We start from the raw sequence: 228,676 nt of genomic DNA on the forward strand, positions 1-228,676 counted from the left end.
CGGTGTCGCGGCGCAGTTGGTCGATATCTCGTCCGGTGTGCGCGGCCAGGATCTCCTCGGTCTGGGCCCGCACCCTCATCACCTCCGCTGCCTGCAGGGCCAGATCGGAGATGGTGCCCTGCCCCTGCGCCGACGGCTGGTGCAGCAGCACCCGCGAATGAGCGAGCACGTGCCGACGGCCGCGCGCTCCGGCCGCGAGCAGCACGGCGGCCGCCGACGCGGCCTGTCCCATGCAGTAGGTCGCGACCTTCGGGCGCAGGAACTGCATGGTGTCGTAGATCGCGAGCATCGCGGTGGACGATCCGCCGGGTGAGTTGATGTAGAGGCCGATCTCCCGATCGGGGGATTCGGCCTCGAGATGCAACATCTGCGCCATGATGACGTTGGCGACCCCGTCGTCGATCTCGGTACCGAGGAAGACGATGCGTTCGTTGAGCAACCGGCTGAAGACGTCGAACGACCGCTCCCCCGCCGGTGTGCGTTCGATGACGTTGGGGATCGTGTAGGTGCTCATCGTCCCAGTCCCATCTGCCGTCCCGTGGCGAACGGCGCCAGTTCGGCGAGCGAGCCGACGACGGTGTCGACGATGCCGTACTCGCGTGCCTGTTCGGCGGTGAACCACCGGTCGCGGTCGCTGTCGCGTTCGATCTCCTCGAGCGAATGTCCGGTGGCGTCCGAGAGGATCTGCTGCGACTGCAGTTTCATGTATTCGAGATTCTCGGCCTGGATCGCGATGTCGACGGCCGTCCCCGAGAATCCGGCCGAGGGTTGGTGCATCATGATCCGGCTGTGGGCGAGGCTCGCGCGTTTGCCCTTCGTGCCCGCCGCGAGCAGGACCTGCCCCACGCTGGCGGCGAATCCCGCTGCCACGGTGACGATGTCGTTGGGAACGAGTTGCATCGTGTCGTAGATGGCGAGGCCGGCGAAGACCGATCCGCCCGGTGAGTTGATGTGTAGGACGATGTCGCGCCGGTCGTCGGCGGAGGCGAGCAGGACGAGTTCCGAGCACACGCGCTCGGCCATCTCGTCGTCCACCTCCCCGGTCAGTCGCAGGATGCGCTGACGGAAGAGTCTGTCGGCCAGTTGGTCCCGGTACGAGAGTGGTTCGGTGGTCGTCATGCAGCCAGCCTGACCCCGGACGGGCGCGAACCGGCGGTTCGTCTGCTCACGGCAGACGGACCGGTCGTTCCGGCAGATCAGTCCCCTGCGGATCGGACGGCGCTGATCACCGCCGCGACGAGGACGGCCAGCAACAGGATCACGAGCAGGACCGGTCCGAGCAGCAGCACCAGCACGATCAGGACGGCCAGTCCGATCTTCGCCTTGGTGCTGAGTCCGGAGATCAGCCCGCCCAGTGCGGCGAGGGCCGGATTGCGGCCTTCCAGCGCGGCCCGGATGCCGGCGAGGACCGCCTGCAGTCCCACGCCGCCGCTGGTGACCTCGCCGAGGAGCGAGTCCACCCATCCGCGGATCTTCCGGGTCAGTCCCGCCCCGAGCCCCCGGAACCCGCCGAGCGCGGTACGGACACCGGTCCGCAGCGCATCCTTCAGCCTCTCGAGGAGCGATGTGGGTTCCGACTGTGCCTGCTCGGTTCGTGGCCGCTCACGTGCGGGGCGGGTCGGTTTCCCTGCCCGGGCGTCGTTCGCCGGTGGACGCGGTCGTCTCTCCTTCGGAGGCGCCGGCTTCACACGAGAGCGGGGCGTGGCGTCCGAACGGGTCGATGTCCGAGTGGTCGATCGGGATGAGGTTCGGGTCGAGGTGCGCCGCGAGCCGGTTCCGGGGTCGCGGTCCCGACGCCGTGCAGCGGGTTCGGGTTCGCGGGTGCGACGCCGCGCGGTGGGCTCGGGCTCGCGAGGTCGACGGCTGCGCGTCCGCACAGGCTCGACGGGAGTCTCCGTCTCCGTGGCCCTCGCGCGCGTCGCGGTCGGCCGCCGCGCCGGACGGGAGGTTCGGCGGGCTTCGTTCTGCCGAGCACTCATACCACTCGCCTTCTCTCGTGGACGAGCACGGTGCCTTTCAGTGAACGCCGGATTCCGGGTCCGGTCAACGGCAGACGGAGCGTTCAGCCGGTACGGAAAAAGGGGTGGACCCTGTTCAAGATCGGTAACGGCTCTTGGAAGAATGGTCATCGCCCTCACAGCACACGGGGAGGTGTGCGCATCATCGTTCGCGATGGGGAGTGCGCGCGCGACGTAATCCGAAGGAGCACCGACAGACGTGACCGAGCAATTCAGTTTCGAAACACTCACGCCCACGGCATTTCTCGACCGTTCCGCCCGGGTCTTCCGTGACGACCTCGCAGTGGTGGACGGCGACATCCGTCGCACCTATGCCGAATTGCGCGATCGGTGCCTGCGACAGTCGGGCATGCTGCACGCTCTCGGTGTCGAGCCCGGCGACCGTGTCGCAGTACTCGCGCCGAACACCTCGCTGATGCTCGAGGCGCACTACGGTGTGCTCTACGCGGGCGCCGTGCTCGTCTCGCTCAACACGCGCCTCACCGCGCCGGAACTGCGGTTCATTCTCGAGCACTCGGGCAGCCGGGTCCTGCTCGTCGAGGAGTCGCTGGCCGACCTGGCCCGCGAGGCCACGGCCGATCTGCCGTCGATCACGGTCGTCGGCGACGACTACGAGGACAAGCTCGCCGCCGCCCGTCATCGGTGCGTGCCGCTCGCCGACGAGCGCACCATGATCGCCCTGAACTACACGTCCGGCACGACGGGTGATCCGAAGGGCGTGATGTACCACGCGCGCGGCGCCTACCTGCAGGCCCTGGCGATGGTCGCGCATTTCGGGCTCGACAGCGGATCCACCTATCTGTGGACGCTGCCTATGTTCCACTGCAACGGCTGGACGTTCACCTGGGCCGTCACAGCAGCCGGTGGCACGCACGTGTGCCTGCCCAAGGTCGACCCCGAGCGGATCTGGGATCTCGTGCGCACCGAGAACGTCACGCACCTGTGCGGCGCGCCGACCGTTCTCGCGTCGCTGGTCGACGCCCCGAATGCGGGCGGCATCGACCATCGTGTCGTCGCGGCGATCGGTGGCGCACCGCCGGCGCCCGCCCTCATCGAGCGGTGCACCGCGCTCGGACTCGACATCACGCACCTGTACGGGCTCACCGAGACGTACGGCCCGGCGGCGATCTGCGAGTGGCGTTCGGAATGGGACGTCCTCCCCGAGGACGAGAAGGCACGGCTGCGCTCGCGGCAGGGCGTGGGCAACGTCGTGGCCGGCGAACTCCGCATCGTCGACCCGATGGGATCCGACGTTCCCGCCGACGGTGAGACGACCGGTGAGATCGCGCTGCGCGGCAACAACGTGATGCTCGGTTACTACAACAACCCGGACGCGACCGCCCGCGCCGTGCCGGACGGCTGGTTCCGCACCGGCGACATCGGCGTCATGCATCCGGACGGCTACATCGAGATCCGCGACCGCGCGAAGGACGTCATCATCTCCGGTGGCGAGAACATCTCGTCCGTCGAGGTCGAAGCGGCGCTCATCAGCCATCCGGCCGTTCTCGAGGCCGCCGTCGTCGCGGCGCCGAGCGAGAAGTGGGGCGAACGTCCCGTCGCCTACGTGGCACTGCGCAGCGGCGCGAGTGCCGACGAAGCGGAACTGCGCGCGCATGTGCGTTCGCAGCTCGCCGGTTTCAAGGTTCCCGACAGCATCGTCTTCGGTGCCCTGCCGAAGACCGCCTCGGGCAAGATCCGCAAGGTCGAACTGCGCGAGCGTCTCTGAGCACCGGCCGGGGCGGTTCCCGACGTCACCTCTCGTCGAGAACCGTCCCGGCCCGCTCGGGCAGCGTGAATGCCGCGACCGCGGCGACGACGAACGATGCCGCGAACGCACCGAAGACGAGACCGTTGCCGCCGGCGCCCAGCAGCACCGGCACCAGCAGCGGCGCGATGATCGACGCGAGCCGCCCGAAGGCCGCCGCCGAACCGGTGCCCGCGCCCCGCACCGGCGTGGGATACAGCTCGGGTCCGATCGCGTACAGGGCACCCCACGCGCCCAGGTTGAAGAACGACAGCGCCATGCCCGCCGCGACGATCGTCGACGGAGTCTCGGCGAGCCCGAACAGCCCCGCCGAGACTGCCGATCCGGCGAGGAAGACCCCCAGAGTCAGGCGGCGTCCCCACACCTCGATCAGCCACGCCGCGACGCCGTAGCCCGGTAGCTGGGCGAGCGTGATGAGCAGCGTGTAGCCGAACGAGGTGACCAGGTCGAAGCCCTGCGCGACGAGCAGGCTCGGCAGCCAGATGAACGCGCCGTAGTACGAGAAGTTGATGCCGAACCACACGATCCACAGCGCCGCCGTGCGGCGGCGCAGGTTCGGCGCCCACACCGAGCCTCGGGGTGCGCGCTCGACTTCCGCGACGGTCCGGACGGGCTGTTCGTCCTCCGGAACGGACGTGACACCGGCCGAGCGCTCGTAGTCGCGCACGATCGCCTCAGCTTCCGCGTGCCGTCCGCGACTCTCGAGATAGCGCACCGATTCGGGTAGGCCGAACCGGACGACGAGGGCGTAGGCAGCCGGGACGAGCCCGACGGCGAGCGCCCACCGCCACCCGTTGTCGCCGGCAGGAACGACGAGATAACCGACGAGAGCGGCCAGGAGCCAGCCGACCGCCCAGAACGCCTCGAGGGCCACGACCACGCGTCCTCGCACCTTGCGGGGCGCGAACTCACTGACCAGCGTCGACGCGACCGGCAGTTCGGCGCCGAGACCGAGTCCGACGACGAACCGCAGGACGATGAGCATCGCCACCGAGGTCGACAGCGCCGCCGCGCCGGTCGCGAGACCGTAGACGAGCAGCGTCGCGGCGAAGACCTGCCGGCGTCCGATGCGGTCGGCGAGCAGACCACCGAGGGACGCACCGATCGCCATGCCGACGAAGCCGATGGATCCGATCCACGAGAGCTGCGTCGACGACAGATCCCACTGCACGGCCAGGGCTGCCATGACGAACGAGATCAACCCGACGTCCATGGCGTCGAGGGCCCAGCCCACGCCGGAGCCGGTCAGCAGGCGGCGATGTCTGCCGGTGAACGGCAGGTCGTCGAGCCGCTGGGTGCGAGTGGTCATGCACCGAAACGTACCGCAGCGCTCGGGCGCCGATCAGCCGCGCGCGGCGGCCTCCAGCGCCGACACGTCGATCCGGCGCATCTTCATCATCGCGGCGGTCACGCGCTTCGCGACCTCCGGATCCGGGTCGGCGAGCAGTTCGTTCAGCCGTTTCGGTACCACCTGCCACGACAGGCCGTACTTGTCCTTCAACCATCCGCAGGCGGATTCCTCGCCGCCGTCGGCGGTCAGCGCGTACCAGTAGTGGTCGGCCTCCTCCTGATCGGCGCAGTCGATCTGGAGGGACACCGCTTCGGAGAACCGGAACTGCGGTCCCCCGTTGAGTCCGTAGAAGACCTGACCGTCGAGGAAGAACTCGACCGTCATCGGGGTCCCGGGCGGGACCGGGATGTCGCCTCCGGTGGACTCTTCGGTGTAGCGGGTGATCTCACCGATCTCGGAGTTGGGGAAGATGCCGATGTAGAAGTTCGCGGCCTCCTCGGCGTTCATGTCGAACCACAACCACGGAGTGATCCTGGGCATCGTGACTCCTCGTGTCGTCGAATGTGTTCCACTGTCACGAAGGCAGACCCTGTCCGGCCCGGATTCTCATCGCCGTGCGCACTCGCAGGCCGAGCCGCAGGGCTCCCGTGCTCGTAGGGGGAACGCATGCCCCAACGGTTATGACCGGAGGCACGTCGGGTTTCGGGGCGATCGCCGCCGAACGGATCTCGGGCGCAGACGGGATTCGCCTCGTCCACAGTGCCCGGCACGCCGCATCCACCGGAGAGGCACTACCGCTCGATCTGTCCTCCCTCGATTCCGTTCGTACCTTCGCGGCGACGGTTCGCGAGCGGAGCGACCGGATCGACGGGCTCGTGCTGAACGCCGGGATGATCCGGAGCGACGTCGCCGCGCGGACCGTCGACGGTTTCGAGACGACCTTCGTCGTCAACCATCTCGCCCACTACCTGCTACTGCGCCCGTTGCTTCCGGCTCTGGCGGACCGGGCCGTCGTCGTTGCGACCACCAGCGGCACACGCGACCCCGCGACCGGTGCGGGACTGGTACCGCCACGACATGGCGACGCCGGGTTGCTCGCCCACCCTGAACGGGATCCCGACCTCGATACGCATCCCCGCAAGGCCGGACAGCACGCCTACACCGCCTCGAAACTGTGCACCGTCCTCACGATGCGGAGGTTGTCGAAGGACGACACGGTTCGAGCCGGACGGATCACCGCGGTCGCCTTCGATCCCGGCCAGGTCTTCGGAACCGGTCTGGCACGAGCACTCCCCACTCCGATGCGACTGGCGTGGCGCGGCCTCGGGACGCGGGCCGGCATGTTCCTCCGCATCGTGCAGGACACCTTCAACACGCAGACCGAAGCCGGGAACACGCTCGCAGACCTCGTTCTCGGTGACATCGACGTTCCGGACGGCCGGGGTTATCTCGCACTGCGCCGCGGCGAACCGTCGGTGCTCGCTCGCAGCGACGAGCAGGCCGAACGGTCGTGGCGCGAGAGCGCACGGCTCGTCGGACTGCCCGACCGTTAGGTGTAGGTCCCCCGGGCGTAGTATCGGGTGGCATGGGGAGCGCCTCGCGGTCCTCACGGCCTCTCAGCGATCGTCTCGCCGCACGGGCGCGACGTGTGTTCGTCGGTCGCGATGCCGAACTCGAGATCGTTCGCTCCGCACTGGACTCCCCCGAACCCTCGATCGCCGTGCTGTACCTGTACGGTCCGGGAGGCATCGGCAAGACCTGCTTGCTCGGCGCGATCTCCGATCTTGCGGAACGGAGCCATCGCGCGGTGACTGTGATCGACGGGCGCAACACGGATGCGTCGCCCGGCTCGGTCCTCGCGTCGGTGGATCGCCACATCGGCGACCGGCCGAGGGTGCTCCTCCTGGACTCGTACGAGCGGCTACGCGTGCTCGACGACTGGATCCGAACCGATTTTCTTCCCGGCCTTCCTGCGACGACGCTGACGGTGATCGCCGATAGGTCACCGCCCTCCGCGGGATGGCGCACCGATCCGGGTTGGGGTGATCTGCTCCGGATCGTGTCTCTCAGGAATTTCGACCCCGCTACGAGCGCCGCCTACCTCACCGCTGCGCGGGTTCCCGAGGAACTGCACGACGAGATCATCGGGGCAACGCACGGACATCCGCTCGGGCTCGGTCTGCTCACGGATGTCTTCGTCCGAGGAGGCGATGTACGTGTGCCGTGGCCTCCGGATCTCGTCGGGATGTTGCTCCGACGGTTTCTCAATACCGAGCCGGGGATCGCACATCGCCGCGCCCTGGAAGTGTGTGCGCTCGCCCGGGTGACCACCGAAGCCCTGCTGCGTGACGCCCTCGAGCTCACCGATGCACACGCCGAGTTCGAATGGCTCCGTGAGCTGTCGTTCGTCGAAGCAGGGCCGGACGGATTGTTTCCCCACGATCTGGCACGCGATGTCCTCGACGCCGATCTGCGCTGGCGCGATCCCGATGCCTACCGGTACACCTTCCACCGCGTGTGGAAGGGCATTCGCCGCGGTCTCGATTCTGCAGGAGAATGCGAACAGCAGCAGGCCATTGTGGACCTGAAGTTCGTGTTCCGCAATCTCCCCGGTGTGCTGTCGCCGGTGGATTGGCAGTCGTGGGGAAGCGCGCAACCCGAACGTGCGGAGCAGGCCGATCACTCCGCGATCGTCGATCTCGTGCGGACGTCGGAGGGAGACGAATCCGCGGTGCATGCGCGACGATGGCTCGAGCGACAACCCGAGGGTTTCTTCGTGTTGCGCGACACCGACGGATCGATACGTGGTGTGCTCGGTCTGTTGGAACTCTCGCGAGCGTCACCCGAGGATGTCCGTGCCGACCCGGCGACGCGAGCCGCGTGGGATTTCGCCCGGCGGACAGCGCCTTCCCGTCCCGGCGAGTGTGTCGCGATCACACGCATCGTCATCGACCGCGCTGACTACCAGAATCCTTCTCCGACAATGAACTCGGTTCCGGTGCTCACCTTCCAGCGCTATTTCACCCTGCCGCATCTGTCGTGGGACTTCCTGGCGCTGGCGGAGCCCGACCGGTGGAACGAGTACTTCGCGGTCGCAGATCTCCCCCGTGCCGAAGGAGCGGATTTCACGGTCGGCGATCGTCACTACGGACTGTTCGCTCACGACTTCCGCCGTCGGGATGTCGACGAGTGGCTCACCGTCGTAACCGATCGTGCTCTGGTTCAGGGGCACAGCGGTCCCGAGCCCACGATGTCCCTGCCTCTCGCGCTGTCGGAGAAAGAATTCGCGGAGGCGGTCCGAAATGCGCTGCACGACCTCCGTCGGCCCGATCTCCTCTCTCGTAATCCCTTGTTGCACACGAGGGTCCTCCACAAACGGTCCTCTCCCGACGATCCCGATCCGGTGGTGTTGCGCGCGCTCCTTCGTGAGGCGATCGATTCCTTGGCGAGCGACCCTCGGGACGACAAGCTCTTCCGCGCGGTGGACCGCACGTACGTGCGCGGCGCAGCAACACAGGAAGCAGCGGCAGCCAGACTCGGGCTGCCGTTCAGTACGTACCGCCGACATCTGACCCGCGGCGTCACCCGCGTCGTCGGATGGCTGTGGGATCTGGAGGTGTACGGCGAGGCACCGTCCGGCCGTGAGCACATGTGAGCAGGTTCCGGCCTGTCGACCGAGCACCTTCCGCAGCGACGATCGATTCCGAGGAGGAGGTGTGATCATGCCGATCGGAGAGCGCGCCGTGGTTCTCGGCGCGAGCATGAGCGGATTGTCGGCGGCCCGTGTCCTGTCGGACAGGTTCGCCGAGGTGACGGTGATCGATCGTGACCGGCTGCCGTCCACGGACGAACCACGCCGTGGGGTGCCCCAGGGACGGCACATCCACGTGCTGATCTCACGGGGACAGCAACTCCTCGAGGAGATGTTCCCCGGGTTGTCACAGGAGCTGACCGCTGCAGGCGTTCCCACCCTCGACCACCTGGGCGACGTACGGTGGATTCTCAGTGGTCACCGGATTCGTCAGGGGCCGAGCGGTCTTCGAGTACTGGCAGCCGGCCGTTCGCTGCTGGAGCGCCGGATTCGTGACCGTGTGGCCGCGTTGGCGAACGTCGAGATCGTCGAACGGTGTGATGCCGCGGGTCTCGTCGCGACCGCGGACCGGAGCCGGGTGGTCGGTGCGCGGATCATCCGCCATGCCGACGGAAGCGCCGAGCAGGTGCTCGATGCCGACCTCGTCGTCGATGCGACCGGACGCGGATCCCGCGCCTCCGAATGGCTCGGGAGACAGGGCTGCCCGCAGCCCCGGGTCGACACCGTCGAACTCGATGTCGGCTACGCCACCGCGGTGTTCCGCGCGTCTTCGGTTGCACTCGGCAGCGACCGGGGCATCGTCATGGCGCCCACGCCCGAACATCCACGCGGTGCCGCCCTGCTCACCCTCGAATCAGATCGGTGCATGGTGGCTCTGATCGGGGTCCGCGGCGAAACCGTGCCGGCGACTCGGAGGGACTATCTCGAATTCGCACGGTCCCTGAGGTACCCGGACGTGTACGACGCGATCGCGGATGCCGAATGGGTCGAGGATGTCGTCCGGTATCGCTTCCGGGCGAGCACGTGGCATCGCTACGACCTTCTCGACGGATTTCCCGACGGATTCCTCGTCCTCGGCGATGCATTCTGCAGTTTCGATCCGATCTATGCCCAGGGGATGACGGTCGCCGCTCTCGAAGCCACCGCGATGGGCCGTCTCCTCGACGACCACGGGCCGTCCGCTGCCGTGCAGCGGAAGCTCGCGCGTGTCGTCGACGATGCCTGGGCGATGTCCACCGGTGGCGATCTCGCGTTCCCCGGTGTCGAGGGCCGGCGGGATCCGAAGACGAGGATCGGCAATGCATACGTACCGATGGTGCACGCGGCAGCCGCATACGACACGAAGGTGGGCACAGCGTTCGCCCGGGTGTCCGGACTGCTGGATCCCCCATCGGCATTGATGCGCCCAGGAATCATGGCACGTGTTGTCCGACAGAACATTTCGCATTCGGTCGCGTGGCCATGGCGCCGAGCCGACGGATCCGCGATGCCGCCTCGCCGGTCGTCTCCGGGACCCGCCGGTCCGGCGGCACGATCTTCGTCCCTCTCGCGGGCCGGGCGCATGCACACGTAGTCGTCGGAGTGGGTATACATCGTCCGTGACGAAGAAGACGCGCGATCGCAGGAAACCGGGGCGGCAACGGCACAGGGTGGGCGAGGACACCGTCTCCCCGGCGGTCGAGGCCGCGGTGCGCGCGTTCGCCGCCGCACCCGACAGGGCGGCGATCGTGCTGCTCTCGGGACGCGACGGCGTGTGCCGACCGGAAACCGAGGAGTGGCTCGCCCGGCACGACATCCCCTACGACGAGCTGTACATGCGTCCGGCCGGCGACAACCGGAAGGATTCGATCGTCAAGGCCGAGCTGTTCGACCGTCACATCCGGCACCGCTATCGCATCATCGCGGTGCTCGACGATCGCGATCAGGTGGTGCGCATGTGGCGACGGATGGGACTGGTGTGCTTCCAGGTCGCCGAGGGCGACTTCTGACGAGCACCGGCGCATACCCGGTTCTCGAACGATGTTTCAATCATGCTGGGACACTTCGGCACTCAGCGTGGACGGCGGAACGAACGGGGCCGCGCCGAGATCGACACGCCGAGTCCCGCACCCGACACAGCGCACGTACAGCACCTGTCCGATCGACGTGGCGTGGCTCGACTCCACACTCCATGCGTGTTCGTGAGGACGGGTCGAGGTCGGGCATTCCTGTGGGTTCCGAGCTTCGATGGCGGTCATGCCCACCACCATGATGTAATGCCCTTATGCATCTCAACCCTTACGGCGAGTATGCGGTCCTCCTCGCGGCGTCGCTGGCCGGCGACTGGCCCGACGATCGGGCCGGCATCATGGCCCGTACGCGCGAGGTGGGCATGACCATGGACTTCCCGACCGCGCCCGACGACCATCAGCGCACCCGTGAGGTCATAGACGACTGGCTCGCCGTCGTCGACGCGTCCGACCCCAGGGAACGTGCGCGCCTGCTCAACGAGCAGATGGCCGCCGCAGCGGCTTATCCCCGGCTGACCGATCACGACGGCGAGGGGTGGCACCTGCACTACCGCGACGAGGTCCAACCGCTCCCCGACGTACTGCGCGCGGTGATCAGCGTCGGCACGGCACTGCACCTCACCACTCGTGGAATGCACCGCCTCCACCGGTGCGCCGCAGCGGACATCCCGACCAACCCGTGCTCGGCCGTGGTCGTCGACATCACCCGCAACGGCCGCCAGCAGTACTGCTCCGTGCGCTGCGCGAACCGCGCTGCAGTGCGCCGGCACCGAGCGCGAGCGGCCCAGCAGCGTCGACCCGCATAGCCCGAGTAGCACATCGCAATCGGGAACGGGCCTGTCCCCCACGTTCCCGCGAACCCGACGGGTTGGGAAGCTGGACCGCAGACACCCCACCGATCCGGAGGCCCCGAGAACCATGGCTGCTCGTTCCACCACCCGCCCGCCGAGGATCGACGCCCCAGACCTCGGCGTCCTCACCGACGCGGACGGCGACGAGTTGCTCGCGCACGGAATCTTCGAGAACAGCCGCTACACCGACACCGACCTGACGGGTCGTGATCTGGCCGGGATCATCCTGTCCGAATGTTCGCTCGTCGCACCGATCGTCGCCGACAGCGACCTCACGAGCGCACGCCTGCGCGACACTCTGGTCGAGCGCATGCAGGCACCGAATCTGTTCGCACCGCGCAGCGGCCTGCACCGCGTGCACATCCGGGACAGCCGGATCGGTGCGCTGGACCTCTTCGACGCGGATCTGCGCAGCGTCACGATCGCGGATTCGAAACTCGGCCTGGTCAATCTGCGGGCCGCCACGGGACGCAACGTGCTCTTCCGCGGCTGCATCCTCGACGAACTGGATCTGGGAGGCGGCACGTTCACCCGCGTCGCCTTCGAGGACTGTTCCGTCGGCGTCCTCGACGTCGACCGCGCAACCCTCGACCAGGTGGATCTGCGCGGCCTGCGGATCGACACGATCCGCAACATGGGCGGTATGAAGGGTGCGACGATCAGCGCCCATCAGGCCGTCGAACTGGCAGGACACTTCGCCGCTCATCTCGGTCTGCGCATCGAAGACCCCTCCTGAGGACGATTCCCCGCCCGACCGATCACATTCGTACGGGTGGGACCGAGGAGACATCGAACGCCGCCTCGTCGAACGTCGACAGCTCCCGCAGCATCCGGTCCGTGGACCACGGCCAGTTGAAACTGTTGCGGCCGTTGACATCGAAGAAGTAACTACGACAACCGCCGGCGTTGTACACCGTCCCGTCGAGTGCGTCCTGCACCGTCCGGTTGAAGGCATCCTGCACGGCCCGTCGCGGCTCCATCCGGGTCCATCCCTCCTGCCGCGCTCGGATCAGCGCCTGCATGACGTATCCCAGTTGCGCTTCCAGGATCGTGAAGGCGGACGTGTGTCCGGTGCCCAACGAGGGGCCGAGCAGCACGAAGGCATTGGGGAAACCGGCGACCGTCGTTCCGAGATACGCCTGGGGGCTGCCACTCCAGTGATCGTCGAGGCTACGACCCTGCCCGTCGACGATCCGCCCGGCGATCGGCATGTCCAGGATGCGGAAACCCGTACCGAAGATGACGGCGTCCACCTCGCGTTCGACACCGTCGCCGCCGGTCACCACATTTCCCCGCACCGACGCCACGGCGGTGGGATGTACTTCGACGTTCGACCGGGTCAGGGATCGGTAGTAGGTGTTGGAGAACAGCATGCGTTTGCAACCCGGCGTGTACTCCGGTGTGAGGAGGTCGCGTAGTCGCCGGTCGTGCACCTGCAGACGCAACCATGCCCGGCCGACCTGCTGCAGCGCCTTCATGAACACCGGGTTCCGGAAGCCGAGTCCCAGCATTTCCATGATCGCGTACTCGGATCGTCGCAACATTTCGTGGGCACCCGGCACTCGGCGCAGGACGGCACGTTCGAGACGCCGGAGGGGATAGTCGGGTTTCGGCAGCACCCATTGGGCGGTGCGCTGATACAGGTGCAGTTCGGCAACGTCCGGCTGGATCTCGGGAACGAACTGCACCGCGGACGCGCCGGTCCCGACCACCGCGACGCGTTTTCCGCGCAGGTCGTACCGATGGTTCCATCGGGAGGAGTGGAACACCTCACCGGGAAAGGTGTCGAGCCCGGGAATGTGCGGGATGAGCGGTTCGTTCCACGGGCCCGCGGCCGCGACGAGCGCATCGGCCGTGATCACTCCGGCGGACGTGTGCACCGTCCACCGATGGGCGCGGTCGTCCCACCGGGCGCGCTGCATCTCGGTGCCGAACCGGATGTGCGGGAGCACTCCGTTCGTCTCGGCCACGCCTTCGATGTACCGCCGGATCTCGGCCTGTCCGGCGAACAAGCGGGACCACTCGCGGTTGGGCGCGAAGGAGTAGGAATAGAGCGCCGACGGCACATCGCATGCACAGCCGGGGTAGGTGTTGTCCCGCCAGGTTCCGGCGATCGCGTCGGCCTTCTCGAGGACGACGAAGTCGATACCGTGTCGGCGCAGGTGGACCGCGGCACCGAGACCGGAGATACCGGCACCGATGACGACCACATCGTGGTGAACGTAGGCGTTACCCGGCGTCATACCAAAAGTATGACACGTGGGGGCGTGACGGCCGACACCCTTTCCCGTCGCCCGATCCGACCTCACGCCAGTTCGGCGAACCGTTCGGTGTCGCGCGCCTGCCCGGAGACGATGATCGTGTCGCCGGGAGAGATCACGGTGTCGGCCGTGGCGTAGGTGAATCCCTCCCCCGGTCGCTTGATCGCCACCACCGTCACGCCGTAGCGGCTTCGGATCGTCGTCTGCGACAAAGGCTTTCCTACGGCGAATGCCGGTGCGACCGTCTTGACCATGGCGAAGCCGTCGTCGAACTCGATGTAGTCCATCATCCGCCCACGCACCAGGTGCGCAACGCGTTTGCCCATGTCGTGCTCGGGTCGCACGACGTGATGCACACCGATCTGGGTGAGGATCCGGGCGTGCGCGTTGCTGATCGCCTTGGCCCACACGTTCGGTACCGCCATGTTGATCAACGCCGAGGCCGTGAGGAGGCTCGCCTCGAGGTCGGACCCGATCCCCACGACCGCCCGGCCGTATTCGTGCACCGACAACTGCCGAAGTGATTCCTCGTCGGTGGTGTCGGCGACGGCGGCGTGTGTGAGCCGGCCCGACACCTTCTCGATCACCGCTTCGCTCGCATCGATACCGAGCACCTCGGTGCCCTGAGCCATCAGTTCGAGCGCAAGCGATTTGCCGAATCGTCCGAGCCCCAGGACGACGACGACATCGGCGGCCGGTTTCCTAGCCAATGAAGGGCCTTTCTGTGGGTAGTTCGTAGCGGCGACCACGGTCTCGGGCCGCCAATGCACTGACGAGCGTGATGGGTCCGATCCGGCCCAGATACATCAGCGCCACCAGGATCAGTTGTCCCCAGGACGGCAACTGAGCGGTGATGCCGGTGGACAGCCCCACGGTCGCGAACGCCGAGGTGACCTCGAACAGCAGTACGTCGAGGTCGAATGCGGTACCGGCGAGAAGCACGAGTGTCGGCACCATCACCAGCGCCACACCGATCAACGCCACCGCCAGGGCCTGGCGTTGGAGACGCGGATCGATGCGCCGATCGAACACCGTCACGGACTTCTCGCCCCGGACCTCGGCGGCGATGACGAACAACAGCAGGGCGAACGTCGTGACCTTGATACCGCCGGCGGTGCCGCCGCTCCCGCCTCCGATGAACATCAGTACATCGGTCACCAGCAATGTCGCGTTGTCCACCTGGGCGTAGTCGACGCTGTTGAACCCCGCGGTGCGCGGCATGACGCCCTGGAAGGTGGCCGTGAGAAGCTTCGCGCCCCAGTCGTGCCCCTGCAGAGTGTGATTCCATTCGAGCGCCAGGACCAGCAGCGGGCCCACCACCAGAAGCACCGCGGTCACCACCACCGTCAACCGGGTATGCAGCGACCAGCGCTTCCGGTGTCCTCTCAGGTGCCTGCCGAGTTCGAACAGGACCGGAAACCCGATGCCACCGAGGATCACCGCGATCATCAACGGCACACAGATCCACGGATCGGCGGCGAACCCGACGATGTTGTCGCTGTAGAGAGCAAACCCCGCGTTGTTGAACGCCGAGATCGCGTGGAAGACCCCCAGCCACACCGCTCGGGCCGGGGTTTCGTCGTAGCCCACGGCGAAACGGAGCGCCAGGGCCGACGCCACGACAGTTTCGATGAGCACGCTGGTACGCACCACACCGACGACGACACTGCGGACGTCGCCGAGTCCGGACGTACGAACCTCCGCAGCAGCGTTGAGCCGGGCCTTCAGGCCGATCCGGTCGGCCAGCACCAAACCGATCAACGAGGCCATCGTCATGATGCCGAGTCCACCCACTTGGATCAGCCCGACGATCACACCCTGCCCGAATCCGGACCAGTGGGTGGGCGTGTCCACGACGATCAGGCCGGTCAGGCACGTCGCGGAGGTCGCGGTGAACAGCGCCGCCATCACGCCTGCTCCGGTACCCGACTGCGTCGCGGCCGGGGTCAGCAGCAGCACCGTGCCCACCGCGATCGCTGCGGCGAAGCCCAGCGCCACCACCCTGGCCGGGCTGTGCGTCAACCGGTTCGCGAGGCGCCGGATCGGCGCGGACACCACTTCGGTGCGTCTACTCACATCGCCGAACACTAGACCCGCCGGCCGCACGTCCGGAATCTCGGGGGGATCACTGCGGTGTCAGGCGTTCCCGGCCTGCTCGACGGGAACGCATGTCCGCGCACGCCTCACGCCCTGCATCTCGCGAATCCAGAGCCCGAGACCACAGGTGGGGAAGACTGCCCCCAGCACGCACACCGCTTTCCAGCCTCCACCGAAGTACGCGAGGGTGGACAGCACACTCCCGAGCGATCCTGCGAGGAAGTAGCAGGTCATGTAGGCGGTGTTGAGGCGACTTCGAGCGTCGGACCGAAGCGGGTAGATCAGACTCTGGTTGCTGATGTGTGTTCCCTGGATCCCCAGATCGAGCAGTGCGACCCCGATCGCCAGCGCGACGACGTGACGCTCCCCGACGGCGAGCAGCACGAAACTCGCCGCGGTGACGGCGACGAAGAATCCGGTCTGGCGACGCGCATATCCCCGGTCGGCGAGAGCACCCGCCACACGGGCGGCCAACGCACCCGCGACCCCGAAGAGGGTGAACATCCCGATGCGCGCATCGGACCACTCGTATCCCGGTCCGGCGAGGAGGAATCCCACGCTCGTCCAGAACACCCCGAACGACGCGTACGTCAGTGCGCCGTACGCGATCCGTTGCCGCAGAACGGCTTCGGCGGACATCAGTCGGAGTACCGAGGCCAGCACCGCACGGTACCCGGCATCGGTGGTGGGGACCGACTCCGGCAGGATGCGGATCAACAGCACGGTGAGCAGCATCAGCACCGCTGCGCATACGAACACCGCCCGCCAGCCTGCCACCTCGGCGATCAGTCCTGCCACCACGCGGGACAGCAGGATGCCCAGCAACAGACCGGTCATGACGTTGCCGATGACACGTCCACGCTCGTCGTCGCGGGCGAGACTCGCCGCGAAAGGCACCAGCACCTGGCCCACGACCGATCCCGTACCGACCAGGACGGCGCACGCCGCCAGGATCCGCCAGTCCGGCGACCACGCCATGACCAGCAAACCGGCAGCGGTGACGAGGAGCATCCAGCGCAGGAGTGTCCGTCGTTCGACCATGTCCCCGACGGGAACGAGGAACGCCAGGCCGAGCGCGTACCCGATCTGTCCGGCCGTGACCACGAGCCCGACCTCGGCAGTGGAGGCGTCGAAGGTCTCGGCGATGGCGCCGACCAGCGGTTGCGCGTAATAGCTGTTGGCCACCACCAACCCCGAGGCAAAGGCCATCACCGCGACGAGTCGGCGATCCATGCGAGGCGTCGAGATATCGGTGCGTGACATGGATCCGATCGTCGAACGCCGTCCACCGATCTGTCCAACGGGATAAATTGATCGATCCCAGAAGTAGAATCGATCAATGGAGTTTCGTCAGCTCCGCCATTTCCTGGCGGTCGTCGAGCACGGTCACTTCACCCGTGCCGCCGAATCCGTGCACCTGTCCCAGTCGGCCCTCAGCGCCTCCGTCCGCGCGCTGGAGAACGAGCTGGGAACACCGTTGTTCGAACGCACCACCCGCTCGGTGGTCCCGACCGATGCCGGCAAGGTGCTCTATCCCTATGCGCAGAGAATGCTCGGGGAAGCACAGGACGCGGTGGCCGCCGTCGACCGGTTGCGGACCGGAGAACTGGGCACACTGACGCTGGGGACGGTGCAGACGTTCACCGCAGTGGACCTCCCCGCACTGCTGGCGCGCCTGCACGGCAGGTTTCCGGGAATCGGAGTGACGCTGAGAGAAGCGACCACGGACGAACTCTTCGATGCCGTGACCACAGCGGAGCTGGACCTGGCATTCGTCGCACTCGATGCACGCCCGCTCAGGTCGGGGCTGACCGCCCTCCGGACCTACCGTGAGGAACTGACCGTCGTCGCGGCCCCGGATCATCCGCTCGCTGCGGTGACGGACATCGAGATGCACGACCTGCAGTCCTGTTCGTTCGTCGATTTCCACGCGGGCACCGGTCTGCAGACCACGATCGAGTCGTTGTTCGCGGCTGCGGGAGTGCACCGGCACATCACGTTCCGGGTCGGCGACATGGACCGGCTCCTCGAACTGGTCCGCTACGGCCTCGGAGTGGCGGTCGTGCCCGAACCGATCGCGCAGCGCAGCGGGCTTCGGCGGATTCGCATGAACACCGAAAACCGGTGCCGCACTCTCGCACTCGTCGGACGCACCAACGCGTCCCCCAGTAGGGCCGCGAGACTCTTCCTCGACCTGCTCACCGATCCGATCGCATGACCCCGGTGCCGAGCGAGTGTTCTCATCCCACCGAGCGTGATTCCAGGGCGATGTCCGAACCGTCCGTCAGGTCCCGCACCTCCGCGTAGCGCTCCCGCACGTGCGGGGTCGGGTCGGCCTCGTAGCGGCGTGTCGCGCCGGATTCCCACGCCGGGGGCTCGTCGCCTCCGCGCAGCACCCACGCCGCCTGCCTGGCGGCGCCCCGCGCCACATACTCCCCCGGTTCGGGAACGTCGACAGGCATGCCCAGCACCGCCGGCGCCATCTCGCACACCGCCTGCGAGCGCGCCCCACCGCCGACGAGCAGCACCCGCCGGACCTCCGTGCCCTGCGCCCGGATGTGGTCGATGCCGTCGGCCAGCGAACACAGCAGGCCCTCGAACGCCGCGCGGGCGACATGCGCGGGCGTCGCCGTTCCGAGCCGCAGCCCGTGCAGGGCGCCCGTCGCGCCGGGACGGTTCGGGGTACGCTCCCCTTCCAGATACGGGACCAGCACGAGTCCGTCGCTGCCCGCCGGCGCCGAGAATGCGAGCCGCGTGAGCTCGGTGTGGTCGACCCCGAGCATCGTCGCGGTGGCGTCCAGTACCCGGGCCCCGTTGAGCGTGCACACCAGTGGCAGATGCCGGCCGGTCGCGTCGGCGAATCCCGCGACGTAACCGTCTGCGTCGCGTGCCGGTGTCGTGGACACGGCGCACACCACGCCCGACGTGCCGATCGAGACGACCACATCGCCTTCGCGGACGTCGAGAGCCAGCGCGCTCGCCGCATTGTCGCCGGCCCCCGGACCGAGCAGGGCACCGGCGACCGTCTCCCCGACACTCTCGGCCGGCCCGGCGACCCGCGGGAGGAATGGGCTCGGCCGGCGCAGGGCCTGTTCGAGCAGATCGTGTCGGTAGGTGTCGGTGGATGCGTCGAAGTAGCCGGTGCCGCTCGCGTCACTGCGATCGGTGGCGAGCCGGTCGAGGTCACGGTCGGTGCGCATCGTCCACGTCAGCCAGTCGTGCGGCAGGCACAACGCCGCCGTGCGGTCGGCATTGCCGGGTTCGTGGTCGGCGAGCCAGCGTGCCTTCGCGACGGTGATCGCGGCAAGCGGGACCACCCCCACGGCCTCGGCCCACGCGCCCGCGCCACCGGCCTCGTCGACGAGATCGGTCGCTGCCGCTGCGGATCTCGTGTCGTTCCACAACAACGCGTCGCGGACCACGTCGCCGCGCTCGTCGAGGCACACCATGCCGTGCTGCTGCGCTCCCACCGAGATCGCCGAGACGTCGTCGAGTCCGCCCGCTTCCGAACACGCCCGCTCGAAGGCAGCACGCCACTCCAGCGGGTCGACCGCGGTGCCGGACGGATGGGGAGCGCGACCCTCGCGCACGACGGCCCCGGTGTCGGCGTCGCACACGACGACCTTGCAGGACTGGGTGGACGAATCGATCCCGGCGACGAGCGTCATCGCGCCGCCTCCCGGGCCGCGGTGCGGTCGGCCAGCGTGGGCAGGTCGGCACCGGCGCGGGCCACCGTCAGACCGGACGTCCACGCGGCGATGTCGAACACATCGCGCACATCGTCGATCCCGATGCCACGCAGTCGTTCCCGACGGTCGGCCCCGAGGAGACCGCAGGTCCACAATCCGTCGAGCAGACCGGTGGTGAAGGCGTCGCCGGCGCCGACCGTGTCGACCACCTCGACCCGCACGGCGGGTACCTCGACGGTCCCGGCCGCGCACAGCGCCACCGCACCTTGTTCTCCACGGGTCACCGCAACGATCGCCGGCCCTCGCGAGAGCCAATCCCGCGCGGTGTCGAGGGGATTACGATCGGGCGCGAACCACGTCAGGTCCTCGTCGCTGGCCTTGACCACGTCGGCGAGTGAGACCAGACGTTCGATCCGTTCCCGTCCGCGCGCCGGGTCGTCGATCAGCGCCGGTCGGACGTTCGGATCGAAGCTCACCGTGGATGTTCCCGCCTGCTGCGCAACGAGTTCGGCGACGAGATCGCAGCCGGGTTCGAGCACCGTCGCGATGGACCCGGTGTGCACGAGCACGGCGTCCACCGACGGCGGCGGCTCGACAGGATCCCAGACGATGTCGAATTCGTACGTCGCGGAACCCTTCTCGTCGATCTCCGCCTGCGCGGTCGCCGTGCGCTCGGCTGCTGCGCTCCCCGGCGTCAGCGACACCCCGGAGGCCGCGAGGTGATCGACGATCCGCCGTCCGCGGGCGTCGGTGCCGACGCGTGTCGTGAACTGCACGGGCCGGCCGAGCCGGCCCAGACCGAGCGCGACGTTGAGCGGACTCCCGCCCACGTGCTCGACGGGTTCGGCGCCGCCGCGGTGGACGATGTCGACGAGGGCTTCTCCGACGACGAGGGCGTGGCCGTTCATTCCGGCTCCCCCGGAAGTTCCTTCAGGGTGGCGCGTGCGCCGTCGCTGTGCAGGGCGTTGAGCGCCCAGGTGTAGGCGTCGACGAAACGGTGGTTCTGCGCGAGATCACCGAAGACCTCGGCGTTCTCGATGAAGGCGGTGGGATGCGTGAGTTGTCCTCGCGCGATCGGGACGAGCGTGTCGGCGAGCCGGTCGACCACCTCGATCGGTTGTCCCTGTTCGTCGATACCTTCGGCGTAGCGCGCCCACGAAGCGACGATCGCCGCGGACAACCGCACGTGCCCATTGGCGGCAAGGTTCTCCCGGATCACGGGCACCAGCCACTTCGGAATGCGATCGGACGACTCGGCGCACAGGCGTGCGATCGTGTCCCGGATCTCGGGGTTCGCGAACCTCTCGATCAGGGTGGTCTTGTACTCGTCGAGATCGATGCCCGGCACCGGTTTCAGGGTCGGTGTCGCTTCGGTGTCCATGTACGCACGGACGAATCCGGCGAGGAGCGGATCCTGCGCGGCCTCGTGGACGAGGCGGTATCCCATGAGATACGCGAAATAGCAGAGTCCCTGGTGACCGGCGTTGAGCAGACGCAACTTCATCAGCTCGTAGGGAGCGACGTCGTCGACGATCTGGACTCCCGCATCCTCGAAGGGCGGTCGCCCGTCGGCGAAGTCCTCCTCGAGCACCCAGGAGGTGAAGGGTTCGGCGGCGACCGGCCAGCGGTCCTGCACGTCGAAGCGTTCGGAGAGCGCCGAGACCACCTCGTCGGTGGTCACCGGGGTGATCCGGTCGACCATCGAGTTGGGGAAACGGACGTGCTCGGTGATCCATTCTGCGAGATCGGGATTCAGAAGGCGCGCGTATTCGGTGAAGACGCGACGCGCGACGGTTCCGTTGCCCTCGATGTTGTCGCACGACATCACCGTCGGAGCGCGCAGCCCCCGCTCCCGGCGCCGGGCGAGAGCCTCGGTGACGAGACCGAAGACGGTGGCCGGGGGTTCGCCGGACCGCAGATCGTGTTGCACGGCCGGATCGTCGACGTCGAACTCACCGGTGTCGTGACGGATGTTGTAACCGCCCTCGGTGACGGTCAGCGAGATGATCCGGGTGGTCGGGGCCGCGAGGAGCTCGATGACCGCCTCGGGATCGTCTGGGGCGTAACGATAGTCGACGATGGAGCCGATCACCCGCGGCTCCCAGGTGCCGTCGGGGTGGGTGAGCACCAGCGTGTACAGGTGGTCCTGGACGGCGAGCGCCTCCTGCATACGGCGATCACCGGGGAGCACCCCGACGCCGCAGATACCCCATTCCTTCGCCTTCCCCTGTTCGAGGAGCCGGTCTACGTACATCGCCTGGTGCGCGCGGTGGAATCCGCCCACACCGAAGTGCACGATGCCGACGGAGACGTCGTCCCGACGGTAGGTCGGGACGGGCACACCCAACTCGGGAAGCGTCTGCTCGTTCACGTGCATGGATCTTCAGTCCTTTCCCGCCGGATCGGTCACGTCCACGACGGCCTTGATGTTTCCGGGTGTCCGATCGGATTCGAGTGCGTCGGCGGTCTTGTCGAGGGGGAACCGGGCGGTGACCATCGAGTCGAGATCGACCCGTCCCGCCCCGAGGAGCGCGAGCGCGGTCGGCCACGTGTTCGCGTAGCGGAACACGCCGGTCAGGATCAGTTCGCGGTTCTGGACCCACTGCACTGGCAGGGTCATCGTCTCGGCGCCGGATCCGACGAGGACGACGGTGCCGCCGGGACGGACCGCGCGGATGCCCGAATCGACGGCGGCGGGGGCGCCGGACGCGTCGACGTAGGCGTCCACACGCAGGGCCGACGGGTCGTCGACGCGGGGATCGAGCGCAGCGCTCGCCCCGAACGACAGTGCGGTCTCGCGTCGTCGCTCGTCGAGGTCGGTGACGACGACCTCGACCGCACCGAAGGCGCGCGCGACCTGTGCGACGACGATGCCGACGGGCCCGGCACCGGTGACGAGGACTCGCGAGCCGGCGGTGACACGGGCCTTCCGGACGGCCGCGATACCGACCGACAGCGGCTCGCACAGGGCGGCGGCATCGTCGGACACGGTGTCCGGAACGGGATGCGCGAAGGCCGCCCCGATGGTGACGTACTCGCACAGCGCGCCGTCGACGGGCGGTGTGGCGTAGAAGCGCATGTGCGGGCACAGGTTGTAGTCGCCGCGGCGCGTCTCCTCGGTGAGCGGGTCGGGGCGTTGCGGTTCGATCGAGACCCGCTCGCCGATCCGGCTCTGCGGAACACCGTCCCCGACCGCGACCACGACCCCGGACGCCTCGTGGCCGAGCACGATCGGATCGGTCACGACGAACTCGCCGATACGTCCTTCGCGGTAGTAGTGCGCGTCCGAACCGCACACCCCTACGGTGGTCACCCGGACGAGGACGTCGCCGGGCTCCGGTGCAGGTAGTGGCCTTTCCTGCATCTCGATGCGGCCGGGTTCGAGAAGTACGGCGGCACGCATCGTGTCCGGGAGCGGCGGGCGAACTGTTGTGTGGGTCACACTGTGATGCTAACGTACTGAGCAGATGCACGCACCCCTGAGCAGATGCTCACGCAGCGTCCGAATACTGCTCACACCAAGGAGAGCTCGTGACCGCCCCCGGCCCCACCAACATCCCCGACACGGAGAGCCCGGTATCCACCGATGATCTCCGTCTCGCCGTGCGGGCCGCGACGCTCTACTACCTCGACGGACTCACACAGGCCGAGGTGGCGCAGCGTCTCGGCGTCTCCCGTCCCACCGCCGGCCGGCTCGTCGCGCGCGCTCGCGCCCAGGGCCTGGTGCGCATCGAGGTCACCGTGCCACCCGCCTGGCGCGACGACCTGCACGCCGAGACCGAACGGGCACTCGAGGAGCGCTACGGACTCGTCGAGGCCGTGGTGGTCGGGCGCCGGGTCGACGACGCGGGTCCGATCGAGGACTCCGCAAGCTTCACCGCCCTCGGGCGCGCCGCCGCCGGCCTGCTCACCCGCCGTCTCCGCCCCTCCGACACCCTCGGATTCACGTGGGGTCCGGAGACCGTCGCCGTGGCACAGGCCATCCCGTCGGGTGTCGCCAGTTGCGCCACGATCGTCCAACTCGACGGCTCCCTCTCCACGAGCGCCTACCAGACCGGCACCGAGTTCGTCCTCGGCCGCTGCGCAGAACAGCTTCGGGCGCAACCGCTCCGGCTTCCCACACCGCTGTACGCCGATCCGTCCACGGTCGCGTCGATGCGCGCCGACTCGTTGATCTCCCGCACGCTCGAGGTCGGGCGCCGCGCGGAGGCGATGATCTTCGGTGTGGGCGCCGTGTCGACCTCGACCACCCTGTTCGAGGGCAGCTTCCTCGACACCACGATGCTCCACGAACTCGACGGCCTCGGTGCGGTCGGTGAGATCGGCGGCCGGTTCTTCCGTGCCGACGGCACCGCCGTGCACGGCGAACTCGAAAGCCGCACCATGTCGGTACCTCTCGACGACGTCCGCGACTGCCCCGCCACGATTCTCGTCACCGGCGGACAGTCCAAGCACCGCGCTGTACTCGGTGCTCTCCGAGGCGGTCTCGCGAACATGCTCGTCTGCGACATCGCGTGCGCCCAGTACCTGCTCGACCATCCCGACCAACGCCCTCGAGAACGGCACCCCGAAGGACGAGGCACCACCGAAATGAGGTAGACCATCGTGCCTACAGCAAGAAGATCCATCCGCGCGGCCGCGGCAGGAGCCGTGGCCCTGAGCGTCGCACTGACCGGTTGTGCCGGTGCAGGATCAATCGGTACGTCCGGCCGCACCGTCACCATCGCGATGGTGTCGAACTCCCAGATGCAGGACGCACAGCAACTCGCGTCGCAGTTCGAGGCCGAGAACCCGGAGATCGACCTGAAGTTCGTCACCCTCTCCGAGAACCAGGCCCGCGCCAAGATCACCGCGTCCACGGCGATGGGCGGTGGCGAGTTCGACGTCGTGATGATCAGCAACTACGAGACTCCCCAGTGGGCGGAGTACGGCTGGCTCACGAATCTGTCACCGTACATCGAGCAGACCGACGGCTACGACGCCGACGACATCATTCCCTCGCTGCGCGAAGCACTCTCGTACGAGGGCGATCTGTACTCGGTGCCCTTCTACGGCGAATCGTCGTTCCTCATGTATCGCAAGGACCTGTTCGAACAGGCCGGCATCACGCTGTCCGACCCGCCGACCTGGACCGAGGTCGCCGAGGCCGCAGCGCAGCTCGACAGCCCCGACATCAACGGTATCTGCCTGCGCGGCAAGCCCGGCTGGGGTGAGCTGCTCGCACCGCTCGACACCGTCATCAACACCTTCGGCGGACGGTGGTTCGACGAGAACTGGAACGCACAGCTGAACAGTCCCGAGGTACGCGAAGCGGTGCAGTTCTATGTCGACCTCGTCCGCGAGTACGGTCAGCCCGGTGCCGCGACGAGCGGATTCAGCGAGTGCGCCACGCAACTCGCGCAGGGCCGGGTCGCCATGTGGTACGACTCCACCTCCGCCGTCTCGACCCTCGAGGATCCCGCGTCGAGCAACGTCGTCGGGAAGATCGGCTACGCGGCCGCGCCCGTCCAGGAGAAGGACCGCTCGGGCTGGCTCTACACCTGGTCGCTCGGCATCCCCGCGAGCAGCGAACACACCGAGGACGCCTGGAAGTTCATCTCGTGGATGACCGACCAGCAGTACCTGCGCACCGTCGGCGAGCAACTCGGCTGGGAGCGGGTGCCGCCGGGCAGCCGACTGTCGACCTACGAGATCCCCGAATACGCCGAGGCCGCCGCGGCCTACGGCCCGATCACCCTCGAATCCATCGAGGGAGCCGACCAGCAGAACCCCACGGTCGACCCCGTCCCGTACACGGGCGTCCAGTTCGTGGCCATCCCCGAGTTCCAAGATCTCGGCACCCGGGTCAGCCAGCAGATCAGCGCCGCCATCGCCGGACGGCAGAGCGTCGAGGACGCCCTCGACCAGGCACAGAAGTACGCCGAGGCCGTCGGCGCGACCTACCGGGAGAAGACGTCATGACCGCACCTGCAGCGCAGCGTCCCGCACCGGACGCCGACGAGCGCATCCGCGCCGTACGGGAAGCGAAGGAGGAGCAGATCTCCCGCGCCGAGGGATGGCGCCGGCGCGGCCCCCTGCTCCCGGCCCTGATCTTCACGATCGTTGTCACACAGATCCCGTTCCTGTTCACGCTGTACTACTCGACCCAGTCCTGGAACCTCGTCAGCCCCGGCTCCCGCCGGTTCGTCGGACTCCAGAACTACGTCGACGTCTTCCAGGACAGCCAGTTCTGGCAGGTCACCCTGAACACGGTGATCCTCATCGTCGGCACGGTCCTGATCTCCGTGATACTCGGACTGCTTCTTGCGCTCCTGCTCGACCGGGCGTTCCTCGGCCGCGGTATCGCACGGACCCTGCTCATCACGCCGTTCCTCGTCACCCCGGTCGCCAGTGCACTGATCTGGAAGACGTCGATGTTCGATCCCGTTTTCGGCATCGTCAACTTCGTTCTCTCCCCCTTCGGATTGGGAGAGGTGGACTGGATCAGCCGGTTCCCGCTCCCGGCCGTGATGGTCGCGCTGGTGTGGCAGTGGACGCCGTTCATGATGCTGCTCATCCTCGCCGGCCTGCAGTCGATGCCCCGCGACATCCTCGAGGCCGGCCGCGTCGACGGCGCCGGAGCCTTCGCACTGTTCCGCGAACTGACGCTGCCGCATCTGCGCCGGTTCATCGAACTCGGCACCGTTCTCGGCGCGATCTACCTGGTGAACACGTTCGACGCGATCTACATGATGACCCAGGGCGGACCCGGCACGGCCAGCTCCAACCTGCCGTTCTACATCTACCAGCGCGCGTTCCTCGGCTTCGACATCGGCCAGGCCGCGGCAATGGGTGTCGTGGTCGTCATCGGCACGATCGTCATCGCCACCTTCGCGCTGCGCCTGATCTTCACATCGTTCACCGGCAAGGAGGAAGCGGCATGAGCACCACGGCCACGCAGCCGCAGGCTTCGGACACCACGGCACCCACCGGCCGTGTCATGCGCACGGCCCGGAAGCGCAAGAACCGCAAGTTCAATCCCTGGGGTGTGGTCGCGTGGATCGCCGCCATCGGATTCTTCTTCCCGGTCTTCTGGATGGTGCTCACCGCCTTCAAGCAGGAGGCCGACGCCTACTCCGATCCACCGAAGTTCTTCTTCACCCCCACCCTCGACCAGTTCCGGGCGGTGTTCGAGACCGGAGTGGGCACGGCCCTGCTCAACTCGGCCTTCGCCACGATCGTCTCGACGGTGCTGGTCCTGCTGCTCGGCGTGCCGGCGGCCTTCGCGCTGTCGCTGCGGCCGGTGAAGAAGACGAAGGACGTGCTGTTCTTCTTCATCAGCACGAAGATGCTGCCCATCGTCGCGGCGATCATCCCGCTGTACGTGATCGTCGCGAACGTCGGCCTGCTCGACAACATCTGGGCCCTGATCATCCTGTACACGGCGATGAACCTGCCCATCGCGGTGTGGATGATGCGGTCGTTCTTCCTCGAGGTCCCGGGCGAGCTGCTCGAGGCGGCGAGCATGGACGGCGCGAGCCTGTGGACGGCGGTGCGCGAGCTGATCCTGCCGCTCGTCTCCCCCGGCATCGCTGCGACCGCCCTGATCTGCGTGATCTTCTCGTGGAACGAGTTCTTCTTCGCCGTCAACCTGACCGCTGTTCAGGCGCAGACAATTCCCGTCTTCCTCGTCGGCTTCATCACCGGTGAGGGCCTGTACTGGGCCCGGCTGTCCGCCGCCGCGACGATGGCGGCGCTGCCCGTCGTGCTCGCGGGCTGGCTCGCCCAGAACAAGCTCGTGCGCGGCCTGTCGTTCGGCGCCATCAAGTAGACCCGATTCCTTTTACCAGCAAGGACTTCCATCATGGCCGACATCACCTACCGCAACGCCTCGTGCATCTACGAGAACTCCGACACCTTTGCGGTCGATTCGCTGAACCTCGACATCGAGGACGGTGAGTTCGTGGTCCTCGTCGGACCGTCCGGATCCGGCAAGAGCACCGCGCTGCGCATGCTCGCCGGGCTCGAGGACATCGACGAGGGGTCGATCTCCATCGGCGGCAAGGACATGACCGGTGTGCCGTCGAAGGACCGCGACATCGCGATGGTCTTCCAGAACTACGCGCTGTACCCGAACAAGACGGTCGCCGAGAACATGGGCTTCGCTCTGAAGATGCGCGGTGTGAGCGCGGACGAGCGTCGCCGCAAGGTCGAGGAAGCGGCGAAGATCCTGGACCTGACCCAGTTCCTCGACCGCAAGCCCGCCAAGCTGTCCGGTGGTCAGCGCCAGCGCGTCGCGATGGGACGCGCGATCGTGCGCGAGCCACAGGTGTTCTGCATGGACGAGCCGTTGTCGAACCTCGATGCGAAGCTGCGCGTGCAGACTCGCACCGAGATCGCGGCGCTGCAACGCCGTCTCGGCACCACCACCGTCTACGTCACCCACGACCAGGTCGAGGCGATGACGATGGGCGATCGCGTCGCCGTCCTGAAGAACGGGGTGCTGCAGCAGTTCTCCAGCCCCACCGAACTCTACGACCGTCCCGCCAACGCGTTCGTCGCCGGTTTCATCGGCTCACCGTCGATGAACCTGCTCCGCGCGAAGGTCGTCGACGACGGAGTCGTCGTGGGCAGCACCGTCATCCCCGTCGAACGCGACCGCATCGCGCGACTGCACTCCGCAGGCATCGAGGAGGTCACCGCCGGGATCCGGCCGGAGGACTTCGAGATCGCCGACGAGGGCGTCGAAGCCGTCGTCGAACTCGTCGAGGAACTCGGCAGCGAGTCGTACCTGTACACGCGGGTGCCCGGCACCGGCAATCAGGTGGTCGCGCGGGCCCTCGTCCGCACCCCCGCACGCCTCGCCGACACCGTGCACCTGCGCAAGCGCGAAGGTACGGTGCACCTGTTCCACGTCGACACCGGAGAGCGAGTGGGCGACTGACCCGGCGACGGAAGGATCCTCAGTGGGCGAGCAGAAGGAACGGATGCTGGCCGGCGAACTCTACATCGCCGACGACCCCGAACTCGCCGCCGACGCGCTGCGGGCAGCGCTGCTGACCGAGAAGTACAACGCGTCGAGTGCAGCGGATACGGATGCGCGTCGCGCACTCCTCGAGGAGTTGTTCGACGCGATCGGTGACGACGTGGAGATCCGGCCGCCACTGCAGGTGGACTACGGGTATCGGATCACCGTGGGGGACGGGACATTCGTCAACTTCGGCGCGATCATGCTCGACGTCGCGCCGATCACGATCGGCTCGGACGTGCAGATCGGCCCGAACGTGCAACTCCTCACCCCCACTCATCCCCTCGATCCCGATCTCCGCCGCGCGAAGTGGGAATCGGCGCAACCCATCACGATCGGCGACAACGTGTGGCTCGGCGGTGGCGCAATCGTCGGACCGGGCGTCACGATCGGCGAGAACACGGTCGTGGGAGCCGGCGCGGTGGTCACCCGCGACCTGCCGCCGAACGTCGTGGCGACGGGCGTACCTGCTCGGGTGACGCGCCGGCTCTGAGCCGATCGAAGCCACCGCCTCCGAGTCGATCGGAGCGGAACTTGCGTCGATCCCGACGCTCGCTATGCTGCCCCGCATGATCAGTCGCCGCGCACGCCTCGTCAGCTTCGTCGTCGTCGCGGGTGCGGCACTCGTCGCGGCAGGGTGTTCGCGCAGCGTGGAGGGTGAGGCCACCGCATCCGAAGCACCCCCCGAGCCGTCGAGCACCACGGCGACCTCGTCGGCGCCGACCACGACCGCGACCGCCACGGCCGCACCGAAGCCGGTCGACCCCGACGACTACGCGGCGACCAGCGAGGGCGTGTACTACTTCGCCTCGCCGGGCGGGCAGTTCGGATGCGCCATCCTCGTCCACACCGCTCCCCTGACGGGCTGCCAGGGCACGATGCCGGCGAGTGCACCCCGGGTCCCCGGCAGCGGCGCGCCCGACGTGCTGGTGCCCGCGAACGCCCTGATGCTCGAAGGGGACGGCCCCGGAGAGTGGGTCAGCATCGGCGACATCGCGTTCACGGATCTCGGAGGTGCCCCGAATACGCTGCCCCACGGCAGCACTCTCACCGTTGATCCGTTCACGTGCACCGTCGACGAGAAGACCGCTGTCACGTGCGAGACGGACACCCATGGCTTCACCGTGTCGGAGACCGGTGGCGAGGTGTGGTGACCGCATCGGCGATCAAGGAGCGCGGTCAGGGCAGGTCGTCCCGCGCCATCGGCATCATGAAATCGCCGATCTCGTCCCGCATCCACCACTGGCGCGTCGCGCGTCGTTCGGCGCGCGTGGCGAAGCGGTAGCGGAACGGGCGGGCCCGCACCAGACGGGGCGGTTCGTCCGGGAACGGGTTGTGCCGGAGCAACTTCACGGTGGCCGGATCGTTCTCCAGCAGTTTTCCCGCGAACCGCGGGAACCACCCCGCGGCGTAGTCGCGCGAGATCCCCGCGAACCACATCAACCAGTCCAGACGCAGGTGGTACGGCGCGTACTGACGAGGCCTGCGATATACGTCGCCCGGTTTGCCCTTGAACTCGTACTCGCGCCACTCCGTCGCCGGTGTCACCACCGCATCGGTGGTGCCTTCGACGATCACTTCCCGCCGGGTGCGTGTGACGGTGCCGAACGCGCCGTAGGTGTTCACGAAGTGCCACTTGTTGAACGAGGCGTTCATCGCCTGCCGATGCGACATCAGATTCGACACCGGCCAGTAGCTGAGCACCGCGACCAGCACGGTCAGCGCCACCACGGCGACGGTGAACGCGATCGGTGTCGGACCGTAGGTCGTGGTGGAGTCGATCAGCAACCCGTAGAAGCTGTCGGGCACCACCGACAGCGCGATGACGATGGTGATCCAGTTGAGCCACGCGAAATTGCCGCTCGTCACCAGCCACAACTGCGTGACGATCATGATCAGTGCGGCGATCCCGGCGACCGGTTGCGGCAGGAACAATCCGAACGGCACGACGAGCTGGGTGAAGTGGTTACCCGCCACCTCCACCTTGTGCAGCGGCCGCGGTATCAGGTGGAAGTAGCGGCTGAGCGGGCCGGGCATCGGCTGGGTTTCGTGGTGGTAGTACAGGCACGTCAGATCGCGCCAGCACCGGTCGCCGCGCATCTTGATCAGTCCGGCACCGAACTCCAGGCGAAACAGCAACCAGCGCAGCAGGATCAGCACGAGCAGCGGAGGCGCGGTATCGGCGTTGCCCAGGAAGATCGCGAGCACACCGCCCTCGAGCAGCAGCGACTCCCAGCCGAACGAGTACCAGACCTGGCCGACGTTGACGATCGACAGGTACAGCAGCCACATCACGAACCACACGAGCATGCAGACCACGAGCGGCAACTGCTCGGTGACACCGAGCACCGTCACCACCGACAACACGAGACCCACCGCGGCAACCGCGGTGAACAGAGCGTCGGAGTATCTCCAGTGGAACAGGCTCGGCGACTGCCGGAACGATGTGAGCGCCAGGAAGCGCGGGGCGGGAAGGATGCCGCGTTCGCCGATCAGCGCCCGGAACTGCAGCAGGGCCGCGAGGAAAGCCACGGCGTACAGCACCGCGAGTCCACGGGTGACCAGCAGCCGCCCGATCGTGTACCCGTCCGCGTCCAACCAGTCCATCGCTCGGCTCGTTCGTCGTCTGTCGTGCGCGCCATCTCGAGCATGCCACGTCCGGTTCGCCGACGGAGACAGTGTTGCGACGATGGGTCGACGGGATCGGGCCTCGTCCTCACTCGATACGGGTGCGGAGACCGACCGGCTACACGCGGATCTCCCGCCGCAGCCCACTCGCTCGGAGCACCTGCCGTGCCACGCCCGCGCGTACCGCATCCTCGGTCCCGATGATCCGCACGTGCGACCGCGCACGCGTGATCGCGGTGTACAGCAGTTCGCGGGTGAGCAGCGCCGATCCCGAATCGGGCAGCACCACCGAGACGGTGCCGTACTGACTGCCCTGGCTGCGGTGGATCGTCATCGCGTAGACGGTGCTCACCGCCGGGAGCTGACTCGGGCGCAGTTCGAACGGCGTCTCGCCGCGTGCGAACGCCGCGACGAGTTCGTCGCCGCGCCGCACGACCACGCCGGTGTCGCCGTTGTAGATCTGCATGTCATGGTCGTTCGCGGTGACGAGCAACGGCCGGCCCGGATACCAGCTCTCGGGATCGAGTCGCTGCCCCGCGGCCTCCCCGATCCACTCGGCGGCCTGCCGCGCCCACCACTGCACGCCGGCCGGGCCGTCGCGGTGCGCGCACAGCAACCGATGTTCCTCGAACCGCTTCAGCGCCGTCTCGACGTCCCCCGTCTCGGCGGACTTGGTGACCTCGGCGGCGGAGCGGACGATGTCGTCGCGTAGGGCGTCGAGGTCGGAGGGGGCCACGAACGAGACCTCCGGGTCGCCCCTGCGCAGGATGTCGAGCACCTCGTCGCCGGCGCCCTTACGGACGGCCACCGCCAGCTCGGCGATCGCACCACCGAAGCGGCGGCCGCGACTCAGCCGCACGACACCGCCACCGAGCCGGGCGCGTTGGGCCGGAGTGAAGGCCGCCTCGGCGGGGTCGTCGGCGGCCGCCACATCGCGGGCGACGACCCGTTCGAAGACCGGATCGAGGGTGCCGCTGACCGGGCGCCCCACGAGGTCGGCAAGCACAGCACCGGCGTCGACCGAGGCGAGCTGGTCGGGGTCGCCCACGAGGACGAGCCGGGTGTCGGGCCGCACCGCCTCGAGCAGGCGGCACATCATCGTCAGCGACACCATCGACGTCTCGTCGACGACGATCACGTCGTACGGCAGGTGGTTGCCCGCGTGGTAGCGGAAGCGGGTGCGGCCGCGCTGCCAGCCGAGCATCCGGTGCACGGTCATGGCGGTGAGATTCGGCGGCAGACCCAGCTCGGTCTCCTGCTCGCGCACCGATTCCTGGAGGCGCGCAGCGGCCTTGCCGGTGGGAGCGGCCAGGCCGATGCGCAGTTCGTGTCCGTACAGGCGGGTGAGCAGCGCGAGGATCCGCGCCACGGTGTGGGTCTTGCCGGTGCCCGGCCCGCCCGCGATCACCGTGGTCGGTCGGGTGGCGGCGAGTGCCGCCGCGACGCGCTGACGATCGGGTGCCGGCGCGGGCCGGGAGGGATCGTCGGGATGGTGGAACAGCTCGTCGAGTGTCGCCGCGATGCGCTCCTCGTCGAGGTCGGGGAACGTCGCCGTGCGCTCGGCGAGCACCCGGCGGATCGTCTGCTCCTGCCGGAAGTACCGGTCGAGATACAGCAGCGGACCTTCCGCGGTATCGACGAGACGCAGCGGACGCAGAGGTCCGCGGTCGCCACCGACCACGAGGGGGCTGCGACGCAGCGCCGCGAGCACGTCCTCGTCGCGAGGCCACGGCAGGCTCGCGGGGTCGACGACGGGATGGCCGTCCGCGTCCTCGTCGACCGTGACCTCGCGGAAACGGGTGAGGTCGAGGCACACCGACCCGGATCGCACGGCACGCACTGCCAGCGCGGTGGCGAGATGCACGTGCGGGTCGTCCTCGCCGCCGAGCGCCGCGAGTCGCAGGGCGACGTGCACGTCGGCGGCGGAGAGTGCGCCCACCTCGTTGAACTGCCGCAGAGCGCCCTTGCCGCGCTGGGCGATCCGAACGTCGGTCATGGACTCGATCACGAAATCATGGCCTTTCCGGCGAGGAGGTCGGACAGGTCGGTGACGAGATCGGCCGGCGGATGCCAGTCGAACACGCCGCTGCCGGGTGGACTGTCCGGTCCGGCCATGCCGCGGACGAACAGGTACTGCACACCACCGAGGTGGACGTGCGGGTCGTAGTCGCGCATCCGCCACCGCAGATAACGGTGCAGGGCAACGGAATAGAGCAGAGCCTGCATCGGATAGTGCGCGCGGAGCATCTCCGCCGCCATCGACTCGCGGGTGTAGTGGGCGGTGGTCAGTTCGTCGACGGGCGCGAGCCGGTTGGTCTTGTAGTCGACGACGACGAATCGCGGACCGTCGGTGCGCAGCACGGCGTCGATACTGCCGTTGAGGTAACCCCGCAGCGGCACGGACTCGAGGGTGCGCACCAGATCGGCGTAGGTCGCCATCGGATCGTCGGCGGGCAGGTGCCGGCGCAGCAACCCACCGACCGCGTCGAGGGTGACGGTGACGGGCACCGGGCTGTCGCCTCCGGTGAGCGGCAACTCGAAGTCGAGTTCGGAGAGCCGGTCGGACGGCGTGAAGTCGGCGAGGGTCCGGCCGAGTGGCCCGAGTGGGGTGCGCATCACCGGGAGCAACGCCGCCGCGAGCTGGACGGGGTCGATCGGCGACATCTGGCGTCGCACCGTCTCGTGGCAGCAGTCGAGTAGTTCGGCCTCGAGGTCGGCGGCGGAGGTGTCGACGACCTCGAGGACGGCGTGCACCAGCGTGCCGAAGATCGTGCCGCCGGGCAGTCCGTTCATCGGTGACGGAATGCCTTCGCGCGCCGCTTCCGGTGCGCTCAGCGGAGGCTCGGCAGGCTCGTCGGTCGTCACCGGTTCCTCCACCTCACCGCTCACCACGGGCGCATCGTGCACCGAGGCGGTGAGCGCCGAATAGGAGGTCCTGCGCCAGTTCTCGTCGACGACCCGATCGAAGCGCGCGGCGGCGAGTGGGCCGGTCTCCACGCGGGGGCGGGTCCAGCGCAACACCGGAATCGGGTGCGGCCCGACCGCTTCGGCGGCGATGACCCCGTCGGCGCGCGCGGCCCACCGGTCGAATTCCTCGGCCATGGCCTCGTCGTGGCCGATCCGGCCTTCCGCGGAGACCTCTGCCGAACCGGGATCGCGGGCGAACAGCAACCGGTGCAGCGGAGACCGCGAGGTGGGGGTGGACGGCGCCCACCAGAGGGTGAGCGCACACTGCGCGCGCGTCACCGCCACGTACAGCAGGCGCAGTTCCTCTCCCGCCTCCTCGAGTTCGTGCTGACGCCGCCGCGCGACATAACCGGGACCGCTCTTGCCGCCCACATCGAGGATGCGTCGGCCGTTCTCGTGCAGCAGCAGCTTGTCGGGCTCGGGGTTCTTCGCGGCATCCCACCCGTACGGGACGTGGACGACGGGGAATTCGAGTCCCTTGCTGCCGTGCACGGTGAGGATCTGGACCGCCGCGGCGTCGCTGTCGAGGCGCCGGATCCGGTCGGCTCCACCTCGGTCGGGGTCGTTGATGCGATCCTCGAGCCAGCGGGTGAGTGCGGCCAGCCCCAGCGACTGTGCCGAGGCGACGTCCTCGAGCAGCTGTGCGACGTGCCGGATGTCTGTGAGGGTGCGTTCCCCGGACGGCTGATCGAGGAGGCGGGCCTCGACCGAACCGAAGGACGCGAGGCGTTCGAAGACGGCGGCGAAGCCGGTGCGGGCGTAGACGTCGTTCAGTTCGCGGAGCAGTCCGCCGACCTCCACGACCAGCGCTTCGCCCTCCGAATCGATGTCGGTCATCGTGCGGCCGAGCAGCGGGGTGAGCGCGGCGAGCCGGACGCGATCGGCGCGATGGGGCTGCTCGAGCGCATAGAGAACCCACAGCCAGTGCTGTGCGGACGGTGTGGCGAACACACTCGTGCCCCCGGCGACCACGCACGGCACGTTCGCCTTCGTCAGCGCGTCGTGGACGAGCGTCACCTGTTTGTGTTTGCGCACGAGGACCGCGATGTGCCCGGGTTGCACACGCTCGGGCCCGGAACCGAGGTCGACGGTGACGTTCTCGTCGTCGAGCAGGCGCACGATGTCGGCCGCCACGTCGCGAGCGACCCGCCCACGTAAGCCGTCGAGGTTCTGCGGGAAACCCCAGTCGTTGAGCGGACCGGCACCGGCGCGGGGCAGGTGACGCACCCGCAGGGACGCGATACCCGAGAGCCGGGAATCGGCGGCTGCCGCCTTCACCGGGTTCACCACGATGCGGGGATCACCGAGAGCCGCACCGAGATGGACGTGTTCGAGCGCCCGGACGAGATCGCCGTCGCTGCGCCAATTGGTGGTCAGCTCGCAGTAGGTGTCGGATTCGGAGACGGCGTCGAGATAGCTGAGCACCTCCGCGCCGCGGAAGGCGTATATCGCCTGTTTCGGGTCGCCGACGAGCACGAGCGTGCTGTGCCCGTGGAACGCCCGGCGCAGGATCTCCCACTGCTTGGGGTCGGTGTCCTGGAACTCGTCGACGAGGACGACGGAGAAGCGCGCACGCATCCGCCGGCAGGCGGCGTCGCCGTGCTCCGGATCGCCGAGCACCGCGTGCAGTAGGGACAACTGGTCGTCGAAGTCGCGCAGTCCGAGCCGGCGCTTGCGCCGTTCGACCTCCTCGCGGACCGCACGCGCGAATTCCACACGCTCGCCTGCCGCGGTGCCGTCGGCGTCGTTCGGTGCGAGTTCGGCCTGCGGGTCGAAGATCGCCTCCTTCGCGGCGACGGCCGCCTCGGCGTAGGTGATGGGGGCCTGTCCCCTGCCGTAGCGCCGCAGGTAGAGATCGTCGACGACCTCCACCCGCAGGTCGTCGACGTCCTCGACGACCGTGACGTCGGGTTCGCGTTCACCGGCGATCCCGAGTTCGTCGAGCATGCGGCGGCAGAAGCCGTGCGTGGTGGAAATGGTGCCGGAGTCGAAGTCGGACAACGCCTGTCGTAGGCGGGCCCGCCGCGCGTCGACGTCCTCGCTCGCGAGATGACGGACGAGCATGTCGGTGCTCGCCCGCGCACTCTCGGGATCGGCGAGGGCGGTGGCGACCTGCGCGAACCGGTTCCGGGTACGTTCGCGCAGTTCCTGCGTCGCAGCCCGGCTGAAGGTGACGAGCAGCAGATCCGACAGGTGGGCGCGCCCTTCGGCGACGAACCGGGTGGCGAGCCCGACGATCGCGTACGTCTTCCCCGTTCCCGCGCTGGCCTCGAGAACGGTGGTGCCGCTCGGGAGCCGGCCGAGCAGATCGAAGCCTGCCGGCGGCGGACCGCCCGCGGCGCGCGGATCGGTGATGGCGGTATCGGGCACGCTGCGTCCTTCTCTCACGGGCGTCCCTGGTTCTCGGAGGCGAGCAGGGGTTCCCACAACCGTCGGGCGAGCACACCGAAACGGGTGGGGTCGTCGAACCAGCCGGCCTCGACACCCTCCGGTGCGTCGGCGGTGAGCTGCCCGAACGTGACGTCGGGCCCGTACAGATACTGCACGTGACGGTCCTTGCCGTCGCCGAACGCGCCACCGAACGCCTTCCCGGCGGCCGACAGTGCCATCTCCACGGAATCACCGCGGTGGCGGCGATCGGCGTACTCGGCCGACGCGCCCGTCACGAGCGGCAGCGGCCGGCACAGTCCACGATCGCGCAGATCGACGAGTGCGGCGAGCAGCGCGACGGGATCGGCGGGAGCCAGAAGGGTCGAGCGCCAGGCCGGATACGAGCGCGAACGGCTGCGCCCGGTGGTCACCGCACGCCACTGTCCGGGATGACCCGAGGCGACGACGGCGAGCAACCGGATCCATGCTTCCAGCCGGTGTTTCGGGGACAGCTTGGAATAGGTGCTGCGGGCCAGTACCTCGCCGTGTACACCTCCGACGGTGCCGGTGAGCCGACGACCGTCGCCGAGATCGACGCGGATGTCGACGGTGCGGGCCTGCCCGGTGTGCACACCGGCGCAGGCGTGCACGAGGCGGTCGACGTTGTCGCTCACCGCGTCGAGGGTCCTGCGGCCGAGCGCGAACGGCGGGAGCGTGCCGCGACGCCATTCCGCGTCCTGGAAGGCACCCGCGGACATGCCCGCCAATCGCGCTTCGAGCATGCGGTCGCCCAGTTGCCACTGGGCGAGACCGTCGAGTTCGACGTCGAGTGCGTCGGCGATGCCCTCGTCGGTGTCGGGGATCCGCAGACCGAGTCGCTGCCGGAGGAATCCCTGCGTCGGATGTGTCAGGAAGGAAACGAGTTCGTCGAGATCGACATCGGTGCGTGCCGGGGCCGGAAGGTCGTCGACGAGGAGCGCACCCGACCGGTCGCGCTCCACCGAACCTCCTTGTCCGGCACGGGCTCCCGCGAGTGCGGTGACACCGAACCCGAACGGGTCGTCGGCCCGGAAATTGCGCGGATCGAAGGGCTGCAGGGGATGTCGCCGCACGATGCGCTCGTCGTCGACGTCGACTCCCGTCATCGTCGACACCACGTCGCGCACCTCGGTGAGCGGAATCGCCGGTGGGCGCAGTGCTCCGGTGACGGCGTCGGCGCCGGTGTGGAACAACAGCACACGCTCCTCCGCGGCCATCAGCGCGTCGAGCAGCAGCTGCCGGTCCTCGCTGCGCGGATCACGCTCTCCCACACAGGGATTCTGGGTCAGGACATCGTCGCCGTCGATGTGGGCCGTGCGAGGGAAGACGTCGTCGTCGAGACCGAGGAGAACCACCACGCGATGGGGCACCGAGCGCATCGGCACCATCGTGCACACGGTCAGTTCGCCGGTACGGAAGTTCGAGCGCGACGGACGCCCGGCGAGCCGGGAGCCGAGCATGGACCGGACATCGCTCAGGGACAACTGCGTGTCGCCGGCATGCTCGACGGCCTCGCCGATCTCGCGACGCGCGCGGGTGAGCTGCCATGCGTCGGCGGCGGGAACGTCGGCGAGCAGGTCGATGCCGTAACCGAGTTCGTCCGACCACCGCGCCGCCGGGTGCGGGCCGCGCAACCGGAGCAGCACCACCGTCAACCGGTCGATGAACTCGGCGAACCGCCCGGCGAGGTCGATGTCGTTGCTGTCGACGTCGTCGAGGGGCAACGACAGGGACAGCCACTCTCCGTCCGCGCCGTCTGCGGCGACACCGAGCAGGATACGGTCGAGTGCCGCGCCGAAAGTGTTCTGCATGAAGTCGCCGAGGCCGAAGCTCTTGCGCTGCCACGGCCCGAGACCCCAGCGGGCACCGGTCTCGGTGGTCCACTCCTGCAGGCGCTCGAGTTGATCGTCGTCGAATCCGAACTTCCGGCGCACCGGAGCCGACGCGGCGAGGTCGAGAACCTCGCTGGCGGTGACCCGGCCGTCGGCGAGCGCGAGCAGTTCGGACACCACCGCAAGGATCGAATCGGTGCGGCGCAGGCCGCGATCGGCGAGACGGACCCGCAGCGTGTGGCCGGGATGCTCGCCGACCCCGGCACCGAAGGCGGCATGGACGAGCGGCGCGTACGTCTCGACGTCGGGGCACATGACGACGACGTCGCGCGGTTCGAGCGTGGGGTCATCGCGGAACAGGTGCAGCAGGCACTCTCGGAGCACCTCGACCTGCCGGGTCGGGCCGTGGCAGGCATGGATCATCACGGTCCCGTCGGGCGCGGCCGATCCGTGTGCGGGGGCGCGGTCGTCGCGGAGATCGGCCTGCAACCGGCCGAGGAGCGTCGCCGGCGGCCGGGGTGAGGGATGCGGAAGGTCGGTGCACTCGAGGCCGGAGAGCCGGCTCTGAAGTTCGCGCACGTCGCGGCCGAGCGCGGCCAGCAGCGGGTGCTGCACCCCGAGAGCGCTGTGGTCGTCGGCGCGACGCATCGACTCCGGACGCCGGGTCAGTCCGTCCCACATCACCGGGCTCGGATGCGGAAGCCAGATGTGCACGTCGCGGTGGTGCCCGAGCGCGGTCAGCACCTCGACGAGGACGGTGTCGAGGCGGGTGGGACCGAAGATCGAGAGTCGTTCGGGCAGGTCGACGACGTCGGGGTCGTCTCGCAGCCGGCCGCACAGTTCGTCGAGTCGCTGCGACGGGCTGTCGACGCCGATGCGGGCGCGCAGCCGTCGCCACAGCTCGGCTTGCCAACGCAGATGGTCGTCGAGAGGCGCACCCGTGCCGTCGGTATCGTTCCCCGCCGCCCACTGGGAGATCATCCCGGGGCGCTGGAGTCCGTAACTGCGAAGAAGGCCGGTGAGATGCGCTGCGGTGGCGTACCGGCGTCCGGCCCGGTGGTCGTCGGCGCCGTGACCGAGATGCCGCGCGAGGGTGGCGCACCACGGTTCGCCGACGCACTCGTCGATCACCCTGAGCAGCGACCACAACATGCGGGAGGGATGCCACGGATCGTCGTCGGCGGTGATGCCGGAGGCCGCGGCGAGCGCTTCGTCGACGAGGCGGGACGGGGACGGGAAGTCGATGTTGGCGGCCACCCCGTCGCCGGCGGAGGAACCGAGCATTCCCGACAACCGCTGGGTGAGCCATCTTTCGACACCGCGCGCGGGCACCGCGACGACCTCCCGCGCGAACGGATCGTCGAGGGGCTCGGCGAGCACCTCGGCCAGCGCATCCGCCAGGATGCCGGTGCGCTCGGCACGGTGCAGTATCAGCACGCGTCGCTCCCCCTCGTCGTCGCTCGTTCCCGTCCGGTACGGCTTATCACACCGCCCGGACAGGCGACTGCGTCGCAGGTCGCGAGTGCTCCGTGCCGGAGGTTGCGGGCGCTCCGTGCGACGGACGAGCTACAGGACGGGACGAACCCCGCCGGGAGAGACTCCGAAGACCGCCATCGATCGCGTACCCGCGATCGAGACGACGTCCCCGGCACGAAGTGGAGTACGGGGACTGCGGACCTGGCGATGATTGACGCGGACGAGACCTTCCATGAGCAGCGCCGCCGCTTCACCGCCCGAGCCGGCCAGTCCGCTCTCCTGGAGGAAACCGAACAGGGAGTCGCGCACGAGTGCCTCCATGACACCTACGGTCCCCTCCGGAGGCGACGATGCCTCCTCACACGGGGTCCGTGCGGGTGCACATCCGATGAACACACGGCGAACACCGGCGGCCGGGATTCAGGTCTCGGTCGAGATATCGAACAACGACAACTGGTTCCTCGTCATCTCGGCAGTGATATCCGCGCGGTAGCGCTCCCCCAGATTCTGTGCGACATGGGCAGGGCAACCGAGTTCGCTGCCGATCTGCTCCCAGGTGTATCCGGCCTCGCGGCGTTCCCACGCGTAGCCGCCGTCCTCGTCCCACGGCATCGACATGATCCGATGGTGGCCTGGGTCACACCCCTCTTCAACGACCTGACCCGGTGTGTCGCCGACGAATCCGGCGAGAACGACGATGCCGCCGTACCTCGGAAGAGGAACGACGGCATCGGACCAGATGATCCGTCGATCGGAAGCCGATCGATCGGGCGCCCCTGCGAATCAGTTCTCCGTGAGCCACTTGTCGAGGTCGGTCCGATCGTTCTGGACGATGTTCTCGACGAGCTGGACGATGAGGCCCTCGATCTGCCCACCGACGACGGGAACCTTGACGGTGGCCTCGCCACGCACCTCGATCTCGGTACCGCCGTCCGCGTTGCCACGAAGCTCCGAATGGGCCGCGATCGTGATCGGCAGCCCCGACGTGCTGCCGGCGAGGGTTCCCTGCGCCGTACCGTCCTCGAGTCCGCCCCATTCGTCGGTGCGCTCGATGATCAGAGGTCCTCGCACCACGCCCCGGACGACCGCGGGCAGCGCGGAGGTGTCGATCTGGTCGGAGACCTTCGCGCGGAAAGTCCCGGGACCGGAGCCGACCTCGAGCTGCGCCACGCCGGTCTGGCTCGCAGCCAGTCGGCTGTTCCAGAAGTCCTCGCTGGTCAAAGCGCCGTGGACGCGTTCGACGCTGTGGTCGAGCGTGGACGTGAAAACGAATTCCTTGGACATGACCGGAGACGATATCCTCCCGCTCGGATCTGGACGAAACGGGCCTACCGGTGTCGTTCTGCCACGTCAGAGAACAGCGACGAGGGTCGCCGCCGCTCCTCCGACGACACCCACCAGAGCGAGCCCGGCCGCCAGGGATCCTGCGACCACCGCGGCGGCTGCGAATCCGCAGACGGCGAGGACGACGAACATCAGCATGCCCGCGATCGGGTGCTCGAGCAGGGCCGGCATCTCCTCTGTCGCCGGAGGTTCCACCTCCCTCGACGCCACGGCGGCCGACGGCGGGGCCTCGACGGACCGCGCGTCGATCGTCTGCGCCGGAATGTCGGCCGACTGCGACGGAGCAACCGTCGCCGGAGCGGTGATCACGTCCGTGGGCATGACGGGTGCTGCCGTGGTCATCGTGTCGTCCCCGCTTTCCTTTGTGCTGCTTGCGGCCGTCTCACGGTCGCCGATCACCTGAGGAGTCAGGCGGACCGCGTCTCGTCCCGGCCTCGATCTCTCACGTCAAGGTGTGCTCCGAAGTTTCCCCGCGAGTAACCGGCTCAAACCGAGACCCGTGCGACTCGCGTGCGCCGAGTGGTCACTGCAGCAACGAACCCGACCAGAGGGTGTGTTATGGATCACATAGACGTTAGCAGTTACGGGGGTCGGGTAGCCGACAGTTGTCACGTCATTTCTCGATGGATGTGAATTCGTCGGTAGATCACCGACTCTTCCAGTGCGAAGGAGGCGAACGCACGATGACCGAGAACCGAACTCCCGCGTTGCTCACCCAGTTGCGCACTCTCCACGAACTGACCCATGCAGAGACCCAGGTCGCCGAAACGCGTGTCGCGCAGGCCCGAACCGAAGCGGTACGCAAGGAGCTGACCGAGAACGCCGAGAACTGCCGCATCCGTGCGGTGGCGATCGAAGAGGCGATCCGCGATCTGGGCGGACTTCCCGATGTGGTCGGGCCGTTCATCGGCCGCGCCGCCATCATGGTGAAGGCCCTCACCGAGCAGGCGCAGCCGTTCGACGAAGCACTGCTGTCGGACCTCGCCCTCGAACATCAGCTCCTCGACCGTGCCCGCTACGTGAAGGCACTGGCCATCGCGGGCGGACACAAGTCGATCGTGTCGCTGGCGGACCGTCTGATCACGGCTCACACGGCGACGGTCGAGTGGCTCACCACCGTCATCGCGGAGGAGGCGCTCGGTGGTCCTGCCGCTCTGCGTCGCACTCCTCTGCAGGCCGCGGCCGGCGCAGCGGTGCGCCTGGTCAACACGCCGGTCACCTGGTCGGCGCGCAGCATCGATCGAGCGATCGATGTCGCCCGCTCGACGCGTCCCCGCATCGAGTCGCTGCTCTCGCGCGGCGCGCATGCCGGTGACGTCGCAGCCAAGACCATCGGTGCCTCGCGCGATGCGGCTCTCGAGACGGCCGAGCGCGTGAGCCGTCGTGAAGGCGCCGACGGTACCGCCGGCGCTCTACACAAGGCACGCAGCGCCTCGGGTGTCCTCACCGAGGAGGAGTTGCCGATCCGGAACTACGACGATCTCACCGTCCCGAAGGCCGTGGCGGCGGTCAAGGAACTGACCGAGCCCGCGGACATCCGGGCGATCGTCGCCTACGAGGAAGCGCACAAGGCACGACACGGTGTTATCTCCGCGGCTCAGACCCGTCTGGCCGCCATCGCGCAGGAGGTGGTCGGCATCTGATCCGCCGCACCCCAGTCACGTCACACGATCGCCGGGTCCCTCGTGGGCCCGGCAATCGTCGTCACCGCCGGTGTCGGTCCCGCTCACAGCGGTTACCCGGCCTCTGCGTTCATCAGAGAGGACACACCATGACCCGCATCCTGTTCGTCGTCAGCTCCGCCGATCATTGGACATTGCAGGACGGCACCCGCCATCCCACGGGCTTCTGGGCGGAGGAACTCGTCGAGCCGTACACCGTCTTCGACGAAGCCGGCTACGACATCACCGTTGCCACTCCGGGCGGCCGCACGCCCGTCGTGGACCAGGCCAGCCTCGAACCCGACGCCGCAGGCGGTGAGGACCGCGTGGCCGAGTTGAAGTCGTCGCTCGAGAAGCTGCAGCCGGTGCTCACCGGTGCGGCGGTGCTCGAGGACCAGCGGGCCGAGGACTTCGACCTGCTGTTCGTGCCCGGTGGCCACGCCCCGATGGAGGATCTGGCCGTCGACGAGCGGTTCGGTGAACTCGTCCGGCACTTCGTCGAGGCCGACAAAGTGGTCGCGATGGTGTGCCACGCCCCGGCTGCCCTGCTTCCCTCCCACGAGTCCGGCGGTCGCTGGTTGTTCGAGGGTTACAGCCTGACGGCGTTCACGAACGTCGAGGAGGTCCAGGCGGGACTGGCCGACAAGGCACCCTGGTTGCTGCAGGACCGCCTGCAGGAGGCCGGGGCCGTCTTCTCGTCCACGGACGCCTGGCAGCCGCACGTGGTGGTCGACCGCGTCCTGTACACGGGCCAGAACCCGGCCTCCTCGCGGCCGCTCGCCGAACGCATCGTCGCCGAGATCCCCGCGCGCGCTACGTCGTGACCTTGCGGACGAAATCGATCGTCCGCTCGAGCGCGGCACGCGCATCCGGTGTCGACAGATCGAACTGGTACTCGTGTGCCAGTTCCGGTGTGTGGTCGTCCGGATAGAACAACGCATCCACCTGCACACCCAGTCCGGTGAGCCGCTGCGCGAGCCTCTCGGACTGGGTGGCGGTGAGCGGATCGGCGTTGCCACCGGAGATGTAGGTGGCCGGGAAGTTCTCGGTGACCGAGTTCAATACCGACATCTGGCCCGCCGCATCCGAAGTGGCGAACTCCCGGGCGCCGGTGTAGGCCCACATCGCCTGCTGCACGCCCCATCCGGTCAGCCCGCCGCCCCCACCGATCGCGGACACGTCGTAGATGCCGCAGTTGAGCACGACACCGCGAACGTTCTCCCGAGTGAACGCCGGGTCGACACCGAGGGTCGCGGCGTAGTCGGGGTCGGTGATCGCCGCGGCGATCTGCGCGGACAGTTGCGCCCCGGCCGAGTCACCGGCGAGCACGATCCGCTCGGTGTCGATGTGCAGTTCGTCGGCGTGCTCGAGCAAGTAGCGCTGTGCATCGACGAGTTGCCGCACCGGGGTCGGATAGCGGTGGCCCGGTGCGAGCGAGTAGCCGACCGACACCACGGTGAATCCGGCGGCCGCGAGACGCCTGTAGTAGCCCGCGTAGTTGGTGCGGTTACCCGACAACCACGCGCCACCGTGCGTCCACACGATCGTCGGCAGCGCCTCGGTGGTCCCCGGCGCTGTGTACACGTCGAGATAGGCGTCCGGGTCGTCCTCCCGATAGTGGAGGTCGGCGACGAAGTCCGTCTCCGGAGCGTCCACCGCGAGCTTCGCGGTCTGCTCCCGCGCGTCGCGTTCGAACACCTTCCGCACCACCAGTGATCCCGGCACAGGGGTGAGGACGAACGCCGCCGCCACGCCGACGAGCACCACGACGAAGACGATCAGGATCCATCGACCGACGCGCCGACGCGGCGCTCTGTCCGTACTGCCCTCCGACACCTGTCACTCCTACCCGGGTCACGACGCGCCCGGGCGGATCCGGACCGAACGATCATGTCAAACAGTGCGGCGGGATGCGGGTTCTCGGGCGGGGCGTCCGCGCCGCGAGACGACCGTCAGGGTTGTTCGCTCAGCGCCTGCAATCGGGTCTCCTCGAGGTCGAGGCGGCGCTGGGCCGCACCGAGCGTCTGCGAACTGTAGGTTCCGGGGGAAGTCCTGGGCCGGGATGCTCAGCGCGGCCGAGTACAGCCGCGATGCTCACGATGCCGGCGATGCCGACCACTGCCATGAGAGCCAGATCCATTCGGATCATTGTGCTCGCTCATGACCCTTCGGCCGCGGAGCGGTGCACGTGGTGTTCGTCGTGCGTAGACGGATATCGCGGGCTTTCTCGTTGAATGAGAAGAATCGATCCTACGAGCCGTCATCGCTCCCACACTCGTGGAACACATCGGTGTCCCACGCGCGCGGGACGGCGACGACCACGCTGAGGAGAACTCTATGGCCTTGCTCGACGAAGCCCTGTGGACGGGAAAGATCCATCTCGACGGCTGGCGCCCCGGCAACGGCGGCACCACGAAGGTCACCAACCCCGCGACCGGGGAACAAATCGCCGAGATCGGCCTGGCCGACCCCGATGACGTCTACGCCGCCGCCCGCGCTGCCGCCGCCGCACAGAAGTCCTGGGCCGCCACGGCGCCGTCCGAGCGTGCGGAGATCCTCCGTCGCGCCGGCGAGAAGTTCCGTGAGCACGCCGACGAACTCATCGGCTGGGGACTCCGCGAGGCCGGGTCCATTCCGGACAAGGCCGCCATGGAGGTGTTCGGTTCCGCCACCGAGTGCTTCGAGGCGTCGGCGCTGCCCACCCATCCGCACGGTGAGTACCTGCCGTCGGACAACGGTCACTGGTCCATCGCGCGCCGCCTGCCCGCCGGCGTCGTCTCGGTGATCGCACCGTTCAACTTCCCGTTGCTGCTCGCGATGCGCTCGGTTGCCCCGGCTCTCGCCCTCGGCAATGCGGTGCTGCTCAAGCCGGATCCGCGGACCACCGTCATCGGTGGTGTCGCCGTGGCCCGGATCTTCGAGGAGGCCGGACTACCCGCCGGTGTGCTGCAGGTGCTGCCCGGTGGTGGTGACGTCGGCGCCGCAACCGTCGATGCTCCCGAGGTGCGGGTGGTCTCGTTCACCGGATCCACCGCCGCCGGACGCCACGTCGGCAAGGCCGGCGCGGAACATCTCAAGCGCGCCCACCTCGAACTCGGCGGCAACAACGCGATGATCGTGCTCCCCGGCGCCGACGTCGATCTCGCTGCCGGTGTCGGAGCGATGGGATCGTTCTTCCACCAGGGCCAGATCTGCATGACCACCGGCCGGCACCTGGTGCACGAGTCCGTCTACGACGACTACGTGCGCGCCCTCGCCGCGAAGGCGGATGCGCTCGTCGTCGGCGATCCCGCAGGCGGCCCGGTTCACCTGGGCCCGATCATCGACGAGCGTCAGCTGGCGAACATCGACACGATCGTGCAGGACACCGTCGCCGCGGGCGGCACTCTCGCTGCCGGAGGCACGCACGAGGGGTTGTTCTACCGGCCCACCGTCCTGACCGATCTGACCACCGAGATGCCCGCCTGGGGCCAGGAGATCTTCGGTCCCGTCGCGCCGGTGCTGAAGTTCTCCGACCCGGACGAGGCCGTCGAACTGGCCAATGCGTCCGAGTACGGCCTGTCGGTGAGCATCGTCGGCGACGTGGGACAAGCGATGAAGATCGCCGACCGGATCCACTCGGGCAAGATCCACATCAACGAGATGACCGTCGCCGACGAGGCCAACGCTCCCTTCGGCGGGGTCGGGGCATCCGGTACCGGTTCCCGTTTCGGCGGTCCGGCCGCGAACATCGAGGCGTTCACCGAGACCCAGTGGGTCACGGTGCGTCCCGACATCGCGCCCTACCCGTTCTGACGCAGATCGCGAATCGGCCGGGCGAGCGTGTGCTCGCCCGGCCGTTCTCGTATGCCCGACAGGACTATTCGGCGAAGGTGAGTCCGCGGGCGGCTCGTTCCTCCACCGCCGCGGCCGTCTCCTCCGCGATCAGGTCGGCGTTCACGGCCGCCCCTGTCATCACGCCGGCGCCTGCAGCGACCACGACCACCGCGGAGAGGTCGGCGGAGTTGCCCGCCGCCCATACGCCGGGCAGAGCGGTCTTCCCCGTCGGATCGGTCTCGATGAGGGTCCCCACGGGATGGTCGGTGACCGTTCCGCCGAGCTGCTCGTACAGGTCGGCGCGGGCGACGAAACGCGGTGCGACCACCACGGCGTCGACCTCGACCTCGGTGCCGTCCTCGAGCCCCACGGCACGGACCTCCTCGCCGTCCGCTCGCAGTTCCGCGACGGTGCCGTCGACGATCCGCACGTCGCGCGCCTCGAGCTGGTCGCGGGCCTCGCTCTCCAGGGCGGGCGCCGAGTGGGTGAAGAAGGCGACGTCGTCGCTGAGCTGACGGAACAACAGGGTCTGGTGCACGCTCATCGGCCCCGACGAGATCACGCCGACGCGCCGGTCCCGAACCTCCCAGCCGTGGCAGTACGGGCAGTGCAGGACACTCTTCCCCCACAGTTCGCGGACTCCGGGCAGGTCGGGCAGCTCGTCGACCAGCCCCGTCGCGAGGATCAGTCGACGTGCCTGCACGGTGGTGCCGCCGGAGAGACCGATCTCGAAGCCCGTGTCGCTGCGACGAGCGGATTCTGCTCGCGCGGACAGGATTTCGGCGCCGTATCCGGCGGCCTCCTCCCGTCCGAGAGCCAGCAGTTCGGTCGGCGCGATGCCTTCGTGTCCGATCACGTTGTGCGCGGCCGCGGCAGAAGCGTTGCGCGGTTCTCCGGCATCGACGACAAGCACCGAGCGGCGTGAGCGTGCCAGCGCTGTGGCGGCACTCAGTCCGGCGGAGCCGCCGCCGATCACGACGACGTCGTAACCGTCCTGTGTGGGGTTCTCCTGGGTGTTCATCGGTTCTCCTCCTTGATTGCCTGTGCGATCCACACGGTTCGGGATCCACGCACCACCAGATCTGCCCGGTGCAGCACCGAGTCGGGACCGTCGCCGACGAGTCGATCGAGCGTGTCGAGATCCTCGTCGGACACGGCGTTGTCGAGGCCGGTCCGCATCCGGCTCAGCACCGCGTGGGCGTATCGGCGTGCGGTGTCGTCGACGTCGGCACCGAGTTCGTCGCGGCGCATCTCGACCATCCCGAACCCGGCGCGACGCAGGTTGTCGCTCCAGTCGGGCCACCTGTTCCACCCTCGGGACGCCGCGGCCTCGTGACATCTCGCTTCGAGTCCCGGTGTACCGATACCGATGTCGTCGGGCAGGAATCGTGGTTGCGACTCCATCTCGGTGACGACCACCGTCCCCCCGGGTGCCATCGCCTCGGCGAGTTGCCGGAGCGTTGCATCCGGATCCTCGATGTGGTGCAGGGACAGCGCCGCCCAGGCGAGGTCGATCGCACCGACGGCCGGAAGTCCTGCATCGAGGTCGGCCTCGACGGTCCGGATCCGATCACCGAACCCGTTGTACGCGGCGGTCTTCCGGAGTCGTTCGAGCATCCCGGCGGACCGGTCGAGAGCGACGAGCTGCGCGTGGGGGAACCGGCGCGCCAGGGCGAGTGTGCCTGTTCCTGTGCCGGCGCCGATGTCGACGACGGTGCGCGGTTCGCGCTCGAGCTGTCCGGCGACCCGGTCGAGCAACGACTCGAAGTAGGGCCGGTTCATCGCGGCGTCGAGGTCGAGCACCTCGGCCATCGACTCGTCGTGCGCGTGGTCGTGCGGTGCGTGGTGGGCGTGGTGGTGCATGACTCCACGTTAGGACGCGTCATCCAGTTTCGGCATATACTCTTGCCTATGGAGCAAGAATCGTCCGATCTGGACCAACTCATCCGTCAGCGCATCCGCAGCCTGCGCCTCGCGCGGGGGTGGACCCTCGACACTCTCGCAGGCCGGTGCCACATCAGCCCGTCCAACCTGAGCCGCATCGAGACGGGCCGTCGCAGGATCGCACTCGACCAGCTCGTTCCCATCGCGCGGGCACTCGACACCACGATCGACCAGCTCGTCGAATCCGGCGAGGACCAGGACGTGGTGATCAGGCCCCAGGCGTGCGACACCCCGGGGTACACGACCTGGCTATTGTCGCGGGAACGATCACTGGGCGGCGTCACCATCGCCAAGATGCGGATCACGAAGCAGGAGCCGGTGCCGGCCGACACGCTCCCCGTGCACCCGGGGCACGAATGGTTCACCGTCCTGACCGGCACCGCCCGGCTCCAACTCGGCGAACGGACGATCCTCATCCAGGAGGGCAACGCAGCCGAGTTCTCCACGATGACACCGCACGCCATCAGCGCGCACGACGGACCGGTGGAGATCCTCACGATCCTCGATCAGAACGGGGAGCGTGCGCACCTGCGCAACCCCGCATCGCACTGAAAGGGCCGGGTTCGCCCGTCAGGCGTACAGGCGATCGACGAACGCGCCGAGATTCTCGCGGACGCGCTCGGCCTTCTCCTCCGGCTCGAGATCCTCGCGGTACCGGCTGCCCAGTGCGGGCTTCTTCTTGCCGCGCGCGTACAGCGAGCACTGCAGGTCGATGCACATGTAGGTTCCGACCGCGTTGCCCGCTCGACCCGCATCGCCGACCTTGTTCGCCGTCATCAAAGCGATGCCACCCCGGGTGTGGGTGGTGAAGCAGATCGTGCACATCTGCGTCTTGCCCGAGCCCTGCTGTTCGAACCGCATGGCGACACCCACGAGTTCGCCGTCGCGGGGGACCACGATGTAGCCGCGACCGGGGAACGACGGGTCGGTCCAGCCGAGGAAGTCGAGTTCGTCCCACGGCCGGTCGTCGAGATCGCGCGGCACCGGAAGCCGCTTCGCATCACCCTTGGAGCAGTTGACGAAGGATGTTCGAATGTCCCGTTCGGTGAGCGGGTCCATGGCCGGGACCACCTTTCGTTCGCGTATGTACCGACCCGAGGACGGTACGCGCACCGCTCACACCGGGCAAACGATTTTCGCGGCCCTCACGCCGACGAACGCGGTGCTCCGATACCCGGATCGATCGTCACCGGACCGGATGCGGTGGGCGCGACCGGGAAGTTGAAGATCGCCGTCGGAAGATACACCGTGGCACACGAATTCGGGATGTCCACGACACCCGACAAACGTCCCTCGATGGGTGCAGCCCCGAGCAGGAGATACGCCTGCTCGGGGCTGTAGCCGAATTTCGTCAGATAGTCGATGGCGTGCAGACACGCCCGCTGGTACGCCAATTGCGAATCCAGATACCGCTGTTCGCCGTCGAGCGTCACGGACGTGCCGGAGAACGCGAGCCACTCGGAATACTGCGGGTCGGTGTTGCCCGGCATGAAGATGGCGTTCTCGCTCACCCCGTAGGTCTCCATACCGCCGGGGATCAGATCGACGCGCAGGTCGATGAACCCGCCCATTTCGATGGCACCGCAGAAGGTGATCTCGCCGTCACCCTGCGAGAAGTGCAGGTCGCCGACCGACAGATTCGCGCCGTCGACGAAGACCGGATAGAAGATCCGGCTTCCCTTCGTGAGGTTCTTGATGTCCTGGTTGCCGCCGTTCTCCCGCGGTGGAGCGGTGCGCGCCGCTTCGGCCGCGACCCGGTCGAAATCGGCGCCCGACAGGCTGCCGAGAATCGCGCCGTTCGGCTCGGGCGGCAGCGCCAGCGCCGGCTCGCGGTCGGGATCCGTCGCGATCAAAGCAGCTTCCCGAGTGTTCCACGTCGACAGCAGTTCGTGCGACGGCGCCGTCCCCATCAGGCCGGGATGCACGATGCCGGTGAACGACACGTGGGGCACGTGGCGGCTCGTCGCCTTCTGCCCGGAGAAGTCCCAGATCGCCTTGTAGGCGTCGGGGAACTGGTCGGTGAGGAATCCCCCGCCGTTCGTCTTCGCGAAGATGCCGGTGTAGCCCCAGCCCTGCCCGGCGAGCGGACCCGAGTCCTCCTGCGGAATCGGGCCGAGGTCGAGGATGTCGACGATCAGCAGGTCGCCGGGCTTGGCACCCTCCACTGCGAACGGTCCCGACAACGCGTGCACGATGTGCAGCGGGGCATTGCGGATGTCGTCGGCGGAGTCGTCGTTGTGGATCTCGCCGTCGAACCATTCGCGGCAGTGCACGCGGAAGGAATCCCCCGGTTTCAGCATCGCGACGGGCGGGATGTCCGGGTGCCAACGGTTGTGACCGATCTTGTCCTGATCGGTGAACCGGCGGGTCGAATCGAGGGGGAACACGACGTCGGGCACGGGACCTCCTGGAGCGGTGTCTGATTACGGGCGGTGTCTGATTACGGGCGGTGTCGGATCACGGGCGGGGCAACGTTCGATGTCGGGGATCGGTCGTGACCGGCCGCGACGGACGCCTCGACACGCCTGGGAGGGAACCCGAGACGACGTCGGGCTCGGAAGCGGTACGGGCCGTCGCGTCGTGCAGGCGCATCGCTGCCGAATCTCCCCGACCGAGACGCGGTGGGGTGAGAGAGCGACGAGACTGTTGCTCGCACCGCGGGCACGGAGCCGATGCGGAGACTTCGCTCATGGGAACGGAGACGTCGAAGGGCCCGCAGTCGGCACATCGGAACTCGTACAGCGGCATCTGCATCGCCTCTCGCGCGTCGGTGCACCGACCATAACGGACCGAGCGGAAACCCGCGTGTCTACTCCGAATCTTCCTGCCGTCCGGATCTATTCGGTGACGCGCTCCCGTTTCGTCAGCACCAGCGGTTCACCTTCGGTGATCGCGATCGTGTGTTCGCTGTGCGCGGTACGCGAGCCGTCGGCGGAGCGGATGGTCCAGCCGTCCGGGTCGTAGACGATCTTGTCCGTCCCCGCCGCGAACCACGGTTCGAGGGCGAGCGTCAAGCCGGGACGCAGCACGAGCCCACGCCCCTTACGCCCGGCGTTCGCCACGTGCGGATCCTCGTGCATGGTGCGGCCGAGACCGTGACCACCGAATTCGGTGTTGACGGGATAGCCGTACTCGGCGGCGACGGCGCCGATCGCCGCGGAGATGTCGCCCAGGCGGTTGCCGGGGAGCGCGACGGCGATACCCGCGGCCAGCGCCACCTCGGTCGCCTCGACGAGATGCCGGTCCTCGGGACGCTCCGCGCCGACGATGATGCTGCGCGCCGAATCGGCGACCCAGCCGTCGATCGAGACCGCGATGTCCATGCTGAGCAGGTCGCCGTCCCGGAGCACGTAGTCGTGCGGGAGTCCGTGCAGCACTGCGTCGTTGACGGACAGGCAGATGACGTTGCGGAACAGTCCGCTCCCGAACGACGGCGCGTAATCCCAGTAGCACGAGACCGCGCCACGTTCCTCGATCATGTCCCGTGCGCGCTGTTCGAGGTCGAGCAGGTTCACGCCGGGACGGGCGCGGCCCGTCAGGTCGTCGAGCAACTCGGCGATGAACGTACCGGTCACATCCATTGCCGCGATCTCACCGGGGGTCTTCAGTTCCAACACGTGGGCACTCCTCAGGATCACGAGACGGTATTTAAATACCACCCTAACGCGACGGTCGGTATTTTCATACCGACGCGGTTAGACTGCGGGTCATGGTGCGACTCCCCCTGACCCCGGAACAGCTGGCCGCCGGCAAACGCCTGGGCGGGCGGCTGCGCGAAGCCCGAGGCAGCAGGACGCTCACCGAGGTGGCCCGGGCCGCCGACATCTCACCGGAGACCCTTCGGAAGATCGAGACCGGACGACTGGCGACGCCGGCCTTCGCGACGATCGCCGCCCTCGCACGGGTGCTGCCCGTCTCCCTGGACGATCTCGCCGAACTGACCCTTTCCTGCACCGACCTGCAGCGCACCGGATAGCGCCACCCCAGTCGACGTAACAGCGGGAGACATCGGCAGCGATATCAGGAGGCACACCACCGCGACAGCGAAGGGACCCGTATGTCGATGCAGCCTCCGCCGGACGGATACGGCTACGGCTACGGCGCTCCCCCGCCACCCTGGCCCACACCGACCCCGCCGCGACGACCGAAGTGGCCGTGGCTCGTGGGCGGTGCCCTGCTCGTCGCCGTCGTCGCCGCAGTCGCCGCCCTGGTCGTCGTCCTGACCCGCTCGTCCGATCCGGGATCGGAGAGCGCCGTCGCCGCGAGCCCGTCCCCGTCGACCGTGACGGTCACCGTGTCGCCATCCGCAGCCCCGCAGACCGAGGCGGATCCGCCCACCCCGCGAGCGCAGACGAGCCGGCCTGCCACCCCGAGCGACTTCCCGACCAACGGCACCCTGAAGGTCGGAGTCGACATCACCCCCGGCGAATACGCGCTACGCCCGACGGATTCGCTCGGCGGCTACTGGGAACGGCTGTCGTGCCTCACGGGCGACTTCGAGTGCATCACGGCCAACAGCATCGTGCAGGGCAACAGCTACGTCACCGTGCTGCCGGGCGACCTGGCCCTGCGGATCGAGGATCTCGAACTCACAGCAACCGGCAATCCCGCGCCCGCGACCGGACCCGCACGTCCACTACCGCCCGTGTCGGCCTCCGAGGACACCGACCCCCAGGGTTTCGTCGGCATCCCCGAGGCGCGGTGCAACCACACGAATCCCGCCGTCGCCATCGGCCAGACGGCCGACTCGCTCGTCGTGGTGTGCGAGACCGGGGCCGGCCGGTACTACTACAAGGGCGTTCGTACGAACGACGGTGCGGCGATCGAGATCGACGACCCCGTGCCCTCGGGCGACGGTTTCACCGCCACGAACGCCGGTGTGCAGTACAGCATCTCGTCGCGTGCTCTCGTCATCTCCGAGGGGTCGACGGTGCTCGCCGAGGAGCCGATGCTGCAGTACTGGTCGCAGTGATCGGCGGTACCGGTGATCACCGGGGACGCGAGGCCGCCCGCCCCGCGCCGCTCTGCCACACACCGTGCACCCCGCTCGGCCCGATGCCTCGATCAAGAGCGAGCAGCAGGACGGCACATCCGATTCCCGACAGCACCAGGCTCGTGCCGAACAGCGCGGGATAACCGAACACGTCTCCGACCACACCGGCGGTGAAGCCCGCGATGCCCTGCACCACGACGATCGCGCACGCGAGCAGGGTGTAGTCGCTGCCGGCGTGGTCCCTGTCCGCGGCGTCCATCATGAGCGTGAACACCGCGACCGTCGCGGCGCCGCCGAGGACGTGTTCGGCCAGGCTCGCGGAGACGATGAGCCCGAACCCGCCGTAGCCGAGCGACGCGACGACGTACAAGGCGAGGCTCGCCGTCTGGGTCACGCCACCGATCAGCAGGGCTTGCCGACGACCGCGACGGAAGCACAGCCACCCACCGAGGGCGGCACCGCCGAGAGCGCCTGCCGAGGACAGCACACCCTTGACCAGCGCGATCTGCCCGAGGGTGAGTCCCGAGTCGGACATGAACGGACCGACCATCGCCGAGCCCATCGAGTCACCGAACTTGAAGCCGCCGATGAGCAGGATGAACGCGAGCATCCCGGGGCGGCGCAGACGCGTCCACCACGCGACCGTCATGCGGGTCGCGCTTCGCGGTTCCCGATCCGTCGTGGCTCGTCGCTCCGTGCGCGGCAGTCGCCACACCGGGATCGTCGTCAGCACCAGCAGGAACGCCATCGCGAGGAACAGGCTGCGCCAACCCGCGAGGGAGAACACCCACAGCAGCGCTCCCCCACCGACGATCATCCCGATGCGGTACGCACCGACCTGGATGCCGTTCCCCAGCCCGCGTTGTTTCGGTCCGAGCAGTTGCACGGCCAGACCGTCGGTCGCGACGTCCTGCGTTGCCGAGAGGGCGTTGACCACCGCGATGCCGACGAGCAGCCACCGCAGCGTCGACGACAGGTCGAGGCACGCCAGGATCAACGACACCGCCGACGCCGCGAGCTGGAGCGAGAGCAACCACTGCCGCCGGGTCCCGTAGTGGTCGACGTACGGCGCCCACAGGAACTTCAGCGCCCACGGCGCGAAGAGCACACCCGTCGCGCTGATCGCGATCAACGAGAAACCCGACTCGCGCAGCACCACCGGAAGCGCCTGGGTGAAGAACCCGTACGGCAGTCCCTGCGCGAAGTACAGGGCGGCCAGCAGCGCGAGCGTGCCGGTCGGGATGCCGAGCCGGGCCGGTGCAGTCATGCGGACATGGTGGCAGAACGGTGTCGGCCGTCCCCGACGAGCATCTGTGAACCGCGCCTCGCTCTCCGATCGCGCCACCGCCGATCACCCGAGGCGCAGCTCACGTTGCAGCCGATGGGAGGATGGTGCCCGTGCCGATGCCCTCACCCTTGCCCGTCAGGAACGGGGTCGGGCCCACGCGACTGCGTGTTCCGACCTCCGGTCCGTGGTCGACGGTCGCCGAGTACGTCGTCGCACGCTTCGACCATCTCGACGCCGACGATCTCTACCGCCGATTCGACGACGGCGAGATCGTGGGCATCGACGGAGAACCGATCGGTCGCAGCACCGAACTCCGAGAGCACCGGTTCGTCTGGTACTACCGCGATCTGCCCGTCGAGGAACCGGTGCCGTTCCACGAGGAGATCCTGCATGTGGACGACGACCTCGTCGTGGTCGACAAACCGCACTTCCTGCCGACCACTCCGGGCGGGCGCTACCTACGCGAGTCGGCGCTGGTCCGGCTGCGGACCCGCCTCGACAACCCGGATCTGACACCGATCCACCGGCTCGACCGGGCGACCGCCGGGCTCGTGATGTTCTCGGCCCGGCCCGAGACGCGCGGTGCCTACCAGTCGTTGTTCGAGAAGCGCCGGGTCACCAAGGTGTACGAGGCGGTGTCTGCACTGCCGGCGGAATGGGATCCGGCAACGCCGGAGATCGCGGGACGTCCGCTCCCCGTGCTGTACCGCAATCACATCGAGGCGCGGCGCGGTGAGTTGCGCGTCGTCGTCGACGACACCCGCGAACCCAACTCGGAGACGCTGATCGAGGTGCTCGGATCCGGGATGAGCAGGTCGGGACGGGCCGTCCTGCACACCCTGCTGCGCCCGCGCACGGGTCGGATGCATCAGCTGCGAGTACACCTGGCGGCGCTCGGTATCGGGATCCTCGGCGACCACTGGTATCCCATGCTGCTGCCCGAGACACCGGATGACCATTCGCTCCCCCTCCAATTGCTCGCGCGCGAACTCGAATTCGTCGACCCCTTGTCAGGGGTCGAGCGTCACTTTTCCACCCGGCGCAGCCTGGCCGAAGCACCGACCACGCAGGACTGAGGGCGCCCGAACGGATCCTGCTTGATCCTCCGAAAACTCCGACATGCCCGGCTTCACGAAATACGCTGGTAGGCATGACCAAGGTCGTCGACGGTTACCTCCGGTCGCCACTGTCGGGCATCGCACCGTGGATTCTCATGTCCGTCCTGTCGGCCCCGGGACGGTTCGAGGAAGCGGTGTGTTTCGCTCTCGGCCTCGTCCTGCTGACGATGTGGGTGGGCGCGCGACGCGGCATCAAGATACACGCCCTCGACGTGTTCGGCGCGGCGTTCTTCGTCGTGCTGGCCGCGGTGGGCCTCATCGCGTCGGACGGTGTCATCGACTGGATGGAGATCTGGGCGGGTGAACTCACCAACATCGCGCTCGCGGTGTTCGTCGTCGCCACCCTGATCGCGCGCAGACCGTTCACACTCCCCTACGCGAAAGAGGACACGCCCCAGGAATACTGGACGTCTCCCCTGTTCATGAAGATCAACTACGTGATCTCCGCGGTCTGGGCCGGTGCGTTCACCTTCTCCGCCATCGTCGGATTCATCGGCGACGCCGTGATGCGCGACCCGGGCAACTTCTGGACCGGTTGGGTGCTCCAGCTCGCGGCGATCTTCTTCGCGGTCTCCTTCACCGAGTTCTATCCGGACTACGCCGGTGCGAAGTTCGCGGCGTCGCAGGGCGAGTCCGAGCCCGCGCCGTCGCTCCTGAAGCTGATCGACTGGATACCGACGTTCGTGCTGGTCGCGGGGATCTTCGGGTGGGTCACCGACTCGATACCGGACGCGGTCGGGATCGGCATGATCGTCGTCGGCATCATCGGAAGCGCCGTGATCGGCAGACTCTCGTCGAAGACCGAGAAGGCCTCGAAGACATAGCGGACTCGGGAGCAGCAATTCGGTCGATCGGCGGACGGGGCCATTCGAGCCGGTGAGAATGGGGCGAACCCGACCGGCACCCGAAGGAGACCCTTGCGGCGCCCTCGAACGGCTGCGGCGATCCGGCAGGCGCTGGCGTGACCTCGGCGCACCCTACGAACGTGCCCGGGTACGAGTGCTGCAGGGTCGATGCTGCGCCGCACTCGGCGACGACGATGAGGCCCGCCTCGAATTCGACTCGGCAGCATCGATATTCCACGGCCTGCACGCGTTGCCGGATCTACGTGAGCTCCGCGTTCCCGAACTCGCCGACGAACCGAACGGACTGACGCCCCGGGAGGTCCAAGTGTTGCGCGCCGTCGCCACCGGCAGGACGAATCGAGCCATCGCCCACGAGTTCGTCATCAGCAAAAAGACGGTAGCCCGGCACCCGAGCAACATATTCACCGAGCTCGACGTGTCCTCACGAGCAGCGGCGACGGCCTATGCGTACGAGCATCGCCTGCTCTGACTGGTAGAACCGCCCATACGCCGCCACCTTCGATTGCACGCTCCTCCCGACGCGGCCGACGGACCGCAGTAGCTAACGTCGTCGGTGTAGTTCCCTCACTTCGGGGAGTCGTCATGACCGTCCACAGCGCACCCCAACAGATCGACACCGTCATCATCGACGCAGGTCAGGCGGGCCTGTCCGCCGACTACCATCTGGCTCGTCGCGGCCGTCCGTTTCTCATCGTCGACACGAACCGACGCATCGGCGACAACTGGCGCTGCCATTGGAACTCGCTGCGCCTGTACAGTCCCGCCGGCTACGACGGACTGCCCAGCATGCCGTTCCCGAGCGACCCCACACCGCTCCCCCACCAAGGACGAGCTCGCTGACTACCTGGAGTCCTACGCCTCCCGATTCGACCTGCCCGTATTCGGTACAGGACACGCTACACGTCGAAGCGGAACTCCACCGCGTCGCCGTCGGCCACGACGTAGTCCTCGGCCATCGAGTCGGCCGACGTCAGAGCGCCCGTTCGAGTCCAACCTGGGTGCAGCCGTAGCCGAGCCGCGCCCCGAACATCCGAGCCCGCTCGTCGGACGCGTCCACGGCGATCTGCGCGAGCGTGGCACCCCGGTTCCGGCCGTGATCGTGGGCCCACTCGAGCATGGCTGTGCCGATGCCGCGGGAACGTTCGGACGAGGCGACCCGGATTCCTTCGACGAGCAGGCGGGTGGCACCACCACGGAACAGACCCGGCACGATCGTCAACTGCATCGTGCCGACGATCCGGCCGACCTCGTCGCGCACCACCGCGAGGTAGTGCGAGGGGTCGCGGGCGACGGCGTCGTAGGCCTCTTCGTATCGGGCGAGTTCCGCACCGTCGCAGGGGGTCTGCTCGTCGTCGGAGAGCAATGCGACGATCGCCGGTACGTCGGATCGACCGGCACGTTGCACCCGATAGCTGCTGTCGCCCAACCGGATCTGCCCGCCGACCGATTCGCGGGCGCGGGCCTGCAACCGGGCGATGAGCAGGTCCAGCCAGCCACCGACGTGCCGTCGAGCCTCGACGGTATCGGGATAGCGGCACCGCAGGTGCAGACCCGAGTCGTCGAGGATGAACCACAGCATCACCCCGTCGGTGCGGATGGTCGCGCCGACGTACTGCGCCTCGAGGCCGGTGGCGTCGACCCGGACGGGAAGCCTGCGCAGGTCCAGCCAGGAGATCGCGAACATGCCCGGGACCTCCGGCATACCGCCCCACGGGCGCAGGATGTCCTCGAGGGGCCAGGATCCGAGCCGGACCGCCTCCTTGACGGCGTCCGCGGCCGCGCGAGGTTCGGGGACGCACGATTCGAGCACCGAATTGGTGATGAACCAGCCGACGGAGTCGTGCCAGGTGGCGTCGTACCGGCTGTGCACCGGGAACACCGCCCGCAACGGGACTCCGGCCAGTTCGAGGGTCACCTCGGTCATGGCCGCGACCACCAGCGCGAGGGTGGACACCCCGTCGTCCTTGGCCTGGGAGGAGAAGGCGGCGCTGTCGTCGACGTCGAGCACGTCGCGCACCTCCACGCGTTCGCGTTGGAGACTCGCCACTCCGAGGGAGAGCGGGAAGCGCGGCATCACGTCACCGCTGGCGGCGAGCACCTCGGCCCAGCGCTCGTGGACTTCGGCGGGTGCGGCCGGACGGTCCTGCAGTGCCCGGGTGTGTTCCGCGAAGGCCGGTGTCGGCGACAGGGACGGTTCCCGTCCCGCGCGCACGGCGGCGAGGGCAGCGAGCAGGTCGCGGGCCATCACCAGCATCGACCACATGTCGACGTGCGAGTGATCGGCGGCCACCACGACGGTCGGTTCCGTAGCGGTCTCGAGCACGCATAGTCGGTGCGACGGCCGATTGTAGGGCGAACATGCGCTGTCGAGGACGTCCCGGAGGGCGTCGTTGACGGCCTGACCGGGGCCGATCGGATGTTCGACCCAGCCGCCCGGGCGGAACTCGGCCTCGTGCAGGCGCGGCTCACCGTCGTCGCCGTGGGTGAACACCGAGCGCAGGGTGCCGTGCCGCGCGATCACCGCCAGCCACGCGGCTGCGAGGTCGTCGAGCGAGACCGGCTCGAACAGACGGAAGGACAGAGCCATCCAGGAGCCGGGACGATCGCCTGCGCCGACGTGCCGCCGCTGGTCGAACGACACGGGAAGCGCCCGGCCGAGCCCCGCGACGGTGACGTCGTAACCGAGCAGTCGGCCGAACGGCAGGCGCAGGTGCGCCACATTTGTCAGCCGCATGCCGGGTATCCTAGGCGCCTTCTCCAGCAACTGCTTTCCGACATCGGGAGACGACGTGCCGACCTTCAGTGTGCCGGGAGCCGAACTCGACGTGGAGCTGAGCGACGAGGGTGGCCACCCGGTCGTCCAGCTCCACGGACTGACCTCGAGCCGCCACCGCGACCGCCTCATGGACCTCGACCTGGGCCGCGGGCTCAGCGGCACTCGACTGTTGCGCTACGACGCGCGGGGGCACGGCCACTCGACGGGGCGTGCGGTGCCGGAGGACTACCGCTGGCCGGTGCTCGCCGACGACCTACTGCGGCTGCTCGATCACTACTTTCCCGGAGAGCGGGTGCACGGGGTCGGGCCGTCGATGGGCACCGGGACCCTGCTGCACGCGGCGGTGAAGGATCCGGAGCGGTTCAGCAGCCTCACGCTGTTGGTGCCGGCGACCGCCTGGGCCACCCGCACCGCGAAGGCCGCCGAGTACCGGGCCGCCGCCGATCTCATCGAGCAGCAGGGACTGGCGGCGTTCCTCATGCGCGATCTGAATGCACCACGTCCACCGGCCACCGTCGACGCGCCGGAGACCGCCCCCGACGTCACCGAAGAACTGCTGCCGTCGCTGTTCCGGGGCGCCGCGCTGAGCGACCTGCCCGATCCGGAAGACGTGTCCGGCATCGACTTTCCGGTGACGGTGCTGGCGTGGATCGACGACCCCGCCCACCCGGTGTCCACGGCGGAAACGCTCGTGGGTCTGCTCCCCCACGCGAAGCTGGAGATCGCGCACACCCCGGCCGATCTCGCGCAGTGGCCGAGCATCCTCTGCGAGGACGTCGCCCGGCACGGTTGATTCCGTCGGCATAACGATTTCGGTGTTCCCGACCTCGATATACGGGGTCGAGAACACCGAAATGCGGATGACTACGGAGGAACGCCCCGATGGCGTTCGTCAGACGTTGAAGCGGAACTCCACCACGTCGCCGTCGGCCATGACGTAGTCCTTGCCCTCCATGCGGACCTTGCCCTTGGCCTTCGCCTCGGCCATCGAACCGGCCGCGTCGAGGTCGGCGAAGGAGACGATCTCGGCCTTGATGAAGCCGCGCTCGAAGTCGGTGTGGATCACGCCGGCCGCCTTGGGAGCGGTGTCGCCCTTGCGGATGGTCCAGGCACGCGATTCCTTCGGACCCGCCGTCAGGTAGGTCTGCAGACCGAGGGTGTGGAAACCGGCGCGCGCGAGCTGCTTCAGACCGGCCTCGGTCTGACCGATGGATTCGAGCAGCTCCATCGCCTCGTCCTCGTCGAGCTCGAGGAGCTCGGACTCGACCTTGGCGTCGAGGAAGACGGCGTCTGCCGGTGCGACGGCCTTGCGCAGCTCCTCCTTGCGCTCCTCGTTGGTGAGGACGGCCTCGTCGGCGTTGAAGACGTACAGGAACGGCTTGGCGGTGAGCAGGTGCAGGTCGCGCAGCAGCTCGCCCTTCACCTCGGCCTGGGCGGAGAAGATGGTGCGGCCGTCCTCGAGGATCGCCTGCGCCTTCTTCGTCTCCTCCAGCTGAGCGACGAGTTCCTTGTTCTTCCGGGACTCCTTCTCGAGCCGCGGCAGTGCCCGCTCGATCGTCTCCAGGTCGGCGAGGATCAGCTCGGTCGCGATGACCTCGATGTCGGCCATCGGGTCGACCTTGCCCTCGACGTGGACCACGTCGGGATCGTCGAACACTCGCACGACCTGGCAGATGGCGTCGGCCTCGCGGATGTTGGCGAGGAACTTGTTGCCCATGCCCTCACCGGCGGAGGCGCCCTTGACGATGCCGGCGATGTCGACGAACGACACCGTGGCCGGAAGGATGCGCTCGGAACCGAAGATCTCGGCGAGCCGGTTCAGCCGCGGATCGGGCAGTTCGACGACGCCGACATTGGGCTCGATGGTGGCGAACGGATAGTTCGCTGCCAGCACATCGTTCTTGGTCAGCGCATTGAACAGCGTCGACTTGCCGACGTTGGGAAGACCGACGATTCCGAGGGTAAGGCTCACGGAATCGGTATTCTACGCGGCCGCCCGCCGCTCATTTCACCCGCACGGCTCACTTCACCCGCACGCCACCCGCACCAGTTGCGCGATGCGCGCGGCCTGGTCCTCGTCGGGCACGGTCGATCCGTTGGTCGCGACCTCCTGGACCTTCGCGTTCACTTCCTGGTCGGACGCACCCTCGTCGATGAGCGGACAGGTCTCGGTGACGATGGACTCGATGTCCTGTGTCTCCCGGTCGGCCGACAGCTGCGGATAACCGGTACGGAAGGCCGCGACGAAGACGTCGAGCTTCGCCTCGTCGAAGATGTCGCCGGCCCGCTCGGCCGCGCTGGACGCGATGCTCTGCACCGACGAGATGGCACCCTCGGCCTGCTCTTGAACGCTCGTAACGGCGACATCCGCCGACGACCGCACGTCCTCGTTGCTGGAAGTGTCGTCGGAGCTGCACGCGGTGAGCGCGAAAGCGGCGGCGATCGCCACAGTCGCAGCGGACACACGCAGGAGTCGGGTCGTGCTCGTTCGGTTCGTCACGTTTCGAGGATGCCACGGCCGGGGACCCTTCAGCGCCGTTTCCGGCGTGTCGTCCGGACCACGCGCGGCGCTCGGTGACCGTAGATTGGCGACTGTCGATCGGTATCGAGCTCGATACATGTCGGAAGGACCGTCGTTGACCGAATCGAAGACCGCGCCCAGCGGAAACAGCAGTGGGAAGCCGTCGGCGAAGCCCGACCGCGGGAGCCTGCTGGGCACGGGCGGAATCTGGCTCGCCAAGTGGTCGGCCTGCCTGGTCGTCATCGCCGCCGGTGCGGTGGTGATCGGCTGGATCATCGAGAAGATGTGGGTGATCGTGCTGCCGGTCGCCCTCGCGATCGTCGTCTCCACGATCCTGTGGCCGCCCACCCGCTTCATGACCAAACGCGGCGTTCCTCCGGCTGCTGCGGCCGGCCTGACCCTCGTGATGTTCTTCGCGATCGTCGGCGGCATCATCGCCGGCATCGTCCCATCGGTGGTCTCCCAGATGCCAGACCTGGCCAACAAGGCCACCGAAGGCATCAACACCGTGCAGGAATGGGTGAAGGGACCCCCGATCAACCTGCGCGACGAACAACTCGACAACGCCGTCCACGCGGTGGTCGAGCGGGTGCAGGGCAGTGCCGCCACCATCGCGGGTGGTGTCTTCTCCGGTGTGAGCACGGCGGGCTCGCTGCTCGTCACGCTCGCTCTCGTCCTCGTGCTGACCTTCTTCTTCATCAAGGACGGCCCGCGCTTCGTGCCGTGGCTACACCGTGTGAGCGGCGGCCGCGCCGGACGTCACCTCGAAGCGGTACTCGGCCGCATGTGGGACACGCTGGGCGGGTTCATCCGCACGCAGGCCCTGGTGAGCTTCATCGACGCCCTCTTCATCGGTATCGGCCTGCTGATCCTCGGAGTCCCGCTCGCACCCGTGCTGGCGATCCTCACCTTCATCGGCGGATTCATTCCCATCGTCGGTGCGTTCGTCGCCGGTGCGCTGGCAGTGCTGGTCGCACTCGTCGCCAACGGTTTCACGACCGCGATCATCGTGCTGGTCCTCATCATCGCCGTGCAGCAGATCGAGGGGAACGTGCTGCAGCCGGTGCTGCAGTCGCGGTCGATGAACCTGCACGCAGCCGTGGTGCTGCTCGCGGTGACGGCCGGCTCGTCGCTGTTCGGGATCATCGGTGCGTTCCTGGCGGTGCCGGTCGCGGCGGTGGCCGCGGTGGTCATCCGCTACATCGGCGAACAGATCGACGAACGCGCCAGTGATGGCGACGACGACGAGACGAAGGCACTCCCGGCTCCGGGCGACACCTCCGTGCCCGATCCGAAGCCGGCCTCTCCGGCACCCGCCGCCTCCGAGGACTGAGGGGCGGTCAGCTCGCGACGCGGACGGTGGATCCCGAGCGGCCACGGATGACGTGCAGCCTGCTCGGGATCCGCTGCCGCATCTCGTCGACGTGACTGACCACGCCCACCACACGGCCTCCCGCGCGCAGTTCGTCGAGCACACCCATGACGGCTTCGAGGGAGTCGGCGTCGAGTGAACCGAACCCTTCGTCGATGAACATCGTGTCGAGTACGAGCCCACCGGCCTCTGCGGCGACGACGTCGGCGAGGCCGAGGGCAAGGGCGAGGGACGCCTGGAAGGACTCGCCGCCCGACAGTGTCTTCGTCGATCGCACGGCGCCGGTGTACTCGTCGTGGATGTCGAGACCGAGACCGCCGCGACGCCCCCTGCTTTCGGCCGCGTCGGAGTGCACGAACTCGTAGCGACCGCCGGACATCCTGCGCAGGCGTTCGGAGGCGGCGTCGGCGACCTCCTCGAGTCGCGCCGCGAGCACGTACGAGCGCAACGACATCTTCTTGGCGTTCGACCCCATTCCGGCGACGACGTCGGCGAGCGCGGAGAGTTCGGCGTGTTCGTCGAGCAGCGGGACGAGTTCGGCGCAGGCACGCTCGAGTCGCCGGGAGTAGTTCTCGATGTCGAGGTGCCGACGCTCGGCCTCGGTGGCCGCGCTCAGGGCGGCCTCGACCGCCGCGGCACCGTCGTCCACCGCTGCGCGCGCGGCCGTCACGTCAGCGACCTCGTCGCCGGTGAGGGCCGCGATCGCCGGGTCGTTCAGCGTGGAGGTAGCCACCGCGCGTTCGTCGTCGGCGGCGCGCAGGACGCGGTCGATCTCGGCGAGCCGCTCGGGTGTCCGGACAGCTGCGCGGGCGCTGTCGAGGTCGGTGAAGCCCGCCTCCGCGGCTGCGGTGCGGGCGTCGGCGGCGCGTTCGTCGGCGGCCGTGCGCGCCTGCAGGGCGGCGGTGCGGGCGTCGAGCAGCGCGGTGGCGGCGGCGGACAGTGCCGCGACCGTCCTCCGTCGCGGGGCGAGCAGGTCGAGGTCGCCGACGGCCTCGACGATGCGCTCGCGGATCTCCGTGATCTCGGCTGCGCGGACCGCGTCCTCGCGGGCGAGTTCGGACAGTTCGGCGTCGAGCCGCTTCTCCTGTTCGGCCAGCACCGTGTCGAGTTTGCGCAGGTCCTCGACCGTCGCGCGCAGATGGTCGAGCCGACCGGCGACGGTGGCGGCCTCGTTGTGGACGCGGACCGCCTCGGCGTGGGCGGTGGTGAGTTCGGCGAGTTCGGCGTCGCCGCAACGCTGCCGGAGGACGGCGACGATCCCGGAGAGTTCGGTGACGGCCTCGCGTGCTTCGCTCAGCGCGGCGGCGGCGCGTTGCTCGGCGGCGTGGGCGCGTTCCTCGTCGGCCTTCGTCGCGGTGTCGGGCGCCGGGCGGGCAGGCTCGGGATGTTCGGTGGAACCGCAGACCACGCACGGTTCGCCGTCGGTGAGACGCGCGGCGAGTTCGGCTGCCATTCCGTCGATCCGGCGCTGCCGGACGTCGAGGTGCGCGTCGCGTGCGTGGTTGTATTCGGAGTGCAGTCGCAGTACCCGGGCTTCGAGCCGTTCGAGTTCGTTTCGGCGCGAAGCGAGTTCGGTGGCGGCGTCGAGCGCGTCGGCGGCACGGTCGCGTGCGGTGGACAGGCCGGGGAGCATCGCGGCTGCGCGTTCGGCCTCGGCGACCGCATCAGCAGCGGCGGTCGATCGTTCGGGCAGCGCGGCGCGCTCGTCGATCACCTGCCGACGCTCGTCGGTGAGGGCACGGCGACGTCCGGCGAACTTCTCGCGTTCGTTCTCGAGCTCGGTGAGACGACGACGGCGATCGAGTAGGACGTCGAGTCGCGCTGCCTCCGAGGACCATTCCTCGCATCGAGGTCGGATGATGTCGCGGTCGGCGGCGGACGACATCGGCCCGACAGCGTCGAGGAGATCGCGTCCTTCGTCGTCGTTGCGGAGCGGCGCGGCGGCCGTCTCGGCGCGCGCTGCGGCGGCATCGGCCTCGCGTGCAAGACGGTCGGCCTCCCGATCGACGACCGCGACGCTCACCGCGCGATGCGCGGCGTCGCGTTCGGCTGTCACGGCGACGCGCTGCGTCTGCGTCTGCTCGAGTTCGGCAAGGATGTTCAGGGCGTCGCGGCGGCGGCGGAGTCGGTCGGCGAGAGCGATGGTCTCGTCGAGCCTGCGCCGGTTGACCTCGTCGACGGCGCGGACTCGTGCAAGCGCTGCGGCGGCGTCGTCGCGGCTCTCGGCGGCCTCGGCGAGCAGGCGGCCCGCCCATTCCACCGGATCGGCGTCGGCTCCCGCCTCGATCCCGGCCGACGCGGCCACCTTCGCCGCGAGCACTTCGACCTTCTTCTGTTGCTCGGCAAGCAGTTTCGTTCCGGCACCGCGCCGATCGCGGAACCACTGCTCGACGTCGCCGAAACGGGTGGTGTCGAACAGACGCTCGAGCAGCCTGCCGCGCTCTTCGCTGTTCGCACGCAGGAACCGGGCGAAGTCGCCCTGCGGAAGGAGCACCACCTGGAAGAACTGTTCGGCGCTCATCCCGAGCAACGACTTGACGACGTCGCCGATCTCCTGGGCGCGGGACAGGTTCTCCCCCGACCCGTCGAGCCAGGTGAGATTCGCCTTGGCCTGCTGCTTGATCGTGCCGGTGCCGCGCTTCTTCGGGCGTTCGAACTCGGGGCTGCGTTCGATGGCCAGACGGCGACCCGCGATGGTCGCCTCGAGCCGGACCGTCGGCACAGCACCCACCCGTGCGTGGTCGGACAGCAACCGGCGCCCCTCGGAGCGAGCACCGGGGACGGTGCCGTAGAGCGCGAACGCGACCGCGTCGAGGATCGACGTCTTGCCCGCGCCCGTCTGCCCGTGCAGTAGGAACAACCCATCGGCGCCGAGCTCGTCGAAGTCGATCTCGACGGTGTCGGCGAACGGACCGAAGGCCGTGATCTCGAGGTGGTGCAGTCTCATGCGGGCACGTCCGTCCGCCACTGCGTGTCGGTCTCGTCGCCGATGCCACGACGACGGTCGACCTCCCTCAACGCTTCGTCGATCCAGCCGCGCTCGCGTTCGGACGGCTCGGAACGCACATCGGTGAGGAACGACGCGGCGATGTCGCGATCACTGCGCCCGCGCACCTTGTCGCGGTAGCTGCCCTCCGTGGACCCGGCCGGTCGCTGCCATTCGACGTGCACGGCGTACGGGAACCGCTCCTGCAGGCGACGCATGGCGTCGAGCGGGCGGATCGCGTCGGTCAGCACCGCGGAGACGTAGTGCTCCTCGACGGCGGCATGCGCCGGATCGGCGAGCAGATCGTCCAGTTCGCCTTCGAGACGAGTCAATTCGCGGATCACCGGGAGATCGACTCGCTCGACGGACGCCGCACCCGAGGCGTCGAGGTCGACGACGAAGACCGCCTTGCGGTGCGAGCGCTCGCCGAAGGAGTACGGCAACGGCGATCCCGAGTACCGGACCGTCTCGCTCACCGTCTGCGGGGAATGCAGGTGACCGAGCGCGACGTAGTCGACACCGTCGAACGACGACGCGGCGACCGTCTCGACCCCGCCGACGGAGATGGACCGCTCGGAGTCGCTGGGCTCGCCACCGACGACGAAGGCGTGCGCCAGGACGACCGTGCGGCCGTGCCGATCCGCGACATCGGCGCGCACGCGTTCCATCGCCGCGTCGAGGATCTGCTGGTGCGAACGGGCCTCGGGCACGCCGAGCTCGGCGCGGGTGATCTCGGGTTCGAGATACGGGATGCCGTAGAAGCGGACCGGGCCGTGCTCGTCGTGCAGGACGACAGGGCTGTCGATCTGAGATACGCGGGTGATCAGGTGCAGACCCCCGTGCGCGGCGAAGGCAGCGCCGGCACCGAGCCGGACCGGCGAGTCGTGGTTGCCGGAGGTGGCGACGATGATCGCCCCTGCCTCACGGATGGCCTCGAGGCCGGCGTTGCACACGGCGACCGCGTCGGAACTCGGGATCGACCGGTCGTACACGTCGCCCGGCACGACCACCACGTCGATCCGGCGTTCGGCCACCAGATCGGCGATGGCCCGCAGCGCACGCGCCTGGTCGGCGAGCAGGTCGACACCGTGGAAGGTGCGGCCGATGTGCCAGTCGGAGGTGTGCAGGATCCGCATGGGACAGACGGTAGAGGAGAGGACCGACATCCCCGGATGTCGGGTGGATGTCGCATCGATGAGGCATCATCCGCCACATGACAGCACTCACGGCACTCGGCCTGCTCGTCGCGCTCGGTCTCGGGGTGGTGCTCGGCTGGCTGTTGCGGGCCACCCGCGACGGCGAACGCGCAGCCCGTGCCGAGGCGCAGCTGGCAGCCCTGCGGGACAACGAGGAGCAGCTGCGTCAGTCGCTGGCAGCGGTGAGCGAGGATGCCGCGCGCCGGCAGTCCGGTGCCATCGGCGACCAGGTCTCGCGGCTCGTCGGCCCGTTGAACGAGGCCGTCGGAGCGCTGGCCCGGCAGGTCGAACACGTCGAACGCAACCGCGTGCACGCCTACGCCGGGCTGAGCGAGCAGGTCGAGGGCATGCACCGCGCGTCGCAGCTGCTGTCCACGCGGACCCAGCAGCTGGTCACCGCGCTGCGCGCGCCGCAGATCCGCGGACGATGGGGCGAGATCCAGCTCGAACGCGTCGTCGAGCTCGCCGGGATGGTCCGGCACTGCGACTTCGACACCCAGGTGAGCAAGGACGGGGTGCGCCCCGACCTGCTCGTCTACCTCGCCGGTGGCAAACAGATCGTCGTCGACGCGAAGGTGCCCTTCGCCGCCTATCTGGATGCCGCCGAGGCCGAGGAGCCCGACGAGCGCGACCGGCACCTCACGCGCCACGCACGCCAACTGCGCACCCACATCGACCAACTGGCGGCGAAGGCCTACTGGGAGTCGTTCGACCCGACGCCCGAGTTCGTCGTGTTGTTCGTCCCCGGCGATCCGTTCCTCGATGCCGCGCTCGGCGCCGATCCCGATCTGCTCGAGCACGCTTTCGCCCGGAACGTCATCCTCGCCACACCGACCACGCTCGTCGCGTTGCTGCGCACGATCGCACACACCTGGCGGCAGGAGGCGCTCTCCCGCGACGCCGCGACCATCCACCGATTGGGCCGTGAACTGTACCAACGGCTCGGTGTGGTCGGTTCCCACCTCGATCGGCTCGGCAACCAGCTCGGCAAGGCCGTCGATTCGTTCAACATGACGGTCTCGTCGATGGACACCCGGGTGGGCGTGACGGCCCGCAAGCTCCACGACCTGGAAATATTCGACGGTGAGGTGCCCGAGGTGCAGCGTGTCGACGCTTGGCCGCGACGCAGCACTCTGGCAGAAAGAGCAGTGGCGGACGGTCCTGTCGACGAAGCGAGCTGACATCGCCACGCTAATGTCTACGTTGTGTCTGCAACCCAACGTGCACGTTCGGCGGTGCCGCTCGACATGCGGTCGTTGGTGCCTACGGTGCCCGGTGTGCCCTGGTGGGGTGCCGTGGCGATCGCAGCCGGAACGACGCTTCTCGGGGCGCTGCTCGACAGCGCACGCGGGAACGAGCTGACCTCTGCGTTCACTGTCTTCTACGTGCTCGGCTGCGTCGCGGCCGTGGTGGCGGTGCGCTATCGCGGACTGTTCACGGCCATGGCCCAGCCGCCTCTGCTGCTGCTCCTCGCGGTGCCGATCGGCCAGGAGATCGTCTCCTCCGCCAGCACCGGCGGATTGAAGGATCTCGCGCTCAACGTCGCCTATCCGCTGGTGAACCGCTTCCCGGCGATGCTGGTGGCGACACTCCTGGCACTGGCCATCGGCGGTTTCCGGATCTTCGTGACCCGACAGAACACGGGAGTACGTGCCCGTGCGCCGCGAGAGCGGGCGAAGCCGCGGGCAGCGAAGACCGGAACCGCGAAGGACCGCCCCGCTCGCGCCGCGGGCGACCGGCCGACACGCGCTGCGAACGCCCGGCCGACCAGGCGTGCGGGCCGGGGGCGACCGGCGACGGCCACCCCTGCGGATGCACGTCGCACCGCTTCGGGCCGCGGGACGCCGGCCGCGAAGGCGTCGGTCCGGGAGGTCGCCGACACCCGATCCCGTCGCCGCGTCCGTCCCGAATCCCCGACCGCCGAGCAGCCCGCTCCCCGGCGTGCCCGCGCTCCCCGACCTGCGGACCCGGTGCAGCCGGAGGTCCGCGAGCCGCGGCGCCGTCCGGCACCCGAGCCGGACACCGGTCGACCGGCGCCCTCCCCCGCACCCACGCAGGGCTACGAGCCGCCGCGCGTGCGGTACCGCGACCGCTACGAGGACTGACCCACACGACGAAGACGACCGGTCACGTGCCGATTCACGGCGGTGACCGGTCGTCTTCGCTCTACGGAACTACCCGGTTCAGCGACGCGACGCGCGCAGTTCGCGCGGGAGAGCGAACACCAGGGTTTCGTTGGCGGTCGTCACCGACTGCACGTCGTGGAAACCGCGCTCGTCGAGGAACTGGACGACGCCCTGAACGAGGATCTCGGGGACCGACGCGCCGGAGGTGATGCCGACGGTCTCGACACCCTCGAGCCAGGCCGGATCGATCTCCTTGGCGTAGTCGACCAGGTGCGCTGCCCGGGCACCCGCACCGAGGGCGACCTCGACGAGCCGCACGGAGTTCGACGAGTTCCGCGACCCCACGACGATCACCAGATCGCACTCGGGCGCCATCGCCTTCACCGCGACCTGGCGGTTCTGCGTGGCGTAGCAGATGTCGTCGCTCGGCGGATCCTGCAGCTGCGGGAACTTCTGGCGCAGACGCTGCACGGTCTGCATCGTCTCGTCGACGCTCAGGGTGGTCTGGGACAGCCAGATGACCTTCGACGGATCGCGCACGGTCACCGAATCGACGGCGTCGGGACCGTCGACGAGCTGCACATGGTCGGGGGCCTCACCTGCGGTGCCCTCGACCTCCTCGTGGCCCTCGTGACCGATGAGCAGGATGTCGAAGTCGTCGCGGGCGAAGCGCTTGGCCTCCTGGTGGACCTTCGTCACCAGCGGGCAGGTCGCGTCGATGGTGCGCAGCTGCCGGGCAGCGGCCGATTCGTGGACCGCGGGCGACACACCGTGCGCCGAGAACACGAGCACGGCACCCTCGGGCACCTCGTCGGTCTCGTCGACGAACACCACGCCGCGGTCGGCGAGCGTGTCGACGACGTGGCGGTTGTGCACGATCTCCTTGCGGACGTAGATCGGCGCACCGTACTTGTCGAGCGCCTTCTCGACGGTCTCGACGGCGCGGTCGACGCCGGCGCAGTAGCCGCGCGGCTCGGCGAGCAGGACGCGCTTTCCGGAGGTGGAGAGACCGGCGGACCGTGTGATCCCGACTTCGAGAGGAACAGGCGCAGACATACCTCCAGAGTACGGGGCGCGTCGGAGTGTGGCTTTCCAGCTCGCAGCCGACGTGCTCCCCGGCTACCAATCACGCCGATCATCGGGCAGTCTTGGGGCATGATCCGTCCACCGTTCCTGGCACGGGTGGCTGCCGGCGTTGCTGTCACCGCGTACGAAGAGACCCTCAAGCTGCCGAGCACAGCCGTTTCGTTGCCGATGACGACGGTGAGCCAGATCCTGCAGACGACGATGCGAGTGCAGCAGGTCATGACCTCGTTCGCCATCAAGGGCGACCAGTTCTTCGAGATCTTCGGAGCGGAGCCCGCCGAGACCGCACAGTGGGCGACCTTCGACGACGACGGCTCGACCCCTTCGGACGAGACCGCGACCTCGACGAACAGCGCCGCGAACGGCGCTCCCGGCCGGTTCGCCCTGTACTCGATCCCGCCGGCCACCGAAGCCGACGCACCCGTGGCCGAGCAGGCCGCACCGGTAAAGGCCGGCACCGCGACGACGAAGGGGCCCGCGAAGAAGACGGCAGCCGAGACGTCTGCTCCGAAGAAGGCCGCCGCGAAGTCCGCAGACGCCGAGGTCACGAAGATCGGCGAGACCACGGACACGAAGGTCGCCTCCGACGATCGTTCCGAGATCGTCGAATACCTCGACTACGACTCGCTGACTCTCGCCCAACTGCGTGCCCGCCTGCGCGCACTGTCGGTGGACGAGCTCACAGCGGTGCTCGAATACGAGAATGCTCACGCCGCGCGTACTCCGTTCGTGACGATGCTGTCGAACCGGATCACGAGCGCGCGTAACAAGTGACGGCCGGACAGAACGCGGCACGCCCGAACTCCGCGGAGCAGCCCTGGCCCGTCCGCACCGTGGCGCAGAAGGTCGCCGGGTGGATCGACAAGCTCGGCACCATCTGGGTCGAAGGGCAGATCACGCAGATCAACGCCCGCCCCGGGACGCGGACGGCGTTTTTGACCCTGCGCGACCCGTCGGTGGACATGTCCCTGCAGGTGACCTGTTCACCCCAGTTGTTGCAGCAATCGGGGGTGCCGCTCACCGAGGGCAGCCGCGTGATCATGTTCGGGAAGATGACCTTCTGGCCCGGCCGCGGCAGTCTGGCGCTGCGAGTCACGGAGATCCGGGCCGTCGGTATCGGTGAACTGCTCGCGCGGCTCGAACGACTGCGTGCGTTGCTCGCGGCCGAGGGACTGTTCGACCCGCGGTTGAAGCGCCCCCTCCCCTTCCTGCCGCGCCGCGTCGGTCTGGTCACCAGCCGCGGCAGCGCGGCCGAACGCGACGTGCTGTCGGTCGCGCAGCGTCGCTGGCCGGCCGTGCAGTTCGACGTCCGCCACGCGACGGTGCAGGGCCCGACCGCGGTCACGCAACTCATCGACGCCATCGAAGCACTCGACAAGGACCCGGACGTCGACGTGATCGTCCTTGCCCGCGGCGGCGGCAGCGTCGAGGATCTGCTGCCCTTCTCCGACGAGGCGCTGTGCCGCGCGATCGCCGCGTGTACGACGCCCGTGGTCAGCGCGATCGGCCACGAGCCCGACAGTCCGCTCTGTGATCACGTCGCCGACCTGCGGGCCGCGACCCCGACCGACGCCGCGAAGCGCGTCGTACCCGATGCGGTTGCCGAACTCGATCTCGTCGACGAACTGAGAGCACGGTCGGCGGCGGCGCTGCGCAACTGGGTCCGGCGCGAGGAACACGTGATCGCACAGTTGCGCGACCGTCCCGTCCTGGCCGATCCATTCCGCGATCTCGACCGGCGGAACGAGGAGCTCGAGCGGTTGCAGCACGCGGCACGACGCGACGTCACGCGATTGATCTCGTCGCAATCGTCGACGCTCGAACACCTGCGGGCACGGTTGGCGACCCTCGGGCCCGCGGCGACCCTGGCGCGTGGCTACGCCGTGGTCCAGCGGATCGTGCCGGGCAGCGCCCCCGAAGTGGTACGCACACTCGACGAGATGCCCATCGGCACCCAGCTGCGAGTGCGCGTGGCGGACGGCGCGGCCCGCGCCGCCGTCATGGGACACGAACGACAAGGAAGATCAGGACAGTGACGAACGCGGGAACCGACGACGCCAACGCCGATGTGCGGGAGTTCGGCTACGAGCGAGCTCGGGACGAACTCGTCAACGTCGTGAAGATGCTCGAGCAGGGCGGACTCGACCTCGACGACTCGTTGCAGCTGTGGGAGCGCGGCGAGGCACTCGCGCAGCGCTGCGAGGAACATCTCGCCGGCGCCCGCGAACGTGTCGAGCAGGCGCTCTCCCTCACGGACGACGAGGACGAAGACGACGAGGACGAAGACGACGAGTACGAGGACGAGGACTGACCTCGACCGAGCTCACGATCAGGGCTCGGTCGCTCCGACCCGGATCAGGGTTCGAGGGGCTCGGCCCTGCCCGCGGCGGTGGCCAGGGTCGTGAACTCGGCCTCGTCGCCGGAGCCACCGATCAGGATGCGCACGTCGCCGAAGTCCGACACCCAGAGCGCTTCGACGCCCTCGCCGCCGTAGACCACCCAGTCGTGGCCCTCGACGGACCTGGTGTCGGTGGCGGTGCGGGCACCTCCGGCGACGAATCGCACCAGTTCGTCCTCACCGGCATCCGATTGGGTGAAGCGCACGTAGCGACCTGCAGGAGTGATGAAACCGACGGTGCTCGAATCGCCGCCCTGGTTACCGGAAACGATGCTGCGGCTACCGGAGTTGGGCTGCCAGTCCTCGGGCACCTCGGGGTGGCGGATCGGGAATCCGAGTTCCGCCGCGTCGTACTTCAGGCCGGCATCGATGTCGAAGCTCGGCACGGGACCCGCCGTGGGTCCGCCGGGCTTGAACTCGCACTGGCTGGCGATCGCCGCGATGAAGAGGATCAGCACGAGCAGCGGGATCAGCGACCACGCCATATCTCGACCGTCTTGCAGGATGCGAGGTTTCTTGGATGCCACCCGTCCAGTCTGACAGCTACGAAACAGGCAGGCTCAGGCCGGGCGGGTCCGACAGCCCACACCATCGGCCGTGATGAGACAATAGCCACGCGACACACACGGATCGTGCGGGCGCCCTCGGCGCCCGCTCCCTCTGCCGGCGCAACCCGCGTCGACCGAAAAGTCTCCAGGAGGCAGTAGCCCATGACGGCCAGCACCCCACGCCGCGAAGCTCCGGACCGCAACCTCGCGCTCGAACTGGTCCGCGTCACCGAGGCCGCGGCGATGGCGGCCGGCCGGTGGGTCGGACGCGGCGACAAGGAAGGTGGCGACGGCGCCGCCGTCGACGCGATGCGGCACATGGTCAGCTCCGTGTCGATGCAGGGTGTCGTCGTGATCGGTGAGGGCGAGAAGGACGAAGCGCCCATGCTGTACAACGGTGAGGAGGTCGGCAACGGCGACGGTCCGCTGTGCGACGTCGCGGTCGACCCCATCGACGGCACGACCCTCATGTCGAAGGGCGCTCCCGGCGCGATCGCGGTGCTCGCCGTGGCCGAGCGGGGCGCGATGTTCGATCCGTCCGCCGTGTTCTACATGGAGAAGATCGCCGTCGGTCCCGAGGCCGCCGACGTCATCGACATCACCGCCCCGATCGCGGAGAACATCCGCCGTGTCGCGAAGGCGAAGAACATCGCGCACGCCGACCTGACCGTGACGATCCTCGACCGTCCGCGCCACGCGCAGATCATCAGGGAGGTGCGCGAGGCGGGTGCCCGCATCCGTCTGATCTCCGACGGCGACGTCGCCGGCGCGATTGCCGCTGCACGTCCGGGTTCGGGTGTCGACATGCTGCTCGGCATCGGCGGTACCCCCGAGGGCATCATCGCCGCGGCCGCGATGCGCTGCATGGGTGGTGCGCTGCAGGGGCGCCTGGCACCGAAGGACGACACCGAGCGCCAGAAGGCGATCGACGCCGGACACGATCTCGACCGTGTCCTCACCACCACCGATCTCGTCACCGGCGAGAACATCTTCTTCTGCGCGACCGGCGTCACCGACGGTGAGCTGCTCCGCGGCGTCCGCTACTCCGCCGGGGGCGCGGAGACGCAGTCGATCGTGATGCGCAGCAAGTCGGGCACGGTCCGCATGATCGAGGCGTACCACCGCCTGCAGAAGCTCAGCGAGTTCTCGTCCATCGACTTCCACGGTGTCGCCGGCTCCCCGCCGCCCATGCCCTGATCATCACTGCCCTGATCATCACTGCCCTGATCGTCACCGATCCTTCCGAGGAGGGGCACTGCACCGAGTTCTGGTGCAGTGCCCCTCCTCGTTCGTTCCGGCGGCATAACGTGGAGGACATGACCGACACCGAACAGTCTTCTCAGCAGTTCCGTATCGAACGCGACACGATGGGCGAGGTCCAGGTTCCGGTCGACGCCTTGTGGCGCGCCCAGACGCAGCGCGCCGTGGAGAACTTCCCGATCTCGGGCCGTGGACTCGAACGCGCACAGATCCGCGCGCTGGGTCTGCTCAAGAGCGCCTGCGCCCGGGTGAACAAGGACCTGGGTCTGCTCGACCCCGACAAGGCCGACGCGATCGTCGCGGCCGCCGATGCCATCGCCGCGGGTGAGTACGACGACCAGTTCCCGATCGACGTCTTCCAGACCGGTTCGGGCACGAGCTCGAACATGAACACCAACGAGGTCATCGCGTCGCTCGCCGCGAAGGCCGGCGTCACGGTCCACCCCAACGACGACGTCAACATGTCGCAGTCGTCGAACGACACTTTCCCCACCGCGACGCATGTCGCCGCGACCGAGGCGACGGTGAAGGATCTGATCCCCGCCCTCGAGCACCTGCACGGTGCCCTCGACGAGAAGGCGAAGGAGTGGCGCACGGTCGTCAAGTCGGGTCGTACGCACCTGATGGATGCGGTCCCGGTGACCCTGGGCCAGGAGTTCGGTGGTTACGCCCGCCAGATCGAGGCCGGGATCGAACGTCTCCGCGCGACCCTCCCCCGCCTCGGCGAACTGCCGATCGGCGGTACCGCGGTGGGCACGGGCCTCAACGCACCGGCGGATTTCGGGGCGCGTGTCGTGGCCGTGCTCGTCGAGACCACGGGGCTCGACGAGTTGCAGGGGGCCCGCAACAGTTTCGAGGCTCAGGCCGCGCGTGACGCTCTGGTCGAGGTGTCCGGGGCGCTGCGCACCGTCGCCGTGTCGCTGACGAAGATCGCCAACGACATCCGCTGGATGGGGTCCGGTCCGCTCACGGGTCTGGCCGAGATCCAGCTCCCCGATCTGCAGCCCGGTAGTTCGATCATGCCGGGCAAGGTCAATCCCGTTCTTCCCGAAGCGGTTACGCAGGTCGCCGCACAGGTGGTGGGCAACGACACCACTGTGGCGTGGAGCGGCGCGGCCGGGGCGTTCGAACTCAACGTCTACATCCCGGTGATGGCCCGCAACGTCCTCGAGTCGATTCGTTTGCTCGCCAACGTCTCCCGACTGTTCGCCGATCGCTGCATCACCGGGCTGGTCGCGAACGTCGAACATCTGCGCACACTGGCGGAGTCGTCGCCGTCGATCGTCACTCCCCTCAACTCCGCGATCGGATACGAGGAGGCGGCCGCCGTCGCCAAGGAGGCGCTGAAGGAGAAGAAGACGATCCGTCAGACCGTCGTGGACCGCGGCCTCGTCGGCGACCGCCTGAGCGAGGAGGAACTGGACCGCCGCCTCGACGTCCTGGCGATGACGCGGGTGGACGAGAAGTCCTGACCCGCAGGGTTCCGATCGACCTGTCTGCATCCGCTACGAATTTCGCCATCCGCTACAGCAATTGCTGTAGCGGATGGCGAAAACGTGAGCGGATAGCGAGGGCTCAGCGAGCCGGGAGTCACCTCACTCCTGGACCACCTCGGTCCCGGTGCCGGGCGCCCACGTGATGTAACCGAACTGGAAGTTGCTTCGCGCACCGTCGGGGGTCTGTTCCTCGTCGGTGATCGGGAAGCCCAGGTCGCCACCGGCACCACCCGCGGCCTCCCAGGCCGTGCGGATCTCACCCCACACGATGTGGGAATCGGTGTCGGGGCTCCACGCAATGATGCCGCCCTCGAACTCCGCGACGTAACCGTCGCCGACTTCCTCCTGCTGGCCGGTCGCGGCGCCGAGCGGGCTGGACGCACCGCCGACCTCGTCGTACTTCTGCAGGATCGGTCCGCTGAGTTCGACCTGCTCGCCGTCCGGTCCCGGCACCGCACTGGACCGATCCGCCGCGGGCTCGTCGGCCTCGGGCGAATCGTCGCCCTGCGTGATCGATTCGACGGCGCTCTCCGCCCCGGATGCCACGCTCTCCGCGGCGGATTGGACCGCGCTGGTCGCGCTGCCCACCGTGTCCTCCGCGGATTGGTCGTCGCTGCAACCGGCGACCACCAGTCCGATCGCCGCTGCGGCCGCCACCAACGCTGCTCTGCGTCGGGGAATTCGATTCATCGGTTCGCTCCTGTCACTGAGAGGACGGGTACCTGAGTTCAGGGTGCCCGACTCCTCGGCGACACAACCCGGTTTCCGGTGATTCCGTGCCGTGCACCAATCCGCCCCACCCCAGGTCTCCTGCCGTTACCATGCGACGCAGCCGACGCCGAGGAGAACGATGAGCACACAGACCGTCACCGCGCACGACGCCGTCGCCACGGTGACCGATTTCCTGGAGGCAACGGCCGCCGAGGACATCGACCGCGCCGCCTCTCTGATCACCGACAACATCGCGTGGCACAACACCTGGCTCCCCACCGTCCGCGGCGGCGCCCGGGTCCGGAAGATCCTTGCCGGTCTCGCGCGACCGTCGGTGGGCTTCGGCGTCGTCGTCCACCACATCGCAGCCGAGGGCGACATCGTGCTCACCGAACGCACCGACATCCTGCGCTTCGGGCCGGTGCGCATCGAGTTCTGGGTGTGCGGCACCTTCGAACTGCGCGACGGGCGGATCGCCTTGTGGGACGACCACTTCGACGTCCTCACCTTCCTCCGCGGAACCGTCGTGGGCGTCCTGCGCGCCGTCCTGCGTCGCTCCTGACGCTCCTCGCCCTCACCGCTTCCCTAGGCTGCCCGCATAGAATCCGTTCGTCGCCGAACCGTTCGGCGACGGATCAGCAGGGAGCGATGACATGTCCGACGCCGAGCACACTCCGGGATTCACGACGGGTCTGGAGATCCGGCGCGAAGTGATGGGTGACGACTTCGTCGAGCGGGCGTTCGAGCGTTCCCGTGGCACCGACTCCGAGGCGATGCAGGAGTTCGTGACCGAGCACGCCTGGGGCGCCGTGTGGTCGCGCCCCGGCCTGGACCGCCGCAGCCGCAGCCTGCTCAACCTGGGCATGCTCATCGCGTTGCGTGCCGAGAACGAACTGCGCGGACACGTCCGCGGTGCCCTGCGCAACGGACTCGACCGCACGGAGATCGTCGAATCCGTCATCCACTGCTCGGCGTACTGCGGCGCTCCCGCCGGACTCGCTGCGATGCGCGTCGTCCAGGAAGTGCTCGAGACCGAACTCGGCCCTCTCCCCGAGGACACCGACACCTCCGACGAGGCCTGACGACGACGGCGCGTCCGGCATTGCCGGACGCGCCGTGTCGGCCGTGCCCGGGCGTCAGGCGCCCGGAGCGAACTCCTCGAGCATCTCCGTCACCAGCGCCGCGATCGGCGACCGCTCACTGCGGGTGAGCGTGACGTGCGCGAACAGCGGATGTCCCTTGAGCTTCTCGATGACCGCCGCGACACCGTCGTGCCGGCCGACACGCAGGTTGTCGCGCTGGGCGACGTCGTGGGTGAGCACGACGCGCGATCCCGCACCGAGCCGCGACAGGACGGTGAGCAGCACGTTGCGTTCGAGCGACTGTGCCTCGTCGACGACGACGAACGAATCGTGCAGCGACCGGCCGCGAATGTGCGTGAGCGGCAGCACTTCCAGCATTCCGCGGCTGAGCACCTCCTCGAGCACCGCCGGGCTGGCGAGTCCTTCGAGGGTGTCGAAGACCGCCTGCCCCCACGGATTCATCTTCTCGGCCTCGGTACCCGGCAGGTAGCCGAGTTCCTGCCCACCCACCGCGTAGAGCGGCCGGAAGACCACCACCTTGCGGTGGGTTCGTCTTTCCAGGACGGCCTCGAGTCCCGCCGTCAGTGCCAGCGCGGACTTTCCGGTTCCGGCCTTGCCGCCGAGGGAGACGATGCCGACGGATTCGTCGAGCAGCAGGTCGAGGGCGACGCGCTGTTCGGCGGAGCGCCCGTGCAGTCCGAACGCCTCCCGGTCGCCGCGGACGAGCTGCACCCGCTTGTCGGCGGTGACCCGGCCGAGCGCGCTGGAGGAGCCACCGAGAAGCCTGATCCCCGTGTGGCACGGCAGATCCCGAGCATCGTCGATGTCGACGATGCCCTCGGTGAACATCTCGTCGATGAGGGTCCGGTCGACCTCGAGTTCGGTCATGCCCGTCCATCCCGAGATCACCACGTCCTGGGCGTGGTACTCGTCGGCGTCGAGGCCGACGGCACCGGCCTTGACGCGCAACGGGATGTCCTTGCTGACGAGCACCACGTCGCGTCCCTCGGTGGCCAGGTTCAGGGCGCACGCGAGGATGCGGGAGTCGTTGGTGTCGGTGCGGAATCCCGCGGGCAGGACCATGGGGTCGGTGTGATTGAGCTCCACGTGGAGGGTGCCACCCTCGTCCCCGATAGGGATGGGCTGGTCGAGGCGTCCGTGCCGCTGCCGCAGGTCGTCGAGCAGGCGCAGCGATTCGCGAGCGAACCAGCCGAGTTCGTGGTGGTGCCGTTTCCCTTCGAGTTCGCCGATCACGACCAGCGGAAGGACGACTTCGTGCTCGGCGAACCTGGTGACCGCCCAAGGGTCGGAGAGCAACACTGAAGTGTCCAGCACGTAGGTGCGTACAGCGGATTCTTTCGCAGCGGCGGTACCGGAGGCGTGGCCGGAGCGGGTGGGGACGGAGCGTGTTGCGTTCACGTGGGGCTCCTCGGCCCGGACGGCACCGCCCGGACGTATTCGGTGGGCCGGTGGGTCCCCGGTGTCGTCACGACCACGGAGGCCCGGTGCCGGCCCCCTCGCTCGGACTGTGTCAGCCACACGATCAGGGACCTCCCGTGTAGACGGCACCTGCGCCGCCTACACCCCCGACGCTAACCCCGATACGGGCGATTCGCTCGATGGCGGAGGAAGCGTGTCGGTGAAGATCGCGTTAACGACACCTCATAAGTACCCCTGAACCCCAGCAAACACGGTCGGCTCCGCTGCGTCAGGAACGCGAACCCGTGGATCGCGCGGCGTACGGTCACTCGACCGTCACCGGATGCGCGCTCGGTTCCACCGTCGCGCCGCGCAGTCGTCGCAGCACCAGGGTCACGAGCAGCGCGAGGACGGCCATCGCGGCGCTGTACCAGACGACCGCGTCCGGGGCGTCGAAGATGCTGCCGAACAGACCCGCGACGAGCGCACCGACCGACATGCCCGCGACCTCCTGGGCGGACCACAGACCGTTCACCCGGCCCAGCAGCGTGTGCGGCGTGTGCGTCTGGATCAGCGAGTAGCGCAGCACCTCCTGCACGGCCCCGAACACACCGACGATCACGAGCAGCACGACGGTGAGCGCCAGGACGGACGTGAAGCCGACCAGTGCCTGGACGACGAATCCGAGGACCAGGGCGGTGAGCAGCACGCGGCCGGGCCGCACCGAACGGCCGAGCCATCCACTGGTGACCGTGGCCGCGGCGGCGCCGAGCGCGATCGCCGCGTACATGACGCCGATGGCGACCGCATTGCCCTCGAAACGCGCGTCGGCAAAGGCCGGCACGAGCACGAGCACACCGCCGCCGAGCATCGCGACGACGCCGGCGATCATCACCCCGCCGACGACGCGTTCGCGGCGCAGGAAGCCGGTCACCGTCTCCGCGGGTGCGTCGGCGTCGTGCCCAGCGTCCGCCGTCGGTGGGTTCAGCGCCGGCAGGCCCGAGAGCAGGGTGACGGTCACGGCGGTGCCGATCGCGGCCACCCAGTAGTTCCACGCCACCGAGAACGTCGCGATCACGAGACCGCCGAGCGCCGGGGACAGGACGGCTCCCGCGCGGGCGCTGAGCACGTTGAGCGCACCGACGGCGACGAGCTGGTCCTTGGGGACGAGCGTGGGCACGACTGCCAGCAGAGCCGCGATGCTGATCGACCCGATCAGGCCGTTGACGACCGTCAGGGCGATGATCGCCGGCACCGAGGGCGACGACAGACCGGCGTTGACGGCCAGTCCGACGAAGGTGAGACCGGAGACGGTGCGGGCGAACAGGATCAGGAACTTGCGGTTGTAGCGGTCGGCGAGCATGCCGCCGAGCAGCATGCCGCCGATCGCAGCGCCCCCTTCGAGCGCGGAGACCAGACCCACCATCGGCGACGATCCGGTCAGGTCGTAGACCTGGATCGGTACGCCGACCATGAGCATCCCGATACCGAAGATCGAGATGGTGCGAGCGATGAAGATCCGGCGGAAGGCCGCGCTCTCGCGCAGCGGCCGCAGATCGAAGAGGGCGCCGTTGCTCATTGCCGGGCCGTCACTCGGACTTCGCGGCGGCGTCGGCGAGCATCGGAGCGATCTCGTCGGTGGCCCACTTCAGCGACAACGCCGACGGGAAGCCCACGGCGTTCGGCATGCCGGTGTTGCGGGCGAGCGAGACGACCGCGCCGCGCTCGACGGCCGGAAGACGGTTCCACGCCTCGAACTTGGTCAGGTATCCGAGATCGCCGGTGGGCGAGACGACCACGAGCAGGTCGGCGTCGAGCTGCGAGATCTCCTCGTAGGACAGCACACCGCGTCCGTCCGCATCGACCTGCAGTGTGTTCGCGTACTCGCTGAGCTCGAGGCCGAGCGAGTTCAGGAACTGCCCGATGCCGCGGTCGTCGGCGGCGAGCACCGACAGCTGGCCACCGGTGTCGCCGATGATCGCGTTGTAGGTCGCGCCCTCGAGTGCGGGGTACTGCTCCTTGGCGGCGTCGAGATCGACCTCGGCCTGCTCGATGACCTCCTCGGCCTTCTCGGGGATGCCGAGGGCCGAGGCGATCTTGCGGGTGGAGTCCTGCCACGGCTCACCGTTGGCGCGGTAGTCGAAGTGGACGACGGGGAACTGTTCGGCGAGCTGGTCGTAGGTGTTCTGTTCGAGTCCCCAGAAGCCGGTGGAGACGATGATGTCGGGCTGCAGCGCGGCGATCTGCTCGGCGATCACCGTGGCACCGCCGTCCATGTTCAGCAGCGGCGGGACGTCGGCGCCGAGTGCTTCGGCCTCCCACGGCCACACGCCGGTGCCGCCGGTCGCCGCGAGGTTCTGGGCATCGACGGGGAGCGCGAGCGGGGTGACGCCCAACGACAGCAGGATGTCGGCGTCCTGCGGCGACAGCGGCAGGGCGCGGGTCGGGGCCGACTCGACGGTCGTGTCGCCGAACTTGCCGGAGACGGTGACCGGGAACTCGTCGTTCGCCGCCGTCGCGCTGCCGGACGAGCTGCCGCTGTCGGTGTCCGAGCCGCACGCCGTGACACCGACCAGCATGGCGGTGGCGGCGAGGGCGACGCCGATCCGGCGCAGTCGCTTGTGGATCCTCATCGATTCTCCTCTGCTGTAGAACACTTCGTAGGTCCGTCGTCCGGGTGTCCGTTCCCGGCGCCGCGGATCTCGTCCTCGTGGAGGGTCGCGGCGAGTTCGCCGATCGACCCGGCGGTGAAGATCGACTCGGCGTCGATCACGTATCCGGCCGCCCGCAGTCCGCCGAGGATCCGCATCACCGAGATGCTGTCGCATCCGAGTTCGAGCAGATCGTCGTCGACGCCGACCTGCTCGACGCCGGTGACCTCGGAGGCGAGGGCGCACAGCAGCTCTTCGGCCGGTGTGGACGGTGCCCGGTGCGTTCGCGGGGCGAGTTCCGGTCGCGGCAGCGCTGCGCGGTCGATCTTGCCGTTGGCGAGCGTGGGCAGGGCGTCGAGCACGACCGTCGCCGACGGCACCATGTAGTCGGGCAGCACCCGCGCGACCGCGCGTCGCAGCGTCTCGGCGTCGAGGGTGTGCCCGGCGGCCGGGACGACGTAGGCGACGAGACGTGCCGTCGCACCGAGATCGGTGCGGGCGAGCACCACTGCGGTCGCGACGTCCGGTCGCGACGAGAGCACGGTCTCGATCTCGGCCGGTTCGATCCGGTATCCGCGGATCTTGACCTGGTCGTCGCCGCGTCCGCGGTAGCGGATGTGTCCGTCGGGCGTCCACAGGGCCCGGTCACCCGTGCGGTACATGCGGTCTCCGGGGAATTCCGGATCGATCGTGTCCGCGACGAAACGGTCGGCGGTGCGACCCGGGTCGGCGAGATAGCCGCGGGCCAGTCCACGACCGGCGAGGTAGAGCTCGCCCTCCACACCGATCGGCGCGGGACGCATCCACCGGTCGACGATGTAGGCCCGGGTGCCGGCGACCGGTCGGCCCGCAACGGGCGCCTCGGCGTCCGAAGCCCGTGCGACGAGCGCGTCGACGGTGCTCTCGCTCGGCCCGTAGAGGTTGTAGGCGCTCACGCCGTCCAGCCCGCGCAACCGGTCCCACATCGGTTGGGAGACCGCCTCGCCGCCGAAGCCGAGCGAGGCCGGGCACCGTCCGTCGTCCGCGAGTCCGTGATCGAGCAGCTGCGCGAGGTGCGACGGGGTGACCTCGACGAAGTCCCAGCGGGATTCGTGGGCGACGCGGACCATCTCGGCCGGATCGCGCTGGACCTTCTCGTCGACGACGTGCACCGCGTGCCCGTCGAAGAGCCACAGCTGCGGTTGCCAGGACGCGTCGAAGGCGAACGACCACGCGTGGCCGACCCGGAGCCGGTCGCGTCCGGTCCGTGCCTGCGTCGGCGCGTAGAGGTCGGCGCGGTGGCTGTAGAACAGCGCGGTCAGGCCGCGGTGCAGGGCGAGGACCGCCTTGGGTGTGCCGGTGGAGCCGGAGGTGTACACGACGTAGGCCGGGTGGTCGGCGCGCAGCGGTGCGAGCCGGTCGGCGTCGGTCAGCGGGGCGTCGTCGTAGCCGGCGACCCGCGCCGCGAGCGTCTCGTCGTCGAGCGCGAGCACCGGCGCGTCCACCGCGGGCAGCGACGACGCGAGTTCTCGGGTGGTGAGCACGACGGCCGGCTCCGCGGTGCCGAGGATCGTCGCGAGACGCTCGGTGGGAGTGCGCGGTTCGAGCGCGACGTAGGCACCGCCGGAGACGAGCACCGCGAGCATCGCCGCGATCGTGTCGGCCGTGCGGGGCAGCACGAGCGCCACGCGGGTCTCGGGAGCGACACCGTGGTCGACGAGCAGTCGCGCCCACCGGCGGACCAGGGACGCGAGGTCGGCGAAACTCCATTCGAGATCGCCTGCCACGAGCGCGGTCTCGTGCGGGTGACGGGCGACCGCGTCGTCGAACAGGTCCGCGACGGTGACGGCTTCGGCGACCGGTGCCGGTGTGGCCCGCCACTGTTCGAGCCGGGCGCGTTCGTCGGCCGGCAGGACGTCGATGGCGGACAGGCGCCGGTGCGCCTCTCCCCCGGCCAGCGTGCGCAGCACCCGGTCGAGTCCGGCGACGAGACGTTCGACGGTGCCGCGGTCGTACAGGTCGGAGCTGTACTCGACGACGCCGACGAGGGTGTCGGTGCCCACATACTCGACGAGGTCGAACGACAGGTCGAACTTCGAGGTCTCCATCGGGTGCGGTTCGGGGGTGACACCCGCCGTGAGCCCACCCGCACTGCGCGGATCGGGTTCGACGAGATAGACGATCATCACCTGGAACAGCGGGTGCAGGGCGCGCGAGACGGATCGGTCGGAGCCGAGCACCGCGTCGACGACCTGCTCGAAGGGCAGGTCCTGGTGGTCGAACGCCTCGAGGTCGGTGCGGCGGATCCGGTCGAGCAGTTCGGCGACGGTGGGGTCGCCGGACAGGTCGGTGCGCAGCACGAGGGTGTTGAGGAAGAAACCGACGAGATCCTCGAGTTGCGCGTCGCCGCGTCCGGAGACCGGGGTGCCGAGGGGGATGTCCTCGCCGCCGCCGTAGGCGGCGAGCAGCACCGCGACGGCGGCCTGCACGACCATGAACATCGAGAGGTCGTGTGCGCGTGCGAGTTCCCGCAGTGCGCGCACGACCTCCGCGTCGAGCGCGAATGGCACCGCGCCACCGCGATAGGAGGTGCGGGCCGGACGGGTCCGGTCGGTCGGCAGCGGCAGTTCCTCGGGCAGGCCGGCGAGGGCGTCGCGCCAGTAGGCGCGCTGACGCGCGGCGAGCGACTCCGCATCCGCCGGGTCGCCGAGCAGGTCGCGCTGCCACAGCGTGAAGTCGGCGTACTGCACGGCGGGCTGCATCCACTCCGGTGCCTGCCCCACCTCCCGCAGCGCGTAGGCGGTCGCCAGATCGGTGAGCAGCGCCTTGGTCGACCACTCGTCGACGGCGATGTGGTGAATCACCAGCGCCACCACGGTGCCGTCCCCGGCGTCGAGGACCGACAGCCGCACCGGCAGTTCGGCCGACAGATCGAAGCGGTGATCGATCGCCTCGGCCAGCGCATCGTGGACATCGGCCGCGGCGACCGAGCGGTGGTCGACGACCACGCGGACCTCGTCCGGCGCGAGCACCTGCTGGTAGGCCTGTCCGTCCGCGCTCGGGAAGACCGTGCGCAGCGACTCGTGACGCAGGACGACGTCGCGCACGGCCGCTTCGAGTGCCGGGACGTCGACGCGCCCGTGCACCCGCCACGTGACAGGCACGTTGTACACGCCGCCGCGGGCCCCGAGCTGGTCGAGAATCCAGAGGCGTTGCTGCGCGTACGACAGCGGCACCATCGCAGGTCGCGGGTCAGCCGCCACCAGCGCGGGTCGCGGCGACGCCTGCCCGGCGGCCGCGCACCGCTGCGCGAGCGACTCCACCGTCGGGGCGTCGAAGACCGTGCGCAGGGCCAGATCCGCGCCGAGCTCCGAACGGATCGCGTTCACGAGCCGGATCGCAGCGAGGGAATGCCCACCGAGCGCGAAGAAGTCGACGTCGATACCGACCTCGTCGAGTCCCAGTGCGTCGGCGAACAGAGTCGCGATCGTCGCCTCGAGTTCGGTACGCGGCTGCCGTCCGGATCCGGTGTCGAACTCCGGTGCCGAAAGGGCACCGCGATCGAGTTTGCCGTTGAAGGTCGTCGGGACCGCGTCGATCACGAGAACCCGTGCGGGCAGCAGATACTCGGGCACACGTCCGACGAGTGCGTCACGGACCGCCACCGGATCCACCGCGACTTCCGCTGCGGGAACGATATATCCGACGAGCACCGAATCGCCTGCGGGACGGGGTTTGATCGCGGCCACAGCACGGGCGACACCGTCGACGGCATCGAGAGCCGCCTCGAGTTCGCCGAGTTCGATGCGCAGACCGCGCAGCTTGATCTGGTCGTCGCCGCGGCCGAGATATTCGAGGTCGCCGTGGGCGTCCCAGCGTGCGAGGTCGCCGGTGCGGTAGAGCCGGTCGCCGGGATCGCCGTAGGGGTCGGCGACGAACCGCTGGGCGGTGAGCGCCGGGCGCCGCAGGTAGCCCTGCGCAACCTGTACTCCCCCGATGTACAGCTCACCGGGGGTGCCGGCCGGCACGGGGCGCAGATACCGGTCGAGCACGTACAGGCACACGTTCGCGCCCGGCCGCCCGATGACGGAACCGCGGGTAGGCGAACCGATCCGGGCACCCGGGTCGGCGTCGAGGGTCACCTCCACCGCGGCTTCGGTCGGGCCGTACAGGTTGTGGACCTTCACCTGCGGGAGCACCGTCGCCGCGCGTGCGACGGTGCGCGGCGACAGTGCTTCACCGCTGCACACGATGCGGCGCAGGCTCGCGGCGTCCGCGGTGGCGGGCACGGCGAGGGTCTCCTCGAGCATCGACGGCACGAAGTGGGCGACGGTGATGTTCCCGTCGCGCAGCAGGGTCGCCGATTCGACGGGATCGCGGTGCGCGTCGGGTCCGCCGACGACGACGCTCGCACCGTCGACGAACGGCGCGAACAACTCCCACACCGACACGTCGAAGGTCGCGGGTGTGCGCAGCAGCACCCGGTCGTCGGGCGAGGCGGGCAGTTCGCGGCGCACCCATTCGAGCCGGTTCGCCACGGCGCGGTGCGACACGGCGACGCCCTTGGGCAGACCCGTCGACCCCGAGGTGTAGATGACGTAGAGCGGGTGGTCGAGGGTGAGCGGCGCGATCCGGTCGGTGTCGGTGACCGACTCCGGGCTGCGGGCGTCGATGCGGGCACGCACCTCGGTGTCGTCGAGGTCGAGTCGCGGATGCTCGCCGGGCAGTTCGATGTCGCTGCGCGTCAGCACGACTCGCGGATGCGCATCGCCGAGCAGGTACTCGATGCGCGTTTCGGGCAGCGTGGTGTCGATCGGCTGGTAGGCCGCACCGGACTTCACGACGGCGTGGATCGCGACGACCTGCCCCACGGAGCGGGGCACCGCGACCGCGACGATCGCACCCGGACCGGCGCCGAGCGCGACGAGTTCGCGGGCGAGGCGGTTCGAGGCGGCGTCGAGGGCGGCATGGGTGAGGGTGTGGTCGGCCGCGACGAGAGCCGGCCGTTCGGCGTGCTCGGCGGCGCTGCGGGCGAGCACCTCGCTCAGCGGGGCGAGAGCGAAGTCGACGCGCTCGCCGGTGCCGACGGCGAGTTGTCCCGCGGCCTCGTCGGCGTCGAGGATCGCGACGTCGCGGATCCGGGCCGCGGGTGCGCTCGCGACCTGATCGAGCAGAGTGAGCAGCGCGGCGAGAAGCGTGTCGGCCATGGTGGCGTCGAACAGGTCGGTCGCGTACTCGACCGATACGGCGACCTCGCCGGTGTCCGGGGCGTCGACGAAGGTGAGGTTGAGGTCGAACTTGGCGCGGACGTTGCTCAGCGGTTCCCAGCGGGTGGGCACACCGAGCAGGTCGGGCAGCTGCGCGGGGCGCTGCAGGTAGCTCATCATCACCTGGAACAGCGGGTTCCGTCCCTCGACGCGCGGCGGTGCGAGTCGCTCGACGAGCTGCTGGAAGGGCACCTCCTGGTGCGCCATCGCCGCGAGATCGGTCTCGCGCACCCGGTCGAGGAGTTCGGCGAAGGTGGGCTCGCCGGACAGATCGGTGCGCAGCACCAGGGTGTTGACGAAGAAACCGACGAGTTCGTCGAGTGCGGTGTCGGAACGGCCCGAGACGGGGGTGCCGACGACGATGTCGTCGCCCGCGCCGAGCCGGGAGAGCAGTGCCGCGACGGCCGCGTGCAGCGCCATGAACATCGTGCCGCCGCGGGCATCCGCGACCGCGCGCAGGCGGGCGGCGATGTCGGCGGGGACCGTCGCGGTGGTGTTGCCCGCCGCTCCGGTCGGCCGCGCGGGGCGGGGCCGGTCGGTGGGCAGGACGATCTCGTCGGGCAATTGCGCGAGAGTGTCGGTCCAGTAGTCGATCTGGGTGTCGATCCGGCCGGCCTCGATCAGTTCGCGCTGCCACAGCGTGTAGTCGGCGTACTGGACGGGCAGCGGAGACCATTCGGGTGTCACGCCGGCCGACCGGGCTTGGTAGGCGCGGGTGAGGTCGCCGAGCAGCGGCGCATCCGACCATTCGTCGGTCGCGATGTGGTGCAGCACCACTGCGAGGACGTGCCGGTCGGGCGCGACGCGCACCAGCACCACGCGCAGCGGCGGGTCGGTGTGCAGATCGAACGACGCGGTGAGCCGCTCGGTGAGCAGCGCCCGGACGGCATCCTCGGACTCTGTCTCGTGCAGTTCGAAGCGCACGGCCTCGGGCGTAGCCAGGATCCGCTGGTAGGGCGTGCCGTCCTCGGAATCGACGACGGTGCGCAGGCTCTCATGACGTTCCACGACGTCGGCGACCGCCGCGACGAGGGCATCGGCGTCCACCGCGCCGTCGAGGCGTGCGACGTGCGCGTAGTGGTAGGCGAGGCTGTCGTCCTGCAACTGCTGGAGCAGCCACAGGCGTTCCTGGGCGGCCGACAGCGGCACCCGGTCGGGGCGCGTCCGCGCGGTGATCGGCGGGAGCGCCGCTGCGGCGCCGGGGATGCGGCGGGCGAGTTCCTCGACGCTGCGAGCCTCGAACAGGTCGCGGATGGTGACGTCCACACCGAGTTCGGAGCGGATGCGGCCGACGATCCGCATGGCGATCATCGAGTGCCCGCCGAGTTCGAAGAAGTCGTCGTCGGCGCCGACCTCGTCGACCCCGAGGACGTCGGCGAAGACCTCGCACAGGACCTTCTCGGTCTCGGTGCGCGGGGCGCGTCCACCGAGGCCCGTGGCGGCCTGCGGTTCGGGCAGGGCGCGGGTGTCGAGCTTGCCGTTGACGGTCATCGGCACGGAATCGATGAGCTGCACCCCGGCCGGGACCATGTAGTCGGGCAACTGGGCGCGCAGGTGGGCGACGAGCCGCGACGACAGGTCGGACGGGTCACCGTCACCGACCGGAACGGCGTAGGCAGCAAGTCGTTTCGTGCCGGGCACGAGCGGGTCGTCGACGGCGATCACCGCCGCGGTACCGACCTCGGGGTGCTCCTCGAGCACAGCCGCGATCTCGTGCAGTTCGACGCGGTAACCGCGGATCTTGACCTGGTCGTCGACGCGGCCGAGATAGTCGAGGTTGCCGTCGGTGCGGCGGCGCATGAGGTCGCCGGTGCGGTACATGCGGCCACCGGTCGACCACGGATCGGCGACGAAGCGGTCGGAGGTGAGCCCGAAACGGTTCAGATAGCCGCGCGCGAGACCCACACCCGCGATGTACAACTCGCCGACGACACCGTCGACGACGGGTCGCAGCCACGGATCGAGGATGTAGGCGCGGGTCGCGCGGATGGGGACGCCGACCGTGGGGGTCGCGCTGTCGTCGGTGCCGCCACCGAGGGTGTTGATGGTGTACTCGGTGGGGCCGTACAGGTTGTACCCGAGGGTGCCATCGGTCTCGCGCAGGCGAGTCCACACCGAATCCGACACGGCCTCACCGCCGAGCAGAACGAGCGGCGGGCGGTGCTGTCCCGGACCCTCGTCGAGCATGCCGTCCGCGATCAGCTGCGTCGCGTAGGTGGGGGTGACGTTGACGACGTCGATGGCGTGGGTGTTGCAGTACTCGACGAGCGCGGTGGCGTCGCGACGCAGGTCCTCGTCGCAGACGTGCACCTCGTGGCCCTCGACGAGCCAGAGCAGTTCCTCCCACGACATGTCGAAAGCGAACGACACGGTGTGCGCGACCCGCATCCGGCGTCCGTCCACCGACGAGACCACCGGATCGAAGATCTCGTCCTGGTGGTTGCGCTGCATGTTGGTCAGGCCCCGATAGGGGGTGACCACGCCCTTCGGCTTGCCGGTGGACCCCGAGGTGTAGATGACGTAGGCGGGGTGCTCGAGCCGGCCCGGGCGACCCGGGGCGAAGGCACCGAGTTCGGCGTCGGTCAACGGCGCGGTACTCGCGGCGAGGGGCTCGTCCAGACGGATGCTGCGGTCGGCGGGCAGGCCGAGACGGTTCTGCACCGCGGTCGTGGTGAGGAACAGCGCCGGCAGCGCGTCGTCGATGACGGTGCGCAGACGCTCGTCGGGCTGGTCGAGTTCGAGCGGCAGGTAGGCGGCACCGGTGCGCAGGATCGCGAAGAGCGCGACGACGGTGTCGATGCTGCGGGGCAGACCGAGGCACACGATGGTCTCGGGTCCCGCTCCCCCGGCGATGAGGGTGCGGGCGAGCGCTTCGACGCGGCCGGCGAGTTCGCCGTAGGTGCTGCTCTGTTCACCGGAGACGAGGGCGATGCGGTCGGCGTCGGTCGCGGCGCGGGCGATGAGCATCTCGGCGACGGTGACGTCCTCGACCTCGGGGATCTCGGCGCGCAGCCGGGCGTCGGTGACGGTGTGTTCGGCGGCCGTCAGTGCGGGCACGGACGCGACCGGCAGATCGACTCCGCGGGCGACGAAGTCGAGCAGCGCCACGAAGCGGTCGTGCAGGGCCCGGGCACGCGCACCGTCGACGACGTCGGGCCGGTAGTCGATCTTGACGTGCATGGTCCGCCCCGGCGACACGACGATCGCGAGGGGATAGTGCGTGTGGTCGAGGCTGTCCTCGGCGAGGATGTCGTGCCGCGCGGACTGCCGGGCCATCTCGTCGGCGTCCTTGAAGTTCTGCAGTACGAACAGGGTGTCGAACAGTTCGGAATGACCGACGGCGCGGAGGATGTCGCCGAGTCCGAGATACTCGAACTCCATGCGGTCGGCGTACTCGTCCTGCATGCGGCGCAGCAGGTCCGCGACGGTCTCGGCGCCGGACAGGCGCACCCGCACCGGGACGGTGTTGAGGAACATGCCGACCACGCGGTCGAGTCCGACGATCTCGGTGGGCCGCCCGGCGACGGTGGAGCCGAACACGACGTCGGTGCTGCCGGATTCGGCGGCGAGCAGCAGGCCGACGACGGCGTTCATCAACGCGTTGAGGGTGACGCCCGTGCTGCGGGCCCGATCGCGCAGTGTCGCGGTGAGCGTCTCGTCGATGTACGACTCGATGCGCAGCGGCACGATGGCGGCGCGGTCGCGGGTGGATCCGGCGAGCAGCGTGGGCTTGTCGAAACCGGCGAACTCGTCGCGCCAGGCCTGCTCGGCGGCGGCGCGGTCGCGGGCGGCGAGCCACTGCAGGTAGTCGGTGAAACCCGCTTCGGGCGCCGCGATTTCGTCACCGGCGTAGCGGGCGAGCAGTTCGTCGACGAACAGCGCACCGGACCAGCCGTCCCACAGGATGAATTCGCGGTTGACGACGAGACGGTCGATGCCGTCGAGGTGCAGCAGCAGCATGCGCCACAGCGGCGGGGACGCGAGGTCGAACGGCTGCAGCCGATCCTCCTCGATGAGTTTCTCGGCGCGGGCCTGCTGCTCGGCGGGGTCGAGGTCGGTGAGGTCGACCTCGGTGAACGGCACCTCGAGATCCGCCGCGCCGATGAACTGCACCGGATCGGCCAGACCGTCGTCGGTGAAACCGGCACGCACGGTGGGGTTCTCGGCGAGCAGACGTGCGGCGGCGCGGCGCAGGCGCTCGACGTCGAGGCGGTGGCCGAAGTCGAGCGAGAACTGGGCGGTGTAGATGTCCTTCGACGAGTCGAAGACCGACTGGAAGTACAGGCCGCGCTGCAGCGGCGACAGCGGCCAGATGTCCTCGATCCGCACGGGCGCGATCCGTGCGACGCGGTCGATCTCGGTCTGCGTGAGCGTGACGTGCTCGAGATCGGACGGAGTGAGACAGGTCCGCCCCAAAGCTGCGTCGGCGCGGCCGAGGAGATCGTCGAATGCCGCGCGCCATGCCTCGGCGAGCCCGGCCACGAGATCGGGGGCGAGCGCCTCGTCGGCGGTGAGATGCACCGTGGCGCCGCCGGTTCCCCGTTCGACGTGGATATCGAGCAGGTAGTTGCCGATGCGGTCTCCGCCGCTCCGCACGAGCACCTGCGGCTGTCCGAGCGGCGCGAGGGCCGGTCCGGCCTGGACGTTGGCGTAACGCAGCATCGGCCAGCCGATGCCCCGGTCGGGGGCTGCGCGCAGGCGTTCCTTCGCGGTGCGCAGGGCGTCGAGCGGATCGGTGGCGAGCGCCAGCCGCACCGGCGTCGTCCAGTCGAGCGCGCCGACGGTGCGGGTGAGGTCGGCGTCGGGGGCCAGTGCGATGCGGCCGTCGCGGACGATGTCGACGAGCAGTTCACCGTCGCCGCTCTCGCGGGTGTTCGCGACCGCGGCTGCGGTCACCGCGGTCCACACATCGGTCGAGACGCCCGAGACGAGACCGGCCACTGCGGTGGTCGCCATGAAGAATTCGTCGTCGGTCAGGGTGAGGGTCACAGGCGTCCGTGTGCGGCCGGTGGCCACCGCTGCGGCGAACTCGGCACCGGGTGCGACGGTGGTCATCCAGTCGGGAAGCTCGGCGAGTCGCTGCGGGGAGGCGGCCTGCTCGGTGAAGACGCGGGCGTGGGTCGCGGGCGAGGTGGGCACGGGCGGCAGCATGATCTGCGTGCCGCGCCGGACGGCGCGCAGGGCACGGTGCAGGTCGGCGGTGACGATCGACCAGGACGTCTCGTCGACGAGCCCGGCGGGGGCGAGGAAGACCAGTTCCCCGGCGCTCTCGTCCGCAGCGGTGAGCCGCACCGCGGTCAGGACCCGGCCGGCGGTGGCGTCGGGGCGCAGGGGCAGGTCGGCGGTCGCGGTTCCCACCGGCAGGGCGGCGTTCGCGACGAGGGTCCGGACGTCGACGGCGGCGGTGTCGTTCACCGACAGCAGCCACAGCACCGGGGCCGGTGCGGTGAGGGTCGTCCGCAGCGCCGGGTGGTGCTCGACCACGGCGGCGACCGCGGCGAGCACGGCGTCGTCGGTGAGATCCTCCGGAGCCGGGACGCGGTATTCGCGCAGTTCGGCGTCCACGGAGAGTCCGGCGTCGCGGCGTCGCGCGGTGGCCGGCAGCAGCGCGAGCGGTCCGGCGGCGGTGTCCTCGTGGTCGGCCTCGGAGCTGTCGCCGAGGGCTGGCGCCGGGGCGACGTCGAAGGTGCCGAGCGGCGCGTCGAGGTCGTCGAGGATCGCGGCGAGGAAGTCGTCGAGATCGGCGGCGCAGCGCTGCGCGAGCGGTGCGTCGTCGGCATGACCGCGCAGTCCGATCTCGATCGGGTGCCCGGCCTTCTCGAGCACGAGGATGAATTCCAGTTCGCCGACCGGCCCGGAGGACAGCATGTGCGCCTGCGATTCCCGCCCGACCGAGTACCGCGAGGCAGCTGCGGGCATGATGTTCACGCCGACGGTCGGGGGCCGCCAGTCCGGGTCGATCTCGGCGAGTTCGCGACCGAGATCCTCACCGCGGTACCGGCCGTGTTTGAGCAGGCCGAGCAGTTTGCCGTCGATCACCTCGGCGACGTCGGCCAGGCGCGCGTCGTCGGGAACGTCGAAGCGCAGGGGCAGGACGCTGGCGACCATCGCGGGCACGGTGCGCAGTTCGCGGGTGCCGCGCGCGGTCGTGGGCAGGCTGATCACCACGTCACGGCGGCGGGTGGCCCGGGCCAGATAGGTGCCGAGGAGGGCGATGAGCACGGTGGCGGGCCGGGTGCCGTGGGCCTTGGCGTACCGCTCGAGCCGGCCGCGTCCGTCGGTGTCGATGTGCGACCAGGCGACGAGTTCTCCGGGGCTCGACAGGCGACCAGAGCCGAGCAGGCGCGTCACCTGCGGGAGGTCGGCGAGTTCGTCGAGCCAGTAGCGGCGGTCGAGTTCGCGTTGTTCGCTCGCGACGTACTCCTCGTCGACGCGCACGTACCGTTCCAGGGTCCACTCCGTGGCGCGGTCGGGACCCTTGCCCTCGACGTACGCCCTGGTCATCGCGGTGGTCGCGAGACCGATGCCGTAGCCGTCATTCACGATGTGGTGGTACTGCTGGTACAGCCGTACGGTGTCGTCGGAGAGGCGGTGGATGGCAAATCGGAACAGCAGGTCGCGGGCTAGATCTTGCGGTTCGTTCATCGTGGCGCGCATCCAGCGGTCGGACGCCGCGGCCGGGTCGTCCTCGCCGCGGAAGTCGATGACCGGCAGGTCCCACTCGCGGGTCGCGCGCCGGATCTGGACGACATTGCCGTCGGCGTCGACGTCGAAGTTGACGTGCAGGGTCTCGGCGGCGTCGAGGACCGAGTGGATCGCCGTGATCATCCGGTCGATGTCGATGTCGTCACCGATGGTCTCGGTGTACATGCCGGTGTTGTAGAGGTGCCCGGTGGCGTCGAGCTGATGACCGAAATAGATGGTCCGCTGCGCGCGCGTGACGGAATACACCGACTGCATCGAATTTTCTCTCTCCCACGGATGCCGCGACGAACCGCAGGCGCATACCGACTAGCTAATGGTTAGGCTAACCATACTAGGCGCCCGAGGGGGTGCTGAAACCTGCTCCCACCGGCGCGTTCATCGCCGTCGTCCAGGCCTCGGACAGCCCTCGGATCTCCTCGCAGGAAATTCGTCCGTCCGACCGCATCGTGGCTGTGAATATACGACCGCCCGCTTTCTCCTCGATCCGCACCGACAGCTCGAGGGCGCGCCCGCACGGGGTCCGCCGTTCCGTCGGCACCGTGTCGATCCGGACGAGGACGTCGGGCCGGGCCAGTGCCATGAAGGCCGGTGCGGCCTGGGCGTTGAGGTGCCGCAGCAGCGCGTAACCGGACCCGTCCCCGGGCACCCCGTCCACGGCGGCGGCCACACCGGTCGACACCGCGTCCGGATCGTCGGCGACGGGAACCCGCACGGGCACACCGACGGCGAACGGACCCACGGTCCGGGTGCAGTCCGGCTCGCCGTCGGAGAATTCACGTGCGTCGCGTTCGATCTCGACGAGCAAATGTGCCGGCGCGGCCTCGCGGACGCGTCCGACGGCGACTGCCAACGCGGTCACTGCCGCGACAGCGAGGTCCTGTTCACCGGACGGACCGGCGTTGACCTCGACTGCGGCGATCTCGACCGGATCGCCGACGGGGAGCACCGCGGTGCTCAGCGCGGCGCCCGGGGCGAGGACCTGCGCCCAGTGCGCCAGTTCCCCGAGCAGCGCCGGGTCCTGCGCGCGCTCGTTGATGCGGGTCGCGAGTCCCTGCGCGGTGGCTGCGGGAACGGCAACCGGTCCCCCGGTGACCGCCGCAGCCAGGTCGGCGGCGAGCACGCCGACGGAGACACCGTCGGCGACGATCGGGTGGACCGCCACCACGAGTCGACCGGTCTGCCCGGTGGTCAGCCACACGGCCGAGAGCACCGGTCCGGCCTCGGGGTCGAGAGCCTCGGCGGCCTCGGTGCGGGCCTGCTGCTGCGCTGTTGCGAGGTCGGTGGTCTCGACGACCCGTACCGGTACCTCGTCGCCGGCGGGGTGGGTGTCGAGCGACCACAGCACCGAGGCCACGCGGGTGAGCCGCATGCGCAGCGCATCGTGAGCGGCGACCACCGTGCGCACGGCACCCGTCGCCTTCTCCTCGTCCGCCGGGGTGTCGACGGCGAACACGAGTGCGGCTCCGGCCGGCTCTGCACCGATCTCTCGCAGTGCGTGCACGGCCGGCGGCACGGGCACCGGGCCCGGCTCCCGATCGTCCACGAGACCGGCCGGCTGCCCCGCCGTCTCGGCGAAATGAGCAACAGCCGTCTCGGCGAACTGCGCGACGGCGGCGAGACCGGCCGGGGTGCGCCACCGGAAGATCTCCCGCGGGCCGAACTCGATGCCCTTGCGGCGCGCGGCCGTGACGACCTGCATCGAGACGATGCTGTCGCCACCGAGCGCGAAGAAGTCGTCGTCCGGTCCGACGACGTCGAGACGCAGTGCCTCCTCGAACAATTCGCACAGTGCGGCCTCGGCGGGGGTCTCCGGGTCGCGGCGCGTCGTCGCGGTCGGTTGCCGATCGGGAAGTGCCCTGCGATCGAGTTTGCCGTTCGGTCCGAGCGGCAGTACCTCGAGCACGGTCACGGTCACCGGGACCATGTGATCGGGCAGGGAGGTCGCGGCGTGCGCGAGTAGATCGGCCGGTTCGACGGTGCGCCCGGACAGGGGCACCACGTAGCCGGCGAGCATGCCGTCGCGCACCACGACGGCGCTCTGCGCGACGTTCGGATGCGCGACCAGCGTCGCCTCGATCTCCCCGAGTTCGATGCGCAGGCCGCGGAGTTTGACCTGCCCGTCGGCGCGGCCGATGTAGTCGAGTTCGAGGCCCGCGCCCCGGTCGCGCCACCGCACGAGGTCGCCGGTGCGGTAGAGCCGCTCCCCCGCGTCGCTGTAGGGGTCGGCGACGAACCGGCCCGCCGTCAGGCCCGCGCGCCGGTGGTAGCCGCGGGCGAGCTGGACACCGCCGAGATACAACTCGCCGACGACGCCCGGCGCCACGGGCCGGAGCCGCTCGTCGAGGACGAGGGTGCGGGTGTTGTCGATCGGCCGTCCGATCGGGACCCACGGAATGCCCTGCGCCGGAATCGGTGCCGCGGTGACGTCGACGGCCGCCTCGGTGGGGCCGTAGAGGTTGTGCAGTTCGGCGTCGACGAGGGTGTGGAAGCGGTCGCGATGGTCGGCGGTCAGCGCCTCACCACTGCAGATCACCCGGGTCAGGCGCAGTGCCCGGTCCTGCTCGGCGGCGAGCACGTCGAGCAACGCCGCGAGCATCGACGGCACGAAGTGCGCCGTGGTGATCGACTGCCGGGCGATCACATCGCGCAGATAATGCGGGTCGCGGTGACCGTCGGCGGTCGCGACGACGAGCGTGGCGCCGGTGATCAGCGGCCAGAAGAACTCCCACACCGACACGTCGAATCCGGACGGGGTCTTCTGCAGCACCCGATCCTCGGCGGTGAGACCGTATTCGTCCTGCATCCACCGCAGCCGGTTGGCCACGGCGCGATGGCCGACGACGACACCCTTCGGGGTTCCGGTGGATCCGGAGGTGTAGAGCACGTACGCCGCGCAGTCGAGGGGCATCACGGTCGGTGCTGCGACCGGATCTGCGGGATCGGTTCCGACGGAACCGGATTCGTCGACCTCGAGCACCGGCACACCGGAGTCGAAGGTCATCGCCACACCGGCGGCCGCCACGACCGCGACGGGCTGCGCGTCGGAGAGCATGTACGCGAGTCGCTCGGCGGGATAGTTCTCGTCGAGCGGCAGATAGGCCGCACCGACGCGGTGGATCGCAAGGAGGGCGATCACGAGAGCGGTGCTGCGCGGAATCGCCACGGCCACGACGGCATCCATTCCTACTCCGGGAACGGCACGCAGATGCCCGGCCAGAGCGGCGACGGCACGGTCGAGTTCGGCGTAGGTCCACCGCCGTCCGGTGGCGTCGTCGACGAGCGCGAGGGCATCCGGTGTCGCAGCGACCTGCTGCGAGAACAGCTCGGGGACCGTGCGATCGGGACCGTCGTCTCGGACCGTGCCGATCTCCACTGCCACCAATGCCTTCCGGTCGTCGACGGTGAGCACGCTCAACTGCGACAGCGAGGCGTCCGGATTCGCCGCGATCTCCGCCAACAGAGCCGTGAGTCGCTGCACGAATCCGTCTACGGTGCCGCGGTCGAACAGGTCGGTCGCGTACTCGATGCGACCGCGGATCCCGCCGTCGTCGGTCTCGGCGAGGTCGAAGGTCAGGTCGAACTTCGACGTGCCGGTCTCGACGAAGACCGGTTCGGCGTCGAGTCCGGGCATGCGGATCTCGTCGAGGCGGTCGCGGTACTGCACCATGATCTGGAACAGCGGCTGGCGTGCGAGCGACCGTGCCGGGGCGAGTCGTTCGACGAGCACCTCGAACGGCAGGTCCTGGTGAGCATAGGCGTCGAGGTCCACCTCCCGGACCTGCGTGAGCAGGTCGCGGACGGTGGGGTCGCCGGACAGATCGGTGCGCAGCACGAGCGTGTTGACGAAGAAGCCGACGATCCGGTCGAGGGCGGCGTCGGGACGACCCGCGACGGGAGTGCCGAGGACGATGTCGTCCCCGGCGCCGTGCGCGCGCAGCAGTACTGCGACGACCGCGTGGGTGAGCATGAACATCGTCGCGCCGGATTCGGCGGCGATGTCGGCGAGTGCTTCCCGGGTGCGCGGGTCGACGGTGAACGGGACCGCGCCGCCGCGGTAACTGCTGACGGCCCCGCGCGGCCGGTCGTGCGGAACGGCGAGTTCCTCGGGTGCGCCGTCGAGGACGCGTGCCCAGTACTCGGTCTGGACCTCACGCAGAGACTCGTCCCCGGTACCGAGACGTTCGTCCTGCCAGAGAGTGAAGTCCCGGTACTGCACCGGTAGCGGCGCAGGCGCGGGTGCCCCGGTGGTCAGGTGCGCGTACCAGGCGGACAGGTCGGCGACGAGCGGCGTGGCGGACCACTCGTCGGCGGCGATGTGGTGCACGAGCACCAACAGGCGCGCGTCGTCGGGAGCGGTGCGCACGAGCGTCGCGCGGATCGGCAGGTCGTGGGCGAGATCGAACGGACGGCCCGCCTCCTCGGTGAGCAGCACGTCGAGATCCGCCGGGGCGGCGTCGACGATCCGCAGGTCGACGGTGCAGTCCTCGGCGGGCAGCACCCGCTGGTAGCCGATCTGCTCGACGTCGCCCTCGTCCGGCTCGGTGAACACCGTGCGCAGCGTGTCGTGCCCGGCGATCAGGTGCTGCAGGGCACCCCGCAGAGCGTCGACGTCGAGCGCGCCGCGCAGCCGCATCGTGTACGGGATGTTGTAGGTCGCCGACGCGCCCTCGAGGCGGAAGAGGAACCACAGCCGGCGCTGCGCCGCCGACATCGGGACGAGATCGGCGTGGTCGCGGCGCACGAGTTCGGGTCCGACGGCGGTGGCCGGGACCGTCGCCGCGAGTCGCGCGGGGGTGCGCAGATCGAAGATGTCGCGGATCGACGGGTTCCGGCCGGTGCGCATGCGCAGCGCCGCGGACAGACGTGTCGCGAGGAGCGAATTGCCGCCGAGGGCGAAAAAGTCGTCGTCGGGGCCCACCTGGCGGACACCGAGGAGTTCGGCGAGCACCTCGCACACGGCGCGTTCGTCATCGGTGGCCTCGCGTGTGCTGTGACTCCGGGCGGGATCGGGCAGGGACGCGCGGTCGACCTTGCCGTTGGGCAGGGTCGGCATGGCGTCGAGCACGACGAAGACCGCGGGAATCATGTAGTCCGGCACCACGGTCCGCAGATGGTCCTGCAGGTCGATGGCCGCCGGACGCGGCGCGGCCGGATCGGCGACGACGTAACCGACGAGCAGATCGGTCCCGGACGCCGACGGGCGCACGGTGACGAGGGCCGCGGTCACCGCCGGGTGCCGCAGCAATGTGGCTTCGACCTCGCCGGGTTCGATGCGGAAACCGCGCAGGCTCAGCTGGTGGTCGGCGCGCGAGACGAACTCGAGTTCTCCGGAGGCGTTGCGCCGCAACAGGTCCCCGGTGCGGAAGAGCCGGGTGCCGCTGCCGGTGGGGTCGGCGACGAACCGCGCCGCGGTCAGATCCGGGCGGCCGAGATAGCCGCGGGCGGACTGCACTCCCCCGACGTAGAGTTCGCCGGTCACCCCGTCCGGGACGGGACGCAGGTGCCGGTCGAGGATGCGCGCGGTCACGCCGTCGACTGGGGCACCGATGCGGACGCGGTCGACGTCGGAGCCCGGCGCCGTCCAGATCGTGACGTCGCCGGCGACCTCCGATGAACCGTACGAGTTGATCACCCGTGCGCCCGGCAGTGCCGCGATCACGCTCGTGCCGAGGGGTTCTCCACTGAGGAACCACGTGTCGACGAGTTCCGCGGCCTCGGGGCGCAGGGCGGCGAGGGTCTCGGCGAGGCTCGGCACCGCGGTGAGCATCCGGACGCGGTGCCGGACGACGAGATCGGCGAGGGCCTCGGCGTCACGGGAGGCGGCGTCGTCGGCGAGGACCATCGTCGCACCGGAGAGCAGACCGGCGAACAGCTCGGTGGATCCGTCGATGAAGCTCAGCGAGCTCTTGGCCAGGCGCACGTCGTCGCCGGCCGGGCGGACGCGTGCCGCCTGCCAGACCAACCGGTTCGCCAGCGCCGCAGCGGTTCCGACGACACCCTTGGGCACACCCGTCGAACCGGAGGTGTATACGACGTACGACCCGTCCGCCGGATGCAGCGGGCGGCTGCGGTCGAGGTCGGTGATCGGTGCGTCCGAGTGGCCTTGCGCCGCTTCGGCCAGTGCGGCGAGGGTCAGCTCCGGTGCCTCTCCGGGCACGGCGCCTTCCGTATCCACAAGCACGAGATCGGGTGCGGCGTCGGTGAGCATGAACTCGATGCGCGCCGGCGGGTACGACAGGTCGACGGGCAGGTAGGCGGCACCGGAGACCACGACGGCGGCCAGCGCCACCACGGCGGCGTCGGACCGTGCCGCCGCGACCGCGACGACACTGCCGGGCCCGACACCCCGTTCGGCGAGTGCGCGAGCCGAACGGTGCACGCGCGCCCCGAATTCCCGATAGCTCGACGTCTCGGTGCCGAACACGAGCGCCGGGTGATCCGGGCGGGCGGCGAAGGCCGCCGCGAGCAGGTCCGGCAGCAGCTGCGTGGTGGCGGGCACCGTCGCGACGGTGTCGGCGGCGCGCTCTTCGTCGGTGCGCACGTCGATCGATGAGAGGTGTCGCGGTTCGGGGTCGGCGAAGGCCGCGAGCACCGACAGCAGACGCTGCCCGAGGGTCCGTACGCTCGTACGGTCGTAGAGGTCCTCGGCGTACTCGAAGCGGATCGACAGGCCGTCGGCCGCGTCGACGAAGTCGACGGTGAGATCGAACTTCGACGTGTCGGTGGACAGATACGACACGGTCGCGGTGGTGTCGCCGATCTGCGGGACGACCGGTTCGGTGCGGTACTGCACCACCGTCTGGAAGAGCGGGTGCCGCGCGAGCGACGGGGTGAGACCGACGGCGTCGACCACCTCGTCGAAGGGCACCTCCTGGTGGGCCAGGGCGGCGAGGTCGGCGTGCCGTACGCGCGTCAGAATCTCGGCGGTATCGGGATCGCCGGACAGATCGGTGCGCAGGGCGATGGTGTCGACGAAGAATCCGACGACGTCCTCGAGTCCGCTGTCGGCGCGACCCGCGACGGGCGCGCCGAGCACGATGTCGTCGCCCGCCCCGAGCGCGGTGAACAGGACGGCCACGGCGGCGTGGGTGAGCATGAACATGCTCGTCCCGGAACGGGAACACGTACCCCGCAGGGCCGCAGACAGTTCCGAATCCACCTGCACGTGCACCTCGCCACCGCGGTGGTTCGGCACCGCGGGTCGCGGACGGTCGTGTGGCAGGGCGAGTTCCTCCGGTGCTCCGGCAAGGGTGGAGCACCAGAACGCGAGGTCGCGGTCGCGGAGCACGGCGGCGGCGGGGTCGTCGGCGAGACCACGCTGCCACACCGCGAAGTCCGCGTACTGGGGACGCGGCGCGTCGTCGGGCACACGACCCGCCGAGAGATCGGCGTAGGCGGCGGCGAGGTCGGCGAAGACCGTCTCGGCCGACCACTCGTCGCCGGCGATGTGATGCACGACGAGCAGCAGCACCGCGTCATCCGGTGCGCGTCGCACGAGATGCGCACGGAACGGACGGTCTTGTCCGAGGTCGAAGGATGCCCGCGCGGCCGCGTCGAGAAGTGCCGTGGCATTCCCGTCGCGCGCCTCCGCGACCTGCAGGACCGTCGACGGCGTGTCGGCGACGACCTGCACGGGCTCACCGTCGACGACGTCGACGACGGTGCGCAGCACCTCGTGCCGGGCGACGACGTGCACCAGCGCACGGTCGAGCAGGACGGCGTCGAGCCGGCCGCGCAGTTCGAGGGCGAAGGGGATGTTGTAGGTCGGCGACGGTCCCTGGGCACGGTCGAGGAACCACAGGCGCTGCTGGGCCGACGACAGCGGGATCCGCGCCGGTCGCGGTCCTGCAACGAAGCGGGGACGTGCCGGGCTCGCGCCGTCGACCACCACGGCCAATTCGGCCACGGTGGGAGCGTCGAAGACGTCGCGCAGCGACACCTCGACGTCCAGCGCCGAGCGGATCCGGGCGACGAGACGGGTGGCGGACAGCGACGTTCCGCCGAGGGTGAAGAAGTCGGCCTCGACACCGACGGCCGGGAGTCCGAGCAGGTCGGCGAAGACACCGGCGAGGGTGTGTTCGGTGGCGGTCTCGGGATCGCGACCGGTGTCGGGGGCGCCGATCTCCGGGGTGGGCAGTGCCTTGCGGTCGACCTTGAGGTTCGCGGTGAGCGGGAACTCGTCGAGCACGACCGTCAGCGACGGCACCATGTACTCGGGCAGACGTGTGCGGAGGAAGTCGTGCAGTGCTGCGGTGTCGACGTCGGTGCCGGTCACGTAGCCCACGAGGCGGGCCGCACCGGTGGCGTCGGGCCGGGCGACCACGACGGCCTGCGCCACGCCGGCGAATTGCGCTGCGGCGGTCTCGATCTCACCGAGTTCGATGCGGTGTCCGCGGACCTTGACCTGGTCGTCGCCGCGTCCGAGATACTGCAGGGTGCCGTCGGCGGTCCAGCGCACGAGATCGCCCGTGCGGTACATCCGGCCGGCGCCGAAGGGATCGGCGACGAAGCGGGCCGCGGTGAGGTCGGGGCGGCCGCGGTAGCCGCGCGCGAGCTGCTGCCCCACGACGTACAGCTCACCGGCCGCGCCGACCGGCACGGGCTGCAACTGCCGGTCGAGCACGCGCACACCGGTTCCCGGATAGGGGCGGCCCACCGACCCGGTCCACGGCAGATCCGGCGCGACCGGAGCGGAGGTGCACCACACCGTCGCCTCGGTGGGGCCGTACATGTTGACGACCGAACACGCTCGCGCAGCGAGGGTTCCGGCCAGGACGGCGGGCAGGCCCTCGCCGCCCACAAGCACGCCCGTACCGGCGAGATCCAGACCGTCGTGTTCGACGATCGCGCCCCACAGCGACGGGGTGGCCTGGATGCAGTCCACCGACTCGGTGGCGGCGAGCGCGGCCAGGGCCGCCGGATCGCGCGCCTCGTCGTCGCCCGCGAGCACGACGGCCCCGCCGCGGCACAGCGGCACGATCAGTTCGAGCACCGAGATGTCGAACGACAGGGTGGTCAGGGCGAGAAGCCGAGTGTGCGTGCCGATTCCGGCGAGATCGGTCGCGGCGTCGACGAAGCGGGCGAGTGCGCCGCGCGAGAGCACGACACCCTTCGGCCGGCCGGTCGAACCCGAGGTGTAGATGACATATGCCGACTGGTCGGGCACGACTCGCTCGGAAGGCGTGGTGCCGACGGGGACGTCGCCGCGCCAGTGCAGGACGCCGTCACGGAAGACCGCCGTGGCGTCCGGGGTCGATGCACCGAGACGGTCGGCGAAGTCGTCGGTGGTGAGCAGGATCGCCGGTCGCGCGTCGTCGAGCATGTACTCGAGTCGCTCGGCGGGGAAGGCGGGATCGAGCGGCAGGTACGCCGCGCCCGTCCGCAGCACGGCGAGGAGCGCGACCACCATGTCGGCGGTGCGTGGCAGGGCGAGCGCGACCGTCACCTCGCACCGCGCACCAGCCCGTGCGAGTTCGCCTGCGACGGCACCGATGCGCGCGTCGAGTTCGGCGTAGGTGAGACGGTCGGCGCCCGCGACGAGCGCGGGTGCGGCACCGGCGGCGGCCACCTGCGCGTCGAACAGATCCATCGCGTCGGGCGCGACAGACTCGGATACGATTCCGTGCCAACGGGATTCGAGATCGGCGCGGAAATCCGGGTTCAGCAGGTCGGCGTGGGCGAGAGGACGTTCGTCCGCGTCCTCCCGGGCGGCGAAGGTGAGCAGTCGCGCGATGGCCGCGGCGTGACCGGCGACCTCCTCGGCGGTGTACCGGTCGGCGTCGGCGTCGAGGGTCAGTTCGAGTGCGCGGGTGCTGTCGACACGACGGGCGACCACCGCGAGGTCGTGGACGGGACCGCGCGCGAGCGAGTGCACGGTGGCGGTCGCGTCGCCGAATCGCACGGTGTCGCCGAACGGCTTGATGTTGACCGTCGGGCCCACCGGACCGGGACTGGTCGCGGGCAGACGCAGGTCGCGGTGGATGTCCTCGCCCCGGTAGCGACTGTGGCGTCCCTGCGCAGCGACGGTGGCGCGCACGTCGGCGGCGAGCGCCGCGAGACTCGCCTCCGGAGCGACCTCGATGCGGAGGGGCACGACATTGACGGCGGTGGTGAGCACCTTCGCGGCGACGCTGCCCATCCGGTTCATGGCCGGGAACCCGAGCACCACGTCGCGGACCGCGGTGACCCGGCCGAGATAGGCGGCGGTCGCGGCGGTGACGAGGTCGGGCCAGCCCACCCCGGCGCGGCGTGCCGCTACGTCGAGCGCCTCGGCGACGTCCCCGGGGACCTGCACCGATTCGGTGACCACCGCGCGGGCGAGCGAGGACGCGGCCGGCACCGCGGTCTCCGCGAGGCCGAGCGCGTCGGGTGCACCATGCAGCGTCTCGGTCCAGAAGTCGCGGTCGGCGACGATGCGCTCGCCGCTGCGGTACTCCTCGTCCTCGGCGACGACCTGCTCGACGGAGCCGAAGGTCGCGGGCGGGACGTCCTCGCCGCGCACGAGTGCGGTGTACACGGCGACGATGCGGCGTTCGACCAGGCTGTAGCCGTAGACGTCGAGCAAGGCGTGGTGGGCGCGCAGGAACAGCAGGACACGGTCCGGTCCGAGGACGAACACCCGGGCGCCGATGCCGGCTTCGGCCGTCGGATCCATCGGCACGCGCAGGATCGCGCGCATCGTGTCGACGGCCGTCCGCCGCGGATCGGCGTCGGCGGTGAGGTCGGTGACCTCGATCTCCGGCGCCGGATGGGCACCGGGGAACTGGACGGGCACCTCGTCGACGACGGCGATCCGGGCGCGCAGTCCGGCGGATTCGTCGAAGACCGTGTGGACGGCGCGGGCGAGCACGTCCGGATCCATGGCGCCGTCGATCTCGAGGAAGTGCCCGGTGACGAGTGTCGCGTTCGAGGGGTCGATCGTCTGCGCGAACCACATTCCCGCCTGGGCAGCGGTCAACGGCAGAGGCACGATCGATTCCACGGGTACTCCTCGGCATTCCTGGACCCGCCCCCTCGGATCCGCCCCTCCGTCCGGATATAGTTAGGGCCGCCTAACCATACCAGCAGCGACGCGCCCGCCCGAATTGTCCGGCCGGTCCCGTCCGGAAGGAGCTCACCATGCCGGTGACGACGCCCCCGACCCGCGTCTCCCTGCCCATCGTCCTGCGGCGCCTGACCGTGCTCCGCGCGGTGGACGTGACACCGCGGATGCGTCGGATCACCCTGGGCGGCGAGCAGCTCGGTGCCTTCCGCAGCGGCGACTACGATGCCCCGGCGTTCACCACCGAGGGTGCCGACGACTACGTCAAGATCTTCCTGCCCGAACCCGGCAGCGAGACCCCTGCCCTGCCCGAACAGCACGACGGGCACCTGCACTGGCCCCGCAAGCCCGCACCCGTGGCCCGCGCCTACACGGTGCGTCGCTTCGATCCCGTGGCCGGGGAGCTCGATCTGGACTTCGTCCTGCACGGACACGGCCCCGCCGGTAACTGGGCCCGCACCGCCGAACCCGGCAGCGTGCTCCACCTCGCGGGACCCAAGGTCGCGATCATCCCGCCGCAGGGCGCCGACTGGTGGCTGCTCGCCGGCGACGAGACCGCACTACCCGCACTGGGGCGCTTCGTCGAGACCTACGGTGGCACGGTGCCGATGCACGTCTTCGCGCTGGTCGACGGTCCGCAGGAGGAACAGTCCGATCTCGCGGGCGTGAGGTGGGTGCACCGTCGTCCCGGAGTCTCCGACGCCACCGTGCTCGCCGAGGCCGTCGAGTCGGGTGCGCCGCGCGGCGGTGAGGGCTGGATGTGGATCGCCGGCGAGGCATCGATCGTGAAGGAACTGCGCGCCGTGTCGAAGCGACTCGGCATCGCCAAGCCGATGCTCGACGCGTCGGGCTACTGGCGCAGCCCCGAGTCCGATCGCCCGCTGGCCCGCCTGCGGCTGCTGCGCGAGCAGGCCGTCGAGACGCTCGAGGCGCGTCGTCGCGGCACCACCTAGACGATCCGGACGATTTCGGTGTTCTCGACAGCGCCCGGCGACGTCGAGAACACCGAAATCGCTTCCCGCGTCAGCGCGGTGAGAGTTGGTCGCGGTCGATCGTCACCGATCCGACGTAGTGCAGATCGGCGTGGGTGACGGTCGCGCGATGGATCTTGCCGGACAGAAGAATTCGCTGCATGTGCTGAAGTTCCCGATTCTCGGACCGTGCCGGTCAGCGCAGCGATGCGGTGAGTTCTTCGGTCTCGCGGTCGCGGCGACGCGCTGACGCGGTAATCGACTCGATCAGCGCGTCCGTGGTCTCGACCCGGCCGACCCGCTTGGCGACGTACTGGAGCGCCATGAGGTGCTCGTCGCGGGAGAAGTCGGCGGTGGCGTCGAGGGCCATGAACGGCGCGACGTCGCTCATGAAGGCGTCGGCGGCGCTGAGCATACAGCCCATGTGTGCGTAGACGCCGGTGACGATGAGCTGGTCGCGGCCGTTGTGCGCGAGCAGCTGACGGAAGTCGGTGCGCTGGAACGCCGAGTAGCGCCACTTGGTGACCTGGATGTCGTCCGGGCCGGGGGTCAGTTCGTCGATGACCTCGGTGTCGCGGCCGGTGCTCAGCCCGACGCCCCAGAAGTCGGCAAGGATGCCGCGACGCGACGGATGCTGGTCGCCGGGCTGCATCGTGTAGACGACGGGGATACCGGCGGCCAGGCACGCCTCGCGGAGGCGGACGATGTTGGGCACCACGGTCGCGAGGGGTTCGGCATCGCGCCGGTAGGCGTCGATGAAGTACTTCTGCATGTCGTGGATCAGCAGTGCACAGCGGGACGTATCGATCGTCCAGTCCACCCGAGCAGCGGGAATCTCGTCGCTGGTAGGCAACTCGTACGGATCGATGCTCGGGATGGCCATGCGACTTCCTTCTGCTGTTCGGGGTACGCGTGCGGGCACCGACAGTGTCGGCATGCATAGGCTACCCTAACCAGCCCTACGGTGGGATGTCTCGACCCCTGATACGCCGACCGGCCCGCACCGGAGATCGGTGCGGGCCGGTCGGCGACAGTAGGAAGCCGTCAGATCAGACGCCAGTCCTCGAGGCCCTCGTACAGCGGCACGGACTGTGCCAGGGCGCTCACGCGGGTCCGCAGCGACTCGGCGTCGGCGCCACCGACGAGCGTCTGCGCGATGATCTCGGCGACCTCGGTGAACTGCTCGTCGCCGAAACCGCGGGTCGCGAGCGCCGGGGTGCCGATGCGCAGGCCCGAGGTGACCATCGGGGGACGCGGATCGAACGGCACGGCGTTGCGGTTGACGGTGATGCCGACCTCGTGGAGGGCGTCCTCACCCTGCTGGCCGTCGAGCTGCGAGTTGCGCAGGTCGACCAGGACCAGGTGCACGTCGGTGCCACCGGTGAGCACCGAGATGCCCTTGTCGGCGACGTCGGACTGCGACAGGCGGTCGGCGATGATCCGGGCACCGGAGAGGGTGCGCCGCTGGCGGTCCTTGAACTCGTCGCTCGCGGCGATCTTCAGCGCGACGGCCTTCGCGGCGATCGCGTGCATGAGCGGTCCGCCCTGCTGACCGGGGAAGACGGCCGAGTTGATCTTCTTCGCCCATTCCTGCTTGGCGAGGATCAGGCCGGAACGCGGGCCACCGAGGGTCTTGTGCACGGTGGTGGAGACGACGTCGGCGTAGGGCACCGGCGACGGGTGCAGGCCTGCGGCGACCAGACCGGCGAAGTGCGCCATGTCGACCCACAGGTAGGCACCGACCTCGTCGGCGATGGAGCGGAAGGCGGCGAAGTCCTCGTGGCGCGGGTAGGCGGACCAGCCGGCGACGATGACCTTCGGCTTCTCGCGCAGCGCGATGTCGCGGACCTCGTCCATGTCGATGCGGTGGTCGTCCTTGCTGACCCCGTAGGACGCGACGTCGTACAGCTTGCCGGAGAAGTTGAGCTTCATGCCGTGCGTGAGGTGGCCGCCGTGCGCGAGGTCGAGACCGAGCAGCTTCTCGCCGGGGGTCATCAGCGCCATGAGCACCGCCGCGTTCGCCTGCGCACCCGAGTGCGGCTGCACGTTCGCGAAATCGGCGCCGAAGAGCTCCTTGGCGCGGTTACGGGCGAGGTCCTCGACGACGTCGACGTTCTCGCAGCCGCCGTAGTAGCGACGACCGGGGTAACCCTCGGCGTACTTGTTGGTCAGGACGCTGCCCTGGGCCTGGAGGACGGCGCGCGGCACGAAGTTCTCCGACGCGATCATCTCGAGCGTGTCGCGCTGACGCGACAGCTCGCCGGCCATGGCCTCGGCGACCTCGGGATCGAGGTCGTTCAGTGCGGCAGTGTTCACGTCGGCGCCGGGCGCAGCGGTCATCGAGGTTTCTCCAAGCAGAGGACGTCAGGGATACGTCCTCCAGTCTACGAAGGCCGTCCACCGCTCCGGAAGCCGGTCCCCGAGCGACCTGCGGTTCACCGCAGGCTGCTGGGCACCAGGGGTTCGTCGAGCAGGCGCCGGAAACGGTCGGCGCGCTCGGCTCCGGCCGGAACCTGCCCGAGCCAGCTGCCGAGGAGCCGGTAGCCCTCCACATAGGTGCTGATATAGGCGCGCCACAACGGCGACGACAGGAACCGCAGCGACTGCCGGGCACGTTCGGGGCTCGACAGCGACCAGCGCTGCAGGAATTCCACGACCTCGTCGTGGCTGCGCCCGCGGTCGTGGAGCAGCAGCGCGGCGTCCTGCCGCACCGAGAGCAACTGCTCGGACGCCTCGGACAGTTGCTCGGCCAGTTCGCCGTCGAACCGGAGCCCGAGATCGGCGTAGATGTCCTGCGCCCACTCCCCCCAGCCCGGGCCGACGATCGCTTCGAGCGCAAGATCGGCGAGCCCTTCCGCCATGAGGCACTGCGGGGTGTTGACGAGGAACAACGTCTGCTCGGCCTGACCGCCGGCGACGAGACCGGCCTCCTTGCGGCAGTGCTCGGTGTGGTGCCCGGGATACGCCTCGTGCGCGATCAGCCGCGGCAGGTGCGCCATCGTCTGTTCGAGATCGGAGTTGATCGCGACCCGCGAACGGTAGTCGCCGAGGTAGTAGTTGAAGCCCGACCACGGCTTGTCGCCGACGATCTCGTACTCGACACGCTCGGTGTCGGGCAATGGGTAGACCGCCCGCACCTTCTCCCGTAGAGCGCTCGAGAACGCGTCGACGCATTCGGCGAGACGATCGGCGGGGATCACATCGGACTTGCGGTGGGCCTGCATCCGTTCGGTGAGCGATCCGGTGCCGGGCAGCAACGCATCGAGGCGACGGTGCGCGTCGCGGTAGGTGTCCTCGTCGCCGGGCGCGATGCGGACGTCGAAGTATGCCTCGACCTCGTCGACGAAACCGATCTCCTCCCCCGCGAACTTGCGGGCCGAGCAGTCGAGGGCGCGCAGATGCACGTCGAGGAAACGGGTGCGCTCGTCGGACAGTGCCGCACCGGGAAGTTCGTCCCGCAGGCGTCGCGCGGTGTGTGATAGATCACGGGGATCGGGGGTCGGGGCGTTCTCGACCTTCCGCCGCAGCGCGGGATCGCCGGTGTAGGCGTCGACGTACCCGTCCTCGAGCCGGTCGAAAGCCAGGCCCAGCAGCAGATATTCGTTCACGAAGTCGTCGGCTCCCATACCGGCCGAGCGTAGTCGCTCGTCGGCGACCCGACACGGGAGAACCCGCCGGGGTGGGGACCCCGGGGAGGCATCCGCCTGTGTCAGCGAGCACAATCCGTTACATGGACATGCAACGCCGCATCCGCCGCGCCACCGGGAAGCCGTGCCGATGGCTCGTCTGAACGAACCGAGCCCGTATGTCGAGTTCGACCGCAAGCAGTGGCGGACGCTGCGGAAGTCGACTCCCCTCGTCCTCACCGAGGACGAACTCATCGGGCTTCGGGGCCTGGGCGAGCAGATCGATCTCGCGGAGGTCGCGGAGGTGTATCTCCCCCTCGCCCGGTTGATCCACCTGCAGGTCGCAGCGAAGCAGCGGTTGTTCGCCGCGACCGCGACCTTCCTCGGGGAGAAGCATCCCGACCAGCAGGTGCCGTTCGTGATCGGTGTGGCCGGTTCGGTGGCGGTCGGCAAGTCCACCACGGCCCGTGTGCTGCAGGCGTTGCTGGCACGCTGGGACCATCACCCGCGGGTGGATCTCGTGACCACCGACGGGTTCCTCTACCCCACCAAGGAACTGGTGCGGCGCAACATCATGCACCGCAAGGGTTTTCCCGAGAGCTACGACCGGCGCAAACTGCTGCGGTTCGTCACCGAGGTCAAGTCGGGAGCGAAAGAGGTTGCGGCGCCGATCTACTCCCACATCTCGTACGACATCATCCCGGGTCAGTACCACATCGTGCGGCAGCCGGACATCCTCATCATCGAGGGCCTGAACGTGCTGCAGACCGGTCCGCGGTTGATGGTCTCCGACCTGTTCGACTTCTCGATCTACGTCGACGCGCGTATCGAGGACATCGAGAAGTGGTACGTGGAACGCTTTCTCGCGCTGCGTAAGACGTCCTTCGCGGATCCCGAGGCGCACTTCCACCACTACGCGAACCTGTCGGACCGGGACGCGATGAGTGCCGCGAAGGAGATCTGGCACTCGATCAACCTGCCGAACCTGGTGGAGAACATCCTGCCGACGCGTCCCCGCGCGACCCTGGTCCTGCGCAAGGACTCGGATCACGCCATCAACCGGCTCCGGTTGCGCAAGCTCTGACGCGCCCCGCCGCTCGGCCCTGTTCCAGGCGCCGAACCGGCGGGCGCCGTCAGGCGCCGAACCGGCGGGTGCCGTCAGGCGCCGAACCGGCGGTGCCGGGCGGCGTAGTCGCGCAGCGCGCGCAGGAAGTCGACCCGGCGGAACTCGGGCCAGTACGCCTCGGTGAACCAGATCTCCGAGTAGGCGGACTGCCAGAGCAGGAATCCGGACAGTCGCTGCTCGCCGGAGGTACGGATCACGAGGTCCGGATCGGGTTGACCGGACGTGTAGAGGTGGCTGTCGACACCGTCGACCGTTACGGACTCGACGAGCTCTTCGCCACGCAACCCCTGCGCGTAGCGCACCCGCAGGAGCGACTGCACCGCGTCGACGATCTCCTGGCGACCGCCGTACCCGACGGCGACGTTGACGTGCGTGCCCGTCCGGCCCGCGGTGCCGGCCGCGGCCTCGTGCAGCCGCTTGGCGTGGTCGGCCGGGAGCAGATCGGTGGTGCCGACGATCTTCACGCCCCAGTTCTGGCCGGGCGCGGAGATCTCCTCCACCACGTCGGAGATGATCTCGAGCAGAGCATCGAGCTCCTCCGGGTCGCGCCGGAGGTTCTCGGTGGACAGCAGGTAGATCGTCGCCGTCTCGATACCGGCCGCGTCGCACCAGCTCAGCAGCTCGGCGATCTTCTTGGCACCTTCGCGGTGGCCGTGACTGACGTCGGTGAAGCCGTTCTCGCGCGCCCAACGCCGATTGCCGTCGCACATGACCGCGACGTGTCGCGGATGCCGTGCTCCGTCGAGTTCCTTCAGCAGCCTGCGCTCGTAGAGCCGGTACAGCAGTCCGCGGACGCTCACCCCGTCATCACCACGCGAGTCACATTACGCCCAGGCGTACGGACGGTCGCGTCGGTGGTCACAGAGTCTCCCGGAGCGCCCTCACGGGCTGTAACGTGACGACGGAACAAACCTACGGGTGCGTAGGTTACTGATCGGTACCGAGAGGAGCGCACGCATGACGGCATTCGGCCTCGAGGAACTACCCGTCAAACCGCGGATGCGCGGATGGATCCACGCCTGGGCCTTCGGTGTGGCCGTCATCGCCGGCGTCACCCTCGTCTCGGCCGCCGCCTTCCTCGCCGACCGCCCGGACGCCGTACTCCCCGCGACGATCTACAGCCTCACCGTGTGCGGTGTGTTCGGCGTCAGCGCGCTCTACCACCGCCTGAACTGGGGGCCCCGGTCCCGCGTGTGGATGAAGCGCGCCGACCATTCGATGATCTTCGTGTTCATCGCCGGCAGCTACACCCCGTTCGCGACACTCGCCCTGCCCCCGGAGTCCGGGCGACCGCTGCTGATCGTCGTGTGGGCGGGCGCGCTGGCGGGCGTGGCCCTGAAGATGCTGTGGCCTACGGCGCCGCGCTGGGTCGGTGTGCCGCTGTATCTGCTGCTCGGATGGGCCATCGTGCCCGTTGCCGGACAGCTGGTCGCCGAAGTCGGTCTCGCTCCCATGCTGCTCCTGCTGGTCGGAGGGCTGTTCTACAGCGGAGGAGCGATCCTCTACGCGACCCGCTGGCCCGATCCGTGGCCCGCGACGTTCGGGCACCACGAGTTCTTTCACGCGGCCACGGTCATCGCGGCACTGTGTCACGCGATAGCGGTGTGGCTCGTGATTCTCGGTTGAAACCTCACCGACCGCTTCGTGCAACTTCTCACACCACCTGAAGCCTCCGGCACCCGTTTGTAGACTCGCGGGGGATGTCTATTCCGTTGCTCGCCTTCGAACTGACCGAGACCAACAGGGACTGGCTGATCCACCGGCCGCTCGCGATCGTGAGTTACATCGTCGTCGCGATCGTGCTCCGCTTCGTCCTCCACCGACTGATCGACCGCATGACGAAGCCGCGTGAGAAATCCGGCAAGCCCCGCCGATCGTTCCTCGCACCGCTGCAGGAACGCGCCGAACGCGCCATCGGTGATCCCTACGCGCGCGAACGCCGGATCCAGCGTGCCCAGACGATCGGCTCGGTATTCAAGTCCGGTGTGTCGGTCGTCGTGCTCGTCTGGGTGGTGCTGCAGACGCTCGACACGCTCGGCTTCAACGTCGCGCCGTTCATCGCCTCGGCCGGTATCGCCGGCGTTGCTCTTGGTTTCGGTGCGCAGAACCTCGTGCGGGACTTCATCTCGGGCATGTTCATGCTGCTCGAGGACCAGTACGGTGTGGGCGACGTGGTGGACCTCGGCGACGCGGTGGGCACCGTCGAGTCGGTCGGCCTGCGCGTGACGACCGTCCGCGACATCGACGGCACCCTGTGGTTCTGCCGCAACGGCGAGATCCTGCGCGTCGGCAACATGAGCCAGGGCCACGCGGTCTCCGTGATCGACGTACCCATCGCACCGACCTCCAATGTCGACCGCGCCTGCCAGATCGCCCTGCGGGCCGTACTCGACGGCGTCGAACGCGAGGACATCGCACCCGACGTCCTGGAGAAGCCCGAACTGCTCGGGGTCAACTCCGTGACGGCGGGTGCGGTGACGCTGCGGCTGACCGTGCGCGTGCGCGCCGGGAAGCAGTGGGCGATCCGCCGCAGTCTCACCCGCGCGGTGCTCGAGGCGTTCGATCAGAACGGCATCGAGTCGCCGAACGTCGCGGTCGCAGCCGCCGTGAGCAGCTAGACCCTCGAAGTAGAGGACCGAGCGCACCGATTCACCGCCCCTGGCACCGCTTGGCCCCGACGAGTCAGGGCGCGGCGAGCACCTCGCGCAGATCCGTCTCCGTCGTCACCGGCCGATCGCACACGAAGCCCCGGCACACGTAGGCCGCGGATGCTCCGTCGACGAGCGGCCGACCATCGAGCAGCGGCGACGAGTCGGGTTCGCCGCCCACCACGATCGCTCCCCCCGGTGCGAGCCGGCGCGCGAGGTCGAGGAGTGCGCCGCCACCCGCGACGGCGACCTGCAGCGGACCGCGCACCGACGCCTCGGCCACGGTCAGCCAGTGCCCTCCGGCACGCGGCGCTTTCTCGAGCAGGATCGAGGCCGCCGACAGCGACAGCGCGGCGGCATCGGCGTAGCGGGGGTCGTCGTGCACCAGCGCGGACAGACCGAGCAACGCCTCGGCGATCAGCGACGCCCCCGACGGCGTCGCCCCGTCGACCGGATCGCGCGGCCGGGCGACCAGCGATTCGGCGTCGTGCGCGGTGTCGAACCAGCTCCCGGGACGTTCCGGATCCGCGAACTGCGTGAGCGCGACGTCGGCGAGTTCTCGCGCGCGCTCGACCCAGCTCCGATCCCCGGTCCCCTGATGGACGGCGAGCAGCGCGGTGACGAGTGCTCCGTAGTCCTCGAGCACGCCCACCGGAGATCCGACGACACCTCCGAGCGACGCGCGGCGCAGTCGTCCATCGACGAGGTGCCGGTCGAGCAGGAACCGCGCGCATCTCGCCGCCGCGTCGATCCAGGCGGGTTCGCCCAGTGCGATGCCGGCCTCTGCCAGTGCGGTGATCGCGAAGCCGTTCCACGCGGTGACGACCTTGTCGTCGCGTCCGGGTTGCGCGCGATCCTGCCGGGCCGCGAACAGGCGTGCCCGCACGTCGGCGAGACGGGCCGGATCGTCGGGCTCGTCGAGCAGCTGCAACACCGAGGTGCCGTGTTCGAAGGTGCCGCCGGGAGTGACGGTGAAGGCCTCCGCGGCCCACCGGCCGTCGTCCGCGCCGAGCACCTCGACGAGCTGATCGGGGGTCCACACGTAGGTCAGGCCCTCGACCCCGTCCGTGTCGGCGTCGAGCGCCGAGGCGAATCCGCCGTCGGTGGTGAGCAGGTCGCGCAGCAGGAATTCGGCGGTCTCCCGGGTGACCCGCGTCGGCAGTTCCGCGCCGGTCACCCGCGCGAGGTGCGCGTACAGCCGTAGGAGCAGCGCGTTGTCGTAGAGCATCTTCTCGAAGTGCGGCACCGTCCAGGCGGAGTCGACGCTGTAGCGGGCGAAACCGCCACCGAGCTGGTCGTAGATCCCACCTCGCGCCATCGCGTCGGTCGTGCGCTCGACGAGACCGAGCGTGTCGGCGGAGCGCGTGCGCTCGTATCCGCGCAGCAGGCCCTCGAGCAGGTTGGACGGCGGGAACTTGGGTGCGCCCCCGAAGCCGCCGTGTTCGCGATCCTCGTCGGTGGCGATCGCAGCGGCCGCCGCGTCGAGCAGGACCGCCTCGACAGCGGCCTCCCCGACGGGCAGTCCCCCGCTGCTGCGACGGAGTTCGGTGGCCACGGCGTCGGCGGCCTGCGAGACCTCATCGCGCCGGTTGTGCCAGGTCTGGGTGATGGCCTCGAGAAGTTGGACGAAGGACGGCATGCCGCCGCGCGGCGTGTTCGGGTAAAACGTGCCGCAGTAGAAAGGCGAGCCGTCGGGGGTGAGGAAGCAGGTCATCGGCCATCCGCCCTGACCGGCCATGGCGACGGTCGCGTTCATGTAGACCGCGTCGATGTCCGGCCGTTCCTCACGGTCGACCTTGATGCACACGAAGTTCTCGTTCATGACAGCGGCCGTGGCCTCGTCCTCGAACGACTCGTGTGCCATGACGTGACACCAGTGGCAGGCCGCGTACCCGATCGACAGCAGGATCGGCACGTCGCGCTCGCGCGCCTCCGCGAGCGCGTCGTCGCCCCATTCCTGCCAGTGGACCGGATTGTCGGCGTGCTGCCTCAGATAAGGGCTCAGGGCGTCGGCCAGTCGGTTCGCCATGCCCCCACGCTACGGAAGGAGCACCGCCGGTGACGGCCGGTCGTCAGCTTCCCTTGGTGGGTTCCGGACGTTCCGGACCGGTGGCCTTCGTGCCGCCGGCCTTCTCCTCGGCTCCGCCGGGCATCGCACCCGGCAGCGTGCCGTCGTCCACGGCCTGGTCGGGTTCGGGATGCTCCGGCTGGAAGTTCTCGGGCAGCTTCTTCAGCCGCTTGTTCATGTTCCAGATCAGCAGAGCGGTCGCGACCAGCAGGACCACCACGATGGCCAGTCCGAGCGGAGACGCCTTGCCGAACTCGGGGCCGGTCGGCTCCTGGGCCAGAATCTCGACGGCCAGAACATCGACCGCGAGCGTGCCTATCGTCATTTGCCCTGTCCGTCCTCGATGCCCGCAAACAGATCCGTCTCGGGAAGTACCGTGCTCACGCGGGTCTTGGCCAACTCGAACTCCTCGGTCGGCCACACCTTCTGCTGGATGTCCAACGGCACCGCGAAGAAGGATCCGTTGGGGTCGATCTGGGTGGCGTGGGCCCGCAGCGCGTCGTCGCGCTTCGGGAAGTAGTCGCCACAGGTGATCTGGGTGGTCACGCGCCCCATGATGTCGCCCTGCTCGGTGCGCCACTTGTTGAGCCACTGCTCCATCGGGAACGGCTCCCCGCGACGCTCGTACTCCTCGCGGAACAGCTCGAGCCGCTTACGGATGAAACCGTGCGAGTAGTAGAGCTTGCTCACCGCCCAGGGCTCGCCCAGCTCGGGATGGAAATCCGGATCCGCGGCCGCTTCGTAGGCCGCGACCGACACCTCGTGGCACCGGATGTGGTCGGGATGCGGGTAGCCACCGTTCTCGTCGTAGGTGGTCATGACGTGGGGGCGGAACTCGCGCACCGACTGCACGAGCCGGCGGACCGGTTCGTCGAGCGGAATCGCAGCGAAGCAGCCCTCCGGCAGCGGAGGCTTGGGATCGCCCTCGGGCAGTCCGGAGTCGACGAAGCCGAGCCACTGGTGCCGCACCCCGAGGATGCGGGCGGCCTCGGCCATCTCCTCCTGACGCACCTCGCTCATGCGTTCGCGAATGCCGGGCACGTCCATGGCGGGGTTCAGGATGTCGCCGCGCTCTCCGCCCGTGAGCGTGACCACCAGGACCTCGTGTCCCTCGGCCGAGTACCGGGCCATCGTGGCCGCGCCCTTGCTCGACTCGTCGTCGGGATGGGCGTGCACGGCCATGAGCCGTAGTCCGCTCACGTGTATTCCTCCACCTCACGTCGTCTGCTTCGCCGGAACCGACCCTGCGCCCGCGTCGCGGTCGCTACGGATCCGTCCTCTATAGTTCCACCTGATAATTCCGACGTCAGCCGTGACCCTGCGGCGACGCCCGATCCATCGTTCCGCTGTGAAAGCAAAGTGATGAGCAACACCCTGCCCACCGACCGGTACCCCTCCTCCCGGTACCCCGGGCCCCGCGTGTCGACACGCGGCAAGCGCTGGGGTTTCACCATCGCCGGTCTGCTCGCCGGGCTCGTCGTGGCGTTCGTGCTGTTCCAGAACAACTCGGCTCCGATCGAGTCGGAGGTCCTCGCCTTCGAGATCATCGACGACAGCACCATCGACATCCAGCTCAAGGTCACGCGGGACGATCCGTCCGAGGATGCTGTCTGCATCATCCGGGCGCGGTCGAAGGACGGCAGCGAGACCGGACGGCGCGAGGTCCTCATCCCGGCGTCCGATTCGCAGACGGTCGTGCTGACATCCACGGTCAAGACGTCACAACGCCCCGGAATGGGCGATACCTACGGCTGCAGCACCGAGGCTCCCGACTACCTCCGCGCACCCTAGGAATCTACCGCGACCAGCGGCTTCCTGCGCTTTTCCGGAGCAGCGACGATAGTGATGCTAAAATAGCCGGATACACGGTTCCACCCTTTGGGGCCGTGTATTGCTGCATAAGAGCATCAACAGACAGTACGACTTCCGTTCAGCCTGACAACCAGGGGGACGACGGGGGTCGTGCTGTCGCGGTCGTTGCATGTGCACGACTTGTCCACGGAGCCGGGGGCTCCAACCCGAAGGAAGTGATCGAGGATGACCGAGACCCAGGTGACCTGGCTGACGCAGGAGTCGTACGACCGACTCAAGGCCGAGCTGGACCAGCTCATCGCGAATCGTCCTGTCATCGCCGCCGAGATCAACGAGCGTCGCGAGGAAGGCGACCTCAAGGAGAACGGCGGCTACCACGCGGCCCGCGAGGAGCAGGGCCAGCAGGAAGCCCGTATCCGTCAGCTCCAGGAGCTGCTGGGCACCGCCAAGGTCGGCGTTGCTCCGACCGAGTCGGGCGTGGCCCTCCCCGGTTCCGTCGTCACCGTCTACTACGCCGGCGACGAGACCGACACGGAGACGTTCTTGATCGCGACCCGCGAAGAAGGTGCCCGCAACAGCGAGCTCGAGACCTACTCCCCCAGCTCGCCCCTCGGTGGCGCCCTGATCGACGCGAAGGTCGGCGAGACCCGCGAGTACACGCTGCCCAACGGCAACACCATGAAGGTGACACTGGTGAGCGCGGAACCCTACCGCGGCTGATCGCCGAGTGCCGCACCGCGGCAGTCCCTCTGCAGCCGAAAGGCCCGACCGGATTCTCTCGGTCGGGCCTTTCGCGTGTTCACGGCAGGTGTCAGAAGATGCGCCGCGCCTTCATGTCGGGGAAGACCGGCCCCACCCGCACGACGTCGCCGGTGGTGGGTGCGTGCACCATCTGCCCGCCACCGATGTAGATGGCGACGTGACCCGGTCCCCCGGCCTGCCAGTTGCCGAACAGCAGGTCGCCGGGGCGCGCCGCGTACAGCGGCACCTCGGTGCCGATGTGCCACTGTGTCTCGGACGTGCGCGGCAGCGTGATGCCCGTCGCGGCGAAGACCGCGTACGACGTCAGGCCGGAGCAGTCGAAACCGCCGCCGGACGGCCCGTTGATATTGCCGCCACCCCAGACGTACGGCAGGCCGAGGTACTTGAAGGCAAGGTCGACGATGCGATTACCGACGTCGCCGGCTCCGCCTCCGATACCCAGACCCAGGAACGGCGAGAGCATGCGGGCGAAGACGTGCTCGGTCGCGCGGATCTTCGCGACGTAGGGCTTCGTCTGGTTCTCGTAGTCGGGATGACCGGACGGCATGCCACCCGAGCGCTTCACCGCGCCGACGCCGGCGTTGTAGGCCGCGAGGGTCAGATCGAGGGTGTCGCCCTCGACCAGTCCGCGCTTCTTCCAGTCGTCGATGAGCTTGTAGTTGTCGCACAGGAGGTTGCCCGACGCCATGACCGGGTCGGCGATGCCGAGGACGTCGGCCTTGCCGTCACCGTCGGCGTCCTTGCCGTACTGGTCCCAGGTGCCGGGCATGAACTGTCCCGGGCCGCGGGCGCCGACCGGCGAGACCGGCGCGGTCGGGCCGTACCGGAAACCGTTCTCGGCGGAGTAGAGGGCCGCGAGGACCGGCGCGGAGACCCCTTCGCACAGTTCGCCGGCCTTCTTCAGCCACGGCGCGAACACTGCGATCGCACCGATGGGTGCGAGTCGCGTTCCGGGAAGGATCGCCGGGATCGACGGCAACGTGATCCCGGTGCCCGGGATCGTGGGACCGGGTTGCGGGTTCCCGACCACACCGGTCGCCGGGGGTTGGACCGGTATTCCGAAGGGCCCGGGACGCGCGGCCGGCGGTTCGGGCGCCAGAGCGGGCGGAGCTGCTTGCGGATCGGCGGGGTGCAGGGCCGCGGCCGCGTCCTCGGGCAGATGCGGCTCGATCGCTCCCGCGACCGCCGTCGTCGCATCCGCGACCGCCTGTTGTGCTCCCTGCTGCATCGGTTCCGGCAAGGACGCGACGAGATTCGCCACATCCGTGTCGGCGTTCTCGGCAGTTGCCTCGAACGACTCGATCGCCCCGTTGATCTGATCCTTGATCTCTGCTGGTAGGTCCACGCCCTGAACGAGCGCACTTGCTGCCGTAGCCACTGCCACGATGACCGCAGACGGGTCCACCGACATCCGCTACCCCCACATCCATCCATCAACCGCTCTCACCGTAGCTGTGAGGTCGATCACCAGTGCGGCTTCCGGATGTTCTTATCACATATATTCAAGAACACGTTCTAGTACTGGGACCAGTGGGACCGGTGCTTCCTGAGGGTCCGGAGTTACGGTTCCGGATAGAAGTCTGCGGCGTCCGGCTGGGTCAGGACGTCCATGATGTCCACCGCATCGACCGCGTCCTCGTCCAGCAGCGTGACGAGCGTGTCCCGCTGATCCTTCGTCACCGGTTCGCAGCCGCCGGGCATCACCCACCGGTCCTCCCCCACCGGCATCACACGGGCGCACAGCAACGTCCCGGCGGGCACCTCACCCGCGAGCCAGGGCGCGGACACCTCCACCACCCGATCGCTACGGACGTTGCGCAGCGTGAGCGACTCCTCCGGCGCACTCGCCTCGACCTCGAAGACCGAACGCTCGACCGCCAGCCACGAGCGGGCGAGCTCGGCCTCGTCCTCGGGCAGCAACTCACCGCGACGCTCGACGAAATCCGCGAAGGCGCCGGCATCGAAGAGCAGGACGTCCTCGACGAGAGGATCGGCGACGGCCTCGGCCACCGCGTCGTCGTCCCCGTAGCCGGAACGCGCCTCCGCCAGCGCGACCCGCTGTTCGGCCCATCCGGGTTCGAGGGCGTGCATGGCCGCCTTCATGTACAGCCAGTCGGAGCGTTCCTCGAGCGAGTGCTCGGCGCGCCCGAGATGGCACGCCTTGTACTTGCGGCCCGACCCGCACCAGCAGCGGTCGTTGCGGCCGAGCCCCGGGACCTCCTTCGGCCGGTACCGTTCGAGCACTTCGTGGAGGGGATGTTCGTCGCCGCCCGGCACCCGGGCGAGCAGAGACAGCCCCCGTATCGCGTCCCCGCGATCGGAAGCGAAGCGCGCGAGGTCGAACAACGGGAGGTCGAAGGCGGAGTCGAGGTCGGCCGAGCGCTCGTAGTGCCGTTCGGCTTCCGTGAGGCGTCCGGTCGATTCGGCCGCGCGACCGGCGATCCAGTGCGCTGCCCCCGCCGCACGTCGCGGCGCATGGTCGAGCAGCCACAGCGCGGCCTGTTCGATCGCCTCGGGCGCGAGCTTCTCCCCCACCAGTTCGTCGTAGACGGTCTCGGCGATCTCGGGATCGGACAGCACCGAGTACAGACCGGATTTTCCCACGGCGAAACGCTCGTCGAGTTCGGCGTCGTCGCCGCGTTCGAGGGCTTCGACCAGCGACGCGAACAGGGCCACGCCGGGCACGGCGTCGACGGGGATCCCGAGCTGTTCGGCATAGATCTCGAACATTGCCCGGTCGGAGTATCCGTCGAAGTCGAAACCGTTCGGTGCCACCAGGTCTCCGCTGCGGACCAGACCGGCTCCGGCGAGCAAGTCCCCGAGCGGCAGGGACGGCGCGGAGAACGCGTCCGGTACATCGGCGAGCACGTCGAGGAAGGCGCCCCCGAGGCTCGCCACCTGCTGGCGGGCGATGGCCTGTTCGAGCGCGTGCACGAATTCGGCCTCACTACTTCGGACTTCGTCGTCGACCGGAGCGAACGACAAGCGACCGTCCCGCACGGTGAGTGCGAGCAGGTCTCCCGCCTCGTGACCCGCCAGGGCTCCTTCGGGAAAGACGATCGTCTCCTTGCGGACGATCTCATCCGAATCCGGATCGTTTTGCGTGGCAGCAGCTTCGAATCCACCGGGCTGCACGAGATCGAACTCGTCGTCCTCGGAGACGAGCAGCAGGAGCGGTTCGATGTCGTCGACCGGGATCGCGTGCCGGTCGAGTTCGTCCGCGGTGAGGCGGTGTGTGAGCATCCTGCCCTCGAACAGCGCATCCGTCGCCGCGACACGGTCGTCGGACAACCACATCAACAGCGGATGCGGTTCCGACTGTTCGAGATCGATCATCACTTGCTCGGCCGAGCCGAATCCGTGCTCCTCGAGATGATCGGCCACCTCGTCGATCGTCATGGGTCCATGGCGCCGTACCGTGTCGAGCACGGTGTCCCACAGGGCGGATTCGGGATGTTCGTTGTCCGTCACCACGTGATCGTACGGCGCCCGGCAGTGCTTCCGGGGGCTATGCGGTTCCTTCCGCACGTCGCCGTCGGTGTTTTCCCGATCGACACGAGAAGAAGGCGTCCTTCGGGACGCCTTCTTCTCCTGTCTTCTACGACCGGTGTGTCAGCCGAGCGCCTGTTCGACGTCGGCGAGCAGGTCGGCGGCGTCCTCGATGCCCACCGACAGGCGGACGAGGTCCTCGGGGACCTCGAGCAACGAGCCTGCCGTGGAGGCGTGGGTCATCGCGCCCGGATGCTCGATGAGCGACTCCACGCCACCGAGCGACTCGGCGAGGGTGAAGATCTCGGTGCGCTTGCAGAAGTCCAGCGCGGCCTGGCGGCCCCCGGCGAGGCGCACGGAGATCATGCCGCCGAAGCGACGCATCTGCTGAGCCGCGTACTCGTGGCCCGGATGCGATTCGAGACCCGGGTACAGCACCTTGGTCACGGCGGAATGTCCCGACAGGAAGTCGACGAGCTTCTCGGCGTTGTCGGAGTGCTTCTCCATCCGCACCGCGAGCGTCTTGATGCCGCGCAGCGTGAGGAAGGCGTCGAACGGGCCCGGCACGGCGCCCGCACCGTTCTGCAGGAACGCGAAGGCGGCGTCGAGCTCTTCGTCGTTCGTCACCAGCGCGCCACCGACGACGTCGGAGTGACCACCGATGTACTTGGTGGTCGAATGCAGCACGACGTCGGCACCGAAGGTGAGCGGCTGCTGCAGGTACGGCGACGCGAAGGTGTTGTCGACGACGAGCTTGGCACCACCCTCGTGCGCGATGTCGGCGAGCGCCGAGATGTCGCCGATGTTGAGCAGCGGGTTGGTGGGCGTCTCCACCCACACGAGCTTGGTGTTCGGGCGCACGGCCGCGCGCACCTCGTCGGCGTCGTTGATCGCGGCCGGGGTGTACTCGATCCCCCACTGCGTGAACACCTTGTCGATGAGACGGAAGGTGCCGCCGTACGCGTCGTTGGGGATGACGAGGTGGTCGCCCGGACGCAGCACCGAACGGAGCAGGCAGTCGGTAGCGGCCATGCCCGAGCCGAACGCCCGGCCGTAGGTGCCGTTCTCGAGCGCGGCGAGGTTCGCCTCGAGGGGACGACGGGTGGGGTTGCCGGTGCGGGCGTACTCGAAGCCGTTGCGCATCTCGCCGACGCCGTCCTGGGCGAAGGTCGACGACGCGTAGATCGGCACGTTGACGGCACCGGTCTGGGGGTCGGGCTCGTACCCGGCGTGGATGGCGCGGGTCGCGAAACCGTGCTGGTTCTGGTCTGTCATGAAGATCTGTGTCCTATCGGCCTTGAGAGATGAATCCGAGCAGGTCGTGGCGGGTGATGACACCGACGGGCTTGCCGTCGTCGATCACCATGAGCGCGTCGGTGTCGCCGAACGCCTTCGTGGCGGAGTCGATCGACTCGCCCACGCCGATGTTCGGCAGCGGCGGGCTCATGTGCTTCTCGACCGGATCGGCGAGATTCGCGCGACCTTCGAAGACGGCGCTGAGCAGTTCGCGCTCACTGACCGAACCGGCCACCTCACCTGCGGTGACGGGCGGTTCGGCACCCACGACCGGCATCTGCGAGACGCCGTACTCCCGAAGGATCTCGATGGCGTCGCGCACCGTCTCGGACGGGTGGGTGTGCACGAGGTCGGGCAGGTCGCCGCTCTTGCCGCGCAGCACGTCGCCGACGGTGGAGTCGTCGGGCTTGCCGTCGAGCGGCGCGCGGAGGAAGCCGTAGCTGGCCATCCACTTGTCGTTGAAGATCTTCGACATGTAGCCGCGACCACCGTCGGGCAGCAGCACGACAACGACCGCGTCGGGGCCCTCGCGCTCGGCAACCTGCAGTGCGGCGACGACGGCCATGCCGCAGGAGCCACCGACGAGCAGGCCTTCCTCGCGGGCGAGGCGACGGGTCATCTCGAACGAGTCGGCGTCGGAGACGGCGATGATCTCGTCGGGGATCGACGGGTCGTAGGCCGAGGGCCAGAAGTCCTCACCGACACCTTCGACGAGGTACGGCCGGCCGGTGCCGCCCGAGTACACCGAGCCCTCGGGGTCGACGCCGACGACCTTCACCGCACCGTTGGAGACCTCCTTGAGGTACCGGCCGGTACCCGAGATGGTGCCGCCGGTGCCGACGCCAGCGACGAAGTGCGTGATCTTGCCGTCGGTGTCGTTCCAGATCTCCGGGCCGGTGGTCTCGTAGTGGCTCGCCGGGCCCCCCGGGTTGGAGTACTGGTTGGGCTTCCAGCCACCGGGGAGCTCACGGGCGAGACGGTCGGAGACGCTGTAGTAGCTGTCGGGGTGCTCCGGCGGGACCGCGGTCGGGCACACGACCACCTCGGCACCGTAGGCCCGCAGCACGTTGCGCTTGTCCTCGCCGACCTTGTCGGGGCACACGAACACGCACTTGTAGCCGCGCTGCTGCGCGACCAGGGCCAGGCCGATGCCGGTGTTGCCGGAGGTGGGCTCGACGATCGTCCCGCCCGGCTTCAGTTCGCCCGACGCTTCGGCCGCATCGATCATCTTCACCGCGATACGGTCCTTGGAGCTGCCGCCGGGATTGAGGTATTCGATCTTCGCCGCTACGAGCCCCGATCCGGGTTTCACCACCGTGTTGAGCTTGACGAGGGGGGTGTTTCCGATGAGGTCGATGACGGAATCCGCAATGCGCATGACTCCATGTTCCCACGTCGTGGCTTTCCGACAGGGTGAAGGTGTACACCCCTGGGAAAACACCCCCTGGGAAACGACGAAGACCCCGGACCGTGGTCCGGGGTCTTCATGGCGTACTGCTAGTCGTTCTGGAAGTAGCTGAGCAGTCGCAGGATCTCTACGTACAGCCACACCAGGGTGACGGTCAGGCCGAGGGCGACGCCCCAGGCGGCCTTCTCGGGGGCCTGTGCGCGGATCAGCTGATCGGCGGAGTCGAAGTCCAGCAGGAAGCTGAACGCCGCGATGCCGATGCACACGAGGCTGAAGATGATGGCGATCGGGCCGCCGTCGCGCAGGCCCAGGCCACCGTCGATGAAGAAGCCGGCGACGAGGTTGCCCAGCGCCAGGACCAGGACACCGACGAGGGCGCCGACGATCATGCGGGTCAGGCGCGGCGTGACGCGGATGGCGCCGGTGCGGTACACGACGAGCATGCCGAAGAACACGCCGAAGGTACCGAGGACGGCCTGCGCGATCAGAGTCGCGCCGCCGGCGCCACCGAACGTGATGTCGGTGAACATGAACGACAGCGCGCCGAGGAAGAAGCCTTCCGCCACCGCGTAGGCGAGGACGATCGCCGGGTTGTCCATCTTGCGGCCGAACGTCGCGACCAGCACCAGGACGAGGCCGATCAGACCGCCGCCGATGACGAACGGAGCTGCCAGGCCGACGTTGGAGTTGACCAGGACGTAGGAGATGAGTGCCGAGACGGCGAGCACGCCGAGCGTGATGCCGGTCTTGGTGACGACATCGTCGATCGTCATGGTCCGCTGGTCGGTGGGACGTGCCCACGGATCCGTCTGGGGCTGACCGAATTGCTGGGTGGCCTGCGCGGCGCCCGCCGTCGCAGAGCCGAACGTGGCGTATCCGCCGCCCTCTTGCTTGGGCAGGTTGCGGAACACCGGGTTACTGGTGGTGCGCACCGTGCACTTCCCTTCTCGTGGTCGCTTCTGTCCGTTCAACGAGGCAGTAACCTCACGAGTTCCCGTTTCGTCGAGAAAGCTCGGACTAATCGGACTCTACCGGCTCCGTACCGACCTGGTCACCGTGAACTTGCGGTTGCGGCCCTCGACGCGGGTCGGCCCGACGATGCCCGACAGCGCGGGGCGGTAGTCGAGGTGGCGGTTGTAGACCGTCCACATCTGTCCTCCCGGGCGGAGGATCCGGGCTGCGGCGTCGAACATCTTGTGGGCCGCGCCGGTGTGCACGGCGGCGCCGATGTGGAAGGGCGGATTACACACCACGAGGTCGACCGACCCGGCGGCGATCGAACTCGCGGCGTCGTCGCGGAGCGTGTCGATCCGGTCGGCGAGCCCGTTCGCGGCGGCCGTCTCCGCGGCGGAGGCGACGGCGGAGGCGGAGTGATCGGTCGCGATCACGCGAACGTCGGGCAGTTGCCGGGCGAGCATCGCGGCGAGGATGCCGGTGCCGCAGCCGAGGTCCACCGCGATCTGCTCGTCCGTGTCGTTACGGGGGAAGTCGAGACGGGGGAAGAAGTCGAGGAGGAAACGGGTACCGATGTCGAGGCGCGGGCCGGCGAAGGCGGCCCCGTGCGCGACCACGGTGAGGCCGAGTTCGTCGAGCCTCTCACGGACGGGATACGAGGCCGGTCCGGGCGTTGCTCGGCGCGCGGTGAGCACACGCGACTTCTGCCGTCCCCGCGACGCGCGGACCTCTGCGAAGGACGCAGCGAGGACGTCGTTCATCGCAAGGCTGATGTGCTTGTCGCGGCCACCGGCGAACACGACGACCTCGGGGTCGGCGTGGCGGGCCACGATCTCGGCGATCTCGGTGAGCGCCGACAGCGAACGGGGAAGACGCAGCAGTACCACTCGGGCACCGGCGAGCAGGTCCGCGTCGAGTCCGCAGGAACGGTAGCGGTCGGTGAGATCCTCACGCTCGGCGTTCGCAGCCAGGGCGCGTTCGGCCACCACCGAGTCCTGATGCACCCGGATCCGCTCCGCGCCGAACCGGACGGCCGCACCCAGGGTCAGGGCGCCGTACTGGTCGTCGACGACCACGATCGTGCCCGGCGCTGCGGATTCCAGTGCGGGCGCGGCTTCGTCGAGGAGCAAGCGATCGGCCCCGTCGACGGCGAACAGGTTGGGCGCTTCCACATCCGGGAAGCGCCTCAACCTGTCGTACAACTCGTCGATCACCACTCGACCGTCAGCACTCGCCCTTTCCGGCGTTCTCGATGGCACGCAGGGTGTCGGCCTGCTCCTCTTCGCTGAGATCCTGCCAGGCCGGGAGCTGCTGCTGGGCGTCGGCGACGGCCTGGGCCGCTGCCACGCGGTCCTGGCCCCACTCCTCGAGCTCGTCGAGGTAGGGCAGCAGAGCCTCGCAGTTCTCCTCGTAGCTCTTACCGAGTTCGACGCTGGTGCCCGAGGTGCCGGCCTCCGCCGAAGCCGAGGTGCTCGTCGTGGTGGTGGTCTCCTCGGCCGAGTCGGATCCGTCCGAGGATCCACACGCCGCCGCAAGCAGGACCACACCTGCACCGAACAGCGCCGCGAGAGTCTTCTTCATCTATGTCCCACTTCTGGTCGCAGTGTCGTTTCGTCCGTTCCCGGTGAGGCACCGTGGTCCGGCCGGACCACGTTAGAACAGGGGCGACGCACGATCTGCGGCGGGCGTGCACATTTCGAGACTATCCTGGGGAAACGGCTTCCCGAGGTGATTGCGCCGATGACCGAGAACGATCCGGCCGCCACTCAGCGCGCGCCGATTGTCGACGTCGCAGAGACGGACATCGTGCGCGCGCTGCACGATGCCGGTTTCACCGACGCCGTGGAGATCGGCCGCGGCGGCTTCGGTGTGGTCTACCGCTGCCGGCAGGCCGAACTCGACCGCGACGTCGCGGTGAAAGTGCTGCGCCGCTCCCCCGAACCCGCCGATCTCGAACGCTTCCTACGCGAGCAACGCGCGATGGGGCGGCTCTCCGGCCACCCCAACATCGTCACCGTGCTGCAGGCCGGCGCGACGGACACGGGCCTGCCCTATCTGGTGATGCACTATCACCCGCACGACTCTCTCGACACCCGCATCCGGCGGCACGGACCGATCGCCTGGCCGGAGGCGGTCCGGATCGGGGTGAAGGTCGCCGGTGCACTCGAGACGGCGCATCGTTCCGACGTCCTGCACCGCGACATCAAGCCCGGCAACATCCTGCTCACCGAGTACGGCGAACCGCAGCTGACGGATTTCGGTATCGCCCGCGTCGGCGGCGGCTTCCGCACCACTGCCGGTGAGATCACCGGTTCCCCCGCGTTCACGGCACCGGAGGTGCTGCGCGGTCATGCCGCGACTCCGGCCGCCGACGTCTACGGCCTCTCCGCGACCCTGTTCGCGGCGATCACCGGTCACGCCGCCTTCGAGCGGAAGGAGGGCGAGAAGATCGTCGCGCAGTTCGTGCGCATCACCTCCGAGCCCGTCCCCGACCTGCGCGGCGAGGGCATCCCCGACGACGTGTGCGAGGCCCTCGAGCGCGGCATGGCGACCGATGCCGAGGACCGGCCGCAGACGGCCGCCGAGTTCGGCGATCTGCTCCGCGACGTCCAGCGCGCCCACAACCTGCCCATCGACGAGATGGCGCTGCCCGGGTCACCGCCGTCCGGCCCGCTCCCGCCGCGTTCGGCGCCACCGCTCACCGGACCGGCCTCGACGGTCTCCGGCCGGTCGTCCACGGTCTCGGGACGCACCGGTCCGTCCACCGCACCGTCGACCAGGTTCCGGCCGCCCTCGACCTCACGTCCCCTGATCGAACGCAGCCGTCTGATCTCGTTCCTGCGGGCAGGCGGACGACGCCGTCTCGTCGCCATCCACGCCCCCACCGGCTTCGGTAAGTCCACCCTCGCGACGCAGTGGCGCAACGTACTCGCCGCCGAGGGAGTGCCGGTCGCGTGGTTGACGGTGGACAGCGACGACAACAACGTCCTGTGGTTCCTCGCGCACCTCGTCGAGGCCATGAAGCAGATCCGGCCGGTCCTCGCGCGCGAACTGGGCCAGATCCTCGACGCGCACGGCGACGAGGCCGAACGGTACGTACTGTGCACGCTCATCGACGAGTTGCACCGCACCGACACCGCGGCGACGCTGGTGATCGACGACTGGCACCGCGTCACGTCGACGGAGACCGTCGCTGCCCTCGAGTTCCTGCTCGACCGCGGATGCCATCACCTGCAGCTCGTGGTGACGAGCCGCAACCGATCCGGACTTCCGCTCAGCCGCATGCGTGTTCGCGACGAGCTGGTCGAGGTCGATTCGACGGCATTGCGGTTCGGGGTGGACGAATCGAACGCCTTCTTGCGCGACATCGGCGGGATAGACCTCGGCCCCGAGGACGTGGAGGATCTCACCCGCACCACGGAGGGCTGGGCCGCAGCCCTGCAGCTCGCGTCGTTGTCGTTGCGCGACAGCGACGATCCGTCGTGGCTCATCGAGAACATCACGGGTCGGCACCACGCGATCGGTGAGTTCCTCGCCGACAACGTGCTGGCCGGTCTCGAACCCCGGATGTACGAATTCCTCCTCGCGACGAGCATCACCGAATCGATCAGCGGCAGCCTCGCCGCGGCGCTCACGGGCGATCCGCGCAGCCAGGCGATGCTCGAGGAGGCGGAGGAACGCGACCTGTTCCTGCGGCACGTCGACGACGAACGCGTGTGGTTCCGCTATCACCACCTGTTCCTCGACTTTCTGCGTCGACGTCTCGAACGCGACCATCCCGAGAAGGTCGCGGACCTGAATCGCACCGCCGCCGACTGGTTCGCCCGCAACCGCATGCTGCAGGAGGCCGTCGACCACGCCCTCGCCGCCAACGACACCGACTTCGCCGTCGACCTGCTCGCCGACGACGGCATGTACCTGATGGAGCACGGGCACATCGCCACGCTGCTCGCCCTGATCGACAAACTGCCGCCGCGGGCCGTCGCAAACGATCCGCGCCTGCTGCTCACGCAGGCCTGGGCGAACAGTGCGCTGCTGCGGTTGGACCGATGCCGCAGAACCCTCGCGGCAGTAAGGGAATTGCTCGACCGTGGGGTGACGGACAGCTACGACGTCGAAGCACTCCACATCGAGGCGGGTGCCGTCGAGGCGTCGATCCTGATGAACTCCGACCGCATCGACGGCATCTACGAACTCATCGCGCCGTGCCTGGAGAATCCGACCTCCGTGCACCCGTGGGTGGTGGCGGCCGCAGCCGACTTCGCCTCGTACGCCGACATCTTCCGCTTCGACTTCACCTCAGCGATCCGGCGGCAGGAATGGGCGGAGCCCTACCACCGCGAGACCCGCGGACCGTTCGCGTCGATCTACGGTCAGTGCCTGTGCGGCATCGCCGCGAACGAACGACTCGACGTCGCCTCGGCCGAGAAGTACTTCCGCACAGCGCTGCGCCGAGCGCGACGAAACGGCGGAATCCACACCCACGGAGGGCGTCTCGCCGCTGCCATGCTCGGAGAGCTGCTCTACGAACAGGGACGGACCGCCGAGGCCGAAGCACTGCTCGACGAGAGCAACCTGCTCGGAATAGAAGGCGGTGGAACGGATTTCCTCATCGCTCGCTTCGGTACCGCTGCGCGCCTGAAGATGTTGCAGGGCAACCGGGAGGAAGCCGTCGCCCTGCTCACCGAAGGACTGCGGGTCGCGGCGCTGCACGACCTGCCGCGCCTGCGTGCACGCATCGAGAACGAACGGGTCCGGCTCGGAATCGCCACTCCAGGCCCCTCGACACGCACGATGCCGGAGAACACCACACCCCACCCCGACGGAACCGTCGAGATCACCCTCCAGATCGAGGACTCCACCGCGATCCGGCTGCTCAGCGAGAACGGGGAGCCCGAGGCGTCGGAACAGGCCGTCGGATGGGCGCGGATGTGGGTACAGCGCACCACCTCGCGTCCCCGCGCCCACCTGCAGGCCCACCGTCTGCTCGCCTCCTGCCTGCACGCGGCCGGACGCATCGAGGAGGCCGAGGAGACCCTGGCCGTCGTGGTCGACGCGTGCGCGGCGCGCGGAATGGTGCGCTATCTGACCGACGGCGGGCCACACGTGATCGCCACGCTCACCTCGATGCGGGTACGGATCGAACAGGGTCTGCGGCCTGACGATCGGCCACGGATCGACCTCGGGTTCGTCGACGAGGTGCTGCGATTGGTGGACACCGAGCATCGTCCTGTCGTGTGAGCCCGGTCGTGACGGGAACGCGGTGTGAAGCCCGCCGATTTCGGGGACACTGCCGAGGTGACGGACCGATACGACAACTCCATCCGGACCCGGCGGTGGGCCCACGGGAAACTCGCCGACGAAGGTTTCCCGCTCTCAGCCGTCTCGGAGCATCTCGCCGATCCCGAGGCCCTCGTCTGGGTGGATCTGTGGAATCCCGAGCACACGGCTCTGCTCGAACTCGCCGAGGAATGGAACCTCGACCCGCACGCCGTCGAGGATTCGCTCGCACACGGCGAGCGCACGAAGGCCACCCGCTACGCCACCCATACCTTCCTCACGGTCTACGCGACACACCTGTTTCCGGATTCCGAGGACGAGAATCAGGCGCACGAGTCCCGGCTCCGCACCACCCGGATCTCCGCCTTCGTCCTGCCCCGCGGCGTCGTCACCGTTCGCCGCGGCACTCCCTTCGACATCGACGAGGCGGTGCGCAGGTGGGACGAGAACACCGACCTGCTGCAGTACGGACCGGGTGCGCTGATCCACGGCCTGCTCGACACGGTCGTCGACGGGCAGTTCGAGACCATCCAGGAACTCGACGACGCCGCCGAGGACCTCGAGGACTGCCTCTTCGAGGACGGCGCCTCCACCCGGCAGATCCAGCGACGCGTCTACCGGCTCCGCAAGGAACTCGTGCAGCTCCGGCGGGTCGTGCTGCCGATGCGCGAGGTCGTCAATGCCGTCCTGCGGACCCGCGCCGAGAGCAACCACCACCCCGAACTCGACAGTTCCTACAACGACCTCTACGACCACGTGATGCGTGCTGCAGAGTGGACCGATTCACTGCGCGAGATGGTGAACACCGTCTTCGAGACGAACCTGTCGCTGCAGGACGCGCGCCTGAACATCGTCATGAAGAAACTGACGGGATGGGCCGCGATCATCGCCGTCCCCACGGCCGTCACCGGTTGGTACGGCATGAACGTGCCCTATCCCGGAGTAGGCGAGGCCTGGGGACTGATGAGTGGGGTCGGGATCATGGTCGTGTCGGCGATCGTTCTCTACGTGCTCTTCAAGCGCCGCGACTGGTTGTGAACCCCGCGTTGCTCGGTGAACGGCTCTGTTCAGAGGAAAACTACGAGCAGCACGACGATCACGACGACCACCGCGACGGCTGCGATCACCGCACCCGCCGAACGCCGGCGCTGCACCGGCCCGTCGCGGACGAGTTCGGGATCGGCGTCGGGCGCGTCCCCGATCGGGTCGTTGTTCTCGGGACCGGAGTTGGTGGGATGCGACATCGGTCTCCTCCTGGCTGTCTGTGTCGAAGTCTGACACGGACGAGCCGGTCGTGTTCGGTTTCAGGCTGTTCGGGTGGGGTACTCCGTCAGAGCAACGTTCGATGACACAGGAGGACCCCATGGCCGACTTCGTCGATAAGGCAAAGCACAAGGCAGAAGAAGCGGGCGGCAAGATCAAGGAGAACACCGGTCAGGCGACCGGCGATCGTGATCTCGAAGCCGAGGGTCGCGGCGACCAGGCCTCCAGCGGTCTGAAGCAGGCAGGCGACAAGGTCTCGGACGCCGTCGAGAACGTCAAGGACGCTTTCAAGAAGTAGCCCTTGAACTGCGCGGTGCCGGTAGTTGCGACTACTGGCACCGCGCTGTGTCGGTGCGTGCAGCACCCCGCTCTCACGGGGTGCTGCCGGGACTACTTCGAGGAGGTGCCTTCGGTGTCGTCGAAGAAGTGCCAGGTACCGTCCTGCTCGTTCTGCGCCTCCATACGCCAGCCGAGTTCGCTGTTGTCGGCGCGCTGGTCGACGAACCAGGCGTGCGCGTCGTCCGCGCTCTCGATTTCCTTGGTATCCACGACGTTCCCGGTCGGGTCGATCACTCTGTAGGTAGCCATGCCGAGTGTCTTCCCACGCGACTCGCCGGTCAAACGTCGCGCGAACCTTCTGGTGTAGGGTGGAGACATCGTTCGGCTCGCACATGATGAGCAACCTCGCACCACAGTGCCCGAAGGTTCCGAACCGGACGTGAGAGTTCCCCGCCGCGTGTACCGCGGCCCCTCTTCTTCGCACTGCCCCACGGCCGGGTCTACCCGGCCGCACCCGAAAGGACGGCCATGAGCCAGAACAAAGAATTCGACGGACCCCTCTTCCTCGCGCCCACCACTCCGGAGACCGACGCCGAGACCGAACCCGTCACCGCTGTCGCCGAAGTGGGCGGTCCCCACGACTACACCTCGATCTTCTCCGCGCGCGGCGCCTGATCCCGCCTCATCCGACTGTGAAGCTACCGACTCGGTCGGCTGCGAAGTCGGCGAGCGTCTGCGATACCTGCTCGGGCCGCCCGTCGTTCTGATCAGCGGCCGCAGTGAGTACATCGATGTGCTTGTATCCGGGCAGCACCCACCTGCGTTCGTTCGGATGATCCCTCTCCGGCAACGGGATCCCGCCGCTCGCCACCAGCGTCACCACAGGATTGCGCGCGACACCGTCGCGGTGGAGATGCCCTTCGAAGCGGGTCGCCGATGCGAGGTCGAACCGAAGCCTCGACGGGAAGTACCACTCGGTGAAATCCAGTGGTGGCTCCGACAGATTCCGCGCCAGCTCCGCGATCGACGTCACCTCGCTCCCCCGATCGGTGTACCGCGCCTCGTCGGGTGACGACGCCCCAGTGCCCACCTCGTCGTAGTCGAGCCACCGGTAGACGACTCCCGGATCCGCGAACACCGCCGGCGACGCCTTGAGCGCATCGCCGAAGAATCCCGACCCGAGCACCTCCGGCGTGGCGGGAACAGGAAACAGCTTGTCGCGCACGGGCGCCCCGGTAATGAATCCGACGCTCACCTGCAGGAACCCCAGCGGTTGCGAATTGTCGTCGAGGATCGCGCCGAGCACCGCCTCGTTGGTCGCGTTCAACGTCCGCACATCCGGGTCGCCCGTCGCGAACATCGCGTAGTCCCCCGACAACAGAGTGCGCAACGTCCAGTCGATGTTCGGGTTGTCGGGCATGCGCGGGACAATGCCGTCGGTGCTGTCCGGGTCCAGTCGCGCGGCGAGTCCGGTGAGTGCGAGCAGATTCGTCGTCTCGGGATTGATGACCGTGGGAAGTGCCAGCACCGGCGATGCCGTCGAGATGGAGCCGAAGAACGCATCGACTGGCGCCGAGACCGCTTCGGGCAGATCCGGGAGGGCACTCTGCCCGGGGGAGGGCGCTCCCGCCTCGATCACCGTATCGAGCGCAAAGTACCCGCCGCACTGGTTGTAACCGGCGTCGCCCGTGGTGGCGGGATCTCCGTCGAAGTCCCATTCCGCGAAGTAGCCGGTGATGAAACCACCGAGAGAATGTCCGCCGCACAACACTTTCCGTTTCCGCAGTTCCGGGTCGGAGAGTTCGTGACGCAGCAGGTCGTACTGGTCGCGCAGCGTCTGCTCGATGCCGACATGCGAGAGCCACGCGACGTCGGCGCCGCTCGCGTGGCCGGCGAATCGTCGCCCGTCCACTTCGGCACCGCGGAAGTAGTAGTCGGTCGCGGTGTCGAGCGAACCCGTCCGCAGTGCCGCCCGGGTACCGGTGTGGTCCTCGAGGCAGTTCGATCGCCGGTCGAGTGCCCAGAACTCGACGTGGGCACCACGGGCCGCGGCCGCGACGACGGTGTTGCGCGCGACGCTCTCGAACGCGCCCGCTCCCTCGAAGATCCCGGGCTGGGCGACGAGGATCCGGTCGGCGTCGGCCGAACTCTCCGGTCCGTCGGCCGACCGCCACCGCAGATACGACAACCGGTCGCACGCGGCGGGTCGCGGTCCCGCTTCCGCCGGCAGCGGCACGGGTATCGACACCACGGACCCGAGCACCTCGCCGGCCAGCGGCGCCGACGAGTCATACGGCATTTCGGTGCGTCCGCTCGTCTCCGCCGACACCACCGATGCCGTCAGGACACTTCCCATCACCGCCGCAGCCATCGCGGCGCCCATCATTGCGCGCATCCCATCCCCCGATCGGTTCGTGCGTATTGAACACCGTTGCGGGAGTCGGGTCTACGGAAACAACAGAAGAACGGACCCGTCGGAGTTCACCGACGGCCCTTCATCGTCCGCGCAAGGGAGAGACATGCGCAGAGCGACGGTCCCTGCCGTTCGGGGGAGGTGGCAGGGACCATCACTCGAAGAGTCGGGATCTTCGATCCTTCCGTTGCGGGTGAAATGTGAGGGTGACATCCTGACCTGGGCATTTCCGTAACTTCGGGTCACATCTTCCGTTCTGCTCCCGTCCCGGCGGCCCCAGGAGGGCATGGTGCTAGGGTCGCCCGTGACACGGGGTGCTCCGCACGAGCGGGGCTGAGATCACACCCGTCGAACCTGACCAGGTAATGCTGACGAAGGGATGTCCCGACATGACCACGCCTGTACCCACATCGATCCGTCCCCTGCCCGCGCAGTGAAGGCGCGGCGGACTCTCGCCGGACTGCTCACCCTCGTCGCCGCACTCTCCGCGGTCGTCGGGTGCTCGTCCGATTCCGGGAGCGACACCATCCGATTCGCGTTGGACTGGACGCCCAACACCAATCACACCGGCCTGTACGTGGCGCAGCAGGAAGGTCTGTTCGCCGATGCGGGTCTCGACGTCGAGATCCTGCCGTACAACAACGCGACCCCCGACACCCTCGTCGACGCGGGTAGCGCCGAGTTCGGAATCTCCACGCACGCCACATCGACCATCGCCAGAGCCGCCGGGTCCCGGACCGTCGCGGTCCTCGCACCGCTGCAGCACTGGGCGACGGGGATCGCCGTGCGGGCCGACAACGCCGAGATCACGCGGCCGGCGGATCTCGACGGCAAGACCTTCGCGGGCTTCGCCAACCCTGGTGAGGACGAGATGCTCGCCGAAGTGATCCGCAACGACGGTGGTCGCGGTGAGTTCGAGAACGTGACGCTCGGGACGTCGTCGTACGAGGCCGTCTACTCGTCGACCGCCGACTTCACCGTGTCGTACCTGGCGTGGGAGGGTCTCGAGGCCGAGCACCGCGGCCTGCCCATGCGGTACTTCGGCTTCACCGACTACGGCTTCCCCGACGCGTACGCGATCGTCGTCGACGGCAACGAGGACTGGATGACGGAGAACCCGGAGCAGGCACGCGCTTTCGTGCAGGCGCTGCACCAGGGTTACCGGATCGCCGCCGACGACCCCGATCGTGGAGCCCGGGCTCTGCTCGAGGCGAACCCCGGGGCCTTCCCCGACGAGGAACTCGTCTACGAGAGCCAGCGCATGCTCGCCGCCGAGTACATGCGTGACGCCTCCGGCGCCGTCGGAGTCCTCGACGCCGGGAAATGGTCGGGCTATGCCCGGTTCCTGTACGAGAACGGCGTGCTGTCCGGACCCGACGGCAGCCCGTTGACGACCGAGCCGGACTGGTCGACCTATGTCACCGATGACTACCTCGAAGACCGATAGCATCGGCCGCGCACGTCGGCTCCTTCCCGCGCTGCTCATCGCCGGGGCTCTGGTCGCGATCTGGCAGTCGTACGTCGTGGTGAGCGGTGTCCGCCCGCAGGTGTTGCCCTCCCCCGCACGCGTTCTCACGCAGGGGTGGTCTCATCGCGTCGACATCGCCGGGCACGCCTGGTCCACTCTGCAGGTCACGATGGTCGGGTTCGCCGTGTCGCTGGCACTGGCGTGGGCCCTCGCGATCGTCGTAGACTTCTCGCCTTGGTTGCGGCGGGCCCTCGTGCCGTTGTTCGTGGTGTCGCAGACCCTGCCGATCATCGCGATCGCGCCGTTGATGATCATCTGGTTCGGTTTCGGACTGCTACCGAAGATCCTCGTCATCGCGCTGGTGACGTTCTTCCCCGTCGCGATCGGGCTGCTCGAAGGGTTCGCGGCGGCCGACCGGGAGGCGGGCGCGTTGCTACGCAGTATGGGCGCGTCGCGGTGGCAGCAGTTCCGTTACGTGCGCCTGCCATCCGCGCTCCCCCGCTTCTTCACCGCCCTGCGGATCGGCATCACCTACGCCGTCGTGGGTGCGGTGTTCGCCGAATACGTCGGCGCGACATCCGGTCTGGGCATCTACATGAGCACGCAGAAGAACTCGTTCCGCACCGATCTCGTGCTCGCTGCCGTAGTGGTGACCGCTGCTCTGTCACTCCTGCTGTACGCGCTGACGTTCGTCGTCGAACGGATGGTCGCGCCGTGGGCGCTCACGAGGGGTGAGAGATGAATGCGGTGACGGTGGCCTCGGTCCACAAGTCGTACGGCGACCGGGCGGTGATCGACGGCATCGACTGTGCTGTGGAGCCCGGCGAGTTCGTGTCCCTCATCGGGCCGAGTGGGTGCGGCAAGTCGACGCTGTTCTCGATCGTCGCGGGACTCGAGCAACCCGACACCGGAGAGGTTCTCGTCGGCGACTCCCCCGCGGCACCCGCGCAGGTCGCGCTGATGCCGCAGAAGGACCTGCTGTTCCCGTGGCGGACGGTGCTCGACAACTGCACACTCGGGCTCGAGGTGCAGGGTGTACAGCGATCCGACGCTCGTGCCCGCGCCCGCGAACTGCTGCCGACCTTCGGCCTGGCCGGCTTCGAGGACGCTGCCCCGCACCAACTGTCGGGCGGTATGCGTCAACGCGCGTCGCTCGCACGCACGGTGCTGCAGGGGCGCGACGTGCTCCTGCTCGACGAGCCGTTCGGCGCACTCGATTCGCTGACCCGCACCGAGATGCAACTGTGGTTGCAGCAGGTGTGGCAGCAGCATCGGTGGACGGTGCTGATGGTGACGCACGACGTCCGCGAGGCGGTGTTGCTGTCCGATCGGGTCGTCGTCCTCGGTCCGCGACCGACGCGGGTGCAGCACGAGGTGCGTGTGCACCTGCCCCGACCTCGAACCCTGGAGACGTGCGTGTCGAGCGAGTTCGTGGCGCTCGAACACGAGCTCATGGAGGTCCTGCACCGGTCACGACACGAGGAGCAGCAGAGGTTGCCCTCGGGATAGTCGCCGGCCGAACTGTTCGCCACCAGTGCATCCGCTACAAGATTCGCTATCCGCTACGGCAAATTGCTGTAGCGGATAGCGAGAGCGGTAGCGGATGCATCGGGGACGACCCCGGACCTGTGCCCCCAGTGGGACTCGAACCCACACTGTGCGGATTTTAAGTCCATTCGATACCCATAGTGCGGCATAGTGTGATGCCGCCACCTGGCCTTATTCGCCGCGTGGCACAGGTTGGACCTTGCTCATGTGGCGTGAGTTGTGACAACTCTGTGACAACTTCACCCCGCACGGTTCGCTACTATGTTCGAGCGCGGGCGGTGGGGACCGAGGTCCCGGGAAGCACCGCCCGCGCCCTTCCCCACGAACGACGAAATGGCCCCGCCTTCCGAAGAGGGCGGGGCCATTTTCATGCCTGGAGAAAGCGGGGCCTTTGGATTGCGTTAGGGGGCGGATTCCAGCCCGTCCGTCTCCCATTGGTCCGGGGTGATCTGTTGGGGCATGGACCCGACCATCGCCATCCACCACTCGACGGTCTTGCCGCGGATCGCAATCTGTTCCTCGGGCGGAAGGTTGTGGATGCAGTCGCGGTGGTGGAGATGCTTTCCGCCCTGCGCGGCCCGCTTGTGCAATGCCGACATCATCAATTGCTGAACGTCTACGGACATGAGCATGCTCGCTTTCTGGTCATGTAACTGCCATCGCGGGCTAGACGCGGGGCGGCCAGTTCCAGGTGCCGTTGTCGTCGCCCTGATGGCGCGAGGTTGCCCAGTAGGTATCGGTTCCGTCGAGCAACACCTTGGCGTTGACGAGATCGTCGTTCCACACGCGGATGACGACGGCCGGGTACGTGTCGCCGGCGCGCGCTTCGTTTCCGTAGTGGGCGACGTATCCGGTGTCGGTGTAGTCGTCGGTCTTGCGATGCTGATCGAAGTCGGCGCGGCGCTTGTTGATCGCCTGGGCGTCATCCTCGGTCAGGGTGTAGAGGACGATACGTCCGATGGAGGGCTTCATGATGTTCCTCTCAATGGGGATGAATGTGGTCATGTAACGGGAATCGCGGGATGCGTTACGGGGCGGGTTCAGGCAGCCCGCCAGCGGCCACTCACCCAGAATCCGTGCGTATCGCAGGTATGGCACCAGATGGACGGGCTGAGGGTGTCGGCTGCTGGATCGTAGTTCCATCCCCCGGGTCCGACGGGGAGCGCACCGTCAACAACAGCTCCGTTGCACTCATGCCTCCAGAGGACGGCACGGCCCTCGCGTTCGGGGTCCGGCTCGATGCGAGGCTCAGTGAGCATGACTCCTCCAAGCGGTCATGTAACGGGAATCGCGGGATGCGTTACGGGCGGGTCAAGATGCCGAACTATGGTCGGCGGGTGAAGATGTTCGGATGAGCGAAAGCATGAAAGACATACTCTGGGGACTCGCCGGCGGAGCCATCAGCACCTTCTATCTGTTCATCCTTTGGGGAATCGGAGCCCTCTGATATGTCGGCACCATTCGTCCGGAAACTCGTCCGCGCTCAGCAGCTTCCCATCCTGGGTCGGATCGCCACCGCCAGCTCGTAAAGTGGCGGACCGGCCACGCCCCCGAAGCCGCTACCAGCTGATATGCGTGTGGATGGTGTCAACTTCGCCGAGCGTGGCGCGGAGCTGCTTCCGCGCCCGCTCCGCGTTCCACGCATCCTGTAACACCCCCTGCTGATTGAGAGCATTGGTCACGCGCAGCTTCTGACTCTCTCCGAGCACTTCGATGGTCGGAACGCCGGCGAAATGCGCTGCCATGAAACCGTGATAACGCATCGTCAGCACGTGCTCGCACCGAGCCAGAGCATTCAGAACTACACCAGGGTTCTCGGGTGTGAAGTCGACGACATTGACATCCACACCCGGACTCTTCACCTTCAGTGCCGTGACGATCCTGTCAACGTAGTTGAGGTCTGTGCGATGGAACGGTGTTACCAGCACTCGGTTGTATCCGGTGAGGCGATCCGCTGCCTGCGCCCAGTCGACGTCCTGTCGCTGATGGTCTGCCTCGGTCGGGTTCGACATATTCGGCCATGCGCGTCGCGCAAACGGAATGAATGCGGCTGTTCCTTCGTCTACCGATGCGGGAGGCCGGACAGAATCGAGGTAGATCACGGCAGGGTCGATAGCCTGCTGCGCGTCCACGCCGAACCGTTTGCACGCTTCCACACTGTCGGCATCTCGAACCGACACCATTCTCGCCGCCCGCAGAGCATTCCGCAGGAGACGTTCTGTCCCGCGCAACGCATACGGCTCACGCTCAATTCCTACGCCGTGAACTGCCATCGGGACGCCCCGGTTGTAGGCGTACACGGCGCGAGCTGCATACCCCGCTGCGAGGGTTTGTGAGGCAACGGCATCCACTCGATCTTCGAACAATCCTCCGCCGCCGAGTATGAGCGCGTGCACCCTCGTTGCCACGTCTTCGAACTCGTCGAGTCCGTGATCACGGTCAGGGAGTGCATACACTTCGATGCCGTTGGACAAGAACGCCCGCATGTCCGAGTCGCGGCCGATGATGACCGGCGTAAATCCGGCGGCACGTGTTTCGTTCGCCATGCCTAGCCCGATGAAGTAGTCCCCGTAGCTGGTGTTTCCATAGCCGGCGAGGATTCCGACACGTTTGCCGTTGAGATGTACGTCTGGTTGGCCCGATGCTCGCGCCCATCGGGCCAACCGTTCCAGACGTGCACGCTCCCGAACTTCGATCGCAGCGGCTTTAATCACGAACCCTCCCCTGATTCATTCTCATCTCGAGGGAGAGTAAACCAGTTCGTACCGCCCCGGTCCGGTCAGGCGAGAGTGAGAACGTACCGATCGGCGAGCCAGCGCATCACCGCACCGGACTCCTCTGCGGTAAGCGGACGATTGAACACCGCCACGTATGCGACGTTCATATCGCCGTACGGAGTGCTGCCCGACCCGGACGACCCCACCCGGAGGCCGGTCATAGCACTACCGGCCTCGGCTGTTCCCGAGTTGGCGCTCGTGCGGTCCTTGTAGACCTTCGCGTTCGTGCCGTCCTGAGTGACGATCACTGCGGTGGGAGTGCCGGTAGCCAGCGCCGGAGATGCGACCGCAAACCCCGAGCCGTTACCTTTCGCCCGCCACATGACTTCCTTTGCGGCCGTTCCCGAGATCAGCGGCTCAAGGGCGTTGACCTGTCCGGCGAAGTAGTTTTGCACTGCACCGACCGCGTTCGGGGTGAATGCCGCCACGATCGTCAGTGAGCCGTTCGGCACCGCAGTTCCCCACGCGCCTGTCGTGAGTCGCTGCGAGGAGGCTGCCGAGAGTGTCACGGCATTGTGTCCACCGAATATACCTTCGCCGATCTGCGGGGTACCGCCCGAGACTGGAGTCAGCGCTGCCGTCTCACTGCCAGCCGTAGGTGCCCATGAAGTCAGGGTGCCCGCCGTGAGAGTGTCCGCGTCGAATGCTGCCACCAGACCCGACATCGTGGCCGGGTTGAGCTTCGCATCGGGCGCGAGGTTGCCGATCACGTTCTCGGCAGTAACCGCATTCTCGGTACCCTGATCCGTGACGGCCGCCCCAAGCGCCTCGACAGTGCCCCTGATACCAGAGCTGGAAGCGGACAGGGTGACACCGCCGGTGAACACGTCGCCGGAGAACTTCATGTCCGACGCATGAATCGTCTGCGCCTGGTCGAACTCGCTGTCGCGGAACCGGACGCGCTTGACCGCACACGTAGCGCGAGGAACGGTCACAACCGACCGGCGGAACCTGTTCTTCTGATCGAAGAACACGTCAATAATCGTGGTCTTGGCCGGGTTCGTCGGATCATGCAGCAGAACATCACCGTCGAAATCGTTCCCCGAGAAGGTGAGGCGTTCCCATTTCGCCGAGGTCACCTCGTCGCGAGCCTGGAACTGCACTGCTCGCCGTAAGGTGTGCGCCTGCGTGTTGGCGAACCGGTTCCCCCGAACCACCACGTTCCGGGTCGCCGGGTTCGAGCCTGCCGACGGTTCGGTGCGGAAGAACAATGCTGGCGCGTTCGCGCTGTTCGCCGCGCCGGGCAAGCATTCGACGTCGTTGTCGATGACCCAGATGCCGGACGATCCTTGCGTGATGTTGATGCCCGTGCCCCGATAGCGGACGTAGTTGCGGTCTACCCAGATGTTCTGGCAGTAGAAGATGGGCTGCGGCCCGTCGTACACGTCGATGCCGTGGTTTCCGGTGATCCACCCGCCGACGACGTGACCGAACTCGATCATCTTGTTCGAGGTCGTGCGGATCGTGTTGTTCAGCGCCCGCCAGTTGCGGTGAAAATAGGTGGGGTCGGTGTGCGCGGCCGACTTTGTGGGGCCGATCGGCATCGCCGTGTCGACGATGGTGCAGTGTTCGACCGTCACATCATCTGAATGCAGTAGCGGATCGGCGTCGTGACGGCACGCGAACCCCATCACCGAAGCCCCGCCGATCGCCGCATTGTTGCCGGTCAGCTTCAGATTGCGGATGGTCAACGGTCGGGATGTGGCGACACCGTTGGTGCCGATCCTGATGGGGTAGAACCTGCTCGCCTGCGCCGCCGCTGTGGTCGCCGGGTCGAGGAACAGGTGCGATTCGTCCCCGACGCCCTCGAACACGCCGCCCCAGATCGCAGCGCCGTACGTCTGGCCTGCGCCGTCCGTACCGTCCGGGGTTCGTGCAATCCTGTACTGCCCCGGCGGGACGAACACCGACCCGGCGTCGGCATCGCGAATCATGTCGAACGCCGTCTGCAATGCCGCGTTGACAGGGGTAGCGCCCGTGGGGTCGGCATTGATACGCGGATCGAGCAGTGACAGTCGTTCGTTCATGACCTGCACCGGGGCATAAGTGGCATTCAGGTCTGTTCGTACCGCAGCTGGCAACCGTGATCCGGCGGGCTGTGCGTCGTCCAGAGAAATAAGCTTCTTGGCCATCGCGGCCTCCAATCAGATCAGGTACAAGCCGGGGTTACTGGGGTCCTCGGTGAGGCCGGCGGATGACGGTGAGTACAGGCCAGAACCAGGCGGATCCTCGACCAACGCACCTCCACTGCCACCGCCGGCCTCGGCCAGACGATGCGCCTCAGCGATCCCCTCCTCGATATGATTGAGCGCATCCGCCTTGATCGGCGTCAAAAGGCTCGGGCGATCCCGCCACTGCTCATGAAACTTGCTGTAAGCCATCACGTCCCCTTCACTCAAGCGTCCGACCGGAAATCGTGTCGACCGCGAAGCCATACGACGTCGAATAGAACGACTTGACGTTCGCCACCTCGAACCCCCACCGGACGAAAGTCGAATCCACCGGGAACGCATTGCTCGAATCCGTCCACACCAAAATCTCCACACCATCCCTCAACAACATGTACTTGTTGCCCTGGGCGCGGAACACGAACGTGTTCCCGACCGAGAATGCCAAACCAGTTCGGTTCGCAACCTGCGTCGCAGTACCGTTCTGGTAAGTGTTGATGTACGCCGCCGAACCGGTGACGCCACCGACCACATAGGTGCGCTGCGCGGTACCAGTACCACGCACAAGCGCCCCAACCCCTCGATCCGAATCCAACGTTCCCACTGGCGCCGCGATCGTGAACTGCACTTCCTGATCGAGACCCGGCAACGACAACGCATTGAGTGCAGAGTGCACATTCGTTGTGTTGTTACTGCCACCGGATCCTGCCTGCGCCTTGTTCCCCGCAATGACAGGGGCCATCGAGAACGACTGCCATCCCGACCCCAGCACGCCATCGGCACGGTTGAACGTGTCCGAACTGCCCGTGATCGTCGTCCACGCCTGAACTTCGACCGGAAGACTCACCACCGGAATGAAACTCGGGAAGCTCGACAACCCGACCTCGACCGGCAACGACACATCGACAGTCATCGCCACCGACCCTCCGATCGCGTCCGCCACATAGTCGACCCGCATATTCAACGGCACCGCCACATCGGCACGCATCTCGGGGAACGATCGCACCGACAACGACACCACCAGCGGGATCTCCACATCCACCTGCGGACGCCACGGCACCCGAGCAGGCACCGATCCTCGGGGCGCGACACTGACCGTCACTTGCGGACGCCGCGCAACCGACACCGGAACGATCCCCGGCGGCGGCCACGTCAGCTCCCACGTACCCGGAAAGGTCAGCAGCCCCGGAAACGTCAACGTTCCGGGATACGTCATCAGGACCCCTGCGGGACCTGGAAGATCGGCGAAATCTTCAAAATGCCCTGGCCGGGGAACGTGATCCCGGCGATCGCCTGCGCCCACAAGAACGTGCCACCTGATGCGGCTGTCCAGCACGCGATGTGCGTGTACGTTCCGGCAGGAACATCGAACGCCACCTCGGTACCGACCACGCTGCCATCCGACGCGCCACCCGTCCAGGTGGTCTGCTTCCGGGCATACGTCGGCGACCCACCGGTGGCTTCGCTACCCCCGGTCGTACCGGGATCATTGGTGTGCAGGCTGATGTAGGAACCTTGGGCGGTCGCAGCCAGAGCGACAGCCTCACGGAACGCATTGGTCATTGTGGGCATGTGTTTCTCCTACTGCTCTCGCTTGACCGAACCACGGAACCAGCAGAAGTCCTGCAGTTCCGCATCCGCCGACATCGGCGGATAGTGCACCAGCAACCGCCACGACGCACGATCCGGAATCGGATTGGTGTCTACGACCTGCACCCAGAACGACACATCATCCTCAGACACGTTCTCGGCAGGCCAGGTCGCCAACACTTCCGAATCCGACCTGTTGTTACGGGTGATGACAATCTCCGCGGTCGTCCCCGGCGGAAACTCCGGATCCGACTGATGCCTGCGGTAGATATGAACGAAATCGGCGTCGCGAGTGAGTATCAGATTCTCGCGCACCGGTGAATAACCGGCCATCTATCCTCCTCCGAGGATGCCTTTGCGTGCCTTTCCAGCCCGCTCCATTTCCATAACCCGCGCCTGCTCTTCCGGAGTGGCTGCGGCGAGATACTCGTTGACTTCGCTGACCGTGTGCTGCGACGGATCGAACAATTCCGCGGTGTCCTCAACGGACTCAACGATCTGGTATCCCCCGGCGAGCTGTAACGCCAAACGATGATTCGGTTCGTCCGTCGTGTATGTGCCCGGCTGGGGGCGTACCTCACGACCATAAACAGCACCGCCCGCAGTTGCCAGAACGACGGTCATCTGTCCAGCTTGGCCGTAAATCCGAGGCCGGTGATACACCACCACATGATCAGTTCCCTGAATGGGTGGATCAATCCGATACAAGGTCGCGGGCCCGGCGAATCCCGCCAATCCATCCGCAACAATTCTTGCTGTGGGCAACACAGACTCCTTACACCAAGGTGGTGAACTGCAAAGGGGTAGACAGTTCGGATGCGTTGTCCCCGAGGTCGACCGCCTGCACCTGAACGGTGTACGTCGTCGCCGGCGTCAATCCCACGAAGTCGTGGAATTGTCCGGTCACCACCGCATATCGGGTGCCGTCGAGAAGCAGCACATAGTTTTTCACCATCACATCGTCGACCGCGGGATCCCAGGAAATCCGCACCGACGAAGCAGTCAAATTCGAAACCGTCAGGTTCACAGGAGTGGACGGTGGGATCCCGAACTCATCGGACACATACACGGTGACGAACACGGCACCTCCGGCGCCGTTACCGCCGTTTCCGACACCACCGCCGCCGGCACCGCCGCCACCACCGGGAGCGGAAGGCCAGCCACCATGACCTCCGTGCCCACCGACGTAGAAGATGCCCGACACGTACGTTCCGCCGCCACCACCGGCGCTGCCGGGACCTACCTGTCCGACGTTGACACTGAACCCGTGTCCGCCTTGCGACGTTCCGGCTGTAGTCCCACCGCCGGAACCGCCGGACGCGAACGGTCCATCACTTCCGGCCGATCCCCGCGAACCATTGAGACCGCCCGTGCCGCCACGAAGCTTGTAGGTGCGATTCCCTTCCCCGTAGTTGTCGGTCGTCGCACCATACGAAGTGACGAACGTTCCGAACGAGGATTCGGCAGCCTCATCCGGGGAATTACCCGAGGTCCCCGCCCCGATGGTGACCGCTACCTGGTTCGGCAGATCAGCAAGGGCGGTACCTGTGAATTCTTTGCGGCTCCAACCGCCACCGAAGCCGCCGGCGCCGCCGGCACCAGATGTTCCTCGTTGCCCTCCGGTAGCCCCGGAGAACACGTCGACGACCACTTTGTATGCGGCGGGGTGCTTGTCCCACACATCAGACTCGGAGTAGGTGTACAGGAATGCGCGTTCCGTGCCGAGAATGATCTCGTCGATGCGATTGTCGAGACGCACGATCTCGCCGTTGACGAGCTTCGCCGAGATGAACTCGGCGTGAAGGTTCCCTTGCGCGTTTTGCCAGGGCGGGAGGTTCTTGCCACGGATGAGTGACTTGACTGAGGATTCGTTGTACCCCTGCGGAGTCGAGACTGTGCCGAGCTCCCAAGAATCGTCGGGAGCAGGTCCCACGGGATAAGTCACTGTGACACCTCTTGGTCAGGTTCCTCGTGCTGGAATTCCCACAGCACGATCAGTCGGTGCAGCAACGCCAGCAGAAGAACAACGACAGTCACGGCCCGCACTTCGTTGCGCCAGGCATAATCACCGAACCACCACACCGAAATCAGCTGCAGACCGATCAACCCGAGCGCAACCGCCGTGTACATCAGCGTCTTACCGGCCTCTGTGGTACGCCACGGAGAACGGAACCCGTACAACGCGACGAACAGCCACGCCAAGATTGTCATCGTCGTCAGCAGAATGCGGGCTTCCTCCTGCGGATCGAACACCGCAACCACCACACCGCAGGCGACCGCGGCCACCGCCAGAATGATCCGTCTCATCCGTGCCGCCTCCTCATCGCCGCCGCGGCAGACGCACCAAACCCGTTCACCCGCAACGCCGCCTCCGCACGCTCCGCCAAATGCTCCACATACTCCCGGCGCCCCCGCGCCTCCTCCAGTCGCTGCTCCACCTCGATGCGTTCCGCACGCGCCCGCTTCACCGCTGTCGATTCCGGTTTCTGCTTCTTTCTCCACCACGTCACGGCCCCTCCCCTGCACCCAACTTTTTCAGGGCGTCGGCGATGTGCACCGACAGCTCGATCTTGGGGATGAGCGTGGAGATCTGCTGAGACTGTTCCACTGTCAAATCCTCGAGTTTCTCGATGCGCTTGTTCTTCTCGTCGATCTGCAGGTTCTTCTCTGCGAGCGCGGAGCGGTACAGCCACCGCGGCACCAGGCCGCCGCCAAGAATGAGCAGAACGGCGAGAGACAACAGTCCGGTGAGTCCGAGGTCGGCGACGGCGATGCCCGCCACGGATTCCATGTGCTACCTCCCGAGCGGAGGGACAACGAATGGGTCAGCCGGGGGCAGCGGATCAGGTTGGATTTCGGGTTCACGAACATGAGCCTGGACACGAGGAGACGACGGAAGCCGCGCCGCGATCTCCTGATTCACGCGAGCCTCGATCATCGACCACAGAGGGCCGAGCTTCTCCACACTCTGACGGACCTTCGTCACCGGATCCGCAGGAGAGTTCGGGACGAGGTACACCAGGAGCGCGCCGGCGGTCACCGCGATCACGGTGAGTACCGAGGCGACGTTCTGCGGCAGCACATCACCGAGCGACGACAACAGTTGCGGGATGATCGCCGCGACCGCACTGAGGACGGCGACAGCGAACTTGCGGGCTTCAGCGAACGTCATCGTTCTTCCCCTTCTCGAGAGCTTCCAGGCGCTCAGCGATAGCGACCTGATTGAGGAGGACCTGAGCGATCGCATCCGTGACCGTGCGGAAACCGAGCTGCTCCCACCCGGGGTACTCGCCGGCGTCGCGGCCGCCGGTGAGCTGCTGCCGCACATCCTTCGTGTCGGAACCGATCGGCCCACAGAACTCGACGATGAAGTCCTTGATTTCCTGTACCTCTTGAGCGCTCATCGGCGCATCACCTGCCTTCGGAAGAAGCGCCGCGCCCAACTCGAGGCAACGCTTGTAACGCAACTGGCGGTCGGCAAGGCCATTCGTGCCGCCGTTGATTGCACGAGTGACACCCACCAGATCGCGGGCGTCAGCCATCGTGTTGATGTTCGGGCGGGCCACCACCCAGTACCAGGTCGCGGCGAGGAACCCCCACTTCGGATCCTCACGCACTAACTGGGGACGGTCCTCGAAGTACCGCGGGGAATCCACCCATCCTTGGGCGTGGCACCATTCGGAGAACTTCCGGAAGTTGTGACGGCCCGTGAGCTGAATCGGGCCACTGCCCTTGAACCTCGGACCATCGCCGGGCTGCGTGTTCCCGAGGTCCGCGCGCCCGTTGTAGGCGGCCCCGGAGGCGATCTCCTCCATGTACCGCAGGCCGGCGCTTTCGTGCCCGATCTGGGCGCACCACATCGCAGCGCGCTCAACCGTCGTGCACTGCGCCGCGATCATCGCGTTCACGAACCCCGGCAACAGTTCCCGGTAGCGTTCGATGGGGACACTGCCCCCCATCGCCTGAGACAGCACCTCAGCCGTCAGGCCGCTCGCAGGTACCGGCGCGGGCCTCGGAGGATCCTCACCCGGATACAGAGCTCCGTCGAGCCACGGCACCGGATCCAGCTTCCTACTCGGGTTGTACTCGTACGGCATCACCGACAGATGCAGATGCGGAGCCACACCACCATTGGTGCGCGAATCGGGGTTGATCCGGCCGATCCTCTGCCCGGCCTCGACGCGCTGCCCGACTTGAACCTCGCGGATGATGTGCCCGTACTCGGACACACCGCCGCCGTCCTCAGTCGGATGGTCGATGACAATCCATCCCGCGGGATCGGGGCCGCCGTAGCCGGATGCGGCGCCAGCGTAGATGACAGTGCCGCCCTTCACTGCGTGCACGGGGAGGTTCGCGGATCCGCCTTCCCACCCGAAGTCTGTTCCGGCGTGGAATCCGCCGGCGCGTTGCCCGAAGGGGGACGTAATCATGAAGCCCCGTTTGAGGGGCCAGTACTTGATGCTCATAGGTTTCGTCCTTCCCTGAGCCACTGCAGAACGACCTGGCGGATCGACTCGACGAACGACCGCTGAATCCCCTCGGCCGCGTCGATCCCCAACACTCCGCATGCACCGATCACCAAAGACGCTGACACCCCCAAGTGCTCAGCGATCTCGTCTGCCAGCAACACGTCCGGGTGGCTCATCGTCCCGGCCACTTCCGCAGAATCTGCTCCCGATGCTTGCCTGCCATCTCCGCAGAAATCACGCGTCGGATCTCCGACTCACGGGCCTGCGATTGGCACGCCATCAGGTACCCATTGACCGTCGACGGAGTGTGTTCCGATGGATCGAACAGCGGACCGAGATTCTCCTTCGCCGTCGCCACCTTCGGCTCCTCGGTGGGGATCACACCGTGATACCGCAACTGCTCGGCGATGATCTCCTGCTCGTGACGCGTGTACTCACCGACGTCCGGAATGACGACGGGGTCCGGGTCTGGCTCGTCGATCCCCACCCAACCGGTCGCACCGTTCAGCGTGTGGTCGGGCCCGCGCTTGGGTGTGAGCAGCTTGATCTTCGGATTCGGCAATTGATCGACGTGAATAAATCCGTTCGCGTCGGCCAGTGCCCGCAGGTGTTCCGCGTCCACCATCGCCTGGTCATCGAGCCGCTGCGACCACTCCTCCAACAGTTCGTCCTGTGGAGTGAACGTCTGGCCTGCCAAGAAGGGGAAAGCAACGAACACCCACTGGTACTTCTTCTTCGGGTCGGACTGATCGCAACTGTCGCGGGTGGGGACATGTTGGCCCACTAGATGACTCCTAGATCTTGCATAGCGGCGATTGCGTCCTGGATCATCTGCAGTGCCTTTACTGCGGGATCCTCTGGTTCACGTTCGCCGATGGTGATTTTCCAGGTCGGAGACTCGGTGCGGCTCCACGTCAGCACCAGTTCGGATACGCGCTCGACGTACAACTTGCCGGGCGGCATGCCCAGGACGTTGAACGCCACCCGATCGCCGAGGAAGAAGTGGCCCTTGCCTCGCTGCCCGATTCGCCACGGCGCGCCGTCAGCGACGTTGAGGACCGCACGGACCCGTTCCCTCGAGGCGTACTGCGCTGCGCGTTGTGCAACGAGGTAGGCGAGGGTGTAGGCACGGTCTGCGCCTGGGGCGAACGACTCGTGGTATCTCGAGCCGCCGAGTCTTCTGGCGCGTTGCTGATTTCCGATCTTTCCGAATGCCAGCAGGACGTCGGTGTAGAGGGGGCGGAGGATGGCGTCGGCCACGCCGCCCAGGGGTGGGACTCCAATGATGGCGGCGATGAGGTCGCCGGCCAGTTGGATACCTGCTGAGATGGCCTCGTTCACTCCCGGCATCGAATGACCGCCGGCGACAAACCCGACCGCGGTCGCAGGGTTCCACTCCCATTCCGACGATTGGATGCCGGTGTTCTCGCCTTCGAGGAACACCACGCCCGGCATGGACGGGACGCTGCCCTTGAATCCGGGGGTTTGGTACTCGACCGGAACGTTCGGGTTCGGTACCTGATCGCGGTTCTCGGTGATGCCGTCGGAGCCGATGTTGATGGCTTCGAACAGCAGACCACCGAAGGTGGATCCTCCGAACGATGTTCCGGTGTTCCATCCGGACTTGTCGATCAGGTCCCAGACCAGACACCCGTTGCGGAGGTTGGCGCCTTCCCAGGGCGGTTCGTCGCCGAGGACCGGCAGGTATCGGCGCGGTTCCCAGGTCAGTTGCGCGTCGGCGGTGATGCGTTTACCGAGGTCGTGCATCGTCTTGAATCGCGAGTTGACGATGGCGCCGATCGAGTTGTCCGGCGTGAGATCGGGTTTGACGACCTGCCACCAGGTTGATTGATCGAAGTTGTTCCACTTCGTCGGATCGAGGGGGTTGTCGGGGATCGCCCACAAGCTCGATTCGAGACGCATCAAGTTGACCAGCAGTGTGGTCTTCAGGCACCAGCGGGCCCGGCCGAACAGTACCCACGACTTCGGGAACTGCACCTCTGGGGGAAGGAAAGGGTTCGCGTACCCGAGGATGTACTTGAGTTCTTCTCGGTCGTGCTTGAACGAGATCCGACAGATTCGTTCGCCGTTCTCAGACTTGAGGACCTTGACCGAGTAGCAGCGTCCGCTCCAACGGGCGCCGTCCTTGTTGGCGACCAGGTGGATGTTGGTTGTCGGCCTTGAGTCGACATCGATGCACCACTTCGACAGGTAGTAGTCCACCGGCAGGTCGATGGTGGCGATCCCCGAGTCCTCTTCGAGGAACTGGAAGCTCGCGGAGATCTCGTTCTTGATTTCTCCGCGAAGGTTCCAGTCCCCGTCGAACAGGTACATTTCGGCCGGCGCGAGCCGACGACGCTCTTCCTGCTTCAGGCGAGCGGTGATGTCGTTGAATACCGCGTCGAAGTCGATTGTTTCGACAGGTGCCGTCACAACTCACCTCCTTGTCAATGCAAGCCCCACGGCCGTGACCACGGTCGGGGCATCCGAACTTGAACGCCGACACCCGCAGGCGCGCCGGTCACCGCAACCGGCAGGTCCGTCGGCGGCGTGTAGGGCGGGATCGGATAGTGGAATCGCAAACCCTGCATTCGCAGGTACACCTGCGTATCTAGGCTGGATTCGACCTGTGTCGTTGAGTCGTCGGTGTCGACCCGCAGATGTTCACCGGGCAGGAGAGGTGGAAGATCGATGGTGCGTGCGGCGTGCTGGACCGCCATCTCTTTGCGGTCACTGCCGAAGGAGAAGTCCGGCAGTGTGTACACGGCACCGGGATATGCCTGGACTGTGTACTTGAGCCAGATCTCCTGATCTGTAGGGTTCGAGACCCGTAGGGTTCCCGTCGAGATACTGCCGTCCGTGGTGTCAATGGGATTTATCCACTTCTTCGGCTCGTCCTCCTCGTACCAGAACGGGTCGCCGGCGACGGTCGCCATCGTGGCCTTGACTCGGAGTTCCCCGTGCGGGTCGTACTCCATGTCGACCTTCGGTTCCTCGAACAGGCTGACCGACAGCCACCGTCGAGAGCTATCCGTCTCGACCCACAGTTTCGACTCTTGGTCGTAGTCCCACGCCTTGCGCCATTCGCTGTCGAGTTCTTCCCACTCGTCACCGGTGACCCCAGACACGTACACGCTGAAGATCGGGAAGCGGTCCTCGATGCGTTTGCCGCCGTAACTCGACCCCTTCTGGAAGGCGTGTTTGTTGCGGATGGTGCTGACCGGGGCGTCGTAGAAGTCCTGCACTTCGGAGGCCAACTCGACGCCCCGGTCACCTTGGCCCGGCCCGGAGATGGTGAACCAGTCGCCGCGGAAGGTTTCTACTTCCACGGTCGCTTCGGTCCGCTTACGCGCCATCATCACCCTCTCTTCAGGTATGTTTGGGCTGCCAGGCCTCGTTCGACCCGGTCATGGCGCAGCGCTTCCTGCATGTCGTAGCCGTGGTACTCGGTCCGGTACTGCATCGGCGGGTTGTCGACGAGTTGCTGCAATCGGCCAGCGATCGAATCGAGTTGCTGCACCGGAATCCCTGCGTTGCCGCCACCGGCACGGAGCGCCGCGAGTTCGCGCATGTCGCGGTCGTAGCGGCGCTTGTCCTCCGCGGTTTGCACCCATTCGGTTTCACCGGACAGGTTCAGTGCGGCGACACCGTGTGGGACCGGGCCGCCGGCGTCACGCAGCACTGCGGGGATCCGCAGGGTCTTGATGAGCTCCTCCACCCAATCCGGGCTGCCAGGAGCTACCGGGCCCTGCTTTGCGATCTCCTCATCGGAGAACGACGGAGGAGCCACCGGTCCGACATCCCGCTTCTTCGTGGCCTCCTCGACTCCAAGCAGAATCGCCTGAGACAGCGCACCCTCACCCTGGAAGCCGAGAACCCCGAACGCGGATTCGACCTGCCCCTGCACCGCGGCCTTCGCCACGTTGCCGAACAGTTCCGCGATGCTCGAGGCGGACAGTCCGCTTTCCTCGCCGTCACCCTTCTTGCCCTCATCGAGCGCGTTGAGTGCACGCTGATATTCGCGGTCCGCCTTCGCCCGATCACGATCCGTGGAGCTCGGATCCGCGTACACCCGGTTGCGGTTGAGGCGTGCCTCTTCGACCGCGTCCTCGAGGTCAGCGATTTCCATCTGCTGGTCGGTCATCCGCCCCTGCAATGCAGGGGCTTCCGGTGCGATTGCCGCGTACTGCTCCTGCTGCTCCTCACGCAACGAGTTGATGGCGCGCTGCAACGCATCATCGGCTTCGTCCCGGTCGTACTGCGTTGCCTCGGGATCGGCGTATACCTCGTCGCGATCCCACTTGGCTTCGTCCACAGCCCGCTGCAGTTGCCGCATCCGCAGCTCGTCGTCCGTGTAACTGGTCGACAGCTCCGGCGCGTCCGGGATGACACCGCCACCGGTTTCGGCGATCCGCTTCTTCTCCTCGAGCTTCTGGACCTTCAGCTTGGCCTGCTCGACCTTGTTCGCAGCCTGATCCTTGTCCGCTTGGGACTTCTTCGGATCACCGTTGGCCTTGTCCAAGGCTTCCTGCGCCTGCAACACAGCGATGCGCGCCGAGTCCAGATCGAGCTCGTCCTCGGCGTCCCAGGTTTCGACGTTCCGAGCTGCACCACCGCCGTACGATCCGACGCTCGTGTCCGACCCGGGCGGGTTGAACGACGACGCCGGAAGATGCCACTTCAGCGGCAGGTTCGGATCACTCGCCCCCTGAGTGCCGCTGCCGAACACCACCCCCGACGACGAGGACTCGAACGGGACACCGGCGAGAGTGCCGGCCATGTGCGAGTACTGACCGCCACCGCCGCGCATCACGCCGATGTTCAGTGCTGACGACGGCCCCATGCCGGTTCGGAACCCGAGGGCGTTGAAGTCGCTCTCGGTGGTGAACCAGCGTGTGTTCGGATCGCGGCCAGTGAGCATGGCGTAGGCGGCCGAGGCGTAGCCCGAGCAGTCCCACGAGGGATTGCCGACGCCGCCGTACTGGTACGGCTGGCCGCTTTCTGAGGACAGGTAGTTGAGGGCGCGTCGTGTTGCGATGTCGTCCTCGACAGCGCCGCCGACTTCGAACTTGCCGATCTGACCCGACTGCAGTGCAGCCCGAAACCGGTACACGCCCTCCTGCCCGCCGAGTGCCTTGACGTCGTCGACGTCGAGCATGTGCTCGCCGGGCATCGCCGCGAGCAATACCGAGTCCTTGCCGGGAATTCCCCCGGTGACGGGTCCGCCCTCTGCGTACACCGGCAGCGGGCCCTGCACCGTGGGGCTACCGAAGTAGTCGCCGCGACGGTTCGCATCCCATTGGTTGTCGTAAGTGATACGCACCGTGCGGTCACGTGCAGCCTGATCGATCGCTGCATTGACGACCTGAGCATCCTTCAGCGCCTGCTGAATCAGCAGGATCACCTGGGGGTCAGCCATCGATTCGTCGATCTTCGCGAGCTCTGCGAGAGTGACGTCCCGGCCGGCGAGGAAGTCGTCGATAATCGCTCCCACCGCGGGGTCGACCGTGGTGGTGTCGATCTCTCGGAGAGAGTTGAGGACTTCCTCGTTGGTGACTCGGAATCCGGTGTCGTCCAGATTGACGTCCGGTCCGACATCCTTCAGGTCGAGGTCGTTAAGTCGGTTGTTGATCTCCTGCAGTGCCGTCAGTGCCAGTTCACTCTCGGCGGTGATGCGGATCTTGCCGGTCGTCTCGTCGAGGAGTTCGACCTTCAGGCCCGCATCCTCGAGTGCCTCCCGCGCCTGCTCGTCGTCGACGAACAGTTCCGCTGTCGCGGGCCCTTCGCCTTCGAAGTTCTGCAAGGCGAGCAGTGCCTCAGCGACTGCGACACGGGTCTCATCGGCGCCTCGCACCTCGAGCAGTGTCGAGACAATCTCCGGCGCCAGGCCTGCCTGGCGGGCGAACTCGACAATCTTCTCGATCGGAAGGTCATACTTCGCGGCGAGATTCTCGAGGACAGGCATCGCGTTCTCGAACATCGCGTTCGCGTCGTTGCCTGCTTGCGCCGATCGGATGAACTTGTCGCCCATCTCGTCGAGGGTTTCGAGTAGATCTCGCGCACCCTGCTGGGTGAGGTCGAGTTTGCCGTTCTCGTTGAGGAGCTCGTCTCCGAGCCCGCCGGCCGCTTCCGCAGCTTCGGTTGCCGACTCTGCAACGTCAGCGATCTCCTGCTCGTACGCCGCGAGGGTCTCCTGCCCCTCGCCGGGAATGCCGAGGAGTGACTGGATCGCGTCCTTGAGAGCAGACACCTGCTCATCAGCAGTCGACGAGGAATCCGCAAGAGTATCGATCGCTGTTGCGAACTGCAGAGTGTCCGCATCGGTGGTCGCGATGACGGCCTGCGTTGTTTCGAACTCTTCACGCAGAGGACGGAACTGGGCCAGCGCTGCAGCGCCGCCGTCACCTGCTTCCATGAGGCTGCGCTCGAACCGGGCCCACGCGCCGGATGAGCCATACACCGAGTCAGCGATTTCCTCGTTCGACATCTGCAACGAATCGAGTGCCGCCGCAGTCTCCTCGGAGGAAGCCGCAATCTTGTCCTGCTCGAGCTTGGCGTCAGCGAACCCACGACCGGTCTGGAACAGCTCATCCGACAGGATCTGCAGACCAGCGGCCGTCTTTGTCATCCAGTTCGGGCCGGTCTCAGCGAGCTGTTCCGTCTCCGAACGGATCCGGCCGATGTTCTCGACCGCGACACCCATGACGTCGTCCGTCAGCTCACCTTCGGACTCCATCAGAGCCTGGGTGAGTTTGCGCTGCGCGACCGCGGCGTTCTCGGCGGAACTCTCGAGGATCTCGTTCTGCTGATTCGCCTTCTGAATCTCGGACGCGATCGACGCGACAGCCATGCTGGCGGCAGCCAGACCGACCATCCATGGCCCACCGAACGCCGACACCACACCGCCTGCGGCGGACTTCAAGCCGGACATCGCACCAGCGGCCAGGCCGCCCACGTGTCCGCCGAAGGTGGCGACCGATGCGCCGGCGTTCCGAAGAACACCCGTAAGGCCACCGGTGGCCGAAGCGACGTCACGCTGGCGGGTCGCGAAATCCCCGGCACGCCTGGTGACGTTGCGGTACGAGTCCCCCATGCGGGCTATCGCCGGGGAGCGGGCTTCGAGCGTCGACCACGCGGCGACGACCTCGGAGATCTGCTCTTCGTTCTCCTCCAACATGCCGTTGATCTGGTCGAGACCACCTTCGAAGGTGCTCGCATCGATGTCCGGGTTGGCTTCCTCGAGCATGTTCTCGGCCAGAGCCTGACGGACTTCGTCCATCTGCTCGGCGAACCCCTCGAGTCCGGAGCGGGCGTTGTCGACCCAGCCGGCGATCTTGTCGTCGAAGCCCGTCGCCTTGATTGCGGCAAACCCGGCGACGACAGCCTGGATAGGCGCCGGCAGGTCCATGAATGCGCCCGCCAGATCGCCCACAAGGCTGGCGACTGGAGCGAGTGCCGATCCGACGTTGCCTGCGACATCGGCGACACTGGTCAGTCCGGACACAACCTTGGGGGTGGCGTCGCCGATGAAATCGCCGAACTTCGTGGCGAGACCTTCGAGGGGCCCGTCGACGAGGTCGTACAGCTCGAGGGCGAGACCTTCGGCAGAGTTCTGCACACCAGCGATCGCGCCGGGCAGACCCTGTGTCTTGGCTGCTGCGACGTCAGCGGCGGCGCCTTCGCGCTCGATGGCGGCCCGCATCTGGTCCCAGCCGAGGGTGCCCTGTTCGGCTGCCACACCGGCCAGACGCATTGCGTCCGACCCGAACAGAGTTGCGGTGGCGGCCTGGTACATCTCGGGGGTCATCGACGCGGACGCCGCCTGCAACTGACCGAATAGCTCACGGAAACCGACGAACTCGCCGGCCGCGTTGTAGACGGTCAACCCGAGTTCTTCGATCGCCCCCTGGGCGGGGTTCGACTGGTCGGTCAGCGCGAGCATGGCGGACTTGAGCAGGGTGCCTGCGTCCGAGCCCTGGATGCCGGCGTTGGCCAACATGCCAAGCCCGGCGACGGTGTCCTCGAGGGACACCCCGAACTGGTTGGCCACGGCGCCGGCCTGCTGCAGACCCGCGGCAACATCGGTGATCTCCGCCGACGAAGCGTTGGCGCCGTTGGCGAGAACGTCCGCGGCCTTGGCCGCGTAGTCAGCATCGAGACCGAACGCCTGCAGAGCCTGCGACTGGATCGTCGCGGCAGACGCCGCATCGATCTGTGCGGCCGCGGCAAGCTGCAGCGTGCCGCGCGCGGCGGACATAGACTGCTCGACCGAGAACCCACCCTTGGCGAGTTCCGTCATCGCAGCAGCCGCGTCCGTAGCGGAGGTGTCCGCGATCGTCGCGTCGTTGCCGAGACCCTTCGCAGCCTCACGGACAGCGTTCAACTGTTCCGCAGTCGCACCCGAAACGGCCTGCATCTCGTTGATGCTGTTCGTGAAGCTGTTGCCCAGGTCGAGAACAGCCTGGGCGGACGCGGACACACCGAGGGCGGCGCCGATGATGCCACCGACTTTGCCGGCGACACCAACGGCCTTCTTCATCCCCTTTTCGAGGTCGGCGGGGAAGTTTGAAACGTCAGCCCCAACCTCGATGTCAATTCTTCCGCCCGGAATTGTAATCACCCCATCCCTAATGCAGACGAGGCGACCAGGTCAGATTCGACCGTGCCTCTCGAGATACTCGATTGCGTTCCGAAGCAGTTGCGGACTGTCTTGAAACTGACCAATCCCCGCGTTGCACTTCATACAGAGAAGTTGACGGACCACACCAGTCTGATGGTCATGGTCGACAAAAAGCTTCCTGGTGGCACCACCGGAATGCTTCGATGTTTCCGGTTGCCCGCAGATGGCACACACACCATTCTGCTCAATCATCATGCGGTCGTATTCGCCGATTTCCATCCCGAACCGGGACCGTCTCATTCGGTCCTGGTGAGACTTCTTGTCGGACTCATACCGTTCTTTCCCCAACTGCTTATGACAATCGAAGCATTCGTTCCGCCTGAGTCCGGTTTCTTTGTTTCTTATCTTGAACTCGTCAAGATTCTTTGGAACTTTGCACACTCGACAAGTGCGCGTGCCATCAGGATTGTCGTATTGATGCCAGCGGCGGATCTGCGGTCCATCCGTCTTCCATCGCCGGTTTACTTCCCGCTGACATGAACGGCAAGTCCGGCGACTCGGAGAGCCATCCGGCTTGTCGTCTTTTCGGTAGTAGAAACCATCTCGCGGCAAAAATTCCTTGCATCGAATGCATTGGAAGCGGATAGATGTATCCTCGGACATGTCGAACCTCTCATCCAGGTTTGGCCACGCCCCGGGAGTGCTCCAACACTCGCCGGGGTCTCTTACTTCCTACCACTACTCACTGACGTTCAATTCACATGGAATGCAGAAACCCCGGAAGGCAATGCCTTACGGGGTTCTCGTGAATCGTGCGTTATTCAGTTGTTCCGGTGGTGTCCGGTCACTCTGCGCGTAGGTCCCGGTAGTAGCTGAACAGCGCCTGATAGGCTGGCCAGTCGCAGTTGTACGGGTGATCACGCTTGTCGCCGTTGGTCTCGCGGGCGAGAGCCTTCGCTGCGGCAACGCGTTCATCTTCGGTGGAGTCGGGATCTCTCCACATTGCGTGCGCCCACGACCGTTCGAGGGTTCCTGGGGTTTCCGCGGCGAACGCTTCGCAGTCGGCGGCCCGCTGTTCTGCTTCGCTCGGTTCGCTGCTGCACCCTGCTAGCAGGAGCAGGGCCGCACCAGCGGCGGCTACATATCCACGCATGACCTCGATCATCGCAGACTACGCACCCATCATCTGAGCGAACTCCCGAGCTGTCAGCTTCTTCTCCGCCTTCACCTGAACCTTCGGCAGCAATGCTTCCATGTACTGCTTTCGGCGGATCTCAGCCATGTCCTTCGGCCGCAACGCCACCGGGGCGATGATCGGATGCGGCGGTGGCTTCACATTCTTCCGTTCCTCCCGTGCCCGCTTCACCTCAGGATCATTCGGGTCGGTGGTCCACTGCGCGTACTCGGAATTGAGCCAGTAGTCGTCCCGGTCGAGGAGCATCGCCAAGTTCTCCGAATCCCGAACAGCTTGGGCTTCGTACTCGGCAGCCGCGGCGATCAGTCGTTCGCAGTCTCGCCAGTCGTGGCTGCGGAGGACTTCTCGGAGGTCCCGGTGGAACCATCGTCCAACGCTTGTGAGAGCACCGCGCCAGCCATCCTCGCGGCAGAGGGAGGCGAGAGCGGCACGATTTCCCCCTCGGACAACCCGGAAAGTGAGATCACCTTGTTGAGCAGATCAGCGGTGATCTTCGTATTGAGCTTGGCGCCCATCACGGCATCCCACAGTGCCCGCCCGGCACCGTCGGTGATGACGTCGAGGGCGTCGATCAGTTCGTTGTTGGACATGTGGGCGTAGAACTTCACGGCTTCTTCGCCGGTGAAGTTGCGTCGCACGTCCGCGTCGACCCCGAACAGGGTGATCGGCTGCGGTTCGCCGCCGTCCTGGGCGAGGACGTCGAGGACGTTGAACCGTTCCACCGCCGGCTCCGGCTGGGTGGCCGGAGCCTGGCGGGGAGTGGTCTTCTTCTGGGTGCCGGGCATGATGGTGAGCTCCTCCTAGGGGGCGAGCGGGTTGAAGTCGGTCAGCGGAACGATCTCCGACAGGGCGAGCAGCTCGAACTCGAAACCGTCGAGGGTTTCGCCGCCGAACACGCGCGGGGGCGGCGTCGACAGGGTGACGCGTTCGCAGTAGAAGCCGGCGTTGCCGGTGTCGTCCGACAGGCGGAACAGGGCGGCGAACTCTTCGTCGTCACCCGGTTCCCACTTGAACACGCCCGAACCGGTGCTGGTCTCGGTGATCGAGCCGCCCTGCAGCGCGGTCAGCACGGTCGCCTTCGAGTAGTCGACGGCGCGGAACGTGACGCGTTCCTCGAGGACGCTCTTGATGTGCTTGTACGGTGCCCGTCGACGATTCCACACCGGCAGCGTGGTGACGTTCTGCGTCGGGTTGACGTTGAAGCCCGCCTCGACACCACCGTAGGCGTCCCACGTGACACCAGGCGAGGTGCCGGTGACCGGGGCGGGGGCGAACGGATCGGTGGGGAGAGCGGTGCCCGCCGGCGCGCGGAAGATGTCGCCGTCGAGCCACACGTAGGCCTTGCTGGGATCCGCGTAAGTGCTCACGGATATACCTCCTGGGATCGGCTCACGCCGGACGTGAGCAGTGAAAGGGTGTCCCGTCCCGGTTATGCCCGGCTGGACCCCGGGACGGGACGTGTGAGAGACGCACCCACTGATGAGGGGTGTGTCAGTGCCGCACTGCGGCGATTGAAGAGGCGACGATCAGGTGCGATTGACTTTCATCGCGAACTCGATCTGGCATGTCGCCCCATACAGCGGGAAGTCCACTCCGCGGGTCTTGTCGACCGGCAACACGGACGGGCCGTTGACCCAATGTCCCGTCCACGCACAGTTGCGGAACGGCACGTTGCGGGCCCGGGACAGCAGGTCGCGGGCGATGCTGGTGATGTCCCATGCGAGCTCTTCCGGATCCACCGTGCCGCCGAGCACCTCGAGCTTCGGAACCTTCGTGGTGATCCGCACCAATGGCTTGTTCACCACCGGATCAGGTCCGGCGTTGGTGCTCGCCGTGATAAGCACGAACGGTTCGGTGATCTCGTCCGGGTAGTCCCGGCTCGACACATTCCGCGGCAGGACCAGGTCGAGGAACTCGGGCTGCGACAGCAGATAGTCGCGGGCCGCGGCCGGCGGGAACGGCACAGCCATCTACCGGCCTCCCCTCGGTTGCCATCCTCGGTACTTCCCGTACGGGCGAGCCGATTCGGTCAACGCCGCGAACGCAGGAGTGTCCTCGGTGCCGTACTCGATGTACATCGAGTCCTCGTCCTCGGCGACCACAAACACACGATCGCCTTGAGTTTCGAAGTCGATGCTGCCGCGGAACGCACCGGAGTACACCGGGGCCGCACTCTTCGCGCGATCCACGATCTCCCCCGCGGCCTCGACACGACCGTCGAAGGAATGCTCGAGGGCTTCCCGCCGTGCCTGGTCCCGGTACACCGTGACCCGTGCGCGGGACGCCACGGTCAGCTCTTGACTTCGGTCTTCGTCGACTCGGACGAGGACTTCGAGGCGGGCCGGGACTTCTTGTTCGTCAGGTGATCCTGGTAGGCCTTCGAGTCCTCTGCCGCCCACCGAGTGTTGCCCTCGGTGTCGGTGTACTCGACGACGCCGTCCTTCTTCTTGTCGGTCATGACTACTCCTTCATGTCGGATACGCACCGCACGTTCGCGGCAATGTAGGCGGGTTTGCGTGACCCCCGAGCGGGTTTACGGGGTCGCGGCTGACCCTCCACCTGGTAGATGACGTTGTTCTCGTCTCGGAACCGGTCACGCCTGCCCGGCATCACGGGGATGCCCGGGTCGAGGAGCAGCACATAGGACGACACGACATGGCCGGGATCGAATTCAGTGTTGCCGGCGTCAACCGAAGCGGCCGACAACTGCCGCTGCTGCAGCAACCCAGTCCACTCGATTTCAGTGGGCGGTGCCGGGATCCGATTCCCCGTGGATTCATCCACTACCGTGCTCGGAGTGTCGACAATCAGGACCCACTTCTCTGGAAGTCGGCGCATCACGCGATCCTGATCGAGAACGAGCCGCCCTGGTCGACGTCCGCTGCCGGCGCCAGATCAGCGAGCTCGGAGTCAGTGAAGTACACCAACTCCGAATTCGGATCCGCGTACGTGGTTTGGACTTCCGGGAACTGCTCCGAGCGCACCCGCAACCCGACCCGGTGCGCATCGAACGCCCGGCACACCACGGTGACGAGGATTCCGCGCACTAGTCCGGGTCGCAGGTCGCCATCCGCGAGACGCTGATCGATGTCCCCGACAGCTCTGCGCATCGACGGTGAACGGAGCTTCTCCGACACCAACTCGATGATCGACTCGACCTGTCCGAGTTCAGACTCGGCCAGGGTCTCCCCCAGCCGAGTCTCAACGTCACTCGCTTCGACCAGAATCGGCAGCGGTGCCGTCACTCTTGCTCCCAGCGGTCTTGCGGGACGAGGCGCGGGGTGCTTCCTCGGTCGACTTGATCAGGCCGTCCTCGACGAGCCGATCGATGTCTTCCTTCGACACGTCCGAGGGGACGACCGTGCCGTGGTAGAGGTACTTCAGCTTGCCGTCAGCGCCGTTCACCCCGACGAGGGGTGCGGTAACGATGTGGCTCATGGAATGTCCTCTCAGGCCGTCGCGCCGGTGATCTTGACAGCGGCACCGGGCTCGCTGACGTAGGGGACGAAGACGCGGCGGGCACGAACCTTCCACTGGTCGTTGTCCTCGTCGCGGATCGTCTTGGTCTGGATCGTCTGACCCTCGTAACCGCCACCGAGGTCCTCGTCGGCGATGCCACCGAGAGCGTTGGTGTCGATGACCCAGGCGCCCGCCGCCGGCAGATTCGGGGTCGGCAGGATCGTCAAACCAGCAATGACCGGGAAGTCACCGGTGTAGATCGTGTTCGAGGTGTCCTCGCGAGCACGCGCGGTCTGGATCGCCGGATCCGAGGCGAGGTACGCCCAGGTGACGTCGTCGACGACGAGAACGTTCGGGTCGTAGCCCTTGTTCAGGCCGATGATCGTCGCCTTCGCGAGCATAATGTCGCGGAGGATCTTCGTAGACGTCGACCACGCACCGTCGGTGACCGCCTGGGTCTGGGTGACCTGCGAGGCGATGAGCGACAGGGCGATCGAGTCGCAGTTCTTCACCGCGGTGTTCACCAGGCGGGTGAGGGCCTTCTCGACCGCTCCGAAGTTCGAGCGCTTGATCTTCTCGTCGGTGATCGGCACGTCCTGGCCCCACTTGTTGACCTTCACGGCCTGCGGGACGCTGTCGGCGAGTCCGGTCTGCGGGTACTCACCGCCGGGCGAGATCATCTCGACGGGACGCTCGGTGTACAGCGGGTCGTCCTGCTCGAAGACGATCGCGCCACCCTCGACGGGGGTGCGAGCGGTGAGCAGCACGTCCGAGATGAAACGCTGAGCGGCGATTTCGGTTGCGCGACGCGACACCAGCGTGGGAGATGCCAGAAACCGGTTGACGGTCTGAACATCCCCGGAGAACGTAGGCGGCGCCGGGGGGTAAGTGATGGCCATGTGGCCCCTCCTTCAGGAGATCCGGAGCCTGACGACTCCAGGAATGAATGGGGTGGGTCAGCGAAGAACGACGCGGACCTTGCCGCCGGAAGCGGCCGCCACAGCGACGCCGACAACCTGCGAGTAGTCGGTGCCAGCACCGATCGCGGCGACCGCACCATTGGCAGCCGAGATGACGTTGGCGCCGGCGGCGATCGCACCGGACGCGGTCAGCTCGTGCTCGCCAACCGCGTGGATGGTCACCTTGTCCCCGGCCACAGCGTCGAATGCTGCGATGCCGAGCCACGCTGCCGACGCACCCGAAGTCGGGGCGACGGTGCCGTTTCCGGACACGGCGACGAGCTGGCCGCCGGTGATGGTTGCGGATGCCTGGGAGACGAGTGCCGCCCCCGGCTTCCGGATGGGAACGTATTCGGCCATGTCAGGGCCTCACTTTCTGGGGGATCCGTAGATCTGCTCGTACAGAAGGTCTTCTTCCGTTTGCGGGACACCGCCTTGCGGGCCGGCATTCGGAAGTGGTGCAGGAACGCGAGGCGCGTTCGGATCGACTGCCGGAACGAGGGTCGGCCGGAGCGTCTCCCAGTCCGCGGCGAGTTCCTCATCGGTGCTGCCACGAAGTCGTTCGACCCACGCAGCCGGTACACCGTTCGTTGCGGCGAAACGCCAACGTGCCGCTTCAGCAGCCCGCTGCTCGGCCGCAGCCTGTGCAGCCTGCTGGGCTTCCTGCGCGGCCTGCGCCGCCTGCTGTGCACGCTCGAGGTCACTCAGCTGCGCTGCGTTGATCTCGTCGAGCTGCCGCTGCAAATCTGCGACCTGACGATCTGCTTCGGCGCGAGCGTCGCGCTCCGCCTGCAGGGCTCGCAGGCCCGGTTCACCGAGGGGTGCCTCCGGGGCTGGAGGGGTCGTTGCAGCATTGGGTGCGGGCGGCGTCGCGCCGGCCGGATCGCTCCCAGGATTGGGCACTGCACCGAGACCTTCGTTACTTGCACTCATGGTTGGGGTTCCTCCATCGCGGGGGTGGACCCGGTCCGGCGTCGCACCGGTCGGGAGTTGTCGTCGGCTACGTGAGGTAGCCGTACAGCTTGAGTAGTCGCAGAGCGTCGTCGCGACCTTCTGCGATTTCGAGAAGCGCCTCCGGCATCAATCGGGGCGCTTTGGCTTGGAAGTAGCGGCGTCCGTTGCGGACGTCGGTTTGGCGCCGGGCGTACCCGGCCTGGCTCATGGCGCGATACGCCGCGCCGCGACGTGTCACACCCTCAGTGGTGGTTGCCAGCCGTTGCCCGTACACCTCGGTTCGGGTCAACCGGCCCTTCGGGATCCAACCGGCGACGTTGAGGCTGTCCGTCGACATGTCGCGGCGTGCATTGACCACCTGGGACACGTCGGCGCCCAGGCGGATTGCTTCCGCACCGGACTTCGTGAACAACGTGTCCTGCTGTTCCGTCGACAGGCTGTTGAAGTACTCGTTCGGATCCGTACGCAGATCGTCGGCGTCATTCTCACGAGCCGGAATGTGGCGGCAATCGCATCCGGGATGGCGAGGGAATCCTCGGTTGTAGCGGTAGAACTTCCCCGCCAGCACCGCGCATCGCGCGCACGATGGTGGGTTGAGCATGCGCACGTACCCCACGCCCGGGCGGGCCGCGATAGACAATGCCGTCGAGGCCCTGGCCGCGTCCGCCACCTGCGTCTGCACACGTTGAATCAGCGCCGTCAGCCCCGACTCCCACGCCTGAGCCACACCGAGCCCCTTCGCGACACGACCCTTCGCAGTGATGACCGCGCCGTACATCAGCGAGTCCAACTCACGTCCGTCCGACGCGACACCGACCAAACCCTCAGGCACCGTCTCGGCGTCGGCCGCCACCGGTGTGCCGAGCTCGTCCAGCACATCCGCGACGTAATCGTCCGCAGTCTCGACCGCCCGACGCTGCGCGACGAGCACCAACTCGATGAGAGAGTCGATGTTGCGGTCGAACCACCGATCGAAATCTGCCGGCGGCCGAGAACCCCACAGGTCCACCGCGATCGCCAACGCCTCTATGGTCAGGGCCTGTTGATCGCGGTAGTACGCCACCGACGCGTCAGGAACCATCGCCCGGTCCCGGGCGTGCGAAGCGGGCGATGGCAGCCGACGCCGAGGTCTCCTCGAGCATCTTCCTCATCTGCGCCCGCTGCGTCGCCGAGTATCCGAGGTCGATCCAGGTCTGTTCGAGCGGAACGATTCCGGACTCGTACTTCTTGACCGCAGCATCCGCCTTCTGGGCGACAGTCGGCGTCGCCGGATCCCGCCACACCGTCTCGATCTGGTAGTCGCGGTCCTCGAGGTCAGGGCTCTTGCGCAGGTACATCAGGTTGATGCGCTGCACTTCCTCCCACGCTCCACCGAGGAACGTGTGCTTGCGCTCGACGCGCTTGACCAATTGTGTCTCCGAGGACCGGATCGCATCCGCCGAGGTCGGATTGTCACCGACGAACCCCATGTAATGAGGAGGCAGGGCCGCGATCTGCGAGGTCAGCTGAGCGAGCAACTTGATCGTGTTGTGGAACACCACGAGGTCGGCTTCGTCGAACTGTCCGACCTTGATGTTCGGATCCTCGTTCGCCCACAGACGTGACTTGAGCTTCGACCACGTCGACAACGGATTACCGTTCTTGTCGACGAAGTCGGACTGTTTCAACCCGAACGCCCACCGGCGCGGCATCGCGTGGTATTCACCCGACACCATCATGTCCGTGGCCATCTTGTTCGCCGCGTCCGCCAGCGGGATGATATCGATGAACTCGGTGGTTCCGTCCGGTCGCAGGATTCGTGGACGGTTCACCAGGGGCACTACCGGGACGACCCCGAAGTTGTGCTTGTCCGAGAACTCGCCCGTGACCCACTTGCCGTCCTTCTTCACGAACTCGGCGGTCTCCGCTGGCGTGAACACCATGACGTGTTCGACGTCGTCGGCGTCCTTCCACTTCTTGATCGCCGACGACACCTTCCGGGTCGCCGGATCTCGACGCGCCCACACCTGGAACGGAGACTCCACGGTGTTCCGCGGAGGCTTGTCGGCTTCCTTGTTGGCGCTGATCAACACATACGAACGAGACAAGGCAATCGAATCGAGATGACCCTGCTGAGACTGTTCGTCCATGTCGTTGTACTGCCAACCGGCCCACAACGTCTCGTCCTCGTTGTCGGAGTCCGCGTACCGGAATCCCTCGACGTCGAGACGGGACTCGTACGCGTCCGCCACGAGGCGTGCCCAGTTGAGCACCAGGTCAGCGACTGTGTCGCCGATTTCCTCCCGCATCGCATCCGACATGTACTTCAAGGGCTGCTCGCCCTCGAGATAGTTGTCGTACTTCGTCAGCTTCTCGACGTCAGCGGCGAGACCCTTCTCCAGAATCGGGATGAGGTCGACAGCATCAGGCATCTGCTACATCACCCCATCTCACATCACGATCATTCGGCTACTGACTGGATCAGCCCATCCGGCCTCGCGGGCATCCGCCGCGGCCTCATGAGCAAGGATCGATGCCATCGCAGCGTCGATCTTCTGGTGGTCGGCAGGCTTGCCGAGGATGTACTTCTGCCCCGGCTTCGCTACCTTCCGGGCATTCGCGATGTGCACGGCCGTGATCGGGCACCCGTCTTGGGTGGTGCGCCCTGACACCAGGTCCGTTTCGAATCGGCGGATCGCATGGAACATCCGGTCCACTTTGTTCGTGGGCCACTCGAACACCCGAGAATCCCCGTATTCCAACGCCCAGTCCCCGATCTCCGAATACCAGTCCTGCGGGTCGAAATAGAACCGCGAGACCTTCCAGGTCGCGAAGATCTCGCTGACCGCCGCATGGACTTCACCGCGGGGAATCTGTCCGCCCCATTCGGCCGGATTCCAGATCGTCGGACGCTGATCAGGCCCGTACCGGGGGGTGAACTGAAAACCGTCGCGTGTCTCGCAACGAATCGCCGTGAAGTCGTTGTTCTCCGACCCGTCACCACCGACCGCGATCGGCGTCCCCCGTTCAGGATTGGGCAGCCAGAGCCTCTCCATAGCGCTCCTCCCACAACCCCTGACGCAGCCACGAACCCTGGCCGTACACGAGGCGGTTTCCGAAGAATCGCTCTGCCTGCGCCGGATCCGTCTCGAGCAGCTCCGCGGCCTCCGCTTCGATCGAGTCCAGATCCACCCACCACGAGCCCTCATAGACGTAGGTGTGGATCTTGCGGCGCTCGCGCTTGTTCCGATACGACAGTCCCGCCGGCGGTTTCCGATAGAACTTGAAGATGTCCGTCGACCGGGACTCGTACGTCATCTGCGCCGTCGAGTTCTCCGATGGATCCCAACAGTTCGTGGTCTCCATCGTCCGACCGCCCATACCGGCAGCACCGCGGCGCTGCGTCTGAGCGACATTCACCATCTTGTTCGACTTCGTGTACAGACCCGTCTCGTCCTGCAACACGAAACTCACCGGATTACCCAGGCGTGAGTTCGCCGATGCCGTCACCACATCGATACGGTCGAAGTCGTCGCCTTCCGTCTCCCCCGCGATGCGGATGAACCCTTCACGCGGATACATCAGATCCGCGAGCGGCCCGAGCTTGATCATCGCCGTCAGTGGCCGGTACACGTTCGCGACCTGATCCTCCGACGTTGCTGTCAGCTGGATGATCGGCGACGGATGCCGAATCCCCATCGGCTCACCCGGCAGGTACTCGTACTCCCAGCCGCAGCCGCAGCCATGGTCCGAGCAGGCGTAACCATCGCCCTTGCCGGCCCAGCCGCCGAAGATGCACGGACCCACAGCTTCGTACGCAACCATGCTCGCCGACCACGGTCCCTTGCCGGTCTTCTGCGGTGCCACGATCTGCGAGCGACGGTAGGTGAACGCCTGATTCAACAAAGGCTGCTCGGGTCGCCACTCCGCCTCTTCACGGACCCGGTAATGGTTCGCGGTGCACCAGAACTGCCAGTCGGCGAGCTCGAATGCCCGTCCACGTTGAAAACCGTCCGGGACACGGCAATGCTGCTTCATCCAGCCGTCAGCGAGATCCCCGAGGGTCGGGAAGTCGACGACGAACCCGTCAGTTAGCTCCACCAGGCACCGCCCGGAGGCGACGCTTCGGCGTCGACAATTCCGTCGCTTCCTGCTTCGAAGTCTTCGTGGCCTTCACTGCGGCAACCTCATCCGCGGCGATCTGCCAACCGTTCTCCTTCAGCCCGGCCGGCGTCATACCGATCTGGTCGGCGAACCGGTGCAGCACCGACGCATCCGCGGCACTGGCCTCACCGGACTCTGCGCGCACCTTCCAACGAACCCACATCGCGATGGTCTCCCACCGCCACGGCTCCTTGATCCACTGCGCCGCCTGCGGATACGTCCATGCCTTCTTCCACACGGCCCGCTCACGAGTCGAGCCCTTCGGGAACGGCCACTCCGGCGCCTTCCCCGAGTAGCCCTCACTCGGCAGCGTCACGAACGACACTCCTCGTCGGTCGCTGCGACCGGAGCGAGGATCAGCCTGCGGGCCTGAGCGGTTTCGGGAACCTCCACGCGTCATGTCGATCACTCCTTCGGTGGCATCGCGCCACGTCAGACGTGCCGTCGGCATCGCGCCGGCGGCGGGGATGTTCGGAACCTTTGAACCCTCCGCACCTTTTTCTCACCTCATCCGCGGTCGGGGAGGTTGGTTGCGTGGGGGTCTCCCCCCACCCCTGTTCGGCGTTGCCGGTGCGAACGAGTTTGCATCGTCGCAGGTCAGGGGCTTGTGCGGTTGCGGCGGCCGGCGGTGGCGCGGTTGCAGGAGGCGTGTTCGGGGCCGGTGTATCGGGTGCGGTCGTGGTCGTCGTGCCCGAGGTCCCATGGTTGGTCGGGGTGGATGGGTCGGCCGCATCTGGCGCAGGTGACCCCACCTGCTTGGATGAGTGGTTGCCATTGCCGGCGGGCTGTTTGGTGGGGGCTGCCGTATCCGCGTTGGGTGGTGGTGCCTCGTGCTTGTTCGGCTTCTTGCCTGTGCTGGGCGCATCGGGTTTCGGGTTGGATGCGTGGGCATCCGGGGGTGGCGCAGACGCGGTTGCGTGTGCGGGGCATGGTTCAGTCGTCCGTGATGTGACGGCGCACGATGAGCGATGCGAACTCGACGAGTCCGAGTTGCTTGGATAACGAGACGCTGTCGTCGCGCACGGTGAGGTATACGGCTTCGACCTGGTCGCCATCGTCGTCCCAGAACGTTCGGCCTGCGATCACCAGGTAGTCGGTGAGTACGCCTTCGTTGTCGTCGTGGTAGGCGGCTTGGTGGTTCTCGATGGCGGCGGTGAGGGCGTCGTCGGCGGCTATCTGTTCGGGGGTGCGGGGCATGGTCGTCCTCTTCTCTTGGGGTGGTTGGTGGCCCCGCGCTGTCACCACCCTTGGATCAGCGCGGGGCCTCGGCCACCCGAGCGCCTATGGCTGCTGCGAGGGTGGACGACTTGCGGTGAATACGACGCCTTCGTGATCGATGTGGTCACCTTTGTGGCCTTCGACGAGGGAGCAGTGTTGCATCTCGTCGTCTGACCAGGTGTCGCATTCAGGTTCAGAGCAATCATGCGTATATCGGTGCTCTTCACAGAAGTAAAGTCCGCAGCCTGGCTCATCGTCGTCTTTGTGTCCTGCAGGGTGTTCTCCGCAGATGCATCCGAGTCCCCGGTTGATGGTCTCGGTACATCCCGGTTCGTCGCACTGCGCTTCGACGTTGTAGCCCGCTTCGCGACCGTCGGGGAGGACGTAATATCCGTAACCCATCGCTGCCTCTATTCGTCTCGTGTGTCCAGGTATTGCAGGAGGACGCGTTCGATCTCTGCTTCAAGGACTTGGATTTGCTCGGTGTCGTTGTTGAAATGTGCGACTCGGAGCCTGGATGTGAGGTCCATGAAGCGGTTGCGGTATTCGGTGATGCTCATCGTGTGAGCCTGATGCCGAAGTAGGTGAGGGTGGTGAGGAGTGTGTGGATCCAGGGTCGGAGCATCATCGGGTGTCCCCTCTCGACGACGAAAGCCGAGGGACCTTGTCGGTCACACTCGGCTTCGCCGGAAGTATATCAAACGGGGTGACGCACTTTGGATCAGGCGGGTCTTGCGTGTTGTCGCATGAGGTGGATGGCGTCGGTCAGCGAGTAGCAGCCGGCTTCGTCGGGGATTAGTCGTTTGCGTTTGATCCAGGAGTCGAGGGTTTGCCTGTGTAGTTCGGCTCCTGTGCGGGCTTTGATGGCGATTCGGAGTTCTTTCTTGGTGAGTGGGACTTGGTCGAGGAGTTCGACATCATGCTTCTCGCCGTGCTTGTCGCGTGGTCGGTCGGTGGCTCGACGGGCTTGGCGGATGGCGTGTTGGATTTCGTCGAGTGATTCTTCGGCGCCTTCGGTCAATGCCAACGCGATGATGTGTTGTTTGAGCCAGCGTCCGAGTGTGAGTGTGTCGTTTCCTGGTCTGGGGTAGTTGCGTTGTTCGCAGACGTGGTTGGTCCAGGCGGTGAGTGTGTGGTGGAGGAGGTCTGCGGCTTCCATGGCGTGGAGGCCGATGGGGATGGGTTGTTCGTCGGATCCGTTGCGGGTGCGGGGGCCGCCGCCGCTAATCCGGTCTTGGCGCGAAATCGCGATGGTGAGGTCTTCGATGAGGTCGGGGATTTGGTCGAGGAGTTCGATGAGCTTGTCCTGGTCGTGGCGTGGGAGGTAGTAGCCGTCCCGGTCGGTCATGGTCGGTCCTCGTCGTCGATGTTGGCGTCGGTGAGTGCGAGGTTGTCGGCTTCGTCGATGAGTCGGCAGTCGCGCCAGTCACCGTTCGCAAGGTGCATGCCGTGGATGGCGTCGCGGCGGTCGACGTAGGCTTCGCCGCTGTCGGAGATCACTTCATGGTTGCTGGCGCGTCGTCGCCACCGCCATCCGTCCGCGGCTTGGTAGAGCTCGAGGGTGTGGGTCATGACTGCTCCTCGGGGACGTAGATGGCTGTGAGCGGCCCCCACTCTTCGAGTGCCTCTGCTGCGTAGTGGATGCCGAATCTGTCGGATACGAGCCCGTCTCCGTAGATGACGATGCAGGCGCCTGCGTTCTTCGGTCGTACGCCTTCCTGGATGAGCACCGATCCGGGCGGTAGTGCGTTGAGTTCTTCGGCGGTGGTGATGGTGCGGGGCTTGCGGTATCCGACGTTGAGGACGGCATCGGCGATACCACGCGACACTCCCCCGTCAATATCAACGTCGGGAAGTTCGGGAGCGATGATGCGGGTGAGTTCTTCGCGTTCGGTCATGACGCCTCCTTGCGGATTTCGAGGTATGCCTGGACTGCTTCGCGACCCAGCTCGGAGAAGTCGAACTCGCCGGGGTTGATCTCGACGCCGATGAGGTCTCCGAGTAGCTGGTACGCGCCGCTGATAGCGCAGGCAACGTCCATGTAGCTGGGGACCCACTGTGGCGGCGCGGGTAGTCCGAGCCATGCGCGTTGCTGGTCGTAGGTCATGGTGTGCCAGGGGTCGCCCCAGGTGTGTCCGCAGGCGCATTTGTGGCCGCCGGGGTGGTGTGCGAGGGCGGTGCACAGGCAGGTGTGTGCGTTGCCGGGGAGTTTGTTCGGGCAGTAGGTGTTCACCACAACGCCTCCTGCGTTGGTTCGTGTACGTATTCGCGGCCGTCAAGGGTCGCGGCGATCGCATCGGGGAGGAACCGACACACGCGCTCTTTCTCTGCGCGTTCGAGTTCCTGCACATGTGCCTTCGGGAGGTGGAATCGGAGTGTCGTGTCATGGACGCTCGGTGGGCGTTCATCGATGCAGAACCACGGCACGGTGAATCCGGTGTAGCGACTCAGCGCCTCGGTCTGCTCCCAGGTGGGGTATTTGATTCCGAGTTCCCAGTGGTCGACGTCCGGCTCGCGAGCGCCGCACGCGATGTCCACCTCTGGCCCATCGGCTTCGATCGCGTTGAGTGCTAAGGTGATGCGCCACGGGATGAGCTTGCCTGCCCGCCAGAGTCGGAGTCCCTCTTCGAGGTCGCGCTTCTGTCGCGCCTCGTCTTGGTTTCGTTTGATGGCGAGTTCGCGAAGTCGTTTCTGCCGCTCGACTGGGTCGAGTCGCTCCCCGGCTTTACCCCACTTCCTCGCCGTCATGTCCGGTCCCCGATGATGCGTTCGAGAGCTGTGGCGGTGTCGGCGTACGGCAGCGCGTCGTACGGGTGGCCGGCGCTGCGGATCTCGTTCGCCATCTGTCGCTGCCAGCGGGCGTGGTCCCGCACCCGGCGGATGATCGCCCGCAGCTCGTTGTTCTCGTGCACCATCCCCGCGAGCGCGCACTCGGCTTCCTCGAGCCTCGTGCGGGTGCGCTCCCACTCGTGCTGCGGATCAGCACCAGGGTCACCCCAGCCGCCCACCTCGGCGGCGGTCACGAGATGTCTCCGCGCCGGCGGCGCGCCCGGTACAGGACCAGGCACGCCGCGACGAACAGGAACCGGCCCAGGATCAGCCCGGCGAGGACGGTGAACGGCAGGGCCGCAGCGAACACGACCTTCTCGATGGTGGTCATCAGTCGCCCCTCTGCTCAAAGAGGGTGCACGCGGGCCACCAGGCGCGCATGTCAGGACCGGTCGAACGCACGTCCGGCCTCACCGACGTCTTCGTGCATTTGAGAAACGCGCCAGCGAAGTCGCCACGCTTGCGGTACAGGTGCTCGCAACCACGGCAGCGCAGGCCAGGACCAGAGCGTTCGGTTGCGGCGTCCGGGTGGAGTGGCATGTGAGTTCCGGGGTGGACGCCGGATGCGATGAGCTCAAGGCTCTTTGCCGTGCGTCGGGCGTCGCGGCCCATCCCATCGTGCGGGTCTGGTTGTTCGGGAATCTCTATGGGTTCGAGGTCGGGGAACAAACTCGGCTCGTCACTCATCGGACCTCGACTTCCCTGCTGGAAACGAGGGTGTCTCCTCGCCAGCGCTGGATCTCGAGATGCCCGTCATCGCCGCCGTTCCGCCAGAGCCCGAGCTTCCGCCACAGTCGCGGCATAGCGATCTCGGCGGCTCGCCGAGAGCCATAGACGCCGAGGATCTTGAGGGATTGCTCGTAGTCCTGGACCGGGTCTACGACGATCCACACGTCGGTGCTGTTCGTGGTGGCGCTCACTGTTCGACCTCCCACGGGCCGGAGGTGACGGTGCGGGACACGACGTGCGGGCGGATCTCCCAATCGCCAGGGTCGCGCCCCCACTCGATGCTTCCCGCCCAGTTCTCAGCGTCTTCCTGATCACGACACGGCTTCCAACGCTCCACGCTTCCGTGCACCTTGGAGTGAACGGCCCACTCGACGCTGGCCTCAGAGGCGTGCAGTAGCAGTCCCGCAGACTCAAGTACCTCGACCGCGGTAGATGCGGGCAACCACGGTTCTGCGAGGAAGAGGTGCCGGATCGTGTGGATCGTCTTGTCGTCGAATCCTCCGGCCGCGGCAATCTTGAGGCCGATGTCGATGTAGTCCTTGACGACTTTCTCGATGCGTTCGTGCGCGGCTTCGCGGGCAGTCTTCGGGTGGCCGTCGGCGTCGAGGCCCCAGGGTGCGGTGCTCATTCGTCTTCTCCGAGGTGGATGAGGGCGGTGCCGGCCATGTCGCATACGATGGCGGCCAATGTGAGCCAGCCTGCGGTGCAGAGGGTGGCGATACCCGCGATGGTGACAACGGTCTTCATGATTCGATCTCTCGTCGCGGATCGACGATCTCGCCGTCGATGACGTCCGACACGCCGATGGTGAAGCCGTAGCCGTAGTAGAACGCGTTGCCCGGTGACCAATCCACCTGCAACTGGAGTACGTCACCGAGATCGGCGAAGATGTGCCACTTGGTGTATCCCTCGGTGGTCTGCACGCCCGTGATCATGTGGTCGACTCGCTCAGGGTTGAGCAGGAACTGTTGGACCTCGGTGTATGCGCAGCAGTCGGATGTGTCCTGCAGGATGACGCGGCGTCCGTCGTCGAGGGTGAGAACGAGTCCAGAACCGTAGTCGATTTCGTCTGTCCAGTCGTCTCCGACTCTGCGGAACTCGCTTCGCTTCACTCGCGACTGTTCGGCTTTGACGATGCGGTGTCCGATGACTTGCTGGGCGAGGGTTTCGACGTTGCGGGGCATGGTGCCGTCGTCTTCGTTGCCGTACTCGCCGGGGTAGTTGTCGACGGAGTCTTCCGGGTAGAGCGTGGTGCGGGCGGGCGTGTTGTCGCTCATGGCTGTTCCTCGTCGAGGCTCGTGTACCAGGCGTCGAGCTTGGCGCGTTCGACCATGCCCAGCAGTCGGGTGATGTCGAGTTCGTCGCCATCCGTGGTGGTGGCGTGCCACGAGACGCCTTGGTCGCCGTCTGGGGTGATGGCTTCGACGATTTCGATGCGGGCGGTGACCATGCTTCCTTCGGGGAGGAGGTCTTCGGGCTTGGTCATGGCTTCTCGATTCGGGGGTCGTTGGGGTCGAAGCCGAAGCAGTCGCACACGATGCAGGACATCGAGTCCGGGCCCGCTTCGCCGTTGCGGCTGAGCAGCTCGCCGCTGTACGGGCAATGGCCTTTCTTGAGTTCCGATTCGACATACCGATCCCAGTCACTTCCGGGCGTGTGCCATTCGCAGCCTGGGTGTGGTTCGTCAACCGGCTTCCCGCATCGGCATCGATGCACCCCGTCGTGCGCTGGCTTCTTGTCGCAGGATCCATACCCGCAGTAGTTGTATGCGGCGGACGGGACAGGATTGCTGGGGTGGATGCGCTTCTGTTCGCTCATGGCTGGGTCTCCTCGGGTCGGTGGTGGGTGATGATCGCGATGAGGTCGGCGAGGGTGCAGAACACGATCTGGTCGAGCGGGTTGGTGGTGCCGCGGCGCTTCGCTACGACAATCGAGGCCAGGGCGTCATCGTTGATGCGCTCTTTTGCGGCCTCATTGAGCCAGGGACCGACTTTCAGGGTGCCGCCGTAGTCCTTTAGCTCGGCGACCACTTTCGAGCCGTCTGAGAGCCGTAGACCGGCGATGTCGCCACAGTCCTTCGCGCCTGTGCGAACCCGGCGGTCGATGCGGTCATCGACGTGGCGGGCGAGAGCGTCTGCGATGAGTCGCTCGAATCGGGCGCCGGCGGCCTTGGCGGATGCGCGGGATCTGGTCATGCTGCGGCCTTCATTCGGGATGGGCAGGGCATCCGGCGGGCCTGGCCGTTGATCGGGTTGGTGCACGGCTCCATCGGTTCCGCTTCGCATGTGGGGCAGTCGCGGTCGATGGCGCCGTTGATCTCGTAGGCGCCCGGCACCGGCGGCCCGTCTGCGTTGAGTGCAATCGGGCTGCCGGCACCCACGGGTTCGAGTCCGTGCCGCTGGTCGTTGAGTGCTGCTCGCTGTTCGCGTTCGAGTCGGTCTTCGCGTTCGGCTCGGTCTTTGCGGATCTGGATGGCGATCTGGTTGATGTGGGCGGGCATGATCCGGTCGGAGCTGGTGGCGTAGTGGATGCGGAGGGCTTCGAATGCGAGTTCGCGGTCGAGGTCCTGGCGGATCATGGCGCTCCATCCGGTGACGTCTGCTTCGCCGACCTTGCGGAGGTCGACGGTTGCTGCGGCACTGAGGAGGTCGACGATGTCGTTTCGGGTGAGGGTCATGTGAGCTCCAGTGGGCTACCGGGCCATGCGCTGCCGTTCGAGTCTTTGAGCGCTTGGGCTTGAGCGAATCGTTGGTCCGCGGTGGATGCGGTGCCGGTTGGTCGGGTGAACGTTGGGTGTGGTCGGTCCCGTGTCCGGATGACTTCGGAGACGAGGCTTGGGAGGGTTCGTGGTCCGAGGTTGGGTTTGGTGAGCCACAGTTCGAGGGCGGCTCGGATGTCGTCGCTTGGTGTTCCGCCGAGGATGAGTCCGCCGGCTTCTTGGGCGAGCATCGATTTTGTTGCTTGGGGGTGGCTCGCGGGGATGATGTCGCGGACGAGTTTCCAGCCTTCGACGTTGATTGCTGGCCCTGTGGGCCGCTGCTCTTCGACCTCGCCCGCGTTACTTACGGGAGATGCCTCCTCAACGGAAGTTCTTTCTTTTATGTAGTTGTTACTGTGTCCGTGCGACATCGCACTTTTTTCGCGCGAATGTCGCGCGACATTTTCGACCTTCTCGCGCTTCTTGCGGACCCTCTCACGGTCTGCTTTACGCTTCCTGACCTGGCGTTCCAGTGGTTCGTTCCATTTGAACCAGGCGGGGAAGTCATACCCCAAACCGTCACTCGATTCGGTCATGATTCCGTTCCGAATCAGTTCATCAACTCGTCGCGAAACGGACCGCAAACCGAACTTTTTGAGCGCAGTCTTGGCGAGGTATCCAGACGTCTCGTTGTCGGCCATGTAGGCCAGGGCGCGCACAAGAAGGGTCTGAGCGGCCTCGCTCACACCTTCGTCGTCGAGTTCGATGTAGAACTTCGAGGACAGCGCAAACCAGTCCATCAGAGGTCTCTCCTCTCTGATTTCGATCCACCTCGGCAGTCGTGGCACCACATGGATCCGGCCGCGGCCGGCGCGCCGCAGACCTTGCAGGCGCGCCGGGGCGGGACGTGAGGGTTGGTGGTGCGCACGATCTCCGCAGCTACGGAAACCGTGCGCACCACCGATGGGTCGTCGCTCATTCAGATGGCTCGCTGTTGAAGCCGTCGAGGAGCCACTGCGCCTGGTCGTGTGTGAGGTCTTCGAGCTTTTCGAGGTCGGGCTGCTTCACGGTTGCCGCGGCCCACTTCACTGCCTCTGCAGGATCGGTGATGCCGTCGTCGGCGATGGCCTTCGTGAGCGCCGTGATCTGCTCGTCGGTCGCGAGCACCTCCCCGTCTGTGAGGTTGTCGTCGACGATGTCACCGTCGATGATGTCGCCGATCGACCGATCTTCCGAAGCAGCGCGGGCACCGTTGGTGCGCTCGTTCCGGATCTGCTCGGCGACCGCTCCCTCCGTCTGTACGTCCCGGACAGCGCGCAGCTGCTCGCGGACGTACTCGGCCGAGGTGGGCACCCACTTTTGCAGTTGGCGGACTGCGGACTTGAGCCACATCGATGGCTCATGCTGCGTCCATGGCGAGTACTCGCCGGACGATCCCTGCGAGGACTTCTTGATGCGCGCGATATCTGCCTTGTTGAGGACGACGACCTTCGAGAAAGAACCGTCCTTCATACGGGCGTACGCGTACACCAGGCGTAGCGTTCCGCGATCGTCGGCATCCCAGTCGATCTCGTGGTTGGGGATCTCATCACGGCCAGGCTGGTAGCGGAAGATGTCGTTGCTGTACACGACTTCGGCGACGACCGAGGAGATGGCGCCGGCCCGGTACATCAGTTCGATGATTCCCTGATAGCCGACGATGCCGAGGATCTCGAGCTTGCCCTTCACCTTGCGGGGTGTGAGGTAGTACTGCTCGGTGCCGGGTTCGAGTCCCAGGCGGGCAGCGTCGAGCAGGGCGGCCATGAACACCGGCGGGTTGTTCGAGGCGGCGATCTCGAGTTCGGTGCGGCCCTGCTGGTCCTTCTTGCCCTTCTTGAGGGCGCCCTGGGCGATGCGCACGAACGTCTCGGGCTTCACGTGGGAGGGCAGCACGGTCGCGAAGTCCTGCGAGTACTGGGCGATCATTCCGCGCGGGGTGTTGTCGCGGGTGGCGACGGCGGTTTTCAGGTTGGTCATGCTGCGCTCCTGATGTCGGTGATGGGAGTTGTCTTGCGGGTGCCCTTTTTCAGGTAGGGCGGGTTGTCGCCGCGGCCGGGGACGCGGGTGGCGACATGGATTGATGTCGGTTCGGCGGCGAGAGGGTCGAGGGCGATGGCGCGGCGGGCTTCACCCATGGCGGCGAGCACGAGGTTCGCGGCATACTGCCGTTCGGATTTCGCGGCGTCCTCCGCGTCGATGGCATCGAAGTAGCGGTCAGCCAGATCGAGGTCGATGGGTGTCTCGTCGGTGCCGTCGAATCCGGGTGCGAGTTTGCGGAGGGTCTCGTAGGTGACGGTGTCCTCGTCGATGTTCGGCGGGGTCGGGTTCTTCCCTGCGGGAAGGGTGTCGAGGAATGCGAGTGCTTCTTCGCGGAGCCACTCGATCTCTTCCTGGACGTCCGGGGTGCGTTCGATGACGTACTCGTCGAACGCCAGCCGTGAGTTGATGACCGCGAAGTGGACGACGTCGGCGTCGAGAGTGTCCATCTGCCACAGGCCTTGGGCGCGGTAGAAGACGGGGATCTCGTCGGTGCCGGGTGTGCCGAACTCGTATCCGGATGCGTCGGACTTGAGTTCGAGGATCCGCCGGCGCCCACCGGTTCGGTGGATGAGCCGGTCGGGGTTCGAGTACTGCCACGGTCGCTGGTTGTTCCGCCAGGTGCCGGTGCGCACGATCTTCCAGTCGGGATGCCGGTCGGCGAACCATGCCGAAATAGCGGGCTCGAGGTAGTGGCCGCGGCGCATCTCGTCGGTCGACTCGTCGGCGGGGACGAGGCCGGCCATCTCGTGCCACAACGAGAATCGGTTGCCCCAACCGGGCGGGTTGAGGCGCAGCATCGCGGGGATCTTTGATGCTGTGAGGGCTTCACGCCATGCTGGAGAGCCTGGGTCGAGTGGCGTGGCGAGGAGAGTTGCGCTCACTGGTCGACTCCGTTCTCGAAGTCGAGGTTGTCGTTGATGGTGTGGCCGCGGAGTTGTGCCCGGAATTCGCGGGTGTCGATGCGGTCGTTGGCGCATCCGGCGGGTTTGCAGGCGGTGGTGCGGACCATGTGGCAGCCGGGGTTGTTGCACGGCCATGTCGGGCCTGGGTGCCGGTATGGGGTGGTGGTGACACCGAGCTGCGAGTCGAGGGCGATCTCGTAGGCGCGGTCGTGATCGATGTCAGTCATTCGTTCTCCCAGGTAGCGCACAGCTTGCGATCGGTGGAATTTCCTGCCCATGCCTCGTGTGCTCCGGAGTGGCCTTCTCTCAGGGAGCACCGGAACGGATCACCGAGGGGGCGGGTCTGGCCGCACACCTTCGAGGTCGGGGTTCCAGCGTCTTCCTGCTCGATTCGGTAGAGCACTGCTCGGATAACGGCGCTGTAGAGCCCCACAGCGGAGGGGCTCGCGTTTTTCCAGTTGGTGCTGGACTTGAGGTACACCCCAGCGGCTCGGTATGCCTCCGCTGCGAGTTCGTCGATGCGTTGTTCGTCGGCCTGCTCACGCTCCATCTGGCGGGCTGCATCAGCGAGCGCGTGGGCGACGGAGGCTGGGAGTGCCGTGTCGAATATCCAGTCGGCGACGGCCCGCAGCATCTCCGGGGTTACGTCGGTCATGCGATTACCTCCACGGGCATTTCGATGTCGTTGATGGGGACGGGGTGTTCGCCGTGCCACAGCCACTGGTGGGAGTAGGGGCTGACGATCAGTTCGCGTCGGGGGCTGTTGAGTTCGCGGACCTTGGAACCTGCGGGGAGCGTCCAGAGTTCGCGGTCGTCGAGGATGGTTCGGGGCAGGTGGGTGGTCATGCGGCGCTCCGATCCCGCACGATCTGCCTCGGGGTGACCTTCAACTGGTCGGCGATCTGGCGAGTTGTGAGCCCCTTAGCGGTGAGCTCCCGAACCTTCTCGATGCGCTCGAGCTTCGGGCCGAGGACGTCGTCCTTCTTCCTGCGTCGCGCCCGAACCGGCTCAGCGGCCGGATCGTCGATCAGTTCCTCGTCCCACTCGAGAGGCAGCGCCCACCCATGCTTGATGCCGAGATTCCGGGCGTACGTGCAGGTCCCCAGACTCAACTGCAACTCATCGAAAAGCTGTCGGATCGCGTGGTAACGCTCCGCAGTGACACACTCGCGCTGGCTGTGGACTAGCTCGGAGATCCTCGAATTGGTGATCCCGAGACGCTCGGCAAGATAGGTCTGTGCCCATCCGTTGGCCATGAGAGCCTGCAGTCGACGGGTCGCTCCGATAGCGGGTACCAGGTCGTTGTTGACCGCCACCTCGTAGCGGGATGCCGGCAGTCGTGTGTTGAGGATCTTCTCGGCGTTGTCGCGGCGGATCTTGGTGGTGCGTCCTTGTGCGAGTTCCTTGAGCTGGGTGTGCGTCACGCCGGTGAGATCAGCGATGGTCTTCCAGGACATTCCGATGTCACGGAACTTGCGGACGTATTCCCGGGCCGGTGCCGGGTCGACGTTCATGGGCTGGAATCGGCCGTATGCGTGCTGTCGATTACGCCAGGTTTGGTAACAAGAACCGCACATGCCGCGTTTGAGGAGTCCGCCGCGGGTGCAGCCGGGTCGGTTGCAGTTCACTGGGCTGTCTCCTCGCGGTCTTGCGCGAAGGCGGCGTAGAGCTTCTCGTCGCGTTGCAGCGGGGGCCGGTTGGGGATGGATCGGGCGTATACGTCGAGGGCGTCGGACAGGTTGGGCTGGTTGAGGAGTTCACTCATGCGGCACCTGCCTTGTCCTTGAGGTCCTGGTACTGGTCGTGGATGGCGACGAGTTCGTCGGCGATCTCGATGCCGATGTGTTGTTCGATCAGCTCTTGGACGGCCGGCGGTGCGGCGAGGTAGACCTCGGCGAAGGCGATGGCGGGGAGGGTGACTCCGGTGTCGCGGAGGGCGTGTGAGCGTTGGATGACACGTTTGCGGCGGTCGTAGTCGCGGCGCGCGTCGAGGCAGGGCTGGCAGTAGGCTTCGCCGCGCTTGTAGTGCCGCATGTATCCGGAGGTGGTGCCACATTTGGCGGGTGGTCGGGTCATGGTCGGGTTCCTTGTGGTTCGGTGAAGTCGTCGCCTTCGACGAGTGAGGCGTAGGTGCGCATGTGGCAGGCGGTGAGGGCGGCGAGTTCGGCTTCTTGCAGCCAGGCCATGCGGTGGGTGGGGTCTTCGACGGCCTTGATGGCGAGGGTGTCGGCGAGGTTGGCGAGTCGGTCGGCGGATTCGCGGGCGGCGCCGGCATCCAACTGCGGCGGGGTCACGAGTCACCGTCCAGGGCTTTGCGGCGCGCCTCGGCCAACTCGTCGGCGTTGTAGTGGTGCGAGTTCTGATCTCGCTCATCACCGCACGGGTACTCCTCACGCTCGGCGTAGCGCAGGTCGCACCACGTACAGCGCACGTTCCCCTCATTGACGAGCGCGTTCCATTCGCGCACCCGTTGTTCCTCGGCTCGGTATCCGGCGAGTTCTCGTTCCTGCCGTTCGAGTGCGGCCTCGGCCTTCTCTGCGCGGTCACGAAGCTCGGCGAGCTGCTCTTCCTGCAGGGCGAGCGCCATGCCGTATGCCTTGTTCTGCTCGACGTGTGGCCGGTACTCGTCGGTGAGTGCTTGCTGGAAGGCGTCGGCGACCTTGCTTTTTGTGTCGGCCATCTTCTCGGCCTCTTCGAGTGCGTCGAGGAGTGCCGGCAGCGCGTTCACCGCAGCGACGATCAGCTCGGCAGTGCAAGGCCCCGCATCGGCGATCCACTTCGCCATTTCCTCCGAAGCATCCTCGGCGACAGTCCGCCCGTCATTGCAGAGCGACCATTCAGCATTTCGGCCGTCGGCGAGAAATTGCCGGAGGTCGGCGCGGCCTTCGGGTGTCATCGGATCGCTCACGGCTGCACCCCCATCAGGGCCATGTATTCGAGGCCGAGGATCGCGGCCACGAGCACAGCGGCCCAGATGTAGCCGATGTAGGTGTCCCACTGGGACGGCGGCTGCGGCTCATCCTGTTCGTCGTCGCACAGCCATTCGCACGGCACATCGCGGCGAGTCTGCTGGTAAATCGGGAGGGTCATGGTGTGGTCCTTCGAGTGGTGGCCGGTGGCCCCGCATCCCCGTACGGGGCCACCGGTGGCTTGGGAGGAAACAGGGTTAGGCATCGGACATGCCATTGCTTCGCGGCTTATCCGATGGCATGGGCCTGTAGGCACGCTCGATTTCGGCGGCGACCAGAAACCACCGGATGGCGCGAAGCAGGGCGCGATACTCAGCGGTCCACATCGGTGGCCTCCGGGCGTCGGAGGTATCCGGCCTGGATCGCGCGACCGATGCGGGCGCCGCATTCGAAGATGTCGTACTCGCCCAGCGTGTAGCCGTCGATTATCCAGTCGATGCGGCGAACGGTGCCCTCGCGAAACTCAGCGCTCATGCGGTCACCGCCAGCAGGATCGACGTGACCGCCACCGCTGCGAACCACAGCAGCAGAGAGGTGGGCAACGCATACACGGTGCCGCGGATCGCATTCCGATCCGGCCGGGCCGTCATGCCGACACCAGGATCTCGTCGGCGAACAAGGTGAGCGTGCCGCCATTCGCGAGCGTCGCAAGCCACAACGACCCGGAGATCCGATCGACCGCCGCGATCTCGGCGCCATTCTGACGCTCATGCCTTCGATTCACAGTCAGTTTCATGGCAGTGCCTTTCACGGGAGGAGGGAGGAGAGGACAGCGCCGGCCGACATTGCGGCCAGCAACAGGGACACACGGGCGCGGCTCATGCCGCGAACTCCTCACGCTCAGCAATGAACCGCTCCAATTCAGCGCGGGTGACCTTCCGGCCCTTCCCAATCCGCACAAACTTGAGGTGTCCTGCACCCCACAGTTCACGGATGGTGGTGTCGGAAACACCGAGGAGTTCGGCCGCTTCGAGAGCGTTGAGGAGCAACTTCGGCCCCAACTGCCCGCTCATGACTTCGCCTCCGCTCGGTTCGCGGCAGCGAGACAGCGAGCAGCCAGGTCCTGCAACTGGAACGGGTGGACGCCGGCGGTGGCGCCGAAGTACTCGGGGACCTCGAGTTGAGTGCGGCCGTCCGAGTACACGGTCAGGCGAATGTGCTCGTTGGAGAAGTCTGGGTTACCCCAATCGTCCTTCTCCGGCGCGGGCAGCTCTACGACGCCGAACCGGGAGAGGATCGTGTCGGCTGCGTGCCCGCCTCTGCTCAGCAATTGCTTCTGCCGGTTCGGCGACAGCTCGTCGAATGCTCCGAGTCCGCTCGGGTTCGTTTCCGCCAACGCCACCGCGATTACCTGGGCGAGTTCGTCTCGGATGCTCATGCCGCACCGCCGTAGTACTTCGCCCACACTCGATCGAACAGGTCGCGGTCGGCCTCGGTGTAGGCGTTAACCGGACGGATCTGCCCCGACTTCGTTTCGAGCGGGTACTGCTTCGGATCCTCGCCGTGCTCCAGCTGGTACATCGCCTTGAGTCGCTTACCGAACACGGGCGAGACGGACTTGACCTCGTCGCGCGTCAGGCCCTTCTCCTCGAGGTAGGTCTGCGCGTAGAGCGGCGTCGTCGCGGGGTCGAGCTCCGGCGCCTCACCGAGCGCGCGGGCCAGGACGAGCCGGGCCTTCGCTTCGAGGTGGCGAGGGTCGATGAGTCCCTGAGCGAGCTGCATGAGCTCCATCTGCCGCTTCGAAACGTCGATCGCGTCGACGATCTTCGACTCGACGACCTCGGCCTGCCGGGTGCGGATTGCGAAGTACGCCTGCGCGGAGGCGATTGCCGGCTTCCTCGGGTCGCCGTTCATGACGACCAGATATGCGCCGAAGCGGGAGAGCTCGAAGTCCTCCTGGCGGACCGACCCACCCTGGGGGCGCTGGACCAGCTTGTCGGCGCCAACAACGTGGCTGGTCACGGCCTCACCGGAGTTCTGCAGTGACACCTTCGCCCGGTCGATTGCGGCGGCGAAGTTGCGCCACGTCTCATATTCGACGACTTGGCACAGATCTCGTGCGGACCAGAACTCGGTTCCGTCAGAGCGGACCTGACGGATGGCGTCGAACGGGGACTGCCCCGGGATGGCGATGGTGTTCATGCGGCCACCACCAGACGCGACGTCTCGACAGCGAGACGCAACGAACCGAGACCGTCCTCGTACTCCAGGTCCCCGTCGATCTCCACGATCGCCAGGTGCTTACCGTCCACACCGACGCCGTACTCGATGACCGTGACCGCTTCATCACTGTCCAGTCGGAGGGTGCAGGTAGTCTGTAGATCAGACATTGAGTTGCCTTTCATGTCGTGGCCGTCAGCTGGTGGTTCAGCTGGCGGCCTTTCTTATGCGCAGAGCTTCGTGCGGTGACTGACAGTTGTCCCTTCACTGGGGGACAGCTTGGGCTCGAAAAGCACCTCGGTAGGCACGTGAAGTGCCTCCGCGATGCGTTCGGCGAGCTCGGGCGTGCAGCTCGATCGCCGTCCCGACAGCAGGTGCGAGATGAAGCTCTTGGAGCAATCTGCATACCTGGCCAGTCGCGCGAGGGAGAAGTCGTCCTGTCGCATCAATGCACGAAGCGTCTCGGGGCTGCGGAGTTTCATCCATGTTCCCTTCGGATACCGTCGTCGCTTCCTCATCACTGTCCCCTAGTAGCCGGTTACCTGTCAAGTAGTACGGGACAATGATGTGGCTACTGGTAGCCGGTTGTCAAGTGGCATGTTCGTCATATCGCCGCAGTACAGGGCGTTTGTGCTGCTCGCGCCTACTATTTTCGGTAGCCGGTTGGGTATCGTTTGAGCGTCCCCTACTGGTAGACGCTTGGAGATGCACCGTGGTTGAGAGACGCGAGTCGGCGCCGCACCATCAGTTCGTGCCCACAATCAGCGAACTGATCGCGGCTCAGATGGACGCCACGGGACGCTCGTATCGTGAGCTTTCCAAGGCATCCGGAGACCGCGTGAAGTATCAGACCTTCCACGAGCTGTGTACCGCCCCGCCGAAGTCGTGGCCAAAGAATGTCGAGACGATTCGCGGCATGGCCGCCGCACTCGACGTCTCGGAGACCGCGGTTGTTCTTGGTTACGCACGCAGCCTCGGAGTCGAGGTCCAAGGCGAGTCGATGCTCGCCCAGCAACTGCCGGCCTCGGCCGGACGCCTCACGCCGGCACAACGGAACGCGATCGTCTCTCTTATCCGAGCGATCACCACAGAAGGGACCCACCATGGAGCAGGCATCGAAGAAGAGCAGGAACCGCGGTCGCAAGCGGGCGGCCCGGAGCACAGCGGCGAGGCTCGCGGCGATCGCCGCCGGACAGGAGCCCCCATGATCGACGACAACGTCACAGCTTTGAACCCCCACGATCACGACGTCGAGCCTGGGCACCATCTGCCGGCGCCCCACATCGAGGATGCACTCGCGGCACGAGAAGGCGACCCTGAGTTTCCGTAATTAGCCGAATGACATAAGCAAACCCATGTTTGAATCCCTGAGCATGGGGAGAACTGAGGACTACTGGTGGCATCCGTGGCGGCACATCCGCCACCACCACCCACACATAGGGGTCGACACCACACACCGACTACCGTCCGGATACCGCGGGTTCCTGACCCGCGCCGGCATCTACCTCGACTGCCGACTCTCACAAGCAGGCAGACGATGCACCCTCGGCCACGAGATCGTGCACCTCGAACGGGGCCCAGTCCCCAACCACCCACACTTCGCCGCCCTCGAAGAGCACGCAGTCAACGTCATCACCGCTCGTAGACTGATCAGACTCAACCACCTCGTCGACGCCCTCACCTGGACCCAGCACCCGAACGAGCTGGCCGAGGAACTGTGGGTCGACACCGACACCGTCACCACCCGCATGCAGCACCTCACCACCCGAGAACGCGCATACATCGAATCTGAGCTCGCCGAAAGGCAGCCCTGGACAGTCTGAGGTCACATGGCCCGCCAACAGCTACCACCGCAAATCAAGAAGATCGAACTCGGACGCATCGAACGCGGAAAACCCGTGATCCGCTACCAGCTCACCGTCGATGTCGGTGTGGATCCAGAGACCGGGAAGCGTAAGCAGATCCGCAAACGCTTCCCCACCGAGTCCGCGGCCCGTGACGAGCTGGCACGCATTCAAGCCACAGTGAAGGCCGGCACCTACGTCCACGACCACGCCGTCACCGTCGCCGAGGTGATCGACAACTACCTCACCTCGAAGCACGCATTGAAGCCATCCACCGCGACCGGATACCGAGTGTCGCTGGCACCGATCCGGCAACAGTACGGGGATGTGCCAGCACAGAAGCTGACCCGCCGGAACCTCGATGACCTGATCGCAGTGCTGCGGGCTGGTGAGCTTCCCACCGAGACGGGCACGCCGCGCAAACCGTGGAAGGCCCGCACCGTGAACCAGATGCTTACCGTGTTCTCCGCAGCCCTGGACAATCTCGTGAAGGAAGGCACTCTCGTCCGCAACGTCGCAGCACTGATCGACAAGCTGCCCGACGAACGCGAAGAAACCGACACCTGGTCGGAGGACGAGGTCGAACGGTTCCTCCTCGAGTGCCGTGATGATCCGTACGCACACGCCTGGTACCTCGCCCTGTCCGGGCTGCGCCGCGGTGAGATCTGCGGACTCAAATGGGACGACATCGACCTCGAGGCGAAGACACTCAAGATCACCCGGGCGCGGGTCAGTCACGGCAAGACGATCTCGGAGGGCACCACGAAGTCGAAACGGTCCCGCCGAACCCTGCCGCTACCTGACGATCTCGTGCGACAGCTGCGCGCTGCCCGCAAACGCCAGGCCGCCGATCGGCTGCTGCTCGGTGAGGCATGGACCGATTCGGGGTACGTGATCGTCGATCAGGCCGGCCAACCCCTGTCCCCCGGTGCTTTGTCGTCACGGTGGGTTCATGCGGTGCGGCGGGCGAAGGTGACGCAGATTCGGTTGCACGATGCCCGCCACACGTGTGCGACGTTGATGCACCTGCGTAATGTTCCGATCGCGGTGATCGCGGCGTGGCTGGGTCATGCGTCGGCGGCATTCACTCTGTCGCGGTATGCGCATTCGCAGGATCCGGCGATGGTCGAAGCCGCTGCGTTAGTGCCGTTGTCGGGAACCAGGACTGCGGACTAGCTTCTCCGACTCACCCACTCATAGACGCCGATATGCGCCCACAGCACCGCCCATGCTGCTAGGACCAATACGGCTGTGGTGATGAGGTAATCCGTGAACGAGAACCCGACCAGGAAGAACGCGCATCCAAGGATTGCGGCAGCGAGTGTTTGGGCCGACATGAAAGCCCATACCTTCCGGTCCTTCAGGTACCCGACGATCGTCATTCGCACATCGTATCCAGGAGGTATGACCAGATGCTCTATCTGCGCGAGTTGTTCCGCGATGTGACAATCGGTGACAATTCACCGTCTCGTGACACTCGCTGAAACCAGAAAACAGGCTCTGACCTGTGCCCCCAGTGGGACTCGAACCCACACTGTGCGGATTTTAAGTCCGCTGCCTCTGCCAATTGGGCTATAGGGGCGTGGGGATCACATTAGCGTTCACGACTGTCCACCACCGCGCCGGGGCGCGAGGTTCTTGAAGTACCGTGCGACGGGACGGCGTTCGTATCCTCTCCCCTCGTAGACGGAGGCCGGTACAGCCCGAGGACGGGACGCCACGCCCGGAGGGAGAGATCGAGTACGTCACTTCGTCGTTCGGCCGTGCAAGGTTCGATCCTCATTGCTCCTCGACCTCCTCGGATCCGACTTCGAATGTGCTCCTCGCCCGGGCTGTAACGCACCTCGATTTCCGGCCGACATCCTGCGGGGAGACAAGTACACAGCGGACAGCCGGGTGGTGAACCGGGCACGAAGAGAAGGACCATGGATGCGCTTCACGACCGCACGCCCACTGACCGGGCGACTCGCCACCGCAGTAGCCGTCATGGCCCTGGCAGCGACGCCGAGCCTGGTGGCCGCACCCTCCGCACAGGCCGAAGGCATCGTCTACCCCGCGTCCGTGAACGACTCCTTCTACAGCACCCCCGACGACATCGCCGATCGGCAGCCCGGTGACGTCCTCGCCGCGCGCGTCCTTCCGCCGCCGCTCGGATTTCCCGGCACCGACGCCGTCCAGTTGAAGTTCCGGTCGACGAACTCCGCCGGCGAACCGATCTCCGCAGTGACCACCGTGCTGTCCCCTCAGGGTGGGGCGCCGGGTCGTCCGCTCGTCTCGTACCAAGCCATCATCAACGCACTCGGGCTCGAATGCGCGCCGTCGACGGCGCTGTACGCACCGAACCCGCTGCGAGGGATCCGGGAGTCTCCCGGCCTGCTCATCGCGATCCAGCGCGGCTGGTCGCTGGCCGTTCCCGATCATCTCGGACCGAACAGCGCCTACGGCGCCGCGAAGGTCGGCGGGCAGATCACCCTCGACGGCATCCGGGCCGCGCAACGCTACGCACCGCTCGAACTCGCCGACAGTCCGGTCGGCATCGCCGGCTACTCCGGCGGCGGGATGGCGACAGCGATGGCCGCAGCACTCGCCCCGACCTACGCGCCCGAGATCCCGATCGTCGGCTCCGCCTACGGTGGCGTCCCGATGGACATCGGCGAGATGGCCCGGGAACTCGGCGAATCCGCGCATCCCGCCTTCGGATTGGCGATGGCGGCCGCCCTCGGCCTCGAACGTGAGTACCCGGACCGCATGCCGGTCAGCGAGCAGCTCAACGGTGCGGGGCGGGAACTGCGCGACCGCATCGCCAACGCGTGCACCAACGAAATCCTGCTCGCCGGTGCCGGTCGCAGCATGGCCGACGTCGCCGACGCGGCGGCGGGCCTTGCCCTGCTCGACAGCCCGACCGTGCAGGAGGTGCTGATGGAGAACAGCGTCGAGAAGGTCGCGACGGTGCCGAATGCCCCGGTGTACGAGTGGCATTCACCGACCGACGTGCTGATTCCTCTCGATGCGATCTCCACGACGCTGCGCAGGTACTGCGACGCCGGGGTGGCGGTGCGGACCGAACTCGTGCCGAGCCCGGATCACATCACTGCCGCCGTGATCGGCTTGCCGGGTGCGCTGGACTTCCTCGACGGCCGATTCGCCGGCGTTGCGCCGTCGTCGGACTGCGGGACGGTATGAACACCGCTCGGAGCGTGACTGGACGACAATTCCGTCGGACGTTCGCGGTCGGCGGCATGTCGCTTGCCCTGCTCGCGGTTCTTCCGGGCACGGCGTCCGCGCACCACCAGGAGTTCGTTCCCCTGCCGACCACATACTCGTTGGGGCGGGACCACTCGGTACCGTGCAGCGGGCAGCTGACCGGCCACGTGTTCGCCCCGCACCATCGACCGGGAACGATCCTCATCGATCTGTCCTGGTCGACGTTCTTGGGCGGTTCGTGCACCATCACCGCATTCGTCAACCACTGGGGAAGCAAGAGGAACGGCGTACGCGCCCTCGAGCTGACGTCTGCTCCCGGCGAACCCGGACACGCTCCCAGCGGACAGATCAGTATCGACATCGGTTCCGGCGATGCGGGAATGACAGTGACCACGGACGGCCTCAGCACGACCTATCTCGACCCCGCCCGGTTCACCACTCGTCTCACGGTGCCCTGACGGGATTTCCGGTCGTCACAATCGTTTCCGCTCGATCCGGCCAGGACATGCATCAGGCCCGCCTCGAATGACGAGGCGGGCCTGATGGTGTCTCGGATCCCCTGGGGGACGGGAGATCGAATCAGATCACGGTGATACCGGTGGCCTGGGGACCCTCGGCACCCTGGCCGATCTCGAAGCGCACGCGCTGGTTCTCGTCGAGGCTGCGGTAGCCGCCCGACTGGATCTCCGAGTAGTGCGGATCAAAGAACTAGCGGGCGACGGACAGGGCGATGCCGTCGAGGATGTCGTGCTCGCTCACGACCAGCTCGGTGATGCCGGCTCGGCGGCCGAGTTCCTCGGCGAGGACCGTGGTGATGATCGAGCCGCCGCCGATGACGTCGACGCGGCCGGGATGCATCGGGCCGAGCGCCGCGCGCTTCTCGCGGGTCGCGGCGACGAGACCGTCGCACACCTCGCGCAGGCGGTCGAACGGCACCGACGACAAGTGGATCTTCTCGGAGTCGTACTCGTCGAGTTCGAGGGCGAGCGCGGCGAGGGTGGTCATGGTGCCCGCGACACCCACCCAGGTGTGGGCCTGCTCGACCGGCACCCGCTCGAGCGCTTCGCGGATCTTGTCCGCCGCGACCTCCCGTGCCGCAGCGACCTGCGCGGCGGTCGGCGGGTCGTCGTGCAGGCACCGTTCGGTCAGCCGGACGCAGCCGATGTCGGTGGAGTAGGCGGCGTGCACACCGTCGGCGTCGCCGAGCACGACCTCGGTGGATCCGCCACCGAGATCGACGACGACGAAAGGCCCACGCGCGGAGTCGAGTTCGCCGACCGCACCAGCGAAGGACAGACGCGCCTCCTCGTCGCCGGTGATGACCTCTGCCTCGGCTCCGGGGATCACGGCACCGAGCACCTCGCGGGTCATCGCGAAGAAGTCCTCACGGTTGCTCGCGTCGCGCGTGGCCGAGGTGGCAACCATGCGAACGGCGGTGGCGCCGGTCTCGCGGATCAGGTCGGCGTACTCCACCAGCGCGACCCGCGTGCGTTCGATCGCCTCGGGGGCGAGACGACCGGTGGCGTCGACGCCCTGCCCGAGCCGCACGACCTTCATGAGGCGGGTGACGTCGGTGAGGGTACCGTCCTTCGCGATGTCGGCGATCAGAAGGCGGATGGAGTTGGTGCCGCAGTCGATTCCCGCGACCCTCACTGTTTTTCTCCACGAAGCTCGGCGTAGGTGGGCCAGTCGGCGGGGATCGCCGTGCCACGCAGACCGGCGTCGGCGGCGAGGGCTACGGATTCGTCGCCGAGCGGGTTGACGCCCGGTCCCTTCGCGAGCGAATGGGCGATCAGCACGTGCAGACACTTGACGCGTTCGGGCATGCCGCCGCCGGTGAAGTCGGTGCCGAGCGACTCGATCGCGTCGCGTTCGGCCAGGTACGACTCGTGGGCGCGCAGGTAGCCCGCAGCAAGTTCCTCGTCGGTGCCGAGGCGCTCGGTCATCTCCTTCATGACCCCGGCGGATTCCTGCCGGCTCGCTTCGGCTGTGAGGCGCGGGTCGGTGAGGTAGTACAGCGTCGGGAAGGGCGTGCCGTCGGGCAGCTTGGGCGCGGTCTTCACCACTCCGGGCGCACCGTCGGGGCAACGGTAGGCGATGGCCAGGACGCCGCGGGGTTCGCGCCCGAGCTGGGCGGCGACGGCGTCGAGGTCTTCTTGCGTGACGTGATCGGTCACCCGGGGACATCTCCTGGTTCTGGGGGTGCCACAGGCATCTGCTGGGGCACGGGTTCGGGCTCGGGTTCGGGTGCCGGTTCGGACACCGACAACCACAGGTCGCTGTACCAGGCGCCGGTCGTCGGCCGCTCGGGTTCGCGTTCCTCACGTTCGGGCGGGGCGTCGCCCGGCAGTTGCACCTGGTAGGGAATGTCGCCGGGGACGACGAACCGCAGTCGCTCGCGGGCCTGGGCGCGGACCCAGGCCGGGTCCTCCATGCGGGCCTTCTGTTCCTCGAGGGCCGCGATCTCCTGTTCGAGCTGCACGCGTTCGGCGGCGAGCTGCTCGGCTTCGGAACGCTGGCTCACGTAGGTGCGCAGCGGCACCGCGAGGGTGAGCGCGAGACCACACACGACGAGGGCGAGCACCACGGCGCGGCCGGTGGACAGGCCCAGGACGGTGCGTTCGGTGCGGGGGCGGCGGGAGTCGCGGGGCGCGCCGACCCGGGTGGGGCGGGCTCGCCCCGAACCACCGGGGCGGCCGCGACCGGGCGACGAATGAACGGGGTCCTCGCGGCCGGCCGGCCGCGCACCCGCGTTCTCGGCCGAGTGTTCGGCCGGCGCGGTAGATCCCGTGGGCCGGACCCGGCTCGGACGCCGGACGCCGGACACACCCTCGGTGCGGGTGCGCCTCGCTCCGGGACGGGATCTACCGCGCTGACTCATGCCGGCGATCAGCCCTCGACGGAGAACCGCGGGAAGGCGAGCTCGCCGGCGTAGCGAGCGACGTCGCCGAGGGACTCCTCGATGCGCAGCAGCTGGTTGTACTTGGCGACACGCTCGGAGCGGGCGGGCGCGCCGGTCTTGATCTGTCCGCTGCCGACGGCGACGGCGAGATCGGCGATGGTGGTGTCCTCGGTCTCGCCGGAGCGGTGGCTCATCATCGTCTTGTAGCCGTTGCGGTGCGCGAGGTCGACGGCGTCGAGGGTCTCGGTGAGGGTGCCGATCTGGTTGACCTTCACGAGCAGCGCGTTCGCGGCGCCCTTGACGATGCCGTCCTCGAGGCGCTCGGGGTTGGTGACGAACAGGTCGTCGCCGACGAGCTGGATCCTGTCGCCGATCTCCTCGGTGAGCGCGACCCAGCCCTCCCAGTCGTCCTCGCTGAGCGGATCTTCGATGGAGACCAGCGGGTACTGGCCGAGCAGCTCGGCGTAGAAGGCGCCCATCTCGGCGGCCGTCCGGTTCTGGCCCTCGAACTTGTAGCCGGTGCCCTCGGTGTAGAACTCGGTGGCCGCGACGTCCAGTGCGAGCGCGACATCGCTGCCCAGCTTCAGACCGGTCTTACCGATGGCCTCGCTGATCAGGTCGAGCGCGGCCTTGGTGCCCGCGACGTCGGGGGCGAAGCCGCCCTCGTCGCCGAGGCCGGTGGCCAAGCCCTTGCTCTTGAGCACGGACTTGAGAGAGTGGTAGACCTCGGCACCCCAGCGGAGGGATTCCTTGAAGGTCGGGGCGCCGATCGGGGCGACCATGAACTCCTGGACGTCGACGCCCGTGTCGGCGTGGGCGCCACCGTTGAGGATGTTCATCATCGGAACGGGAAGGATGTGGGCGTTCGGGCCTCCGACGTAACGGAACAGCTCGAGTCCGGACGACTCCGCACCGGCCTTCGCCACGGCGAGCGACGCGCCGAGTAGGGCGTTCGCGCCGAGGCGGCCCTTGTCGGGGGTGCCGTCGGCGTCGAGGAGGGCCTGGTCGACGGTGCGCTGCTCGGTGGCGTCGAGGCCGATGATGGCCGGGCCGATCTCGGCGAGGACGGCCTCGACGGCCTTCTCGACGCCCTTGCCGAGGTAACGGTCGCCGCCGTCACGCAGCTCGACGGCCTCGTGCTCGCCGGTGGAGGCGCCCGACGGCACTGCAGCGCGGGCGAAACTTCCGTCCTCGAGCAGCACTTCGACCTCGACCGTGGGGTTGCCACGGGAGTCGAGGATTTCGCGGGCTCCTACCTGCTCAATGATGGCCACTGGCTGATTCTCCTTCGATGGACTGTCACGCTGCGGTGTCTGCACGCTGGGGACAGCCTAACGGTCGCGACCTGCGTGTGAGGTACAGGCGCGCTCGAGGCCCGGCGCGGTACTGTCTACGGCCGCACTCCCACGCCGTAGGCAGCGGCGCGGTCGCGGACGAGCATCAGGTATTCGGTGGAGCGGTTGTAAGCCATCAGGGCGTTCGTCCAGCCCTCCGCGGTGGTCAGGTCGCCTCCGCGGTCGCACAGATAGCGGCCTGCGGTCAGGGCCGCGTCGTCGATGTTGTCGGGGTGGGCGATGCCGTCGCCGTTCGCGTCGACGCCCCACCGTTCCCAGGTCTCGGGGATGAACTGCATCGGCCCGACCGCCCGGTCGAGCACCGGGTCGCCGTCGAGGCGGCCACCGTCGGTGTCGCGGATCTCGGCGTTGCCCCGGGTGCCGTCGAGCGGGACACCCCGGATGGGCGGTGAGACGCTGCCGTCGGATCCGAGGGAGGCGCCGCCGAACCGTCCGTGGCTGCTCTCCACGTTGCCGATGCCGGCGAGGGTCGTCCACGACAGGCCGCAGTCGGGGGTGCCGACGGCCAGGACGGCCGCCGCGTGCCCGTACGCCTCGAGTGCGGTGGTGGGGATGCCCAGTTCGCGGGACTGTGATTCGGCCCAGTCGGCGAGCTGTGCTGCTGTGCGGCCGGGACCGTTCACGTCGATGGGCGGAACGGGCAGACCGGGTGCCGGCGGGACGCCGTCGGGGATCTCGACCGACGGTCGCCGGGGTGAGTGCAGAGCGGACTCGACCGCCACGAAGACGACGGCGACGAGCGCACTGAGCAGGACCACCGGCCACAGCCAGCGTCGGGGTTCTCGATCGGACGGCACCCCTCCATATTCCATACGGGACGAAAACCCCAAGTAGACGCACCGGCGCCGACGATCCCGCCTGATCGTCGGCGCCGGCCTCGGAGGGTGGAATCCGCGAGGGGTCGGACTCCACCGCTGTTTCGGCAACGATGTCCCTCAATACGCGCCGTCCCCGCTGAGGACCGCCCGGATGGTGCGACGCAGGATCGACAGGTCGAGCATGAAGGTCCAGTTCTCGACGTACCGCAGATCGGCCCGTACCGACTCGTCCCAGGACAGATTGCTGCGTCCGCTGACCTGCCACAGTCCCGTCACACCCGGTTTGACGAACAACCGCCGCGCCGCGCCGTCCTGTCCGTACCGGGCGACCTCGCATTCGAGCGGTGGGCGCGGGCCGACGAGCGACATGTCGCCCTTGACCACGTTGAACAGTTGCGGCAGTTCGTCGAGCGAGTACCGCCGGATGAAGCGGCCGACCCTGGTGACCCGCGGGTCCTCGCGGACCTTGAACAGCACTCCGGCACCGATGTCGTGATCGGCGATGTCGTCCTTGTGCTCGTCGGCGCCGACGACCATGCTGCGAAACTTGTACATCGTGAACGGGGTTCCGCCGCGTCCCACCCGTTGCTGACGGAAGAGGATCGGTCCTCTGCTGCCGACCTTGATCGCGACCGCGACGGCGAGCAGTGCCGGCGCGATCACCATCAGGATCAGCACCGCGAGGACCCGATCGAAGACGTTCTTCACGATCCAGGCCGGGCCGCTGTAGCTGGGGGCGCTCATCTGCAACAGGGGCAGCCCCTCGAGCGGGGAGATGTGCAGGCGCGGGCCGACGACGTCCATGAGCACGGGGGCGATGAGGAGCTCGGCACCGATCTTCTCGAGGTCCCAGCTGAGTCTGCGTGTCCGCGCGTGCGGCCACCGACCGGAGGGCAGGAGTGCGACGGCCTCGAAGTTGTGCTGCTCGGCGACGGCCAGGACGATCTCGTCGGTGCCGAGGACGGGGATGTCGTCGATGGCCACCGGCAGGGAGTCGGCGCCGCGGTCGACGGCGAGGCAGATGCCGTCGATCCGCCATCCGGCGCGTCGGAGGCAGTCGGCCCGGGAGACCAGCTCGTGCACCTCCTCCACGTCTCCGGCCACGAGCACCGAGTGCAGATATCGACCCTCGGTGCGGGCCTTCGAGAGGTGACGGCGGAGCAGCGTCCGCCCCAGCAGGGTGAGCACGAGAGCGATCAGCAGCGAGCCGAACGTCCAGGACTGACCGGCCGAGGTGCCCCATCCGTATCCGGCGACGGCCAGGGCGGCGACGGCGAAGACGTATCCGCGGACGACCCTCCGGTACTCCTCTGTGCCGGTTCCGAGAATTCTTTCGTCCCAGGCCTTCTGGATTCCGAGGGAGACGATCGCCGCAGTCATCGAGGCGCCGATGAGAACGGGGGTGCGCCACGAGTCGATCTGGTCGAAGGAGTGGTATCCGACCGTGACGACCACGTGGGCGATCACGAGCACGAACAGGTCGAAGCCGGTCACCACCGATCTGTAGCGGCGCTCGGTTCTCGGCCGGCGTACCGGTGGAGGAACGGACGCGACCTGCGAGCCCACGGGGAGCACGATGGTCGATCCGATCTTCCGTGCCCCGTTCGGTCCTGACCCGGCCTTCGTCGTCGGTGCGTCACGGTCGGAATCCGTGTCGAGAACCGTCGCGAAGTCGTTCTCACGCTTGTACATTCAAGGTCACCCCAGTCCGGAGTCACGGTTACCCCGACTCCCAAACCGTACCTTGAGATTGTTTTTCACGCAATAACAGACTTCTAGCATCTTCAGTGGGTCAGTCGGCTCTTCACGGTCTTCGTCGCCGCCCACGTGTCCATGTTCCACGGCAACCGCACACTCCCGGCCTGAAGCATCCACCGGAGCCGGTCCGGCGTGGTCGGCCTGCTCAACAGAAATCCTTGCGCCCGTGTGCAACCCAGATCCAGCAACTGCTTCACCGTACCGACGGTCTCGACACCCTCGGCGACCACCTGCAGACCGAACGACGAGGCCAGCCCCACGATGGAATCGACGATGACCCGGTCTTCCTCGCTGTGCTCGAGATTCTGCACGAAACCCTTGTCGATCTTGAGTGTGTCGACGGGAAGGGCCTTGAGATGCCCGAGCGAGCTGTACCCGGTCCCGAAATCGTCGATCGCGACCCAGACCCCCAGGCGCTCGAGCCGGCGGAGGGTGTCCTTCGTGCGCTGAAGGTCTCCGACGACCACGTTCTCGGTGATCTCGAGGCACAGCTCCGACCCCACGAGGCCGTGGCGGTGGAGGACCGATCTCACTGTGGCGTCGAAATCCATCGACACCAGCTGGACGGGAGAGACGTTGACACTCATCGTGATCCGCAGGTCGGGGATTTTCCGTTTCCACTCCGCGAGCTGCGCACAGGCCCGTGTGACGACCCACTCCCCCAGTTCCCCGGCGAGATTGGTGGCCTCGGCGACTTCGACGAATTCTCCCGGCTGGAGCACCCCCAGCGGCGACCGGTTCCATCGGACGAGCGCTTCGACGCCGAGGATCGTCCCGGTCCGCAGGTCGATCTCGGGCTGGTACTCCAGTGTCAGATGTTCGTCGTCGATCGACGTCCGGAGGTTCATCTCGATGATGGTGCGGCGCTTGCCCTTCTCGTTCATGTCCTCGGTGAACACACCCACACCGTTGCCGCCCTGCCGCTTGGCCACCATCATCGCCTGATCGGCGCGACTGAGCAGGGTCGCCGAACTCAGCTCCCCCGGCGTCCCGAGCGCGACACCCACGCTGACGCCGCGCCCGACGGTCCGGTTGCCGAGCGCGACGGACGCTCCCACCGCGTCCTGGTACACCTCGGCCCGTTCCATCGCCTCCTCCATCGACGACGGGCCGGCCAGCACCACGACGAATTCGTCGCCGCCGAGCCGGGCGACGAGGTCGTCGGGTCGGCTGCCCTTCGCAAGACGGTCCGCGATCCTGCAGAGATACGAGTCGGCCGCGTCGTGACCGAGGAAGTCGTTCAACGCCTTGAGGCGGTCGAGGTCGAGGAACAGCAACCCGACGGGCCCCTCGGCGCCCGGTTCGAGCCGTTTGTCGAGATATTCGAACAGAGCGCGCCGGCTCGCGAGTCCGGTGAGGGCGTCCTCGTAGGCGGCGCGCCGCAGGTCCTCTTCCGCGCGGACACGTGCCTGCACCTGCGCGAGCAGGACCGCGATCAATGTCAACGCGTTGACCTCGTCCTCGCTCCACGGCCGGCCACCCTCGTTCACGAACCCCAGTACGCCGGTCGTGATCTGCCCGGACACGAGCGGCACGGCCACCATGGATACCTCCGACCATCCCGACGCGGCGAACACCCGCTCGGTGTAGTCGGGCGACTCCACGACCGGATACGACGCCCCACCGGCACCCGCCAGGAGTGGCTCCTTCAGATGCTCGACAGCGGCGAAGACGGGATCCGCATCGCGGAAGTAGACGACACCGATCGGATCGGGGTCGGGCACGTTCTCCCGGGTAGGCCACTCGGCGACCAGGATCGTCGCCCCGATCTCGTGGTCGTTGTACCTCAGGAAGCAGGTGTCGACCCCGAGATCGTCGACGAGATCCCGGAGCACGAGACGCACCACCTCGAGGTGCGACGCAGCGTCCGCGGGCATCAGCCGAGCGGCGATCCTGGTGACCAGGCTTTCCAGCGTTCTTCTCGTACCGGGCATGAGGCCTCCGTCGTCAGCCTCGAGCAGGGATGAGTCCGTCGACGTCGCCGGCGTGGCGCACGCGGTCGTTACGGCGCCGGCTGCGCATCGTCGCCGCCGAGGCACGGCCGAAGCGCAGCAGCAGGGCGAGGCCTCCGCCCGCGGGAACCTCCAGGACGGCAGCCAGCTCCTGCCGGAGCACGTCGAGATCGTCGACATGCTCCGGGCTCAGGTGCTCGAGATCGCTCCGCGTATCGGCGTACAGGAAGACCGGCGACACGGGCTGGACGGCCAGACCGACCTCCTGCGCCGCGATCCAGACGCTCTCGACCACCGCACCGCCCCGGATGTAGTCCGCGGGCGACCGGCCCTCGGTGAACACCGCGACGAGCCCGGCACTGCCGAGCACGCGGTCGCGGGTCATCCTGCCGAGTCCCCTTCCGAGTCCCCATTCCTCGAGCAGGTCGAGGGCGTCGTCGCGCAGGACGACGTCGAGCATTGCCGCCTCCGCGGTGTCGAGCCCGAGCGAGTCCACTTCGATCCCGCTGTCGGGATCGGGGTCGTCCGGCCACCTCAGCTCGGCGACCATCTCGCTGCGGAGCCGGCCGTCGAGATACCGCACGCGGTCCGATTCCGTGAGGATCTCTGCAAGGCGGGCGATGTCGTCGCTCTCGGTGACGACCTCGATACGTCCGCCGAGGAGCCGGGCGGCCGCGTGCATCGCCTCGAGTTCGTCGTCCGTGACGGTGTGGGGGTCACCGGGTGAGCGGTTGGTCGCGCGCGCAAGCATGCCCGAGTGGTACGCCGCGAGATCCGGATCGGTGTCGCTCCCCAGCTCCAGGTGGGCCAGCGGGACACCCGGCTCCGGTTCGCCGGGAGGGTCGAGCACCGTGGCGGGACCCAGGATCTTGTGGTTTGCCGCGGCCACCCGCGCGTTGTGCAGGGCCGCGCCGAGCGCGACGAGACTCCCGCGCCGGTGCAGGTCCATCAGGACGGGTTCCGGTTCGGGTGCCAGCGCGAACGTCAAACAGTCCGGTTCGACGACGATCGACCACGGTTGGGCGTTACCGCCGGAGGGTGCCCGGATCGCGGCGTCGATCACGGCCTCCAGTGGATCCTGCGGCGTCTCCCCGTCCGGAGAGGCGCCCGCAGGCACCCCAGGGGCCGCAGAAGGCATGTCGGGTGCCTCGGAGTGCACAGAAGGCACGTCGGGTGCCGCGGAGTGCACAGAAGGCACGTCGAGCGCGTCGAGGTGCCGGTCGAGATCGATCCGGACCCGTCCCGACGCGATCGGGTGACCGAGGACGATCCCGCGCACCGCCGCGGACACGGTCACGCCGCCGAGGCCGACGTCGGCTCCGAGTTGCGGCCAGGTCTCCAGGGATTCACCGACCTCGAGCATGGAGGCCGCCATGCGCGCGGAGATCTCCTCCGGGTCGAGCAGACACAGCACGTACGGGACCTTGTCGCGGGTGGAGAGGGTCTGCAGCGTTTCGGGGTCGATATCGCCGAGCAGACCGTGGAAGGGCAGCAGGTCGCCGTCGAGATCGAACCGTTCGACATCGAGCAGTCCTCGATCGCTGGTGTGCATCACGACGGGGAGCCGTCGCCGCGCCGCTTCCGTCCGGATCAGCAGCTTCACGTCGAGCGAATCGCATTCGTCGACCACCACGTCGAGGTCCCGGCAGAACGCCCCCACCGTGTCGGGGGTGACGCCGTCGGTCCATACCTCGACGGGCAGGTAGGGGTCGAGTTCGGCGATCCGCCGTGCCGCGATCACGGCCTTGTTCACGCCGAGGTCCGTGACCGATACGGGCAATCGGTTCATGTTGGACAGTTCGAGCTCATCGAAATCGGCGAGACGTAGTGCGCCGCAGGCCCCCTCGAGGGCGAGGGTGTAGGCGACGGCGTAGCCGACGCTCAGTCCGACGACGCCCACCTTCGCGGACCGCAGGCGTGCCTGTTCTTCGGCGGTGATCTTGTTGCGATTGCGGTCGAGCCGGAGTCGGTCGAATCCGGCCGGGCCGAGGATCCGGACCGCGATGCGGCTCCAGGGATAGTAGGCCCATCGCGGGGCCTCATCCGGGAGGTCGTCATCGAGAGCGGCGAGGCCTGCTCGTTGGTCGTCCAGTCGATCCCGTAGGTCCACGCCGTCGCGACGCAGCCGATCCAGGACGTCCATGTCCGCTTCGAGGTCCTCGGCGAGTAGCAACGCCGCGCACGGTATGTCCTCCGAGGGCATCACATCTCCCCACCCGATCCCTTCAGGTCGCCCCTTTCCAGCGAGCGTAGAGCAAGCAGGGAGGACATATACGTGAAACCGGGCGCCGCATCGGAGGCGAGGAGCTTCTCGAGTTCGCGGCTCCGCCGCTCCGACCTGCACCGCTCGACGTCCCACACGATCAGGTGCGTCCGGTAGCGGTCGTCCGGATAGGGGCAGGGCGGGATCTCGTCGACGATCTCCGCTCCCACCTCCTGCCAGCGGGCCACCGCTGTGCTCGCCGAGGTGGCCACGAGGTAGCGCGTGCCGAGCAGTTCCATCGAATAGGTCAGTGTGCGTGCCACGCCCGCGCTGAGTTCGTGCCGGCGCACCGCACCGGAGCCCACCCACGTGCTCTTCACCTCGATGAGGCCGTGGGGGACGTAGGCGTCGAGTATCCGCGCGATCCTCGCCCGGATGCCGGGATCGGTCCATTCCCGGAAGGCGTGCGACTCGCGTCCGCTGCCGTACGGCCCCTGGGCGCGGGAGCCTCCTTGGACGACACCGTCCGTCGTCACGGCGGCGAAGAACAAGGATGTGGACGTCCCGTCACGGATCGATGCGTATTCGAGAGCGCCCTCGGCGCCGAAACGGCGGTAGGCGGCGCGGGCGCCGTCGAGGAACTGCACCCACAGGTCCGGCTCGCCTTGCGGCGTGGCGGCGACGAAGTGATATCCCGAGTCCTCGTCCCAGAAGTCGAGCGTGCGGCGCATGAAGAGCGGCTGGGGATACACGGGCGGCCCTTTCCGCCCGCGATCCGCCGAACGCCCCCCGACGAGGTCGCGCTCGGCGAACCGGGGCATGCTCAGATCACGGAGATGTACAACTCGGGTTCGCCCCGTTCCGGGATGACCGCCACCTCCTGGGTGTAGGCGCGCGTGATCGCGCCTTCCTTCTCGGCCATCTCCACCTGCCGCCAGAGATCCTTGTAGAGATCGGGCGACGGGCCGTCGGGGACGAAACGCGCGGCGTACCGCTCGTCGACCCGGATCATCGAGTCGCCGACCTCCAGATCGTCCGGATTGCCGAGGCGGTATCCGAAGACCGCGGACCAGCCGACGCGGGGTTGGCAGTTGAACACCGCCACGAGATCGCGAATCTTCCGCAGCCGCAACCGTTCCAGGGTGAAATCGGTCAGATCGCCCGATTCTCCGAAAACTCCCGGTTCCGCTCCCGGGACCACGAGTCCGCCGACGAGGCAAGGTTCCACCTTCACGACCGTGAACGTCATCGTTCCTCCTCCTGCCTCGGGTCGACGATCGCGACGTAGAGTTCGATTCCGAAGGCGTGCGGGTAGGTCTCGAAATCGCCGGTGAAGGCGCGGGTGATCTCACCCTCCGCTTCGGCGTCCCAGATCTGGCGCCACAGGTCGTCGAAGACGTCCGTGAATCGACTTCCCACCGCGGAGAACTTCGCGTAGGTGCCGGCCGGAACACGGGATACGACATACCCCTCGGGGACGTCGTCGACCGACGAGCAGCAGAACCCCACGGTCTGCGTGTAGTACGAATCTATGTCTTCCGCGTGATCGGTGTAGGTGGCCGCGAACGGACCGTAGGTTTCCCCGTTCAGCAGGGCAGCCCATGCCTCTTCGAGGTGCGGATCTCGGAGTTGGCCGAGAGCTCGGCGGGGACTACGAACCGGAATACCGGCAACGAGGGTTTCGCGGCGATCCACGATTTGAAACGACATCGGGCAGTTCCTCCAAACACGTCCAGCTTCCCCCTGCATCGCGTGCACTGCCCGACACCGGCACAACGACTACGAATATGAGGCTAGGGGGTGAGACGGCAGGTTTCCAGCCAACACGAAAACCAAACTAAAGTCTTTTTTCAGCTTGTTTCCCTTCTTTGAGTATGGTTTATTGGGGGCATCGAGTTCGGGCGCCGGCCCGGACACGCTTCTTCCAGCGAGGGGGCACCCGCATGAAGTGCCGACTGTGCAATTCGGACCGCCTGACCAGCATCCTGGACCTCGGAGCCACTCCCCCGTGCGAACGATTCCTCACGGCCGAGCAGCTCGACCTCCCGGAATGCACCTACCCGCTCCACCTGCGCCTGTGCGAGGACTGCCTGCTGCTGCAGATACCCGCGCTGATCACTCCGGAGGACACCTTCACCGAGTACGCGTACTACTCCTCGTACTCGCAGTCGTGGGTCGACCACGCCCGGCGCTTCGTGCGCGACGCGCTCGGAAACGGGCGGTTGCGACCCGATTCGACCCTCGTCGAGGTGGCGAGCAACGACGGTTACCTGCTCCGTCACGCGGTGGATGCCGGCATCCGGTGCCTCGGCATCGAACCTTCGGTCAACGTCGGGGAGGCGGCCCGGGCCGCCGGTGTGCCGACCCACACCGGATTCCTCGATGTCGAACTCGCAGAAAGCATCCGGTCGGAACACGGACCCGCGGACCTCGTCGTCGCCAACAACGTCTACGCCCACGTACCCGATCTCGTCGGATTCACGCGGGCACTGCGTCTGCTCATGGCCGACGACGGCTGGCTGAGCATCGAGGTCCACCACGCCCTGAACCTGGTGGCGCTCGGCCAGTTCGACACGATCTACCACGAGCACTTCCAGTACTACACGGTGCTGTCGGCCGCCCGGGCCCTCGCGTCGGGAGGACTCCGGGTCGTCGACGTCGAACTGCTCGACACCCACGGTGGTTCGATCCGCGTATGGGCACGACCCGAGCAGGTCGCGCAGAACCGGACGCCGCGCGTCGCAGAGGTCATCGAGATCGAAAGGCGCGCAGGACTGCACGATCCCACCGGTTACTTCCGGCTCGAACCGCTCGCGCGTACCTCCCGCCTGGAGCTGTTGCGCTTCCTCCTGCAGTGCCGCGAGGACGGTCTGTCGGTGGTCGGCTACGGTGCACCCGGCAAGGGCAACACCCTGCTGAACTACTGCGGAATCCGACCGGACCTGTTGTCCTACACCGTCGACCGGAATCCGTACAAGCACGGACGCTTCACCCCGGGGACCCGGATCCCCATCGAGCCCGTCGAGCGGATCGCCCAGGACCGGCCGGACATCGTCCTCGCACTGCCCTGGAACCTCGAACCCGAGCTGACCCGCCAGCTCGCCTACATCGTGGACTGGGGCGGACATCTCGTCTTCCCCCTCCCCACCATCCACACGGCCATCGGTGAACCCGAACTGTCCTGGAGGACCACATCATGAAGGTTGTACTGTTCTGCGGCGGTTACGGCATGCGCATGCGCAACGATCGCAACGACCAGATCCCCAAGCCCATGCAGATGGTCGGTCCGCGCCCCATCCTGTGGCACATCATGCGCTACTACGCGCACTTCGGGCACAAGGAGTTCATCCTCTGCCTCGGCTACGGCGCATCCAAGATCAAGGAGTTCTTCCTCGACTACCACGAGGAACAGTCCAACGACTTCGTCCTGCACGGCAACCGGGTCGACTGCCTCAGCACCGACATCAGCGACTGGAAGATCACCTTCGTCGACACCGGACTCGAATCGGCGATCGGCGAACGCCTGCGCCGCGTCCGCCGATATCTCGACGGCGACGAGCACTTCCTCGCGAACTACGCGGACGTGCTGACCGATGCCCCGCTCGACGACATGATCGAGGCGTTCCACACGTCCGGGGCCACGGCCTCCATGCTCGTCGTGCCCCCGCAGTCGTCCTTCCACTGCGTCGACGTCGCGGAGAACGGCGAGATCAAGGAGATCACCCCGGTCAGCAACTTCCCCATCTGGGAGAACGGCGGATACTTCGTCCTGAACCAGGCGATCTTCGACCTGTTGCCACCCGGCGGCGACCTCGTCGCCGACGTGTGCGGACCGCTCGCAGGCCAGGGGAAACTGTTCGGCTATCGCCACTTCGGGTTCTGGAAACCGGCCGACACCTTCAAGGAACGCGCCGAACTCGACGACAACTTCGCACGCGGTATCCATCCGTGGACGGTGTGGGAGACACCGGCGGTGACCTCGTGAACCTCATGACCGCCGACGATCCCGGGAGAGATTGACATGCGCGTACTCGTCACAGGGCACAAGGGATATCTCGGATCCGTCATGGTGCCCGAACTGCTCGCCCGCGGTCACGAGGTCGTCGGTCTCGACACGGGACTCTTCGCGGAATGCACTCTCGGCACGGCACCGCAGGATCCGCCCGGCATGACCGTCGACATCCGCGATGTGGGAACCGAGCACCTCACCGGGTTCGACGCCGTCGTCCACCTGGCGGCGTTGTCGAACGACCCGCTCGGTGCGTTCGCACCCGAGATCACCTACGACATCAACCATCTCGGATCCGTCCACCTCGCCAGGTGCGCGAAGGAGGCCGGTGTGCGCCGGTTCCTCTACGCGTCGACCTGTTCGGTGTACGGAAGCGCGGGCGACGATCTCGTGGACGAGAGTGCTCCGCTCCGGCCGCTCACGCCCTACGCCGTGAGCAAGGTCCGGGTCGAGGACGACGTGGCGGCCCTGGCCGATTCGGGTTTCTGTCCCGTCTTCCTCCGCAACGCCACAGCCTTCGGATACTCGCCACGGCTCCGCGCGGACATCGTCGTGAACAATCTCGTCGGCACCGCGGTGCTCACCGGCGAGGTGCGCGTGCTGTCGGACGGCACCCCGTGGCGTCCCCTCGTTCACGCGAAGGACATCGCCCTCGCGTTCGCGTGTGCCCTCACCGCACCGGAGAGCGATGTGCACTGCGCCGCCTTCAATGTCGGCACCGAATCCAACAACGTCCGCGTACGCGACATCGCCGAGTCCGTCACCCGCGCGGTCCCCGGGTCGTTCGTCTCCATCACCGGCGAGACCGGTCCCGACCCACGCTCGTATCGTGTGGACTTCTCGGCCATTCGCCGCGCCATGCCGGCCTTCGTTCCGTCGTGGAGTGTCGACGCAGGCGCTGCCGAACTGTTCCGTCACTTCGTCGCCGACGGCCTCACGAAGGAGGACTTCACCCAGCGCTTCACGCGCCTGGCACATCTGCGGCGGCTGTCCGATGCGGGACGCCTCGACCCGACGCTGCGGCCACGGCCGGCGGGCGTGTTCCGCGAATGAACAGGTGCCGCGCGTGCGGCCACGATCGCCTCGAGCGAGTCCTCGATCTCGGAGCGGTCCCGCCCGCCGATTTCTTTCCACCCGGGGACTCGCCTCCTTTACCCGCCGAATCAGCCCACGAACTGGCGATGGTTTTGTGTACCGGCTGCGGACTGGCGCAGCTGGCGGACGACGACACCGTCCCGGACGAGCCCCGCGGCATCGAGCCGGAGGCGCTGCGCGAGCAGGCCCGCGAGGCCGTCGAGGTCGTCGAGCGGGCGGGCAGGCTGAAGGGCCGCACGGTGATCGAGTTCGGCAGTCCGCACGGCGGCACCTGGCTCCCCCTGCTGATCGAACGCGGTTTCCAGCCCGCCTTCCCCGGGGCCGCCGCGTCCCTGGTCCTCGACAGCTTCGGCATCATGCACGAAGCCGATCAGCGCGCGGCATTCCTCAAACGCGCGGCGGCGCTCTCCCCCGACGGTGTGCTGCTGCTCCAGTTCCACACCCTCTCCGCCATCGTGTCGCAGGGCCAGTGGAACGCCCTGCGGCACGGTCATTTCGCGTACTACTCACTGACCGCGCTGCGGCGACTGCTCGAGGACGTGGGACTGCACATCTCCGAGGCCTGGACCTTCGACCTCTACGGCGGCACCGTGCTGGTCGCTGCCGAACGGGATCCGTGGACGAATGCGGGACTGAGTGCACGCCGGATCCTCGCCGCCGAACGGGCGACCGGCATCACGAGCGCTGCGACACTCCGCACCCTGCAACGGCAGGCCGACCGCCAGGTGGACGAACTGGTCTCCTGGCTGCGCAAGTCGGCCGCCGAACACCGACGGGTCTTCGCCTACGGCGGGGCTTCCCGGGCCGTGGCACTGTTCGCTCGTGCGGGTGTCGACCGCTCCGTCATGGAGGCCGTCGCCGACGGCTCACCGGCGAAGGCCGGACGGCGAATGCCGGGAACGGACGTCCCGATCGTCGACCTCACCGCTCTGCGCGATGCATCCCCCGATTGCATCCTGCTCACCGTCCCCGATCTGCTCCCCGAAGTGCGGGCGCAGTTCCCGGAGTTCGAGGGCCGCTGGTGTATTCCACCCGACAGCCGGCACGGGGTCCGGTGGGTCGGGTGAGACACATTCAGGCGCGGTGCTCGTCTGCGGGTCCCCCGCGGTGCTCGTCTGCGGGTCCCCCGCGGTGCTCGCCGGCGGGTGCCCAGTAGCGACGCCACGCATCCTCGTCGAGCCCGCCGTGCGGAACTCCGTCGGTGTGCGCGGCCTTCTCCGTTGCCCGGATCGATCCGGCGAACGCGAGGATCGCCGATCGGAGCGTCGACTCCGTGTCGCCCGTGCCTGTGATCCGGACGACCCGCAACGTCTCGGGCACCAGGTCCTCCGGGAAACCCGCTCGCATCGCGCGTTCGATCACCTTGTCGGCCAGGGAGAGTGCGGGCTGCGCCATCGCGATCCCGTCGAGGCACGACGTGCGTGCCTTCTCCGTCTTCTTCGCGATCTCCCACGCCGCTTCCTGCTCCGCGACGTCGAGCGGACCGGTGTGCCCGTTGGTCAGGTGCGGGCTGCGCGCGGCCAGCTTGGCGACGAGCGTCGCCGCCACGTCGTCGACCGTGAACTGCCCGTTCGCCTCGGCGATCCGGGAGTGGAACAGCACCTGCAGCAGCAGGTCGCCGAGTTCTTCGCGGAGCTCGTCCGGATCACCCGACTCGACGGCGTCGAGAAACTCGTAGGTCTCCTCGATCAGATAGCGGCGCAGACTCTCGTGGGTCTGAGTGACCTCCCATCCCCCGAACGACCACAGTCTGTCCATCACGGCCGCCGCCTCGGCGAGAGCGGTGTAGTCGGTCATGCATTCACCGTCGCCGCGCTGTTCAGGTCCACCGAGCCCTGCGGCTTGCCGTCGAGGGCGAGCAGGAAGTCGGCGATGTACTGCAGCAGCGCCACGTCGCGCACCCGATCCGATCCGACCCCGCCGGTCCGCGGGATCGGCAGCTGCACGAGACCGCTCGTCGCGCGGTACTGCGCTCCCGGGTACAACCGCTTGAGCCGCATCTGCTTCGAGTCGGGCAGCTCCATCGGCGAGATCCGGATCTGGGTGCCGGTGACCGCGACCTCCTCGAGGCCGTACTCGCGGCACAGGAACCGCAACCGGCCGACGGACACGAGCCGCTGCACCTCATCGGGCAGCGGACCGTAACGGTCGACGAGTTCGTCGACGACCGTGGCGATCGCGGCGTCGTCGTTCGCGGCGGCGAGCTTGCGGTACGCCTCGAGGCGCAGCCGGTCGGATGCGACGTAGTCGGCCGGGATGTGCGCGTCGACGGGAAGGTCGATCCGCACCTCCTTGGGCGCTTCGTCGGTGGTGACCGTGCGGCCGTCGGCCGCGGCCCGGTACGCCTCGACGGCCTCGCCGACGAGCCGCACGTACAGGTCGAAGCCCACGCCGGCGACGTGGCCGGACTGTTCGGCACCGAGAACGTTACCGGCGCCGCGGATCTCGAGGTCCTTCATGGCCACGGCCATACCCGCGCCGAGATCGGAGTTCTGCGAGATCGTGGCGAGTCGGTCGTAGGCGGTCTCCGTCAGCGGCTTCTCCGCCGGGTACAGGAAGTACGCGTAGCCGCGCTCACGCGAACGCCCGACGCGGCCGCGCAACTGGTGCAGCTGCGACAGACCGAGCGAATCCGCACGTTCGACGATGAGCGTGTTGGCGTTCGAGATGTCGAGGCCGGTCTCGACGATCGTCGTGCACACCAGCACGTCGAACTCGCGCTGCCAGAAGCCCTGCACCGTCTTCTCGAGCGTCTCCTCCTTCATCTGCCCGTGCGCGACCGCGACCCGCGCCTCGGGGACGAGATCGCGGAGTCGCTTGGCGGCCTTGTCGATCGAGCTCACCCGGTTGTGGACGTAGAAGACCTGACCGTCGCGCAGCAGCTCTCGGCGGATCGCCGCGGCGACCTGTTTGTCGTTGTACGCACCCACATAGGTGAGGATCGGGTGCCGCTCCTCGGGCGGGGTGAGGATGGTCGACATCTCGCGGATCCCGGCCATGCTCATCTCGAGGGTTCGCGGAATCGGTGTGGCCGACATCGTGAGCACGTCGACGTGCGTGCGCAGCGCCTTGATGTGTTCCTTGTGCTCGACGCCGAAACGCTGCTCCTCGTCGACGATCACGAGACCGAGGTCCTTCCAGCGGATCCCGGTCTGGAGCAGGCGGTGGGTGCCGACGACGATGTCGACGGTGCCGTCGGCCATGCCCTCGGTGATCGCGCGCGAATCGGATGCGTCGGTGAACCGGCTCAGCCCCTTCACCGTCACGGGGAAGGCCGCCATCCGCTCGGTGAAGGTCTGCAGGTGCTGCTGCGCGAGCAGGGTCGTGGGGACGAGCACCGCGACCTGCTTGCCGTCCTGCACGGCCTTGAAGGCCGCACGCACCGCGATCTCGGTCTTGCCGTAGCCGACGTCGCCGATCACGACGCGGTCCATCGGCACCGCCTTCTCCATGTCGGCCTTGACCTCGGAGATCACCGTGAGCTGGTCCTGTGTCTCCGTGAAGGGGAAGGCGTCCTCCATCTCCTTCTGCCACGGCGAGTCGGGCGCGAAGGCATGGCCGGGCGAGGCCTGCCGCGCCGCGTACAGCCGCACGAGCTCGCCGGCGATCTCGCGAACCGCCTTGCGCGCCTTGCGCTTGGTGTTGGCCCAGTCGGATCCGCCGAGCTTGCTGACGGACGGCAGCTCACCGCCGACGTACCGAGAGAGCTGGTCGAGCTGCTCCATCGGCACGAACAGCTTGTCGCCGGGCTGGCCCCGCTTGCCGGGCGCGTACTCGATGACGAGATACTCGCGGCGGGCACCACCGACCGTGCGCTCGACCATCTCGACGAACTTGCCGATGCCGTGCTGGTCGTGGACGACGAAGTCACCGGCGTTCAGGGCGAGCGGGTCGACCTGGTTGCGACGCTTGACGGGAGTCTTGCGGCCCTCGGTGACCACGCGGTTACCGGTGAGGTCGGCCTCGGTGACGACCACCAGCCCCGGCACCACGTTGTCGTCGTTGCCGGGGAGGACGACGCCCTCGTGCAGGCAACCGCGCATGACGCCGACCTGCCCGCGCACCGGTTCGGTGCCCGGTTCGAGCTTCGCGGCGGGGACCTCGTTCTCCTTCAGCCGCTCGAGGATGCGCTGTCCGGTGCCCGCACCGGCGACGACGATCACCGCACGGCCCCCCGCGGTGACGTGGGCGCGCAGGTTCACGAACAGCATCGACAGCAGGTCCTCGGAGCCGCGGACCTCGGGGGCCGGCTGCACGTCGAGGACGAGTTCGGTGTCGGCACCGGAGGCGAGCGGGCTGAGCGTCCACCACGGTCTGCCCGCGGCCTGCGCGGCCTCGCGCACCTGACGCAGCGACCGGTAGGCCGACGCGCCGAGATCGAGCTTCCGGCCGTCCACCCCGTTGAGGTTCGAGGTGTCGAGCGGCGCCGCACCACCGATCGAGGCGGCCGTCCACGACGCCTCGAGGAACTCCTGCCCGGTGCGGGCGAGATCGCTCGCACGGGTGCGGACCTTCTCCGGGTCGCAGATCAGCACGTGCGCCCCGGCGGGCAGAACGTCGGTGAGCAACTGCAACTCGCCGGGCTGCAGCACCGGCAGCAACGCTTCCATGCCCTCGACGGGGATGCCGCCGGCCATCTTGTCGAGCATCTCGACGAGCGCCGCATCGGCCGGGTTGTCCTCGGCGAGCTGCGCGGCGCGGGCCTTGACCTCGTCGGTGAGCAGCAGTTCGCGGCACGGCGGCGCGACGAGCACCGGCACGTCGACCTCGGAGATCGAACGCTGGTCGGCGACGGAGAAGCAGCGAAGTTCGGTGACCTCGTCGCCCCAGAACTCGACGCGGACCGGATGGTCGGCGGTGGGCGGGAAGACGTCGAGGATGCCGCCGCGCACCGCGAACTCACCGCGCTTGCCGACCATGTCGACGCGGGTGTACGCCAGTTCGACGAGCCGCTCGACGAGTTCCTCGAAGTCGTGTTCGGTGCCGACCCGCAGCGTGACGGGGTCGATCTCGCCGAGTCCGGGAGCCATCGGCTGCACCAGCGACCGCACGGTGGCGACGACGACCCGCAGTGCGGGCCCGAGATCGCGATCGTCGGGACGCGCGAGGCGACGCAGGACGTGCAGGCGACGGCCGACCGTGTCGGCGCTCGGCGACAGGCGCTCGTGCGGCAAGGTCTCCCATGACGGGAACTGCGTGACGCCCTCGCCGAACATCTCGGTGAGTTCGGCGGTGAGATCGTCGGCCTCGCGTCCGGTGGCGGTGACCACGAGCAGAGGTGTCTTCTCGGCCAGCGCCGCCGCGACGAACGGCCGCGCGGCGGGTGGGGCGACGATCTCCTGTTCGGCGGAACCGGCGAGCTCGCCGATCCTGCGCAGTCTGTCGTCGGCCAGCGCGATCCGCGCCAATCCGGACAGTGGGACAGCGGCCGGGGGCACAGCAGACAAGGAAGGCGCTCCTGAGTGTGGGACGAGAACCTTGTCGAGTCTATTCCGCTGTTCCCCGCGCGTCACCGCGCCGGGGCGTGAAACGCGCTACCGCGCGGGGGCGTGAAACGCGCTACCGCGCGGGGGCGTGAAACGCGCTACCGCGCCGGGGGCGCGAGGAGGTCGGCGCTGTTTGCACCGAGGTCGCGCGCGGCCCACTCGGCCAGCCGTGCGAACAGTTCGTCGTCGTCCGCCTCGCGCCGGGTGTCATCGTCGGCGAGCCAGCGACGGCGCACCATTCTCAGCAGTGCCGCGCGGGTGCGGACGGGATCGGCGTCGAGCGCGAAGGTGACGAAAGCGTCGGGTGTCCACGCTTCGATACCCGATCGTTCCAGTGCCCCGGTGAGCTCGGGGTCGGCGGTGACGACGGCGTCGGCGTGGCACAGCAGCGCCACCGAGGTCACGTGTGCCTCCCTCGGTCCCGTCACGTGCGGCACCTCGCGGAGCACGGTGGTGGGCCAGACCACCCGGGCGTCGGGGAAGGCGCGGTCGAGTTCGGCGAAGAGGAAGTCGCGGGCGGGACGCAGCAGTTCCTGCGGCAGTCGGCGGTCCACTTCCGCGATGATTCCGTCGCTCCAGAAGGGTTGGTAGAGGCCGTCTTCGGTAAGGGCGAGCGCCACATCGCGCAGGCGGGGGCGGGCGAGGACCGTCGCATCGAGCACCACTCGAACCGGCATCGTCACCCTTCGTCGAACCGTCGGAACGGACCGTACCGTGCTGCCGCGGCGGGCCGCGTCATGCTGTCAGAACGGGTCGTACAGTCCTTCGCGCCGCGTGAGATCGGCGAGTCCGTCGAGGACCGTCGTGACCACCTCCGCCTGCTGCTTCGCGAGGTCGAGGACGTCGGAGCGCGACACCCGCCGGTGCAGGCCGTGGAAGTCGGCGGAGAGTGCGCCCGTGTCGACCAGGCGCGCGACGTGCCGGCGGGAGCAGCCGAGGACGTCGGCGGCCTGGGCGATGGTGAGCAACGACGGCACGACACCGATCGTCACGGCGGTGTCGGACCCGAACCGGTCGAGCAGACCCGCCAGCGCCGCGGGGGCCTCCTCGGCGGAGAACGGCCCGAAGGTCACGACTGCAGCCGCAGACGGCGCTCCACGAACTGCCGGAAGTATTCGAGCTTGTTCGCCGGCACCAGCGCGGGCAGGATCATCTGCCACATCGCACCGGTCTGCTCTGCGAGCCGTTCGGTCGCCTTGAGAGCGTTCGCCATGATCCGGGCGCCCATCGCCTGTTCGAGCAACAGCAGGGAGACCGCGTGGACGTCGACGTCCTCGACGAGGTCGCCCTCGTCGGCGGCCCGGGCCGCGAGCTCCTGCAGGTTGTTCTGCCAGATCTCGTAGGGCCGGTGCTCGGTGCCCTGGTAGTCGCCGATCTCGACCAGCAGCCGGAACATCGCCCGCACCACGGAATCGGTCTCGGACATGTCGACGTGCAGGACCGACAGGTCGATCAGTGTCTCGAGCGCCGGGGAACGGCGGTCCATCTTGGACTCGGCGGCGGCCTCGAAGCGGAGATAGCCGGAGTCGATCACCCCGCGCGCCAGTTCTTCCTTCGAACCGAAGTGGAAGTACAGCGCACCCTTGGTGACGCCGGCCTCCTCGATGATGTCGCCCAGGTTCGCGTCCGCGTACCCGTCGCGCACGAAGATCGTCGCTGCGCCCTGCAGCACCGATTCGCGTGTCACCTCTGCGCGTACTTGTCGTCCCACCACAGCCTGCCTTCTCACGGGTATCCCAACGATAACGCCACTTACCTGAAAGTAGAGAGCAGACGGTCCCGGAAACGAGAGGACTATTCGGAAACCGGGGGTTCCCCGAGCTTCGGGTCCGCTTCCAGACCGATGAGGCCGTTCCAGCACAGGTTCACGAGGTGGGCCGCGACGTCCTCCTTCGACGGAGTGCGGCGGTCGAGCCACCACGTCGCAGTGGTGGCGACCATGCCGACGAGAGCCTGGGCGTAGAGCGGAGCGAACTCCGGGTTGAGCCCCCGCCGGGAGAAGTCGCCGGTCAACAGCTTCCCCACCTGACGCATCGCCTCGTTGAGCAGACTCGAATAGGTGCCTTCCTCGGCGGACATCGGCGAGTCACGCACGAGGATGCGGAAGCCGTCGGTGCGCTCCTCTATGTAGGTGAGCAGAGCGAGCGCGGCCCGCTCGACGCGGATCCTCGACCGGTTGCGGGTGAGGCTCTCGGTGACCATCGACATCAGCACGGTCATCTCGCGGTCCACGACCACCGCGTAGAGACCTTCCTTACCGCCGAAGTGCTCGTAGACGACCGGCTTGGAGACCTGCGCCCGCTGGGCTATCTCCTCGATGGAGGTGCCCTCGTAGCCGCGCTCGGCGAACAGGGCGCGACCGATTTCGATGAGCTGTTCCCGACGCTGCGTGCCCGTCATCCGGATCCGCGGAGTGCGCTCGGTTCGCTTCTGCGACGCCTGCGACACAGGTCCTCCTTCGGCGGCGGGACGTACTCGAACGTTCGACAGCCTATCCATTCCCGATCGCGCCACCCCAGGTTCGACGTCGACGCCGTCTCGTGCGAGGATCAGGGGCGCACGCCCGCCGGTTCCGCCGCGGGGGTGTGGCAATCCGCCGTGGTGTAATCGGCAGCACCTCTGATTTTGGTTCAGATAGTTCAGGTTCGAGTCCTGGCGGCGGAGCGGGAACCGTCCCGGGGAGCCTCAGCGCTTCCCCGGTGTACGCACGGACCGGCGTACAGAAACGTGTCGAGGGAGCTACATGCAGGTGCAGACCGCGATCGTCGTGCTGGCAGCCGGAGCAGGAACAAGGATGCGGTCGAAGACACCGAAGGTGTTGCACACCCTCGGTGGACGCACGATGCTCGCTCACTCCCTGTACGCCGCCGCCGCACTCGGACCCGCCCATCTCGTCACCGTCGTCGGGCACCGCCGCGAGGAGGTCTCCGCCGAGGTGAGCGCCGTCGCCGCGGATCTCGACCGCGAGATCCGGGTGACCGTCCAGGAGGAACAGCTCGGCACCGGCCACGCCGTGGAGTGCGGCCTCGGCGCCCTCCCCGACGACTTCGACGGCACGGTCGTCGTCACCGCCGGCGACGTCCCGCTGCTCCGCTCCGACACCCTGCAGGAACTGCTCGACGCACACCTCGACACCGAACCTGCCGCCGTCACCGTCCTCACCACGACGGTGTCCGAGCCGACCGGCTACGGACGCATCGTGCGCACCACCGACGGCGACGTCGCCGGGATCGTCGAGGAGAAGGACGCCTCGCCGACGCAGCGCGCGATCCAGGAGATCAACACGGGCGTGTACGCCTTCGACGCGGCCGCGCTGCGATCCGCGCTCGGCAAGCTGAGCGCCGACAACTCGCAGGGCGAGCTGTACCTGACCGACGTCGTGAAGATCGCCCGCAACGAGGGCCACACCGTCCGCGGACTCCACACCGACGACGCCGTGCAGGTCTCCGGCGTCAACGACCGCGTCCAGCTCGCCGCACTGACCACCGAACTCAACCGGCGCCTGCTCGAGCACTGGATGCGCGAGGGTGTCACGGTGATCGACCCGGCTTCGACGTGGATCGACGTCGACGTCGTGCTCGGGGCCGACGTCACCATCCACCCGGGTGTGCAGTTGCGCGGCCGCACGGTGATCGCCGACGACGCGGAGGTCGGCCCCGACACGACGCTGACCGACGTGCAGGTCGGCGCCGGCGCCACCGTGATGCGCACCCACGGCTCCGACGCCGTGATCGGCGCGGAGGCCACCGTCGGCCCGTTCACCTACCTGCGCCCCGGCACCGAACTCGGCGCGTGCGGCAAGCTCGGCGCCTTCGTCGAGACGAAGAACGCGCAGATCGGAGCGCATTCGAAGGTCCCCCACCTCACTTATGTCGGCGACGCGGAGATCGGCGAGCACTCCAACATCGGGGCATCGAGCGTGTTCGTCAACTACGACGGGGTGAAGAAGTACCGCACGGTCGTCGGATCGCACGTCCGGACCGGGTCGGACACTATGTTCGTCGCTCCCCTCACGGTGGGCGACGGCGCCTACACGGGCGCCGGAACAGTACTCCGTCGCGACGTTCCTCCGGGGGCGCTGGCGGTGTCGGGTACGCCACAGCGCAATATTGACGGGTGGGTCCAGCGAAATCGCGCCGGTACCCCCGCTGCCGAGGCAGCATCGAGAGCACAGCAGCCGCACGACCACGATCGCCAGAAGGACGGCCAGAACCAGTGACCAATTGGATCGACAACCAGAAGAACTTGATGCTCTTCTCCGGCCGGGCCCATCCCGAGCTGGCAGAGCAGGTCGCGAAGGAACTGGGCGTCCCCCTCACCCCGCAGACGGCACGGGACTTCGCGAACGGTGAGACGTTCGTGCGTTTCGAGGAGTCGGTGCGCGGTTCGGATGCCTTCGTGCTGCAGAGCCATCCGTTCCCGCTGAACCAGTGGGTCATGGAGCAGCTCATCATGATCGACGCGCTCAAGCGTGGTTCGGCCAAGCGCATCACCGCGATCCTGCCGTTCTACCCCTACGCCCGTCAGGACAAGAAGCACCGCGGCCGCGAGCCCATCTCCGCCCGCCTGATCGCCGATCTGCTCAAGACCGCCGGCGCCGACCGCATCATCACGGTCGACCTGCACACCGATCAGATCCAGGGCTTCTTCGACGGTCCGGTCGACCACATGCACGCACAGGGCCAGCTCGCCGAGTACATCCGCGGCAAGTACGGCGTCGAGAACATCGCCGTGGTCTCCCCCGACTCCGGTCGCGTGCGGGTGGCCGAGAAGTGGGCCGACACCCTCGGTGGCGCGCCGCTGGCGTTCATCCACAAGACCCGCGACCCGCTGGTGCCCAACCAGGTCAAGTCGAACCGCGTGGTCGGTGAGGTCGACGGCCGCACCTGCATCCTGATCGACGACATGATCGACACCGGTGGCACCATCGCCGGCGCCGTGAAGATCCTCAAGGAGGCCGGCGCGGGCGACGTCATCATCGCCGCCACCCACGGTGTGCTCTCCGACCCGGCCGCCGAGCGCCTCGCTTCGTGCGGCGCCAAGGAGGTCATCGTCACCAACACGCTGCCGATCCCGCCGGAGAAGCAGTTCGACTGCCTCACCGTGCTGTCGATCGCTCCGCTGCTCGCGCAGACGATCCGCGAGGTCTTCGAGAACGGCTCGGTCACCTCGCTGTTCAACGGGGTCGCCTGACCTTCCGCTCGACGACGGGGCAGACTTGTCCGGTGTTCACCGGATTTCCCGTCGCGGCCCTCGACTTCTACGACGATCTCGAGGCCGACAACAGCAAAGCATTCTGGGCCGCGCACAAGGCCGTCTACGACGACTGCGTGCGCGGCCCGATACTTGCCCTACTTGCGGAACTCGAGGAGGAGTTCGGGGAGGGCAAGGCCTTCCGCCCGTACCGCGACGTGCGGTTCAGCAAAGACAAGCTGCCGTACAAGACCCACCAGGGCGGATTCGCCTCCGTCGCGCAGAGCGTCGGCTACTACGTCGAGATCAACGCCGCCGGATTGCGGGTCGCCGCCGGCCTGTTCCACGGCTCGTCCGATCAGATCGCCGGTTACCGGACCGGGGTCGATCACGACCGTCGCGGCCCCGAGCTCGGGAGGATCGTGCGCAAGCTCGAACGCGCGGGATACGAGATCGGCGGCGACCGGTTGAAGTCCCGGCCGCGCGGCGTGGACGTCGATCATCCCCGCATCGAACTCATGCGTCACCGGTCGCTGTGGGCCGGTCGCACCGAGATCTCCCCGCCGTGGATCGACAGTCCGCGCACCCTCGAGGAGGTGCGTTCGGCGTGGCGTGAGTTCCGGCCGCTGGTGCGCTGGCTCACCGCTGCTACCACAACGTGATCCGGCAGACCGGGTGGTATGGAAATGCTGTGTGGCGCAATGGTTTGAAGGACGCGCCGGGACGGGGATGATCTTCGTCACGCCGCGTGAAATCGTCGCAGGTCGTGCGAGACCCCCCTCCCCTGCGTAACTCGGCTTTCACCTAAAGTGGCACCTCGTGACCGACGCGCAAACTCTCGAAGCCCCTACGGAAAACGCGACAATCCGAACGGTCCGACGATGGTCGCCGGGTGCGTGCGTCTGGTGCGGCGACACCGACTCTGTCGAGGTCTTCCGCAACGAACCTCGCTGTGCCACATGCCGTAAGCACGAAGCCGTCATCGACGAGGCCCGCAAGTTCATGGGCATGTACGGCCTGCGCCCCATCGGCGGCACCCTGCAGTCCGACGACGAGGAGGAATACGAGCACCGCCTCGCCGCCCGCGAGGCCCGCCGCGCCCTCAACGACATCCGTCTCGCCGAGCAGCCCGACCCGGCGCTCGTGCGCAAGACCTTGCGTCCCCGCGCCGCCGCGATCACGGAGGGCCACACCGGTTCCTCCGCGCAGACGTCGACGCGTCCGGCCTCCGCGACCCGCAGCTCGTCCGCTTCGGCCAAGCCGGCGAAGTCCGCGGCTCCGGTCCGGACGGGCGCCGTGGACGTCGAGGAGATCCAGACCCGGGCCCTCGCGCTGCTCGATCAGCTCTCCGCGATCGACGCGCAGCTCGCGCTCGTCGCCGAGCAGAACGGCCTCGCCGCCCGCGCCCGCCGCAGCGATCTGGAGAAGCAGAAGGCGACGATCCTGCGTACCCTCGCCGCACTCGAGAAGGCACGTCTGAGCGCATCCGGCAGCTAGTCGCCGGCTCACACCACCGCAGCCCCGTCCCGCTCCGTCGAGTCCGCTCGACGGTCCGGTGCCGGGGCTGCCGTCGTTACCGCACGTCACGACGGTTGTCGTTACCGCACCTCACGACAACGGACCAGGTAGTCTGTGATCGACCAAGAGCCTGTCGGGGGCACTGCTCGGGCCTTCCCGCCTGTGCAGATCCGGGCTGAAGCCTTCCGAAGGAGTGCGCGTGAGTGTTTCCGACTCCTCTCGCGTCGGTGCACCCGCGTGGCGTTCCTTGTCCTCGGCTCTGGCGCGACCCCGATTGTTCGCGTGTCTCGACCGGTGCTCCACGCTGACGGTGAGCGACGCTCCCCCGGGTTTCGGCAAGCGGACGCTCGTCGCGGGATGGCTCCATCGGGGCGGCGCACCCGACCACACGATCGTCTGGGTTCCCGAACTCACGGCGTCCGGCGACGGCGACCTGCCCGAGCATGTGCTCGCGGTCCTCGCCGATCACCCGGCCGTCGAGGTCGCCGGCGACGGTCCCGACGATTCCCCGTTCGAGCGCGTGGTCCGTACCTTCCGCGATCTGGGGTCGCCCTGCCTGCTCGTGCTCGCCTGTGTGTCGCCGCAGAACTCGGCCGAGGTGCTCGAAGCAACCCTTCGGCTGCTCGACCGGTGCCCCCTGCTCGATGCGATCGTCTGCCTGCCGGGAAACAGCACCGACATGACCGAGGTCGTCCTCCGCGGGATCGACTCCACGTACGTCCCGGCGGCCGATCTCGCGTTCACCATCGAGGAGACGACGACGCTGTTGCGCGACGCCGGACCGGAGCGCTCCGACAGCGAGTGCGAGGTCGTGTGTCGCGTGCTCGGTGGTGTGCCCACCCTGGTCTCGGCGGCCGCGGCCGTCGCCCGGAGCCGGCCCCAGCGCCTGATCGACTCCCGTGGACTGCCGACCCCGGCCTTGGCCCGCCTCGTGCGGACGTATGTGGAGAGCCGGCTCGACGAACTCGACGACGCGCACCGCGAGTTCGCGTTCTCGGTCGCCGCTGCCCACAGCGTCACCGCCGAGCGGGCGGCCGAACTGACGGGCGCGGCGGACCCCGAGGCCGCACTCGCGACGCTCGCCGCGGCCGGCCTCCTGATGGATTCGCCCTTCGACGATCCCCGGACGTGGCGGTGGCCCGACGCCGTCCGCTCGTGCGTGCTCGACATCTCCCGCCGAGAGCAACCCGGACGTGTCGACGCCCTGCTCGTCGAACTCGCCCGGGCCCATCGCGACGCCGGCAGGCCCGCCGAGGCGTCGATCTATGCCGTCGAGGCCGGCGACTGGGAGACCGCCGTGGCGATCGTCGAGGAATCCTGGGCGCGCATGGTCGACAGTTCTTTCGACGTTCTCGTCAAGGTGCTTCGGCAGATCCCCGACCAGGAGCTCGGCGACCATCCGTCGGTCCAGGCAGGTCGCGCGCTGTTCACACAGATGCTCGACGAACATTCGATCCTGCACGCCTCCCTGCCCGCGGATCCCGACGAACTCACCGAGCTCGGGAAGACACCCGGCGCCGCGCAGGCCCTCTACGTCGCGACGGTGCAGACCCTGACCCTGCGGGTCTCGGGCGAATTCGGTGAGGCCGCGCGGTTGACGCTGCTGTTGCGTCCGCTCGTCGATTCGATCCTCGAACACCGGCCCGACGATCTCGGTCCGCAACTGCCGCTGCTGCGCGTGCAGTGGGCGATCACGCTCCAGCTCGCCGGATATCTGACCGAGTCCACCACCGTCTTCCGCCGCGCCTACCGCGGTGCGTACGCCGTGAACATCGCCTTCGTCATCCAGAACGCCGCGGGCAGCTCGGCGCTGAACTGGGCGGTGACGGGCGACAATCCGCGCGCCCGGGAATGGCTGCGCATCGAGAGCAACGCCGAGCCCACCGAGGGTCGCTGGGGCGAGATGGTCAAGGTGGGTGGTCGCGTGGCGTCCGCGCTCGTCCACCTCGACTCGCTCGAGCTCGACCGTGCCGTCGGATATCTCGACGAGCTCGGTGTCCCGCGGGTTTCGGAGGAACTCTGGGGATTCGTCGCCTACGGCCGGGCCTACTACAACCTGGCGGCGGGCAACGCCTACGACGGACTCACCGAACTGCACCGGCTCATCGCTTCACACCACGATCTGTTCGACCGCGGCGCGTTCTCGCGCATCCTGCTCGGGGCCGCCGAGATCGACCTGCAGCTGGCGCTCGGCAACGGCAACCTCGCGCGCGCCCTCGCCGAGGAGTCGCCGCAGACCCATCCGATGCTCGTGGTGACGAACGCGCGTGTCGAACTGTTCACCGGTCATCCGGAGATCGCGCTCAAGAAGCTCAAGCGTGTTCCGTGGACGGAGTGCGGCTTCCCGCGCGCACATGTCGAGGCGTTGCTCATCGAGGCGAGCGCCCACCTCGATCTCGACAAGAAGGACGCCGCGGTCCGCAGCTGGCAGCGGGCCTGCACGCTCGCCGAGGCCCTCGGCAACCGCCGCGCCTTCACCACTCTGGCCGAGGGTGTCGCCGGGCGTCTCGCGGAGCCCGGCGGTCTCACCGTCCCGGACGAGGCGATCGGGTCCGTCTTCACCGAACCGGTCACCCATGTCGAACTGTCCCGGCGGGAGACAGACGTGCTGGAGTTGCTGGCGCTGGGATCGACGCACGCCGACATCGCGAAGAAGTTGTTCGTCTCGCACAACACGATCAAGACCCAGTTGCGCAGCATCTACCGCAAGCTCGGCGTGCACACGCGGGTGGAAGCCATCGGCCGGGCGCGCGATCTCAGGCTGCTGCCGGTCCGCCGGTCGCTGTAGCCGAACGCGCACGCATCCGGGCGGTGAGCCGAAGATCGAGCGCCCACACGACACCCGCGAGCGCCGCCAGTCCGACACCGAGCACACACACCGCGGTCCACCCGCCGGCGCTCCACGCCATCGTGCCGAGCGCCGAACCGGACGCCGCACCGATGAAGTAGCCCGTCATGTAGACGGAATTGACGCGCGAGCGGGCGTCGGGGTCGAGGGCGTACACGATGTTCTGGTTGGTGATGTGCACGAGGTTGAGCGCGAGGTCGACGACGAGCATCCCGACGACGAACCACACCAGCGAGCTCGCACCCGCCGCGAGCGCCGCCCACGACGCGATCAGCGTGAACACTCCCACCGCCGTCGTCGGCGGTCCGTAACCGCGGTCGACGAGCCGGCCCGCCGCGGTCGCGGCGAACGCACCGGCCACCCCGGCCAGCCCGACGAGCCCGATCTGCAGGTCGTCGAGGCCGAAGGGCGGGTCGGACAGCAGAAACGCCATCGTCGAGAACAGCGCGCCCACCGACGCGAAACCCAGCCCGCCGAGCAGGGTCCGGGTGCGCAGGCGAGGATGCGTGACGATCAACGTCCCGAGTGATCGCAGCGTGCTGCCGTAACCCTGACGGACCACCGGTGGCGTCGCCGGCAGCACCCGCCACAACGCGAGCGCCACGATCACCATCGCGACCGCGCTCACCCGGTAGACCGTCGTCCAACTGTCGCCGAGTTCGGCGAGGATGCCCGCGACGCTCCGGGCCACGAGGATCCCGACGAGCAGCCCGCTCATCACGGTGCCGACCGCGCGACCCCTCGATTCCGGCGTCGCGAGGGTCGCCGCGAACGGCACCAGCACCTGCGCGGCCACCGAGAACAGACCGGCGACAGCGGTGCCCACCACGAGCACCCCGATGTTCGGCGCGAATCCGCTCAGCCCCTGCCCCGCCGCCGCGGCCAGCATGAGCATCACCGCCAGCCGCCGCTGCGGGAACATGTCGCCGAGCGGCACGAGGAACAGCAGGCCGAGAGCATAGGCGACCTGCGCGACCGTCACGGTAGAGGCGGCGGCCGATCGGGAGGTGTCCAGTGCTTCGGCGATCGAGTCGAGCAGCGGCTGGTTGAAGTAGTTGCCACCCACGCACAGACCCGTCGCCACGGCCATGAGCAACAGGACCGGGGTCGTCAGGACGGGACGGGAGGACGCCATGTCCTCCAGCGTCCCGTGTGGGCGCGGCGGAAGTCGAATCGGCTCGTCGGCCGCCTTTCGAGGACTACTCCCGGGATGCGGCGAGCAGGACGAACCGTCCGTCCGGATCCACCCATTCGTGCCGGACCACGAATCCCGCGTCGGCGAGTTCCTGCGAGATTCCGACGAGGCGGAACTTCGCGGAGATCTCGGTCCGGATCTGCTCACCCTCGGCGAAGGAGATCTGCAGGTCGAGGCCCGGGATCGTCACGTCCATCGCCTCGGTCGCCTCGAGGCGCATCTCGATCCACTCGTTCTCCGGGTCCCAGACGGCGCGGTGCACGAACCGGGCGGGATCGAAGTCGGCGCCGAGCCGGTCGTTGAGCACCCGCAGGACGTTCCGGTCGAACTCCGCCGTCACGCCGGCCGCGTCGTCGTAGGCGGCGATCAGGGTGTCGCGGTCGATGACGAGACCGGCGCCGAGGAGCAGCCACTCGCCGGGATGGAGGATCGCGGCCGTCCCGGCGAGGAACTGTGCGCGTTCGCTCGGGACAAGATTGCCGATCGTGCCGCCGAGGAACGCGATCGCGCGTTTCCCGCCGGCCGGCAGATGCGTGAGCGAATCGGTGAAGTCGCCGACAACCCCGTGCACCGTCAGGTTCGGATACTCCGCCGCCAGCCGGGTGACGGCCGACCGCAACGCCGGTTCGGAGACGTCCTGCGGCACGTAGGTGTGGAGATACGGTTCGAGGGCGTCGAGCAGCACGTGCGTCTTCTCGGACGACCCGGAGCCGAGTTCGACGAGCATCTCGGGGCGGGCGGCATCGGCGAAGTCGGCGGCGTGCTGTCGCAGCAGTGCGAATTCGGTGCGTGTCGGATAGTACTCGGGCAGTCGCGTGATCTCGTCGAACAGTTCGCTGCCCCGCGCGTCGTACAGCCAGGTCGGCGACAGGTACTTGGGATCGGACGTGAGTCCGCGCCGTGCGTCCTCGCGCAGTTTGGCGTCGAGGTCCTCGGGGCGCAGATGCACGTCGACGATCACGGTGAACCGACCTCCAGTGGTGAGACGATGAGTTTGCCCGGCATCGCGGCGACGAGATGCCGGTCGGGTACGGGTTTCCAGCGGCTGTCGTCGTCGAACGGTTCGGACGCCACGATCGCGACCTGCTCGTCGACGAACGTCCACAGCGAGTGGTACCAGGCGGTGGCCCAGATCCCGGATTCGTTGCACAGCAACATGTTCAACCGTGATTCCGGTGCGAGTTCCAGCACGTCGTGGACGAGTGAGATCAGCGCCGGCTCGGGATCGGCCGAGCGCAGACGCGACTGGAGCAGGAGCCACAGCGTGGCAGCATCGGTCGGTGATTCGAGCTGCAGCAGTTCGGCGACGGGAAGCGCGCCGGCGAGGGTGACGAGCGATCCCGGCCAGCCCCGGACGACACCGTTGAGACTGAACGCCCACCGGTCGTCGGAGAAGGGCGCGGCCGCCGACCGTTCGACGGGCATCCCCTCGGTGGCCGAGCGGGTCGCGGCGACGACGGTGCGCGACCGTATCGACGTCAGGCCTTCACCGACGAAGGGATCGGACCAGATCGGCAACGCCGACCGGTAGCGCCCGAAGGTGCCCTCGGCACTCCACCATCCGACACCGAATCCGTCGGCGTTGATCGTGCCTCCCCCACGCATGTCGGTGGGCGCCCACGACTGGCGGAGCAGCGAGTTGGTTCCGGTGGACAGCAGTGCCGCGACGTTCGTCTCCGGCCCGATGTACGCCAGATGTCTACACATCGCCCGTCCCGTACGCGACGCGGAGCCCGGAGAAGATCTGACGGCGGATCGGCAGATCCCAGTTGCGGAAGGTTCCGCGGCACGCGACCTCGTCGGTTCCGAACGAGCCTCCGCGCAGAACCCGGTGTCCGTCGCCGAAGAAGACCTCCGAGTACTCGCGGTACGGGAACGCGCGGAAGCCCGGATAACCGGTGAACGGTGTGGACGTCCACTCCCAGACGTCGCCGATCAGCTGGTGCACCCCGAGCGGTGACGCTCCCTGCGGATACGCGCCGACGACGGCGGGACCGAGATGACGCTGACCGAGATTCGCGTGCTCGGGACCGGGATCCTCGTCGCCCCACGGGAATCGGCGGCTGAGCCCGGTGGCCGGATCCCAGCGTGCCGCCTTCTCCCATTCGGCCTCGGTCGGAAGACGTCCACCGGCCCAGCGGGCGAACGCCTCCGCCTCGTGGAAGCACACGTGCACGACCGGCTCGTCCGGGTGCAGCGGCATCGTGCGGCCGAAGGCCGTTCGGCTCCATCCGGTTTCGTCGCGACTCCAGAACTGCGGGGCCTCGAGACGGGCGTCGAGGCGGTGCTGCCAACCTGCCTCGCTCCACAGTTCGGGCCGCTCGTAACCGCCGTCCTCGACGAACCCGAGGTAACGGCGGTTGGTGACGGGCACCGCGTCGAGTTCGAACTCCGGCACCTCGACGACGTGTGCCGGGCGCTCGTTGTCGAGGGCCCACGGATCGGTGGACGTGCCCATCTCGAATGCGCCGGCGGGGATCCGGACACGTTCGGTGTCGCGGACGGTTCCGGTGCGCGGCGCTTCCGGCGCGTCGAGCAAGGGTGGACCCTGCCGTAACTGGTGCGTCGCGAGCATCGTCTCGCCGTGCTGCTGTTCGTGCTGCGCGACCATCGCGAATACGAAACCCTCGCGGGTCAGATCGTCGTCGAATGCACTGTCTTCGAGCACATCCCAGGTGAGCTCGCGGACGGCACGCGCGTAACGGCGGGCGGCGTCGGGGTCGAGCAGTGGCAGCCCCGTGCGGGTCGCGCGGGGATGCCGGAACGCGTCGTAGAGATCGTCGATGTCGCCGCGAACCGCAGGGCGCCTGCCCGCGACCCGCACGAGCCAGCGCTCCTCCTGGTTGGCGATGTGCGCGAGATCCCACACCAGCGGGCTCATCAACGGCGAATGTTGTGCGGTGAGATCCTGTTCCGGCACGGAGGCGAGTACCTCGGTGCGGGCACGCGCCCGCTCGAGGTGCCGCCTGAGCGCAACACGAGCAGGTGTCACCGCACCTCCTCACCCGGCGCCAGACCGCGCAGGCACCGTGCCGCGGCCGCGTCGAGCGCCGCGGTGAACCGCATGTCGCGGGAGGACTCCGCCGCGAGCGAGAGCAAACCCGCCGCGGCAGCACGCAATTCGAGCGAGGCGAGACCGACGCGGGCCGCCTCGGACCACTGGTCGCGCACCGGCGCGGCGATCGCGCACGCCTCCGCGGAGACCTCGGGCGCCGACAGCAACGCCTCGAGAGCCGCGACGGGCACCTGCCACGACTCGGCCGGCTGGGCGTCGAGATAACGCACCTCGAGATGCCCGCACGGACGAACAGGCGGGAACAGCGTCGTCATGTGGTAGTCGAGGTCGTCGATGGTGGGTCGACGGTGGATGTCGGCGTCGAGCTCGCCCGCGAGCCACGCCGCGAAGGTGGCGCCGGGCGGTGCGTACCATTCGGGCATTTCCGAACGCACGCAGGTCAGCGGTGCGTCGAGCACCCACGCGGGGTAGTCGGCGGGATGGTCGACGTGACCGAGGGCGGGATCGAGTTCGAGCCACGTGCGCATCCGCTGCGACGCCCAGTCGCCCTCCGGAGCACCTCGCAGCCGGGGCGAGCACGCGAAGGCCGCGATCATCGCCGGGCCGATGGCGTGGAGCAACTCCCAGCGCTGCACCACCTCTGCCTCGTCGCGTCCCGCGTCGACGGAAACCTGTATGGACGCAGTGCTGTTCATCATCAACCGGCCCATCGGGCCGATCCGGTCGTAGCGGAGTTCCATCGCTCCGTAGCGCGGGGTGCGCAGCAGACGGTGGGGAGGCCGCACCTCGTCGGCGGCGCGGTCGAGCATGGTCACCGACCGGCGGGCCAGCAACGCCCGGAGCATGCGGAGGTCGGCCGTGAGCCGATCGCACACCTGCCGTGCCGAAGTGCACGGCACGCTCGACAGCTCGATCTGACCACCCGGCTCGACGCTGACCGCGCTGCCCGACGGCAGGGGACGGGCCGACGACGACGGCGCCACCGTGCGCGGCGCGTGGGGCCCGAGGGCCTCGACGAGCCTCGTGAGTTCGGGACGCGATTCGGTGCCGTCGGCCCGCGCGGTGAGCCATTCGAGCTCGACCCCGATCAGACTGGGGATTCCCAGCCGGAATGCCCTGCTGCGGACGTGGTCCTCCGCTGCTGCTCGGGAGCCGAGGTCCTTGCGGGCACGGGAGGCTGCGGCATCGACTGCCATTGCCATTCGTCCACCCCCTCGGCCGGTGCGCCAGGTCTGCGGTCGAGACTAACCCGCCGGGGGACACGACGCGCGGATAACGCACCGGTGCGTGCGCGAACGCACTCCACCGGGCAGGCTCGACCCCGACGATACGGACGACGGAGGAGGTGAGCGGCCCGTGCTGGACCTCCAGGCGGCCCGACGCGACACACCGGGATGCTTCGATCGGGTCTTCCTCGACAGCGCCGGCTCGTCGCTGCCCCCGGCACCGGTGCTCGAGACGATGCTCGCGCACCTGCGCCGCGAGGCCGAGATCGGCGGGTACGTGGCGGCCGACGAACGGCTCGACGACCTGACGGCCGTGAAGACCTCGCTCGGCCGCCTGTTCGACGTGCCGGAGACCTCCCTCGCGCTGTCCGACGGCGCCTCGCGGGCGTGGACGTCCTTCTTCTACGCGGTGCCGCTGCGACCCGGCGACCGCATCCTGATCTCTCAGGCCGAATACGCCGCAAACGCGATCGCCGCGCTGCAGCGCGCGCGGGCGACCGGCGCCACCGTCGAGGTCGTTCCGTCCGATCCTTCCGGCCGCGTCGACGTCGAGGCGCTCGAGGGGATGCTCGACGAACGGGTGCGGCTGGTGTCCGTCGTGCACGCCCCCACCAACGGCGGGCTCGTCAACCCGGTGCGGGAGATCGCCGACGCCGCGCACGCGGTCGGGGCGCTCGTGCTGCTCGACGCGTGCCAGTCGGTGGGGCAGCTGCCGGTGAGCGTGCCCGAACTCGACGTCGACGCACTGTCGGGCACCGGGCGCAAGTGGCTCCGCGGGCCGCGCGGCACCGGTTTCCTCTACGTTCGGCCGCGCCTGGTGAGCGAACTCGAACCGGCCGTTCTCGACCTGCACAGCGCCTCGTGGACCTCGGCCGACAGCTACGAACTCGCTCCGGACGCCACCCGCTTCGAGATGTGGGAGGCCGGAGTGGCGGCCCGGCTCGGGCTCGGCGCGGCCGTGGACTATCTCCTCGATCTGGGTGTCGACGCCGTGGCCGAGGCGGTGGCCTACCGGGCCGGGCACGTGCGCGAGGGGCTCGCGGGCATCGACGGCGTCACCGTCACCGACCTCGGCGAGCAGCGCAGCGGCATCGTCTCGTTCACCGTGGACGGCCGCGACCCGCGGGAGGTCCGCGACGCCCTGGCCGAGCGGTCCGTGACGGTCACGGTCAGCAGCCGCAGTTCGACGCTGCTGGACATGACCTCGCGCGACCTGCAGTCGGTGGTTCGGGCGTCGCCGCACTACTTCGTCTCCCCCGCCGACGTCGACAGGTTCCTCGCCTCGGTGCACGACATCGCCCGGTCGTGAAGCTCACGCGCGTCGACGACAGGGCTGTTTGTCCCTGATCGACGTCGTCCGGTAAAGTGGTTCGAGTTGTCTCGGCGAGGGTGAACCGCAATATCGCTGGATCACCGTGATCGACGCGGCTGCGACGGAAGCAATGTGCTCCCCGGTCGCACGTGTCGGATCCGTTCGTTCGAGAACACCCGACCACCAAGTGCCACCAGCGTAGGAGCCGTCACATCATGTCCGACGAGAATCGTCTCGTAGCCAGCGTCCGCACCGAGTTCGGCAAGGGTGCCGCACGCCGCGCCCGTCGCGCCGGCCAGGTCCCCGCCGTCCTCTACGGCCACGGCACCGAGCCCCGGCACCTCGCCCTCCCCGACCTCGAGTTCGCAGCCGTGCTGCGTAACCACGGCACCAACGCCATCCTCACCCTCGACGTCGACGGCGAGGATCAGCTCGCGCTGACCAAGTCGGTCGTCGTCCACCCCATCCGTCGCTACATCGAGCACGCCGACCTGCTCGTCGTGAAGAAGGGCGAGAAGGTCACCGTCGAGGTGCCCGTCGTCCTCTCCGGTGAGGCCGGCTCCGGCACGCTGGTGGTCAACGAGGTCAACACGATCAAGCTCGAGGCCGACGCCCTGAACATCCCCGAGGAGATCACCGTCTCGATCGAGGGCGCCGAGGCCGGCACCCAGATCCTGGCCGGTGGCGTCGAGCTGCCCGCCGGCGCGACCCTGCAGGACGATCCCGAGCTGCTGCTCGTGAACATCGTCGAGGCTCCCTCCGCCGACGCCCTGGAAGGCGCCGAGGGCGAAGAGACCGCAGAAGAGGCCTCCGAGGAGGCCTGAGCCTTCACCGGCTCCCTGTGAAGTCACTCGTGCGGCGCGTCATCCCTTCGGGGTGGCGCGCCGCACGTCGTTCGAATGCACGGAAGGATCAGTTCGTGGGCGACGACGCCGCGCTCGTGGTCGGTCTCGGCAACCCCGGCCCGAAGTACGAGAACACCCGGCACAACATCGGATTCATGGTGGCCGACGTGCTGGCCGGACGCGTCGGCGGCAAGTTCTCCGCGCACAAGCGCAGCAACGCCGACATCGTGCAGGCCCGGCTCGACGGGCGGCAGGTGATCATCGCGAAGCCGCGCACCTACATGAACCTGTCCGGCGGTCCGGTCGCCTCCCTGGCCAAGTTCTTCTCGGTCGATCCCTCGAACGTGATCGTCCTACACGACGAACTCGACCTGGACTTCGGCACGATTCGGCTCAAGCTCGGCGGTGGCGAGAACGGGCACAACGGCCTGCGGTCGACCTCGTCGGCGCTCGGCACCAAGGACTACCTGCGGGTCCGGATGGGCATCGGCCGCCCTCCCGGCCGCCAGGATCCCGCCGACTTCGTGCTCAAGCCGTTCTCGGCGACCGAACGCAAGGAGCTCGACGTGTGGTGCGAGAAAGGCGCCGACGCCGTCGAACTGCTGCTGAGGCTCGGCCTCGAGGGCGCCCAGAACCGCATCCACTGACCGCCCGCCTCCGCCGAGGCCGGCGCGGTCGCAGCGGCGTCGCGTGGCGCGGTGCTCAGGCCCGCGTCAGCAGTGCCAGCGAGGTGCCGCGACGCAGCTTGCCCGAGGAGGTCTTCGGGATGCTGCCGGGACCGAGTACCGCGACCGTGCGGGGCCGCACGCCCACCTCGGCGACCACCGCGTGCACGACGTCGTGTTCGATGCGGCGCACCTCGTCGGGGTGGTCGAAGAGTTTGGTCTCCACGGCCACCGCGAACGATTCGCGCTTGTCCCCCGCGTCGAGCCGGATGGCGACGGCGTTGCCGGGACGCACCCCGTCGACGGTCCCCGCCGCTCGCTCGATGTCGGTGGGATAAATGTTGCGGCCGCCCATGATGAT

General features: G+C 67.6%; 222 protein-coding genes, 2 tRNA genes, 3 pseudogenes and 1 riboswitch (2 of these 228 cut by a window edge). Of the genes and pseudogenes, 67 read left to right on the plus strand and 160 right to left on the minus strand.

Annotation, left to right across the window (positions count from 1 at the left end):
* The 3 genes from K3M35_RS04435 to K3M35_RS04445 form a co-directional block, all read right to left on the minus strand.
* On the minus strand, positions 1-514 hold the 5' portion of the coding sequence (locus tag K3M35_RS04435) for a ClpP family protease (protein ID WP_160874873.1). It extends 80 nt beyond the left edge of the window; only the first 514 of its 594 coding nucleotides appear in the window; it begins with the start codon at positions 512-514; its stop codon lies off the left edge, out of view.
* Complete coding sequence (locus K3M35_RS04440; RefSeq protein WP_220666038.1) at positions 511-1,119, minus strand: ClpP family protease; 609 nt, start codon at positions 1,117-1,119, stop codon at positions 511-513. The genes K3M35_RS04435 and K3M35_RS04440 overlap by 4 nt, the downstream gene beginning before the upstream one ends.
* Before the next feature lie 77 nt (positions 1,120-1,196).
* Entirely contained in the window at positions 1,197-1,460 is a 264-nt protein-coding gene (locus K3M35_RS04445; protein WP_229567498.1) for a hypothetical protein, read from the minus strand.
* A gap of 757 nt (positions 1,461-2,217) precedes the next feature.
* On the opposite strand from K3M35_RS04445, the gene K3M35_RS04450 reads away from it, so the two are divergent.
* Positions 2,218-3,744 (plus strand): acyl--CoA ligase family protein, encoded by a 1,527-nt coding sequence (locus K3M35_RS04450; protein WP_006550623.1) that lies wholly within the window; start codon positions 2,218-2,220, stop codon positions 3,742-3,744.
* A gap of 25 nt (positions 3,745-3,769) precedes the next feature.
* Here the strand turns inward: K3M35_RS04450 and K3M35_RS04455 are convergent, their stop codons facing one another.
* Both K3M35_RS04455 and K3M35_RS04460 read right to left on the minus strand, forming a co-directional pair.
* Positions 3,770-5,092 carry an MFS transporter gene (locus K3M35_RS04455; RefSeq protein ID WP_064060654.1) on the minus strand — a complete coding sequence of 441 codons (1,323 nt, stop codon included), beginning with the start codon at positions 5,090-5,092 and terminating at the stop codon, positions 3,770-3,772.
* Between the two features lie 33 nt (positions 5,093-5,125).
* The gene (locus K3M35_RS04460) at positions 5,126-5,614 is read right to left on the minus strand and encodes a VOC family protein (protein ID WP_019288011.1); all 489 of its coding nucleotides are present in this window, start codon (positions 5,612-5,614) and stop codon (positions 5,126-5,128) included.
* Positions 5,615-5,754: 140 nt separating this feature from the next.
* Here K3M35_RS04460 and K3M35_RS04465 point away from each other — a divergent pair, with 140 nt between their 5' ends.
* The 6 genes from K3M35_RS04465 to K3M35_RS04490 all read left to right on the plus strand — a co-directional run bounded on the left by K3M35_RS04465 (position 5,755) and on the right by K3M35_RS04490 (position 12,262).
* Positions 5,755-6,627: an SDR family NAD(P)-dependent oxidoreductase gene (locus K3M35_RS04465; RefSeq protein ID WP_064060656.1), complete on the plus strand. Its 873-nt coding sequence runs from the start codon at positions 5,755-5,757 to the stop codon at positions 6,625-6,627.
* Positions 6,628-6,659: 32 nt separating this feature from the next.
* Positions 6,660-8,729 (plus strand): ATP-binding protein, encoded by a 2,070-nt coding sequence (locus K3M35_RS04470; RefSeq protein ID WP_220666039.1) that lies wholly within the window; start codon positions 6,660-6,662, stop codon positions 8,727-8,729.
* A 67-nt stretch (positions 8,730-8,796) separates the two neighbouring features.
* Complete coding sequence (locus K3M35_RS04475) at positions 8,797-10,239, plus strand: NAD(P)/FAD-dependent oxidoreductase (RefSeq protein WP_259443596.1); 1,443 nt, start codon at positions 8,797-8,799, stop codon at positions 10,237-10,239.
* Between the two features lie 25 nt (positions 10,240-10,264).
* Positions 10,265-10,654 (plus strand): polynucleotide kinase, encoded by a 390-nt coding sequence (locus K3M35_RS04480; RefSeq protein ID WP_220666041.1) that lies wholly within the window; start codon positions 10,265-10,267, stop codon positions 10,652-10,654.
* Positions 10,655-10,929: 275 nt separating this feature from the next.
* The gene (locus K3M35_RS04485; protein ID WP_006550632.1) at positions 10,930-11,481 is read left to right on the plus strand and encodes a CGNR zinc finger domain-containing protein; all 552 of its coding nucleotides are present in this window, start codon (positions 10,930-10,932) and stop codon (positions 11,479-11,481) included.
* Between the two features lie 112 nt (positions 11,482-11,593).
* Positions 11,594-12,262 (plus strand): pentapeptide repeat-containing protein, encoded by a 669-nt coding sequence (locus K3M35_RS04490; RefSeq protein WP_220666042.1) that lies wholly within the window; start codon positions 11,594-11,596, stop codon positions 12,260-12,262.
* Between the two features lie 22 nt (positions 12,263-12,284).
* On the opposite strand, the gene K3M35_RS04495 is transcribed toward K3M35_RS04490, so the two are convergent.
* From K3M35_RS04495 to K3M35_RS04510, 4 genes are all read right to left on the minus strand, one after another.
* Entirely contained in the window at positions 12,285-13,769 is a 1,485-nt protein-coding gene (locus tag K3M35_RS04495) for an NAD(P)/FAD-dependent oxidoreductase (protein ID WP_220666043.1), read from the minus strand.
* Between the two features lie 62 nt (positions 13,770-13,831).
* On the minus strand, positions 13,832-14,497 hold the full coding sequence (locus K3M35_RS04500; protein WP_138842128.1) for a TrkA family potassium uptake protein: 666 nt from the start codon (positions 14,495-14,497) through the stop codon (positions 13,832-13,834).
* Positions 14,490-15,845: a TrkH family potassium uptake protein gene (locus K3M35_RS04505; RefSeq protein ID WP_064060661.1), complete on the minus strand. Its 1,356-nt coding sequence runs from the start codon at positions 15,843-15,845 to the stop codon at positions 14,490-14,492. The genes K3M35_RS04500 and K3M35_RS04505 overlap by 8 nt, the downstream gene beginning before the upstream one ends.
* 78 nt (positions 15,846-15,923) lie before the next feature.
* A complete protein-coding gene (locus K3M35_RS04510; RefSeq protein WP_232512380.1) occupies positions 15,924-17,147 on the minus strand; it encodes an MFS transporter in 1,224 nt (407 codons plus the stop codon).
* A 76-nt stretch (positions 17,148-17,223) separates the two neighbouring features.
* Between K3M35_RS04510 and K3M35_RS04515 the strand changes: the two genes are divergently transcribed.
* Positions 17,224-18,102: a LysR family transcriptional regulator gene (locus K3M35_RS04515; RefSeq protein ID WP_094980817.1), complete on the plus strand. Its 879-nt coding sequence runs from the start codon at positions 17,224-17,226 to the stop codon at positions 18,100-18,102.
* A gap of 22 nt (positions 18,103-18,124) precedes the next feature.
* Here the strand turns inward: K3M35_RS04515 and K3M35_RS04520 are convergent, their stop codons facing one another.
* From K3M35_RS04520 to K3M35_RS04535, 4 genes are read right to left on the minus strand one after another with little or no spacing between them, the layout of a single operon-like run.
* Positions 18,125-19,552 carry a xylulokinase gene (locus K3M35_RS04520; RefSeq protein WP_064060664.1) on the minus strand — a complete coding sequence of 476 codons (1,428 nt, stop codon included), beginning with the start codon at positions 19,550-19,552 and terminating at the stop codon, positions 18,125-18,127.
* Positions 19,549-20,481, minus strand: a complete 933-nt coding sequence (locus tag K3M35_RS04525; protein ID WP_064060665.1) for a carbohydrate kinase — start codon at positions 20,479-20,481, stop codon at positions 19,549-19,551. Before K3M35_RS04525 ends, K3M35_RS04520 begins: the two co-directional genes overlap by 4 nt.
* Positions 20,478-21,950 carry a mannitol dehydrogenase family protein gene (locus K3M35_RS04530; protein ID WP_006550636.1) on the minus strand — a complete coding sequence of 491 codons (1,473 nt, stop codon included), beginning with the start codon at positions 21,948-21,950 and terminating at the stop codon, positions 20,478-20,480. The genes K3M35_RS04525 and K3M35_RS04530 overlap by 4 nt, the downstream gene beginning before the upstream one ends.
* Before the next feature lie 6 nt (positions 21,951-21,956).
* Positions 21,957-22,976, minus strand: a complete 1,020-nt coding sequence (locus K3M35_RS04535) for an NAD(P)-dependent alcohol dehydrogenase (protein WP_220666146.1) — start codon at positions 22,974-22,976, stop codon at positions 21,957-21,959.
* 128 nt (positions 22,977-23,104) lie between these two features.
* Between K3M35_RS04535 and K3M35_RS04540 the strand changes: the two genes are divergently transcribed.
* The 7 genes from K3M35_RS04540 to K3M35_RS04570 all read left to right on the plus strand — a co-directional run bounded on the left by K3M35_RS04540 (position 23,105) and on the right by K3M35_RS04570 (position 29,734).
* The gene (locus K3M35_RS04540; protein WP_071934551.1) at positions 23,105-24,172 is read left to right on the plus strand and encodes a sugar-binding transcriptional regulator; all 1,068 of its coding nucleotides are present in this window, start codon (positions 23,105-23,107) and stop codon (positions 24,170-24,172) included.
* A gap of 51 nt (positions 24,173-24,223) precedes the next feature.
* The gene (locus K3M35_RS04545; RefSeq protein WP_220666044.1) at positions 24,224-25,534 is read left to right on the plus strand and encodes a sugar ABC transporter substrate-binding protein; all 1,311 of its coding nucleotides are present in this window, start codon (positions 24,224-24,226) and stop codon (positions 25,532-25,534) included.
* A complete protein-coding gene (locus tag K3M35_RS04550) occupies positions 25,531-26,496 on the plus strand; it encodes a carbohydrate ABC transporter permease (protein WP_006550640.1) in 966 nt (321 codons plus the stop codon). The genes K3M35_RS04545 and K3M35_RS04550 overlap by 4 nt, the downstream gene beginning before the upstream one ends.
* The gene (locus tag K3M35_RS04555; protein WP_006550641.1) at positions 26,493-27,383 is read left to right on the plus strand and encodes a carbohydrate ABC transporter permease; all 891 of its coding nucleotides are present in this window, start codon (positions 26,493-26,495) and stop codon (positions 27,381-27,383) included. The genes K3M35_RS04550 and K3M35_RS04555 overlap by 4 nt, the downstream gene beginning before the upstream one ends.
* 33 nt (positions 27,384-27,416) lie before the next feature.
* On the plus strand, positions 27,417-28,496 hold the full coding sequence (locus tag K3M35_RS04560; protein ID WP_016693896.1) for an ABC transporter ATP-binding protein: 1,080 nt from the start codon (positions 27,417-27,419) through the stop codon (positions 28,494-28,496).
* A gap of 22 nt (positions 28,497-28,518) precedes the next feature.
* Positions 28,519-29,073: a sugar O-acetyltransferase gene (locus K3M35_RS04565; protein ID WP_064060669.1), complete on the plus strand. Its 555-nt coding sequence runs from the start codon at positions 28,519-28,521 to the stop codon at positions 29,071-29,073.
* A gap of 76 nt (positions 29,074-29,149) precedes the next feature.
* Entirely contained in the window at positions 29,150-29,734 is a 585-nt protein-coding gene (locus tag K3M35_RS04570; protein ID WP_254707568.1) for a hypothetical protein, read from the plus strand.
* 25 nt (positions 29,735-29,759) lie between these two features.
* On the opposite strand, the gene K3M35_RS04575 is transcribed toward K3M35_RS04570, so the two are convergent.
* From K3M35_RS04575 to K3M35_RS04610, 8 genes are all read right to left on the minus strand, one after another.
* A complete protein-coding gene (locus tag K3M35_RS04575; RefSeq protein WP_220666045.1) occupies positions 29,760-31,187 on the minus strand; it encodes a lipase maturation factor family protein in 1,428 nt (475 codons plus the stop codon).
* A 139-nt stretch (positions 31,188-31,326) separates the two neighbouring features.
* Positions 31,327-33,204, minus strand: a complete 1,878-nt coding sequence (gene recD, locus K3M35_RS04580) for an exodeoxyribonuclease V subunit alpha (protein WP_024103308.1) — start codon at positions 33,202-33,204, stop codon at positions 31,327-31,329.
* Between the two features lie 8 nt (positions 33,205-33,212).
* Positions 33,213-36,545 carry a UvrD-helicase domain-containing protein gene (locus tag K3M35_RS04585; RefSeq protein WP_064255787.1) on the minus strand — a complete coding sequence of 1,111 codons (3,333 nt, stop codon included), beginning with the start codon at positions 36,543-36,545 and terminating at the stop codon, positions 33,213-33,215.
* 14 nt (positions 36,546-36,559) lie between these two features.
* Complete coding sequence (recC, locus tag K3M35_RS04590; RefSeq protein WP_220666046.1) at positions 36,560-39,853, minus strand: exodeoxyribonuclease V subunit gamma; 3,294 nt, start codon at positions 39,851-39,853, stop codon at positions 36,560-36,562.
* 129 nt (positions 39,854-39,982) lie between these two features.
* Complete coding sequence (locus tag K3M35_RS04595; protein ID WP_019287993.1) at positions 39,983-40,213, minus strand: RNA-binding S4 domain-containing protein; 231 nt, start codon at positions 40,211-40,213, stop codon at positions 39,983-39,985.
* A 99-nt stretch (positions 40,214-40,312) separates the two neighbouring features.
* A complete protein-coding gene (locus K3M35_RS04600) occupies positions 40,313-40,510 on the minus strand; it encodes a hypothetical protein (RefSeq protein ID WP_019287992.1) in 198 nt (65 codons plus the stop codon).
* A 165-nt stretch (positions 40,511-40,675) separates the two neighbouring features.
* Positions 40,676-41,176, minus strand: coding sequence for a DUF2505 domain-containing protein (locus K3M35_RS04605; protein WP_220666047.1), 501 nt, complete (start codon positions 41,174-41,176; stop codon positions 40,676-40,678).
* Between the two features lie 66 nt (positions 41,177-41,242).
* Positions 41,243-41,578 carry a hypothetical protein gene (locus tag K3M35_RS04610; RefSeq protein WP_037215768.1) on the minus strand — a complete coding sequence of 112 codons (336 nt, stop codon included), beginning with the start codon at positions 41,576-41,578 and terminating at the stop codon, positions 41,243-41,245.
* Between the two features lie 341 nt (positions 41,579-41,919).
* On the opposite strand from K3M35_RS04610, the gene K3M35_RS04615 reads away from it, so the two are divergent.
* Positions 41,920-42,879 (plus strand): ferritin-like domain-containing protein, encoded by a 960-nt coding sequence (locus K3M35_RS04615; RefSeq protein ID WP_220666048.1) that lies wholly within the window; start codon positions 41,920-41,922, stop codon positions 42,877-42,879.
* Positions 42,880-43,007: 128 nt separating this feature from the next.
* Positions 43,008-43,721: a type 1 glutamine amidotransferase domain-containing protein gene (locus K3M35_RS04620; RefSeq protein ID WP_217580038.1), complete on the plus strand. Its 714-nt coding sequence runs from the start codon at positions 43,008-43,010 to the stop codon at positions 43,719-43,721.
* On the opposite strand, the gene K3M35_RS04625 is transcribed toward K3M35_RS04620, so the two are convergent.
* On the minus strand, positions 43,711-44,733 hold the full coding sequence (locus K3M35_RS04625) for an alpha/beta hydrolase (protein ID WP_217580039.1): 1,023 nt from the start codon (positions 44,731-44,733) through the stop codon (positions 43,711-43,713). The genes K3M35_RS04620 and K3M35_RS04625 overlap by 11 nt on opposite strands.
* 501 nt (positions 44,734-45,234) lie before the next feature.
* Here K3M35_RS04625 and K3M35_RS04630 point away from each other — a divergent pair.
* A complete protein-coding gene (locus tag K3M35_RS04630) occupies positions 45,235-46,692 on the plus strand; it encodes a benzaldehyde dehydrogenase (RefSeq protein WP_217580040.1) in 1,458 nt (485 codons plus the stop codon).
* Between the two features lie 64 nt (positions 46,693-46,756).
* Here K3M35_RS04630 and K3M35_RS04635 read toward each other — a convergent pair whose 3' ends face one another.
* Together K3M35_RS04635 and K3M35_RS04640 are read right to left on the minus strand one after the other, a co-directional pair.
* Positions 46,757-47,734 carry an NAD(P)/FAD-dependent oxidoreductase gene (locus K3M35_RS04635; protein ID WP_217580041.1) on the minus strand — a complete coding sequence of 326 codons (978 nt, stop codon included), beginning with the start codon at positions 47,732-47,734 and terminating at the stop codon, positions 46,757-46,759.
* The gene (locus K3M35_RS04640) at positions 47,731-48,576 is read right to left on the minus strand and encodes a trans-aconitate 2-methyltransferase (protein ID WP_019287985.1); all 846 of its coding nucleotides are present in this window, start codon (positions 48,574-48,576) and stop codon (positions 47,731-47,733) included. The genes K3M35_RS04635 and K3M35_RS04640 overlap by 4 nt, the downstream gene beginning before the upstream one ends.
* A 48-nt stretch (positions 48,577-48,624) precedes the next feature.
* Here K3M35_RS04640 and K3M35_RS04645 point away from each other — a divergent pair, with 48 nt between their 5' ends.
* A complete protein-coding gene (locus tag K3M35_RS04645; RefSeq protein ID WP_019287984.1) occupies positions 48,625-49,209 on the plus strand; it encodes a helix-turn-helix domain-containing protein in 585 nt (194 codons plus the stop codon).
* An 18-nt stretch (positions 49,210-49,227) separates the two neighbouring features.
* Here K3M35_RS04645 and K3M35_RS04650 read toward each other — a convergent pair whose 3' ends face one another.
* The 4 genes from K3M35_RS04650 to map form a co-directional block, all read right to left on the minus strand.
* A complete protein-coding gene (locus K3M35_RS04650) occupies positions 49,228-49,716 on the minus strand; it encodes an FBP domain-containing protein (protein WP_217580042.1) in 489 nt (162 codons plus the stop codon).
* Positions 49,717-49,802: 86 nt separating this feature from the next.
* Positions 49,803-51,056, minus strand: coding sequence for a formamidase (gene fmdA, locus K3M35_RS04655; RefSeq protein WP_217580043.1), 1,254 nt, complete (start codon positions 51,054-51,056; stop codon positions 49,803-49,805).
* A gap of 58 nt (positions 51,057-51,114) precedes the next feature.
* The gene (locus tag K3M35_RS04660; RefSeq protein ID WP_308257054.1) at positions 51,115-51,411 is read right to left on the minus strand and encodes a zinc ribbon domain-containing protein; all 297 of its coding nucleotides are present in this window, start codon (positions 51,409-51,411) and stop codon (positions 51,115-51,117) included.
* Between the two features lie 83 nt (positions 51,412-51,494).
* The gene (gene map / locus K3M35_RS04665; RefSeq protein WP_220666049.1) at positions 51,495-52,274 is read right to left on the minus strand and encodes a type I methionyl aminopeptidase; all 780 of its coding nucleotides are present in this window, start codon (positions 52,272-52,274) and stop codon (positions 51,495-51,497) included.
* Positions 52,275-52,366: 92 nt separating this feature from the next.
* Here map and K3M35_RS04670 point away from each other — a divergent pair, with 92 nt between their 5' ends.
* Positions 52,367-52,633, plus strand: coding sequence for a helix-turn-helix domain-containing protein (locus K3M35_RS04670; protein WP_060651790.1), 267 nt, complete (start codon positions 52,367-52,369; stop codon positions 52,631-52,633).
* Between the two features lie 81 nt (positions 52,634-52,714).
* Positions 52,715-53,629, plus strand: a complete 915-nt coding sequence (locus K3M35_RS04675) for a hypothetical protein (RefSeq protein WP_193903325.1) — start codon at positions 52,715-52,717, stop codon at positions 53,627-53,629.
* Between the two features lie 16 nt (positions 53,630-53,645).
* Here K3M35_RS04675 and K3M35_RS04680 read toward each other — a convergent pair whose 3' ends face one another.
* Positions 53,646-54,917 carry an MFS transporter gene (locus K3M35_RS04680; protein ID WP_071934545.1) on the minus strand — a complete coding sequence of 424 codons (1,272 nt, stop codon included), beginning with the start codon at positions 54,915-54,917 and terminating at the stop codon, positions 53,646-53,648.
* Positions 54,918-55,039: 122 nt separating this feature from the next.
* On the opposite strand from K3M35_RS04680, the gene K3M35_RS04685 reads away from it, so the two are divergent.
* The 4 genes and pseudogenes from K3M35_RS04685 to K3M35_RS04700 all read left to right on the plus strand — a co-directional run.
* Positions 55,040-56,014: a pseudouridine synthase gene (locus K3M35_RS04685; protein WP_217580044.1), complete on the plus strand. Its 975-nt coding sequence runs from the start codon at positions 55,040-55,042 to the stop codon at positions 56,012-56,014.
* A gap of 74 nt (positions 56,015-56,088) precedes the next feature.
* Positions 56,089-56,880, plus strand: coding sequence for a hypothetical protein (locus tag K3M35_RS04690; protein ID WP_019287978.1), 792 nt, complete (start codon positions 56,089-56,091; stop codon positions 56,878-56,880).
* A gap of 58 nt (positions 56,881-56,938) precedes the next feature.
* On the plus strand, positions 56,939-57,391 hold the full coding sequence (locus tag K3M35_RS04695; RefSeq protein WP_254707569.1) for a LuxR family transcriptional regulator: 453 nt from the start codon (positions 56,939-56,941) through the stop codon (positions 57,389-57,391).
* Between the two features lie 113 nt (positions 57,392-57,504).
* Positions 57,505-57,829, plus strand: a pseudogene (locus tag K3M35_RS04700) (portal protein); the annotation flags it as partial.
* Between the two features lie 63 nt (positions 57,830-57,892).
* Here the strand turns inward: K3M35_RS04700 and K3M35_RS04705 are convergent.
* The gene (locus K3M35_RS04705) at positions 57,893-59,656 is read right to left on the minus strand and encodes a GNAT family N-acetyltransferase (protein ID WP_217580045.1); all 1,764 of its coding nucleotides are present in this window, start codon (positions 59,654-59,656) and stop codon (positions 57,893-57,895) included.
* A gap of 55 nt (positions 59,657-59,711) precedes the next feature.
* Between K3M35_RS04705 and K3M35_RS04710 the strand changes: the two genes are divergently transcribed.
* Positions 59,712-60,491: an alpha/beta fold hydrolase gene (locus tag K3M35_RS04710; protein WP_064060519.1), complete on the plus strand. Its 780-nt coding sequence runs from the start codon at positions 59,712-59,714 to the stop codon at positions 60,489-60,491.
* Between the two features lie 99 nt (positions 60,492-60,590).
* Here K3M35_RS04710 and ychF read toward each other — a convergent pair whose 3' ends face one another.
* Both ychF and K3M35_RS04720 read right to left on the minus strand, forming a co-directional pair.
* Positions 60,591-61,670: a redox-regulated ATPase YchF gene (ychF, locus tag K3M35_RS04715; protein ID WP_016693933.1), complete on the minus strand. Its 1,080-nt coding sequence runs from the start codon at positions 61,668-61,670 to the stop codon at positions 60,591-60,593.
* A 54-nt stretch (positions 61,671-61,724) separates the two neighbouring features.
* A complete protein-coding gene (locus K3M35_RS04720) occupies positions 61,725-62,162 on the minus strand; it encodes a hypothetical protein (RefSeq protein WP_217580230.1) in 438 nt (145 codons plus the stop codon).
* 172 nt (positions 62,163-62,334) lie between these two features.
* Here K3M35_RS04720 and K3M35_RS04725 point away from each other — a divergent pair, with 172 nt between their 5' ends.
* Complete coding sequence (locus K3M35_RS04725) at positions 62,335-63,552, plus strand: AI-2E family transporter (protein ID WP_225623736.1); 1,218 nt, start codon at positions 62,335-62,337, stop codon at positions 63,550-63,552.
* A gap of 7 nt (positions 63,553-63,559) precedes the next feature.
* Here the strand turns inward: K3M35_RS04725 and K3M35_RS04730 are convergent, their stop codons facing one another.
* Complete coding sequence (locus tag K3M35_RS04730; RefSeq protein ID WP_217580046.1) at positions 63,560-66,538, minus strand: AAA family ATPase; 2,979 nt, start codon at positions 66,536-66,538, stop codon at positions 63,560-63,562.
* Positions 66,535-67,713 carry an exonuclease SbcCD subunit D gene (locus K3M35_RS04735; protein WP_006553912.1) on the minus strand — a complete coding sequence of 393 codons (1,179 nt, stop codon included), beginning with the start codon at positions 67,711-67,713 and terminating at the stop codon, positions 66,535-66,537. Before K3M35_RS04735 ends, K3M35_RS04730 begins: the two co-directional genes overlap by 4 nt.
* A gap of 77 nt (positions 67,714-67,790) precedes the next feature.
* On the opposite strand from K3M35_RS04735, the gene K3M35_RS04740 reads away from it, so the two are divergent.
* On the plus strand, positions 67,791-68,954 hold the full coding sequence (locus K3M35_RS04740; RefSeq protein WP_006553911.1) for a DNA recombination protein RmuC: 1,164 nt from the start codon (positions 67,791-67,793) through the stop codon (positions 68,952-68,954).
* 24 nt (positions 68,955-68,978) lie between these two features.
* Positions 68,979-69,878 (plus strand): DUF6542 domain-containing protein, encoded by a 900-nt coding sequence (locus K3M35_RS04745; protein ID WP_254707570.1) that lies wholly within the window; start codon positions 68,979-68,981, stop codon positions 69,876-69,878.
* Between the two features lie 78 nt (positions 69,879-69,956).
* Here the strand turns inward: K3M35_RS04745 and K3M35_RS04750 are convergent, their stop codons facing one another.
* A complete protein-coding gene (locus K3M35_RS04750) occupies positions 69,957-70,955 on the minus strand; it encodes a 4-hydroxy-3-methylbut-2-enyl diphosphate reductase (RefSeq protein ID WP_006553909.1) in 999 nt (332 codons plus the stop codon).
* A 99-nt stretch (positions 70,956-71,054) separates the two neighbouring features.
* Between K3M35_RS04750 and K3M35_RS04755 the strand changes: the two genes are divergently transcribed.
* From K3M35_RS04755 to K3M35_RS04765, 3 genes are read left to right on the plus strand one after another with little or no spacing between them, the layout of a single operon-like run.
* The gene (locus K3M35_RS04755) at positions 71,055-71,759 is read left to right on the plus strand and encodes a lipid droplet-associated protein (RefSeq protein ID WP_217580047.1); all 705 of its coding nucleotides are present in this window, start codon (positions 71,055-71,057) and stop codon (positions 71,757-71,759) included.
* On the plus strand, positions 71,756-73,021 hold the full coding sequence (gene xseA, locus K3M35_RS04760) for an exodeoxyribonuclease VII large subunit (RefSeq protein ID WP_217580048.1): 1,266 nt from the start codon (positions 71,756-71,758) through the stop codon (positions 73,019-73,021). Before K3M35_RS04755 ends, xseA begins: the two co-directional genes overlap by 4 nt.
* Positions 73,018-73,296 (plus strand): exodeoxyribonuclease VII small subunit, encoded by a 279-nt coding sequence (locus tag K3M35_RS04765; protein WP_217580049.1) that lies wholly within the window; start codon positions 73,018-73,020, stop codon positions 73,294-73,296. The genes xseA and K3M35_RS04765 overlap by 4 nt, the downstream gene beginning before the upstream one ends.
* 44 nt (positions 73,297-73,340) lie before the next feature.
* On the opposite strand, the gene K3M35_RS04770 is transcribed toward K3M35_RS04765, so the two are convergent.
* The gene (locus tag K3M35_RS04770; RefSeq protein WP_024103281.1) at positions 73,341-73,910 is read right to left on the minus strand and encodes a DUF4245 domain-containing protein; all 570 of its coding nucleotides are present in this window, start codon (positions 73,908-73,910) and stop codon (positions 73,341-73,343) included.
* Between the two features lie 183 nt (positions 73,911-74,093).
* On the opposite strand from K3M35_RS04770, the gene glpX reads away from it, so the two are divergent.
* Positions 74,094-75,128 (plus strand): class II fructose-bisphosphatase, encoded by a 1,035-nt coding sequence (gene glpX / locus K3M35_RS04775; protein ID WP_217580050.1) that lies wholly within the window; start codon positions 74,094-74,096, stop codon positions 75,126-75,128.
* A 119-nt stretch (positions 75,129-75,247) separates the two neighbouring features.
* Positions 75,248-76,663: a class II fumarate hydratase gene (locus K3M35_RS04780; RefSeq protein WP_033097373.1), complete on the plus strand. Its 1,416-nt coding sequence runs from the start codon at positions 75,248-75,250 to the stop codon at positions 76,661-76,663.
* Between the two features lie 123 nt (positions 76,664-76,786).
* Here K3M35_RS04780 and K3M35_RS04785 read toward each other — a convergent pair whose 3' ends face one another.
* Positions 76,787-77,377 carry an LGFP repeat-containing protein gene (locus tag K3M35_RS04785; protein WP_231911958.1) on the minus strand — a complete coding sequence of 197 codons (591 nt, stop codon included), beginning with the start codon at positions 77,375-77,377 and terminating at the stop codon, positions 76,787-76,789.
* A gap of 160 nt (positions 77,378-77,537) precedes the next feature.
* Between K3M35_RS04785 and K3M35_RS04790 the strand changes: the two genes are divergently transcribed.
* Positions 77,538-77,960, plus strand: a complete 423-nt coding sequence (locus K3M35_RS04790; protein ID WP_217580051.1) for a limonene-1,2-epoxide hydrolase family protein — start codon at positions 77,538-77,540, stop codon at positions 77,958-77,960.
* A gap of 91 nt (positions 77,961-78,051) precedes the next feature.
* Positions 78,052-78,480 carry a carboxymuconolactone decarboxylase family protein gene (locus tag K3M35_RS04795; protein WP_019288724.1) on the plus strand — a complete coding sequence of 143 codons (429 nt, stop codon included), beginning with the start codon at positions 78,052-78,054 and terminating at the stop codon, positions 78,478-78,480.
* Positions 78,481-78,534: 54 nt separating this feature from the next.
* On the opposite strand, the gene K3M35_RS04800 is transcribed toward K3M35_RS04795, so the two are convergent.
* The 5 genes from K3M35_RS04800 to K3M35_RS04820 all read right to left on the minus strand — a co-directional run bounded on the left by K3M35_RS04800 (position 78,535) and on the right by K3M35_RS04820 (position 105,482).
* Positions 78,535-79,899 carry a PhoH family protein gene (locus K3M35_RS04800; RefSeq protein ID WP_024103276.1) on the minus strand — a complete coding sequence of 455 codons (1,365 nt, stop codon included), beginning with the start codon at positions 79,897-79,899 and terminating at the stop codon, positions 78,535-78,537.
* A 325-nt stretch (positions 79,900-80,224) separates the two neighbouring features.
* Positions 80,225-81,478, minus strand: a complete 1,254-nt coding sequence (gene entS / locus K3M35_RS04805) for an enterobactin transporter EntS (RefSeq protein ID WP_217580052.1) — start codon at positions 81,476-81,478, stop codon at positions 80,225-80,227.
* 10 nt (positions 81,479-81,488) lie between these two features.
* Positions 81,489-82,532, minus strand: coding sequence for an ABC transporter substrate-binding protein (locus K3M35_RS04810; protein WP_094980837.1), 1,044 nt, complete (start codon positions 82,530-82,532; stop codon positions 81,489-81,491).
* Positions 82,529-94,756 carry a non-ribosomal peptide synthetase gene (locus K3M35_RS04815; RefSeq protein ID WP_220666050.1) on the minus strand — a complete coding sequence of 4,076 codons (12,228 nt, stop codon included), beginning with the start codon at positions 94,754-94,756 and terminating at the stop codon, positions 82,529-82,531. Before K3M35_RS04815 ends, K3M35_RS04810 begins: the two co-directional genes overlap by 4 nt.
* 76 nt (positions 94,757-94,832) lie before the next feature.
* Positions 94,833-105,482: a non-ribosomal peptide synthetase gene (locus K3M35_RS04820; RefSeq protein WP_220666051.1), complete on the minus strand. Its 10,650-nt coding sequence runs from the start codon at positions 105,480-105,482 to the stop codon at positions 94,833-94,835.
* A 137-nt stretch (positions 105,483-105,619) separates the two neighbouring features.
* Between K3M35_RS04820 and K3M35_RS04825 the strand changes: the two genes are divergently transcribed.
* Positions 105,620-106,495, plus strand: a complete 876-nt coding sequence (locus K3M35_RS04825; protein ID WP_019288729.1) for a siderophore-interacting protein — start codon at positions 105,620-105,622, stop codon at positions 106,493-106,495.
* 79 nt (positions 106,496-106,574) lie between these two features.
* Here the strand turns inward: K3M35_RS04825 and K3M35_RS04830 are convergent.
* The 4 genes and pseudogenes from K3M35_RS04830 to K3M35_RS04845 all read right to left on the minus strand — a co-directional run.
* Positions 106,575-106,676 (minus strand): annotated as a pseudogene (locus tag K3M35_RS04830) (aspartate 1-decarboxylase); the annotation flags it as partial.
* A 33-nt stretch (positions 106,677-106,709) separates the two neighbouring features.
* Positions 106,710-107,396 carry an isochorismatase family protein gene (locus K3M35_RS04835; RefSeq protein WP_039584592.1) on the minus strand — a complete coding sequence of 229 codons (687 nt, stop codon included), beginning with the start codon at positions 107,394-107,396 and terminating at the stop codon, positions 106,710-106,712.
* Between the two features lie 161 nt (positions 107,397-107,557).
* Entirely contained in the window at positions 107,558-108,853 is a 1,296-nt protein-coding gene (gene glyA / locus K3M35_RS04840; protein WP_006553887.1) for a serine hydroxymethyltransferase, read from the minus strand.
* A gap of 95 nt (positions 108,854-108,948) precedes the next feature.
* Positions 108,949-110,139, minus strand: coding sequence for a hypothetical protein (locus K3M35_RS04845; protein ID WP_064060078.1), 1,191 nt, complete (start codon positions 110,137-110,139; stop codon positions 108,949-108,951).
* A gap of 151 nt (positions 110,140-110,290) precedes the next feature.
* Here K3M35_RS04845 and coaA point away from each other — a divergent pair, with 151 nt between their 5' ends.
* On the plus strand, positions 110,291-111,223 hold the full coding sequence (coaA, locus tag K3M35_RS04850) for a type I pantothenate kinase (protein ID WP_006553885.1): 933 nt from the start codon (positions 110,291-110,293) through the stop codon (positions 111,221-111,223).
* A gap of 74 nt (positions 111,224-111,297) precedes the next feature.
* On the opposite strand, the gene K3M35_RS04855 is transcribed toward coaA, so the two are convergent.
* Positions 111,298-112,065: an isoprenyl transferase gene (locus K3M35_RS04855; protein WP_006553884.1), complete on the minus strand. Its 768-nt coding sequence runs from the start codon at positions 112,063-112,065 to the stop codon at positions 111,298-111,300.
* Between the two features lie 157 nt (positions 112,066-112,222).
* Between K3M35_RS04855 and K3M35_RS04860 the strand changes: the two genes are divergently transcribed.
* Both K3M35_RS04860 and K3M35_RS04865 read left to right on the plus strand, forming a co-directional pair.
* A complete protein-coding gene (locus tag K3M35_RS04860) occupies positions 112,223-112,891 on the plus strand; it encodes a hemolysin III family protein (protein WP_217580055.1) in 669 nt (222 codons plus the stop codon).
* Between the two features lie 74 nt (positions 112,892-112,965).
* On the plus strand, positions 112,966-113,883 hold the full coding sequence (locus K3M35_RS04865; protein WP_033097237.1) for a mechanosensitive ion channel family protein: 918 nt from the start codon (positions 112,966-112,968) through the stop codon (positions 113,881-113,883).
* Positions 113,884-113,947: 64 nt separating this feature from the next.
* Here the strand turns inward: K3M35_RS04865 and K3M35_RS04870 are convergent, their stop codons facing one another.
* The 3 genes from K3M35_RS04870 to mca are packed head-to-tail and all read right to left on the minus strand — an operon-like array spanning position 113,948 to position 117,181.
* The gene (locus tag K3M35_RS04870) at positions 113,948-115,942 is read right to left on the minus strand and encodes a thioredoxin domain-containing protein (protein WP_217580056.1); all 1,995 of its coding nucleotides are present in this window, start codon (positions 115,940-115,942) and stop codon (positions 113,948-113,950) included.
* Positions 115,943-115,985: 43 nt separating this feature from the next.
* Positions 115,986-116,306, minus strand: coding sequence for a hypothetical protein (locus tag K3M35_RS04875; protein ID WP_006553881.1), 321 nt, complete (start codon positions 116,304-116,306; stop codon positions 115,986-115,988).
* On the minus strand, positions 116,303-117,181 hold the full coding sequence (mca, locus tag K3M35_RS04880) for a mycothiol conjugate amidase Mca (RefSeq protein WP_006553880.1): 879 nt from the start codon (positions 117,179-117,181) through the stop codon (positions 116,303-116,305). The genes K3M35_RS04875 and mca overlap by 4 nt, the downstream gene beginning before the upstream one ends.
* Positions 117,182-117,343: 162 nt before the next feature.
* Between mca and K3M35_RS04885 the strand changes: the two genes are divergently transcribed.
* Positions 117,344-117,772 carry a DUF4307 domain-containing protein gene (locus tag K3M35_RS04885; protein ID WP_039584586.1) on the plus strand — a complete coding sequence of 143 codons (429 nt, stop codon included), beginning with the start codon at positions 117,344-117,346 and terminating at the stop codon, positions 117,770-117,772.
* A gap of 246 nt (positions 117,773-118,018) precedes the next feature.
* The gene (greA, locus tag K3M35_RS04890) at positions 118,019-118,513 is read left to right on the plus strand and encodes a transcription elongation factor GreA (RefSeq protein WP_006553878.1); all 495 of its coding nucleotides are present in this window, start codon (positions 118,019-118,021) and stop codon (positions 118,511-118,513) included.
* 91 nt (positions 118,514-118,604) lie between these two features.
* On the opposite strand, the gene K3M35_RS04895 is transcribed toward greA, so the two are convergent.
* The 7 genes from K3M35_RS04895 to K3M35_RS04925 form a co-directional block, all read right to left on the minus strand.
* Positions 118,605-119,966, minus strand: a complete 1,362-nt coding sequence (locus K3M35_RS04895) for a bifunctional lytic transglycosylase/C40 family peptidase (RefSeq protein ID WP_064255769.1) — start codon at positions 119,964-119,966, stop codon at positions 118,605-118,607.
* Between the two features lie 149 nt (positions 119,967-120,115).
* Positions 120,116-122,026 carry an SEC-C domain-containing protein gene (locus K3M35_RS04900; RefSeq protein WP_248846166.1) on the minus strand — a complete coding sequence of 637 codons (1,911 nt, stop codon included), beginning with the start codon at positions 122,024-122,026 and terminating at the stop codon, positions 120,116-120,118.
* Between the two features lie 141 nt (positions 122,027-122,167).
* On the minus strand, positions 122,168-123,319 hold the full coding sequence (locus K3M35_RS04905) for a cystathionine gamma-synthase (RefSeq protein ID WP_094980843.1): 1,152 nt from the start codon (positions 123,317-123,319) through the stop codon (positions 122,168-122,170).
* Positions 123,320-123,332: 13 nt separating this feature from the next.
* Positions 123,333-124,718, minus strand: coding sequence for a cystathionine beta-synthase (locus tag K3M35_RS04910; RefSeq protein ID WP_006553874.1), 1,386 nt, complete (start codon positions 124,716-124,718; stop codon positions 123,333-123,335).
* Between the two features lie 119 nt (positions 124,719-124,837).
* A complete protein-coding gene (locus tag K3M35_RS04915) occupies positions 124,838-125,680 on the minus strand; it encodes a Bax inhibitor-1/YccA family protein (RefSeq protein WP_006553873.1) in 843 nt (280 codons plus the stop codon).
* A 96-nt stretch (positions 125,681-125,776) separates the two neighbouring features.
* On the minus strand, positions 125,777-126,919 hold the full coding sequence (locus K3M35_RS04920; protein ID WP_064060084.1) for a class I SAM-dependent methyltransferase: 1,143 nt from the start codon (positions 126,917-126,919) through the stop codon (positions 125,777-125,779).
* A 7-nt stretch (positions 126,920-126,926) separates the two neighbouring features.
* Positions 126,927-127,283: a hypothetical protein gene (locus K3M35_RS04925; protein ID WP_006553871.1), complete on the minus strand. Its 357-nt coding sequence runs from the start codon at positions 127,281-127,283 to the stop codon at positions 126,927-126,929.
* Between the two features lie 159 nt (positions 127,284-127,442).
* On the opposite strand from K3M35_RS04925, the gene K3M35_RS04930 reads away from it, so the two are divergent.
* Together K3M35_RS04930 and K3M35_RS04935 are read left to right on the plus strand one after the other, a co-directional pair.
* Complete coding sequence (locus K3M35_RS04930) at positions 127,443-130,943, plus strand: serine/threonine-protein kinase (protein ID WP_220666052.1); 3,501 nt, start codon at positions 127,443-127,445, stop codon at positions 130,941-130,943.
* Positions 130,944-131,000: 57 nt separating this feature from the next.
* Positions 131,001-132,020, plus strand: coding sequence for a magnesium transporter CorA family protein (locus K3M35_RS04935; RefSeq protein WP_064060089.1), 1,020 nt, complete (start codon positions 131,001-131,003; stop codon positions 132,018-132,020).
* Between the two features lie 29 nt (positions 132,021-132,049).
* Here the strand turns inward: K3M35_RS04935 and K3M35_RS04940 are convergent, their stop codons facing one another.
* Entirely contained in the window at positions 132,050-132,226 is a 177-nt protein-coding gene (locus K3M35_RS04940) for a hypothetical protein (protein WP_162836410.1), read from the minus strand.
* Between the two features lie 119 nt (positions 132,227-132,345).
* Here K3M35_RS04940 and K3M35_RS04945 point away from each other — a divergent pair, with 119 nt between their 5' ends.
* Positions 132,346-132,543 carry a CsbD family protein gene (locus K3M35_RS04945; protein WP_019288742.1) on the plus strand — a complete coding sequence of 66 codons (198 nt, stop codon included), beginning with the start codon at positions 132,346-132,348 and terminating at the stop codon, positions 132,541-132,543.
* A gap of 92 nt (positions 132,544-132,635) precedes the next feature.
* Here K3M35_RS04945 and K3M35_RS04950 read toward each other — a convergent pair whose 3' ends face one another.
* Positions 132,636-132,833: a hypothetical protein gene (locus tag K3M35_RS04950; protein ID WP_006553868.1), complete on the minus strand. Its 198-nt coding sequence runs from the start codon at positions 132,831-132,833 to the stop codon at positions 132,636-132,638.
* A 219-nt stretch (positions 132,834-133,052) separates the two neighbouring features.
* Here K3M35_RS04950 and K3M35_RS04955 point away from each other — a divergent pair, with 219 nt between their 5' ends.
* Entirely contained in the window at positions 133,053-133,199 is a 147-nt protein-coding gene (locus K3M35_RS04955; protein ID WP_162836409.1) for a hypothetical protein, read from the plus strand.
* A 7-nt stretch (positions 133,200-133,206) separates the two neighbouring features.
* On the opposite strand, the gene K3M35_RS04960 is transcribed toward K3M35_RS04955, so the two are convergent.
* On the minus strand, positions 133,207-134,919 hold the full coding sequence (locus K3M35_RS04960) for a hypothetical protein (protein ID WP_259443598.1): 1,713 nt from the start codon (positions 134,917-134,919) through the stop codon (positions 133,207-133,209).
* Positions 134,920-135,237: 318 nt separating this feature from the next.
* Positions 135,238-135,334, plus strand: a riboswitch (TPP riboswitch).
* Between K3M35_RS04960 and K3M35_RS04965 the strand changes: the two genes are divergently transcribed.
* The 3 genes from K3M35_RS04965 to K3M35_RS04975 all read left to right on the plus strand — a co-directional run bounded on the left by K3M35_RS04965 (position 135,317) and on the right by K3M35_RS04975 (position 137,914).
* Complete coding sequence (locus tag K3M35_RS04965) at positions 135,317-136,384, plus strand: ABC transporter substrate-binding protein (RefSeq protein WP_259443599.1); 1,068 nt, start codon at positions 135,317-135,319, stop codon at positions 136,382-136,384. Its footprint overlaps the riboswitch before it by 18 nt.
* A complete protein-coding gene (locus tag K3M35_RS04970) occupies positions 136,362-137,147 on the plus strand; it encodes an ABC transporter permease (RefSeq protein WP_019288745.1) in 786 nt (261 codons plus the stop codon). The genes K3M35_RS04965 and K3M35_RS04970 overlap by 23 nt, the downstream gene beginning before the upstream one ends.
* A complete protein-coding gene (locus K3M35_RS04975; RefSeq protein WP_064060088.1) occupies positions 137,144-137,914 on the plus strand; it encodes an ABC transporter ATP-binding protein in 771 nt (256 codons plus the stop codon). Before K3M35_RS04970 ends, K3M35_RS04975 begins: the two co-directional genes overlap by 4 nt.
* Positions 137,915-138,354: 440 nt before the next feature.
* Here the strand turns inward: K3M35_RS04975 and K3M35_RS04980 are convergent, their stop codons facing one another.
* The 74 genes from K3M35_RS04980 to K3M35_RS05345 all read right to left on the minus strand — a co-directional run bounded on the left by K3M35_RS04980 (position 138,355) and on the right by K3M35_RS05345 (position 184,389).
* Entirely contained in the window at positions 138,355-138,579 is a 225-nt protein-coding gene (locus K3M35_RS04980) for a hypothetical protein (RefSeq protein WP_259443600.1), read from the minus strand.
* 40 nt (positions 138,580-138,619) lie between these two features.
* Positions 138,620-138,925, minus strand: coding sequence for a hypothetical protein (locus K3M35_RS04985; RefSeq protein WP_220666054.1), 306 nt, complete (start codon positions 138,923-138,925; stop codon positions 138,620-138,622).
* 587 nt (positions 138,926-139,512) lie between these two features.
* Positions 139,513-140,667, minus strand: coding sequence for a polysaccharide pyruvyl transferase family protein (locus tag K3M35_RS04995; RefSeq protein ID WP_220666056.1), 1,155 nt, complete (start codon positions 140,665-140,667; stop codon positions 139,513-139,515).
* Between the two features lie 65 nt (positions 140,668-140,732).
* Positions 140,733-142,874 carry a glycosyl hydrolase family 28-related protein gene (locus tag K3M35_RS05000; RefSeq protein WP_220666057.1) on the minus strand — a complete coding sequence of 714 codons (2,142 nt, stop codon included), beginning with the start codon at positions 142,872-142,874 and terminating at the stop codon, positions 140,733-140,735.
* Positions 142,875-143,111 (minus strand): hypothetical protein, encoded by a 237-nt coding sequence (locus K3M35_RS05005; RefSeq protein WP_220666058.1) that lies wholly within the window; start codon positions 143,109-143,111, stop codon positions 142,875-142,877.
* 10 nt (positions 143,112-143,121) lie between these two features.
* Entirely contained in the window at positions 143,122-144,114 is a 993-nt protein-coding gene (locus K3M35_RS05010) for a hypothetical protein (protein WP_220666059.1), read from the minus strand.
* Positions 144,114-144,470 carry a hypothetical protein gene (locus tag K3M35_RS05015; RefSeq protein ID WP_220666060.1) on the minus strand — a complete coding sequence of 119 codons (357 nt, stop codon included), beginning with the start codon at positions 144,468-144,470 and terminating at the stop codon, positions 144,114-144,116. Before K3M35_RS05015 ends, K3M35_RS05010 begins: the two co-directional genes overlap by 1 nt.
* Before the next feature lie 9 nt (positions 144,471-144,479).
* On the minus strand, positions 144,480-144,821 hold the full coding sequence (locus K3M35_RS05020; RefSeq protein WP_220666061.1) for a hypothetical protein: 342 nt from the start codon (positions 144,819-144,821) through the stop codon (positions 144,480-144,482).
* Positions 144,822-145,112 (minus strand): hypothetical protein, encoded by a 291-nt coding sequence (locus tag K3M35_RS05025; protein ID WP_220666062.1) that lies wholly within the window; start codon positions 145,110-145,112, stop codon positions 144,822-144,824. It lies immediately after the preceding gene.
* A 151-nt stretch (positions 145,113-145,263) separates the two neighbouring features.
* Positions 145,264-146,433, minus strand: a complete 1,170-nt coding sequence (locus K3M35_RS26605) for a fibronectin type III domain-containing protein (protein ID WP_220666063.1) — start codon at positions 146,431-146,433, stop codon at positions 145,264-145,266.
* Positions 146,430-146,795: a hypothetical protein gene (locus K3M35_RS05035; protein ID WP_259443601.1), complete on the minus strand. Its 366-nt coding sequence runs from the start codon at positions 146,793-146,795 to the stop codon at positions 146,430-146,432. Before K3M35_RS05035 ends, K3M35_RS26605 begins: the two co-directional genes overlap by 4 nt.
* 199 nt (positions 146,796-146,994) lie before the next feature.
* The gene (locus tag K3M35_RS05040; protein ID WP_220666064.1) at positions 146,995-147,279 is read right to left on the minus strand and encodes a hypothetical protein; all 285 of its coding nucleotides are present in this window, start codon (positions 147,277-147,279) and stop codon (positions 146,995-146,997) included.
* Between the two features lie 3 nt (positions 147,280-147,282).
* On the minus strand, positions 147,283-147,660 hold the full coding sequence (locus K3M35_RS05045) for a hypothetical protein (RefSeq protein WP_220666065.1): 378 nt from the start codon (positions 147,658-147,660) through the stop codon (positions 147,283-147,285).
* Positions 147,647-148,954, minus strand: a complete 1,308-nt coding sequence (locus K3M35_RS26045; RefSeq protein WP_259443602.1) for a M23 family metallopeptidase — start codon at positions 148,952-148,954, stop codon at positions 147,647-147,649. Before K3M35_RS26045 ends, K3M35_RS05045 begins: the two co-directional genes overlap by 14 nt.
* Complete coding sequence (locus tag K3M35_RS05055) at positions 148,951-149,145, minus strand: hypothetical protein (protein WP_220666066.1); 195 nt, start codon at positions 149,143-149,145, stop codon at positions 148,951-148,953. Before K3M35_RS05055 ends, K3M35_RS26045 begins: the two co-directional genes overlap by 4 nt.
* A complete protein-coding gene (locus tag K3M35_RS05060; protein ID WP_220666067.1) occupies positions 149,130-149,741 on the minus strand; it encodes a DUF2744 domain-containing protein in 612 nt (203 codons plus the stop codon). Before K3M35_RS05060 ends, K3M35_RS05055 begins: the two co-directional genes overlap by 16 nt.
* Complete coding sequence (locus tag K3M35_RS05065; protein ID WP_220666068.1) at positions 149,741-151,390, minus strand: phage tail protein; 1,650 nt, start codon at positions 151,388-151,390, stop codon at positions 149,741-149,743. The genes K3M35_RS05060 and K3M35_RS05065 overlap by 1 nt, the downstream gene beginning before the upstream one ends.
* Before the next feature lie 14 nt (positions 151,391-151,404).
* Positions 151,405-152,286: a phage tail protein gene (locus K3M35_RS05070; RefSeq protein ID WP_308257055.1), complete on the minus strand. Its 882-nt coding sequence runs from the start codon at positions 152,284-152,286 to the stop codon at positions 151,405-151,407.
* Between the two features lie 29 nt (positions 152,287-152,315).
* The gene (locus tag K3M35_RS05075; RefSeq protein ID WP_220666069.1) at positions 152,316-157,496 is read right to left on the minus strand and encodes a phage tail tape measure protein; all 5,181 of its coding nucleotides are present in this window, start codon (positions 157,494-157,496) and stop codon (positions 152,316-152,318) included.
* Positions 157,497-157,607: 111 nt separating this feature from the next.
* Positions 157,608-158,240 carry an endonuclease VII domain-containing protein gene (locus tag K3M35_RS26845; RefSeq protein ID WP_220666070.1) on the minus strand — a complete coding sequence of 211 codons (633 nt, stop codon included), beginning with the start codon at positions 158,238-158,240 and terminating at the stop codon, positions 157,608-157,610.
* Positions 158,241-158,421: 181 nt separating this feature from the next.
* On the minus strand, positions 158,422-158,730 hold the full coding sequence (locus K3M35_RS05085; RefSeq protein ID WP_220666071.1) for a hypothetical protein: 309 nt from the start codon (positions 158,728-158,730) through the stop codon (positions 158,422-158,424).
* 18 nt (positions 158,731-158,748) lie between these two features.
* On the minus strand, positions 158,749-159,018 hold the full coding sequence (locus tag K3M35_RS05090; RefSeq protein ID WP_220666072.1) for a hypothetical protein: 270 nt from the start codon (positions 159,016-159,018) through the stop codon (positions 158,749-158,751).
* A 56-nt stretch (positions 159,019-159,074) separates the two neighbouring features.
* Complete coding sequence (locus tag K3M35_RS05095) at positions 159,075-159,557, minus strand: hypothetical protein (protein ID WP_220666073.1); 483 nt, start codon at positions 159,555-159,557, stop codon at positions 159,075-159,077.
* A 15-nt stretch (positions 159,558-159,572) separates the two neighbouring features.
* The gene (locus K3M35_RS05100; protein ID WP_220666074.1) at positions 159,573-160,139 is read right to left on the minus strand and encodes a hypothetical protein; all 567 of its coding nucleotides are present in this window, start codon (positions 160,137-160,139) and stop codon (positions 159,573-159,575) included.
* A 159-nt stretch (positions 160,140-160,298) separates the two neighbouring features.
* Positions 160,299-160,742 carry a hypothetical protein gene (locus tag K3M35_RS05105; protein WP_220666075.1) on the minus strand — a complete coding sequence of 148 codons (444 nt, stop codon included), beginning with the start codon at positions 160,740-160,742 and terminating at the stop codon, positions 160,299-160,301.
* Positions 160,743-161,060 (minus strand): HK97 gp10 family phage protein, encoded by a 318-nt coding sequence (locus K3M35_RS05110; RefSeq protein ID WP_220666076.1) that lies wholly within the window; start codon positions 161,058-161,060, stop codon positions 160,743-160,745.
* A gap of 2 nt (positions 161,061-161,062) precedes the next feature.
* Positions 161,063-161,230 (minus strand): hypothetical protein, encoded by a 168-nt coding sequence (locus K3M35_RS05115; protein WP_220666077.1) that lies wholly within the window; start codon positions 161,228-161,230, stop codon positions 161,063-161,065.
* A 2-nt stretch (positions 161,231-161,232) separates the two neighbouring features.
* Positions 161,233-161,610, minus strand: coding sequence for a hypothetical protein (locus K3M35_RS05120; RefSeq protein ID WP_220666150.1), 378 nt, complete (start codon positions 161,608-161,610; stop codon positions 161,233-161,235).
* The gene (locus K3M35_RS05125; RefSeq protein WP_220666078.1) at positions 161,610-162,017 is read right to left on the minus strand and encodes a hypothetical protein; all 408 of its coding nucleotides are present in this window, start codon (positions 162,015-162,017) and stop codon (positions 161,610-161,612) included. The genes K3M35_RS05120 and K3M35_RS05125 overlap by 1 nt, the downstream gene beginning before the upstream one ends.
* Positions 161,980-162,210 (minus strand): hypothetical protein, encoded by a 231-nt coding sequence (locus K3M35_RS05130; RefSeq protein ID WP_220666079.1) that lies wholly within the window; start codon positions 162,208-162,210, stop codon positions 161,980-161,982. Before K3M35_RS05130 ends, K3M35_RS05125 begins: the two co-directional genes overlap by 38 nt.
* Positions 162,211-162,221: 11 nt before the next feature.
* Positions 162,222-163,130 (minus strand): hypothetical protein, encoded by a 909-nt coding sequence (locus tag K3M35_RS05135; RefSeq protein WP_220666080.1) that lies wholly within the window; start codon positions 163,128-163,130, stop codon positions 162,222-162,224.
* A gap of 57 nt (positions 163,131-163,187) precedes the next feature.
* Positions 163,188-163,550: a capsid cement protein gene (locus tag K3M35_RS05140; protein ID WP_220666081.1), complete on the minus strand. Its 363-nt coding sequence runs from the start codon at positions 163,548-163,550 to the stop codon at positions 163,188-163,190.
* Positions 163,551-163,559: 9 nt separating this feature from the next.
* Positions 163,560-164,123, minus strand: coding sequence for a hypothetical protein (locus K3M35_RS05145; protein ID WP_220666082.1), 564 nt, complete (start codon positions 164,121-164,123; stop codon positions 163,560-163,562).
* A gap of 67 nt (positions 164,124-164,190) precedes the next feature.
* Complete coding sequence (locus K3M35_RS05150; protein ID WP_308257056.1) at positions 164,191-165,075, minus strand: hypothetical protein; 885 nt, start codon at positions 165,073-165,075, stop codon at positions 164,191-164,193.
* Between the two features lie 139 nt (positions 165,076-165,214).
* Positions 165,215-166,555, minus strand: a complete 1,341-nt coding sequence (locus K3M35_RS05155; RefSeq protein ID WP_220666084.1) for a phage portal protein — start codon at positions 166,553-166,555, stop codon at positions 165,215-165,217.
* Between the two features lie 18 nt (positions 166,556-166,573).
* Entirely contained in the window at positions 166,574-167,179 is a 606-nt protein-coding gene (locus K3M35_RS05160; RefSeq protein WP_220666085.1) for a terminase, read from the minus strand.
* Positions 167,151-168,224, minus strand: a complete 1,074-nt coding sequence (locus tag K3M35_RS05165; RefSeq protein ID WP_220666086.1) for a terminase — start codon at positions 168,222-168,224, stop codon at positions 167,151-167,153. Before K3M35_RS05165 ends, K3M35_RS05160 begins: the two co-directional genes overlap by 29 nt.
* On the minus strand, positions 168,211-168,603 hold the full coding sequence (locus K3M35_RS05170) for a hypothetical protein (RefSeq protein WP_308257057.1): 393 nt from the start codon (positions 168,601-168,603) through the stop codon (positions 168,211-168,213). The genes K3M35_RS05165 and K3M35_RS05170 overlap by 14 nt, the downstream gene beginning before the upstream one ends.
* A 617-nt stretch (positions 168,604-169,220) precedes the next feature.
* The gene (locus K3M35_RS05175) at positions 169,221-169,484 is read right to left on the minus strand and encodes a hypothetical protein (protein ID WP_220666088.1); all 264 of its coding nucleotides are present in this window, start codon (positions 169,482-169,484) and stop codon (positions 169,221-169,223) included.
* Positions 169,485-169,915: 431 nt separating this feature from the next.
* Positions 169,916-170,065: a hypothetical protein gene (locus K3M35_RS05180; protein WP_220666089.1), complete on the minus strand. Its 150-nt coding sequence runs from the start codon at positions 170,063-170,065 to the stop codon at positions 169,916-169,918.
* Between the two features lie 161 nt (positions 170,066-170,226).
* Entirely contained in the window at positions 170,227-170,853 is a 627-nt protein-coding gene (locus K3M35_RS05185; protein ID WP_220666090.1) for a hypothetical protein, read from the minus strand.
* Entirely contained in the window at positions 170,850-171,077 is a 228-nt protein-coding gene (locus K3M35_RS05190) for a DUF1508 domain-containing protein (RefSeq protein ID WP_220666091.1), read from the minus strand. The genes K3M35_RS05185 and K3M35_RS05190 overlap by 4 nt, the downstream gene beginning before the upstream one ends.
* The gene (locus K3M35_RS05195) at positions 171,074-171,403 is read right to left on the minus strand and encodes a hypothetical protein (RefSeq protein ID WP_220666092.1); all 330 of its coding nucleotides are present in this window, start codon (positions 171,401-171,403) and stop codon (positions 171,074-171,076) included. The genes K3M35_RS05190 and K3M35_RS05195 overlap by 4 nt, the downstream gene beginning before the upstream one ends.
* Positions 171,400-171,741: a hypothetical protein gene (locus K3M35_RS05200; protein ID WP_220666093.1), complete on the minus strand. Its 342-nt coding sequence runs from the start codon at positions 171,739-171,741 to the stop codon at positions 171,400-171,402. The genes K3M35_RS05195 and K3M35_RS05200 overlap by 4 nt, the downstream gene beginning before the upstream one ends.
* A complete protein-coding gene (locus K3M35_RS05205) occupies positions 171,735-172,253 on the minus strand; it encodes a hypothetical protein (RefSeq protein ID WP_220666094.1) in 519 nt (172 codons plus the stop codon). Before K3M35_RS05205 ends, K3M35_RS05200 begins: the two co-directional genes overlap by 7 nt.
* Positions 172,250-172,528 carry a hypothetical protein gene (locus tag K3M35_RS05210; RefSeq protein ID WP_220666095.1) on the minus strand — a complete coding sequence of 93 codons (279 nt, stop codon included), beginning with the start codon at positions 172,526-172,528 and terminating at the stop codon, positions 172,250-172,252. Before K3M35_RS05210 ends, K3M35_RS05205 begins: the two co-directional genes overlap by 4 nt.
* Entirely contained in the window at positions 172,525-172,665 is a 141-nt protein-coding gene (locus K3M35_RS05215; protein ID WP_220666096.1) for a hypothetical protein, read from the minus strand. The genes K3M35_RS05210 and K3M35_RS05215 overlap by 4 nt, the downstream gene beginning before the upstream one ends.
* A 352-nt stretch (positions 172,666-173,017) precedes the next feature.
* On the minus strand, positions 173,018-173,254 hold the full coding sequence (locus tag K3M35_RS05220; protein ID WP_220666097.1) for a hypothetical protein: 237 nt from the start codon (positions 173,252-173,254) through the stop codon (positions 173,018-173,020).
* Positions 173,251-173,691: a hypothetical protein gene (locus K3M35_RS05225; protein ID WP_220666098.1), complete on the minus strand. Its 441-nt coding sequence runs from the start codon at positions 173,689-173,691 to the stop codon at positions 173,251-173,253. Before K3M35_RS05225 ends, K3M35_RS05220 begins: the two co-directional genes overlap by 4 nt.
* A complete protein-coding gene (locus K3M35_RS26055; RefSeq protein ID WP_259443605.1) occupies positions 173,688-173,810 on the minus strand; it encodes a hypothetical protein in 123 nt (40 codons plus the stop codon). The genes K3M35_RS05225 and K3M35_RS26055 overlap by 4 nt, the downstream gene beginning before the upstream one ends.
* Positions 173,807-174,340 carry a hypothetical protein gene (locus K3M35_RS05230; protein WP_220666099.1) on the minus strand — a complete coding sequence of 178 codons (534 nt, stop codon included), beginning with the start codon at positions 174,338-174,340 and terminating at the stop codon, positions 173,807-173,809. The genes K3M35_RS26055 and K3M35_RS05230 overlap by 4 nt, the downstream gene beginning before the upstream one ends.
* Positions 174,337-174,549, minus strand: coding sequence for a hypothetical protein (locus K3M35_RS05235; RefSeq protein WP_220666100.1), 213 nt, complete (start codon positions 174,547-174,549; stop codon positions 174,337-174,339). Before K3M35_RS05235 ends, K3M35_RS05230 begins: the two co-directional genes overlap by 4 nt.
* The gene (locus K3M35_RS05240; protein ID WP_220666101.1) at positions 174,546-174,881 is read right to left on the minus strand and encodes a hypothetical protein; all 336 of its coding nucleotides are present in this window, start codon (positions 174,879-174,881) and stop codon (positions 174,546-174,548) included. The genes K3M35_RS05235 and K3M35_RS05240 overlap by 4 nt, the downstream gene beginning before the upstream one ends.
* Positions 174,878-175,258 carry a hypothetical protein gene (locus K3M35_RS05245; protein WP_220666102.1) on the minus strand — a complete coding sequence of 127 codons (381 nt, stop codon included), beginning with the start codon at positions 175,256-175,258 and terminating at the stop codon, positions 174,878-174,880. Before K3M35_RS05245 ends, K3M35_RS05240 begins: the two co-directional genes overlap by 4 nt.
* Positions 175,255-175,740 (minus strand): hypothetical protein, encoded by a 486-nt coding sequence (locus K3M35_RS05250; RefSeq protein ID WP_220666103.1) that lies wholly within the window; start codon positions 175,738-175,740, stop codon positions 175,255-175,257. Before K3M35_RS05250 ends, K3M35_RS05245 begins: the two co-directional genes overlap by 4 nt.
* Positions 175,737-176,561 carry a hypothetical protein gene (locus K3M35_RS05255; protein WP_220666104.1) on the minus strand — a complete coding sequence of 275 codons (825 nt, stop codon included), beginning with the start codon at positions 176,559-176,561 and terminating at the stop codon, positions 175,737-175,739. Before K3M35_RS05255 ends, K3M35_RS05250 begins: the two co-directional genes overlap by 4 nt.
* A 175-nt stretch (positions 176,562-176,736) precedes the next feature.
* Complete coding sequence (locus tag K3M35_RS05260) at positions 176,737-177,777, minus strand: recombinase RecT (protein ID WP_220666105.1); 1,041 nt, start codon at positions 177,775-177,777, stop codon at positions 176,737-176,739.
* On the minus strand, positions 177,774-178,721 hold the full coding sequence (locus tag K3M35_RS05265; protein WP_220666106.1) for a YqaJ viral recombinase family protein: 948 nt from the start codon (positions 178,719-178,721) through the stop codon (positions 177,774-177,776). The genes K3M35_RS05260 and K3M35_RS05265 overlap by 4 nt, the downstream gene beginning before the upstream one ends.
* Positions 178,718-178,969: a hypothetical protein gene (locus K3M35_RS05270; protein ID WP_220666107.1), complete on the minus strand. Its 252-nt coding sequence runs from the start codon at positions 178,967-178,969 to the stop codon at positions 178,718-178,720. Before K3M35_RS05270 ends, K3M35_RS05265 begins: the two co-directional genes overlap by 4 nt.
* Positions 178,966-179,397, minus strand: a complete 432-nt coding sequence (locus K3M35_RS05275; protein WP_220666108.1) for a hypothetical protein — start codon at positions 179,395-179,397, stop codon at positions 178,966-178,968. Before K3M35_RS05275 ends, K3M35_RS05270 begins: the two co-directional genes overlap by 4 nt.
* Positions 179,394-179,588, minus strand: a complete 195-nt coding sequence (locus K3M35_RS05280; RefSeq protein ID WP_220666109.1) for a hypothetical protein — start codon at positions 179,586-179,588, stop codon at positions 179,394-179,396. The genes K3M35_RS05275 and K3M35_RS05280 overlap by 4 nt, the downstream gene beginning before the upstream one ends.
* Positions 179,585-180,256, minus strand: coding sequence for a hypothetical protein (locus K3M35_RS05285; RefSeq protein ID WP_220666110.1), 672 nt, complete (start codon positions 180,254-180,256; stop codon positions 179,585-179,587). Before K3M35_RS05285 ends, K3M35_RS05280 begins: the two co-directional genes overlap by 4 nt.
* A gap of 110 nt (positions 180,257-180,366) precedes the next feature.
* A complete protein-coding gene (locus K3M35_RS05290) occupies positions 180,367-180,507 on the minus strand; it encodes a hypothetical protein (RefSeq protein WP_220666111.1) in 141 nt (46 codons plus the stop codon).
* Positions 180,504-180,818, minus strand: coding sequence for a hypothetical protein (locus K3M35_RS05295; protein WP_220666112.1), 315 nt, complete (start codon positions 180,816-180,818; stop codon positions 180,504-180,506). Before K3M35_RS05295 ends, K3M35_RS05290 begins: the two co-directional genes overlap by 4 nt.
* On the minus strand, positions 180,815-181,036 hold the full coding sequence (locus K3M35_RS05300; protein WP_220666113.1) for a hypothetical protein: 222 nt from the start codon (positions 181,034-181,036) through the stop codon (positions 180,815-180,817). Before K3M35_RS05300 ends, K3M35_RS05295 begins: the two co-directional genes overlap by 4 nt.
* Positions 181,033-181,650 (minus strand): hypothetical protein, encoded by a 618-nt coding sequence (locus tag K3M35_RS05305; protein WP_220666114.1) that lies wholly within the window; start codon positions 181,648-181,650, stop codon positions 181,033-181,035. The genes K3M35_RS05300 and K3M35_RS05305 overlap by 4 nt, the downstream gene beginning before the upstream one ends.
* The gene (locus tag K3M35_RS05310; protein ID WP_220666115.1) at positions 181,647-181,832 is read right to left on the minus strand and encodes a hypothetical protein; all 186 of its coding nucleotides are present in this window, start codon (positions 181,830-181,832) and stop codon (positions 181,647-181,649) included. The genes K3M35_RS05305 and K3M35_RS05310 overlap by 4 nt, the downstream gene beginning before the upstream one ends.
* 191 nt (positions 181,833-182,023) lie before the next feature.
* Positions 182,024-182,185: a hypothetical protein gene (locus K3M35_RS05315; protein ID WP_220666116.1), complete on the minus strand. Its 162-nt coding sequence runs from the start codon at positions 182,183-182,185 to the stop codon at positions 182,024-182,026.
* A 112-nt stretch (positions 182,186-182,297) separates the two neighbouring features.
* On the minus strand, positions 182,298-182,462 hold the full coding sequence (locus tag K3M35_RS05320; protein ID WP_220666117.1) for a hypothetical protein: 165 nt from the start codon (positions 182,460-182,462) through the stop codon (positions 182,298-182,300).
* A gap of 67 nt (positions 182,463-182,529) precedes the next feature.
* On the minus strand, positions 182,530-182,724 hold the full coding sequence (locus K3M35_RS05325) for a helix-turn-helix domain-containing protein (RefSeq protein WP_064061940.1): 195 nt from the start codon (positions 182,722-182,724) through the stop codon (positions 182,530-182,532).
* Positions 182,721-183,089 carry a hypothetical protein gene (locus tag K3M35_RS05330; protein ID WP_220666118.1) on the minus strand — a complete coding sequence of 123 codons (369 nt, stop codon included), beginning with the start codon at positions 183,087-183,089 and terminating at the stop codon, positions 182,721-182,723. The genes K3M35_RS05325 and K3M35_RS05330 overlap by 4 nt, the downstream gene beginning before the upstream one ends.
* On the minus strand, positions 183,086-183,853 hold the full coding sequence (locus tag K3M35_RS05335; protein ID WP_220666119.1) for a BRO family protein: 768 nt from the start codon (positions 183,851-183,853) through the stop codon (positions 183,086-183,088). The genes K3M35_RS05330 and K3M35_RS05335 overlap by 4 nt, the downstream gene beginning before the upstream one ends.
* Entirely contained in the window at positions 183,850-184,041 is a 192-nt protein-coding gene (locus K3M35_RS05340; RefSeq protein ID WP_220666120.1) for a hypothetical protein, read from the minus strand. Before K3M35_RS05340 ends, K3M35_RS05335 begins: the two co-directional genes overlap by 4 nt.
* A 54-nt stretch (positions 184,042-184,095) precedes the next feature.
* Positions 184,096-184,389, minus strand: a complete 294-nt coding sequence (locus K3M35_RS05345; protein WP_308257058.1) for a helix-turn-helix transcriptional regulator — start codon at positions 184,387-184,389, stop codon at positions 184,096-184,098.
* A 266-nt stretch (positions 184,390-184,655) separates the two neighbouring features.
* Between K3M35_RS05345 and K3M35_RS05350 the strand changes: the two genes are divergently transcribed.
* Genes K3M35_RS05350 through K3M35_RS05360 form a run of 3 tightly spaced genes read left to right on the plus strand, consistent with a single transcriptional unit; the run spans position 184,656 to position 186,891 of the window.
* Positions 184,656-185,201 (plus strand): hypothetical protein, encoded by a 546-nt coding sequence (locus tag K3M35_RS05350; protein ID WP_220666122.1) that lies wholly within the window; start codon positions 184,656-184,658, stop codon positions 185,199-185,201.
* A gap of 43 nt (positions 185,202-185,244) precedes the next feature.
* Complete coding sequence (locus K3M35_RS05355) at positions 185,245-185,694, plus strand: hypothetical protein (RefSeq protein ID WP_220666123.1); 450 nt, start codon at positions 185,245-185,247, stop codon at positions 185,692-185,694.
* 6 nt (positions 185,695-185,700) lie between these two features.
* A complete protein-coding gene (locus K3M35_RS05360; RefSeq protein ID WP_220666124.1) occupies positions 185,701-186,891 on the plus strand; it encodes a tyrosine-type recombinase/integrase in 1,191 nt (396 codons plus the stop codon).
* On the opposite strand, the gene K3M35_RS05365 is transcribed toward K3M35_RS05360, so the two are convergent.
* On the minus strand, positions 186,888-187,097 hold the full coding sequence (locus K3M35_RS05365) for a hypothetical protein (protein ID WP_220666125.1): 210 nt from the start codon (positions 187,095-187,097) through the stop codon (positions 186,888-186,890). The genes K3M35_RS05360 and K3M35_RS05365 overlap by 4 nt on opposite strands.
* Before the next feature lie 126 nt (positions 187,098-187,223).
* A tRNA-Leu gene (locus K3M35_RS05370) sits at positions 187,224-187,297 on the minus strand.
* 347 nt (positions 187,298-187,644) lie between these two features.
* Here K3M35_RS05370 and K3M35_RS05375 point away from each other — a divergent pair.
* Complete coding sequence (locus tag K3M35_RS05375) at positions 187,645-188,898, plus strand: lipase family protein (protein ID WP_039584581.1); 1,254 nt, start codon at positions 187,645-187,647, stop codon at positions 188,896-188,898.
* 56 nt (positions 188,899-188,954) lie between these two features.
* Positions 188,955-189,377: a hypothetical protein gene (locus K3M35_RS05380; RefSeq protein ID WP_081263552.1), complete on the plus strand. Its 423-nt coding sequence runs from the start codon at positions 188,955-188,957 to the stop codon at positions 189,375-189,377.
* A 121-nt stretch (positions 189,378-189,498) separates the two neighbouring features.
* Here the strand turns inward: K3M35_RS05380 and K3M35_RS05385 are convergent.
* The 12 genes and pseudogenes from K3M35_RS05385 to K3M35_RS05440 all read right to left on the minus strand — a co-directional run.
* Positions 189,499-189,615, minus strand: a pseudogene (locus K3M35_RS05385) (cold shock domain-containing protein); the annotation flags it as partial.
* A gap of 12 nt (positions 189,616-189,627) precedes the next feature.
* The gene (locus K3M35_RS05390; protein ID WP_064062138.1) at positions 189,628-190,572 is read right to left on the minus strand and encodes a Ppx/GppA phosphatase family protein; all 945 of its coding nucleotides are present in this window, start codon (positions 190,570-190,572) and stop codon (positions 189,628-189,630) included.
* On the minus strand, positions 190,569-191,096 hold the full coding sequence (locus K3M35_RS05395) for a DUF501 domain-containing protein (protein ID WP_064062139.1): 528 nt from the start codon (positions 191,094-191,096) through the stop codon (positions 190,569-190,571). Before K3M35_RS05395 ends, K3M35_RS05390 begins: the two co-directional genes overlap by 4 nt.
* Positions 191,093-191,800 carry a septum formation initiator family protein gene (locus K3M35_RS05400; protein WP_072740582.1) on the minus strand — a complete coding sequence of 236 codons (708 nt, stop codon included), beginning with the start codon at positions 191,798-191,800 and terminating at the stop codon, positions 191,093-191,095. The genes K3M35_RS05395 and K3M35_RS05400 overlap by 4 nt, the downstream gene beginning before the upstream one ends.
* 8 nt (positions 191,801-191,808) lie before the next feature.
* A complete protein-coding gene (gene eno / locus K3M35_RS05405; protein ID WP_024103250.1) occupies positions 191,809-193,095 on the minus strand; it encodes a phosphopyruvate hydratase in 1,287 nt (428 codons plus the stop codon).
* Positions 193,096-193,211: 116 nt separating this feature from the next.
* On the minus strand, positions 193,212-193,934 hold the full coding sequence (locus K3M35_RS05410; protein WP_037216300.1) for a lytic transglycosylase domain-containing protein: 723 nt from the start codon (positions 193,932-193,934) through the stop codon (positions 193,212-193,214).
* A 177-nt stretch (positions 193,935-194,111) separates the two neighbouring features.
* On the minus strand, positions 194,112-195,488 hold the full coding sequence (locus tag K3M35_RS05415) for a sugar transferase (protein WP_308257059.1): 1,377 nt from the start codon (positions 195,486-195,488) through the stop codon (positions 194,112-194,114).
* Positions 195,489-195,778: 290 nt separating this feature from the next.
* Positions 195,779-197,686 (minus strand): bifunctional diguanylate cyclase/phosphodiesterase, encoded by a 1,908-nt coding sequence (locus K3M35_RS05420; RefSeq protein WP_064060598.1) that lies wholly within the window; start codon positions 197,684-197,686, stop codon positions 195,779-195,781.
* A gap of 13 nt (positions 197,687-197,699) precedes the next feature.
* Entirely contained in the window at positions 197,700-199,907 is a 2,208-nt protein-coding gene (locus tag K3M35_RS05425; protein WP_064060602.1) for an Rv1355c family protein, read from the minus strand.
* A complete protein-coding gene (locus tag K3M35_RS05430; protein WP_174556321.1) occupies positions 199,907-200,659 on the minus strand; it encodes a hypothetical protein in 753 nt (250 codons plus the stop codon). Before K3M35_RS05430 ends, K3M35_RS05425 begins: the two co-directional genes overlap by 1 nt.
* A gap of 71 nt (positions 200,660-200,730) precedes the next feature.
* Positions 200,731-201,156 carry a hypothetical protein gene (locus K3M35_RS05435; RefSeq protein WP_064060597.1) on the minus strand — a complete coding sequence of 142 codons (426 nt, stop codon included), beginning with the start codon at positions 201,154-201,156 and terminating at the stop codon, positions 200,731-200,733.
* Positions 201,153-201,617: a GyrI-like domain-containing protein gene (locus tag K3M35_RS05440; protein ID WP_064060596.1), complete on the minus strand. Its 465-nt coding sequence runs from the start codon at positions 201,615-201,617 to the stop codon at positions 201,153-201,155. Before K3M35_RS05440 ends, K3M35_RS05435 begins: the two co-directional genes overlap by 4 nt.
* Before the next feature lie 233 nt (positions 201,618-201,850).
* On the opposite strand from K3M35_RS05440, the gene K3M35_RS05445 reads away from it, so the two are divergent.
* From K3M35_RS05445 to K3M35_RS05460, 4 genes are read left to right on the plus strand one after another with little or no spacing between them, the layout of a single operon-like run.
* Positions 201,851-203,107, plus strand: a complete 1,257-nt coding sequence (locus tag K3M35_RS05445) for a class I SAM-dependent methyltransferase (RefSeq protein WP_064060595.1) — start codon at positions 201,851-201,853, stop codon at positions 203,105-203,107.
* The gene (locus tag K3M35_RS05450; protein ID WP_033098266.1) at positions 203,104-203,892 is read left to right on the plus strand and encodes a glucose-1-phosphate cytidylyltransferase; all 789 of its coding nucleotides are present in this window, start codon (positions 203,104-203,106) and stop codon (positions 203,890-203,892) included. Before K3M35_RS05445 ends, K3M35_RS05450 begins: the two co-directional genes overlap by 4 nt.
* 36 nt (positions 203,893-203,928) lie before the next feature.
* Complete coding sequence (locus tag K3M35_RS05455; protein ID WP_064060594.1) at positions 203,929-204,969, plus strand: NAD(P)-dependent oxidoreductase; 1,041 nt, start codon at positions 203,929-203,931, stop codon at positions 204,967-204,969.
* On the plus strand, positions 204,966-206,078 hold the full coding sequence (locus K3M35_RS05460) for a class I SAM-dependent methyltransferase (RefSeq protein ID WP_064060593.1): 1,113 nt from the start codon (positions 204,966-204,968) through the stop codon (positions 206,076-206,078). Before K3M35_RS05455 ends, K3M35_RS05460 begins: the two co-directional genes overlap by 4 nt.
* A 7-nt stretch (positions 206,079-206,085) precedes the next feature.
* Here the strand turns inward: K3M35_RS05460 and K3M35_RS05465 are convergent, their stop codons facing one another.
* The 6 genes from K3M35_RS05465 to K3M35_RS05490 all read right to left on the minus strand — a co-directional run bounded on the left by K3M35_RS05465 (position 206,086) and on the right by K3M35_RS05490 (position 212,897).
* On the minus strand, positions 206,086-206,808 hold the full coding sequence (locus K3M35_RS05465; protein ID WP_064060592.1) for a MazG family protein: 723 nt from the start codon (positions 206,806-206,808) through the stop codon (positions 206,086-206,088).
* On the minus strand, positions 206,805-210,458 hold the full coding sequence (gene mfd, locus K3M35_RS05470) for a transcription-repair coupling factor (RefSeq protein WP_064060591.1): 3,654 nt from the start codon (positions 210,456-210,458) through the stop codon (positions 206,805-206,807). Before mfd ends, K3M35_RS05465 begins: the two co-directional genes overlap by 4 nt.
* Positions 210,459-210,595: 137 nt before the next feature.
* On the minus strand, positions 210,596-211,174 hold the full coding sequence (locus K3M35_RS05475; RefSeq protein WP_039584602.1) for a PIN domain-containing protein: 579 nt from the start codon (positions 211,172-211,174) through the stop codon (positions 210,596-210,598).
* Positions 211,175-211,240: 66 nt separating this feature from the next.
* Entirely contained in the window at positions 211,241-211,570 is a 330-nt protein-coding gene (locus K3M35_RS05480) for a helix-turn-helix domain-containing protein (RefSeq protein ID WP_024103234.1), read from the minus strand.
* Entirely contained in the window at positions 211,567-212,208 is a 642-nt protein-coding gene (locus K3M35_RS05485) for a ScbR family autoregulator-binding transcription factor (protein ID WP_033098277.1), read from the minus strand. Before K3M35_RS05485 ends, K3M35_RS05480 begins: the two co-directional genes overlap by 4 nt.
* Before the next feature lie 83 nt (positions 212,209-212,291).
* Positions 212,292-212,897, minus strand: coding sequence for a TetR/AcrR family transcriptional regulator (locus K3M35_RS05490; RefSeq protein WP_024103232.1), 606 nt, complete (start codon positions 212,895-212,897; stop codon positions 212,292-212,294).
* A gap of 192 nt (positions 212,898-213,089) precedes the next feature.
* On the opposite strand from K3M35_RS05490, the gene K3M35_RS05495 reads away from it, so the two are divergent.
* From K3M35_RS05495 to K3M35_RS05520, 6 genes are all read left to right on the plus strand, one after another.
* Positions 213,090-213,161 (plus strand) — tRNA-Gln (locus K3M35_RS05495).
* A 79-nt stretch (positions 213,162-213,240) separates the two neighbouring features.
* On the plus strand, positions 213,241-214,716 hold the full coding sequence (gene glmU, locus K3M35_RS05500; protein WP_006553848.1) for a bifunctional UDP-N-acetylglucosamine diphosphorylase/glucosamine-1-phosphate N-acetyltransferase GlmU: 1,476 nt from the start codon (positions 213,241-213,243) through the stop codon (positions 214,714-214,716).
* Positions 214,713-215,690 carry a ribose-phosphate diphosphokinase gene (locus K3M35_RS05505; protein WP_006553847.1) on the plus strand — a complete coding sequence of 326 codons (978 nt, stop codon included), beginning with the start codon at positions 214,713-214,715 and terminating at the stop codon, positions 215,688-215,690. The genes glmU and K3M35_RS05505 overlap by 4 nt, the downstream gene beginning before the upstream one ends.
* 32 nt (positions 215,691-215,722) lie before the next feature.
* Positions 215,723-216,352 carry a DUF2461 domain-containing protein gene (locus tag K3M35_RS05510; RefSeq protein WP_217580064.1) on the plus strand — a complete coding sequence of 210 codons (630 nt, stop codon included), beginning with the start codon at positions 215,723-215,725 and terminating at the stop codon, positions 216,350-216,352.
* A 157-nt stretch (positions 216,353-216,509) separates the two neighbouring features.
* On the plus strand, positions 216,510-217,187 hold the full coding sequence (locus tag K3M35_RS05515) for a hypothetical protein (RefSeq protein ID WP_217580065.1): 678 nt from the start codon (positions 216,510-216,512) through the stop codon (positions 217,185-217,187).
* Positions 217,188-217,407: 220 nt separating this feature from the next.
* The gene (locus K3M35_RS05520; RefSeq protein ID WP_217580066.1) at positions 217,408-219,996 is read left to right on the plus strand and encodes a LuxR C-terminal-related transcriptional regulator; all 2,589 of its coding nucleotides are present in this window, start codon (positions 217,408-217,410) and stop codon (positions 219,994-219,996) included.
* Here the strand turns inward: K3M35_RS05520 and K3M35_RS05525 are convergent.
* The 5 genes from K3M35_RS05525 to egtA all read right to left on the minus strand — a co-directional run bounded on the left by K3M35_RS05525 (position 219,965) and on the right by egtA (position 225,469).
* Positions 219,965-221,191: an MFS transporter gene (locus K3M35_RS05525; RefSeq protein ID WP_019288756.1), complete on the minus strand. Its 1,227-nt coding sequence runs from the start codon at positions 221,189-221,191 to the stop codon at positions 219,965-219,967. The two genes, K3M35_RS05520 and K3M35_RS05525, sit on opposite strands and share 32 nt — an antisense overlap.
* A 64-nt stretch (positions 221,192-221,255) precedes the next feature.
* Positions 221,256-222,212: an L-histidine N(alpha)-methyltransferase gene (egtD, locus tag K3M35_RS05530; RefSeq protein ID WP_006553842.1), complete on the minus strand. Its 957-nt coding sequence runs from the start codon at positions 222,210-222,212 to the stop codon at positions 221,256-221,258.
* Positions 222,209-222,958 (minus strand): ergothioneine biosynthesis protein EgtC, encoded by a 750-nt coding sequence (egtC, locus tag K3M35_RS05535; protein ID WP_006553841.1) that lies wholly within the window; start codon positions 222,956-222,958, stop codon positions 222,209-222,211. The genes egtD and egtC overlap by 4 nt, the downstream gene beginning before the upstream one ends.
* Complete coding sequence (egtB, locus tag K3M35_RS05540; RefSeq protein ID WP_217580068.1) at positions 222,951-224,243, minus strand: ergothioneine biosynthesis protein EgtB; 1,293 nt, start codon at positions 224,241-224,243, stop codon at positions 222,951-222,953. The genes egtC and egtB overlap by 8 nt, the downstream gene beginning before the upstream one ends.
* Positions 224,240-225,469: an ergothioneine biosynthesis glutamate--cysteine ligase EgtA gene (gene egtA, locus K3M35_RS05545; RefSeq protein WP_220666127.1), complete on the minus strand. Its 1,230-nt coding sequence runs from the start codon at positions 225,467-225,469 to the stop codon at positions 224,240-224,242. The genes egtB and egtA overlap by 4 nt, the downstream gene beginning before the upstream one ends.
* A gap of 154 nt (positions 225,470-225,623) precedes the next feature.
* On the opposite strand from egtA, the gene K3M35_RS05550 reads away from it, so the two are divergent.
* From K3M35_RS05550 to pth, 3 genes are all read left to right on the plus strand, one after another.
* Positions 225,624-226,802 carry an aminotransferase class V-fold PLP-dependent enzyme gene (locus K3M35_RS05550; RefSeq protein ID WP_006553838.1) on the plus strand — a complete coding sequence of 393 codons (1,179 nt, stop codon included), beginning with the start codon at positions 225,624-225,626 and terminating at the stop codon, positions 226,800-226,802.
* Between the two features lie 218 nt (positions 226,803-227,020).
* Positions 227,021-227,629, plus strand: coding sequence for a 50S ribosomal protein L25/general stress protein Ctc (locus tag K3M35_RS05555; RefSeq protein WP_006553837.1), 609 nt, complete (start codon positions 227,021-227,023; stop codon positions 227,627-227,629).
* A 95-nt stretch (positions 227,630-227,724) separates the two neighbouring features.
* Positions 227,725-228,297 carry an aminoacyl-tRNA hydrolase gene (pth, locus tag K3M35_RS05560; protein ID WP_217580069.1) on the plus strand — a complete coding sequence of 191 codons (573 nt, stop codon included), beginning with the start codon at positions 227,725-227,727 and terminating at the stop codon, positions 228,295-228,297.
* A 55-nt stretch (positions 228,298-228,352) separates the two neighbouring features.
* Here pth and K3M35_RS05565 read toward each other — a convergent pair whose 3' ends face one another.
* Positions 228,353-228,676 carry the 3' end of a fatty acyl-AMP ligase gene (locus K3M35_RS05565; RefSeq protein ID WP_217580070.1) on the minus strand. 1,314 nt of this gene lie beyond the right edge of the window, so only the last 324 of its 1,638 coding nucleotides appear in the window; its start codon lies beyond the right edge, outside the window; it ends in the stop codon at positions 228,353-228,355.

It is taken from the genome of Rhodococcus sp. DMU2021 (genome assembly GCF_019641445.1).
GTDB classification, from domain to species: Bacteria; Actinomycetota; Actinomycetes; order Mycobacteriales; family Mycobacteriaceae; genus Rhodococcus; species Rhodococcus pyridinivorans.

Coding starts and splice junctions, on each gene's coding strand:
- K3M35_RS05260 (WP_220666105.1), bottom strand. CDS start 177,777: ATGACCAACCTGAAAACCGCCGTCGCCACCCGCGACAACACCCCGCGC.
- K3M35_RS04955 (WP_162836409.1), top strand. CDS start 133,053: ATGAGCCAGAACAAAGAATTCGACGGACCCCTCTTCCTCGCGCCCACC.
- K3M35_RS04510 (WP_232512380.1), bottom strand. CDS start 17,147: ATGTCACGCACCGATATCTCGACGCCTCGCATGGATCGCCGACTCGTC.
- K3M35_RS26055 (WP_259443605.1), bottom strand. CDS start 173,810: ATGAAGACCGTTGTCACCATCGCGGGTATCGCCACCCTCTGCACCGCA.
- K3M35_RS05130 (WP_220666079.1), bottom strand. CDS start 162,210: ATGAGCCACATCGTTACCGCACCCCTCGTCGGGGTGAACGGCGCTGAC.
- greA (WP_006553878.1), top strand. CDS start 118,019: ATGACCGAGACCCAGGTGACCTGGCTGACGCAGGAGTCGTACGACCGA.
- K3M35_RS04620 (WP_217580038.1), top strand. CDS start 43,008: ATGACCCGCATCCTGTTCGTCGTCAGCTCCGCCGATCATTGGACATTG.
- K3M35_RS04550 (WP_006550640.1), top strand. CDS start 25,531: ATGACCGCACCTGCAGCGCAGCGTCCCGCACCGGACGCCGACGAGCGC.
- K3M35_RS04610 (WP_037215768.1), bottom strand. CDS start 41,578: ATGACCACGGCAGCACCCGTCATGCCCACGGACGTGATCACCGCTCCG.
- K3M35_RS05020 (WP_220666061.1), bottom strand. CDS start 144,821: ATGGCCGGTTATTCACCGGTGCGCGAGAATCTGATACTCACTCGCGAC.
- K3M35_RS05245 (WP_220666102.1), bottom strand. CDS start 175,258: ATGACCAGATCCCGCGCATCCGCCAAGGCCGCCGGCGCCCGATTCGAG.
- K3M35_RS05205 (WP_220666094.1), bottom strand. CDS start 172,253: ATGACGGCGAGGAAGTGGGGTAAAGCCGGGGAGCGACTCGACCCAGTC.
- K3M35_RS04485 (WP_006550632.1), top strand. CDS start 10,930: ATGCATCTCAACCCTTACGGCGAGTATGCGGTCCTCCTCGCGGCGTCG.
- K3M35_RS05230 (WP_220666099.1), bottom strand. CDS start 174,340: ATGAGCGACAACACGCCCGCCCGCACCACGCTCTACCCGGAAGACTCC.
- K3M35_RS04515 (WP_094980817.1), top strand. CDS start 17,224: ATGGAGTTTCGTCAGCTCCGCCATTTCCTGGCGGTCGTCGAGCACGGT.
- K3M35_RS04845 (WP_064060078.1), bottom strand. CDS start 110,139: ATGGGAGCCGACGACTTCGTGAACGAATATCTGCTGCTGGGCCTGGCT.
- K3M35_RS04605 (WP_220666047.1), bottom strand. CDS start 41,176: ATGTCCAAGGAATTCGTTTTCACGTCCACGCTCGACCACAGCGTCGAA.
- K3M35_RS26845 (WP_220666070.1), bottom strand. CDS start 158,240: ATGTCCGAGGATACATCTATCCGCTTCCAATGCATTCGATGCAAGGAA.
- K3M35_RS05195 (WP_220666092.1), bottom strand. CDS start 171,403: ATGACCGAACGCGAAGAACTCACCCGCATCATCGCTCCCGAACTTCCC.
- K3M35_RS05085 (WP_220666071.1), bottom strand. CDS start 158,730: ATGCGTGGATATGTAGCCGCCGCTGGTGCGGCCCTGCTCCTGCTAGCA.
- K3M35_RS05315 (WP_220666116.1), bottom strand. CDS start 182,185: ATGAGCGCTGAGTTTCGCGAGGGCACCGTTCGCCGCATCGACTGGATA.
- K3M35_RS05160 (WP_220666085.1), bottom strand. CDS start 167,179: ATGGAGAGGCTCTGGCTGCCCAATCCTGAACGGGGGACGCCGATCGCG.
- K3M35_RS05235 (WP_220666100.1), bottom strand. CDS start 174,549: ATGACCAAGCCCGAAGACCTCCTCCCCGAAGGAAGCATGGTCACCGCC.
- K3M35_RS04490 (WP_220666042.1), top strand. CDS start 11,594: ATGGCTGCTCGTTCCACCACCCGCCCGCCGAGGATCGACGCCCCAGAC.
- K3M35_RS04675 (WP_193903325.1), top strand. CDS start 52,715: ATGTCGATGCAGCCTCCGCCGGACGGATACGGCTACGGCTACGGCGCT.
- K3M35_RS05280 (WP_220666109.1), bottom strand. CDS start 179,588: ATGACCACCCACCTGCCCCGAACCATCCTCGACGACCGCGAACTCTGG.
- K3M35_RS04645 (WP_019287984.1), top strand. CDS start 48,625: ATGGAGCAAGAATCGTCCGATCTGGACCAACTCATCCGTCAGCGCATC.
- K3M35_RS05325 (WP_064061940.1), bottom strand. CDS start 182,724: ATGAGCGGGCAGTTGGGGCCGAAGTTGCTCCTCAACGCTCTCGAAGCG.
- K3M35_RS05120 (WP_220666150.1), bottom strand. CDS start 161,610: ATGCGCCGACTTCCAGAGAAGTGGGTCCTGATTGTCGACACTCCGAGC.
- K3M35_RS04865 (WP_033097237.1), top strand. CDS start 112,966: ATGTCTATTCCGTTGCTCGCCTTCGAACTGACCGAGACCAACAGGGAC.
- K3M35_RS04470 (WP_220666039.1), top strand. CDS start 6,660: ATGGGGAGCGCCTCGCGGTCCTCACGGCCTCTCAGCGATCGTCTCGCC.
- K3M35_RS05215 (WP_220666096.1), bottom strand. CDS start 172,665: ATGACCACCATCGAGAAGGTCGTGTTCGCTGCGGCCCTGCCGTTCACC.
- K3M35_RS05335 (WP_220666119.1), bottom strand. CDS start 183,853: ATGAACACCATCGCCATCCCGGGGCAGTCCCCGTTCGACGCCATCCGT.
- K3M35_RS05525 (WP_019288756.1), bottom strand. CDS start 221,191: ATGGCGTCCTCCCGTCCCGTCCTGACGACCCCGGTCCTGTTGCTCATG.
- K3M35_RS04560 (WP_016693896.1), top strand. CDS start 27,417: ATGGCCGACATCACCTACCGCAACGCCTCGTGCATCTACGAGAACTCC.
- K3M35_RS04780 (WP_033097373.1), top strand. CDS start 75,248: ATGACCGACACCGAACAGTCTTCTCAGCAGTTCCGTATCGAACGCGAC.
- K3M35_RS04495 (WP_220666043.1), bottom strand. CDS start 13,769: ATGACGCCGGGTAACGCCTACGTTCACCACGATGTGGTCGTCATCGGT.
- K3M35_RS04980 (WP_259443600.1), bottom strand. CDS start 138,579: ATGTCCGTAGACGTTCAGCAATTGATGATGTCGGCATTGCACAAGCGG.
- K3M35_RS04690 (WP_019287978.1), top strand. CDS start 56,089: ATGACCAAGGTCGTCGACGGTTACCTCCGGTCGCCACTGTCGGGCATC.
- K3M35_RS04455 (WP_064060654.1), bottom strand. CDS start 5,092: ATGACCACTCGCACCCAGCGGCTCGACGACCTGCCGTTCACCGGCAGA.
- K3M35_RS04460 (WP_019288011.1), bottom strand. CDS start 5,614: ATGCCCAGGATCACTCCGTGGTTGTGGTTCGACATGAACGCCGAGGAG.
- K3M35_RS05375 (WP_039584581.1), top strand. CDS start 187,645: ATGCGCTTCACGACCGCACGCCCACTGACCGGGCGACTCGCCACCGCA.
- glpX (WP_217580050.1), top strand. CDS start 74,094: ATGACGGCCAGCACCCCACGCCGCGAAGCTCCGGACCGCAACCTCGCG.
- egtA (WP_220666127.1), bottom strand. CDS start 225,469: ATGGCAATGGCAGTCGATGCCGCAGCCTCCCGTGCCCGCAAGGACCTC.
- K3M35_RS04600 (WP_019287992.1), bottom strand. CDS start 40,510: ATGTCGATGCCGTGGGACGAGGACGGCGGCTACGCGTGGGAACGCCGC.
- K3M35_RS05355 (WP_220666123.1), top strand. CDS start 185,245: ATGGGGAGAACTGAGGACTACTGGTGGCATCCGTGGCGGCACATCCGC.
- K3M35_RS04965 (WP_259443599.1), top strand. CDS start 135,317: ATGTCCCGACATGACCACGCCTGTACCCACATCGATCCGTCCCCTGCC.
- K3M35_RS04930 (WP_220666052.1), top strand. CDS start 127,443: ATGACCGAGAACGATCCGGCCGCCACTCAGCGCGCGCCGATTGTCGAC.
- K3M35_RS04925 (WP_006553871.1), bottom strand. CDS start 127,283: ATGAAGAAGACTCTCGCGGCGCTGTTCGGTGCAGGTGTGGTCCTGCTT.
- K3M35_RS05475 (WP_039584602.1), bottom strand. CDS start 211,174: ATGCCGGTTCGAGTGGTGCTCGATGCGACGGTCCTCGCCCGCCCCCGC.
- K3M35_RS04985 (WP_220666054.1), bottom strand. CDS start 138,925: ATGAAGCCCTCCATCGGACGTATCGTCCTCTACACCCTGACCGAGGAT.
- K3M35_RS05190 (WP_220666091.1), bottom strand. CDS start 171,077: ATGACCCACACCCTCGAGCTCTACCAAGCCGCGGACGGATGGCGGTGG.
- K3M35_RS04870 (WP_217580056.1), bottom strand. CDS start 115,942: ATGGCGAACCGACTGGCCGACGCCCTGAGCCCTTATCTGAGGCAGCAC.
- K3M35_RS05240 (WP_220666101.1), bottom strand. CDS start 174,881: ATGAGCGAACAGAAGCGCATCCACCCCAGCAATCCTGTCCCGTCCGCC.
- K3M35_RS04465 (WP_064060656.1), top strand. CDS start 5,755: ATGACCGGAGGCACGTCGGGTTTCGGGGCGATCGCCGCCGAACGGATC.
- K3M35_RS05250 (WP_220666103.1), bottom strand. CDS start 175,740: ATGACCCTCACCCGAAACGACATCGTCGACCTCCTCAGTGCCGCAGCA.
- K3M35_RS05045 (WP_220666065.1), bottom strand. CDS start 147,660: ATGACGTTCGCTGAAGCCCGCAAGTTCGCTGTCGCCGTCCTCAGTGCG.
- K3M35_RS05340 (WP_220666120.1), bottom strand. CDS start 184,041: ATGTCTGATCTACAGACTACCTGCACCCTCCGACTGGACAGTGATGAA.
- K3M35_RS04790 (WP_217580051.1), top strand. CDS start 77,538: ATGAGCACACAGACCGTCACCGCGCACGACGCCGTCGCCACGGTGACC.
- K3M35_RS05455 (WP_064060594.1), top strand. CDS start 203,929: ATGCGCGTACTCGTCACAGGGCACAAGGGATATCTCGGATCCGTCATG.
- K3M35_RS04640 (WP_019287985.1), bottom strand. CDS start 48,576: ATGCACCACCACGCCCACCACGCACCGCACGACCACGCGCACGACGAG.
- K3M35_RS05460 (WP_064060593.1), top strand. CDS start 204,966: ATGAACAGGTGCCGCGCGTGCGGCCACGATCGCCTCGAGCGAGTCCTC.
- K3M35_RS05225 (WP_220666098.1), bottom strand. CDS start 173,691: ATGAGCACCGCACCCTGGGGCCTCGACGCCGACGGCCACCCGAAGACT.
- K3M35_RS05425 (WP_064060602.1), bottom strand. CDS start 199,907: ATGCCCTCGGAGGACATACCGTGCGCGGCGTTGCTACTCGCCGAGGAC.
- K3M35_RS05420 (WP_064060598.1), bottom strand. CDS start 197,686: ATGCCCGGTACGAGAAGAACGCTGGAAAGCCTGGTCACCAGGATCGCC.
- K3M35_RS05435 (WP_064060597.1), bottom strand. CDS start 201,156: ATGACGTTCACGGTCGTGAAGGTGGAACCTTGCCTCGTCGGCGGACTC.
- K3M35_RS05440 (WP_064060596.1), bottom strand. CDS start 201,617: ATGTCGTTTCAAATCGTGGATCGCCGCGAAACCCTCGTTGCCGGTATT.
- K3M35_RS05095 (WP_220666073.1), bottom strand. CDS start 159,557: ATGCCCGGCACCCAGAAGAAGACCACTCCCCGCCAGGCTCCGGCCACC.
- K3M35_RS04795 (WP_019288724.1), top strand. CDS start 78,052: ATGTCCGACGCCGAGCACACTCCGGGATTCACGACGGGTCTGGAGATC.
- K3M35_RS05010 (WP_220666059.1), bottom strand. CDS start 144,114: ATGACGTATCCCGGAACGTTGACGTTTCCGGGGCTGCTGACCTTTCCG.
- K3M35_RS05285 (WP_220666110.1), bottom strand. CDS start 180,256: ATGAACGTCGACCCGGCACCGGCCCGGGAATACGTCCGCAAGTTCCGT.
- K3M35_RS05140 (WP_220666081.1), bottom strand. CDS start 163,550: ATGGCCGAATACGTTCCCATCCGGAAGCCGGGGGCGGCACTCGTCTCC.
- K3M35_RS04735 (WP_006553912.1), bottom strand. CDS start 67,713: ATGCGGATCCTGCACACCTCCGACTGGCACATCGGCCGCACCTTCCAC.
- K3M35_RS04950 (WP_006553868.1), bottom strand. CDS start 132,833: ATGGCTACCTACAGAGTGATCGACCCGACCGGGAACGTCGTGGATACC.
- K3M35_RS05270 (WP_220666107.1), bottom strand. CDS start 178,969: ATGACTGACATCGATCACGACCGCGCCTACGAGATCGCCCTCGACTCG.
- K3M35_RS05345 (WP_308257058.1), bottom strand. CDS start 184,389: ATGAGGAAGCGACGACGGTATCCGAAGGGAACATGGATGAAACTCCGC.
- K3M35_RS05175 (WP_220666088.1), bottom strand. CDS start 169,484: ATGCCCCGCACCCCCGAACAGATAGCCGCCGACGACGCCCTCACCGCC.
- K3M35_RS04685 (WP_217580044.1), top strand. CDS start 55,040: ATGGTGCCCGTGCCGATGCCCTCACCCTTGCCCGTCAGGAACGGGGTC.
- K3M35_RS05275 (WP_220666108.1), bottom strand. CDS start 179,397: ATGACCGACGTAACCCCGGAGATGCTGCGGGCCGTCGCCGACTGGATA.
- K3M35_RS05555 (WP_006553837.1), top strand. CDS start 227,021: ATGTCCGACGAGAATCGTCTCGTAGCCAGCGTCCGCACCGAGTTCGGC.
- K3M35_RS04785 (WP_231911958.1), bottom strand. CDS start 77,377: ATGAATCGAATTCCCCGACGCAGAGCAGCGTTGGTGGCGGCCGCAGCG.
- K3M35_RS04530 (WP_006550636.1), bottom strand. CDS start 21,950: ATGCACGTGAACGAGCAGACGCTTCCCGAGTTGGGTGTGCCCGTCCCG.
- K3M35_RS05075 (WP_220666069.1), bottom strand. CDS start 157,496: ATGAAGAAGGCCGTTGGTGTCGCCGGCAAAGTCGGTGGCATCATCGGC.
- K3M35_RS04905 (WP_094980843.1), bottom strand. CDS start 123,319: ATGACAGACCAGAACCAGCACGGTTTCGCGACCCGCGCCATCCACGCC.
- K3M35_RS04750 (WP_006553909.1), bottom strand. CDS start 70,955: ATGTCTGCGCCTGTTCCTCTCGAAGTCGGGATCACACGGTCCGCCGGT.
- K3M35_RS05400 (WP_072740582.1), bottom strand. CDS start 191,800: ATGAGTCAGCGCGGTAGATCCCGTCCCGGAGCGAGGCGCACCCGCACC.
- K3M35_RS05465 (WP_064060592.1), bottom strand. CDS start 206,808: ATGACCGACTACACCGCTCTCGCCGAGGCGGCGGCCGTGATGGACAGA.
- K3M35_RS04440 (WP_220666038.1), bottom strand. CDS start 1,119: ATGACGACCACCGAACCACTCTCGTACCGGGACCAACTGGCCGACAGA.
- K3M35_RS04835 (WP_039584592.1), bottom strand. CDS start 107,396: ATGGCCATCCCGAGCATCGATCCGTACGAGTTGCCTACCAGCGACGAG.
- K3M35_RS05330 (WP_220666118.1), bottom strand. CDS start 183,089: ATGAGCATCCGAGACGAACTCGCCCAGGTAATCGCGGTGGCGTTGGCG.
- K3M35_RS04940 (WP_162836410.1), bottom strand. CDS start 132,226: ATGTCGCATCCCACCAACTCCGGTCCCGAGAACAACGACCCGATCGGG.
- egtC (WP_006553841.1), bottom strand. CDS start 222,958: ATGTGTAGACATCTGGCGTACATCGGGCCGGAGACGAACGTCGCGGCA.
- K3M35_RS05350 (WP_220666122.1), top strand. CDS start 184,656: ATGGACGCCACGGGACGCTCGTATCGTGAGCTTTCCAAGGCATCCGGA.
- K3M35_RS05090 (WP_220666072.1), bottom strand. CDS start 159,018: ATGCTCCTCGACCGGGACGACTACTGGCTCAATTCCGAGTACGCGCAG.
- recD (WP_024103308.1), bottom strand. CDS start 33,204: ATGACCGACGTTCGGATCGCCCAGCGCGGCAAGGGCGCTCTGCGGCAG.
- K3M35_RS04650 (WP_217580042.1), bottom strand. CDS start 49,716: ATGGACCCGCTCACCGAACGGGACATTCGAACATCCTTCGTCAACTGC.
- K3M35_RS04730 (WP_217580046.1), bottom strand. CDS start 66,538: ATGAGACTGCACCACCTCGAGATCACGGCCTTCGGTCCGTTCGCCGAC.
- K3M35_RS05135 (WP_220666080.1), bottom strand. CDS start 163,130: ATGGCCATCACTTACCCCCCGGCGCCGCCTACGTTCTCCGGGGATGTT.
- K3M35_RS04630 (WP_217580040.1), top strand. CDS start 45,235: ATGGCCTTGCTCGACGAAGCCCTGTGGACGGGAAAGATCCATCTCGAC.
- K3M35_RS04535 (WP_220666146.1), bottom strand. CDS start 22,976: ATGCGTGCCGCCGTACTTCTCGAACCCGGCCGCATCGAGATGCAGGAA.
- K3M35_RS04695 (WP_254707569.1), top strand. CDS start 56,939: ATGGGGCGAACCCGACCGGCACCCGAAGGAGACCCTTGCGGCGCCCTC.
- K3M35_RS04815 (WP_220666050.1), bottom strand. CDS start 94,756: ATGCAGTCGGTGTATTCCGTCACGCGCGCGCAGCGGACCATCTATTTC.
- K3M35_RS04885 (WP_039584586.1), top strand. CDS start 117,344: ATGAGCAACACCCTGCCCACCGACCGGTACCCCTCCTCCCGGTACCCC.
- K3M35_RS04570 (WP_254707568.1), top strand. CDS start 29,150: ATGATCAGTCGCCGCGCACGCCTCGTCAGCTTCGTCGTCGTCGCGGGT.
- K3M35_RS05365 (WP_220666125.1), bottom strand. CDS start 187,097: ATGACGATCGTCGGGTACCTGAAGGACCGGAAGGTATGGGCTTTCATG.
- glmU (WP_006553848.1), top strand. CDS start 213,241: ATGCAGGTGCAGACCGCGATCGTCGTGCTGGCAGCCGGAGCAGGAACA.
- K3M35_RS05005 (WP_220666058.1), bottom strand. CDS start 143,111: ATGGCTTACAGCAAGTTTCATGAGCAGTGGCGGGATCGCCCGAGCCTT.
- K3M35_RS05310 (WP_220666115.1), bottom strand. CDS start 181,832: ATGACCCTCCCGATTTACCAGCAGACTCGCCGCGATGTGCCGTGCGAA.
- K3M35_RS04895 (WP_064255769.1), bottom strand. CDS start 119,966: ATGTCGGTGGACCCGTCTGCGGTCATCGTGGCAGTGGCTACGGCAGCA.
- K3M35_RS04525 (WP_064060665.1), bottom strand. CDS start 20,481: ATGAACGGCCACGCCCTCGTCGTCGGAGAAGCCCTCGTCGACATCGTC.
- K3M35_RS04860 (WP_217580055.1), top strand. CDS start 112,223: ATGACGGCATTCGGCCTCGAGGAACTACCCGTCAAACCGCGGATGCGC.
- K3M35_RS05145 (WP_220666082.1), bottom strand. CDS start 164,123: ATGAGTGCAAGTAACGAAGGTCTCGGTGCAGTGCCCAATCCTGGGAGC.
- K3M35_RS05360 (WP_220666124.1), top strand. CDS start 185,701: ATGGCCCGCCAACAGCTACCACCGCAAATCAAGAAGATCGAACTCGGA.
- K3M35_RS04555 (WP_006550641.1), top strand. CDS start 26,493: ATGAGCACCACGGCCACGCAGCCGCAGGCTTCGGACACCACGGCACCC.
- K3M35_RS05115 (WP_220666077.1), bottom strand. CDS start 161,230: ATGACCGACAAGAAGAAGGACGGCGTCGTCGAGTACACCGACACCGAG.
- glyA (WP_006553887.1), bottom strand. CDS start 108,853: ATGACCGCTGCGCCCGGCGCCGACGTGAACACTGCCGCACTGAACGAC.
- K3M35_RS05380 (WP_081263552.1), top strand. CDS start 188,955: ATGTCGCTTGCCCTGCTCGCGGTTCTTCCGGGCACGGCGTCCGCGCAC.
- K3M35_RS04910 (WP_006553874.1), bottom strand. CDS start 124,718: ATGCGCATTGCGGATTCCGTCATCGACCTCATCGGAAACACCCCCCTC.
- K3M35_RS05035 (WP_259443601.1), bottom strand. CDS start 146,795: ATGAGACGGATCATTCTGGCGGTGGCCGCGGTCGCCTGCGGTGTGGTG.
- K3M35_RS04475 (WP_259443596.1), top strand. CDS start 8,797: ATGCCGATCGGAGAGCGCGCCGTGGTTCTCGGCGCGAGCATGAGCGGA.
- K3M35_RS04960 (WP_259443598.1), bottom strand. CDS start 134,919: ATGCGCGCAATGATGGGCGCCGCGATGGCTGCGGCGGTGATGGGAAGT.
- K3M35_RS05295 (WP_220666112.1), bottom strand. CDS start 180,818: ATGACCCGACCACCCGCCAAATGTGGCACCACCTCCGGATACATGCGG.
- coaA (WP_006553885.1), top strand. CDS start 110,291: ATGGCTCGTCTGAACGAACCGAGCCCGTATGTCGAGTTCGACCGCAAG.
- K3M35_RS05490 (WP_024103232.1), bottom strand. CDS start 212,897: ATGACGGGCACGCAGCGTCGGGAACAGCTCATCGAAATCGGTCGCGCC.
- K3M35_RS04825 (WP_019288729.1), top strand. CDS start 105,620: ATGCCGGTGACGACGCCCCCGACCCGCGTCTCCCTGCCCATCGTCCTG.
- K3M35_RS04520 (WP_064060664.1), bottom strand. CDS start 19,552: ATGACGCTCGTCGCCGGGATCGATTCGTCCACCCAGTCCTGCAAGGTC.
- K3M35_RS04670 (WP_060651790.1), top strand. CDS start 52,367: ATGGTGCGACTCCCCCTGACCCCGGAACAGCTGGCCGCCGGCAAACGC.
- K3M35_RS04810 (WP_094980837.1), bottom strand. CDS start 82,532: ATGAGGATCCACAAGCGACTGCGCCGGATCGGCGTCGCCCTCGCCGCC.
- K3M35_RS04595 (WP_019287993.1), bottom strand. CDS start 40,213: ATGGAGGCACTCGTGCGCGACTCCCTGTTCGGTTTCCTCCAGGAGAGC.
- K3M35_RS05025 (WP_220666062.1), bottom strand. CDS start 145,112: ATGACCGTCGTTCTGGCAACTGCGGGCGGTGCTGTTTATGGTCGTGAG.
- K3M35_RS04660 (WP_308257054.1), bottom strand. CDS start 51,411: ATGCAGATGCCGCTGTACGAGTTCCGATGTGCCGACTGCGGGCCCTTC.
- K3M35_RS05290 (WP_220666111.1), bottom strand. CDS start 180,507: ATGAGTGAACTCCTCAACCAGCCCAACCTGTCCGACGCCCTCGACGTA.
- K3M35_RS05450 (WP_033098266.1), top strand. CDS start 203,104: ATGAAGGTTGTACTGTTCTGCGGCGGTTACGGCATGCGCATGCGCAAC.
- K3M35_RS05255 (WP_220666104.1), bottom strand. CDS start 176,561: ATGGACTGGTTTGCGCTGTCCTCGAAGTTCTACATCGAACTCGACGAC.
- K3M35_RS04945 (WP_019288742.1), top strand. CDS start 132,346: ATGGCCGACTTCGTCGATAAGGCAAAGCACAAGGCAGAAGAAGCGGGC.
- K3M35_RS04680 (WP_071934545.1), bottom strand. CDS start 54,917: ATGACTGCACCGGCCCGGCTCGGCATCCCGACCGGCACGCTCGCGCTG.
- K3M35_RS05180 (WP_220666089.1), bottom strand. CDS start 170,065: ATGAGCATCACCGAATACCGCAACCGCTTCATGGACCTCACATCCAGG.
- K3M35_RS05155 (WP_220666084.1), bottom strand. CDS start 166,555: ATGCCTGATGCTGTCGACCTCATCCCGATTCTGGAGAAGGGTCTCGCC.
- K3M35_RS04975 (WP_064060088.1), top strand. CDS start 137,144: ATGAATGCGGTGACGGTGGCCTCGGTCCACAAGTCGTACGGCGACCGG.
- K3M35_RS05015 (WP_220666060.1), bottom strand. CDS start 144,470: ATGCCCACAATGACCAATGCGTTCCGTGAGGCTGTCGCTCTGGCTGCG.
- K3M35_RS04575 (WP_220666045.1), bottom strand. CDS start 31,187: ATGGACTGGTTGGACGCGGACGGGTACACGATCGGGCGGCTGCTGGTC.
- K3M35_RS04615 (WP_220666048.1), top strand. CDS start 41,920: ATGACCGAGAACCGAACTCCCGCGTTGCTCACCCAGTTGCGCACTCTC.
- K3M35_RS04705 (WP_217580045.1), bottom strand. CDS start 59,656: ATGCGGCTGACAAATGTGGCGCACCTGCGCCTGCCGTTCGGCCGACTG.
- K3M35_RS04875 (WP_006553881.1), bottom strand. CDS start 116,306: ATGACGATAGGCACGCTCGCGGTCGATGTTCTGGCCGTCGAGATTCTG.
- K3M35_RS26045 (WP_259443602.1), bottom strand. CDS start 148,954: ATGAGCATCAAGTACTGGCCCCTCAAACGGGGCTTCATGATTACGTCC.
- K3M35_RS04635 (WP_217580041.1), bottom strand. CDS start 47,734: ATGAACACCCAGGAGAACCCCACACAGGACGGTTACGACGTCGTCGTG.
- K3M35_RS04970 (WP_019288745.1), top strand. CDS start 136,362: ATGACTACCTCGAAGACCGATAGCATCGGCCGCGCACGTCGGCTCCTT.
- K3M35_RS05185 (WP_220666090.1), bottom strand. CDS start 170,853: ATGACCGACCGGGACGGCTACTACCTCCCACGCCACGACCAGGACAAG.
- K3M35_RS05105 (WP_220666075.1), bottom strand. CDS start 160,742: ATGGCTGTGCCGTTCCCGCCGGCCGCGGCCCGCGACTATCTGCTGTCG.
- K3M35_RS04740 (WP_006553911.1), top strand. CDS start 67,791: ATGACAGCACTCACGGCACTCGGCCTGCTCGTCGCGCTCGGTCTCGGG.
- K3M35_RS05040 (WP_220666064.1), bottom strand. CDS start 147,279: ATGGAATCCGTGGCGGGCATCGCCGTCGCCGACCTCGGACTCACCGGA.
- entS (WP_217580052.1), bottom strand. CDS start 81,478: ATGAGCAACGGCGCCCTCTTCGATCTGCGGCCGCTGCGCGAGAGCGCG.
- K3M35_RS05445 (WP_064060595.1), top strand. CDS start 201,851: ATGAAGTGCCGACTGTGCAATTCGGACCGCCTGACCAGCATCCTGGAC.
- K3M35_RS04755 (WP_217580047.1), top strand. CDS start 71,055: ATGATCCGTCCACCGTTCCTGGCACGGGTGGCTGCCGGCGTTGCTGTC.